The organism is Francisella-like endosymbiont (assembly GCF_003069505.1).
Lineage (GTDB): Bacteria > Pseudomonadota > Gammaproteobacteria > Francisellales > Francisellaceae > Francisella.
Window position 1 is genome coordinate 403,700 of record NZ_QAPC01000001.1, and the last position, 230,686, is coordinate 634,385.

Consider the following 230,686-nt stretch of genomic DNA (forward strand, 5'->3'; position numbering starts at 1 on the left):
TCAACACAGTTACAAGATGTCGTAAAATGTATAAATATAGCCAAAGATTTTGTAAATCTCAAAGTTGTTGGGCTTATGTGTATTCCAGCTAAATCGGCAACAGCTCAAAATAGCTTTGCAAAAATGAAAAAATTCTTTGATGAAGTTAATGCTAGTTTAGTTCAAGAGCTAAAACTAACACGATTATCAATGGGAATGAGTGCCGACTATAAATTAGCAATACGGTATGGTAGTACGGATGTTAGGATTGGCAGTAGTTTGTTTGGTGAAAGACCAAACTTCTAATTTATAGTATTTGACTTTAGCACGAGATTTACAAATTCTTTGACTTTCGGTTGCACAAATTTGTTTTTTGATAATAGATAAATATATCCTGTTGTTCTAGAAATTCATCTTTTAAAAGCTCGAAAAGGCCTCCTGCTTGTATTTCTTTTGTTACAATATATTCATGGAATTGCGCAATTCCAAAACCAGTTAATACAAACTCTTTTATGAACTCAATATTATTTGCCGAGAGCTTAGAGAGAAATGTACGCGGATTTAGCTTATTTTCTTTGATATTATCCAATGGGGTAACTCTAGATTTATGTGGAATATATTTATGATTAGCGAGATCTGCTAAGCTTTTTGGAGTACCATTTTGTTGTAGATAAGCTGGGCTAGCACATAAGATATATCTTGTCGTAGTTGCCTTACGCGCAATTATGTCTTCTGGAGGTGTCCAATTAACACTGAGAATTATATCAGTTTCTTGTGTTCTAAAGTCTGGCATTTTTTCTTCAATATTTACTTGAATATGAACTTTTGTGAATTTGTTTGAATACTGTTGTATAAGATCAATAAGAATATTTTTAGCAAAGAATGACGAGGTGTTTATTTTCAAAATACCAGATGGCTCTTTATGAAAAGACTCTGCTAAATCGCGAATATTGTCAATTTCATTTTGTAATGTTTTGCAATAATTAAACAAAAGTATATCCTCATGAGTTAGAGATAGTGAACGCGTTGTCCTATTAAGTAAGTCCACTCTTAGCTCTTTTTCTAATTGCTTAACAGTATATGGCTCACAGCAGCTTTTGTAATCCCTAGTGCTTTTGTAGTATTAGTAAAGCTACCTATACACCACTAGCTTATAAAATGTTTCAAATAAATTTATAGAGATATTTTTATGTTTGTTCATTGTCAAATAAATATAAATCTGTGGCAATATATAGATATTGTATGATTTACCATATCTTATACTTAAATTTTTTCTAAAAGGATTAACTATGAAAACTTAAAAATCATAATGTTACTAACATATATAAGCATAGCTAGTGCATCTACTGTAATCATAAATCCAGCTTTATCTGATATTTCTAGAGAATTTGATCTTTCATCAGGAGCGGTTGAATGGTTGGTAAGTATATTTTTATTGGGCTATGTACTAGGCCAGATAATTTATGGACTAATCGCTAAACGTTACGCTGATGTTGTAAATTTAGGATTGGGATTGCTGATTATGTCTGTTCTAGTGACTTGGTCGATTTATTACGGCATTAGGATCATCTTTTGGGCTTGTATGTACTTTTATTATTTTGAATAATTCTGTAGAGCCAAGCAGAACAAAGACAGCATTATCATTTGCAACAATATCTTTTGCGTTATTAATAAGCTTAGCTATTTAAATCGGTAGTGTTATAACTATATATGCAATGGAATTATTGCTTTTATGTACTTTTAGTACATGGAATAATCATGTTTGGCTGTAGTTTGTCATATCAAAATATTAAGGATGTTAGCTATGTGTCGAATATTAACAATATACTTAATAGCTATAAGCAAGTGCTAGTAATACAAAGTTGCTAGTTTTTGCTCTCACAATAGGTGTGATGACGGTTTTAGCTATTGTTACGCAACTTCTTAGTCCTTTTATAAGAAGTCAGCTATTTGGCTTTAGCAGTGCTGAATATGGTTTGTGGAATACTATGACTATTATTGGTTTTGTTACAGGATTTTTGATAGTTGCTAAGATAGTAAATAAATATAGTAGTAAAAGCATTTTGATCATAGCACTAGTTACAATGATGAATTTGCTTATATTACTGGCTGTATTACAGCTTGTTGGAGCTGTTACACCATTTAGATTTTTTGTGTTGATGACATTGATGTACTTTGTAAGCAATTTTATATATTCTACAGCTTCGCATTTGGCTTCTAATGTTATTGAGTGCCGAGCTAGTGCTTCTAATGCGATGAATTTTGTCAATATGTTAACTGGAATAGTAGGTTGTCTCTATAATGGGCTATTTACCGTTAGAATATATTTGGAGCTTTATTGTATTATGTATAGTTTTACCTCTAATATGCTTAGTATTGATAGTTAGAATTCGACTATAAAGATAAAATTGCATCTACATCTAGCTATCAAAAATCTAATATAGTAAAATTTTCTTAAGAGATAAGCTTAGAGAGAACAATGACTTCTTTAGACAAAATCAATAGTTATTTTGAAAGTAGTATTCAGGCTAAAATAGAGACCGCTAATGCATTACCACCAGCTATAGCACAAGCTACAAAGGCGATGGTTTCTTGTTTAGAAAATGGTGGTAAGATTCTAGTTTGTGGTAACGGGGGCTCTGGAGTTATCGCTCAGCATTTTAGTTCTAAACTATTAAATCACTTTGAGATGGAGCGACCTCCTCTTCCAGCAATAGCTTTGACAGGAGATGTTGCAACAATCACAGCTGTTGGCAATTACTATGGGTTTGAACAAATTTTTGCAAAGCAAGTAGCTGCTCTAGGTAATGAAGATGATATTTTATTAGTTATAACAACTAGTGGTGATTCTGAAAATATTCTTAGTGCTGTTGAGGAGGCTCATGATCTGGAAATGAAAGTAATAGCATTAACCGGTGGTAGTAGTGGTAGGCTTCAGAATATGTACAATACAGATGATATTGAGCTAAGAGTGCCATCAGATAGTATAGCAAATATTCAAGAAAATCATTTTCTCATAGTTCACTGTTTATGTGATATTATCGATCAAAAATTATTTGCAGGCTTAGAAGATTAGTTTAATGATGTTTAAACCAATAACCAAAAATCTGTGTTTACTAATAGTTATGTTTAGTTTATCAGCATGTGGGATTATTGAACCATATACAGCTCCTGTGCCACAAGGTAAAGAAATAAAAAACAAAAAGCTTTTTGAAGCTAAACCAAATATGACAAAAAGTGAAGTTACTTATATTCTTGGTTCTCCAGATATCATAGATACTTTTAATCCTAATCAATACATTTATATAAATACTTATAAGAAAAATATGCAAGGTAGTCAGTTTAATGAATCAAAACTAATATTAACCTTTAATAATCAAGATAGGCTAGTAGGTATTTCTGGTAACTATACACCGCCAACTAAGGATCCTGTATTCTAGAACTTAAAATAACTACTATAACTAATATAACATTCTCAAAAAAGAGGATAAACTTTGGCGAAATTACTGATTAAGCAGCTGTTGCAAGAGTTTTTATTTTAGCGCTTAAATGAGACTTATGTCTAGCAGCTTTGTTCTTGTGGATTAAACCCTTAGTAGCATACTTATCTAGTATAGGAACAACCTTAGCAAAGTTTTCTTTTGCTGCTTCTACATTGCCTTTTTCAATTGCGTAAGCTGTTTTCTTTAAGAAAGTTCTCATCATTGAACGACGTGCAACATTGTGTTGACGATTTCTTTCAGCCTGAATAATTCTCTTTTTTGCTTGTTTTGAGTTAGCCAATTTAATTCTCCAGTTTTAACTTTTTATAGCCCTAAGTTTCTCTAGGGGATATGCGAGAAACACAAATATAAATTAATAGCTAAAGTATTTTGCATATATTGTACATTATTGTCAATAAATATTTGTAGTATTATTAACTAATATTTAGTTATTTTATCGCAATCACTACATTTTAAAGTAATTTTGTAGCATAATAGGTATCTAGATTTATTAAATAAACAATTACTTTCTAGTAGTAACAATAGCTAAATATTATGAAAAATATCAGAAACTTTTCGATAATTGCTCATATTGACCATGGCAAATCAACTCTTTCGGATAGATTTATACAAGTCTGTAATGGTTTAAGTGAGCGTGAAATGAAGGAGCAGGTGCTCGACTCTATGGATATAGAAAGAGAGCGTGGAATTACGATTAAGGCGCAGTCTGTAACGCTTGATTATACAGCTAGAGATGGCCAGACATATCAGCTTAATTTCATTGATACTCCAGGTCATGTTGATTTCTCTTATGAGGTATCACGCTCATTAGCAGCTTGTGAAGGAGCTTTGCTTGTGGTAGATGCAGCTCAAGGTGTAGAAGCCCAGACATTAGCAAACTGTTATACCGCTATTGAGCAGAATCTAGAAGTTATACCAATATTAAATAAAATTGATCTACCGTCTGCAGAGCCAGATAGAGTAGCACAAGAAATCGAAGAAATAATCGGTATAGATGCTACAGATGTAACAACATGTAGTGCAAAAACAGGTATAGGTGTAGGGGATGTTTTAGAAACAATAGTTGCCAAAGTCCCAGCACCACAAGGAGGTGTAGAAGATAAGTTACAGGCATTAATTATTGACTCGTGGTTTGATAATTATCTAGGTGTTGTATCTTTAGTTAGAATTAGAAATGGTATTATCAAAAAAGGTGAGAAAATAAAAGTTATGTCAACTGGAGTTGCTTATCAGGTTGATAGACTTGGGGTATTTACGCCGAAAATGAAAGATCTAGATCATCTAAAAGCAGGAGAGGTTGGATTTATCGTTGCTGGGATTAAAGATATTCACGGTGCCCCAGTTGGTGATACGCTCACACATGCACATAACCCAACAGATAAACCTGTACCTGGATTTAAAAAGGTTCAAACTCAAGTTTATGTTGGGATGTTTACCATAAGCTCAGATGATTATCCTGATTTTAGAGAGGCTCTAGAAAAACTAAGTTTAAATGACGCCTCATTATTTTTTGAACCAGAAGTATCACAAGCCTTAGGTTTTGGCTTTAGATGTGGTTTCTTGGGTATGTTACATATGGAGATTATCCAAGAGAGATTAGAACGAGAGTACAACCTTGATTTAATTACTTCAGCACCAACAGTTGTTTATAAAGCTATTAAAAAAGATGGTGAAATTATAGAGGTTGATAATCCATCTAAACTACCAGAACCAGGAGCAATAGCTGAGATACAAGAGCCAATTGTAAGAGCGAATATTCTCGTGCCAAAAGATTATGTTGGTAGTGTAATTACTATCTGTGTTGAGAAAAGAGGTTCTCAGGTTGATATGAATTATGTTGGGAATCAGGTTTCGATAACTTATGATTTGCCAATGATCGAAGTTGTGTCTGATTTCTTTGATACGCTTAAGTCGGTAACCAAAGGCTATGGTTCGCTAGATTATGAGTTAATTCGTTATGAATCTGCTGATATGGTATGCTTAGATGTGCTTATAAATGGTGACAAGGTTGATGCTTTAGCAAGTATTGTGCATAGAGATCAAGCTAAATATAAAGGTAGAGAACTTGTTGAGCGTCTAAAAGAATTTATTCCTAGACAAATGTTTGAAGTGGTCATTCAAGCAGCAATCGGCGGTACTATTATCGCTAGAAGTACTGTTAAGGCATTACGTAAGAATGTCTTGGCAAAATGTTATGGTGGCGATGTCTCACGTAAGAAAAAACTCTTAGAGAAGCAAAAAGAGGGGAAAAAGAGAATGAAGAATATTGGTTCTGTTGAGATTCCTCAAGAAGCTTTCCTGTCTGTACTTAAAAAATAAAATTTATAGATTTATTATGCAAAACAAAAAAGTAATAGTAGGTATATCTGGTGGTGTAGATTCATCAGTTTCGGCTTTGCTCTTGAAACAGCAAGGCTATGATGTAACAGGTGTGTTTATGAAAAACTGGGAGGAAGATGACACGGATGAATTTTGCTCAGCAGAACAAGACATTGCTGATGCTCAAGCTGTCTGTGACTCTATCGGCATACCTTTCAAAAAGATCAACTTTGCTGCAGAATATTGGGATAATGTCTTTGAGCATTTTCTAACAGAATATAAAGCTGGTAGAACACCTAACCCTGATATACTTTGTAATAAGGCAATAAAGTTTAAAGCATTTTTAAATTATGTACATTTACTAGGCGGTAATTATATCGCTACGGGACATTATGCTCGCACAAGAGTAGCTGATGATGGTTCAGTACAGTTAGTTAAGGGTTTGGATGATAATAAGGATCAAACATATTTTTTATATATACTAGGTCAAGAGCAGTTAAGAAAAACAATTTTTCCTATAGGTGGTGTTGAGAAATCTAAAGTGCGAGAAATTGCAAAAGAAAATAATTTTGTGACATTTGATAAAAAAGATAGTACGGGAATTTGTTTTATCGGTGAGCGTAAGTTTAAAGAATTCTTGTCTAAGTATCTACCTGCTCAAAAAGGTGAAATCCACGATGAAAACGGTATCAAGATAGGTATGCATGATGGACTGATGTATTATACAATCGGTCAAAGACAGGGTCTTGGTATAGGTGGTGTAAAAGATCGTCCAGAAATACCGTGGTTTGCGGCAAAAAAAGATTTAGAAAATAATGTCTTGATTACTGTGCAAGGTCATGATCACCCAATGCTGTTTAAGCAGTCACTACAAGCTATAGGACTAAGCTGGGTAGCGGGTATGGCTCCAGCAGCTAAGTTTAGATGTTCGGCCAAAGTTCGCTATAGACAAAAAGATCAAGATTGTGAAGTAGAAGTAAATCATGATGGCTCTGTTAAAGTAATTTTTGATCAGCCACAAAGAGCAATCACACCGGGACAGTCAGTAGTATTTTATGCTGATGATGTTTGTCTAGGTGGTGGAGTAATTATTTAGAACTATTTTTACTTTTTATTTATTGTCACTTGCTAAGGTTGTTTTAGGTTATATCTGCAGTATTAGCTTGTGTAGTTGAAGCAGTTTTTGTAGTAGTCTGTATTGTGCTTACCACTACTAGCGTTATCTTTTTGATTGATAGGAGTTTTTGTTATATTACTAACGCCACTACCACTTTGCTAGTGTAGCTTTTTTATCTTCGTGCTGTTCATTTACTTTTGTTATTAGATCTTTATCTAATGCCGCGACACTACTTACAATCTCTTAGTGAGTATAACCAGTATCTTTTTTACCACTGTCGACAACATCTTTGAGATAGTCATCAACTTCTTTTTTAACATTAGTTTGACTCTTCATAACATTCCTTTGCATGAATTGAGCTTCATGAACAGTATCAATAGTCATGTGTGTATATAAATATTCTGGATCAATAATAAATGGTCTAAGCTTAGTACTATACTCTTTCTCTAAACCAGGAAAATCAACAGTATATGCAACTTTTATGCGTTTCTTACCTTCTTTATCAGTAACAACCATCGCTACCAGATTTGAATCTATTTCATACTCTTTTCTAACAAGGTGATATTGTTGTTTTCTATCAAGGACAATCTGTCTAATCGGAGTTGCATATACTTTTTTAGTTTTAATCGGTTTATTGGCTGTAGTAATACCAGCTTTTTGTAGCTCTGTAATAGCGTAGCTTCCGTAGTTATCTTTAGCAAGTCTAAGATCTATTTCTATCATCTTAGCTAAAACATATTCCCTAAATTCGCGCGCTTGCTTTAATGTAAATGCAAGACAAGTACCAGTATCATCCTTCTGGAAACAGCCATTTCTCTTATCAATTAGCACGAAAAGTTTTTGTGTCTTATCATAATAGAGCTGATAATCAGGAGAGTTTTCACCATGACCTAAATAAACAAATTCGTCGTTAGATAGCATACCACATGATGCTAAAATTATGCTCAGTAATGATATTAAAGATATTTTTTTGAATATATTGCGCATACTAAATTCCATGATTTTACAGTAGTTACAGGACATAATTTTTTCGTAATGCTGCTAAAAAGTAAAGTCTTGATTATATAAAAACAATCAAAAATCAACTCCTAGCATTTCTTGCATTAGTTTTTTATACTTTTTTTCTATCATTTTGCGTTTTAGTGAACCAAGATGATTTAAAAAAGTTATACCATTAAGATGATCTATCTCATGTTGGATACAACGCGCTAAAAAACCATCTTTCTCAATCTCAATTTCGTCACCAAATTCATTAATAGCCTTTATCTTGACTATAGTAGCTCTATTTACTTTTGCAGAAACACCAGGAAATGAAAGACAGCCCTCTTCATCAATTATTTTACCACTTTGCTCAATTATTTGAGGGTTAACGATAGTGATTATTTCAGGATTTTGTTCTTCTAAGTTATCGTACATGATAAAGAATCTTTTTTTAATACCAACTTGTATCGCTGCAAGCCCGACACCGCCAGCTTCGAACATTAGTTCACGCATCTCAACTATGGTTGCGCGTAAATCATCGTTGATTTCATCTTTTGTGACTTCTTTAGCAACCTCTTTTAAAACTGGGTGAGGGTACTTTAGAATTTCTAAAGACATATTTATACTCCTTGTTCTAATATATCTTTTTTCATCCGTGCCATAATTATAGCAGCTTGGACCGAGTATCTACCCTTATGACCTTTTTTGCCACCAACTCTTTCTAATGCTTGCTCTTTGTTATGGGTAGTTAATATACCAAAAATTACTGGTAAATTATATTGATGCATAACTTTTTGTGTGCCATAACTTACTTGATCGCAAACATAATCATAGTGGTCTGTTTCGCCACGGATTATACAACCTAGTAGCACTATTGCATCAAATTCTTTAGTTTCTGCTAGTAGTTTTGCCGCATATGGAAGTTCAACTGCACCAGGGACTTTTTTAATGCAAATCTGACTATCTTTTAAGCCTTGAGCATATACCTCTTCTAAGGCGCCTTCAAGCATTTTTTTAGTTATTAAAGAATTAAATTCACTTACAATGATTGCTAGTTTTCTCATAATTTATGCCTATATTCCTTTAATTGTGTGTTTCATTTTATTTTTTTTAGTCATTAAATAACTTTTGTTGTGAGAGTTGACAAAAGCTTCATAAGCTACAGTTTCCGCTTGTATACCAACTGTTTTAAGAGCAGCGATTTTTTTTGGATTATTAGATATGAGCCTGCAATTATTAACTTTATTATATTTTAGTACTTGAATAGCAAGATCATATTTGCGGGCATCAACAGGCAGGCCCAAAGCAACATTTGCTTCAATTGTATCCATATTCTGGTGCATTTGAAGGTTATAAGCTTTAAGTTTATTTATTAGACCAATGCCGCGACCTTCCTGGTCTAGATATATTAGATAACCACCTTCTTGACTTACCATTTGTATAGATTTTCTTAGTTGAGCTTGGCAGTCACAGCGCAAAGAGCCAAATAAATCACCAGTTATACATGAAGAGTGTATTCTTACTAGCGGCTTTTTACTATCAGCAGCTTTAGAAAGTACAACTACTTTTTCACCATTGAATTTATCTCTATAAACTGTCATTTCAAGCTCACCAACATGATCAAATAGAATGATAGAGCTAGCAGCTTTTTCAATAAAGATTTCTGTAGCTAGGCGATATTGATAGATCTCTGCAATCGTTAAAAGAGGTAAATCATACTTTTTAGTAAATGCTTCTAACTGAGGAGCTTTCATCATTGTGCCATCTTTATTCATAAGCTCACAAAGTACACCAGCACTATTTAAACCACTTAGTTTCATAAGATCAACAGTTGCCTCAGTGTGACCATTTCTACCAAGTACGCCTTTATCATTGGTAATAAGAGGAAATATATGCCCAGGTCTAGCCAGTTCTTCTGCTTTAGCATCAACTTTTGATGCTACTTGTATGGTGTGTGCTCTATCTTTTGCTGATACTCCGGTAGTTACGCCTTCTTTAGCTTCTATAGTTACAGTGAAAGGAGTATTAAAAGTGCTATTATTTTGACCAGCAGCTACCATTGGAGTTAGGTTTAACTGGCAAGCTTTTTTTGAATCCATTGCCAAACAAATGATGCCACTGGTATGCTCAAGCATAAAAGCGATATTTGCTTCTGTAGCTTTTTGACCTGGTAGAATTAGATCGCCTTCATTTTCTCTATCGTAATCATCAAGTATAACTACGGGTTTACCTTGCTTAAGAGTTTGTATGGCATTCTCAATATTACTTTTTATTTGCTTAAACATTTTCTTTAAATCCTTGTATATATTTGTAGATATATTTACCTGTTGCATCAGCCTCAAGATTTACTATAGAACTACTAGTATAGTTTTTTGCTATAGTGACCTCAATAGTATATGGTATCAAAGTCACGGTAAATGAGCCTTTAAGTACATCTATTACAGTTATACTCATACCATCTATAGTTACAAAACCTTTTTTAACTAAGTATTTAAGAAATTCTTTAGAAGCAGAAATTTCAATTAACCATGCGCCACCAACATCATTAATATTTTTGATTTGCCCTGGCTCATCAACATGACCTTGTACCATATGTCCACCAGCATAATCACCATATCGCATTGCAAGTTCAGTATTTACTAGTTGCTTCTTCTTTAGGTTATCAAGGTTGGTTTTTTTAAGTGTTTCTGGTACGGCATCAAAATTTGCTGTTAAATTTTGCTTATCAAGTGCTGTAACAGTAAGACAAGTGCCATTAATTGCGACACTATCTCCAATGTTGCATTGAAGACTATTTTCAAATTCGATACAAAAAGTTTTTAGACTATTTTTAGTTATTATTTTTTTAATTGTTCCTAGTTGTTGAACTATGCCACTAAACATTAAAATTTTCCTTAAAACAAGAGTTTATTATTATATCCTCGCCTACAGAGACTTGATTGAAGCTTAGCTGTTGTTTAGGGTTGTAATCAGCTATTATTACTGGAGCTAAGTATGTATAAAACTCATTAACAAGCTTTTGGCTGATAAAATTATGCAGGGTTTTATTGCCTCCCTCAACAAGTAGACTAGTCATACCCATGTTGCCCATCTTCTCAAGCAGGCTATCTAAACAAAGCTGATTTTGACTTTGTGGTAATAACCAATATTCAATACCAAGCTGGTTAAGCTTGGTTGCTACTTGGGCAGAAATCTTTGAGCAAACAAAAATCGTCTTGGCATTACTTTGATCTAAAACTTGCCAATGATGATTTATAGTTGTGAGATGATTAGATAGTATAAATCTGGTTGGATGTTTTATTTTGTTAATATTTATTCTTACATCAAGAGTTGGATTATCATTAATTAAGGTTTGTTTGCCAATTAAGATAGCATCACAAATATTGCGTAATTGGTGAGTGTATATAAATGCTTGGTGTGAACTTATTTCTTTTTCATCATTACTATTAACATATATTTTACCATCTAACGACATTGCCCATTTTGCATAAACAAAAGGTTTTTTGGTTTTTTGGTAGTGAAAAAATATTTTATTTAATTCTTGTGCTTGTTTCTCTAGCAAACCGATTTCAACTTTTATACCAGCATTTCTAAGTTTGTCGACACCTTTGCCAGCAACTTTTGGGTTTGGATCAAGTGTAGCAATAATTATCTTTTTTATACCAGCATTAATAATAGCATCTGTGCAAGGACCTGTTCTACCTTGGTGACAACAAGGTTCAAGGGTGACATACATAGTAGAATTTCTAGCTTGTGTACCAGCCTTGGCTATGGCATATATTTCGGCATGAGCCTTACCAGCCATAGTATGCCAGCCTTCTGAGACTATAGCGCCATTTTTTACTATTACGCAGCCAACTATTGGATTAGGTGATACTGTGAGTCTACCTCTATTGGCTAGAGTGAGCGCTTGTTGCATATAATATTTATCGATATTTTTCATTTACCCATTTAATTTTACTACAGTTAGGGCAGGGTGAAAGGAGAATTTTTACTACAAAAATACCATAGTCTATAAACCAATATCTACAGCTAGAGTAGTAATAGCTTGGTGATATTTTCCTCAATCTTCTTTCATCCAGACTATAACTGTCGGCTTTGGATTTTCACCAAATCTGCTTGTCCTTTCTATTTTTATTAGAAAGCGCTCGCGGGCTTCTGCTAAAAACAGTTATCGCAGGTAGGGAATTTCGCCCTGCCCTGAAAATTATTTTATTAGTATAGCAAGATGGATTCTAAAAATAAATTATATTAACAGTGTAAAGATTTTATTTAACTGATTAATTAATTAGTTAGTTTTCAAACTAAAATTGTTATAAGACTTTATAAGAAAGTTAAAAATTTGTTCAGTATACTCTTTATTTGTTGATATTGCAGTTATTTCAAGACATTTAAACTTAAGTTTTCTTAAGCTGCTAAAAGCAATTGGTTTAAAGGTAGTTAGTGTTTTAATAATTTATGCTAGTAGTACTGATAAAGTTAGATCCTAAGTTTTTGTAGTGGCAATCCATCTAATTTAGAGATAAAAATTTCTGGAGGGGTTATTGTTCTTTCAATTTAGGAGTAATTATTTTCTTAATATCCCTTAGTTGCTCAATATTTGGTCGTGGCTATTTCAATGCTATTGAATGAGATGTCAATAAAGAAAATCTTTTTAGAGAATAACTTGATTATAACCTGGACAGGGCTAAGAGGAGGAGTCTCAATTACACTAGACTTATCAATACCTTTTGAGCGTAGAATACTTCATATTTTTTCGTTAATATTATATAGCTGTATTACTTTCAATATTTATACAAGGAACCCCTTTTAAATAGCTATTAAAGAAGTTAAGAGCCTGTCCATAATCATACTTATCAGTAATAACCTCAATATATACTCCTTTGGGATGTATGCGTGCTTGTTCTAAAGCTTGAGCTAATTGTGTTTGTGATTTAATTTTGATTGTTAACCAGCCCTTACAACCAAATGCTTCTGGTAATTTGTTATAATTAAGTTGAGCAATATCATTATAGCTAGGGGTGGGATCTAATTCTAGAGCTCTTTCAACGGTAAAGCCATTTATTGTTAACACATATGATAATATGGTTTACATTATATCTACCCATAACACCAATATAATTAAGGGTTAGCTGGTGCGAGCCTTCACCTGTGATTAATATAGTTCTAGAATCAGGTTGTGCTAAGGCAACTCCTAAAGCCGCAGGAGTAGCCCAGCCTATAGAGCCCCATAATGTTTGATTGTGATATTTAGCACTTTTTGTTAGAGGATATTTAACAAAGTTTAGCTCTAAAGTTATATATTTATCAGTTAGTATATATTGCGGGGTTGGGACTTTAGTATACTTGAGTTTATAATCTATAGCAGTTACTTCTTGTATAACCTTGTCTAAATCTAGATTATTGGTAAAGCCAGAAGTATTAAAGTCTGGATATAAAGCATCGTCGAGGTTTATTACGATGACAGCAGCTTCGATAGTTTCTGCAGTTTTTGGATCTGACAATTCACCAGTATAAAAACCTACATAAATTTTATGATGTTCAGATATTACACTTTTATCATGAGGAATTATAGCAAAAGGGATATTTAGCTTTTCGATTAGCTTGATTACTTTATCTGTCAAGCCAAATCTATCAAGTTTAATAGCGGGTAGAGTTACTACTTTTTTAGCTTGTTTAAGTTTAGCAACTATATAATCACAAGCTTTTTGTAATTGCGAGTTATCACTAGTGAGATAATGACAATTAGGACCTATAGGCGTCCTATGACTGGCTTTTACCATCATCTAGGAATATCGAAATATATGCAGTTTTACTCTGTTTAAATGCCTCAGCAATTACGCGATTCATTTCTCTGCTAGCATTATCTAAGTTATAACTGTAAATACCCAAGTAGCTTGAGCTGATATGTTAAAGAAGTTACCAAACTCACCATCACCGAGAGTGTGATGAACTTGCTTCTTTTAGCTCCAGGTACACAAAAAGAGTGGGTGATTCCTAAATTGACAAGTCTTGCAACAACATATTCAGCAACATTAGTAGCATTTTTCTAGTATCAAAAAACTTTTCTTCAGTTATATATTCTTTCCATATTCTCCTTTCTCCTTAAGCAAAACAACTCTCAGTATTGTTTTTATTAAACTTATATTAATTACATATTAATATAAAACAATATTTACCTGAGTTGTGCTGAGAATTTAAAAGTTATTATTTGTTGAAAACATATTTTTCGACTATTTTTCCACCAATTAAATGTTTTTGGATAATTTCTTCTAGGACTTCAGGAGTGCAGGAGTGATACCAGACATTATCAGGATGAACTGCCACTATGGGTCCATTTTGACAGATCCTTAGACAGTATGTTTTTGTTCTATAAATATGGCCATTTTGTGATAAATTTAACTCTTGGAGTCTCTTTTTAAAGTATTCCCATGCTTTTAGTGAAATATCTTCGGTACAGCATTTTTGCTTTTTTGGTCGCAGCATAAGAAGATATGTTTTTGGATATTGTTTAAGCCTAAGTTTGTCACTTTGGCATCTAATGTTACTACCATTATATTAATTATCCCTATGATTTTTTGCTAAAAGATTTAAAATTGTTGGTGAAATATTAACAAATATGGAGATAAAATGGAAAATAACATTTCCAATACAACACTAGAAAAATTAGCTCAAGCTTATCTAAAAGATATTAAGAGTAAGAGACGTTGGTGCTTTGTCACGCGATTAATAATTATCTTAATAGCCCTGTTACTGATATTTGGTGGTTTATTTAGTTCATCTAAAGAATTGGCGCCGCACATAGCTCTAGTAAAAGTTAATGGAATAATTGCTGAGGATGCCGAAGCTAATGCGGAGAGGATCAATCAAAGCCTTGATGATGCTTATGCAAATAAATTAGTAAAAGGTGTAATCGTTGAGATAAATAGTCCTGGAGGATCACCTGTACAGTCTGATGAGATATACTCTCATATGCAATACTTACAGCATAAATATCCAAGTATCCCTATGTATGCTGTATGTACTGATGTTTGTGCTAGTGGGGGTTATTATATTGCTGCTGGAGCAAAAGACATTTATGCTAATAAGATGACAATAGTTGGTTCAATAGGAATTATCGGTAGTGGTTTTGGTTTTACAGGACTTATGGATAAGTTAGGTATTGAGCGTAGAACATACATCTCAGGAAAAACTAAGGATTTCTTAGATCAGTTCTCTCCACAAAAGCTGCAACAGACAGAACAATTTAAAAAACTTCTTGGTGAAACTCATCAGGTATTTATAGCAGCAGTTGAGAACTCTAGAGGTGATAGGCTAAAAGATAAGACTATGGATACAACCTTCTCAGGCGAACCTTTTAGTGGTATTCAAGCAAAACAAATGGGTTTGATAGATGGTTTTGCTTCGGTTAATCAACTTAGGCGTGAAAAGTTCAATAATATTAATATCATCAACTATACTCAACCACTGGGTTTTTTAACAGCAGTATCACAGAAATTAGGCAATAGTGTTTATTATAAGGCCATCTCAGAAACTAGCTTTAGCCTAAAATAATTATTTTAACTGTTGAAACACACAATAACCATGATTATAATCGATATTGTACTATGTGTTATAACTAAACAAACAAGGAAGAAAAATTATGAGAAAAACTATACTAGGAGCAATAATCTCTGGTGGTTTAATGGTATCTGCAACTACAGCTATGGCTGGTGGCGTAGGTTTTGCTAATATGCAAGATATCTTTGAGACTTCTCCTCTTGGTAAAGCAAAAGTAACAGCTGATGAGAAAAAACTTAAGCCACAAATGGATCAACTTAAGCAAAACATCACTACTTTACAAGAAAAAGTAAATGTATACACACAAGAAAAAGATGATGTTCAAACAGATGATTCTAAGGGTGATACAAAATATACTCAAGCTACAGATAAGGTAGAAAATCAAGATAAGCAACAAGCTCAAGCAGATCTTGAAAAAGCTATGAAAGACTACCAAAATCTAATGAATCAAGTTCAAAAAATGGCTTCTGATGATGCTGATGCATTTAAAGATGCTCTAACTAAAGCTTCTGCACAAGTTGCTAAAGAGAAGCAGTTGGATGCTATTTTGCCTGCTGAAATGAGCCTATATAATGTTGATAGTATCGATGTTACTAAAGACGTTATAGCTAAGATGCAATAATTTTTTCAAAACAATATTCAATAGATATAAAAAATAATTAAACAAAGACTACGATTATGGAAAATTTAGGCTATTTTGTATCACAAAATTTACTGTTTTGTTTATCTTTTATTTTGCTGTTAGCTATTTACATACTTTTTGAGCTGACTCAAACTAAAAAAGCGCAATTTACTTTATCTGTTGCTGATGCTGTAATCACTGTCAATAAAGGCAGAGGTGTTTATCTAGATGTACGCGATCAGGAGAGTTTTAGTGAGGCACATATTATTGGTGCACAAAACATTCAGTTTGACGAAATCACAATAAAGCACAATAAGCTTTCTAAATATAAAGCTAAGCCAATAGTTGTATATGGAGATAATGCCGAAAAAGCTATGCAACAGTTGCATAAGGAAGGTTTTGAGCAGGTTTTTGTACTTAAAGGTGGCTTAGCAGCATGGTTACAAGCTAGTTACCCAGTTAAATCATTGTTAAAATAAAATTTATAAAAAAATATTAAGGATCATAAGTATGGATCAGCAAGCACAACCTCAATTTCAAATCCAAAAAGTATATGTAAAAGACCTTTCTTTCTCTATTCCAAATTCTGATAAGATATGGACTACAAATTGGAAACCTAAACTTCATACAGATCTAAAAGTTGAGGCTACTAAACTTCCAGAAGAGAACACTTATGAAACAGTTTTAACACTTGAAGTTAAGGTTGAGAATGATGGTATGGTTGCTTTTGAGGCAGAGGTTAAACAGGCGGGTATTTTTACAGTTGCTAATATGCAAGAAGCTCAAATTGAGCACGCTAAAAAAGCATTTTGTCCAAATATTCTTTACCATTATGCGCGTGAAGCAATTTCAGATTTAGTGATTAGTGGTGGATTCCCGCAACTATGTTTATCTGCAGTAAATTTTGATGCGATGTATCAAGACTCATTGAAAGAGTCAGCAGATAACAAACAACACTAAGAAATTAATGGGAGTTAGCCAATATGAGTAAAGAAAAAGCTCTAGAATCAGCCTTATCACAAATTGAGAAACAATTTGGTAAAGGCTCTATCATGAGGCTAGGTGATCAAGAAGCTGCTCATGATATTGATGTTATACCTTCGGGTGTTATTGCTCTTGATGTAGCACTAGGAATAGGTGGATATCCAAAAGGTCGAATTATTGAGATATATGGACATGAATCATCAGGTAAAACAACACTGACGCTTTTAGCTATTGCACAGTGCCAAAAGCAAGGTGGTACAGCTGCCTTTGTTGATGCTGAGCATGCGCTAGATCCAAAATATGCTAAGCTTTTAGGTGTCGATGTTGATAATCTGATTGTGTCACAGCCAGATACAGGTGAGCAAGCTTTAGAGATTGCTGATATGCTAGTGCGTTCTGGAGGAGTTGATATTGTGGTAATTGACTCCGTTGCGGCGCTCACACCAAAAGCTGAGATTGAAGGTGATATGGGTGACTCACATATGGGCTTACAAGCAAGATTAATGTCACAAGCACTAAGAAAGCTTACGGCGAATATTAAACGTTCAAATACACTATTAATATTCATCAACCAAATTCGTATGAAAATTGGTGTGATATTTGGTAACCCTGAAACTACAACTGGTGGTAATGCACTTAAATTTTACTCTTCGGTAAGACTTGAAGTTAGAAAAGGAGGCAGTATTAAAGATGGTGTAGATGTCAGTGGTAATGAGATAAAAGTTAAAATTGTTAAAAACAAAGTTGCACCGCCTTTCAAACAAGCTGACTTTGAGCTTATTTATGGTGAAGGTATTTCTCTTGAGGCTGAACTTATTAATTTAGGTGCTAAGTATGACATTATTGAGAAATCTGGTGCTTGGTATAGCTATAAAGGCAAAAAGATTGGTCAAGGTAAAGAAAAGTCAAAAGAGTATTTAAAAGAACATACTGCTGAACGTGATGAAATTGAAAGAACTATTTTAGAACTTTTGCTACCAAATAAATACGCTAACAAAGATGCTAATGACAATTCTAAAGAAGATTCTAAAACCAAAGTTACAGTAAATCCAACAGCTACTCAAAATGAGTTTATCTAAAGAAAAAAACTATCTTCTTTATTTACTTGCAAAGCAAGATTATTCACGCAAACAACTTTTTGATAAACTTACTTCACGCGACAATATCTCTATAACTGAGGTTAATAATCTTTTAGATGAATTTGAGCAAAATAAATGGCTATCTGATGAAAGGTTTGCGCGTATCTTTATAAATAGTGAAATTGCCAAGTTTAGAGGTAAAAAACGTGTTATAAACACAGCAGTTTATCAAAAAGGTTTACCACTAGGGCTGGTTGAAAGTTGTCTTGAGGGTCAAGAAGTAGATTGGTTTGAGCTCTGTAAGCAATGCTTGAATAAAAAGTATAAAGATATCAATAAATTACAAGCAGATTTTAAGCTTAAGCAAAAAGCTATAAATTACTTGATATATAATGGTTTTGACTTTGATGAGATAAACTTTGCCCTTAGCAAAGCTAGTCAAATTTGAGTAGTTCAAAAGTATATGATTAGTTGGGTTTGTGGCTTTTGATGATAATTTCTTAAGCTGTTTTTTATAAAAAAATAGCAAAAAATTATTTGAAATACTTATAACAACAGCATTTTTACTGTAAGCTGTAATACTAGTAGCTATAAAAAATATAGGAGTTAAAAATGGCTAAAGGAACTGTAAATAAGGTTATTTTGCTAGGTAGATTAGGTAATGATCCAGAAGTTAGAACTACACAAAATGGTACTGTTGTAGCAACTTTAAGTATTGCAACTAACGACGGTATGGGAGAGAATATAACTACAGAATGGCATAGAGTTGTTATATTTGGTAAATCTGCTGAGACTATCCAAAGGTATGCAAATAAGGGCACACAGATTTTTGTCGAAGGTCGATTACGCACGAATAAGTGGCAAGATAAAAACGGTAATATGCAATATACAACTGAAGTAGTTGCGAGCAATTTTCAATTTATCGGTAGTGGTAGTTCTCAAGGCGGAGCAAATTACCAAAATACACCAAGTTTTAATCAGCAACCATCGAGACAAGATAATATGCCTGATTTTGCAGAAATTAATTCATCTAACTTTGATGATGATATTCCATTCTAGTTTTTGACAAAATACTCATTACTAAAAACACTATACCAAGGTGTCACTATTTTCTAGATTATTATATAATATCTTTATTTCTTATTTAATTTCTTAGTCTAGATATGTCTGAAATATTAGTATTAAACTGTGGTAGTTCCTCGGTTAAGTTTGCGCTTATAAATCCACATACTTCAGAATCCTTAGTTATAGGTTTTGCAGAAAATATTGCTACTAAAAATTGTAAAGTAGTTTTTAAATCTGAACATAAAGTTGAAAAGCATCTTGAAAATGGTCGCTACAAAGATGTATTTGAAATGCTCAAAGGTTTTTTGGTAGAAAATAATCATTTAGAAAAAATAGTTGCAATTGGACATAGGGTAGTTCATGGTGGACAGTATTTTTCTAAATCTGTAGTGATAAATACCGATTCATTAGAAAAAATAAAAGCGTGTATTCCGTTAGCTCCATTACATAATCCAGCGCATATTGAGGGCATAACATTTTGCCAGCAAATATTTCCAGAATTACTTCAGGTAGCTGTGTTTGATACGGCATTTCATCAAACCATGCCAAGTTATATTGCAGAGTATGCAATACCTTATGAGCTGACACACAAGCATAATATTCGTAAATATGGCGCACATGGTACTTCACATAAATATGTCTCACAGCAGGCAAGAAAGGTCCTAGCTCAAGAAAAAGCCAATGTCATAGTAGCGCATTTAGGTAATGGCTGTAGTATTACAGCTGTTGTTGATGGTAAAAGTGTAGATACGAGTATGGGGCTTACCCCTTTAGATGGCCTTGTAATGGGAACTCGCTCAGGTTGTATAGATCCTAGTATTTTTGCATATATATCTGATAACCTTGGATGGAGTATCACAGAAATTACAAATATGCTAAACAAGCAAAGTGGTCTACTAGGTATTTGCGGTCATAGTGATATGCGTGAAGTTTCACAACTTGCTGCTAAAGATAATAATTTAGCACAATTAGCGATAGAGATCTTTTGCCATAGAGTGGCAAAGTTTGTTGCTAGTTATATGATTTATTTTAATAAGTTAGATGCTTTAGTATTTACAGGAGGTATTGGTGAGAATGCCACTAATATCCGTGAGAATATTATTGCTAAGTTAACAAATCTTGGTTTTGAGATAGATCACCAAAAAAACACTAATTCTGAGACATTCATAAATAGCAAAAATAGCCATAATATAATGGTAATAGCGACTAATGAAGAGCTTATGATTGCTCAAGAAACACAAAATTTAATATAAGAGTTTACTATGAAAAAATCTATATTTATTCTTCCAACTTCAAAACATGCCGGTTTACGCTTATTAGCAAGTAGTATGGTATACGCATTACAGCAAAAAGGATTAAAAGTTCGCTCATTCCATCCTATTTATGATATGTAAATGAGTATCGAGAACATACAGGAGTACTTACTTAATAATCGTGTTAAGGATTATGTTGAGATTGTTTTAAATAAGTTTTATCAAAAATCACAAGATTTTGATTTTGTAACAATCTCTGGCCTATTTAGACAGGGTAATAATGCTCATAAACTATACGCAATAAATGCTATTGTTGATGAGTTAAATACAGAAATTATTAAAGCTTTAAGCTCAGAAGTAATTATAACTTCATATCATGGTAACAAGCCACTAATTGATATCAATGATGAGCTAGATTATGCAATGCGTAGTTTACCAAAACAAATTAATATCATTGGGGTGGTAATCACAAAATTAAATGCGCCATACGAAGATGATGGTAGAGTAAGTTTTAGTTTAACAGATGAGGATATTTCGTCAGAGCAACAGCAGCAAGTAACTATAGACATACTCAGAGAATTACCAGTCTTTGCACAAAAAGGTCTAAGTCTGATAGGTGTTGTAGAGTGGCGGCAAGAAAAAATTTCACCACGTATATTGGATATTAAAAATATTCTTAAATTAAATCTTATATCAAGAGTAAGCTTAGAAGCGCGTGTTGACAGAGTTATGATGTGCTCAGGAGGGATTGATAACTTTATTAATGATTTAACACCAAACTCTTTAGTGATAACATCTGCTGATAGGTCTGATATTCTCGTTACAGTATGCTTAGCTGCAAAAAATGGTATGAAAATTGCTGGGATTTTGCTAACTGCCGAAGAATATCTTAATGATAAAGTTATAGAGTTTTGTGTTGAAACTGCTGAAAAAGCTGGCCTAGCAATTCTTACTACTAAAAATAAAAGTGTCAAAACTATTTTAAGAATTGCTAATATTGATCTGATAGGTGTACCTCTTGATGATAAAGAGCGTATTCAGAGGGTCAAAGAGGTTATTTGTAACTCAATAGATAGAAATAAAATAATTAGTGCCATTACAGCAGATGTTCTTGGGCATCAGGTGATGTCGCCACCAGCATTCAGGTATCATCTATTAAAAATGGCAACAAAAGCTAAAAAAAGAATTATCTTACCAGAGAGTTATGAGCCAAGAACCTTGCAAGCTGCAAAAAACTGTTATGAGCAAGGTCTTGCTGAATGTGTGCTTATAGGTGATGGAGAGAAAATCCATAAAGTAGCAGAGATGAATGGTTTTAGTTTTCCTGAGGATATACAAGTTGTCAATATTGATGATCAAGCTGAGACAAAATATCTAAATACGTTAATGAGTCTTAGAAAACATAAAGGCTTATCTGAAAGTATGGCTAGAGATGCTCTTAAAAACCCTATAGTAGTGGCAACACTTATGCTTTATCTTGGTGAGGTTGATGGACTAGTTTCAGGTGCTGAGCATACTACAGCAGATGTACTTAGACCAGCATTACAGCTAATTAAGACTAAGCCAAACTCTTCGTTAGTGTCATCAGTATTTTTTATGTGCATGCCTGATGAGGTGGTAGTGTTTGGTGACTGTGCTGTAAATCAGGATCCTACAGCCGAGCAGCTTGTCGATATAGCAATCCAAAGTGCTGAATCTGCAAAGAAATTTGGTATTAAACCATGTGTTGCAATGATTAGCTATAGTACAGGCTCATCAGGCTCAGGTGTGCAAGTTGAAAAGGTACGCACTGCTACAGAGCTACTTAGACAAAAAACTCCAGAGTTATTGGTTGATGGTCAACTTCAATATGATGCCGCGATGATAGAAAGTGTAGCTAAGAAAAAAGCTCCAGATAGTCCAGTTGCAGGTAGAGCAACAGTATTAATTTTTCCAGATTTAAATACTGGTAATACAGTATACAAAGCAGTCCAAAGAAGCGCTAATGTCTTAAGCATAGGACCAGTGTTGCAAGGCATTAATAAACCTGTAAATGATCTTTCAAGAGGGGCAACGGTTGATGATATAACATATACAATTGCAATTACAGCTATTCAAGCAATATAAATTTAGGAGTATTTATGTCCAATAACCTTTTAAACAAAGTAATAAGTAAATATTCTTTTGCTGGTAATAGAAGCTTTATGGTAGTTAATCCTGCAACTAATCAAGTTATATGTAATCTTGAAGAAAAATCAGCCCAATATGTTGAAGATAGTATCCTAGTTTCAAAACATGCTCAAAACGCCTTTAGGAATAAGCTTGCTGCTGAAAAATCAAAGCTTTTAGCAAGGTGGTATGATTTAGTTATAAATAATATTGATGATTTAGCAGAGATTATCACACTAGAAAGTGGCAAGCCACTAGCCGAGGCAAAAGTCGAAGTTCAATATGGAGCAAATTTTATTCAATGGTATGCTGAGAAAGCCAAAAGAATAGATTCACGCGTTTTTGATCCTAATATTAGTAATGCTGAAGGTAGAGTTGATTATTATCCTGTTGGTGTGGTTGCGGCAATTACTCCTTGGAACTTCCCGTTTGCGATGATTACTCGTAAAGCGGCTCCAGCATTAGCTGTTGGTTGTAGTGTTATACTTAAGCCATCAGAGCTAACTCCTCTTACAGCTCTTGCAGCTAGAGAGCTTTTTATCGCTACTGGAGCTGCTGAGAATCTTTTGCAGGTAATTTGTGGTGATTCAAGCATCATTGGCAAAGAACTACAAAAAAGTAGTTTGGTCAGAAAAATAACTTTTACCGGATCTACAAGAGTTGGTAAGCTACTAATCCAACAAGCAGCAGAAACTGTCAAAAAGATTTCATTAGAACTAGGTGGCAATGCACCATTTATAGTCTTTGAGAATGCTAATCTAGAAAAAGCTATAGATGGTCTTATCGCAGCTAAGATTAGAAATGCCGGTCAGGTATGTATAGCACCAAATCGGGTCTTTGTGCATAATTCTATCAACAGAAAGTTTATCACGAGATTAAAAACAGCACTTGTGAGTCTCAAGCAAGGAAACGGTTTGGGTACTGATGTTAAAATAGGTCCTTTAATTAATAAAGCAGCAGTTGAGAAAGTACAACAGCATGTAGATGATGCTTTAGCAAAAGGAGCTAAGTTAGTATGTGGTGGTAGGATAAACCCAGAATTAGGTGGAAATTTCTATGAAGCTACTATTTTAGCTGATATGCAAGATACCATGGTTGCAAGTTGTGAAGAAACTTTTGGCCCTATTATTGCTATTTTTGGTTTTGATTCTGAAGATGAGGTTATCCAACGAGCAAATAATACAAAATATGGTTTAGCAAGCTATTTCTTTAGTAATGATATCAATCAAATTAGAAGAGTTAGAAATGCTTTAGCATATGGTATGATTGGTATAAACACAGGATCGATATCAAATGAAAAAGCACCTTTTGGTGGTATCAAAGAGTCAGGACTTGGTAGAGAAGGTTCTGATGATGGTATTTATGAGTTTCTTGAACCTAAGTATAGTTTACAGGTTTTTGGTTAGTTAATTAAATTAAAAAGGTATTTAAGGGATTATTTTGTGTATTAAGTCAGTAATTATCTCAAGTATTGACAAGTACTTTTGAGACTTTTGATTTTCATATTTTTGGTTTATTTGCCTTACAGATATCAATGTTGCTATTGCATCGTTATTTATAAATTGTTAACAGTTCGTTAAATGCAAATTATATGATTACGGTCTTAAATAGATTTGATAAATTACAAAGATTTAGTGCCTTAGCTATTACGAAGAATATTTCAATGGTAGTATTTATGCGAGTTTTACCAGAGCTATTTGCCTTTTTGGTAGCTGATTTGAAAATACTTTCGGCGCCGTTTTATATTTTGTTTGTTTTATATCTTATAGCTTTGATGTCATTATTTGACTAAAGCTTGATAGTTTTTGCTTGTATCATCAGTCTATTAGTTTAGATATATGACTTTAACTTAATTTGTTTGCTTGTTAATATTTGTGCTTAGTCTTCTTTATTATTTCCTACTATAATACTATGATTAATTTTATCTATTTAAATTATTATAAAAAAATTTAAAGGGTTAGTTTGAATATGAGAACACATTATAGCTCAGATATTAATGAAAAATTACAAGGTCAAAAAGTCACAGTATGCGGCTGGGTTCATCGTCGTAGAGATCATGGTGGTATTATTTTCTTAGATATTAGAGATAGAACAGGTTTAGTACAATTAGTTTTTAATCCAGATAATGATAATTTCAAAGTTGCTGATAGTTTAAGGTCTGAATTTGTGATTAAAGCTGAAGGTGTTGTTAACTTAAGACCAGAAGGTCAAGAAAACAAAAATATCGCCAGTGGTAAGGTTGAGATAGTCGGTGACAGTATAGAAGTTATTAATAAATCTAGAACTATCCCATTTCAGTTAGATGATTATCAGGCAACTGGTGAAGATGTCAAGCTAAAGTATCGTTATATTGACCTGCGTCGTCCAGAAATGCAGCAAAAATTGATTACGCGCTCAAAGGCAATTCGTTATGTGCGTAACTTTTTAGATAATAATGGTTTTCTTGATATTGAAACGCCATTTTTAACAAAAGCTACTCCTGAAGGTGCTAGAGATTATCTTGTACCAAGTCGTAATTTTAATGGTAAGTTTTATGCATTACCACAATCACCACAGCTTTTTAAGCAGCTTTTGATGGTTTCAGGTTTTGATAGATATTATCAAATTGTTAAATGCTTTCGCGATGAAGATTTAAGAGCAGATAGACAGCCTGAATTCACCCAGATAGATATCGAAGCTTCATTTATTGATGAGACTTTTATTATGTATACTATAGAGAGAATGATAGCTGGACTTTTCAAAGAAACTATTGGTGTTGAGTTTAGCACTCCTTTCCAAGTAATGACTTTTGCTGATGCTATTGATAAGTATGGTTCAGATAAACCTGATCTAAGAATTCCACTTGAATTTGTAAATATCAAAGAAGATATGCAAAACGAAGAGTTCAAAGTATTTTCAGGGCCAGCAAATGACTCACAAGCTCGTGTTATTGCGCTGAGAATCCCAGCAGGTAATGATAAGCTTACGCGTAAGATGATCGATGAGTATACTAATTTTGTTGGTATCTACGGTGCTAAAGGTCTTGCATATATCAAGATTAATTCATTATCGCAAGGCAAAGATGGTTTACAGTCACCAATTGTAAAAAATATCTCTGAAGAAACATTATTCAAAGTGATTGAGAAAACTGGTGCTGAAGAGGGTGATTTATTATTCTTTGGTGCTGGCAAGGCTAAGATTGTAAATGACTCAATGGGCGCATTAAGAGCTAAGATTGGTGAGGACCTTTATCTATTTGATAAAGATTGGGCACCATTGTGGGTTGTTGATTTCCCAATGTTTGAGAAAGATGATAATCGTTTATATGCTATGCATCATCCATTTACATCTCCTAAAGTTAGCTCGGTTGAAGAGTTAGAGAGTACTAATCCAGAAGAGCTAAGCTCAAGAGCATACGATATGGTTATCAATGGTTATGAAGTAGGTGGTGGATCTATCCGTATTCACAAACAAGATATTCAAGCGAAAGTATTTAACTTGTTAGGTATTTCTGATGAAGAGGCATGCGAGAAGTTTGGTTTTATGCTTGATGCTTTATCTTATGGTACACCTATCCATGGTGGTATAGCTTTTGGTGTCGATAGACTTATTATGCTACTTACAGGAACTACAAACATACGTGATGTAATAGCTTTCCCTAAGACACAGACAGCAAGCTGTTTAATGACAGAAGCACCATCACCAGTTTCTTTAGAGCAGCTTAATGATCTTGGTATAGCTGTTAGGAAAGAAGATAAATGATTACTTTATATCAATTTAGTATATCTTTATTTGCTATTTTTGTCCAGTGTGAGCTGGGCTTATCTATATATTGGAAATAATCATTAGTAAAAGCTCCCTGTATACATGTTTCTCTGCTATGTCGCCATTCGGTATTTTCATCATTCATGATTTTTTCCATAACTCCAGGACCAGTAAGATACCATACACCTAAATCAGATCTACCACCCTCAATATTTTTAAGGACGGTATCAATATACCCTTTGATTTTTTTATTATTTGGCGCCGCGGCAAAAAAGTAATTTGTAAAATAAAATTGCTTTGCTTTAATAAACATTTCATCTTTATTTTTGAGGAATTTCTCTGATCTTGTCACAAGGCAGCCATCTATATCTATATAAATCACCATATTTATAGATCGCAAGTAAGCGCCATAGATCAGCTTTAGCAGCACCTACTGTTAATTTTTGGTACGATTCTAGAGCCTCTGGATGATTTTCGCCTATATATTTTTCGGCGGCCATATTATCCATAAATCTGTATTCATAACTAGGAGACATAAATCTATTAAACAAGTAATTAACGTATAGTGGTAAAGTTACTTTGTTAGTGAAATTTGTTTGCCACATTATTCTAGGAACTTTTGTTTGTTTATTTGTTTTTATAAGAGGTTTTTTATGGTAAGGCAGAGTAAATCTTTTATTGGGAAAGATTTTATGAAAAGGTACTGATATTAATTTAACTACATTTCCTAAAATTCTAATAAACCTACTACGAATAATATCTATATTTATCATAAAAATCTAAATTATTGAATGTTATAATTCTTCCATTATAACATCCTAATTTTTTTATGTTATTGGAAAGTAAAAGTTTTAAAAATGCTCTAGTAATATTTAAATCTAAACCAGCAAAGGTTGTTAATATCTTAGATAAAAAAATTGAGATTGAGACTATTGATGGTAAAAATATCAAGCTACCTGCAAAGAATGTTCAATTACTCTTAAAGTCAGAAAAGGATTTTGAACTTGAGAGTTTAAAAGAGTTAGGTATAGCTGAGCTTGAGATGACTTGGGAGCTATTACAGGAGCAACAGAAAACCTCTATCATCGAATTATGTGAGTTGCTTTTTGAAACAGTTGATATTAATCAAGCATACACAGTTTGGTTGTTGGTTTCTGAAGGAGTGTACTTTAGCTTTGATGTTGATTTTAATATAAAAATTCATTCGCACCAACAAAAGGATAAAATACTTAGAGATAAGCAAGAGAAACAGCACAAAGAGCAAGAGCTTAATAATTTTATTGAACGCTTGAATAACAAAAGTTTCAATGAAGATGATAGAAAATTCCTTAAGGAAATAGAAGCTTTAGCAACACTTCAAACTACTAAGTGTCGTTTTTTTAAGTACTTAAGTATCGAAGAGTCTGAGAATAGTGCGTATAAGTTGTTGTTAGATATAGGGTATTGGAATGAGTTTTTTAATCCATATCTATATAGATATGGAGCAGAGTTGGAAAATAACCCTGAGGAATTTAAATATAATTTTACGTCGGATAATCAGCGTGTAAATCTAACTCACTTGCATGCTTATGCTATAGATGATGAAGGTAGTAATGATCCTGATGATGCGATTAGCTGGGATCCAGATAGAAATAAAATCTGGGTTCATATTGCTGACCCTTCTTCTAGTATCAACTTTGGTGACGAGGTTGATTTACAAGCAAGAACAAGAGGCTCAAATTTATATGTGCCAGAGAAGATAGTAGCTATGTTACCTCCACAGGCAACTGAGAAATTTGGTTTGGGGTTGCAAGATGTCTCTCCGGCGTTATCTGTAGGTTTTAGAGTTGATCAGCAAGGTGATATCCAGGATATTGAAATATGTTTTAGTCATATAAAAGTTACTAGGTACACTTATGAATTTGTCGAAAATAATAGCCAACTTTTAGAACTTGGTGATATTGTTGATTATGCTAAATATTTCACCGATAAGCGTTTATCTAAATGTGCGGTTGAGCTTGATTTTCCTGAGATAAAGATATCATTAGATGATGATAAAAATGTCAAACTGACAAATTTACCTCGTCTAAATTCAAGAACACTTGTTAGAGATACAATGCTAATGGCAGGTGTTGCAGTAGCACAGTTTTGTATTAAAAATAATATTAGCGTACCTTTTTCAACACAGCCCAAGCATGAGCTTGGTCAAGATGATCTAGATAATCTTGATTCAATAGCGGATATGTTTGCGATACGTAAAAAGCTCCAAAGGGGTAAGTATTCTACTCAGCCAGATATTCATGCTGGGATGGGATTAGATAATTATGTTCAAGTAACTAGTCCTTTAAGAAGATATCTCGATTTAGTTGTGCATTATCAATTACGCAATTTTCTACAGCATAAAGATATGATAGATGCTCAAGAGATTGATAATATAATTGCTCAAGTTGATATACCAATAAAATCTAATAGACAAACAGAGCGTTTCTCAAACTCGCACTGGAAACTGGTTTACCTAATGCAAAATCCTAATCTAGAGTTTGAAGCTACAGTTATTGAGAAACTAGAGAAAGGTAGATTAATGGTTTCTATCGCAGATTTAGCAATGACAAAGAAACTTTCTGTTAGTGCTAAATATGACTTAAATGATCAAATAAAATTACAAAATACCTCTGTAAACCTTGTCACACAAGAGGCTTTTTTTAGGATTATAGAAGAAAATTAACCAAATTCTAACAATAAATACACAGTTTTATCCACAGGTTATGTAAAATACTTTTTGATTTCTATGGTTAATTAATCATATTGCTAGTTGTTGAAAATCAATGGTTTTTTGCCAATTATTAAACTATATTGTTTTAGTAAAATATGATTTTCACAAAAACCTTATATAGATATAAACAAGCTTATCCACAGAAGCTATGAATATCCTTTTTTCACAACTTCTATCACTTAGTGTATAAGGCTTTGGTAGCTGTTTATCTTTTAATTGTTAATAAATTCTACAAATTAATGTATCATTCTAGTTAAAATTATAAGATGCAAAGTTTTTATGAATTACGAACTTATTGAACCAGAGGGTGAAGCAAAATTTTGTGTTATTTGGTTACATGGCCTTGGTGCTGACGGACATGATTTTATTGATATTATCAATTATTTTGATGTTTCTTTAGATGAAATCAGATTTGTTTTTCCTCATGCAGATGTGATACCAGTTACTATAAATATGGGTATGCAAATGCGTGCGTGGTACGATATTAAGTCACTTGATGCAAATAGCTTAAATAGAATAGTTGATGTTGATGGTATAAATATTTCTACACAAAAACTTAATAAACTCATAGATAACCAAATAGAGCAAGGTATTCCATCTGAAAACATTATATTAGTAGGCTTTTCACAAGGTGGGGTAATTGCTACTTATACAGCTATTACTTCTCAAAGAAAACTTAGTGGCATTATGGCTTTATCGACATACTTACCAGCATGGGATGACTTTAAAGAGAAAATTACGTCTGTAAATAAAGGCTTACCTATATTAGTTTGTCATGGTACTGATGATCAAGTATTGCCCGAAGTTTTAAGTCATGATCTATCAAATAAGCTAAAAGTAAATGGTTTCACTAATGAATATAGGCATTATATTGGTATGCAGCATTCAGTATGTATGGAAGAAATAAAAGATATCTCAGATTTTATAGCAAAAACATTTAAAATATGAAACAAATAATTATTGCTAGTAGAGAAAGTAAATTAGCGTTATGGCAGACAAATTTTGTCAAGAATCGCCTAGAAAAAGAATTAAATATCGCTTGTGAAATCAGTACTATGAGAACACAGGGAGATATTATTTTAGATAAACCACTAAACAAAGTAGGTGGTAAAGCGCTATTTATGAAAGAGCTAGAAATAGCTATGCAAAATGGCAAAGCAAATATTGCTGTACATTCTTTAAAAGACGTTCCTTATCAGTTACCCCAAGGATTTTGTCTAGCAAGTTTTATGCCTCGAGAAGATCCTAGTGATGCCTTTGTCTCAAATAAGTATAAATCTCTAGATGATCTACCTCAAGGAGCTATTGTTGGGACATCTAGCATGCGTCGTAAAGCACAACTTCTGCACTATAGAGATGATCTTGAGATTAGAGATTTAAGGGGTAATGTAAAAACTAGACTGGCTAAGCTTGATAACGGCGAGTATGATGCAATTATTTTGGCTAGTGCTGGCCTTATCCGATTAGAGCTTAGTTATAGGATAACACAATTTATTCCGATAGAAATATCTCTTCCAGCTGTTGGTCAAGGTATAGTAGTTATAGAAGCTTTAGAGAGAGATAGTGAGCTTTTAGGCAAATTACAACAGCTCAATTGTGCTAATAGCTTTAGTATCGCAACTGCTGAAAGAGCATTTAATCAAGAATTAAAAGGTGGTTGTCATGTTGCAATAGGAGCTTATGGTGAGTTAGATCAAGAGCGGATAAAATTAATGGCGATGGTTGCAAGTAGTGATGGTAAGAAAGTTCTTAAACGTAGTATGGTAGGAGATAACCCTACAAAACTTGGTAAATTATTAGCTCAAGAGATGATAGAGCTAGGTGTATATAAAATATTAGAGAGTTAGATGGGAACTTTATTATTAGTAGGTATCGGCGGTGGTTTTGGTGCAGTGTCAAGATTTGCATTAACATAGGCAACGGCAAGTATATCAAAGCAAACTCCTTTAGGAGTTCTAATTTGTAATATATCAGGATCTCTGCTAATAGTGATATTAGCTGCTTTTCTAATTATTTAATGAAGATGTCTCTACGTATACGTGTTCACTTCTTGCAACAGGCTTTTTAGGAGACAATATGATTGTTAGAGATAATAAGTTTGAGTCTGATGGTGGACAACATAGTCTTCAGATGGAGCAAGTTATAATGGTCAAACAGTTATACTATGCAATAAAAAAAGCTGTAAAAGCTAACACTGGTGAGTTTGATATAAAAACTGATGATTTAGTAATCAAAAAGCTAAATTATGGACATTTTCGAATAATATAATCAACCAAGTTACTTTTGAGGTGGTACAAAGAGCTGGTCAAGTTTATTTAGATATAAGTATAGGTGAAGATGGTCAAGCAAGAGAAGGTAAGCAAGTTATTTATTATCTGCAAGATTTAGTTCTAGATAATTTACAATAATCTTTTTTTCTTGACTACTAAGAAGCCTATATATCAGAAATTCTTATGTCATATAATATAATAATACTAATTTAAATTTACAAAAATTTAATATTATGATTGGATAATTATTTAGATAAGTTGTTATTTTTTATAAACTAATCTTGAAAGATCCATCAAAAAATTATAAAAAAGATAAAACTAAATAAATTATTAAAAGGAGCTATACAGGAATATTCACCGATTATTTTGTCACTATTGCTAACATCATGTTCAAGCAATCCTGAAATCACCAGAATAGGTCCTGGAGTTATTAAATCTGAACAGCAATTAATTAGCGCAGAACAACTAAAAAAAGATGAAACCAAAAAAGATGTTCTAAATGGAGCTGGCATCGGTGCTGGTTCAGAAGTGGCTGTAGGTGCTGGGAGCGGAGCTATGGCAAGAGCCATGATATGTGCTAGTGGTGGATATATTTATGTTTCAAATAAAGATGACATTTTATCAAATCATTAAAACAAATAGTATAACGTTAATTAAGATTCTTTTTCAACTTTAAAAGTTGTACCACAATATGGGCAACTATTAGTTTTTTTATGTTTTAGGTCAATATACACTTTAGGGTGTAAATTCCAGTTTTCATGGTATTTCGTTGGGCAGGAAACACGCTCACCTGGACGAACTTTAATCACTTTTTGCTCTTTTTTCATTGTATTTAAAATCTAACTATTGCTTAATAATATTGCCTAATACCTAGATTTTAACAAAAATATTATTAAATTTGTAATACAAAAATAAATATAAATAACTTATACTAACAGCGTTGTTAAAAAAACTAAAGAGTTTTGACATATGAAAAGGTTATATAGCACTAATATGTCAGCGAAGGTTTCTCACACAAAGTGGGATATTTTAGCTTTATCAATTATACTTTTGTTATTAAGTGTCTTTGTTTGGACAACCTCGGATCTTGGTGGCACTATTGATTATAAAAATCAGGCAAGTGTCCTAAAATACTCAGATATTTCTTTGAGTCTTTGGCTCTTGCCTTACTATACAGCAGAAACAACAATCAGAATGTTTATAGGTTTGGCTATTTCACTACTTATAACCTTTATATTTGGAACATGGGCTGCAAAAAATAAAAGAGCAGAGAGTATAATCATACCTCTTGTTGATATTCTACAGTCAATACCAGTTCTAGGTTTCTTTGCGATTACTGTAACAGGCTTTTTAGTTATATTTCCAACCTCGTTATGGGGAGCTCAAGCTGCGGTAATTTTTGGTATCATAACAGCTCAAGCTTGGAATATGATTTTAAGCTTTTATCAATCGTTAAAGACAGTACCAAAAGAGTTAAGAGAAGCTGCTGATATGTATCAACTTTCAGCTTGGCAGAAATTCTGGAAACTAGAGGTACCATTTGCGATGTCTAGCCTGGTTTGGAATACAATGATGTCAATGTCAGGAAGCTGGTTTATGATAGTAGCGTCTGAGACAATTATGGTTAATTTTAGTGCGTCACAGTCAATTCCGATAAATTTACCTGGTATTGGTTCGTTTATTGATGCTGCTAATAATGTACAGAATTTCATAACAGTTAGTGCTGCAATAGTTACTATGTTGGTTACGATTATATTATACGATCAACTTTTATTTAGACCATTAGTTGCTTGGTCTGAGAAGTTTGTCATTGGTGATAACCCATCAGAGACACATAGTAAATCATGGTTTTTAACTATTTTGCATAAAGCATATGTTGTTAAGATTTTTACGGCATTTCTAGCTAAATGTTCTAACAAGATAGTAAATATTAAAATTTTTAAGAAAAATCTTAATAAAGCCTATAATCAAAAGGTTCATAAAAAAACCAAAAAGCACGAAAGTATAACTAAAAGAGTAATTTGGAATGTTACCATTGTTTTGATGATATTAGCACTACTGTATTTTGTTTATCAAACAGTTTACGCCAAAGATAAAGATATAAGTATTGAAGAAACATTTAAAGTATTTGTATATGGACTATTTACAGGAGTAAGAGTCGTAATACTAATATTCATAACTTCGCTAATATGGGTTCCGATAGGGATATGGATTGGCTTAAGACCTAAGATAGCTCAAAAAGTTCAACCTTATGCGCAAATGGCAGCAGCTTTCCCTGTAAATGTGCTATATGGTGTATTTGGTACATTAGTAGTAATGTTTAATCTTAATTTTAATATATGGTGCATTCTACTTATGGCACTTGGAACACAGTGGTATATTCTGTTTAATGTTATTGCTGGGGCATCAGCTATACCTGAAGAGTTAAAGTTAGCTGCTGAAAATATGCAATTAAAGGGTATTATCAAGCTTAAGAAGTTCCTTGTACCTGCAGTGATGCCATATTATGTCACCGGTGCTATAACAGCAGTAGGAGGTTCATGGAATGCAAGTATTATTAGTGAATACATAAACTGGGGTAAGGATTCTATGATTCAAGCCTCAGGAATAGGTGACTATATTACAAAATATACTAATATGCCTGGAGATCATACTTCAAATGTTCTTTTAGGTGTGATAGTGATGTGTATCCTAGTTGTAGCCTCAAATAGACTGTTTTGGCGCAGATTATATAACTATGCGGAAAATCGTTTTAGTATGAATATGTAAAGCATAGGAGATTTTAAATGACTAAGAAAATATTTACAGTAGAAAAAATTAATAAAGAATTTAATATCAAAGGTGGCCATTCTCTCAAAGTCTTAGATAATATAAATTTTACTCTTTATGAAGGTGAAATTGTTGCTTTATTAGGTAAGTCGGGTTCGGGTAAGTCAACATTATTAAGAATAATCGCAGGTCTTTTAAGTCCAACTAGTGGTGATGTGCTTTATCGCGGTAAAAAAGTTTCTGCTCCTGTACCAGATATTTCTATGGTTTTTCAAAGTTTTGCGTTGATGCCATGGTTAACAGTTTTACAAAATGTTGAGCTTGGGCTTGAGGCGCGTAAGATAAGCTTGGAAGAACGCCGACAAAGAGCTTTAAAAGCTATTGATATGGTTGGTTTAGATGGTTTTGAGAATGCTTATCCAAAAGAGCTATCTGGCGGTATGAAACAGCGCGTTGGTTTTGCTAGAGCTCTTGTACTTGAGCCTGATGTTTTATTGATGGATGAGCCTTTTTCTGCACTTGATATTCTAACAGCTGAGAACTTAAGAGAAGACTTGCTTGATATATGGGAAAATAATGATGCTATGAAAGGTATTTTATATGTGACACATAGTATCGAAGAGGCAGTTTTGTCAGCAGATAGAATAATTATATTTGGTAGTAACCCAGGATTTATCCGCGGTGAGCTAAAGATAAATATTCCACACCCAAGAAGTTCTCAGGATCCTGTAGTTGCTGATCTTGTCGATCAGGTTTATCGTATGCTGACTACAGCACAGACTAAAGAGCTTACAGAGCGTATGAATAAGAAAACTGTGATGACTATCGGCTATCGTCTACCGGATGTTGATATTTCTGAAATGAATGGTCTTTTAGATGAGATGGCAGAAATTAAGAATGTTGAAGCAGTTGATTTACCGAAACTTGCTGATGATTTACATCTTGATATTAATGATTTATTTCCGATCATTGAGATTTTATCAATCTTAAGGTTTGCTGAAGTTTCTGATGGTGATATCAAAATGACAGCGATGGGGCGTAAGTTTATTGATTCAAATATTGATGAGAGAAAATTTATCTTTGGACGCTTATTCTTGAAATATATACCATTAGCGCGTCATGTGGTTAAGATTCTTAGTGAAAGAGAAAGTCAATCAGCCCCTAGAAGTAGATTTTTAGCAGAATTGGATGATTATTATCCAATGGATGTGGCTGAGCGAGTTTTTGACACATTGATCGACTGGGCGCGTTATGCTGAACTTATCTATTATGATGCAAATACTGGAGTAATATCTTTAGATGAAAATGCCGCAGAATATATCAAAAAAATGTAAGCTTAAACGATTGTAGGAGTTTTACTCATTATAATTTAATAGCTCTTAGCAAATATTAATATTGAGTATATCTTTGAAATAAAGTAACTTATATAAAATTAAGCATAAAAAAAGAACAGTTTTGTGAGGTTTTTTCCTAAATCGATATTGATATTGTTTTTTGTGCGAAGCTAAAAGTTTATGCTGATGATTTTGTAGAGCAAGATAAACAATAATTATGACTATCTGAACAAGAAAAGCAAATAATAGTTGCCCTGCAAAAACAAATATATACACTTAAAAATGAAATTGATGGAGCTCAGCTTCAGGATGAACAACAAACTATAATAAATCTCAATTTACTATTTATAAACAGCAATTAAAAAATATTACTAATAGCTATTTAGGAGCTAACTATTCTGGATTAGAGGAATAACTCCTGAAGATATTGCTACCAATATTAATAGTTCAAACTATAGAAGATAAGCCTAATACGCAATGGGTGTTTGTCTCAAATGGGAAAATAGATGTTGGTGGTACACCAGCAATTACGACTCAAGGTCAAATAACCTATTTAGGTTCATGTTCTGGTAATAACAGTATCCCGATTGGAATGATTTCAAGTAATCTCTTTGCATCAACGATATTAGGACAAAGAGATTATTTTAGTGACTCTTCAGTATTTTTTGGTGGTTATATAGAGGTAGATGCTCAATCATGGGTTGGTAGTCAGATAATAGAACAGCAAATTTTCCAGCTAATGGTAAGAGTATCTATTTAACTAATTCAAAACTATATTTTCTATCAAACTTAGGTCATTATGTTACAGCTCAATTTGATTTTGATACTGATGAAACAGGAGATTTTGGTTTAGGTAATGCTTTTGTGATTTTCGGTAATTTGATACCTCACCATTTTTTATAACTGCTGGTAGAAGTAAACTTTTAGTTAGCTCTTATGGTGGTAGTGGACCATGGACTAGTGGTACAATTAATGAATTTTTATCTCCAGATAAAGTTACAAATATATTTTTTAATTATAAAAGTGATATTATCAATACTAATATTTCTGTGTTTGCTTCTGATGATAAAAGAGCTAATTTCTCTGCTTGATTTTTCTATATTGATTCATGGACTTCTAATTTGTCAGTAGGTTTTAATGCGGGATATGTTTTTAACATTGCCCGAGTAGGTAATAGTAGTATATCTCAGTTTCTCAACAATATAAGCAAAAGTAATGAGAATATTAGTGTTAAAATTTTTGATGGTACTTTAGCATACTCCATGCTTGGTGGTATCTGACAGCTTCAGGGAAGCTGGTTAACAACAGTCAATAAAGAAGATTTTGATCAAGATGGAAGCAATGTTAATACTGTGGCTTGGTATCTAGGTATCGCGTATGCTCTTAATCTTGGTGGTAGATATACAAACTTTAACTTTAGTTATGGTCAATCATATAATGCCACCAATATCCCTATGCTACTATCAAATGCGTCACCAAATTTTGGTTTAGCAAGCTCTGGAATTAAGAACCAAATAATTGCTTCTGCACAGCGAGCTTACTTTGATAATAATGTTTTATTTGGTCCCGAATATTCATATCAAAGTTTATACGATGGTGAACATATGAATACTTTAACTCTAGATCTATCTGTGTATATATAGTTTATGTTTGTTGTTATGACATTGATAAAAAAGTTAATATCATATAATATTTAGAATTCTTATTATGATATTTTTATATTCAGAGCATTTATTTTGAATAATAGTATAGAGCTATTTGTACATTCGTCTAATTATATTTTACTAGTATCTGGCTTGATATTGTTTTTTGCTATCGTGTCACAGTTTTTATCTTGGAGATTAAAGCTTCCATCAATACTATTTTTGATTTTAAGTGGAATTATCTTAGGACCTTTATCCGAGGTAATATTTCAAGGTGGTTTTAAACTTGTTGATGGTAACGTTATATTTGGTGAAGCTTTATCACCGTTTGTCTCAATCTGTGTTGCGATAATTCTCTTTGAAGGTAGTTTATCACTAAATTTTAGTAAGATAAAAAGTGTAAGTAGTGTTGTTGTACTTCTAATTACGGTAGGTATAGCAATTACTGTCGTACTTACGGCATTATTTTGTTGTTATGTTGTTGGTTTGAATCTAGAGCTATCTATGCTGATAGGCGGTATTACCTGTGTAAGTGGCCCAACTGTTGTACCCCCTTTGATGAGAACTGTTAGACCTAAAAAGCATATTGCAAATATCTTAAAATGGGAAGCTATACTTGTAGATCCTATCGGCGCATTAGTAGTTGTTTTTATGCTGGCATGGTTTGTTATTGGTGGTAATTTTGCTAATCAACCTAATGCAACAAGCATATTTATAGCATATATGGTGTTTGTATGTATTTTAGGGATAACATCAGGATTTATTTTTGGTTATTTAATTGGGTTAAGCTTTAGAAAACATTATATTCCAGAGTATTTAAAAAGCTTCTTTGTACTAGCAGTAATTGTGCTTGGCTTTATTATTTCTGATGCGATTATGCATGGTGCTGGGCTGTTAATGGTAACAGTAGCAGGTCTAGTAATGGCAAATATGAAAGATATTAAAATGTCTGATATTGTCTCATTTAAAGAGAACCTAAGTATTGTAATTATCTCAGTTCTTTTTATTGTCCTAGGAGCAGAGATAGACTTTAGTTTATTTAAAGATTATTGGTTAGATCTAATTGAGGTTTTTTTATTTTTACAGTTTGTATTACGACCAATAGTTGTTTTTTTATGCTGTCTAGGCTCTAAAACAACTTTTGCAGAAAGAATTATTATGGGCATTATTTATCCTCGTGGGATTGTGGCAGCATCAGTAGCAGCATTAGTAGCAATTAAGATTATTAAATCACATCCTGAACTATACAGTGAGGCAAATACTTTAGTATTCTTTGTATTTATGATAATTGTTTTTACGGTTGTTTTTCAAAGTATAGTTACACCATATATTTCAAAAGCACTTGGAGTTACTGAACCAGAAGGTAAAGGATTTTTGATAATTGGTGGCAATAGATTTGCACGCGAATTAGCAGAAATTTTTGTCAAAAATGATATCGAAGTCGTAATTACAGATTCCTCTTGGGGTAATGTGCAAAAATGCCGGCAGTTGGGTTTAAATACTTATTATGGTAGTCCTGTTTCAATTCATGCTGATTGGAGTATTAATTTGGTTGGCATCGGTGCAATGCTTGGATTATCAACTAGTGAGTATGTAAATGCTGTATCAGCTATGAAATATAAATACGAGTTTGGCTCAAATAATGTCTATGTAATCCGTACAGCGCAAAAAGAGAGTTACAAAGGTATTGGTGCTATAGAAACAAATCTTGCTAATCTACTATTTGATGAGGGCATTGACTTTAATGTCTTGATAGAGATGCTCAATCAAGGAGCTAAAATCAGAATTACAAATATTACTCCTAACTACACTTTAGAAAAGTTTTTTAGTGATAATCCCAACGCTATTGGATTATTTATCATCGATGATAATGGCTATGCACAACCTTTTAGTAAGAATAAAAAGATTAAACTTGAGAGTTATAGTTTGATATCATTAAGAGATGATAATTCTAAAAGTAAGGATCAGCTATGTCTAGATGTATAAGAAGTTTTAATGGTAAAGATCCTAAGGTAGCTGATTCAGCTTATGTTGATGAGTCAGCGGCAGTAATAGGAGATGTTATCTTAAAAGAAGATTCATCTATATGGCCACAAGTCAGTGTAAGGGGGGATCTCTTAACAATCACTATTGGTAAAGGCACTAACATCCAAGATTGCAGCACACTTCATACTACTGAATATCTTAAGGATTTCGGTCAAGGGTTTGCATTAAGTATAGGAGACTATGTGACAGTAGGACATGGTGTTGTTTTACATGGCTGTGAGATAAAAAATAACTGCCTAATAGGCATGGGTTCTATAATACTCGATGGAGCGGTAGTTGAACCATGGGTTTTTCTAGGCGCTGGTAGTTTAGTACCATCAGGAAAAGTTCTTGAGTCAGGTTATATGTATTTAGGTTCACCAGTTAAAAAAATCAGACCAGTAAGTGAACATGAAAGACAAATTATTAGAGAAAATGCTGAATACTATGTCAAAGTTAAAAATAGATATAAAGCACAAATTTAGCTTATTTATTGCTTTAATATTGATTATATTGCTGTCATCTTGTGCTACAACACAATCTAATATTACAGCTATTACTACTAAGACAGTTTTTGAAGAGACTACTTATAATAACTTACTCAAACTTAAAAAATGGCAAGCTAAGGGTGTTATTGGTATTATTTATAATAATCAAGCTAAATCTGCTAATTGTATATACCTACAAGACGGTGATAATTTTAGTATCAAACTTTATGGCCCATTGGGAATAGGTAGTGTTGAGGTAAAAGGTGATACTAACAGTGTCTCACTAGAGAATAGTAAAGGGCAAAAGCTAACAGCAAAAGATCCTAAAACCTTGATGCTTGAGCAATTAGACTGGTATGTTCCAGTAGACGGATTAAAATATTGGATAAAAGCCATAGCGATACCAGATATTCGACAAACTTCGAAATTAAACCAGAATAATCTGTTAAGTAAACTATCACAAAATGGTTGGAATATTGCTTATAGTAATTATGAACTAGTTGACTATAAATATCCATTACCAACAAAAATTAGGATGTCTAGAGATAATCTAACTATAAAAATCTTTATAAAATCATGGCAAATATAAAAGCTAAAAAATATTGTAGTTATACAAAGATAAATCTATTTTTGCATATATTAAAAAAACGCGTAGATGGTTATCATAACCTTCAAACATGGTTTACCTTTTTAGATTTAAAAGATCAGCTAACTTTTAGTTTTAATGATTCACGAGAGATTAATATTTCAAGTAATATCAACATTGCCTCAAAACAAGATAATTTGGTATATAAAGCTATCAAAAGATTCCAGCAGAGCTATGGTGTACAAGACATAGGTGTTAATATTGAGATTAAAAAAAATATTCCAATTGGAGCAGGGCTTGGAGGTGGAAGTTCAAATGCTGCAACTACACTTATAACTTTACGTGATTATTACTTACCTGAATTGTCAAATGAGGAAATGATTCCTTTGGCTACAAAACTTGGCGCTGATGTGCCAATATTTCTTTATGGTAAATCTGCATGGGCAGAAGGTATCGGTGAGATATTGCACCATAAGGATTTTAGTCCGCGGTATGTACTATTGATTAAACCTGATATCCACATCAATACAAGAGAGTTTTTTGCAAGTGAGAAGTTAATTAAGACTAATAAACTGATATCTAAAGATTTAGACTTTGATGAGAGTGTTATGCATAACGATTTTGAGAATGTCTTTTATGCAAAATATCCAGAGTTTAGTGAATACCTAAAAGAGTTAGATAGTAGTTTTAGAATGACAGGTACAGGTTCTTGTTTTTATTTACTCTCAACGGATAAAAATAAACTTGAGCAACTAGGAAGAAAAATTGATAAATCTCTTGACAAATGGCTAGTTAGAACATTAAACTATGTCTACTAACTTAAGGTTAGTTTCTATTGGGCTATCGCCAAGCGGTAAGGCAACGGGTTTTGATCCCGTCATCCCCAGGTTCGAATCCTGGTAGCCCAGCCATAAAAATTCGATGATTTAATTTTCAACTATAAGACTTAAAATACTTATTATTTTTTTGTAGGCTAATATTTACGGTTAATTAAGATTTATTGTAATGCTTGTGTTTCTAAACATATTATCTTACTTACAACCACTTTTACTTTTAACTTTTGTATATTTGCTAAGCAAAAAAAGTTGCTTGGTTATTTGTTATATTAGCATACATTTATCCGTTTCTAAGAAAGGTTGTTAATATTAATCAAGTTATACCTATAAACTATTATTTATATGCTATTATAAATGATTTATTGTACTTGGTATACCTATATGGGGCTTGTTAAAATCAAAACCACAACAGCTAAGAGCTAGTCAAAAGAATGATCACATTAAAGTAGCATTTAACATAGCTACAGTGGTGTTTATTTATGTTATAGTTAGTCTTATAGCATTTTCATTTGTTGTAGCAAATTTTAAAGCAGATAGCTTTTAAATGACTTTATATATTCTAGGTAATATTTTTATGCTGACAGGTTTTGTCTTGGCGGTTCTGCGTTATCGATTTTGTTTGCTATTTTTAGTGATAGGTTTTACTTTAACTGCATTAGTAAATATTTATTTTATTTTTACGCTGCCACAATATTATTTATATGCTTTAGCTAACTATTATTTTTTGATAATAACAATCTTAAGTATCATAGTACTACTATATGGCTATCTAAAAAATACTAGATAAAAGTTTTGCAGAGCGAGTATATAAATCGTTATACTGTTTGCATAGATGAAACAAGTTATTTAGGAATTTAGATGTCTGCACAATATCATATCGGTAAACTAGGTGAAAAATATGGTCTACAAGAAAAGCAGCAATGGCTTGCCGAACAAAATATCAAAAGATCTTATCAACAAGAGGCAGAGGAAAAAATACTAGCATTACCTCGCCAAGATTTTGATATAGAAACTTATGGTAAATTGGACTATCCAGTAGGTAGTTATATCTTATATGTAATAAAGACTAAAAACTGGTATCCAAGCAAACCTTATGTTTTAATAACCAGAGGAGTCCAAGGCTATGAAACAATCAACCGTTGGAATCCTAATGTGGTAGATCCAAATAGATCATTCTATTTAGAAAGTAGCTGTAGGAGGCTGTTTTAGCAATGAAATATGTTTTATGATTAGGGGATTCTAGTTTTTGATGCACATCGACTTACACGAGACAACAGATACTGGTGATAGTGAATTTAGACCAGCATTAACAGTTCGTGAAGGTATAGTCATAGATAAGTGGACTATCCCAGATGGTTTCTATTTGGTTGCAAATAAAAATAAACCATATTATGACTTCCAAAAATATATAATTGATGCTGTATCTAAAGTTAATCATATAGTTCCTACTGATCTAAATACAAATATTCTTGGAGATGACACTATAAAAGATAGGATTATGTCTTGTGATTCTGATAAAGAAAAACTTTGTATGTCTTTCACATCTGTAGAGTATACTACAACAACAGAAGTTTATCCTGATAGCCCATAAAGAACTCACAAGAGTGTATTCTTGCTCAAGTAGAGGTGATAGTTGCAGGAAAAAGTAAAAGGAATAATAAAATATGTTAAATGCCTTAATTAATGTTGCGAGTTTTTTAGTAAATATAATATTTGGACTATACGCATTTATATTGCTATTTAGATTTTTTCTCCAGTGGGTAAAAGCAGATTTTTACAATCCTATTTGTCAGTTGGTTATGCGTGCAACAAATATTGCTATACTTCCGCTGAGAAAGTTTATTCCAGGGTTTTTAAATCTAGACTGGTCGTGTATAGTTGTGGTTTATATTGTATTTGCTATTGAAGACTTGCTTCTAAGTTGGCTTCATGGTTTTGGTTTTGAGTTAACTTTTATTTTGCTTAAGCCTTTTATAGATATAATCTTTGCGATTATAAATACGTATGTGTATTTGATAATAATAAGGGTTATTTCCAGTTGGTTTGTCCAAGGAGCTTGTAATCCGCTTATTATGGTTATATACCAAGTTACAGAGCCACTACTAGCAAAAGCAAGAGAGATAGTCAAACCTACAAAATCAGGTTTTGATTTCTCACCGCTTGTAGTATTGGTTGGGTTACTATGTATTCAAATATTTCTTCAAAATGTTATTGTACAACTTTTTCATTATTAATATTTAGCTAATGAGTTTTATTTTAGCTGTGTATATTCAACCTAACTCTGCTAAAAATGAAGTTTGTGGAGTTTTTGATGGACTCCTAAAGATTAAGATAGCTTCACCAGCTGTAGATGGCAAAACAAACAAAGCTTTGATTGAGTTTATTACTAAAGAGTTTAAGATTAAAAAGAAACTTATAACAATACTAAAGGGCAATACATCTAGAAAAAAATTATTAGAAATAGACCTTCTCCAAGTTTCAGATAATTTAGCTTTGGTACTAAAACAATAGTTAGGTTGGATAAAATTTGTAACTTAGTTGTTTTATAGTTTATTATAAAACAATCAATCTATGTAAAAGTCTTTTATAAAAAGATAATTTACACTTTAATAGGTATGTTTATACTTACACATTTATAGGCTTCTGTAATTTTTATCAACTCATTAGCCTCGGGTAAAAATAATGGCTAAAGTTGGAAAGATGCTTATACAACCATACAATCAGCCTTAGAAGTGGCAAAATCAAGTGACCAGATTTGGATAGCAAACGGTATTTTTTATCCAATTAAAGATAATGATAGGGATAAAAGTTTTATTATTCCAGAGAAAGTTTCTTTGCTTGGTGGTTAAAAGCTATTTTATTTAATTTAAATATTACTGGAAACATAGCTAAAATACTTGGTTCAGCTTTATATTAAGGTTCTTATAATGTTAACATAAAAGATGGTAGTAATATCTGGTTCTAATAAATAGCAAACTTAATGATAATGCTCTTTAACGAATGGTACAAGCATTTACTTGGAGGGATGACAAGTACTCTTTTTATAATACTAATGTCCAAGGCTGGCTAAGTCAAAGTATTGATAAACTTCCTCAAGAATATAGTTTTTAAACTAAATTAGTTAACCAAAATATAACTACAAATACTATTAAAGCCATTAAGCAATAAATGGAAAAATTTCTTTTAAAGATGAGAATACTAAAGTAAATACTAATGTCAACATACTAAATAATATATATTATGTAACGCGAAATAATAAATCTAAAAAGCAGCTAGATAAGCTTTCTTGGCAAAAAGCTTTTAATTCTTTACAGCAAGCAATAGATACTGTATCTGAAAATGGTGGAGGTGAGATATGAGTTGCTAAAGGTACTTAATATCCTGATATAGATAAAAAGTTTCCAAGAGAATCAAGTCTCAAGATGAAAGAAAATGTAGCTATTTATGGAGGCTTTAGTGGGAATTAAACATCAATATCTCAAAGAGATCTTGGTAAAAATAAGGTTACCTTGAGTGTTAATATTGGTAAAGTGCTTGAAAAAGATACCCATAACTATCATGTAATGATAGGAGCCAAAAATAGCCTAGTGGATGGTATAACAATTTCTGGAGGTGTTTGCAAGATAGTCAGGGGGAATAATCGTTATGGTGGTGGAATATAAATGATAGGATTTGATCAAACAATGAATGTAAAAAATTATATATTCGAAAATAATGAAGCTTACATCGTTCATTAACCAAAAGATGATATTAGTTATTAAAGGTTTAAGGTAATCCATGCAGCTGATTGAGAAACCATAATATTCCAAAGTAAGCCAGGTATTAAATAAGGTAGCTCAATTTTCCAGAACTTTTGCCATGCATTTAACTTAAATGCTGCAGCTTCTAATCCCATAACTGAATATGGGAATAGAAATATGCTGTGGTAAATGTCAGAAAACCTAGTAGCGGTGCAGACTCAAGAAAATTTATAATTGGTAAACACACTCTAGCAAGGTGTTTATTTTTAGCAGGCATATCCAATAATTAAGGCAAAGACAAATGAAAATAGCATACCTACAATTAGCCGCATAGTTGTGCGAAGCATATAATAAAGATTGCTTGGATTAAGTGATATAGCAGCTACTGATGATGAGTCTACAAACGCCTTGTGCATAGCATTCTAAGCATAGTAGGTTAGTTTACCTATATAAGTAACAATAAGGTTAATACAATTAGTCAGCCTTATTTGGGATAATTTTTTGTTGTTATTACATAACTTGCAAACATATTTATTTTCCTTAGTGATCGTTTCAAGTTATCTTTGAGGCACTAACTTTGCGATAAATATAGCTATAGAAATTCTGTCATCTATACAGATACAAATATGCATATAGCATTAGTATTGGTTAATTTTTTATTTAGAAAAAATTAACCAATAAAATGAAATTCTATCAGATAAGAAAGTTAAATTTTCTAGATCTATAAGTGCTTGAAGATCTGTTGGTTGAATCTTAGATATTTGCATATGGTAACTATAGTTCATTCTGTTTAGAAATTCTAGCATTATAGTGGTATAGAATTGCTCACCAATATAAGCATCTTCGATATCTGAGTCTATAGATGGATTATCTTAATTTCAATAATAATTGGTTTATTATCAACAATCGATACCATACAAACCATTGTCGATAGTTTTAGCTGCTTAAGTGCGATTTTATTACTGTCTGATCAACTTGATGAATCCAAATACTTCAGAGCTGCCGTGCTGAGTAGTTTTTTTATTATGATTAGTAATCTGCCAATGACCTTTTGCCATATAATATTTACATGCGTATATTGGTTTGTTGTTTAATATTCCGATACTCCAGTCAAAGTCAGTATAATAATATTTTTGTGCTATTCTTATCGAAGACTGCTCAAACATATCATTAAGGATTTGCTGTAGTTCTTTTGCGGAATTAGCTTTTTTGCCACCTTTTGAAAATGAGCCATCAGGGATTTTTAGGACTATTGGTAAGCCAAGCTCATCAATAAATTTTTGAGGTGAAAAACTTTCATCTTTGAAAATAAGTTTACCTTCCGGAGTTCGGATTTTATTTTTAATCATCAAATTATGTATATAAACCTTATTAGTACAACAGGTTATAGATTTTGTATCACCAATAACCACAAGATTATTATCTTCTGCTTTTTTTGCAAAACTATAGCTATAATGATTAATTGAAGTCGATGTTCTAATAAAAAGTCTATCGTATTCAAGCAAATATATAATCATCTTTAGTAATTAAATCTGTATAAATGCCTAAACTATAAGCAGCTTTTTGAAAATTCTTAAGAGCATTACTTATTACTATGAGGCAATATCTCATCATGGTCATGTAATATCGCTAAATCATAATATAGTTCTTTTAAATTTTTCTCTTACGCCAAACTTTACTACTAAATTTGTTTAGAGTATTTGCAAAAATTGTTTGTTCAGTATCACTAAGTGAATTTATGTGCCCTATAGTTATTTTTTTGATTTTCCATAAAGAATTTTGTTTTTCTAATATTACTTCTAATATTGGTGCAGGATATGTTTCAAATATTTTTTAGCTATTTTTTCAATACCTTTTATATTAGCAACTCCAAAGAAAACCTTAATAGCTAAAAAATCCACATTTGAAGTGTTTAGTGATTTATGATCTTCTTTATTAGCTAGATTAGATAATAGAGTTTCTTCAAAATGGCTAATGCTATTTAAAGTTTCAATTGTTGGTATAATCGTATCTTTATTTGAATGTGCTAGAAAACTATTTAAAATTCGCAGGTATTAAACAAATAGATTATCTTATAATTGTTGATGGTGATAACAATCTAAATCTAAGTTTATTAGACAAATTACCGCGATTAAAATAGTTATTACAAATATATCTACTGCTGAGATTGCACAAAAATGTAGCTATGCTAATAATTTTAAATTAAATAATCATTCATCAGTTAAGCTACTGTCAAATGCTTAAAGCTGCTTTGTTTCATTAAAGTATCAAAAGAGTTTTATTGGCAGATAACACAAATGAAAAGGCTTAGCAGCAGCTCTACACCTTGTATAATAGAGTTATTCATCCACACATAATAATTACACCAGCAATTTTAGATTCTTAAATCTAGGTGTAGATTATCTGATGTATATTTTTGATAGACCCTTAAAGTAGCAAAATTATAAGAATATTAATCTAAAGATTTTTGATACTTATGCAAATGGCGCGATAACTATTACGATTAATAATCATAATAGCACCACTATTAGTTCACAGTTGAAGCAATACTAAAGCGTTTCTAGTAAGAGATATATAACAATCATAACTTTAATACTGATTAAGCTAGGACTCAAAAAGTTAGTATTCGTTAATATTATCTCTATAGTCTTTTAAAAAGTTTTACATAAATGATACTATTTAGATAGTGAATAACAATTTATAACAACATTAATGATAAATATAGTGAAGTATGTCTACTATGCGCTATTTTCAGTAGTCTGTTTTGCATCTAGTGCAATTATTGCTTTTATACCAATATTTATTTTTTCGTTGGCTAAGCTTGTGATACCAATAAAACGAGTAAGGCATTTATGTACTTCAGTGGTAGAATTATCTGCAAGTTTATGGGTAAGTTTTGCTATTTTAATAACTAAATTATTTTCTCCAACAAAATTTGAGGTTGAGCAGAATGCAAAACTTGATAATCAAGGATCTTACCTAATTATATGTAATCATAAAAGTTGGCTAGATACTTTTATACTGATGTTGGTATTTCATAAAAAAATAGCATTTCCTAAATTCTTTATGAAATTTCAGGTATTTTTTATTCCGGTTTTAGGCTTGACTGCATGGGCACTAGAATTTCCGGCGATGAAACGTTATTCAAAAGAATATCTAAATCAACATCCAGAAAAAAGGGGTGAAGACCTACAAAAAACTCTAGCATATTGTAAAAAACTATCACCAAGGCCAACTACAATTGTAAATTTTATTGAGGGAACTAGGTTTACGTTATACAAAGCACTAAAAAGTAACTATAAAAATCTACTTAATCCCAAGGCTGGTGGAATAGCCGTAATTCTAAAAAGCTTATCAGATAGAATGGTTGGTATTTTAAATACAACAATAGTTTATGATAATCCAGAACAAAATTTATGGGATTTTATGGTTAGGAAAACAAAAAAGATAAAGATAAAAGTAGAACTAATTCCTATAGCTGAAGTACCAGTAGGTGATTATTTTGGTAATGATAAAGATAAACACAACTTTCAACTTTGGTTGAATAAACTCTGGCACAATAATGATCAATATATCTCAGAGCAGTCAATTAGAGATATAACAATTTAATTAATACTCTATAGCTCTAATACCTCGCAAGTTGAGAGTTTTAACAAATACTTAGTCAACTTGAATTATCTGATAATGGTGTTAAATCAGTACTCTTTACAGAACAAACTTTAGATATTAGAGATTAATATTATAAGTGTTAAGTTGCGACCAATTAGATTGATGATTTACTTGAGCAAAAAAATTATTTGAGTGGTTATAGAACTTAATAGTTAGTAAAGGTGATATTTATGTGATTTTTTTAAAGAAAATGGAGCTACAATCAAGTCGTATAAATGATATATCTTTTTCAGATTGGCTATATCTAAAAACTTCAAAAAGCTTTTAATTGACTTAATTAACCTTAACTGTCGAATTAATAGGATGTTGATAAGTTTGTTATTTAACTAAAAGTTATGGTAGTGGTAGAGTGATCTATTATCCAAAAGATTATTTGATATCAAGAAAAAATTATTAATTTAATGTATGTGGTAACCAAGCAATTTCGACAAATAGGAATAACGCTGTGTAAATACCCATAAAGATAAAAGGCATATATATTTCTAATATTCTAATAGGCTTGAATGAACCTTTTTCTTCAGCAATGTGTTCTTCTGTTAACCATACCCTTGAAGGGAGGCGTCTTTCAAGTGACGGCACAATACTATTTTTTATTTGTATGTGGTGTCTGAAGAACCTAATAATTTTCCACCACGCATAACAAAACACCAATCCAGCAAAGTATGGGATACTAACAAGTATACCAGAAGGAGGATTTTCAACATTGATGTTGTTACTAATAGCTAAAGCAACGATACCAACTAGGACAAGGTTGAAAACCAAAAAGAATAAGTTAATAACAATCCTTCTGTAGCTAGTTCTATCTGTTAATTCAACATATATCCTATACTGTTCAATTAGCAGCGAGTTATATTGCTCATTTGATAAATTACTTTCATCCTCGTTATTCCATAACTTATCTTGTATCTCTTTATGACTAATCTTTTCCATTTTATTCCTTTCTAATCCATACATTCAAAAGAATTGACACTGATAATGCTATTACATTTTAAGCTATTTATCAAACTTTTCGTATATTAATAGTTATCTATATTGCTGCTCACTAATTATATCAATAATCCTAGATGGTTGTGAAGATTTAAATTCAGTTTCTAGTATATAAATATTATCAAAGGTTTTATTTATCGATTTAGTGTTATTGATGAAATCCTCTCTAGATATATTAACGCTAGTTGAAATAATAGCATCATTAATATTTTGACAGATATAGGTTACTATATCAGTTGTTACTAAGCGTATTGCAATAGTTGTTTTACCACCAGTTAACCACTGAATATCCTTTTTACCTGGCACTATCCAAGTAGTTGGTTGAGGTTGTTTGGAGCATATTTTATCGATTTGCTCATTAGATATTTTAGTGGTATCTGCATATTTGAGTAAATGCTTATAGTTATGCGAGATTATAATAAATCCTTTGCTTGAGTCTCTTTTTTTTAAGTTTATAACTTTTGCTACTGCATCTTTAGAGATGCTGCAACTCAAGCCGTATACTGTATCTGTAGGGATACTAATAACCTTATCGTTTATTATTTCACTAATGATTTTATCCAAATCTTTTGTAAGCATATTCTGTTATGGTTCATGACTTAAACTGAGGATATTTTAACATTTTAGAAATAAAAAAACCTATAAGCTAATAAATCTATAGCTTATAGGTCTAGAATTATTAGAGTATTAGTAAAAGTTAAACTTACTTCTTGTTTAGTTGCTCTTTGATAAGGTCACCAAGAGTTGTAGGAGTCATTTGCTCTACTTTGTAGTTAGACTTGCTAGCTGCAGTATTATCTTCATCAACAGCTTTGATAGAAAGAGCAATACTTCTCTTCTTAGTGTCAATGTTAATAATTCTAGTTTCTATTTCTTGACCTTCACTTAACTCATCACGGACATCTTTTGTATGCTCAGCAGAAATTTCAGAAATTCTGATGAAACCATCGATGTTGTTATCTTCATCAAGCGTAACTACCGCACCATTATCTTGTACTTTAGTCACTTTACCTGTTACTAAAGAACCTTTAAGGTGGATATTTACAAAGTTCTTGAATGGGTCCTCAGAAAGTTGCTTCATACTAAGAGCAATTCTCTCAAGATCAGTGTTTACAGAAACTAATACAGCTTCTACTTCATCATTTTTCTTAAACTCTTTTATAGCTTTAGCTGGGTTATCCCATGCAACATCTGAAATATGTACAAGACCGTCAATACCGCCTTCAAGGCCGATAAACACACCGAATTCAGTGATTGATCTAATTTTACCAGTAACTTTATCATCTGGTTTGTAGTTTTTCTCAAACTCGCTCCAAGGATTAGGTCTGCACTGCTTGATACCAAGAGAGATTCTGTGGTTAACAGCATCTAGTTCAAGTACGATAACTTCAACTTCTTGACCGATAGATACAGCTTTATGAGGATTAACGTTTTTGTTAGTCCAATCCATTTCAGATGTATGAACTAAACCTTCAATACCTTCTTTTAACTTAACAAAACAACCGTAGTCAGTGATGTTAGTTACTGTACCAATAAGCTTAGCACCTACAGGAAGCTCATTAGCGATATTTAACCATGGATCTTCACCAAGTTGCTTAATACCTAGAGAAATTCTTTGTTTCTCTTTATCAAACTTGATTACTTTAACATCAATTTCTTGACCTATAGATAGTACATTTGTAGGGTGGCTGATTCTGCTCCAAGAGATATCAGTGATGTGTAATAGACCATCAACACCGCCAAGATCGATAAACGCACCGAAATCTGTGATGTTTTTAACGATACCTTTAAGAACACTACCTTCAGAGATTTTCTCTAACATAGCATCTCTATCGCCAGAGTTGTTCTCTTCGATAACTGCTTTTCTAGAAACAACGATATTATTTCTCTTAGTATCGATTTTAACAACTTTTAATTCGATATCTTTATCTTCTAAATGAGCTACATCTTTGATAGGTCTTGTGTCAACTAATGAACCAGGTAAGAATGCTCTTAAACCTTCAACATCAATAGTGTAACCACCACGAACGTGATTAGTAATTTTACCAAGAACAGTTTCGTTGTTTTTGAAAGCTCTTTCAATTCTGTCCCAAAGCTCGATTTTTTTAGCTTTATCTCTTGATAATCTAGTTTCGCCGCAGCTGTTATCTAGAGCTTCTAGAACAACATTGATTTTATCACCAGCAGCTACTTCTAGCTCACCATTGCTATTTTTTAAAGAAGACACAGAGATGAATGACTCTGATTTAAGACCAGCATCAATCATTGCGAATTCTTTGTCTATGCTTACTACAGTTGCTTCGATGATTTTACCTATTCTCATCTCTGTTTGCTTAAGAGATTGCTCAAATAGTTTTTTGAAATTTTCTGACATTTTTTGATTTCCATTTCCAGTGTAGTTGGTTGTACACAGTTTGCAAGTACCCACTGGTATTGTTATATAAAAAGTACTAGCAAACAATTATGTAACGTGTAATATTATCTAAGAGATAACAATTCTTCAAGAAGAAAATATTAAAACTTATGTGTGATGATGCAAGTGATGATATTTTTTTTATGCAAAAAGCCTATGAGCAAGCATTATTAGCTCATCAAGCTGGTGAAGTTCCAATAGGAGCAGTACTTGTTAAGGACTATCAAATAATTGCACAAAATTTTAACCAAACTATAATCTTAAATGATCCAACAGCGCATGCAGAAATCTTGGTTTTACGCTCAGCAGCAATAGAGCTAGGCAATTACAGATTAGTTAATACAAAATTGTATGTTACTTTAGAGCCATGTATAATGTGCTTAGGTGGTTTAATTCAGGCAAGAGTGTCTGAATTAATTTATGCTTGCGATGATAGTCGAGTAGGCGCTTTTTCACGTGAAAAGCTCCATAAGAATAAGAATATTAACCATAACCTTGGAATAACAGCCGGAGTAATGGCTGGTAAGTGTAGTAAACTTCTAAAGGATTTTTTTAAACAAAAAAGAAATTAGATTATGAAAAAGGAAAAAATTGTTGTTTTATATGGTGGTGATTCCCCAGAAAGAGAAGTTTCTTTGAAATCTGGTAAAGCAGTTTTGGACTCTTTACTAAGCCAGGGTTATGACGCCGTAGATCTAGATGCTAGTGGTAAAGAGCTAGTAGCAAAAATTCTTGAGTTAAAACCAGATAAATGTTTTATTGCATTGCATGGTGAAGATGGTGAGAATGGTAGGGTATCAGCATTACTTGAGATGCTTGGAATTAAGCATACAAGCTCATCGATGAAATCATCGGTAATTACTATGGATAAAATGATTTCTAAAGAAATATGGATGTATCATCGTATGCCTACACCGATGGCAAAATTTCTCACTGATAAATTAGTTGCAGAAGATGAGATTAGTTTTCCTGTTGCAGTTAAACCAAGTAGTGGTGGCTCAAGTATTGCTACTTTTAAAGTGAAATCTATACAAGAGCTCAAACAAGCCTATGAAGAAGCATCAAAATATGGTGAGGTGATGATTGAGCAGTGGGTGACAGGTAAGGAAATTACTGTAGCTATTGTTAATGATGAAGTTTACTCTTCTGTTTGGATAGAGCCGCAAAATGAGTTTTACGATTATGAATCAAAGTATAGTGGTAAGTCAATCTATCACTCACCGAGTGGCTTATGTGAGCAAAAAGAGCTAGAGGTCCGCCAATTAGCTAAAAAGGCCTATGACTTGCTTGGCTGTAGAGGACATGCAAGAGTAGATTTTATCTATGATGATAGAGGTAACTTTTACATTATGGAGATAAACTCTTCACCAGGAATGACCGAGAATAGTCTATCGCCTAAGTCAGCAGCTGCAGAAGGAATTGATTTTGATAATTTTGTTAAGAGAATAATAGAACAGGCGCAATGACAAAAATTATCAAGAAGTTTTTAATATTAAGCTTTATACTATTAGTAATTTTAGGCTCTGCTATTTTTATTGTTGCTAAAACAGATAAAACAGTTTCAAAGATTGATGTTGTATCTAATGATGGGCTTATTTACATATCTAAGCAAGATTGGATCAATAAAATTGCTACGCTTGATAATAATCAATGGTTTGATGTTAATATTGCTAGTATTGAGAAATATATCTATTCAATCGATGGTGTTGATTATACGCTAGTAAAAAAAGTGTGGCCATCGACATTAGTAATTTATTTATATGACCATAAGCCTGTAGCTTACTGGAATAATAATCAGATTCTTCTTGATAATATGCGAATCATCACCCCAGCGGTTTTTAACTATAATGGCGATTTACCATATATCCAAAGCAAAGATGATAGTAGTAAAGACTATATATATCAAACCTATAAAGAGTTAAATAGTATTTCCAAGCAAAATAATATGCAAATACTTAAAATATCTTATACTGGTAATCAATTTAGTATTTTACTTTCAGATGATATTGAAGTTGTGCTTGGCTCAGTTAAGTTGAAAAAGCACTTAGAATTATTTTTTAAATCTTATACAAAAGTTAAAAATTATAAATCAGTTAAATATTTTGACATGCGTTATAGTGATGGTTTTGCAGTAAAGTATAAATAGAAAAGCATTTATTTTATTGGTTTTCTATGATAATAAGCTTATAATGTAATGTCAGTATATAGTTAAGTAAAGTTATCTGTCTTTGAATTGGGGCTAATTAAATGGGTTTTAGGAATAATAATTTTTGTGCTGTAGATTTGGGCTCACACAAAATAACGGTCGCGATTGGTCAACTTGCTGAGAATAACAGTATAAAAATATTGGGAGTTAGCCAGAAACAGTCAAAAGGGATCAAACAAGGTTCTGTAATTAATCTTGAAATGGCTATGGAAACGCTTAATGCTGCACTTGATGAGGCTAAAATTATAGCAGGTGTAGATGTTAAGGAAATTACTCTAGGAGTTAGTGCTCCTAGTATTAGTGGTTTTAACTCATATGGTTTAGCAGCAGTTGAAAACGGTGAAGTCAGTATTGAAGATTTAGCTATGGCTATTAAGACTGCAAAAGCAGTGCCGATGTCAGCTGATACAGAGATGTTACATGTTTTACAAAGAGATTATATTGTTGATGGTCAACCTGGTGTTACTGAGCCGATTGGCATGTTTGCAGTAAGGCTAGAATCTAATGTTCATATAATAGTAGCATCATCACGCTTATTGCAAAATGTACGTAAATGTGTTTCAAACTGTAGTTATACTATTAGTAATCTTGTTGTTGAGCATTTAGCTGCTAGTAGCGCAACCCTTACTGATAATGAAAAAGAAATGGGTGTTTGTCTTGTAAATATTGGCGCTGATTCAACAAGCTTTTCAGTGTTTGTTGATGGTGGTATTTGTTACACATCAAGTATTAAGACAGGTGGTGCAAGTATTTCTTCAGATATTTCTAAAGTATTTAGGCTTCCTATCGAAGCAACTGAGAGTTTGAAGTTACAATATGGTTATGCTGCAAGTAAATATCTTAAAAACCCTGATGAAAAAATAGATATACCAAACTCGTTAGGTAATGCTAAAAAAAGAATATCATTGCAGGACTTGTCTTTGGTTATTGAAGCTAGAGTGGAAGAGATATTTGAGTCATTATATCGAGAGTTAGATCAACATCGCCTGTTAGAAGTCATATCATCTGGGATTGTATTTACTGGTGGTGGAGCTAAGCTTAAAGGTCTCGCTAGACTTGCCGAAGATATGTTCAGGCTACCAGTAAGGGTTGGTGGTCCTATTGAGGTCTCTGGTGCTAATGAGGTTGTTCATAACCCATCTTATGCAACAGTTGTTGGGCTACTAAAGTATGCAGCTGAAAATAGTGATACAAGTAATGAGCAGAAGATTGATGAAGATGTGATGGAAATAGATGAAAATACAGGTAAATCTAAGAAAAAGATAATCTCATCTGTAAAAGTCTGGTTTTCTAATAATTTTTAAGTTAAGTAGTTTAAAATGGTGAATCTAAAGTAAAGGAGTAAAATATGTTTGATTTTAACGATTCAATGGTTTCAAATGCTATAATTAAAGTTGTTGGTGTTGGTGGCGGTGGTGGTAATGCTGTACAGCATATGTGTGAAGAGGTTTCTGATGTTGAGTTTTTTGCCCTGAATACAGATGGTCAGGCATTATCAAAATCAAAAGTTCAAAATATATTACAAATCGGTACAAACCTAACAAAAGGTTTAGGTGCTGGTGCTAACCCAGAGATTGGTAAGAGAGCAGCAACTGAAGATAGAGCAAAAATTGAGCAACTTTTAGAAGGTGCTGATATGGTTTTCATCACTGTTGGTATGGGTGGTGGTACAGGTACAGGTGGAGCACCTGTAGTTGCAGAAGTAGCAAAAGAAATGGGCATACTTACTGTAGCTGTAGTTACTAAGCCTTTCCCTTTTGAAGGACCAAGAAGAATGAAAGCAGCTGAGCAAGGTATAGATGAGCTGATAAAGCATGTTGATTCGATAATTACTGTGCCAAATGAAAAACTTCTAAGTGTGCTTGGTAAGGGTGCATCGCTAATAGATGCGTTTAATGCGGCAAATGATGTTTTAGGTAACGCTGTAAAAGGTGTATCCGAGCTTATCACTCAACCTGGTCTTATCAATGTTGACTTTGCTGATGTTAGAGCAGTTATGACTAATATGGGTCTAGCAATGATGGGTATGGGCGAAGCTATTGGCGAAAATAGAGCTAGAGAAGCTGCAGAAGCTGCTATCTCAAGCCCACTTTTAGAAGATATTAATCTTGACGGTGCTAAAGGTGTAATTGTAAATATTACAGCTGGTATGGATATGTCTATCGGTGAGTTTGAAGAAGTTGGTGAAGTGATTAGATCTTTCATCTCTGACGAGGCTATCGTGATAGCTGGTACAGTTATCGATCCAGATATGACTGATTCTATGAAAGTGACAGTTGTTGTTACTGGTATAGAGAAAGTTGCAATGAAAAGAGGCTTTGGTGTAGAGAAGACATCTAGCCAGCAACAAGGTGCTTCAAGCTTTTCAAATAAAACATCTGCACCTTTCTTAAGAAAAGAGACTGAGATTGTTACTGGTGCTAGTAATACTCCAAAAACTGATTCTGATGATGTAAATAAATTAGATATTCCTAGTTTCTTAAGAAGAAGATAATAAAAAACAAAAATTAAGAGAGAATAATGAAACAAAAGACTATAGCAAAAGAATTTTCTGTAATAGGTGTTGGTTTGCATTCTGGTGTAGATGTTTCTATGACTGTTAAGCCAGCTGGTGTTGATAGTGGTATAGTGTTTCGTCGTGCTGATTTAACCCCAGTTGTTGATATCAAAGTTTCTCCATCTAGTCTTAAAGAAGCTATAATGTGTACTCTTTTAACAAAAGATGGTGATCAAAATCTATCAGTATCAACAATTGAGCATTTGATGTCTGCATTTGCTATGTTTGAAGTTGATAATGTATTGATTGAGGTTAATGCTCCAGAATTACCAGTAATGGATGGTAGCTCTTATGAGTTTACACAGTTATTAAAAGAGGCTGGTATTGTTGAACAAAATTCTGCTAGAAAAGGTATAAAAATCTTAAAACCTGTAAGAGTTGAGTATGAGGATAAGTTTGCTGAGGTTTTACCCAGTGATACATTAAAATATGAGTTTAAGATTCACTGGAATCACCCTGTAATTGCGGCAACAAATGATCACATAGTTTTTAAGTATGATCTTGATGAGTATATTAATATGGTTTCAAAGGCTAGAACATTTGGTTTCTATGAGCAGCTTGCCTACTTACATCAAAACAATCTTGCTAAAGGAGCATCGTTAGATAATGCTGTTGGTATTACTAATGAAGGTGTCCTTAACGAATGTGGTTTGCGTTATGATGATGAGTTTGTCAGACATAAGCTTCTAGATGCGATTGGTGATTTCTATGTTGGTGGTTATATATTAGGTCATTTCAACTGTTTTAAGTCAGGTCATACTCTTAATAACAAGCTTCTACATACTATCTTTGCTGATAAAGGTGTGTGGGAATATATTTAGTTTTGTCTTAATCTTAATCTGTTAAAATTATATTTTGTTCTTTTATATCGATTGCTAGAGCTTGTTTAATAAGTTTTGTATTTTCATCGTTATGGATTTTATTTATAGCATTTTCACGCTTAATCTCAGAAGGTGATTTTTGACTAGCAGAGATTTTATTCGTTGATAGATTTTTTATATCTAACCTGAAACTAGCATTATTAAGATACTTACCAATACTTGCTTGAAGTTTGACTATACTCTGAGGATCAAACTCAAGAATTTTTTTAGCATCTTCATTAAGTTGAATTTCAAATGTTTCACCATTGTCACTGATAAGATGACTATTAAAAGCTAGTGTTTTTGTGAAGCCTTTTAGTTTTATTCTATTAAGGAGATTAAACCATTTTCTGTCTAATGACTGTTCTTGAGTGTTCTCAGTAACTGTTGAATTATTATTTTGTGTTACAACTGATTTTACAATTTGTTTAGTTTGTTCTGGCTTAAATGTATTTTTAAGCAAGCTTATATTATTTCTAGCAGTTATTGCGTTAGCATCTGTCTTAGAGGTTTGGGCTTTATCAGTTAGGTTTTTTTTTTGAAACGCTATAAGTCTCAGTATAGCCATAGTTACACCAGTTTCGAAATTTGGTGCTAAAGCAATATCTTTTTTGGCAGTTATTGTGAGTTGATACAAAAAGTGTGATTGCTCGATTGATATTTTCGCCAAAATATTATTGATTATATCAACATCAATATCATTAATAGCATCTAATGACTGTGTAAAGCTATAGATACAGCAAGCGAACCAAATTTCGGCGATTTTATCTAGTACAGCATCGGCACTACTTTGTGTAAGTGCTAAATTTTTGACTGTTGGAAGTATAGTACTTGGATCATTATCAATAATCGCATTGATAATACTATATATTTCTTCACTATCGATAATTCCAAGCATTTGCTTAATTTGAGCATGCTTAAGTTCACCACTACAAAAGCTAATAGCCTGATCAAGTAAACTTAAGGCATCTCTTAAGCTTCCTTTAGCATGATAAGCTATATACTCAAGTGACTGCTCATCTGAATTTATATTCTCTTTAGCTAGGACTATTTTTAGTTGATCCTTGATATCAGCCTGTGAGATATGTTTAAGATGAAGTTGTATACATCTGGATAGTATCGTAACAGGGATTTTATGATAATCTGTAGTTGCTAAGATAAATTTAACATACTCTGGTGGCTCTTCAAGGGTCTTTAGCAAAGCATTGAAGCTTTGCTTAGATAGCATATGTACCTCATCAATTAGATAGACTTTATATCGCCCTTGTGATGGCATATATTGAATATTATCCAATATCTCTTTTGTCTCTTCAACACCTGTGCGTGAAGCAGCATCAATCTCAATCAAATCTATAAAGCTATTATTATTGATTGCTACACAGTTTTCACATTTGTTGCAAGGCTCAGCAGTAACACCAGTTTTACAGTTTAGACATTTTGCCAAGAGTCTACCAAGTGTTGTCTTACCAACTCCACGAGTACCTGTAAATAGATAAGCATGGTGGACTTTTTGAGTTTCTAGAACATGTACTAAACTATTAAGAGTATGCTGTTGTCCAGCAACTTCTGAAAATGACTGTGGACGATATTTCCTTGCTAATGCTTGATATGACATTTACAAATTAATTTATTAGAAAATCCTATGATAAATGATAACAGAATTAGACTAAAATAATAAGAGGGTATTTAGATAACGTTTGAATAGTCTCTATTTGCAAAATTTAGCGTAAAAATATAGAATTTATATACAAATTATTACATTTAGAAAATCTCAAAAAATGGAATCTATAAGTTATAAACTTGTGTTAAAAGATCTAATGGCCCGTATTAAATCTTTACATGACTACCTTTGACTATGATGCTAAGAAAGAAAAGTTAACAGAAGTCCTAATGGAACTAGAAGATGGCTCTATTTGGGACAATCCAGAGTATGCACAAAGTTTAGGTAGACAAAAAGTTGAACTAGAAAATGTTGTAAATAGTTATGAGTATATTTCAGAGACATTGGAAACTCTTAGCGAGCTTTTAGAATTGGCAGAGCAGGATGAGTTACTAATACAAGAAATTGCTCGAGATACACAAGATGTGGCTAGTGAAATTGAGAAGCTTGAGTTTCGTCGCATGTTTTCAGATAAAATGGATGCTAATAACGCATTCTTGGATATTCAGTCAGGTTCTGGAGGTACAGAAGCACAAGATTGGGCAGAGATGCTAATGCGGATGTATATGCGTTGGGCAGATAGTCATGGTTTTAAGGTAAGTGTTGATAATGTCTCAGATGGAGATGTTGCAGGTATAAAAGGATGTACGCTAAAAATAGAGGGTGAATATGCTTATGGTTGGCTGCGTACCGAAACTGGTATTCATAGGTTAGTGCGCAAATCACCTTTTGACTCAAACAGTAAGCGTCATACATCTTTTGCATCGGTGTTTATCTCACCTGAGGTTGATGATGATATTAATATTGAAATAAATCCTGCTGATTTACGAGTTGATACCTATCGCGCATCAGGGGCGGGTGGTCAGCATGTCAACAAAACTGATTCAGCTGTGAGAATAACGCATATTCCAACAAATATTGTGGTGCAAAGTCAAAGCGATAGGTCACAGCATAAAAACAGAGATAACGCGATGAAACAGCTTAAGTCAAAGCTATATGAGATGGAACTACAAAAGCGTAATGCTAAAAAGAATGCTCTTGAAGACTCAAAGGCTGATATTGGTTGGAGTAATCAAATTCGTTCGTATGTGCTTGATCAGTCCCGTATTAAAGATCTAAGAACAGGAGTGGAAAACACCAATACTCAAGCAGTATTAAATGGTGATTTGGATAAGTTTATTGAGGCTAGCTTGAAAAGTGGGTTAAAATAGGTTTTATAAAAAGAAGGTTTCGCTACTTACTAGTAAGTTTTAGCGACATGGTTTTTTCATATCGGAAAAGTATGCAAAACTGCCTAGCACTTGCTATCGCTTATTTGCATGATAATTGTATCTACAAAACTCGCGTAAGCTCAAACAGTTGTAGATACTTTTCATTATCATTAGCAAAAGCTAACCGCAAAAGTGCAAAAAATATAGGATATAAAGATGAGTAGTAAATTAAAAGATTCGATAAAAACAGCGATAAAAGAATATTTAGATGCTAATGATATAACAGTTAAAGATGCTGTTAGAGACAAGATTAGAGAGCAAATTAGTAAGTTTTTAGGCGAAGTAAGCGAGATAAATGAGCAGGTTAAAGAACAAGTTGTAGCACTTGTGAAAGAGCATGTAACAGAGCTGCAAGAAAGCTTACAAATCGCCTTGAGAAAAGAAAAGCTAAAAACTTTAGCTCAGCAAAATAATGGCATAAGCCATCCAAATAGTTTCCGAAGAAATGCTGTTGCTACAGAGTTACAAGCTCGCTATGCTGATAAGACTAAGCAAGAATTAGAAGAGCTAGATAACAAACAACAGTATAGTCTAACAGGTAGAGTAGTTCTACGCCGTGTCATGGGTAAGGCATCTTTTATAACACTACAAGATTACACTAGTAGAATCCAAATTTATCTAAAAAAGAGTGACTTACCAGAAGGGCAATATGAAACTTTCAAAAATCTATGTGATTTAGGTGATATTGTAGGTATTTCAGGAACTATGTTTAAGACAAATACTGGTGAGCTTTCTGTAAAAGCAAGTCATTTCGAGATCTTAACGAAGGCGATTCGCCCGCTACCAGATAAATTTCATGGTTTAGCATATCAAAAGATGAGATACCGCCAGAGATATGTTGATTTAATTACGAATGAAAAATCGCGTGAAGTTTTTAAGGTGCGTTCAAAAGTTGTAAGTTTTATTCGTAAATATTTTGATAAATTAGATTTCATGGAGGTAGAGACGCCAATGATGCATGTTTTACAAGGTGGTGCTACTGCTAAGCCATTTAAGACACATCACAATGCTTTAGATATGCCATTGTATTTGCGTATTGCTCCAGAACTTTATCTAAAAAGACTAGTTGTTGGTGATTTTGAGCGTGTTTATGAGATAAATCGTAATTTTAGAAACGAAGGGGTATCTTCGCGCCATAATCCAGAATTTACAATGCTAGAGTTCTATATGGCGTACGCTGATTATAACGATCTTATGGATCTAACAGAAGATATGCTTTCTAAGCTTGTACAAGAAGTTATTGGTAGTGAAGTACTTGAGTATGGAGAGTATAAAATCAACTTTGGTGGTAAGTACGAGCGTATCTCAATGGTTAATTCAATTGTTAAATATAATGATGATATTACCAAAGAAGATTTAGCAACTTTTGAATCAGCTAAAAAGATTGCTGAGAAACTAAAAATAAAAGTCGAGGCTTACCATGAGCTTGGACACTTGATAAATGAGATATTTGAAGAAACTGTTGAACATAAGCTCATTCAGCCAACATTTATCACAGATTATCCAGCAGTAGTTTCACCACTAGCGCGTAGGCAAGATGGTAATCTGGAATTTACAGATAGATTTGAGTTCTTTGTTGGAGCGCGTGAAATTGCAAATGGTTTTTCTGAGCTTAATGATGCTGAGGATCAAGCAGAGCGCTTCAGAAAACAAGTTGAAGCAGCTGCCTCTGGTGATGATGAGGCAATGCCGTATGATAAAGATTATATCCGTGCTCTAGAGTATGGTATGCCTCCTACAGCAGGTCAAGGAGTCGGTATTGATAGACTTGTGATGTATTTAACGAATTCACAATCTATTAGAGATGTGATTTTATTCCCGCATATGAAGCCAGAGTGAATTAAATGCTAAAAAACTTTCTTAAATCATTGTTTGAAAATATCTATACTCCTGAAATTGACCCTTTAGAGTACATACAAAAATTTGTCAGGCCAAGCTATAAACAAATAGTTGATGGTCATGAGATTGACTATGCAGGGTTTATCAAACATATAAACAAGCAGAGCGATTACCTAGAATAAAGGTGGTTATAGTAATGATTTTGAGACTAAACTTATAACTACACCACCTATATTTAATGCTATTCAAGAAAGATACCAAATATTTAGACAAAAAATATTAGAATTAGTTGATAATGCAAAAATTTTATCTGTTCCTGCAGGTTTTTACCAGAATTTTCAGAAGAGCTGATCTTATCTAAAAAATTTTCAAATCGATGCTTATGATCTTGATGCAAGCTGTGCAGAAAAAAGTGGATTATCAAAACTTGGGAATGTTAAATATATTATTGAAGTGTTTTTAACTTAAAAATTGAGAATTGTTATGATGCAATAGTTAGTAATGGTCTTAATATTATCTTAAAACTAATGAAAAGGTACAAAAAATTTTTCAGATTTTAAGTGACTTTCTAAAACTAGGAGGAACGCTTATTTGTAGCTTTATAGCTTATTTAGATAAAGTGAATATTAAAAGTTCTGAAAATGCAAAGTTTGGTAAAGAAGTTTTTAGAGATATACTAAATGTAACTTAGATAAAAACCCATTCACAAGATGAGTTTTATCAGATACTTTCAGATTGAGGTTTTAAGTTTTAATATTAAAGAAATTATCTATGATAGCCAGAAGATGTTTCCAACTGCAGTTGCTATTAAGAAATAATAATTATTACTAACGATCGTCATCGTAACTAGCTTTATGGGATTTACCTTCAATATATGAAGCAAAAGCAATTAGTAGTGCAGAAACCACAAAGACAATATGGATAACAGCTGACCACATTAAATCTCTATCAGTTGTCTGAGAAACTTCAAGAATTTTTTTAGTAAAGAAATAGAAGATATACCAATAATTGAACCGGCGATCTTTAACTTAACAGCATTAGGTGAGAGCTTTTTGATCCAGACTGGTTGGCCACCACTTTTTTTATCTAGATTCATCTTGCTTACAAAGTTTTCATAACCACTAATTACTACTATTACTACAAGATTAGCAACTAATACAACATCACAGAGAGTCAAAGCAAGAATTATTAACTGATCTTCGTTAAAGCTTTTAAAAGAGGTAAATAAGTGATGTAGTTCATAATATATCTCGTATATAAAACCAAATAAAATTAGTGATAAAAGCAGATAAATTGGTGCCTGAATCCAACGGATACCAAAGATAAACATCTCAATTATTGATAATATTTTGTTTATAAATTTAGTTATGCGTTGATCCTTATTGAGTTTACAAAAATTACTTAATTAATAAAGATATATGAATTAAAAATTAAAAGCAATAATATATTTCCTCATAAAAAATCTCTAAGTATTATAACGGATAAGCTTTAACTAATATGGGGTAAGTAAAGAATATAAACTGACCTATATTGACGAGATAATGACAAATAATATTTACTTCAATCTTTTTTGTCTTAGAATATAAAGTGCCATATATAAGGCTAGCTATAAATGCTAGTACTGCAAAATGAATTCCTGCAAATGTGATATGAATAAATGCAAATGCGAATGATGTGATTATTACTGCTATAATTGGATTAAAATATTTTTGGAGTCTTGATTGAATAAAGCCTCTCCAGAAGATTTCCTCAAATAGACATGTAAATATCAAATTTACAAAAATAAATATTAAAGTATAGTACGTTAGTTTAAAATCAATTTTTTTGAAGTCAAATAGGTAGCTTATAGGAATTATGATGAATACTCCTATTAAGCCATAAAAACCCTGATTTTATAACTGGTAATAGTTTGCTTAAACTTTTCAAAAGCCTAATTTATGATGAAAAAAATAATAAAAAATATGTTGGTATAATAGAGTTTTAGTTTAAATATAGGCTAAAAAGAATAGTATCTTTTGAAATTTGGATGTTTTTAATTATACATATATTATTGAAACCGGGGGAAAATGCATGTAGTTAATAAATAGAATCACTATAGTAATATTAAAGAAAAATAAACTAAAGCCTTTTTTTGAAATAAAAGCTTAAACGGATAAAAATAATTACTATAGTAATTACTAAAAGCCTAATTAAACTTACTATCCCTCCTACTAATGTAAGAATTAGAGAAGCTATAACTGTGATATACCCAAAAGTCTTAAATCTTGTCCATAGTTATAAAACAGAAGTAATAGCTAAGACATATGCTAAGTATATGAATATTAAATTGAGCATAATTTTAGGCTATGTCTGACACTTCAATTATAGAAGTATTATTATTAATTATAGCATCATCTATTGGTTTTTTACCCCATCTGTCTGTAGTATTAACATTAACACCTTTGAGGATAAGATACTTAACAATATCTTCATGGCCTTCAGCAGCAGCTAGGTGAAGTACTGTTCTTTTATCATAATCACCTTTGTTAATATTGACACCTAAGACAACGACTCTTTTTATTTCTGATAAATCACCAGCACTTGCTGCCCAAATTAGTTCAAATGTTAAGTTTGACTCAACAGCCATTCTCTTCTCAATTGGATTTATTTTGTCACAATGAGTTATATGCTCATAGTTATGGAAACTAAACTTCTCTACTAATCTTTTACTAAATTCAACACCTCTTACAGAGTTATGATTATGGTCAAGGCGATGAGAAAAAATTGCAACACTACCAACATTTGGAATAGCTATAGCCCCAGAGACTCCAGATTTTGCTGGTAAGCCAACAGAGAAAGCATACTCACCAGAGAAATAATATATGCCACAGGAATACATCATTGATAAGCAGTTATGAATCGTTGTTGGTAAAAATATTTTTTTGCTAGTAAAAGGGCATATACCACCATTAGCTATAGATGCCATAATTTTTGCCATTTTTTTTGTGTTAGCTTGGATAGAACAAGTTTGGAAGTAGAAATCCAATGCAGTGTGGATATTTGTGCCCTTTGGAAAAACACCTACTTCTTTCATAAAATGAGCTAGAGCATAATTTCTATCTTCAGTTTCTTTTTCGGAGTAATATACAGCGTTATCAAAGCCGATAGGTTCGTCACCTGCTAGATCTTGCCAAACATTAGTAGTGTATTCAAATCTATCAGCAAGATTCCACTCTGGTTTGATCAGTGGGCACATCATGATATCACAAGAGTTTATCATCGGGTTATGTGAGGCAGGTCGTACTTGTTTAATGCTATAGCATTAAAAGTAATACCACTTGGTTTTCTGCGAACATGTTGGTGAACTTTATCTTCGCCATTTTCTTCAGTAGCTATACGGTATGTAATAGTTTTTGTAGTCGACTGTACACAGTATGATTATAGATAATTTCCTAAGGTAATCATTTGACCATCGACACTACAAAAAGCCACAGCAAAAAGATTAGGATCAACCCTTACTAGTTGAGGAATATAGTTTGCGTTTCTACCAGTTTCATTTTTTTAGTTTCGTTATATATGGCTTCGATTTCTTTTTTAAAATCCTTATAATTAGAAATTATAAAGCCTTTATTAACAGCTTTTTCAATAAGACCTATGGTTTTAAAGGTAATTTCTTGAAATGTATCAAAATCAATCTTATCAATATTAGAGATCTTATCTAATTTGCTAATTAATTTAGTGATGCGAGGATGATTATTGCTAATACCTGACTAAACTAAGATATCAAGAATATCTGTTTTTGTCATAAAGTTATCTTTATCACAGATATAATAATCTTCGCCGCTAGATGTAGTTTTAATCATTATTGTTTTCATAGATAGATATAGTTTTTAACAAAAAATAATATTGAGTTATTTTACAGAAAAAAAGAAGATTAACATATAAACAAGATCTGCTTAACTAATAGTAGCTGTTGCAAGAGCTATAGCCACTAAATATGGATCTGAGTTTGCTCCTGGTCTTCTATCTTCAAGGTAGCCATAACCTTTTAAGGCTACTGGTCTGGGGATTCTAATAGAAGATCCTCTATCAGCATAACCAACTTTGAAAGTGTTAATATCACATGTCTCATGAAGGCCAGTTAAGCGCTCATGAAGATTAAAACCATAATTTTTGATATCGATACTATGATTTTTCTCTAGGTTTTTAACTATATATTTAATAGCTTTTATACCCTCTTGAGGATCTCTGGTTTTCTTCGTTGAGAAGTTTGTATGAAGTCCAGCACCATTCCAATCGCCTTTAATAGGCTTATTATCAAATGAAATGGTAATACCATATTCTTCGCCGAGTCTCTCTAATAACCATCTAGCAATGTGAGTATGGTCTGCAACATTTAGTATACCAGCATCCTCACCATCTACACCTCTATAACCAATTTGAAACTCCCATTGCCCTGGCATAACTTCGGCATTTATACCATAGAATAAAATTCCTGCTTCTAGGCATGCCTGCATATGAGCCTCAACTAAGTCACGACCAAAAGCTTTGTTTGCGCCAGCACTACAGTAGTAAGGTCCTTGAGGCTCTGGGAAACCAGTAGTCGGCCAGCCTAATGGACGACCATCTTTGAACATTGTATATTCTTGCTCAAAACCTGTCCACATCTGATGATTTTCAGCACTATCTAAAAGGGCTCTTAGCTTGGCACGATTATTTGACGTGTGTTGAGTTTGTCCATCAGGGTTATAAACCTCACATAACACTAAATAACCATAGTCTCTTAGTGGATCAATTACAAAGTTAACAGGTTTAAGAATACAATCTGAATTATCTCCTGTAGCTTGGTTTGTTGAAGAACCATCAAAACTCCATTCTGGGAAGTCATCTGGATTCTCAAATTCTTTTAATGGTAAAACTCTTGCTTTAGATCTAAGATGAGGCACAAGATCTGAACCATCAACCCATATGTATTCCGCAGTTATTACTTTCATATCTTTACTATATTCCTTAACATTGGTTAATTCTGTTCAATGATATCAATTGTCTAAAAAAAGTAAATGCTGCTATCACAGTTGCAACTAAAATTTAGAAAAATTCTTAAGGTATTTTAGAAAGTATCAAAAACAATTTCATTAAGCTTAAGTTGGATATTGCCTTTTCTCGCACCTTTTATACATAGATCAGTATCAAGACATTTTTCCAGTCCTGCTGAAATTTTTTTAGAACTAAGCTTATTTGTTAAACTAGTATAAAACTTCTGTTTAGCTAGCCAGATATTATTATCTTTAAATATCTTTTGATGATAAGTTACTGGAGTGTTCTTAAGTTGAGAGAGTATTCTTAATTCTCTTTTTAGAGCCCAGAGTACAAGAGGTGGCTTGTCATTTTCGTTTAGGATGCTATTAAGTATCCTTAGTGCTTTGCTTTTATGTTGAGAGAGAATTGCTTCAGAAAGATCAAATACATCAAAACTGGCATGCTCATGAAGAAAAGGACGAATTGTATTTTCATCAAAGAGTTGACTATCTTGGCGCGAGAGTAGTTTTATGATTTGTTTTGTTGCTATCAAGTTACCCTCGGTCTTTAGTATTAAGAGTTGTGTTGCCTCTTTTGTAAGGCTTAAGCCAAGCTGTTGTGTTTCATAATTTATAATACTTATGGCATTATCTAAACTTGGTTGAAAAATACGAATATGAATAGCTTTATGTTCTAAGCTTTGAAACCATTTTGCTGTGGTGTTTTGCTTTTTCATACTATTGAAAACAAGCAGGTAAACATTACCATCATTATTTATAAGCTTATCAACCAATGCTTGTTGGAGTTTTTTTTGTGGGGGTTTATCAAAATTAAATTGGATAAATCTATCGATTGTAAACAAGCTAAGACTATCAACTTCGTTATACAAAACATCTATGTTTTGTTCACTTAAATCATGATAGCTGATTTCATAACTTTTGGCTTTAAACTGATTAATTATTTTTTCAATAGTATTATATTTTTGCAGAGGCTCGTCACCTGTTATGATAAAAATTTTGTAGGCAGTGAGATCATTTTTTTGTAGTAGATCAAAATAACTTAATTCCATAATATTAAAACTTTTAACTATTATTATATATCATATACTATACTGTTTAGCACATAAAAAATCAAAAGAGGTTTAATTGTGAAAAAGTTAGCTGTAGTAATGCTAACAACAGCACTAATATTGCTGTCAGATTGTGTAACCAAACCAGCAAATATAATACCTGTCAAAAACTTTCAAGCTAATAAATATCTTGGTAAATGGTATTAGATAGCAAGGTTTGATAATAGTTTTGAAAAGGGTATGACAAATGTCTATGCTGAGTATAGTTTAAACCTGGATGGAACTATAAAGGTAGTAAATAGTTGTATCACATTATTAACTGGTAAGAGAAGCTATGCTACAAGGGTTGCTAAATTTGTTGAAAATAAAAATATTGGCTACCTTAAAGTATCTTTCTTTGGACCTTTCTATTATAGTGCGTATGTGGTATTTAAGTTTGATTATAATTATAAATATGCCTATGTGGCCGGTGCTGATAAAGATTATTTATGGCTACTTCTCGAACACAAACAGTGCCATAAAATATGAAAGATGACTTTATCAACCGAGCAAAAGCTTTAGGTTACGATACTGATAAACTAGTTTGGGTTAAACATTAAACAAGATAGGATTTAGACATAAAAACTAATCGAATCAACGAAGTTTGATTTTGTAAATTATTAGTATGTCTAAGCTATGATGATTGATCGGTTGTTTTTTTAACTTTAGTATAAATTGAAATTGTTGTGTTATTCAGATGTTTTTAATTAGCCTTAAAAAGGCTAAAATATAAGCTATATTTGTGTATATTATTTTTAGATGAAGAGTTTACATAATTTTGATAGCTTTGATTTTGGTTGGCTAGTTGTCAGTATTGGGATGGCTGTTGGTGCTGGAATAGTTTTGGTGCCGATAAGTGTTGGTGTAGTTGGCTTTGCAGTCTTTGTAGTATCGATACTTATAGCATATCCAGGTATTTATCTTTTTCAGAAGCTGTATATACAGACTTTATTTGTCGCTAAAGAGCCAACGCCATATAAGGAAACTGTTGCTGAGCTATTAGGTGGTAAGTGGACGACTTTTTTAGGGGCATTGTATCTATTAATGATGCTAACATGGACTGTAATCTATGCTGAAGTTGTAGCAAAGTCTCTAGCAGCTTACTTATATATGTTTAAACTTACTGTTAATCCACATATTGAGTATAACGCTTTGTACAGCGCGATTTTGATGATAGCACTAATTTTCATAGGTATGAAAAGTCAAAAGCTTTTTGTCAGAGTATCAACTTTTTTAGTAGTTGTTTTGATTGTGGCAATTATTTTGGCATCGGTTTTTTTAATTCCGCTATGGTCATTTAATAATGTTTTACAGTTACCTGTTGATAGTGGCGAGTTTATCGCTAAAATTATTATAATGCTACCATTTTCTTCGACATCGATTTTATTTATTCAGTCATTAAGTCCTATGGTAATAGGCTATAGGTTGCATTATCGTAAAAAAGACAAAAACTTTGTCTTAGCTAAGACTGTTAGGACAATGACTTTAGCATTTGTTATCTTAATTGTTATTATTGGCTTTTATATTCTTTCATTTTCATTAGTTATTCCAAGAGCAGATGCGTTAGAAGCTACACAAAATAATCAATCAGCATTTATACTCTTAGAAAAACAAGGCTTATCCAATGGTGTGTTGTATATATGTGGAATTATTATTAGTTTGTGTGCTATTTTCACTTCGTTTTTGAGTGTTTTAGCAGGTATGGAAGAATCCCTAAAAGGATTATTGAGAAAAACTGCAACAAGACTAGGTCTAAAAGATGATACTAATCATATCTTAAGCTTAAATACACTTGTAGTAGTTATAATTTTTCTACTAACATGGCTTTCAATAGTTTTTGATGCACCAGTATATAAACTAGTGCCTTTATCTGGTCCTGTATTTGGTATATTAGGCTGTTTAGTACCATCGTATATTGTTTTTAAAATACCACAACTAGAGAGATACCGCACTAAAAGCATTTATTTTGTTATTTTTGTTGGAATTATATTAGTGATATCACCACTTTTGACTTCTGCATTATCTTAGAAATAAAAAAATCATAGTATATATGGCTAATCTGACTGTGTTATATAATTTTTGGGAAAAACTATCTTTGTCAACCTATTAGTAACTAAGCTGAATCGAAATGGTAGCATAGGATTTTCTGGAGTAGAATTACTAATGAGCTTCAAAAAATCGATTTTACGATCAAGTCATGGGGATGATTATATATTGTTTTCGGATTAATGTATTATTAAAAAATAAATATGATACAGCTAATCAACTATAAGACTATCGTGCTAAACTGGTTAAATTTATTTGTGTTATTTTGTACTGGATTATCTATAACTCAGCATTAGCAAAAGAAGAGTTTGACTTATTAATGCCTAAAATGTCTCATACCAGTAAAGACCATGGTAATACCTGCTTTGTTAGCAGCATCGATAACTTCTTGGTCATTTTTTGAACCACCTGGTTGGATTACCGCTGTTGCTCCAGCTTTGATACATTCTTCTAAACCATCAGCAAAAGGAAAGAAAGCATCCGAAGCAACTACTGAGCCTTTAGCGCCTTGGAAAGCTTGTGCTTTTTCAGCACCAATACGCGCAGAATCAACTCGACTCATCTGTCCAGCACCAATTCCTACTGTTTTAGTATCTCTAGCATAGACAATTGCATTTGATTTGACATATTTAATAGCTTTCCATGCAAACATTAAATCAACCCATTCTTTATTACTAGGAGCTCTATCTGTGACAACTTTACAGTCATTTATTTCAACACTACCATTATCATAAGATTGTGACAGAATACCACTGTGGATGTTTTTACTTATCATACGCGATGATTTAGTATCAAAAACTTTGCCTGTTACTAGTACGCGTAAATTTTTCTTGGATGCCAAAATATCTAAAGCTTCTTGAGTATAAGATGGTGCGATTATTACTTCTAAAAACATCTTACCAAGAGACTCAGCAAATTCTTTATCAACTTCACAGTTAAATGCAACAATACTGCCAAATGCTGAAATTGGATCACAAGCAAGAGCTTTTTGCCAAGCTTGATAAGCATTTTTACCAGAAGCAATACCACAAGGATTAGCGTGTTTGATGATTGCACATGAAGGTTCAGAATATTCACAAACCATTTCAAAAGCACCATCAGCATCATTAAGGTTGTTATATGATAACTCTTTGCCTTGTAGCTGTTTGGCATTAGTAATACTAATACTATCTCTGTCTGTAGAGTATACGGCAGCTTTTTGATGAGGGTTTTCGCCATATCTTAGGACTTGCTTAAGAGTACCTACTGAAAAAAGCTTTTGTGGGTATTCTTCAGCTAACTCTTTACTAAACCAGTTTGCAATATGGCTATCATACTCAGCTGTATGAGCAAAAGCTTCTTTGGCAAACTCACGACGAGTTTGTAATGTTGTTTGACCATCATTCTCAGCTATTTCTTTGATAACTAGGGCATATTGATTAGGGTTGGTAACAATAGTAGTATGTTTGTGGTTTTTTGCACATGAACGCACCATAGAAGGTCCACCAATATCAATATTTTCAGTACAAGTATCAAAGTCAGCGTCAGATTTAACTGTATTTACAAAAGGGTATAGATTAACTACTACCATATCTATTTGCCCAATGTGATTTTTTAGCATTGCATCAATATGCTCGGGATTATCTCTATCAGCTAAAATACCACCATGAATAAGAGGATGTAGAGTTTTGACACGGCCATTCATTATTTCGGGAAATTTTGTATGCTCTGAAACATCTGTTACATTTATTCCAGCATCTTTAAGGGTTTTTGAATTTCCACCTGTTGAAAGTATTTCAATATTATATTTACTTAACTCTTTAGCAAGCTTTATGATACCTGTTTTATCAAATACAGATATTAGTACCCTTTTTATTTTTGACATGCTTATTCCTTGTTATTGATGTATTTAAAAGTTAGATTTTTAATTATTTATCATTATAGCAATTTTAACCATAAATTCTTAGTTAAAACGCTTTTGTTAATCGATATTTTACTAGTAAATTAGCTACTAATATATTAGTATATTTATTATCAAAATTTTAATCTCATAGTATTCAATTTAATATGTCAAATATCGTAATCGTAGGCGCTCAGTGGGGTGATGAAGGTAAAGGTAAAATAGCAGATACTTTAGCTGAGAAAGCAGATTTGGTTGTACGCTATCAAGGCGGCAATAATGCTGGTCATACATTGGTTGTAAATGGTAAGAAGACATTTCTTCATCTGATACCTTCAGGGGTTTTACATCAGCATACAAAATGTGTAATTGGTCACGGTGTGGTTTTAGACCCTGTTGCCTTAGATGAGGAAATTACACGTTTACAAGCAACAGGTATAGCAATCTCAGCAGAGAATTTGTTTGTTTCTGAATCTTGTACAATTATTACTTCTTATCATAAGCATTTAGATGCTGTTAGGGAAAGTAGTACTACTGAAAAAATAGGTACAACTGGTAAAGGTATTGGTCCAGCATACGAGGACAAGGTATCGCGTAAAGGTATTAAATTTAAGCATCTATTTGATAAAGATATATTAAGATCAAGATTAGCAATTTCTCTAGCAGAGAAAGAAACTTTATTTAGAGATTTATATAAAGTCGAATATCCAACATTAGAACAAGAACTTGATAAGCTTTTTGCTTTAGGCCAAAAGCTTAAAAAGTATGCGGCAGATACTTTTTCAATAATAGATAAAGCAATTACAGAAGGTAAAAATGTTGTTTATGAAGGCGCACAAGGTGTGCTTTTAGATGTTGATTATGGTACTTATCCATTTGTGACATCTTCTAATACTTCAGTGGCGGGTGTATATTCTGGGGCGACAACTGCTGGGAATAGTTTAGGTCATGTGATTGGGATTACAAAAGCTTATACGACAAGAGTTGGTGAAGGACCTTTCCCAACGGAGCTTTTTGATGATGTTGGTAAATTTATTCAGCACAAGGGTGGTGAGACAGGTGTAACAACAGGTAGAATCCGTAGATGTGGCTGGTTAGACTTACCTCTTTTAAAATACTCAGCAAAATGCTCAAACTTAACATCAATAGCCTTAACAAAAGTTGATGTTTTATCTGATATGGAGACACTAAAAGTTTGTATTGGTTATAAGTATGAAGGTAGAGAAATATATTGTGCTTATCCTGGTATAGATCTTTACAAGGTTGAGTCAATTCTTGTTGATATGGAGCCATTTTCTATTGATGAAAGTGTAACAAAAGATAATATGCCAGCAGCCCTTAAGACATATCTAAAGACTATAGAGAATCATATAGGTATTCCAATATCTTCATTAGCATATGGACCATCTAGAGAACAAATTTTATTCTTTGAGGATTATTTCAAAAAGGGTTAATTTATGACTTATTCCGCAGAAAATACCGAAGTTTATATAACAAGCCAACAACTTGAACAAGCTGTTACTAAATTAGCAGAACAGATTAATCAAGACTACTCAGGCCAAGAAGTTACACTTGTGTGCGTTTTAAAAGGGTCTTTTATGTTCTTTGCCGATCTTGTGAGAAAGCTACGTATTGATCTAAGGACGCAGTTTATTACAGCATCTTCATATGGTTCTGGGACTACTAGTTCTGGTATTGTGACTTTGACAGAGACTCCATTAAAAGAAGGGTATATCAAAGATAAAAATATCATAATAATCGAAGATATAGTAGATACAGGACATACCTATAATAGGTTAATGCAGGGTATCGGTAAGTATAATCCTAAAACACTAAAGTTCGCGACTTTATTGTTTAAGCCAGCAAAACTTGAAAGAGATGTTAAGCTTGATTATGTCTGCTTTGAAATAGAAAACAAATTTATTGTTGGCTACGGCTTAGACTTCGATGAGAAATATCGTGAACTACCGTATATTGGTCTTATAAAATAAATTTTGTTTGTAAACTACTTAGTAATAACTACTCACAAAAGCTTCTCTAAAAAAATCTTCAGATAATTTGCAAGCTCTTTTATTTGAGAGTTTATTAAATACCGTACCAAACTCAGGATCATTAGTATTAGGATTTGTGAAAGCATGATAAATATTACCAAAAGTATGTAGCTGCCAATCTGCTTTACGCTTATCCATTTTTTGCTGAAATTTATTGACTTGCTTTGGTGGTGCCATTGTATCATTGTAACCATGTAGAACGAGTATTTTGGTATCGATATTTTGTTTTTGACTATATTAGATTCTAGTAAACCATGAAAGCTAATCGCCGCTTTAAACTCAAAATTCGACCTAGACATACCCTAACACACATTTGCCACCAAAGCAAAAATCTATTGCAGCGATATTTGCCTTATCAACTTTCGGTATTCTTTTTACCGTATTGTATGTTATTCTAAGTCTTGTCATTAAAGCATATTTTTCACCTAAGAAGATTATTCATCATGGTAGCATTTTCTTGTTTAGATTTACCTACTTTTGCATCACCATAGATATCTATAGTAAAGCCAAGATAGCCTTTTCTAGCCATAGCTATTGCCCTTATCACAGGCAAAATCATCTCTACCTGCCCATGTCATGTTGATGCTATTAGCACAGCTGGTAAATGCGCGCCTCTATCTGGATATGCACAGCCTCTTAGTAAGACACCATCACCACGATACTCAACTTCTTTTTTAATTATCATTTTAGTTTTCTAGATTAGCTTAAGCTGTTTAGAATTAGCGTAATTATAAAATATAAAGTTAGCTTTGGTATAGTCAAATAATTATAGATTAGTGAAAATTATTAAAACTTGTTTTTTAGTACACTTATTAGGTATAAGATACAGATAATAGTTGTAATAAAAAAGCTAATTGGCACATCAATGTAATACGCAGCTACTATACCTGACCACACTGTCAAAACTGAAATCAAAGTGCTTAGAGCAATAGGCTTATAGAAACCATCGACCCATTGAGTTGCAATAGCAGCAGGTCCGATTAAAAGTGAAAATACTAATAATATACCGACAACTTGGCAAGCCATAGATACAGTTATTGCAATACATATAAAAAGTAAAATAGATAAAAGTTTGTTTGATACTTTTTTTGACTCGGCAAATACCGGATCTATCGATGATATGAATAATGGTCTAGCAATTATTATCAGTAATGTTATTGTAAATATTGCTAAACCTAAAAGAATATATATTTGCTCAAGACTAACTGTGAGTATATCTCCAACAAGGATAGACATTACAGAACCAGAATAACCACTTTGGTATAAGAATAGAAAGTAAGTCCCTAAACCCAAGAAAAAAGTTAGGACAATACCGATAGCAATATCATTTTTCTTAATCTTATCACCAAAAGCCCCCATAAGTAACCCAGCGACAAGATTTATCGCAAGTTGTCCAGTCATTGTTGATAGATTAAGTAGTACGGCACCAGATGCTCCTGTTAGACTAATATGCGCTAAAGCATGTGAGGCAAATGATAATCTTCTAATTATGACAAAGAAGCTAATAATGCCACAGATAATCGCTATTATTGTTCCAGCTATGAATGCGTAGAGCATAAAAGTATAATTAAACACAAATATCATCCTGTAAACAAGGTAGCTCATTACAATAATGGCATTGGCCATCCTTAAAATGGATAAAGGCATCTAGTTGAGTATTAATCTCTTTCATATCATGTGATATTATTAATAAAGTGATATTTTCTTTTTTATGGATTTCTTTCAAGCAAGCTAAGAATCTTTGCTTTGCATCTGGATCAAGATCTGATAATGGTTCATCTAAAAGAAGAATTTTTGGCTTATTAATCAAAGCTTGCACTAAATAGACGCGTTTTTTTTGCCCACCTGAGAGGTTTTTGAATGGTTTATGAATGTAGTCTTCGGTTTGTGTTAATGTGATAAGATATTCTAGCTTTTCTTTAAATCTTTTACTAAATAATGGTAGCCGCCATGCCTTCGGTTTATAACTATATTTAACAAGCGTGTAGCCTGAAGTTTTTTCTTCAAAGTTTATTTCTCGCTCTTGCGGAATATAACTAATAGTATCGACATTTATTTTGTTATTATTAACAGTTATTGAACCAGAGATAGTTGGTATTTTACCTAATAATGTCTTGAAAAATGTTGATTTACCAACACCATTCTTGCCAACGATACCAACCCATGCATTTGTTGGAATCTCTAGGTTTAGCGCAGATGTAATTGGCGTATTATAGCCAATCACAAGGTTGGAGCATTTAATCATTTTATTTTTGTACTTTATCCAATGCTGAAGCAGTTGCCTGTAATGTTTCGATCATCCAGCCAATAGCATCATCATTTGTAGGCATAGTTTCGGTGATACCGACTATTGGTATATTATTTTTCTTAGCAAGTTCTAAGATATTATTTGTAACATTATCTGTGACTTGCTTGTTATAGAAAAGCACTTTGACTTGCTTATCATTAAATAGTTTTTGATAATCAATCATCATTTTAGGACTAGGCTCAGAATCATTCATTATCACCCACTGGAATGCAAGACCTTTCATATTTAATCCTAAGGCATTAGCCATATAACCAAATAATGGTTCCGTAGCGGTTACAGGCGTTTCAGAGCTTGACTGCTTTATTTGTTTGACTAGATCGTAAACCTTTTGATACTTATGGTTAAAGTTTTCAAGGTTTTTTTCAAATAAGCTACTATCGACGGAATCTTGCTTAGAAAAAATATCTTTCAGTTTAGCTGCTAAAGCTGGGAATGTATTAGGATCATACCAAAGGTGTGGATTAATGCCAAATTTTGAAGTTTGCGGATAGTTTATTAGGTCTTGTACCTTAATGATTTCAGCATCTTTATTACTTTTGAGTATTGGTGTAATCCATGAGTCATAATCAGCACCGTTATAGATAATTACATCTGCTTCAGCTAAAAGTTTAGCATTTTTTACAGAAGAGACAAAAGTATGTGGATCACCATCGGCATTATTGATTATGTTAGTAACTTTAACATTACTACCACCAATAAGCTTAGCGATACTACCATACTGATTTTCAGCAGCGACAACTGAGATGTCATGGCTATCTTTTGTTGTTTGTGGCTTATTACTTTCAGCTAAAAGATTTATAACTACCAAAGCTACAATCACAACAGCTGCTAAGGCTACTAGTATATATTTTTTCATGATTTATATCGTATTAAAATTTTTGTACAACAAATGATAGAGTAAAAAAAAGCCAGAGTAAAGTAGTATATATTTTAGCTATTAGAATCTTTGATAAATATAGCGATTACAAAAGAGAAAAGCATCAAAATAGGAATGATTACCAATGTTGTTTGGAAAGCATAGAGTGTTTGATGAGTTTCTTTGAGATAGATGATCATTGCTCCAGTAATCGGCTGTAATACTCCACCACTTAATGGTAAAAACATATTTACAACTGCTAATCCAGTAGCTATTTGTGTTACTGATATTGTGTTTCTTAGAGCAGAATAGTTAAGTATATGTACAGCCTGAACGCCACCAAATAAAACGCAGAGGATATATGCAATAATAATGTTTTGATTAAAAAATAATAAGTAAGTTACGATGAAAAAACCGAATATAGATGAAATTAAAAGAAATCTTTTCTCGCTATTTACTGCAGATGCCATAACTCCCCAAATTGGACTAAAAATACATACACCGATAAAGATTAGTGAAGTACAAAATCCTGCTTGACTTTGGGTAAAACCATATAAAGTTAGATACCTTATACCCCATAAATCTGCAAATAGCACAGTAGTACCATATATCGTAAAACAGAATAAACCATTAAACCAAATTTGTTTGTTTTTTAATACCGCTAAAATATCTTTTAATGTTTGGCTTTGTTTGTTGTTATGTTTATTTTCTTTTTTATAATTAGGGTGAGTTTTGATAACAAAAATACTAAATAATAATAGCATAAAAGAGATCATAAAAATCAAAGCCATAATTTGGGAGATACTAAGATATTTAGACAAAAAAACTAAAGGAGCAGCAGAAAGTGTCGCACCAATATATAATACAAACTGAGTGAGACCTGTAAATGCTGGAAATAATCTATTTGGTAACCAAATAGCTATTGATTTGATCGCACATAAAATAGCAAAACCACCACCAAATCCTGCCAGAATTCTATATACTAGAAGCATAGGTTCAGACTGAGCTATAGTTGCAATAAGCATAGCTACAGAAAATATAACACTGCTAACTATCATTACCTTTTTGACACCAAATTTATCAACTATTATACCAGCTGGTATTTGTGAAACTATATAGCTCCAATAAAAAGATGAGCTAAACAGTGCTGTTGAGGCAATACTAAGGTTATAAGGTTCTTTTATAAAATCATCGAGTAAGGCGCCTGTTGAAGACCTCACAAAGTACTCAAGGGCGTAAAAGAAAGCGCAAATAAATCCAAATACTAAATCCTAAAGTAGTAATCCTTGTCTTATACATTGAACTAAATTCCTCTTTTTTAACAGCTAAGCATTAGGAGTATTATTAGCTTTTCGAGAACAGTGCATTTATTAATACTAAACGATAATTATTATGAAAGCAAATTTTGCTTATTTTTAATTTTTATGCTTGAGCTCTTGCAGGCACTATTCGAGTATTATTTCCAGACATATATATAGTCACTTGATCACCAATATTAAGATCATGCTTATCTTCTTGGAGTATTGCTATGGTTCTTCCGCTATCAAGTTTTATTGTAAACTGATAGCCTTTTGATGATGTTATAGTATCTTCCGTCACCCCACCAGCAATTCCTCCTACTATCGCACCACCTATTGAAGCTACGATACTTGTAAAGACATTGCCACTTCCTGCTAAAGCTCCACCAAGACCACCAACTAAGCCACCAACTCTTGCACCAATATTATCAGAGCCTTTAATATTGACTTGTTGGATATCGATAATTTGGCCATGCTCAACTTGAGATACTTGACCTATAGAATTAGCTGAATAGTTTGGCGTAGAACTAGAGCAGTTTGTCAACAAAAAGCATAATGATAAAAGACAAATCAAAGCAAATTTTTTCATTTATGTTCTCCTAGCAAGATAATTTATTAGCGATTTCAGCAACTCGTTTGCCTAATGTTTTGCATATCTTTATCTCATCATCAGACATGGTCTTATTGGGTAAGAATGTGTTTAAATGCGAGGCTCCATATGGAGTACCACCTGTACGAGTATGTTTTAAGGCTTGTTCACTATACGGTACACCAACTATCAAGCAACCATGATGAATAAAAGGGATCATCATTGATAATAAAGTGCTCTCATGACCTGCATGCATTCCTGATGCAGCGGTGAAAAAACTTACTGGTTTGCCAATTAGACTACCCTTAAACCATAGATCACTGTGTATTTCTAGAAAGTACTTAAGTGGTGATGCCATATTACCAAAATACGCAGGACTTCCTACTATTAGCCCATCACAATTAGCTAAATCTTCTTTTGTTGCATAGAGGTCACCATCATCTGGAATTAAAGGTTCAAGCTGTTCGGTTTTTGCAGAAATATTTGGTACAGTGCGGATAGTTGCTGTTGCTCCTGTGGCCTCAACTCCAAGGGCTATAGTATGTGCCATTTTCTTTATACTTCCACCTTGGCTGTAGTATAGTATTAGTATGTTGTTCATTGTCATTATCTATGTTTGATATCAGATTGTACAAAAAATATTTGCTAATATTAAAAAACTATTGGATCTGGGTTTTTAAAAAATATCTACATAAAGACTGTCCAACAGTAGCTGCCTCAATAACTCTTAAGAGTTTGGTTGCTATCGTACCAGCTTTTTCATTATAATAAATTATTTTGGATGCTTTTAATGCTTTTAGTTCTCTTTCTGAGAATCTGCAAAATTTTCTTTTTGAAAATATGCTTCCAGAAACAGCAACAACTGTTCAGCAGTATATTACTAAGATTTCTTATAAAATGACTTCCTTACCTATTACATCAGTTATAGTCTTACTTGTGGTGATCTTTTTGATGATAAAAAGATTAGAAATAACCTTATATAAAATCTTTTAGGTAAATAGGCAGCATCCAATGCTTCAAAGTCTGTTAGTATACTGGGCATTAATAATAATGGTACCACTATTGATGGGGTTTGTATTTATTTCGAGTACTTATTTTGTATTATATGGCATGGTTGTCAAAGACATTGGTATGGAGCAATATCATTTTGGATGGATTATTGCTTATTTTCTTAATAGCAGGTTTTTTTGTTGTCTACAAGATATTAACCTATATAACAATCAATTCAAAAATTTCCTTATATATGTTTATGTACCTACATATTTGGTGATCTATCGATCATTATCATTAATGCCGATATTTAATTCTTTAGGTTTTTGTTACTTGGCAAATCACACTTTTGGGTGAGGTGATGATCCATGCAATGCAGTATATGAAGGTAACTTTAGATTTTAAAAAAAGAAGTAAAAAAAGATGATCTTAGTATAAGTGTTAATATGCTTAAAGAGTTGTATCTTGCGCAAAAAAAGTTCAAAAATGGTATGAGTATTAATGATTTACATCAAAAAACTTCAATAGCAGATTATGATAAGATTAAAAAAATTCTATATGTTTTAGAAACAGCCAGTATATATTAGGATTACAGCTCAAGATATTTGCTACTTAAACTGTAATGTTTTTGATATAAGCTTACATAAAGTTTACTTGGCTCTTAATCCTACAATTAATTTTAAAACTAGTTCTATTAGAAAAATTAATGTTATAAAATCTCAGCTATACAAACACTTGATATAAAATTATACGAGTGGTTTTAAAATCTTTAAGGTTGACTGATGTTATTTGAAATTCTTGATTTTTCGGCATTAATAATAAATGTCTTATATACAATCTATTTGGCCAGATTAAAAGTCTGGTCGTGGTTGTTAGGTATTATGGGTGCTGTATTACTATTATTCTTATTTGCTATGAAAGGTACATACTTACTAGTATTACTACAGATAGTATATGTAATATTTTTCAGTTATGGTTGGTATAAATGGCATACCCAAGGTGTTGATGGCGAGCATAAAACTGTCAAGTGGATGAAGTTTGCTGATTACCTTCGTTATTTAGTCTATGTGATTGTTTTGTGTATATTTAGTATTGGTTTTAACTATATTACAGCCTCCGCAGATATTATTTCTACCGGTATTCTCACTAGGATTACTTTTACTGCAATTATTATGGCTATAGAGAAATTTATTGAGAACCGGATAGTTTGGATTATTTCTGATTTATATTTTGTTGTTGTGATGTGCCAACAACAGTTATATGGTCAAGTTCTACAAAATTTCATATTTTTTATTACCTCTATTTATGGTTTTTACTATTGGTATATCAATACTAAGATAGTGGAAGCTAACAAATGATTGTTAAGGTAGCTTTACCAATGCCACCTAGTTATATGCTTGACTATAGTGTTGATGGCCAAAATGTAGAGCTATTTGAGCGGGTCTTGGTTCAAGTAGGCAAGCGTCAGCTGATTGGTTTTATCATAGCAAAAGATGTTAAGATTGATTATGAACCTGAAAAGGTTAAAACTATTATAAGAACTCTTGATAAACCGATTAGTTTAGCAATACAAAAATTAATATTATGGCTAGCGCAATATTACTGCTGTGATATATACAGTGCAATACGCTTAGCGTTACCAAATGACTTTCTCAAGCTACAACAGCTTAAGCCACAACAAGATACATATGTATATATCAATCAAGTAAGGCTACAACAACATAAATTAACAGCAAAGCAGCAAGATTTAATAAATGCTGTTGCTGCACAAGAGTTAATTAAAATAGAAGATCTAAAACAGTTAGCCTCAAGCTATGTTATTAATAAGTTATTTGATAACAATATTCTTAATAAAACTTATAAGCTAAAGCAAAGTGTAAATACCCTGAATGCTGATAAAGCTAGGACTCTTAACCAAGAACAACAATATACTCTAGAACAAATATTAGCTAATACAAATTTTAATGTATCGTTGTTATATGGTATTACTGGAAGTGGTAAAACCGAAATATATTTACAAACAATAGCTGAGTTTTTATCTAAATCGCAGCAGGCGTTGATTTTGGTTCCGGAGATAAATCTTACTCCACAAACAATCAAGAGATTTGAAAATAGATTTGTAGATAAAAATGTTGTTGTGCTACATTCTAAATTAAGTGACAAAGCAAGGTTAACTAATTGGCTAAAGATAAAGCAAAGCAAAGCTGATATTGTAATTGCGACACGTAGTGGTGTTCTAGCTGATTTTAATAATCTTGGAATAATTATAGTTGATGAAGAACATGATAGCTCATTTAAGCAGCAAACTACTACTATCCGCTATAATGCTCGAGATGTCGCGATATTTAGAGCTAGACAGCTTGATATACCGGTAATATTAGGAAGTGCAACACCATCGCTACAAAGCTACTATAATTGTGTTACTGGTAAATATCGACTACTTAAACTAACACGAAGAGCATTAAACTCCCATAAAAATCAAATTGAACTTTTAGATTTAAAATCAACTATCGTTGATAATGGCATTAGCAGTCAGATCTTTAGTCTTTTACAAAAAAATATTCAATCACATCAGCAATCACTGGTTTTTATCAATAAACTAGGTTTTGCTAAAGCATTAGTATGTAAAAGTTGTGGTGAGGTTGTTGAATGCAAAAAATGTGATAAACCTTATACTCTACATACGCAGCCATATCAGTATTTAGAGTGTCATTTTTGTGGTTCGCGTAAGTCTTTGGTTACAGTATGCCCTAGCTGTGGAGCACAAGAGTTATTTCCTTATGGTTGTGGGACTGAAAAAATTCAAGCTCGAATAGAAGCAAAATTTCCTTACAATAGAGTTATACGTTTTGATCGTGCAAATATCAAAACTATAGCTGATTTACATGCTATTAACCAGATGATAAATGAAAATCAAGTTGATGTTATTGTTGGTACACAAATGATTGCAAAAGGGCATCATTTTGAGAATATTACCTTAGTTGGCTTAATAAATATTGATATTGGTTTATATAATAGTGATTTTAATGCTATTGAGAGAACAGCACAGATGATTATACAGGTTGCTGGTAGAGCAGGTAGGGCAGATAAACCAGGAACAATAATATTACAAACTTATCAACCAGAAAATAAGCTACTTCAGTTGTTAGTAAATAGCGATTATTTGGAGTTTTTAAATTATCTTTTGCAGCAAAGGGAATATGCTGGTTATCCACCTTATGCATATCAAGCTCAAATAATTGCAGAATCAAAAAAACAAGCGCAAATTCTAGCGTTGCTAAATGATATATATTCAAACATATCTAACGGTGTAAATATTCAAGTCTCTAAGCCTTTGCCGGCATTACAACTTAAACGTAATAATGTCTATAGATATAGCTTATTGCTAACAGCAAAGACGCGTAAGGAAATTAATTCTATAGTTAATTGGCTTAGTAATAAATTTGCTATGAATATATCAAGTTCAGTAAAAATGTACTTTGATATTGATCCTATTGACTTAGCATAAGCGTTAGAGTAAAAGTTTGATCTTTTAGTACTGCTACAAAATACTTCATTGAGTTGGAGAGGGATTACTGTATCTGTTGAAAAATAAATTACTAGTGATTTTTGAAATAATACAAATACTTATCTAAAGTAGTTTTATAGTTTATTTTATTATTTGAGAGTTCTTGAGGTTTCAGGTATTCTTAACAAGATTAATAAGAAAACCCTCATATTTATTAGCATTAAAGTTATTAAAGAAAATCTCCATGAGCTAACTGATTGTATAAATGCACCTAATATTAGCACAATACTTGGTGATAGCTGACTAGCCAAGGCATATAAAGAAAATGATTTTTCAATCTCTTAGGATTATGTGAAATATTAGCACTTATTGATCTACTTATTACAGAGAGCACTACCAATCGCAGTTACAATTTTACCGATATAATAAGAAAATGATTCCTTGAGCAAAAGCTGATATCAAAACATATAAAATTGTTATTGATAATGAAATTAATACAAGTTTCTTACGCCGATATCTATCACTTAGGTATCGATAAGGTAGTTGAAAGATACCTATGATGAGCATAATAGATATACGCTATTTTAAAGTAATGCTTGAGATGTTTCAAAATCAGTTTTGATGTGGGCTTAAGGATGCACTTATAAAATCAACCTAGATTAGTGCTGTAAGTACAATCAAGCCACTAAAAATCAAGGCTATACGATACGCTTTAAGCATTTAGAGTTTATTTAATAATGAATAGATTATTAAAGATATTTTTTAATTAAATGATAATTACAAAGTTTTATTTAGGACTTTGTATATTTTTTTAAGGATAGCTGGATTACTGTTTAGCCAGTTGTCAAACTCTTGAGCAATTTTCTTGCCTTTTGGTGTATTTTAACGTAAAAGCTTTGTAGTATTGATTATCATTAACTTTTACAGCTATTTTGCAGATTTTAGGGTTCTTAGAGTGTTGATAGGCTATCTCTAGAGTATCTATAAACATAATATCTAGGTGGATATTATCTATACCTTTTATGATAGAAAATGGTACATAATTGCCAGTTATTCCTACAATAATATCAGCCATATGCATTTGAAACCATAACCACCATAGTAGCTGTAAATGCGAATATGAATTTTTTCATGATTTTAAAGATTATGGTTTTTGCTAATAAGATTTTACATAAAGAGCAAAAAATAGAATAATCCTAAATAGTGATTTTTATTGAGATTGATCTTCTTTTTTTCTAACCTAGTAGCTACAAAACAATCTATTGTAACTGCTAGACCAGCTGATATAATCCATGCTAAATAATACATATAGTTTTCTCCTTATCTAGTACATTTCATGTGAGTTAGCTTTAACTTCTTCGGCTGATATTCTTCTCCCATTAGCCCACATTTTCTTATAGACAAAGAAAGTATAACTAAATATGATTGGAAGAATAATAACTGCTGCGCATAATATACCTATCAGTGATGTTTGGCTACTACTTGCATTGTAGACTGTTAGGCTATACATATAGTCACCAATATTAGAAACCATGATAAAAGGGAATAAAATAAAGCCAACAGTTAGTACCGCACCGAATAAAGAGGCCATACTAGCTAAGAATGTAGCACCATCTCTGTCTTGATTGTTAAATCTAATGACAAATATAGCTCCAACAAAAGCTAGTATAGGTGCGAACCACATCCATATATGTGCATGGTTGAAGTTATATACCATGAATAATCAGTAGTTACTTTACCAGCTGTAAAAGCATGGTTTAAAGCATCTGATAGATGAGCTAAGCCAGCATCTGGAGTAAACTGATATCCAGGTATAAAAGATATCCAAATGGCAGCAATTATAAATAAGACTATATATACAGTTGCTGTTACATTAGTAATCTTTCTAAATCTATCGCGTAAAACGCCACTAGTTCTAAGCTTAACATAAGCAGAACCATGCATTAACGCCATATTTAGTGCAAATATACCAATAATAGTGCAAATGGTGTTAGTAAATGTAGTAATGTGATCCACATCGACTGATATTCGCCATTTGTTACTGTACCATAAATTAGTCTGGCAGTATTATCATAAGAGATTGGGAAACCCAAATAAAGATTACCAACAGCTACACCCATCACAACTATAGGGATTATACTTCCAAGTACAAGCATCCAATCCCAGAAGTTACGCCATTTAGGATTGTCTATTTTCTTTCTATACTCAAAAGCAGGAGGTCTAAGGAAAAGTCCCCATAGTACTACTAAAATTGTAATATATAATCCCGAGAAGCTAGTGGCATATACTTGAGGCCAGATAGCAAATATAGCACCACCAGCGGTGATAAACCAAACTTGGCTACCATCCCATGTAGGCCCTACAGTATTTATAATAGCTCTTTTCTCATATTCGTCCTTGCCAACGAATTTCGCAAGAATACCTGCACCAAAATCAAAACCAACTGTAGCAGCTACCAAAAATATTAGCATTCCTACAACCAGCCAAGAGATAATTTGTAACACATCCAATAACATTTATCTTTCCTTATTTACTTTTTTTGTTCAAAATGATATTTACCAGTACCTAAAGAGCTAGGACCAAGTCTTGCATATTTAAACATTAAAAACACCATTACAGCAAATAGCGCAGTATCTATTAGGAAGAATATTGCCATTGATGTTCCAACGTTCGCAGCAGTTAATGCTGAAGAACTAATGCTTGTAGATAGTTGATTATAAACAGTCCAAGGCTGACGACCATGCTCAGTTACATACCAACCAGCAATGCATGCGATATAAGGTAATGGTATTGACCAAATCATTACTCTTAGAATGAATCTACTAAATTTGTTATTAATAAGAGCATTTCTAGCAAGTAGAATTAATCCAACAACTATTAAAGTAAACATAAAGAAACCTATGACTACCATTATTCATAAAGCTCCAGAAAACACTAGCAACATCTGGAACCATATTGGTAGCAACAGCTCTTACTAATTCTGGATCATTTGCAGCTTTAGTAATTGTTGCTGAGTCAGCTACACCATATTTTTCTTGAGCAGCTTGTACTAACATTTTACCAAAGCCCATATATTTCTGATAAGTAGGGTTGTTGTAGTTAGTATAGTTACTGTCAGGAGTATCACTGCTATGACCTGTCTCACGCCATTTTAGAAGATCTGCATATGCAAGACCACCTTCTTTGATCATCACTAAAGCAGAAGGTACTTTTTCATATTTGCTCTGGTTTGCAGCAGCAGCTTGAGGTGAAACATCAGCAGTTTGCCCTGTTTTGATATCTCTGTAGTATGCAAGATTTGGATCTCTTGTACCATCAGCTGTCTTTTTACCATAAAGTATAGCTTTGATTCCTGGAATCTCTGTGTCTGTTGAGTGAGTTGCGATCACACCTAAGACAGCTGGGATAGGAATATCAAAATTATTTTTTTGTTCTTTTTGACTTGGTAGTGCCACGGCGTTAAAGGCTGCTGGAGCCTTAGATGTATCCCATTCTGCTTCGATAGCTGCCATTTTTAGTGGTTGTACTCTAAAAGCATCAACACCGTTTGCATCACCGAAGATAATCGCAACTAAACATGTAATTAAGCCAAAACCTAAACCGATAGCGATAGATCTCTTAGCAAATGCTACATCGCGACCTCTAATCAAGTAAAATGCACTTATACCGATTACAAAGATTGCTGCAGTAGTGTATCCAGCAGTCATAACATGACCAAAGTTTGTTTGAGTTGTATGGTTAAGAAATAGATCTAATAAGCTAACTGTCTCCATTCTCATAGTCGCAGCAACAAATTCAGAGCCTACTAGATGCTGCATGTAGCCATTTGCAACTAAGATTAGTAAAGCTGAAAAACTTGAACCAATTGCTAGACAAAATGTTGATAGTAAATGTTGTTTTTTTGTAAGCTTATCCCAACCAAAGAAAAATAAGCCAGCAAATGTAGACTCAAGCATAAATGCTGCTAAGCCTTCAATAGCTAAAGTGTACCAAAAATGTCACCTACTGATTGAGAGTAATATGACCAGTTAGTACCAAATTCAAATTCCATGGTTAGACCGGTAATAATGCCTAAAGCGAAGTTTATTCCGAGTAATTTACCCCAAAACTTCACCATATCTTTATAAACTTCTTTACCTGTTCTTATGTACATTAGCTTCATTGTGAAAATGATCCACGTCAGACCTAAAGTTAGCGGAACAAATAAGAAGTGAAATGATGCTGTTAAACCAAACTGCAATCTTGCTAAGTCAACAGACATGGGCGTTGGTAACATATTTATTTTCTCCTTATAGTTCAAGTAACTAAACGTTATTAAATTTTCTAAAAAGAAAGTTGGAAGAAAAAATAGACTGATCTTGGTTGTAGTCACTTTTTCTCACCTTTAATTATGCAGTTCAAATTGTAACATATTAATTGAATAAATCAAAAAATAAATTCCGCTAAAAGCATTGAAAATAAAGGATATTAGTATACTAAAATGGTATAGATTAAATATGCTGGAATAATAACGTTTTGGATTTATGTTAGTTTCACGCTATAATGCGCCATTATAATTTAATTAGTTATTTATGTTAACTTAAGTTTTTGATGAAAAGAAGTTTTCTTATATTTATTTTTCTATTATGTTTTGGTGAAATTTTTTCCAAGGAATATAATATTTCAGATTTAATTAAAGACAATACATATAAAGGAGCAAAAATTAATAAATTAAAAGCAAACAAAAGTTATCTAGAAAAAATTTTAGCACAATATAAAGAATATGAAGATGGGCAGGGTAATTTTGAAACTAAGGATTATGCGCGAGACTCAATCGATAGTTCTAGTGATAATATTTTAGACAGTAATTCTCAACAACTTCAAAGTTCAGTAAAAGCTGGCTTTACTAAATCTACTATTTCTAGAGATTCTGGAAATTCTGGAAATTCTGGAAATTCTGAAGGTTCTAGCGATTTGAAGATGGTTAATTTTTTGAAAAATCTAGAAACTTTTCAAGATAAGTTAGCTAATTCAGAGCAAGAGTTAAAAACTTCTACAGAGGAGACAGCTAAGTTAAAACAAAGTTTAGAAATTTTTAATAAACAGATAGCTGAATTACAAGATAAATTAGTTGATCTTGAAGAAGAGAGATCTAACTTAGAGAATCAATTAGAAGGATATAATGAATTACGTGATCAACATTATGAATTGCAATATCAGTTAGATAAAATGAATAATGAATCATCTGAATTAAAGGCTCATTTAGCTGAGTTGGAGAAGATATCCAATGATCCAAAAGGAAATTCAGGTAAGAAGAAGGCTACAACCGAGAAAGGAAATTTAGAAAAAATAGATAAAAAGTTAGCTAAACAGGAAATTGATATAAAGTTGAGAAGAGAAGCTATTGAAAGAGGGATAAAACAGTTCACTAGGAAGGAGCAAGATGTAAACTTTAAAAAAAGTATTGTTGAAGGTGAATTTAAGAAATTGACTAGGAAGGAGCAAGATGTAAATTCTAGAAGGGGTATTGTTGAAAGAAAAGCAAAACTGTTAGCTAAGAGAGAAAATGAGATAAAACAAAAAGAACGAATTATCAAAAAATCGCGAAAGCATCTAAATAAACTTAAAGACAATTATGGAAAAGCACAATTGTTAGGTATAGGAGATAGCAAACCAAGCTCTGTAAATAGTAAATTAAAAACCTTAGACTCATTACATAAAAAATCACAAAAATTGATAATAGAAGTAGTTTGAAAACATTAAATATGTCAGAAAATTGGAATACAAAAAGCTTTGGTCTAGCTGATTTATTTGGGGATGCTGATAAATTTGGTTACACAACGAAACCTATGCAAGGGAAGGTCTCCTTAGGGAAAAACAATATATGTAAACCTGTTATGGATTGGCAAAGTGATCAAAATATACGATATGGTGAGAAGATTTCTTCAGTTACTCCAGTAAAAAATTTAAGTAATGAATTTAAAAAATATTAAGTTTAAATATGGGAAAAAAATTAGTATTATTTTTATTGGTGTAATTATTCTAGCATCTGTATTTTTTTACATTAAAAAGTCAGATCATGTTACAGCTATAAAAGAGAGAGAAAATTTTAAAAATAAATTACCGATAGTTGTTGAAGTTGAGAGTCTTAAAGAACAAGACTCGTATCATGAATTAGATTTATTTGGAAAAACTAGTGCTTATGAGGTGTTTACTATAAAAGCTAAATCATCAGGAGTAGCTCAAAATATTACTTTTCCCCTCGGGACTTTTGTGAAGAAAGGAGATTTATTGTTATCTTTTGATACAGAATTAGTTGATTCTAAAATAGAAATACAAAAAGAAATATATGAAACTAAATATAAACAAGCTGAAGCAATGAGAAAGTTATTAGACAAAGGTGCTGCTAGTAATCTTGAATATAGTAAGTTTAGATTAGATTATTTGAATAATAAACAAAAATATTATGAACTGTTAGATGAAAAAGAAAAAAGTTATATATTGTCGCCTACTAATGGTATAGTAGAATCTAAATCGGTATCTGAAGGCGAGTATATAGCTACTAAAGATAAGATTGCTACTATAGATAATATTGAAAAAATTATAATTTCTTTCGATATGGAAGAGGATGATTATAGAAAATTTAAAAATAGTAAAGAAGCTATTATTGAGGCATATGTTCAGTCTATAGATAAATTGATTAATGTAGACGCTTTTGAATCTTCTGAAATCTCTAAAGATGGTAGCCATTCAGTGCATATTAAAGGTGTGGTATCTAATACTGATAGAGAATTACTTCCTGGTTTATTTGTCAAGATCAGAGTATTTTTTTTAGATGAAAATAAAATGATGTTAGTACCTAAGCAATCTGTATTTATGGATGATGATCAATATTTTGTGTATAAATATAATAATAGTAATGCAGAAAAAGTTTTTGTAGAAGTAAATAAGTCTTACAATGATTATTTACAAATATCATCCTCGTTAGGTAAAAATGATAAAGTTATTGTTGCTAGTAGTAGAAGATTATATCCAAATGCTAAAGTAAGCTTAGAAAAATGATGAAAATTTCAAGGTTATTACAACATGGTAGTGTTTTCATTGTAATTAATCTAATTATATGTTTACTTGGTATATATTGTTATTCGAAGTTAAAAATTAAATTAATCCCTGAATTACCAGTGTCAAGTATATATGTGACAATTAATAACCCGGGAGTAAAAGCTCAGCTTATTGAAAAACAAATAACAAAACCAATAGAGGAAGTTTTATCTACCGTAGATGGTCTTATCAATTAGTTCGTTTAGTGAAATTGGTGAAAGTAAAATAGAACTAAATATTAAATCTGGTAGAGCTATCCAGAACTCAGTCAATGAGATTAGGGATTTAATTTCTAAGAATAAGAATATTTTACCTGAGGGTACTAAAGAGCCTATAATTTCAACTGATAGTTTTTTATCTAAGCCCACCATGTATGTCTCTATATACTCTTGTAATGGTAAAGAGATATCAAATTCTGAGATTGTTAATATAAAACAAAAATTAAAGTATGTAGATGGCTATTCTAAAGCTATTGTTTTTGGAAATAAAGAAAAAACACTTTATGTTAGTGCTTTAATTGATAGGATATTTAAATATGATATTTCTGTTGATCAGTTAGTGGCTGATTTGTCACAGGCAAATTCTAATTTTTCTGGTGGCAAAGTTTCTAATAACTATAAAACTGAATATATTTCTTTTAACAGATTTGTAAATCTTGTAGAAGATTTTGATAATATTGAAATTGATAGTAATGGAGTAGCAGTTAAACTAAAAAATATAGCTAAAATAGAGTTTAAAGACAAAGAAGAATCTAGTTTTGCTTATGGGAATGAAAAGAAGGTATTATTACTAGGGCTTTTTGTTAAAAATGGTTTTAACCCCGTAGACTTCTCAAAAAATATAAATAAATTCATTTAAAATTACTCTAAAACAAATAGTGATATAAAGTTTGAAATAATTATTGATGAGAGTAAAGATGTATTGAAAGCTTTTGATGATACTACTCATTCTTTAATAGAAACAATTATATTAGTATCAGTGATAGTGTATTTGTTGATTGGGTCTTTGCGTTACTCGTCAATAGCTATACTTGCTATACAAGTGTCTTTGTCAGGTAGCTTTATAGCACTTTATTTATTTGGTTATACAATTAATAACGTTACTATGCTCGCGATGGTATTAGCTATTGGCTTAGTTGTTGATGATTCAATAGTTATTATAGAGAATGCAGAACATTATTATAATAAAAATAATAATGCACTTGAGAGTATAAGCAAATCTATTTCAAATTTATTTGTATCGGTGCTAGTCTTGATGTTGACATTGGTTGTAATATATATACCGTGTATATTTATGCAGGGAGAAATAGGAAGAATTTTACAAGAGTTTGCTTTAACTATTGCATCTTCAATGCTTATATCATTTCTAGTGGCTTTTACTTTAACTCCAGTACTTTTTTAAAATTAGCAAAAAGATCTGGCAATAATTTTGTAATTAAAGTATTAATACATTATTTAAGATTATAACTAAATTATATGTGAAAACTTTGATAAAAGCTATAAGAAAACCATTGTTATTTATAGTCATGATTTTTTTAATTACATTTTTTGGATTCTACTTTGCAAAAACAAAATTGAGAATTGAAGTTGAGCCATTTGAAAAAAAGATATGATTATTATAGAGAATACTTTTGCACCAAATACAAGTTTAAAATACATTCATGCATATATGCAGAAAATATTTAATATTATAAAATCAGATTGTAATATTAAATCCTCTTTAATGATAGAGGAGTCGCCTGTTTCAACAATTTGATTAACTTTGCAGGACCGATCAAAATCTGAGGAAACTCTAGATAATATAAATGACAAGCTAGCTAAAATTTCTGTTGGTGGAGATGTTTCTGCTAAAATTGCTCAGAATAAAATGCTGGAAGTGCATCAGGGTCTTATGAGCTAGATTTTTACATTAATAATTCCAAATCTCCAAAAAATCTACAGACAGTTCTATCTATTATTAATGAAAAAATGATTAATATTTTTGATGACTTTTATACAATTTCACCAGGAATCGTCCAAGATATTGGAGTAAATTGTAATAAAAATAAATTATTCAAATACGGGATAACTGAAAAAGATTTTGCTGATCTTTTGGATATATTTCTTAATCAACGTAAAATAGAAGTTTTTGAAGAAGGAAATAATGTTTATGATATAGTATTTAGATTAGATGATAGTGCTTCAAAAGATTTGTCTAAGATAGAATCAATTAGTATAAAAAATCAAAAAGATGGTGAAAGTAACGTACAACTCAGACAAGTTTGTGATATTTTTAAATCAAGTGCTCCTAGTAGTATTTTTAGGTTTAACGAGCAGTTTTCTCTAAATGCGCATGCAGTTACTAAACCGAATGTTGAACTAAACCAAGCCATTAAGTCTATTGAAGAAATAAGTGATAACTTACCTGATGGTTCAAGTATTTCATATTCTGAAAAAACAAAAACTTTAATAGAGTTATCAGAATTTTTCACTTTGTTTATATTAGTGGCACTAATTGGTCTTTATTTGTTAATGTATGCTAGATTTAATAGTTTCCTAATGCCTGTTATAATCCTAGGTAGCGTGCCTGTTTGTATAAGTTTTAGTTTATGGGGATTATATTAATAGCTGGTAGTTTTAATATTTATACGACTTTATCTTTGGTTACTCTAATGGGTTTAATGACAAAACATTGTGTTTTATTATGTAGTGCGATAGGTAACTGTCAAAAATCTGGGCTTAGTCTCATAAGCTCTATTATAAATGGTTCAAAGTCTAGAATTAGAGCTATTATAATAACTACATTAGCTATGTCGATAGGATTAATTTCTTTATTTTTTGATAATGGGAATTATGCTAATAGTAGATTTCAAATTGCAACAATTTTAGTGATGGGAATAGTTTTTGGTTCTATTTTAGTTTTGTATTCTTGTCCAATATTATATTTTCTGCTTAAGAAGGATAAATCTAAAATGTCTAATTATAAGCAACTATAATATATTTAGCTGAGATTTTAAGGGGTTGCACAATCATACAATTAAAATAGTTTATTTAAACAACATGTTTTGAATATTGGTCATCTGTAAATAAGCACTTATGGAGTTATAATACTTTTTAATAGTAACTCAGTTATTTTAGAATATTTATTTTCTCAACAGCCTTTCTTGTATCAAATTAATAGAGTTTTTATAATATACGTTATTTAATATTGTTGGTAATATTTAAAGTAATAGTCTATGACCAAGAACATGAATGTATTTGTTAAAAAGGCAAAGTCTACTATGTTGTAGAATAAATCTCCTAATTTTTCCTAACATTTTTTTAATTAATTTTTTCAAGAAGATCTTTTCATTAAATTCTTTTTTGTCGACTTTGATATAAATAGCATTTTCCTCTAAACAGATTATTGATTCATATATACCTTTTTGTTTTTGGAGTATCTGATTTAGATTTTCTTTTAGGTCGGATGTTAGTGTATCTAGCTTATAAACTTTTGAATTTAAATAAGTTGGCTCAGCCATTATCAAGCTAATCATAAACCAAGATGCTGATATAACTGTGCAGAAGATAAGCACACCGGTAATACCAAAGTGATGATAAGCAATACCACCAATCATACCACCAATAAAAAATACCAAAAAATTGGCAACTAGAGAATACTCCCATGGCTGTACCTTTTCTACCAATAGGAGCTATTTTTGATACCCATGAAGGTAAAAAAGACTCCAAAAAAGTAAATGCAGCAAAGAAAAATATCAGGATAATAGCTAGCAAAAAAATATGTTTGTAACTAACTACTAAAAGTACTAGGCATATCCCTAGTAATGCCACTGCAATAATAAAATACTTTTTTATTTTGCGTTGTACTTCGGCAATCATCACAAAAGGGAACATTAAACTAAAAGAGATAATTAAAACTGGTAAGTATACTAACCACTGATAGTTAGCAGCTATGTTAAGGATATTTGTCAAGATTGGCGGAATTACTATAAATAGTGCTGTTAGCGTGGCATGAAGAGCGAATATACCATAGTTAAGTTTAAGTAATTCTTTGTGGAAAATTACATCTTTGATTAGTCTAAAAACTGGTTTTGCTTCATGGTGGAAGCTTGGAGCTTTTGGTGTAGGTATCTTTGTAAGCATGAAAATGCTTATTGTACCAAATACTGCAGTAAGCCAAAAAATTCCTGATAAGCCTATAATACTATTTAGGATAGAGCTAAACATCATTGCTACTAAAAATGAGAAACCAATCGACATACCTATTAAAGACATCGCTTTGAGGCGATTTTCTTCTTTAGTTGAGTCAGCTACAAGAGCAGTTAAGGTACTGCCTATTGCACCAGCTCCTTGGATTGCTCGACCAATGATTATACCAAATATAGTGCTTGAGCAGGCAGCAACCATACTACCAATTATGAAAAGTATTAATCCTACAAATATAATTGGTTTACGCCCAAATTTGTCTGATAGGATGCTTAGCACAATTTGTAACATAGCTTGGCTTAATCCGTATACTCCAAGCGCTAGTCCTATTAAAAATGGTGTAGCATATTCTAGATGGTTTATATACAAGCTAAAAATAGGAAAGATTATAAATAAACCAATCATTCTAAAGCTGTATATTAGTTGATATATTTACTGTTGTTTTAAGTTCGTTGTTGTACATTGTAGTATAATTGATTTAGTAAACTAGGTATGAGTATAACTAATACTTTTTTACATTTAAACAAATAACATATTAGTTTAATGAGAGTTTTTTTTTTTTGATATCTACTATATAATCTATTAGCTTGGTAAAGTATAAGCTTAAATATTAAGTGTTATATTTTAGTTTTAAATTAAAAGGGAATGTATTCATAATGAATTGGAAAAAATACTTGCTAATATTGTCTAGTGTAATTGGAGCTATGTCTTTATCTAGTTGTAAAGGCAGTATCTGGAATCCTATGGGTGTCATTACAGCACAAGAGAAACAACTGCTTATCTTTGCAATCGTTCTTATGCTTTTTGTAGTTGTACCGGTTATAATCTTGACTCTTTGGTTTGCTTGGAAGTACCGAGATGGTGCTAACGCTGAGTACCGACCAACTTGGAGTCATAGTAATAAGCTAGAGATAATCTGTTGGGGTGTGCCATTTATAATAATTCTGATATTAGCAATTGTTACATGGAAAACTACACATTCGTTAAGTCCGTATAAACCATTAGAGTCTGACAAAAAGCCTGTTGAGATAGACGTGGTAGCGTTAAATTGGAAGTGGGTGTTTGTTTATCCAGAGTATGACATCGCTACTGTTAACTACATTGAGATTCCTAAAGATCGTCCAGTTAACTTTAAGATAACTTCGGCAGCACCGATGAACTCATTTTTTATACCAGAGTTAGCTGGACAGATTTATGCGATGACTGGTATGACTACGCAGTTACATTTGCTAGCAACTCATGAAGGTAAGTATAGAGGTTTCTCAGCAAATTATACTGGTATAGGTTTTGCTGAGATGCAGTTTTATGCAAAAGTTACGAGTCAGTCTGATTTTGATAAATGGGTTAAAGAAGTTAAAAATGGTAAACATCAGTCTTTAACATGGGATTACTTCTGGAACGATCTTGTCAAAGATTCTATAAATAATCCAGTAGCATACTATTCTCATGTTGATAAGAACTTATTTAACGATATTGTTATGTACTACATGATACCAAATTATAATCCAGGAGATATGGCGAATAATATGTCTAGCATGGGTATGCATATGTATCACAATATGTAGAGTTAGTACAATATGTAGAGTTAGTAATAAGTAGTAGTTTTAAATAGGAGACAAATATGCTAGAAGCATTAATTGGAAAACTAAGTAATCCACATTTAGTGTTTCCATACCTATATGAACCAGTAAGCCAACAATTAATCATATTGTCGATGTTTATTGGTATCGTATTTACAGGTGTGGCACTATTAGGTGGTATTACATATTTTAGAAAATGGCGGTACTTATGGAGCGAATGGTTTACCACTATCGATCATAAGAAAATAGGCACAATGTACACTATAGTTGCGTTGGTTATGATGTTTCGTGGCTTTGTTGATGCTGCGATGATGAGGACTCAACAAGTATTAGCAGCTGGTGATAGTACGGGGTATCTAATTCCTGAGCATTTTGACCAAATCTTTACTGCTCATGGTGTAATTATGATTTTCTTTGTGGCGATGCCATTGATATTTGCACTAATGAACTGGGTAATTCCTCTACAGATTGGTGCTAGAGATGTTGCATTCCCGTATATGAACTCTTTAAGTTTCTGGTTATTTGTTGTCGGTGCGATGTTGATAAACATTTCATTATTAGTTGGTGATTTTGCCCATGCTGGATGGCTGGCTTATCCACCATTCTCAGAAATGACCTATAGCCCTACAGTAGGTACTGACTACTATATATGGGGTCTGCAAATAGCAGGTATTGGTTCACTAATGACTGGTATTAACTTCTTTGTAACTATTATTAAAATGCGTTGCAAGGGTATGACTCTTATGAAGATGCCTATCTTTACTTGGGCTTCTTTATGTTCGGTTATCCTTGTAATTGCTGCTTTCCCAGTTTTAACTGTGACTTTAGGGTTATTAACTTTAGATAGATATTTTGGTACTCACTTCTTTACTGTTTCAGGTGGTGGTGACCAAATGATGTATGTTAATTTAATTTGGATTTGGGGTCACCCTGAGGTTTATATTCTTGTGTTACCTATGTTTGGAGTGTTTTCAGAAGTTGCTGCAACTTTCTCGAAGAAACCACTTTTTGGTTATACGACAATGGTTTGGGCAAGTATAGTTATTACTATCTTGTCATTTGCTGTGTGGTTACATCATTTCTTTACAATGGGTGCAAGTGCAAATGTTAATGCCTTCTTTGGAATTATGACAATGATTATTGCAATTCCTACAGGCGTTAAGATCTTTAACTGGTTATTTACAATGTATAAAGGTCGTATTACATTTGCAACGCCGATGATGTGGTTGATTGGTTTTATGATAGTTTTCTCTGTTGGTGGTATGACAGGGGTGCTACTATCTGTACCTGGCGTTGACTTCCAAATGCATAATAGTGTGTTTTTAATTGCACACTTTCATAATGTGATTATTGGTGGTGTTGTATTTGGTGCTTTTGCGGGTCTTACTTTCTGGTTTCCGAAAATATTTGGTTTCAAATTAAATGAACGCTTAGGTAAATACGCTTTCTGGTGTTGGCTAGTGGGCTTCTTTGTAGCGTTCATGCCTTTATATATTTTAGGTACTATGGGTATGACAAGAAGATTGTATCATTATAGTGCATCTACAGGCTACCAATCATTACTTATAGTTGCATGGATTGGAGCTTTAATTATTGGTTTAGGTATTTTCTTCCAAGTGCTTCAAATTATTGTAAGTATTAAGCAGAGAGACCAAAACCGTGTTGGTGCTGATGCTTGGGAGTATGGTCGTACACTAGAGTGGAGTATACCTTCACCAGTACCTTTCTATAATTTCTCTCATGATCCGGTAGTTGAAGAGCGTGATGCATATTGGGATCACAAACAAAAAGGCCTAAATATAGATAATACTCTGGTAGGCACTATGAAAAAATATGAAGATATACATATGCCAAAAAATACAGCTGTAGGTGTTATTATTGGAGCATTCAGTTTTGTGTTTGGTTTTGCTGCAGTGTGGCATATTTGGTGGCTCGCTGTTGTAGGTGCTGTTGGTATCATTGGTACTGTGTTGTATAGATCATTTGATTATGATATCGACTACTATGTCAAGGCTGATGAAGTTAAAGAAGTTGAAGATAGATATAATCAACAAGGAGAGTTACAAGTATGAGTACAGTAACTGCAGAACATAACCATCATCACGAACATCATTTTGATGGTTCAAAGAATATTTTTGGTTTTTGGATATATATTATGAGTGACTGTGTGCTTTTTGCGACATTATTTGTAGTGTTTGCAGTATTTCATAAGCACACTTTCGGCGGCCCTAGTGCACAGGAGCTATTTAGCCTACCATATGTATTTGTTGAAACAATGCTACTATTAATAAGTAGTTTTACATTTGGTTTAGCTATGCTTAACCGTAACTCTGAAAATATTAATCATGTGGTTAAGTATTTATGGATTACTTTATTTTTAGGTTTAGGATTCATATTAATGGAAGTACATGAGTTTTATGGGTTAGCTATCGAAGGTTATACTTGGTCTTCAAGCGCATTCTTATCATCATTTTTTACATTGGTAGGAACCCATGGTTTGCATGTTAGTATAGGTCTTATCTGGATTGTGAATATGATATTCCAGCTTAAGAAGTATGGTATGAATCCTATGGCTAATACTAAGCTTACTTACTTAGGATTATTCTGGCACTTCTTAGATATCGTATGGATATTTGTATTCTCAATTGTTTACTTATTAGGAGCAGTGTAATATGGTTAAAGAACACTTATATGACCATGATACAGGTGCTGCATACGGTACTAATAAAAGCTATATACAAGGCTTTGTGTTATCTGTAGTTATTACTACAATAGCTTTTGCCTTAGTTGGATTTAAGCTTTTATCGCCAGTGGCTTTATGTGTAGCTGTAGCAATATTAGCAGTAATACAACTTTTTGTACAATTAGTGTTTTTCTTGCATTTAAGCACAGATTCAAAAGCACGTTGGAACCTAGTAAGTGCAGTGTTTGCAATTTTCATAGTTCTAATTGTAGTTGCTGGTACTATGTGGATCATGTTTGACTTACATGACATGATGATGTAATTTTCTTTTTTTAAATATTTTTCTTACTATGTATTTCAAAAGATACCTTCAATTGGCTAAGCCAGGTATTATTTTTGGTAATCTTATTACTCTTACAGGTGGTTTTTTATTAGCTACACATCGAGAAATAGGTTTTGAATATCTGCCTTTGTTTGTCTATGTAATGATAGGTGTTGCATTAATGATTGCGTCAGGCTGTGTTTTTAATAATATTTATGATAAAGATATTGATAATAGTATGACACGCACGCAAAAGCGTCCTTTAGTTACTGGAGATATTTCTATAATTCAAGCAACTATATATGGGTCGCTACTGCTTATATTAAGTTATTTAGTTTTATATTATTTAGTAAATCTATTAACATTATGGATTATAATTATAGGTTTTATAGTTTATGTTGGTGTCTATACAGTTTCAAAACGCTTAACCATACATGCTACAGTTTTAGGCGGTATCTCAGGAGCTATCCCTCCAGTAGCTGGTTATACAGCTGTGGTTAATGCTTTGGATTACAATGCTTTAGCTTTATTTTTAATCCTATTCTTTTGGCAGATTCCGCATTCGTATGCTATAGCAATGCTATATATGGATAATTATAGCAAAGTTAAGTTGCCGATGCTTCCTCTAGTCAAAGGCATAACATATACTAAAAAAATTATACTATTTTATTTAGTACTGTTTGTGGTCTCATGCGCTTTACCAGGACTGCTTGGTAGTGCAGATTTGTTATCGTTTGTTGTGTGTATGCTTGTAGCGCTATTTTGGTTATATAAATCTGTACTATCTTATAGAAAAGATACAGACAGAATTTTTGCTAAAACTGTATTTAAATTCTCGATCATTGTTATTACAGCTATTTGTCTGACTATGGGTTAGTGATAGTTAATTTAATAATAAAAAATTGTATTAAAAATATTTACTAATAAATATCTTTCTAAAAGCCAATAAATTAGGTTTTGGTAATCTACAAATTGAAAAAGGTTATCAATATATAAGAAAATAAAGCCAGCTGAGTGGAGTCGAAACCTTGTTTTGCAAAGCTCGAGAGGAATCCATTTGGATAGACTTAATCTTGTGCGACTAAAAATAGTCTTTTAAAGATAGATATTTCAAAATAGATTAATACAAGTGTATTATTAAAGATCTATGTTTAGGCTTTTAGCAATAGCTTTGAGTTTTTTCATTGTCTCAGGAAGCTTTCTAATTGCAATCCATTGTTTGGCAAGTTCACTGTCTTTGTAGGCAGGATAGCCCATATGGCTTTCACCAGCAGGAACATCCCACATAACTCCAGCTTTACCACCAATACACGCGCCATTTCCAATATTTGTATGATCTTTGATGCCAGCATTACCCGCGATTATAACACCATCACCTATGGTGACTGAACCACTAATACCGGCTTGTCCACAAATCATACAACCTTTGCCGATAATTACATTGTGACCTATCTGAACCGATTGAACAGTTTGAGTATAACCTACAAAAATGTCCTATGATGGTTCTGTCGCGGATTGTCACACTTGGCCAAATAATACAGTTAGTACCAATTTTTGCATCGTTGTAGATACATACGTTGGCATATATAATAGTATTATCTCCGATCTCGATATTTTTACCGATATACGCCCCTGGTCCAATAGAGACATTTTTACCAATTTTAGCAGTTGGGTCTATTACAGCTTTTTCATGGATACCGTTTTGTTCTGGGTATGGTACAGAGAAAAGCTCTAATATTTTAGCCATAGCTAAATCAGCATTATTGACTACGATTAGAGGTTTATCATTTACTTGTGCTAATTCATCACTGATTTTTTTACTTACAATAACAGCAGCAGCTTTTGAATTTTGCCAGAGCTTAATATGTTCTTGTTTATAAATAAGAGTTAGATCATTTTCTTTTGCTTGTTCAGCATAATTAAGCCCTGAAATAATAACTTCAACACTTGGCTCATTGATTAATTTTGCATCTAAATGCTGAGATATTTGTTTTAGAGTGTATTGCAAACACTTTCTCCCGAATTTAATTCGTATCAATCAAGCATAGCAGATTAGAAGATATTTTTACAGCAATCTTTGAATTTTAGCCACCGACACCAAAGTCAGTATTACTGACAAGTATTTCAAATTGAGGATCTTGAAATAGCTGTTTATATTCTTTTAAAAACCAGCTTTTAAATTCCTCATCAGCTTTAATGGCAGTAGTGTTATTTACATATAGGTTCAAAGTAATATATTTGAAGTATCTCTTAGCAATTTCAATATCTTTTTTGATAATCTCTTTGGTTTGTCCTTTGACACCTATTAATAAACACACAGAGTCAAAAAGTTGACTTAATTGTTGGGGTGAATCATGATAGGAACCTTTGTTAAGGAGTTTCTCCCTAAAATCATTATTAAAACTCTCTAATCCTGTTTTTATAAAGATGTCAGTCTCAAATATATCTTTAATTTTATGTAGATGGTCTTTATACATCCAGTGTGCTTCAACGAAAAGCAGCTTGATATTTTTTTTCTTTATTATTTTTTTGATACGCTGTTTGGTTGCTTGAGGAAGTTCAAAAACATTATCAGAATTGATTATTTCTAATATGCTAAACTCACCAGTAACGTTTTCTAAAACTTCAAAATTTATAGCATTGATCTCATTGATATTTCTAGAGTTGTTTAAAATATAGTCACAAAATGTACATTTACCATAAGCACAAGGACGACTTTTAAGCAGGACAATCTCTCTTTTATAGTTATGTACATTTGTGATTTTACTATAACGATCCATTATTAATATACTCCTGTGCCTGAATTAAGGCTAGCTCATCGGTGTTTAATTCTTTAGTTACTCTAAAAAGGCCATCTAAGCATTGTGTCACTGCTTTAAGAGTTTCTTCTAGGCCTTTACCTTTTAACAGATAACTTAAAAACATCGCTGCTGTAATATCACCAGAGCCGCTAACCTTAGATTGAACTTTGTATTTAGGAGATTCAAGATATGAGAAGTTATCATGTTGGTATATAGCTATACCAGTTTTATCGTTACTAAACGAAACACTAGTTATGATTATTACTTGGTTATGGTTGTCTGTTTTGCTAATGAGTTTTTTGCAAGCTGTAATAATATTATTATAATTGCCTATCTGAAAATCACTCAAAATACTAAGCTCGAATAGATTAGGTGTAATAATATCGGATAAAGGTAATAAGTGACTTAAAAAAATATTAGGATGATCAGCAGATGCAAAAATATGCCCATTTTCATCTTCATCATACTTGTCACCAAAGACAGGGTCGCAGCAATATAAACTGTTGCTGTTTAATTTTTTAAGCTCTACAACTGTATTTGCAATAACCTTGGCAATCTCTAGATTACCAATATACCCAGATAAGATGGCATTTTGTTGCGCTAAAAAACCATTTACTATCATACCATTGATAACATTTTGGATATCTTCAGTACTAAAGAAAGATCCTTTATAAAAATCATACTGAGTATGGTTTGAAAGCTGTACTGTGTATATTGGTGAGACTTCTATCCCAAGCTTTTGCATTGGGAAACTGCTGCTTTATTACCGGCATAACTGTAGGTCACATGTGACTGAATAGATAATACTTTAGGGATTTTAGAAGACATTGATAGTTATATACCTAAGTTAGTTTGGATGTTTGCAAGTAGATCTACCGATGCTTGCTTATCACCAAGCTTACCTATTTTGATAAATAAATTGATAGTGTCTTTGTTATCTTTAACAAGTCTAATAGCAAAACTATCTTCCCCAGACTTGTTAAAGAAATTTTTATCTGTAGCATAAGTATCAGTGATTTCAGCATGTTGACTATTGATAGTATTATTCTTTACACCATAGATATTACTGTTATTTAGTGCTAGTAGCGTAGCGTTATAAACGCTTTGTAAACTAGTATTATAAAGTTCAGCAGAAAATGTGCCGTTCACGAATCTGACAATAGAATCGCCAGCAGAGTTTAAATCATTATAAAGGCTAGCGTTATTTGAGCAGCTTACAAGAGTAAATGTAGCTAATATACAGGTAGCTAAAAGTTTAATTTTTTTCATTGTCGTGCTTCATTTATAGTTTAATGTTTAGATTTTATAATAGTATTTCTTTGTAAATTAACTATATCAGAGTTAAGCTCTTGAAAAACTAATAACAGACTCTATACTCTACAAAGGTACTTTGAGATTTTGGAGGAAATCTGTGTCAGTATATAATCATTTTCAAGAATTATTAGAATTTTTAAACAATCGTGTTGTTGGTCAAGAAAATCTTAATAAGCGGCTATTAATTGCTTTATTAGCAGGAGGGCATCTACTTGTGGAGGGGCACCTGGATTAGCTAAGACAACAGCTATTAAGACATTATCGGAGAGTATAGATTGCTCATATCATAGAGTACAATTTACCCCTGATCTTTTACCTGCGGATTTGACAGGTACAGAAATTTACATACCACAACAACAAAGCTTTGAATTTCAGTCTGGACCATTATTGCATAACTTATTGCTTGCTGATGAGATTAATAGGGCTCCTGCCAAGGTGCAATCTGCACTACTTGAAGCAATGGGCGAGAAGCAAATAACAGTTGGTAAAAAAACCTACCCACTATCTAATTTGTTTATGGTTATGGCAACACAAAACCCTATTGAGCAAGAAGGAACTTACCCACTTCCTGAAGCGCAATTAGATAGATTTATGCTGTTTGTTAAGGTTGAATATCCAGATCCTAAAACAGAGGCAAAAATCTTGGCTATAAGTCGCGGTAAGGCACTAGGACATAAGCTAAAACATCCTAATATTCACCAAGAAACTATCTTTAAAGCACAAAAAGAAGTGCTAAATGTCCAAGTTTCTGAGGCACTCGAGCAATATATTATTCAGCTAATATTAGCCACCAGAGATCCTGTAAAATATAATCAAAATATCAAAAAATGGATTGCATTTGGCTCTAGTCCTAGGGGTACTATAGCTTTAGATAGAGCGGCACGAGCACACGCGTGGCTTTCAGGTAATGATTATGTCTCTCCTAGTGATGTTCATGCGGTAATTTATGAAGTCCTACGCCGTAGGATATTATTAACTTTTGAGGCTGATGTTGATGGTGTAACTAGTGATGATGTTATTACCGAATTACTAAAGGCAGTGCCTATCCCGTAGAGATTAGTCTAGATGAAAAATTATAAAGGTGTCAAGCCTGATATCCAGGAGCTTTTAAGCTATCGCTACCAAGCTAAAGTACTAAAGCTATTTGCCAATCAAAGGGTAAATACCACTAATGCTGGCAATAATGTTTCTAAGACTAAAGGTCGTGGTATGGATTTTGATGAGGTTAGGCATTATCAAGCAGGTGATGATATACGTTTGATGCATTGGGCTTTGACTGCAAGACTTGGTAAACCATATACCAAAGTTTACCATGAGGAGCACGAACGTAACCTTTATTTTATTTAGATCAAAATACTACAATGAATTTTGGTACTAAAGAGTGCTTTAAGAGTGTTAAGGCAGCAAATATTTTAGCTTTGCTTGGCTTTGGAGCGTTAGATGCGCATGATAAAGTTGGAGGTATTATTTTTGATGATAAAAGCTAGAACTTTTATACTGCGAAACAAGATAAGTCAGCTTTAGTGAAAATGTTTAATTTTGTTGCTAGTGATACCAAACAATATCAGCTAAATTCAGATAAAAAGCTTGCTGATGCGATAAAGTTTCTTTATGCAAAAATTCGTAGTAATAGTGTTGTGATCGTGATTAGCGATTTCAGTAGTTTTAATCAAGAAGCAAAACAATATCTTAAGCTTTTAAGTGCTAAGAATGCCATAATCAATATTTTTAGTTATGATCCTATAGAAAAAGAATTACCAGCCTTAGATACTTATTATTTCAGTGATGGTAAGCGAAGAGTCGCTCTAGATACTGCTAGTAAGCAGCAAAGTAGTATTTATAAAAATTTATATCAAAATAGATACACTGAGATAAAAGATTTTTCGCGTAAGAATAAAACAGGCTTTATTGAAGTAGCAACAAATGATGATTTAATTAAAACAATAAATTATGGGATAGCTAGCTATGCAAACTAATAATCTTTTAGCGCAATTAAAGGATATTTATTTGCCAGAGAAAGTTTCTAAATGGTGGCCATTAGCCTATGGCTGGTGGCTACTTTTAGCAATAGTTATCTTGGTTATTATCTTTAGTTTGGTATTTTTACATTTGCGCAAAAAACAAAGCGGTATAAAGACTCAATAATAAATGATTTTAGAAAGACTATCGAAAATACTTATCAGCAAAAGCCTAGAGAAGTTCTACAAGATATTTCGGTATATCTAAAAAGAGTAGCTTTGCAAAAGTTTCCTAGTGAACCAGTTAAAACCTTGCACAGTCAGCAATGGCTTGAATTTTTAGATGCAAAACTTAAGCAACAAAATTTCAAAAATACTAAAGCTAATATGCTTGAGAATAGCTATAAGCCAGTTGGGCTAGATAGAGCGACATTGAATGAAATTATGGCTGTGGCAGAACAGTGGTTAAGGAGAGTTCTATGATAAATGTAGAATATCAGTGGTTTTTGGCTTTGATTATTTTACCACTTTTGGCTTATTGGTTGATCCCAAGAGCAAGGCAAGATGAACAGTTAGCTTTGAAAACGCCATTTTTTGAACAACTAGAATCTCAAATTGATAATGCTAGTAAATATAATTTCAAGAGGGCAAATTATCTTAAATATCTACTAAGCGCTATTTGGATACTTTTGATTATCTCAGGGTCAGGTATACAATGGTTAGGTAAACCGATTAGTTTACCTCAAAGTGGTAGAGATATAATCATGGCTATAGATTTATCTGGAAGTATGGCTATCCAAGATATGAAAAAACCTAATGGACAAATGGAGTCAAGGCTTGATCTAGTGATGCGTGTCGCTAATCAGTTTCTCGATACACGAAAGGGTGATAGAGTTGGTTTGATACTTTTTGGAACTAGAGCATATCTACAAACACCATTAACTTTTGATATTACTACAGTCAAAAAAATGCTTGATGATGCTAGTGTTGCTTTACCAGGACCACAGACAGCTATCGGTGATGCCATCGGCTTAGCGGTTAAAAAGCTCAAAAAATATCCTGGTGATTCTAAGGCTTTAATTTTACTAACTGATGGTAAGAATAATTCTGGTATACTACAACCACTGCAAGTGGCAGAAATTGCTAAACAGTATCATATAAAAATCTATACTATTGGTTTAGGTGGTGGTCAGATGATTGTTGAGACTACTTTTGGCCAAAGATTGATAAATACTTCTGAGGACCTTGATACAACTATCTTGGAGAAAATTGCTGTAATGACTGGAGGTAAATACTTTAGAGCACAAAATAGTAGTGACCTTAAGAAAGTATATGAGTCGATAGATAAACTTGAGCCAATAGAATCCAATAAAACTGTTGTTAGACCAGTGACATATTTGTATCCGTGGAGTCTTGGTTTAGCATTGATTTTGAGTTTTATGATGGCAGCTATATGGTTAAAACGCAGGAGAGGATTAAAATGACTTTTCATTTTTTAAGACCTTGGTGGCTTTTAGCTATTGTTCCTGCCGTGATCTTTGTGATATTGCTTTTGAAGCATTTATCACAAGCAAACGGCTGGGCTAAGTATTGTGATAGCCATTTATTAGAGCATATACTAGTTGGTCAGCAATCGGCACCAAAAAAATTACTTATACCATTGGTACTTTTGTTTATTTGGGTTGTCGCTATCTTTAGTTTGGCTGGACCAGTTTAGAAATACAAGGATGTGCCAGTTTACCAAAAAAACATATCAAGAGTTATAGCATTAGATGTTTCGCAATCTATGGATACTACAGATGTTTCACCAAGTAGGCTAGAGCGAGCTAAGTATAAGATATTTGACATTCTGCGTCGGATAAAAGAAGGACAAGTCGGTATGATAGTCTTCTCAAGTGAGCCATTTGTGGTATCACCACTTACTTAAGACGCTAATACTATTGAAAATCTTGTTACGGTAATTAACTCAGATATAGTTCCAGTACAAGGACATAATATCTATAAATCTCTCAAAAAATCAGCGCAGCTAATTGAGCAAGCTGGAGCACAGCGAGGACAAATAATTTTAATAACAGATTCATCACCATCTCTACAAGCAGTAAGTGAAGCAAAGCAGCTTGCACAAAAAGGAATAAAAATTGATGTTTATGCAATAGGAACTCCTATGGGAGGTATAGCTAAGGATGAAAAAGGTAATTATCTAAAAGATAGTCAGGGAAATATTCAATACTTTGGTATTGATTTAAATAAGCTTGAAGCCTTAGCAAGAGCAGGGGCTGGAAAATTAGTGACGCTAACAGCTAATAATAGCGATATTAAAAGCTTATTATCAGAACAGCAAGTAAGCACTACAAAAGAGTCAAAAGAGCAGTCAGCAAATATTTTCTGGCAAGATGAGGGTATATATTTTATATGGTTGGTGACTATTTTGAGTCTATTTCTTTTTAGAAGAGGTATTTTGGAGAGAGTATGTCGCTAAGAAAATTAATGGTTATTTTGTTACTAATGCCAAGTATTTGCCTAGCAAGTAAGTGGGATGATTTATGGTTGACAAAAGATCAACAGGGTATGAATTACTATAATAACGGTGATGTCAAAAAAGCTGCGCAAGCTTTTGAAAATAGTAATTGGAAAGGAGGTTCTTATTATAAAACTGGAGATTATCAAAAAGCTTATGAAGAATTTAAAAAAGACAGCTCAGCAAATGGGTTATATAATCAGGGAAACTCACTTACTCATCTTGGAGAGTACGCCAAGGCAATAGATGCTTATAAACAAGCTATCAAAAAAGACCAGATTTTGAAGATGCAAAAAATAATTTAGAGATTGCTAAAGAGCTAGAAAAACAACAAAAGCAACAGCAGAATTCACAAAATAATAATAAGGATAATAAGGATCAACAAGATCAACAAAACCAGAATGAGCAAGCTAAAATCGATCAGCGCCAAAAAGAACTTAATAATAAGGAAGCAAATAAGCTTTTATCAATGATAGATGATGATCCTGGTAGACTTCTTAAAAATAAATTTACACGTGACTACCGGAGAATGATAGGAGACAAGCGTGAAAACTAAGTTGTTTAAACTAATAAGTATATTTATACTACCAGTAGCTATTTTGAATCTAAGTTATGCTAATGTCGCAGCCAGTGTTGATAGAACTCATCTTGAAAAAGGCGAGACATTTGAACTAGTGTTGCATTTGTATAACTTTGATACACAACCAGATTTAGATGTTTTAGATAAAGATTTTACCGTCTACAATACTAGCACTAGTAGTAAAACCATTATTATCAATGGGCAACAGCGCTCTCAATTTAAAATGATTGTAACTCTTATGCCAAATAAAACTGGTAAGCTAACAATACCAGCAATCAAAGTTGGTAACCAAAGTACAAAACCGATAAGTATAGAGGTTGATAAAGAGCTCTCAAATGAGGAAGAGAGTAATTATCAGGATTTGTTTGCCATAAGCTCATTAGCTACAGATGAAACTTATGTTAATGTGCCAGTTTTATACACTTTGAGGCTATATTATGCAATACCTATTCTAAGCCTACAGCCTAAGCCGTTTGATATAAAAAATTCTGAAATAAAACAAACTAATCATAGAAAAACTTATCAAAAACGTATTAATGGTAAGATGTATGATGTTGTTGAAGAAAGCTTTTTGATAATCCCTAATACTACAGGAACTATACGTGTGCCAGCTATTGTTTTAGAAGCAACAATTCCAAATACTTTCGGGCAGCTAGGTACTCGAGTAAAATATTTCTCGACAGAGGCAAAACTTCTCAAGGTTAAATCGATTCCAAATGATATAAGTATCAATGATTGGTTTCCAGCAGCTGATGTGCAAATTAGCGATAATTGGTCTACTGACAAAAATATAAAAGAAGGTGAGCTTCTGACTAGAACTGTCAAGATTAAAGCAAAAGGCGTCTTAAGTAATGATATTCCAAAGCTAGAGTTCAAATCCTCTAATACTTTTAATGTCTACCCTGAAAAACCAGAGCTACAAGATATCGAGCAGGCTGATCAACTAACTTGTTGCTACCTATAAAATTGGTTATATGCCAGTTAAACAAGGCAAAGCAACTATTCCAGCAATCAAGCTTAAGTGGTTTGATGTTGACAATCATAAATCAAAAGTAGCTAGTATAGATACTAAAATTTTTGATGTTCAAAAAGGTAATATCCCAAACTCTAGTTTTGTTGCTAATGGTCAGCCATTATCTTCACAAATTGTACAAAAGATCGTTAAAGATACTTTTTGGCGTAATGTTGCCATAGGGCTTTTTATCTTATGGTTTATAACATTTATATTGCTTATAAAGTGTAAAGTCACAAAAAAATCACTACAGAAGCTGGTGAAAAGCAAGCTGATCTACATCAAAAAGTTACTGGCTTAAAAGAGATGAAAAAAGCTTGTACTAACAAAGATAATATTCAGCTACAAAGAGCAATTATTGGCTGGGCTAATACTCAAGTTGATAAGCAAATATTTTCATTACTTGAGGTTGCAGAAGTATTTCCACATCTAAAAGATATTTTAAAAGAGCTAAATGCTGCAATATATGCTGCAAAAGATTTTAACACTATCATGAGCTACTAAATTTAATCAGAAATACAACCAAAAGTGCTAAAACAAAATCTGATAATTTAGTTAAAGGTTTATATGAGTAGGTGATTATGAAAAAAATTTTATTAAGCATATTTATATTATTAGCTTTTGCTGTTTCAGCAAATTCACAAACTGTACTTATAACAGGTTTTGCTCCTTTTGGTGGTGAGAAGATAAACCCATCTTGGCAAGCAGTTAAACAAATTCCTGATAATATTGATGGGGCTAAAATCATCAAAAAACAACTTCTAGTTTCATTTAAGGGCTCTGTTGATAGGTTGGACAGCTTAATTAAAGAATATAACCCTGGATGTGATTATTGCTGTTGGCGAAGCAGGTGGTCGAGCGGCAATATCTATTGAAAGAGTAGCAATAAATGTTGATGATGCTAGGATTGCTGATAATGATAACTATCAGCCTAAAAATATCAAAATATCAGCAACTGGTGAAAATGCTTATTTCTCTAAGCTACCAATTTATTAAATTCAAGGGGCGATGTAAGTACAAGGTATTCCAGCATATATATCTGATACAGCTGGTACATACGTTTGCAACCATGTAATATATCACCTACTAGAAGTACTCAGCAAAGAATATTCTAATAAAATAGCTGGATTTATACATGTACCATACGCACCATAGCAGGTTATAGACAAAACAGATATGCCTAGTATGAGTACTGATGATACCGCACAGGCATTAAAAATAGCTATACAAACATCAATAACTAAGCAATAAGTAGTTTTATAAAAAAAAGACTGGAAATATGATTTAAGGATATTGCTGTTTATTTTATCATTTGTGCCATATATTAGTAGTTTTCGCTATTATGCCTTTTATGGGATTATCTACATCTAGTTATCTAAGCTGCTTCATCAATATTACTTATTAGTGCAGAAGGAATATTTGTAGTGTCTGTGATGCTTTTAGGTAGAGTGATAATTGATGTAATAAAAGCAGTAATAAAAAAGTCTTTAAGTCTGCATTTGCTAGCCAAACACCTATTAGTCGGACAAGGCATGTTATAGGTTTAGTGATGTTCTTTGCTAGTTTAATTTATTCGACTTTAATTACTAAGATGATACTGTTGTTTGATAAGGTTCAGCAGGTTGGTCAACTAAATATAATTGTTATTTTATTTAGTGGTGATATTATATTTATAGCTAGTTTCTTTGTCTTAGGTAGTGAGTTTATTAGCAAATTAAAAGCAGCATTTAAGTATCACAAATAATATTTTTGATTAAATTTAATTTTTTTGGAGTAACTATATTTGCGATGAAAGTAGAGTTTAGAGTTTTACAAACACAAGATATTAATCAAATGCTAGATATCTTAATTGCTGCAGTGGTCAAGGAATATAGTTTGCAAAAGACAATTGCAATTTTAGCGCCTACAGTTATTGCGAAACAACTTGATGATAAACTATGGCAAGATGGGCAAGACTCTTTTATACCGCATCATTGCGCTATAAATGCTAGAGAGTATAATCAATATAAAAATATCCCAATAATTATTACTGATAATTTATTTATCACAACAGGGTATGATGTTTTAATCAATATTATGGAAGTAGCTGTCGATCCACAGCGAGTTAAAGTCAAAGAGCTAAAAGAGTTTGTCTATCAAGAAGATAGAGCACTGCAAGCTTCGCGTAAAAAGTATGTTTACTATAAAAAATCTAACCTAGAGATAACTACCATTCAAGATAATTAAATATAGTTAGTAAGCTATAAGCGGATTACTTAATAATGCAACAACTAATATTATTTAATTAGTCAATAATAGTACTTTTAAGATAACTTTGCTAAAATTATTGGCATTAATTTTTTCTATAAACTTAGATATTTACGGCGTTATAAATGACTCAAGAAATGAATAAAAATTACAATCCTAAAGAAATTGAACAATCAAACTACCAAAACTGGGAAACAACAAGTAAGTTTGCTTGTGGTAATACTGATTCAAAAGATACTTATACAATAATGTTACCGCCTCCAAATGTCACAGGAACTTTGCATATGGGGCATGGTTTTCAGATGACACTTATGGATATCCTTATCCGTTACAACAGAATGTCTGGCAAAGATACTCTATGGCAACCAGGTACTGATCATGCAGGTATCGCTACACAAATGGTTGTTGAAAGACAGCTTAATGCTCAAGGGATCTTAAGACATGACTTAGGGCGTGAAAATTTTGTTAGCAAGGTTTGGGAATGGAAAGAGCTATCAGGTGGCACTATCACATCGCAAATGCGTCGAATTGGAGCATCTCCAGATTGGGATCGTGAGAGATTCACAATGGATGATGGTCTTTCTGATGCGGTTAAGAAATGTTTTATCAAACTATATGAAGATGATTTATCATATCGTGGTGAGAGATTAGTAAATTGGGACCCTAAACTAAAGACAGCGGTATCAGACTTAGAAGTTGCTCAAGTAGATAAACAAGGTTCGCTTTGGCATTTTGTGTACCCGATAGCTGATAGTGATGAGAAAATCATAATTGCGACAACTCGTCCTGAGACAATGCTTGGTGATATGGCAGTGGCAGTTCATCCCGAAGATGAGAGATATACGCATTTAGTTGGTCAGATGATAAATCTACCACTTACAGATAGACAGATTCCAATTATTGCTGATGATTATGTTGATAAAGATTTTGGTACAGGTTGTGTCAAAATCACTCCAGCTCATGATTTTAATGATTATGAAATGGGTAAAAGACATAATCTACCTATGCTAAATATCTTAACTGATGATGCGACTCTAAATACCAATGTACCATCAAAATACCAAGGCTTAGATAGATTTGAAGCGCGTAAACAAATAGTTGCTGATATGGAAGCTTTAGGTCTTTTAGATAAGATTGAGCCACATGCATTGAAAGTACCAACAGGTGATAGAACAGGCGAAGTGTTAGAGCCATATCTAACTAAACAATGGTTTGTCAAAGCTGATGTACTTGCAAAACCAGCTATCGAAGCTGTAGAGAAGGGTGATGTAAGATTTGTGCCTGATAACTGGAAAAACACTTATTTTGCTTGGATGAGAGATATTCAAGACTGGTGTGTATCAAGGCAGCTGTGGTGGGGGCATAGAATCCCAGCATGGTATGATGAAGATGATAATGTATATGTTGGCGAGGATGAAGCTGATATTAGAGCTAAATATAATCTAGCTGATGATTTGGTTATCAAGCAAGATGAAAGTGTCTTTGATACATGGTTTTCATCGGCACTATGGCCTTTTAGTACTCTAGGCTGGCCTAAGAAGACTTCAGAGCTTGTAAAATACTATCCAACAAGTGTGCTGGTAACAGGTTTTGATATTATCTTCTTCTGGGTTGCTAGAATGATGATGTTTGGCATGTATTTTATGAATGATGTGCCATTTAGAGATATTTATATTACTGGTCTTATCCGTGATAGCGAAGGTCAGAAGATGTCAAAATCTAAAGGTAATGTTTTAGATCCTGTAGATTTGATAGATGGTATTTCGCTAGATGAGTTACTTAAGAAGAGAACTACGGGTCTAATGCAACCACAAATGAAAGCAAAGATTGCGAAAGCGACTAAGAAAGAATTCCCAGAAGGTATAAGTGCTTATGGTGCCGATGCAGTGAGATTTACTTATGCAGCATTAGCTTCTACATCGCGTGATATTAGCTTTGATACTACGAGAGTTGAGGGTTATCGTAATTTCTGTAACAAACTTTGGAATGCTTCAAGATTTGTGATGATGAATATTGATAGTTATAAGGTTTGTGATAATTATGAGTTAGGTGTTGCTGATAAGTGGATTTGGAGTGTTTTGAACACAGCAATTGCAGATGTACATAGATACCTTGCTAACTATCGTTTTGATTTGGTAGCAAATACTATTTATGACCTTGTATGGAATAACTACTGTGACTGGTATATAGAGTTTGCTAAGGTTGCTTTGAAAGATGAGTCACTATCTCAAAGCCAAAAAAATGGTGTTAAGTATACACTTACTAAGGTTTTAGAGAATATTTTAGCATTAGCGCACCCACTTATACCATTTATTACAGAGAGTATCTATCGGCAGTTAAAAGCACACTTATATGATGCTAAAGATACAATTATGGATGTATCTTATCCTGTAGTTAATCAAGATTTAGGGGCATCAGAAGCTGAAAAAGCTATCACATGGCTACAAAATGTTGTAACTACTTTGCGTAATATGCGTAGTGAAGTGGGTATCAAGCGATCTTTAGAGATTTCTCTAATTGTTAAAGATGTTGAAGATAAGGATAAAGAGTATCTAGCGCAAACTGAAGGATTTATAAAAGCTTTAGCGAGAGTAAATAATATTGAGTTTAATGATAATCCACCAACATCTTTATCACAAATTGTTGAGGGGCTTGAACTAAATATCCCATTAGCAGGTTTGGTTGATATTGAAGCTGAGAAAGCAAGATTAGATAAAGAGCTAAACAAGCTAAAAGGTGAAGTAACTAGAGTTGAGAAGAATCTATCTAATGAAAGATTTGTATCAAATGCACCAGGGGCTGTAGTTGCTGCAGAGCAAGAAAAGCTTGCTAAGTATCAAGAGCTTTATGCTAAGACTTTAGATAAGAAAGAGGCTTTGAATTAGATTATCTAAACTATTCCCTTTTATATAATATTTTTGTCTAGTTTTTGACAAACTTATAGTAATTTCTACTTAATATCCTGCTTACTATAATTAATTTTTACAAAAGCTTATTCATAATAAGAAGTACATATAATTAATTGTAAACTTATAGAATGAATTACAAATGAAAAAAATATTACTTAAACTTATTTCTCTATCAATAATTTTTGTAGGACTACCGTCTTTATCTTACTCTAATGAATATTTAAGATCTATATGAGAAAGAAGGTTTTTATGCTGTTAGAGGTCAATTAGTAAATATGATATCGGAATATGCCGAGGCTATTAATGAGTTACAAAGAGAAAAAAATAAACGATATGATCTTTTATTTGATGATGAATTTAAAGTATATTATCCAGACTTACTTATAATAACTGCAGAGTATTGAGTTAGGAATTTTTTTGACGGTAATTTATAATATTCCTGAGGAACAACAAAAAGAATTTAGCCAGCTTTTAGATTATATAACGATTACCAAATTTGAACCATCAAAAAAACCATATTGTCTTAAAGCAGAACTTAAGTATGGTGGAATATTTAATAGAGAATTTAATGTTCAAAACTAGTTATCCATTTTAGATAAAATAGTAGAAACTGGTCAATATAACACTTGGAATGAAGATATAAAATATGTTGCTATTAAGTATGGCGGCGGGTTATATAATATAAATAGGTCTTTGCAAGGAGATGCTCTACCTATAGTAGATTCAATTAATGGAGGAGAAACTCAGAAAATAAAAGGTATGCGGGTTAGTCGGATAAATGCAGGTAGTGTTGATAGAGATTTGAAATATGCTACGTGGAAAAGTTTATAATACGCAGATACTCCTGGAATTATGAATACTGTGATAGAAAAAAATATGTAGAGTACCCAAAAAATAAATACGAACTTATAAATAAAGGAAGAAAATCTTAAATATCTTACTAATATAGAATATTGTCATTTAAATTTTGATGAGAATATAGTTGGAGATGCTATAAAACTCTTAAAGAAAAAGTTTTCGATATAAAGAATTAGTGGGATATTTACGTGAAAAATAAATCTATTTATGTTAATGGTAAGCCTAGTGATGCCTATATTTCCCAGTTCAAATTCTTTATAGCAAAGGTTTGTTATTGATTACAGCATTACAGATTCTAAATCAGAAAAAAATAAGATGGTTGTGTATGAAGTACAATCTTTTTTTCTAATAATATTGATTATCAACATTATAAATTTAAGGAAAAACCTTTTTCCACTGTAGCTGAATCAATTAAAAATATATTACTGTTGTAGCTATTGAAAATCCTAAGTGCTTAGATAAGAGGAATATTTCTAGTAAGAAAATAAACCTATTAATAGAAAAATTTCTATGTTAAATAAAGAAACACGAGAAAGCATTGTGTGAGCAATACGGAAGAAATGTAACACAGGTTCTGGTAATAACTCCTGATTTTACAGATGACTTTATTGAGCATACTGAATTGGATCCCAATATCAATATAATCACTACTTGAAGTACAAGGATTGTATGAAATATACCAAGCATATAAAAAGTAAAAAGAATCCAAAGTTTAGTGTCCAGCGGCTCCAAAAGTATGGATTACTAAGACACTCTCTTATACTTAAGAGAATTTAATGATAAAACCTATCTTTCTATATCTCCACGAATATTCTTTTATAACAAGCCATCTAACTAATTTTTATATTGAAACAATTAATTTTCTAGTTTAATCTTTAGCAATTTTATTGTGACCCAATTAGGTTATAAATTTTAGCAAAAATAGTATTTTAGTATAAAAAAGTATATGTATTACTTGATTACTTCTTAAAAGTTTTATTTATGGTGATATTTTGGTTTGTTGCTGGTATTTTTATAGACTATGCGGCAGTATATTTGATATGATCTGAATATATTTATAATATTTTATAGCCACATGGATTTGTTTGGACATCTATATATGGAGCAATAAAAATATCAGGCTTTAGTGTTATGATTTTTGCTGTTATTTTTGCGGTATTTGATACGAACAAAAAGTTATTGATAGCTTCGATGATAATTTCAATCATAGTTTTATACTTTATTTAGCATCTTGTTTCTGATGGGATATTATATTTATTTGGCTGCTTAATATTTCTTTTTATCAAAATTGTTTTATCTACATTGTTGATATCAGTATGACTGCAAAATGCCATAGTTTTATCCATTTCTGATAAAAGATTTTTAATACTCTTTATGAACCTTTTTTACCATAAGCACCTACACCATAGACCATAGCTCTACCGATTAGGCCAGCTGTTGCACTTAGGGCTTTTGCTTTGAGTAAATCTTGACCACTACGAATCCCACTATCAATAAGAACCTCAAGCTTGCTATCTACAGCAACAATGATTTCTTTTAGAACCGATATACTCGAAGTAGCATCATCAAGCTGGCGACCACCATAATTTGAGACAACGATTGCATCAACACCAGTATTTTGTACCAAAATAGCATCTTGAGTGTCCATACATAATACTTTTGATAATCATAGGCTTATCCATTGTTTTTGTAACAATTTGACATAGTTGATATGGTAAAAGGTATTCCAAACTTTTGGCCACTTTAGCAGCATATCTCACTATCAGCATGTTGCATACCTAGTAAACCTATAGGAGCAAATACTAAAGGGATTTATACGATTTTAGTCTTTAGGCGTGTTGTATATCTGTAAGGACTTTTTACCTAAAAAGATAGTTATTAAAATCTTATTGATTATATTTTAGGGTTCGCTCTTGCCATGATCATGATTCATAGTAAACTCTACGATAATAAACTTTACGCATATCATCAAGCGATGTTGTCTTAGTTAAATTAGTTTTCATTGAGATATTTCTATTTCCAGATAGATTTAATAACTAAACTTCAGTAAAGATTTTTTCCTCAGGAAGTCTTGATTTAGGCAGCTTAGCATTAAAATCATTTTCAGAACTATAGCCAACAGTGACAATCACAGAGGTTTTAAGTCCCTTTTCTGCTAGATTAAATCAGCATATATGGCTCGATACCTTCGATTGGTGTAGCATTTATCTCTAGAGCAACTAAACCAAATAAAATATTGCCAAGACTAATATAAACTTGTTCTTTAGCCCAGTGTTGTAGATCTTTAGGATTATAACTTATATATGAGATGTGAATTTCTTATGCGCTGCTTGTTGAAGTTTTTCAAACTCAGCACTATAAAAGCGCCCATCTTTTCTTTCTTGAGCTAAGAGTTCTTCGAGATAGTTATCATCAAGATTAGTTTTAAGACAAAGTACGATGAGTAAAGCACAGTTTTTAATATTTGCTACATTTTTAGGATAAATATTTTCAGCTGCTTTTGCAATTTTAGCTTTTGCTTGATCAGAAGTAGCTAGGATAAAGTGCCAAGGTTGGGGTTTACACTTGATAGTGTAAATTTAAGAATATCTTTTATCTGCTGAATTAGCTCGGCTATTAACTTTTTTGTTGGATCATAAGCTTTTGTTGTATAACGGCTTTTAGCATATTCGACTATATTCATAATAAAAATAAAATCTTTAAAATTTCAATCAGTATATTTTATAGAAAAATTTCAACAATGCTTTTTAGACTAGAGATATTTTTATTTTTTGTGATTATTAGTTTTTATATTCAAGAATATAACAATAGTAAAAAACTTTGGCTTTAGTTTGTGTCAAGGATAATAAAATCCTTCTTGTAAGAGTGCATGATAATACTATTTAATATTTTCCAGGTGGTAAGATAGATGATGTAGAGTCACTATTACAAACTATTATTTGTGAGCTTAATGAGGAGCTAAATATCCAAATGCAACAACCCGATCTAGTTGTTACAGATAATCATGATAGAACAGATACTGTATTCGTTCACTTTTATGCTGGAGAAAATCATTCAACGAATTATACCATTTGCGAAAATATCAGCGATAAAATGGTTTGATTTAGATGATACTGAATTTATGGCTCTAGCTGTGATTGAGAGTATTGCTAGATGGTTTAAAAAACTTGATATGTTTTTATTTGAAATCTGGTTAAAACAATTGGTTGCTACAGTTGCTAGATTTTGCTGTGATATGATATTTTGTTTTTGTACCTTTTGAATGTTATCTTAGCTAGTTAGTTCTAGTAGCTATATAAGTTACTATGATATACAGTTTTTTTAGGAGATAAGTTTTGCGTAGAGTAGAGATAGATAGTATTGGTCAAATAGAAGTTGATAATGACAAATATTGGGGTGCACAAACACAGCGTTCTATAGAGCATTTTTCTATAGGTAGTGATCTGATGCCGGTTGAAGTTATTAAAGCTTTGGCAATTATCAAAAAAGTTGCAGCTATGACAAATCATCAATTAGGTATCTTAGCACAAGCTAAAAAAGAAATTATCGTTGAAGTTGCTGATGAGATAATTGCAGCTAAGCTTAATGAGCATTTTCCATTACATGTATGGATGACAGGCAGTGGAACTCAGGCAAATATGAATGTTAATGAAGTGATTTCAAATAGAGCCATCGAGCTTCTAGGTGGCAAAAAAGGGAGTAAAAATCCTATCCACCCAAATGATGATGTTAATATGTCTCAATCATCAAATGATGCTTTTCCAAGCGCGATGTATATTGCTACTGCAGTTGAGATAAATAATAGACTTTTACCTGCTGTTGAGTATATGCAACAACAATTAGCTGAAAAAGCAAAGCAGTGGAATAATATTGTCAAAATCGGTAGGACACATATGCAAGATGCCGTACCACTAACTTTGGGTCAAGAGTTCTCTGGTTATGTATCATTATTAGAAAATAATATTCAAAGAATCAAAGAAACATTGAAATATGTATATCAGCTTGCTCTTGGTGGTACAGCTGTTGGTACGGGTTTAAATTCTCCAGTGGGATTTGCAGAGATTATTGCTAGTAATATTGCTAAAATTACTGGCTTGCCTTTTGTTTCAGCTACCAATAAATTTGAAGTACAAGGCTCACATGATGCTTTAGTTGCTGTTATGAGTCAGCTTAAAACCTTAGCTAATTCATTATTTAAAATTGCTAATGATATTCGCTTACTTAGTTGTGGTCCAAGAGCTGGCTTTCATGAGTTATTAATTCCAGAAAATGAACCGGGTTCATCAATTATGCCTGGTAAAGTTAATCCCACTCAATGTGAGGCTATGGCAATGGTTGCTGCACAGGTGATAGGCTATGATGTTGCAGTTGGTATCGCTGGTAGTGCTGGCTATTTGGAGATGAATGTTTATAAACCATTAATGATTTTTAATATTATACAATCAATTAGGATAATTTCAGATAGTTGTCAAAACTTCACTAAGTATTTATTGGTTGGGATGCAACCAAACAAACAAAAAATTGATTATTTTCTTAGAAACTCATTAATGTTAGTAACAGCGCTTAGTCCAGTTATAGGCTATGATAAGGCAGTAAAAATGGCTCATTATGCTGAGCAAAAAAATATATCTTTGGCTGAGGCGAATGAGGAGCTTAAATTTTTGTCAAAAGATGAATTTGATAAAGTTGTTGATCCTTATAAAATGGCTAAAGGTGGCAGATTATAGAAGTTAGTTTTTGCTAAATAACCAAGATGCTAATCTAAAATTATCACTATTATTGTTCACTAGTTTTAATCCTTGAAACAATTAGTTTTCTAGTTTAATCTTTAAGTAATTTTATTTCTGAGGTATTTAAATTATGATTACAACAAGATTTGCGCCAAGCCCAACAGGATTTTTACATGTTGGTGGTGTGCGTACGGCATTATTCAGCTGGTTATATGCAAAAAATAACAATGGTAAATTTATTTTAAGAATAGAAGATACTGATCTAGAGAGATCTACCCAAGAAGCGGTGGATGCTATTTTAGATGGTATGAATTGGTTGAGGCTAAAAAATGATGGCAAAATTTACTATCAAACAAAGCGCTTTGATAGATATAAAGAAGTGATTCAAGAACTTATCGTAGATGGTAAAGCATACTACTGTAGCTGCTCTAAAGAAAGACTAGAAGAGCTAAGAGAGTATCAACAGGCAAATAATCTCAAAACTGGCTATGATAGTAAGTGTCGTAGTGCAAACTATATTCCACAAGATGGCGAGAGCTTTGTAGTACGTTTCAAAAACCCTAAAGATGGAGTGGTTAGTTGGGATGATGCAGTTAAAGGTCGAATCACAATCTCAAATCATGGGCTTGATGATATGATTATCCAAAGAGCAGATGGCTCACCAACATATAATTTCTGTGTTGTCGTCGATGATATTGATATGACTATTACGCATATCATTCGTGGCGATGATCATGCTAATAACACTCCTAAGCAAATCAATATATACAAAGCACTAAATGCCAATGTGCCAGTATTTGCCCATGTACCGATGATACTTGGTCCAGATGGAGCAAAACTCTCTAAGCGTCATGGTGCTGTCAATGTTATGCAGTATCGTGAAGATGGCTATTTGCCACAGGCGATACTTAATTACCTAGTAAGACTTGGTTGGTCACATGGTGACCAAGAGATTTTTTCTATCGAAGAAATGATAGCAGCTTTTAATTTAGAGCATATTAGTACATCACCATCACGTTTTAATTTTGAAAAACTTAAATGGCTGAACAAACACTATATCAAAGAGTCTAAATTTGATGATATTCAAACAGAAGTTGAATATCACTTTGCTAAGGCGGGTTTAGACATTAGCAATGGTCCAGTTTTAAAAGAGCTTGTGGCTGTGATGGCAGAAAAAGTTGATACATTAGTTGAGCTAGCAGAAAAGTCTAGTTATTTTTATAATGATGATATCAGTTATGATGAAAATGCTGTAAAAAAACATATCAAAGCAGCTACAGCTGAGATCTTTAGCAAACTTTTGACGAACTTTAGCTCTTTAGATTCTCAGCAATGGCAAGATCCTGATGTTTTACATAATGTAGTTAGTACAACAGCCGAGCAGTGCCAAGTTGGTATGGGTAAGGTTGGCATGCCGTTACGTGTGGCTATTACTGGTTCTGGACAATCGCCAGATATTGGTATTACTCTAAAACTTCTTAGTAAAGATAAAGTAGTCGCTAGACTTACTAAAGCACTTAAAGAGTTATGCAAGTGATAAAAATCAAAAAACTAAGTATAGTTATAGTAGCTTTTTTGCTTGCTAAAGCAAGTTATGCAAATAACCATTTTGGTAATAACTTAGCTGGCTGTGGTTTAAACTTTGATCCAATAAATTTGCAAGATACAGCAAATTGGAAAGATAAATTAATCAAGAATAATGATCAATGCAAACTAAAAACTACTCATAAGAGTCTTCAATTTATAATACCACCAAGGGTAATTATGTAATTTCACCTCTAGATACATAATTGACGAATTCTTTGCCAGCTATAGGTAAATGGATAATGGTAAAACCAGTAGCTAAAACAAACCGGATTTGCCTCAAGATATTACAGCAGCATGGATATATTGGCGGTGGAGCCAAAGGTTTTATTATCAATTGGTATAGCCCAACCACAAAGTTACAGCGTAGAACCTAATTAATGCTGTTTTTATGCTTGAGGGTTTTTCATCAACTAAGGATGCTAATGATTATCTGAATTAATTTATTTGCTAATAAGCTTGTATATTATAATACTGATTCGATAAATCATAGTGGTGGTTACGGGGTGTATATTTTGATGTTAAGCTATACCCACAATTATTAGGAACCCAGATAAATACGAATGATACAAATGTTGCTTTCACATTTGAAAAATATATAGCAAACTTTACTGATCATTTTAGACTTATGGGACCATATATCTTGCATCAAAATGATACAAACAAGTTTATCTATGTAATATCAATCTCACGAGAATCATTATGGTTTTAAAGTAGCAAAGTAAATTGTGGTAATTTATAGTCTGTCTTTTAGACAGGCAGAGAATGTTCTGATAAATAGTGTCATAGATCAATTACCTATAGTTAAAATATATTCGGCGTCTTTAGACAGTTATATCGAAGCTGACAGTAACATTGATTCATCAACTACTAGTGATCATACTCGTGATAGTAGTTTTGTGAGTGTATTTATAATTAAGAAAAATAATTAAATTTTTTACAAAAGATCTTGACTAAGCTACAAAAGTCATTATAATACACAACATATTGCTGAAGCAGTGATTTAAGTCTTAAGTCCCGTTCGTCTAGAGGCCTAGGACATCGCCCTTTCACGGCGGTAACAGGGGTTCGAATCCCCTACGGGATGCCAAAAAACAATCAAATAAATTACAAAAATAACGTTAAAACATTAAAGTTTGATAAGTATTTGGTTTGTGTGTATTAGTTTATAGTTTTAGTATCTTCTACTACCATGCATCTAGCAGTATCATCACCAATATCTTCAATAGTTTTTACATGACGTGGAAGTTTTGTACAGTGGAGATTTATAAGTTGTTTTTGTTGTTCGGTAAATTCCATATCTGCTGTTGCTGGTAAGATAACTTTTACCTTGTTTGTTTTTTTACTTCTAAACTATTGCAGCATTCCCTCAAGTGCTTTTGAATGATCGCTATGAAAATCTTTAAGCTTATATAATTTACTTTAAGTTCCAACTCTAGAGTTTACAAAAGTTGTTGGGGTTATACTTGTATCTACGACCTCTAAATACATCGGGTATATTTTTGGTTATTTCATGATGATGACTTTTATATTCTTTAGATCTTATTAACCATTTATAGAACTCATTTTGAGCTAAAGCCTGGATGGCTTTCTCATTTAGTCTAACTGTTCTTCTAAAAAATATCATCACTATCTGTTTTTTGGAAATTGTAAGGTAAAGTATTCTGGATCGATCATTAAGACGGTATCTGAAACTTGAGCTGACATTAGATTAAAAAATTAAGGTGTAATTTCAACTTAAATTATTTTTGCTTAAAATTCTACTTAAATAAGCTAGCTAAATTACAAATCTTTAATCTTTTCAAATACACTGAAAGTAAAATCAAGTTCATTTTTATCATCTTTACTGAATTTTTTGTGGCCAATCCGCTTGAATTTTGCTTTATCCCATTGTGGGAAAAAAGCATCAAGATCGCGCATTTCAGCAGCAACTTGTGTAATATATAATCTATCAGCATACTGCAAAAATTCTCTATATATTTGCGCACCACCAATTATAAATATTTCATAGTGAGATTTTGACTGAGCAAAATTTAGAATATCTTGAGTGCTGTTAACGATAAGGCATTTATCATGCTTATAGTTTTTGTCTCTTGTCAATATGATGTTTTTGCGGTTTGGCAGAGGGTGACCAATTGATTCAAAAGTCTTTCTTCCCATTACTATATAGTTATTCTCAGTTATTTTTCTGAAATTTTTAAGATCATCAGAAAGTTTCCACACTAGAGTGTTTTCTTTGCCGATACCATAGTTTTTGTCATATGCTACTATTAGTGAAATCATTCTTGTTACTTTATCTTTGAATTATTTTGAGATATTTTAGCACCTAAAAGAAAGATAAAATACCCTTTGTAATTTATAAATCAACTGTGGTAAAATTTCACGGCTTGTACTATATTAATTTGAGTATAAGTGATGTTTAATTAATAAATCATGTATCTTGATTAATATATTGTGTCAAAGAGTGTCCTTAAGGATATTTGGCATAACTAAGGTACTAGATATAACCCAAATAAGGAAAATAAAATGTCTTTAATAAAAGAAATGTTATCTGCTGGTGTTCACTTTGGACACAAAAAAGCTTTCTGGAATCCACAAATGAAAGAATACATCTTTGGTATTAACCATGGTGTACACATTATTGACTTAGAGAAAACAGTTCCACTTTTCCAAGATGCAGTTAACTTTGTTGGTAAAACTGTTGCTAATGGTGGAAAAATTCTATTTGTTGGTACAAAAAGACAAGCGCAAGATATCATTGAAGCTGAGGCTAAAAGATGTGGTATGCCGTATGTGAGCCACAGATGGTTAGGTGGTATGCTTACTAACTACAAAACAGTTAGACAATCTATCAAAAGATTAGCTCAGTTAGAGAAAATGAGAGAAGATGGTACTTTAGAATCTTTAACTAAAAAAGAGATGTTACAAAATATCAGAACTATCGAAAAATTAGAGAAAGTTCTTGGTGGTATCAAAGAAATGGGTGGTTTACCTGATGCAATCGTTGTTATTGATAGCAACAAAGAGCATATTGCTATTCAAGAAGCTCAAAAACTAGGTATCAAAATTGTATCAATCGTAGATACAAACTCAAACCCAGAAGGTATTGATTACATCATTCCGGGTAATGATGATGCTGTTAAGTCAATATCTTTCTATATGAAAAAATTTGCTGATGCTGTTATTGATGCTCAAGGTCTAGATAGAGCAGTTGAAGCAAAAGGTGATGAAGTTGCTCAAGCATAAGAAACAAACAAGGATAAAACAATGTCAAATATTTCTGCTAAATTAGTAAAAGAACTTAGAGAAAGAACTGGTGCAGGTATGATGGAGTGTAAAAAAGCTCTAGTTGCTGCTGAAGGTGATATTGAAAAAGCTGCTGAAGAAATGAGAATTTCTGGTCAAGCAAAAGCTGATAAGAAAGCTTCACGCGTTGCTGCTGAAGGTGTTATTGAAGTTTATGCTGCTTATGGTAGAGCTATTTTGCTTGAGATCAATTCAGAGACTGATTTTGTTGCTAAAGATGAGACTTTCAAAGCATTTGCTCAAGAAGCTGTAAAAGCTGCTCATGCTGCTAACTCTAAGACTATCAAAGAAGTTTTAGCTGCTAAGACTTCAAATGGTGAAACTGTTGAAGAAGCTAGAAAATCTTTAATTGCTAAAATTAGTGAGAATATCCAAGTGCGTAGAGTTAAGACTATTGAAGCTAACACTTTAGGTGTTTATATTCACGGTAGTAAGATTGGTGTGGTTGTTGCATTAGAAGGTGGTGATGAAGATCTTGCTAAAGATGTTGCTATGCATGTTGCTGCTGCAAACCCTATGGTTGTATCTGGTGATCAAGTACCAGCGGACGTTGTTGCTAAAGAAAAAGAGATTTTTACAGCTCAAGCTAAAGAGAGTGGTAAACCTGCTGCGATTATTGAGAAAATGATTGTTGGTAGAATTCGTAAATTCTTAGATGAAGTTGCTCTTCTAGGTCAAGATTTTGTTAAAGATCCTGCCATCAAAGTTGAAAAGCTAGTTAAAGATAAAGGTGCTAAAGTAGTTAACTTTATAAGATTAGATGTTGGTGAAGGTATCGAGAAGAAAGAAGAAGACTTCGCAGCTGAGGTGGTGAGTCAAATTAAAGGTTAATATATGTCTAATAATTCGTCAGAATGTTCTCAAAAATCTCCAAAACTTAAGCGAATCCTTCTTAAGTTAAGTGGAGAGTCTTTATCAGCAGATCAAGGTTTTGGTATAAATGTTGAGTCTACTCAACCTATAATTGATCAAATCAAAACTCTTACTCATCATGGTATTAAAATTGCTATAGTTATTGGTGGGGGTAATATCCTTAGAGGTGGTAAGGCAAACTTTGGTGACAAAATAAAAAGAGCTACCACAGATTCGATGGGGATGATAGCTACGATGATTAATGCTTTAGCTTTGCGTGATATGCTTATTAGTGAAGGTGTTGTGGCAGAAGCTTTTTCAGCAAAAGGAGTTGATGGTTTGCTTAGGGTTGCAAGTGCGCATGAGTTTAACCAATTATTGGATGCTGGAAAGGTTTTAATTTTTGCTGGTGGCACTGGTAATCCGTTTGTAACTACCGATACTACAGCTAGCCTTAGAGCTGTTGAGATTGGTGCAGATGCTTTATTGAAAGCTACGACTGTTGATGGTGTTTATGATAAAGATCCAAATAAGTATCCTGATGCAAAACGTTTTGATAGAGTTACATATGCAGAAGTTGTGAGTAAAGAACTAAATGTTATGGATTTAGGCGCTTTCACACAGTGTAGAGATTTTGGTATACCGATATATGTATTTAATTTAAATCAGGCAGATGCTTTGGTTGATGCGGTTACTGAATCAAAATATGGCACTTGGGTTGCTTTAGACTAATTAGAGAAAAAGGAATTATTTATGATAAGTGATATTCTAAAAGATGCTGAGAATAGAATGAAAAAATCATTAGAAGTTTTAGCTGATGATTTAGCAAAAATTAGAACTGGTAGAGCACATCCAGATCTATTGATGCATATTAAGATAGATTATTATGGTGTTGAGACACCAATATCTCAAGCGGCTAATATAACTGTACTTGATGCTAGAACTTTGGGAATTATTCCTTGGGAAAAAGGTTTATCAAGCAAGATTGAAAAAGCTATTTTAACTTCTGATCTTGGACTTAACCCTACTAACTTAGGTGATTCACTAAGAGTTCCTATACCTGCTTTAAATGAGGAAAGAAGAAAAGAGTTGGTTAAGTTAGTCAAATCTGAAACAGAAGCAGGTAGAGTATCTATTAGAAATATTCGTCGTGATGCTAATAGTGATATCAAAGAACTTCTGAAAGAAAAAGAAATTACAAAGGATCAAGCTAAAAAAGCTGAGGACGATATTCAGAAAATTACTGATAAAATGATTGCCCAAGCTGATGCTCTTGCTGCTAAAAAAGAGCAAGATTTAATGGTTGTGTAATTACTTAGATTTCCCAATAAAACTTGTATTTTCGTTTATTCTTTTTTATCATTTAGCTAATTATAATTTTATTTCATAGTATTTATGACATCGGCTAAAGAAAATATTCTAAGGCATCTTGCTATTATTATGGATGGTAATGGTCGATGGGCAAGGAGTAAATTAAAACCGAGAATATTTGGTCATAAAAATTCAATATCGAGTGTTGATGCGGCAATAGAATACTGTGTCGAAAACAATATTGAAAGGCTTACTCTTTTTGCTTTTAGTCGAGATAACTGGTTAAGACCAGCTCAAGAAGTCACTGATCTTATGGATCTGTTTTACAAAACTCTAAAAGATAAGACCCTAAAGTTGCATGATAATAACATTGTCCTTAGTGTTGTAGGTGACCGAACACGACTATCTGATAAACTTATTAGTATGATTAAGTATAGTGAATCATTGACTAAGGCAAATACAGGTTTGAAACTTAGGTTGGCTGTTGATTATGCTGGGCGATGGGATATTGTTGAGGCTGCTAGATCTATAGCTAAAGATGTCAATGCTGGTAGGCTTAGTGTTGATGAAATCGATCAGCAGGATTTTGCTAGGTATTTGGTTGGCGGTGATGTGCCTGTTGATCTACTTATTCGTACAAGTGGAGAGGTGCGTTTAAGTGATTTTATGTTATGGCAATTAGCCTATGCTGAAATGTATTTTTCAGACATTATGTGGCCAGATTTTTCCAAGCAAGAGTTAAGCAAGGCTGTTAAGTACTTTTATTCTCGTCAAAGAAGATTTGGTAAAAGTGGTGAGCAGATTTAATTAAGAGGGGTATATGAAAGAAAGAATTGTAACTGGTATAGTTTTGGTCGCTGTAGTTTTTGGTTTTTTAGTTTTTGCATCAGACTATTTGTTTGGTGTTGGTGTATTTCTAGTTGCTTTGCTATCAGCATATGAATGGCTAAAACTTACAAAAATTGATCAGCAGGCAATATTTAAGAATCTTATTATATTCACGATAGTGGTTTTTGTGGTTGCGCAATTTTTTGTATATCTTCAATATATTTTCCCAATATTTTGGTTATATGCAATTTATAAGTTAGCTAGTTATGAACATCAGAAAATTGATACATTAACTACTAATAAAATGCTTGTTATGGGACTGTTTACTATATCGCCTTTTGTAGCATCGTTATATGTTTTGCATTCTAATGGTGCTGCGTGGATATTTATATTTATCTTGGTGATTGCTGCCGCTGACAGTGGCGCATATTTTACTGGTAAGACTATTGGTAGACGTAAAATGTTGCTACGACTTAGTCCAAATAAAACTATTGAAGGCTTGTTGGGTGGTTTGGTTTGTGCTGTTGTCGTTGCGGTGATCTTTCTTATCTACATGAATTTAAGTTTTGGTCAGTACATTTACATGGTGATAGTATCTGCTTTAATTGCGGTGTTATCTGTTGTTGGCGATGTTTTTGAGAGTATGATGAAGCGTATAGCTGGCATTAAAGATAGTGGTAACATTTTACCTGGGCATGGTGGTATGCTTGATAGATTAGATGGATATATGCCAACTTTACCAATATTTGTGCTGCTTGGTTACTTAGCTGGAGTTTTTGTTTTTTAGGGGGAGGATATGAAAATAGAGTTAAAAATTTTAGATAAAGAAGTTATAAAAGAGCTACCTAGCTATGCGACCGAAGATTCAGCAGCTATTGATTTAAGAGCGTGCATTTCTGAGTGTGTTTTTCTTAAGCCGGGTGAATGTAAACTTGTTGCAACTGGCATAGCTATTAATATTGCTAACCCAAATTATGCAGCAATGATTTTGCCAAGATCTGGCTTAGGTCATAAAAAAGGTTTAGTATTGGGCAATGGTACGGGACTTATAGATTCTGATTATCAAGGTGAGCTTATGGTTTCTTGTTTTAATCGCGCGCAAGAGATTATTGAAATAGAGCCATTGATGAGATTTGCACAACTAGTTATTGTTCCTGTAGTACAAGCAAATTTTGAGATTGTTGAAGAGTTTTCACAGCAGACAGCACGTGCTGCTGCTGGTTTTGGACATACAGGGGTTTGATTTATGTTTTTTAATATCCCTAATATTCTGACTTTTGGCCGTTTGGTATTAATCCCTTTTATAGTTATATGTTACTATTTTGATTTTCCACATCATCATGGTATTACTGCAACTCTATTTTTACTTGGAGCGGCGACTGATTGGTTAGATGGTTACTTAGCGCGTAAATGGGAACAAACTAGTAAGCTAGGTGCGTTTTTAGATCCTGTTGCTGATAAACTTATTATTGCTACTGCACTTTGTTTGTTTATAGAGATGTATCCTTATTGGTGGGCTACTATTCCTGCTATTGCGATGATCTGTAGGGAAATTCTTGTCTCAGCACTGCGTGAATGGATGGCTGAGCTAGGGCAGCGTAGTGTTGTTAAAGTTGGTATCTGGGGTAAGGTAAAGACTACGGCGCAGATGGCAGCATTATTTATATTTTTAATCAAACCAGCTATAGATTTTAGGCATTCCATAGACTATGCAAGTTTCAATACTTGGTTTATATTTTTAGGATTCTTGATGCTATATGTTGCTGTTATACTAACGATTTATTCTATGTGTAACTATCTATATGTAGCTTTTAAATCAGTTTTTGGTGCCTCTGATAACTAATTACTTTTTCTTTGCTTTTCTTTGCTTTTTTGTTATTATTATCGTCTAATGCTGCTTTTGCATAGCAAATGCTCTTATCGGGTGTTTGGATTGATTTGATATAAAAACTGATAAAAAACGGAGAATAAAAACTAATGGCAACTATAAATCAGTTGGTGAACAACCCTCGCAAGAGATCGGTTGTTAAGTCTAAGGTTCCTGCGTTAAAGGCGTGTCCTCAAAGAAGAGGTGTTTGTACTAGGGTTTATACTACAACTCCTAAGAAGCCTAACTCAGCACTTAGAAAAGTGGCCCGTGTAAGATTAACGAGTGGATTTGAAGTGACAAGCTATATTGGTGGGGAAGGTCACAACTTGCAAGAGCATAGTGTTGTGCTTATTAGGGGTGGTAGGGTTAAAGATTTGCCAGGTGTGCGTTACCACATTGTTAGGGGTGCTTTAGATACTTCAGGTGTTAATAATCGTAAGCACGGTCGTTCCAAGTATGGTACAAAGCGTCCTAAGTCTTAGTTTGTGTTTAAAATTTAACATTTGAAGAAGGTATAAAAATGTCTAGAAGAAATAGAGCTCCTAAAAGAGATATTCTACCTGATCCTAAGTATAAGAGTCAGGTTGTTGCTAAGTTTGTTAACCATATCATGCTAAGTGGTAAAAAATCAGTAGCAGAAAAAATAGTATATGGTGCATTCGATAAGATTAAAGCAAAAGATGCTTCAGCTAATGAAGAGGAAGTTTTTGAAAAAGCATTAGAAAGCGTTAGCCCAATAGTGGAGGTTAAGTCTCGCCGTGTGGGTGGAGCTACATATCAGGTTCCTGTAGAGGTTAGACCCGAACGTCGTCAAACTTTGGGTATGAGATGGATTATTGATGCTGCGCGTAAGAGAAAAGAAAATACTATGGGTGATAGGGTTGCTGCGGAAATTCTAGAAGCTGTAGAAGGTAGAGGCGCTGCTGTCAAGAAGAGAGAAGATACTCATAAGATGGCTGAAGCTAACAAAGCATTTGCTCACTTTAGATGGTAATAGGAGAATAGAAAATGCCTCGTAAGACAGCTTTAGAGAAATATAGAAATATTGGTATCTGCGCTCACGTTGACGCAGGTAAAACAACTACTACTGAGCGTATTCTTTTCTACACTGGTTTATCGCACAAGATCGGTGAGGTGCATGATGGTGCAGCTACTATGGACTGGATGGAGCAGGAGCAGGAAAGAGGTATTACAATTACTTCTGCTGCTACAACAACATTCTGGTCTGGTATGGATCAGCAGTTTGATGAACATCGTATCAACATTATTGATACTCCAGGTCACGTTGATTTCACAATTGAAGTTGAGCGTTCTTTACGTGTTCTAGATGGTGCGGTTGTAGTATTCTGTGGTTCATCAGGTGTTGAGCCGCAATCAGAAACTGTTTGGCGTCAAGCTAACAAGTATGGGGTACCTAGAATCGTATTTGTCAATAAGATGGATAGATCAGGAGCAGATTTTGAAAGAGTTTGTTGTCAAATCAGAACAAGATTAAAAGCAAATGTTGTTCCTGTGCAATTAAATATTGGTGCTGAAGAAGAATTCAAAGGAGTGATCGATCTTATCAGAATGAAAGCGATCATGTGGAATGAGGAAGACATAGGTCTTACTTGTGAGCTTGTTGATATCCCTGCAGAGCTTCAGAATAGGGCTGAAGAATTACGTATGGAGATGATTGAGGCAGCTGCTGAGTCTTCTGAAGAGCTTATGGAAAAGTACCTTGAGGATGGTGAGCTTTCTGAGGATAAAATCCACCAAGGTCTACGCACTAGAGTTCTTAATAATGAAATTGTTCTTGCATTCTGTGGTTCAGCATTTAAGAATAAAGGTGTTCAAGCAGTTCTTGATGGTGTTGTTAGGTATCTTCCAGCGCCAAACCAGGTGCTGGCTATTAAGTGTGAAACTGAAGATGGTGAGCCAGCTTCTAGACCATCTTCTGATGATGCGCCTTTCGCGGCATTGGCATTTAAACTTGCTACCGATCCATTTGTTGGTAACTTAACATTTATCCGTGTTTACTCAGGTGTACTTAAGTCTGGTGATGCGGTTTATAACCCTGTCAAAGGTAAGAAGGAGCGTGTAGGTCGTATCGTACAGATGCATGCTAATAAACGTGATGAGATTAAAGAAGTGCGTGCTGGTGATATCGCAGCGTGTATTGGTCTAAAGGATGTCACAACTGGTGATACTCTTTGCGATCAAGAAGATGTGGTGATTTTAGAAAGAATGGATTTCCCAGAGCCAGTAATATCTGTTGCTGTTGAACCTAAGTCAAAAGCTGACCAGGAGAAAATGTCGATAGCTTTAGGTAAGCTTGCAGCAGAGGATCCATCGTTTAGAGTTAGAACTGACGAAGAAAGTGGTCAAACAATTATTTCTGGTATGGGTGAGCTTCATTTGGATATTATTGTTGATCGTATGAGACGTGAGTTTAAAGTTGAAGCTAATGTTGGTAATCCACAGGTTGCATATAGAGAAACAATTAGATCAAAAGTCGAGCAAGAGTCTAAATTCGTGCGTCAATCTGGTGGTCGTGGCCAGTATGGTCACGTTTTTGTTAGATTTGAGCCTTTAGATGAAGTTGATGAGAATGGTGAAGCTAAAGTCTTCAAGTTTGTTGATGAGGTTGTTGGTGGTGTCATTCCTAAAGAATATATTGGTTCAGTTGCTAAAGGTATCGAAGAGCAGTTAAATAATGGTGTTCTAGCGGGCTACCCTATGATTGGCGTCAAGGCGACTTTATATGATGGTTCATATCACGATGTTGACTCATCTGAAATGGCGTTTAAGATTGCTGGTTCTATGGCGCTTAAAGAAGGTGCTAAGAAGGCTAATGCTTGTATCCTAGAGCCGATCATGAAAGTTGAGGTTGTGACTCCAGAAGATTACTTAGGTGACGTTATGGGTGATTTAAATAGAAGAAGAGGAATTATTGAGGGTATGGATGAGAACCCAAGTGGTAGAGTTATCAACGCTCTAGTTCCTTTAGCAGAAATGTTTGGTTACGCTACTAACGTGCGTTCTATAAGCCAAGGTAGAGCTTCATTCTCTATGGAGTTTAAGAAGTACGCTGAAGTACCAAATAATATTGCTGATGAAATCATCAAGTCACGTAACTCATAATTTTAGAAGGATTAATTAAAATGGCTATAAATAATCAACGTATCAGAATTAGATTAAAAGCCTTTGATCATAAGCTGATTGATATTTCCACACAAGAAATTGTTGATACTGCTAAGAAAACAGGGGCTCAAGTTAAAGGACCTATTCCTTTACCAGTACGCAAAGAGAGATTTACAATTCTTATTTCTCCGCATGTAAATAAGAAAGCAAGAGATCAATATGAGATTAGAACTCACAAGAGATTGATCGATATTGTTGAACCTACAGATAAGACTGTAGATGCTCTTATGAAGCTAGATTTAGCATCAGGTGTTGATGTTCAGATCAGTTTAAGCTAATATAATGTCACTTTTTTTATAAAAATTTTTTAAAAAGTAGTAAATTAGGTCTCTGTGGTCAATCGTAATCTCAGGGTTAATATAAAATAATAATAGAGGGTATAATAATGTCTTTAGGATTAGTTGGTCGCAAATGTGGTATGACTCGTATTTTTACTGAAGATGGTGTTTCTATTCCTGTAACAGTAGTCCAAGTTGAGCCTAACAAAGTTACTCAAGTTAAGACTGTTGAGAAGGATGGTTATAGCGCTGTTCAAGTAACTACTGGTTTTAAAAAGCGTTCAAATGTAAATAAACCTATGGCTGGTCACTATGCAAAGGCTGGTGTTGAACCAGGTAGAGGTTTATGGGAGTTTATTGTTGATGCAGCAGTTGAGTATCAAGTTGGTTCATTTTTTGATGCTACTATGTTCGAAGTAGGACAAAAAGTAGATGTAAGAGGTGTGTCAAAGGGTAAGGGTTTTCAAGGTGGTGTTAAGCGCCATAACTTTGCAACTCAGGATGCTACTCATGGTAATTCACTATCTCATAGAGTTCATGGTTCTACAGGTCAAAACCAAACACCTGGTAAAGTCTTTAAAAACAAAAAGATGGCTGGTCACTTAGGTAACGAGAACGTTACTATTCAGTCTCTTGAAATTGTGAGAGTGGACGCGGAAAATGGTTTATTACTTTTAAAAGATGGTATTCCTGGTTCAGTTGGTGGAGATATTATCGTTACTCCAGCTGTCAAAAGTTAGTAGATAAAATATTAATTATACCGGAGAGTTGTTGTGGACTTAAATATAAAATCTTTAGCTGGTCAAGAGGCTGGATCTGTAGGTGTTGCAGAAGGTGTTTTTGCAGCAGACTATAACGAAGCCTTAATTCACCAGGTTGTTATTGCCTACATGGCAGGCGCTCGTCAAGGTACAAAGGCTCAAAAAACTAGATCAGAAGTTTCTGGTGGAGGTGCTAAGCCTTGGAGACAAAAAGGTACAGGTAGAGCAAGAGCGGGTACTATCCGTTCACCTATCTTCAGAAAAGGTGGTGTTACGTTTGCAGCTAAGCCTAAGATTTATAAGCAAAAAGTTAATCGTAAGATGTATTCAGGTGCGGTTAAGTCAATCTTATCTGAACTATTAAGATCAGGCAGAATGACTGTTGTTGAAGAGTTAAGATTAGAAACTCCAAAAACAAAAGAGTTCAAATCAGTGATTGACTCTTTAGGAGTTAAAGATGTGCTTTTTGTTGTTGGTGTGGAAGAATTTAGTGAGAATTTATACCTATCTTCTAGAAACCTTAAGGATGTGGCAGTATGTGATTCTGTGGAAATTAACCCAGTTTCTTTAGTATGCTTTGAGAACGTTGTTTTCACTAAAAAGGCTATAAAAGAAATAGAGGAGAAGTTAGTATGAGTTCTCAAGAAAAATTATTAAAAACTGTTATAAGACCTTATGTTTCTGATAAAACTTATGGTCTTTCAGATGCAAATTCAACTATAGTGTTCGAAGTGGCTAGATTTGCAAACAAGCAAGATGTCAAGAATGCTGTAGAGCAGCTATTTGAAGTTCAGGTTGAGTCAGTAAATATCCTTAACGTTAAGGGTAAGGCGCGTAGATTTGGTCGTGTTGAAGGTAGGACAAAGGCTTGGAAAAAAGCTTATGTGAAGCTTGCTGAAGAGCATGATATCAATTTTGTTGGTACAGAGTAATTTAAAGAAGGTTTATAATCATGATTGAAATAAAAAAAGCTAAACCTACTTCACCTGGCCGTCGCCACGTAGTGAGCGTAAAGGATACAGAATTACATACAGGTAAGCCATTTAAAGGTTTAGTAGAAGTAAAGAAAAGTAAAGCTGGTAGAAATAATACTGGTAGAATTACAGTTCGTCATCAAGGTGGCGGTCATAAGCAGCATTACCGTATAATAGACTTTAAGAGAAATAAAGATGACATAACAGCTAAGGTTGAGAGAATCGAGTACGATCCAAACCGTAGTGCAAATATTGCTTTAGTCCTTTATGCTGATGGTGAGAGAAGATATATTATTGCGCCGAAAAGTTTAAAGAAGGATATGTCTGTAGTATCTGGTGAGAAAGTGGATGTTGCTGTTGGTAACTGTATGCCACTTAGAAATATACCTCTAGGTACAGTTATACACAATATTGAGATGAAGCCTAAAAAAGGTGCACAGTTGATTAGAAGTGCTGGTACTTTTACTCAGTTGGTTGGTAAGGATAATGCGTATGCGATTATTCGTCTAAGATCGGGTGAAATGAGAAGAGTGCTTTTAGACTGTAAAGCAGTTATAGGTGTGGTATCTAATTCTGAGCATAACTTAAGATCTTTAGGTAAAGCTGGTGCTAAGCGCTGGAGAGGTATAAGGCCTACTGTAAGAGGTGTGGCGATGAACCCAGTAGATCACCCACATGGTGGTGGTGAGGGACGTACTTCTGGTGGTAGACATCCAGTTACGCCATGGGGTATCCCAACTAAAGGTTATAAGACGCGTAGAAATAAGCGTTCTAATAAGTTGATTGTTCAAAAACGTAAGTAATTAGGGAGAAGATTGTGCCTCGTTCATTAAAAAAAGGACCTTTTGTAGATCATCATCTTTTAAAGAAGGTTTTTGAAGCGCAAGAAAGTAATTCTAAAAAGCCAATCAAAACATGGTCAAGAAGATCAATGATTGTGCCAGATATGATAGGTTTAACTATAGCTGTACATAATGGTCAGCAGCACGTACCTGTTCTTATGACTGAAGAAATGGTTGGTCATAAGCTAGGTGAGTTCGTTATTACTCGTAACTACCGTGGTCATGCAGCTGATAAAAAAGCTAAGAAGAAATAGTTAGGGTTAAGATACATGGAAGTACAAGCTAAATTAAAATTTGCAAGAATCTCAGCTCAGAAATGTAGATTAGTTGCTGATCAGATCAGAGGTTTACCTGTAGAGCAAGCTATTAATCTTTTGACTTTTAGTAATAAAAAAGCTGCTGTATTAATCAAAGGTGTTTTGAACTCTGCAATTGCTAACGCTGAGCATAATGATGGTATGGATGTTGATTCTTTAGTTGTGTCAACTATCTTCATTGATGAAGGTCCTACAATGAAGCGTTTTGAAGCTAGAGCAAAAGGTCGTGGTAATCGTATTCTAAAAAGAACTTCACATATAACTGTGAAAGTTGCTGAGAAAAAATAAGAGGTGTAGTAGAAATGGGTCAAAAAGTAAATCCTAATGGTATTCGCTTAGGTTATATAAGAGACTGGCGTTCAACGTGGTATGCTGACTCTTCTAGCTACGCTACTAAGCTTAATGAAGATATTAAGGTTAGAGAGTTTTTACATAAAAAACTTGCAGCAGCAGCAGTTAGTAAGATTCAGATTGAGAGACCTGCTCAAAATGCTAAGATTACAATTCACACAGCTAGGCCTGGTATTGTAATTGGTAAGAAGGGTGAGGATGTCGAGAAGTTACGTGCTGAAGTTCACAAGCTGATGGGTATTCCAGTTCAGATAAATATTGAAGAAGTGCGTAAGCCTGAAATCGATGCTAAATTAGTTGCTGATAGCGTCGCTCAACAGTTAGAGAAAAGAGTGATGTTTAGAAGAGTAATGAAAAAAGCAATGCAAGCTGCTATGAAATCAGGTGCTAAAGGTATCAAGATCATGGTTAGTGGTCGTTTAGGTGGTGCTGAAATTGCTCGTTCTGAATGGTCTAGAAATGGTAGAGTTCCTCTACAAACATTTAGAGCAGATGTGGATTACGCTACAGCGGAAGCTTTAACAACTTATGGTGTTATTGGTGTTAAAGTCTGGATCTACAAGAGCGAAATCCTTCCGGGTCAAATTGCTGAGAAGAAAAATAATAAAAAAGGAGCTAAATAATGCTACAGCCTAAGCGTACAAAGTTTCGTAAACAGCAGAAGTTGCGTAATAGAGGATTAGCTCACAGAGGTAATAAAGTAAGCTTTGGCGAGTTTGGTCTTCAAGCGACATCTAGAGGTAGAATCACTGCTAGACAAATCGAGGCAGGAAGAAGAGCGATTAACCGTCATATCAAGCGTGGTGGTAAAGTTTGGATTAGAATCTTCCCAGATAAGCCTATAACACAAAAGCCTCTTGAAGTTCGTATGGGTAAAGGTAAAGGTTCAGTTGAATATTGGGTAGCTCAAATTCAACCGGGTCGCGTACTATATGAGATTACTGGTGTTAAAGAAGAGTTGGCTCGTGAGGCTTTTGCAAGAGCAGCAGCGAAAATGCCAGTATCAACAACTTTTGTTGAAAAGCAGGTAGTGTAATGAAAAGAAAAGATACTTTAAAAGATTATAGAGGTAAAAGTATTGACCAATTGCAAGAAGCGAAAATTAAGTTATTACAACAATTATTTTCTCTTCGTATGCAGAAGGGTACAGGGCAATTAAAAAAGAATCACTTATTTAAAAGTGCAAAAAGATATATTGCTCGTATAAATACAATAATATCAGAAAAGAATAAATAGGTGCCTTGAAAGATGAGCGATAAAATTAGATTGTTAGAAGGTAAAGTTTCTAGTGTAGTTATGGATAAAACTGTAGTTGTCAGAGCTGAAAGATATGTTAAGCACCCTTTGTATGGTAAGTTTGTTAAGAAAACTACAAAGTATTATGTCCATGATGAAAATAATGAATGTAAAGAAGGTGATGTTATTAAGTTCAAAGAAACTAGACCATACTCAAAAACTAAGAAGTGGTGTTTAGTCGATATTATTCATAGAGAAAAATAATAAATTTGATTTTATTTTTGTTTATTGATATATTTATTGGACTGCGAAATTACTTTGCAGTCTTATATAGTAATAAATAAGGGTTAGTTGTATGATTCAAATGCAAACAGAACTCCAAGTTGCTGATAATAGTGGCGCTAAGAGAGTAGAGTGTATAAAAGTTTTGGGTGGCTCTCATCGCAGATATGCATCTATAGGGGATGTTATTAAAGTAACTGTTAAAGAAGCTTCTCCAAGAGGTAAGGCTAAAAAAGGATCTGTATATAATGCTGTCGTTGTTAGAACAGCTAAAGGTGTACGTAGAAAAGATGGTTCTAAAGTCCGTTTTGATGGCAATGCTGCCGTGCTTCTAAATGCTAACGGACAACCGATCGGAACCCGTATCTTTGGTCCTGTTACTAGGGAGCTTCGTACAGAGAAGTTTATGAAGATTGTATCTTTAGCACCAGAAGTATTATAGTTATTTATTGAGGTGTAGATAATGAATAGATTAAAAAAAGGTGATGATGTAATAATTATCGCTGGTAAAGATAAAGGACGCAGAGGTGTTGTTAAGTCATTCGCTAGAGGCGGTTCTTTAGTTTTGGTTGAAGGTATAAATGTTGTTAGAAAACACATTAAGTCTAACCCAAATAAAGGTATAGAAGGTGGAGTTATTGAAAAAGAGCTTCCTATCGATACATCTAACGTTGCTATCTTTAACCCAGCTATTGAGAAAGCAGATAGAGTGGGTTATAAGTTTGTTGATGAGAAAAAGGTTCGCTATTTCAAGTCTAATGGCGAACTTGTAGACTTATAAGACTAGGTTTTATGGCAAGATTAAAAAATTTTTATCAAAAAGAGCTTGTTGCTAAGTTAAAAGCTGAGCTTAAGCTAGATAATATAATGGAAGTACCTACTATTAAGAAAATTACTCTTAATATGGGTGTGGGTGATGCTGCAAAAGATAAGAAAGTTATGACTTTTGCATTGAATGATTTGACAGCTATTGCTGGTCAAAAGCCGGTTGTTACTAAGTCTAAAAAATCAATTGCTGGTTTTAAAATTCGCGATGGATGGCCTATTGGTGCTAAAGTTACACTGCGTGGTGATCGTATGTACGAATTTTTAGATAGACTCATAACAATTGCTATTCCTAGGATTAGAGATTTTAGGGGATTAAGTGCTAAATCTTTTGATGGAAGAGGTAATTATAGCTTAGGTATGAGAGAGCAAATTTCTTTCCCTGAAATTGATTATGATAAAGTTGACTCTATCAGAGGTTTGGATATTTCGGTAACTACTACAGCTAAAAATGATGACCAAGGAAAAGCTTTGCTAAAAGCATTTGGTTTTCCTTTTAAGTCTTAATTTAAATTGGGGTTTAAAATGGCAAAAAGATCAATGATTCAGAGGGAATTAAAGAGAGAAAAATTAGTAGCTAAATATGCTCAAAAAAGAGCTGAGCTTAAAGCTGTTATTCTTGGTATAAATTCTACTGAAGAACAAAAATGGGAAGCTCAAATTAAACTGCAAAAGTTACCGGTAAACTCATCAGCTTCTAGAGTTCAAAGAAGATGTAAGATTACAGGTAGACCACATGCTGTATACAGAAAATTCGGCTTATGTCGTAATAAGCTTAGAGAGTATGCAATGGCAGGTGATGCTCCTGGTTTGAAAAAAGCTAGTTGGTAATAAGGAATTTTAAGTTATGAGTATGCAAGATCCTATCGCGGATATGTTTACAAGAATCAGAAACGGACTTTCTGCTGAAAAAGAATTTGTTTCTGTACCATTCTCAAAGATGAAAATGGAAATCGCGAACTTTTTAGTTAACGAAGGTTATATTAAAAGTTGTTCAAAAGGTACAACTACAGCTGGTCATCCTTCTATTGAAATAGAACTTAAGTATTATGCAGGTACTCCTGTTATTGAAATGATCAAAAGAGTTTCTAGACCAAGTTTGAGAATCTATAAGTCACACGCAGACTTACCTAAGGTATATGGTGGTTATGGTGTTGCTATTATTTCTACATCAAAAGGTTTAGTAAGTGATAGAAAGGCTAGAGATCTTGGTGTCGGTGGCGAAATAATTGGCTACGTGGCTTAAGTTTGGAAGGAGATTGATATGTCAAGAATAGGTAAAAAACCTGTTACTATCCCAAGCGGTGTTACGGTCAATGTTGCTGCTGGTAATAAGGTTGAAGTTAAAGGTGCAAAAGCAACTTTAAGCAAGACTTTTTCTACTGATGTGACTTTTAATGTTGCTGATAATGTTGCAACTATAACACCAAATAATAACAGTAAAAATGCTGTTGCGCAGTCTGGTACTGCAAGAGCAATACTTAGTAACATGGCTGAAGGTGTTAGCAAAGGTTTTGAAAGAAAGCTTAAAATTATTGGTGTTGGTTATCGGGCTAAAGCACAAGGTAACGAGCTTAACCTTACTTTAGGCTTCTCACATCCTGTAGTATACAAGTTGCCACAAGGTATAATAGCTGAAACTCCAGTTCCTACAGAAATTATTCTAAAAGGTGCTGATAAAGAGCTTTTAGGCAAGGTAGCTTCAGAGATAAGAGAATATAGAAAGCCTGAGCCTTACAAAGGTAAAGGTGTTCGTTATGAAGATGAGCATGTAGTGAAGAAGGAAGCTAAGAAGAAGTAGTTAGGTAAGGAATAGATAATTATGGATAAAAAAACTGCTCGTTTAAATCGTAGTAAGCGTACTAGAATTAAACTAAGAGAGCTTGGTCATACTAGACTTTGTGTTTATAGAACACCAAGACACGTTTATGCACAAGTGATTTCTGGTAATGGTTCTACTGTATTGGCTGCTGCGTCTACTGTAGAGAAAGATGTTAAAGCAAAGTGTAAATATACTGGTAATGTAGAATCTGCTGCAATTGTAGGTGAAATCATTGCTAATAGATGTAAAGAAAAAGGTATTTCACAGGTTGCTTTTGATAGATCTGGATATAAGTATCATGGACGTGTTAAAGCTTTAGCAGAAGCTGCTAGAGAGCATGGTCTTCAGTTTTAACAAATAAAATATGGATGATTATTCATTATGTCTAATGAAGTGAAAAAAAACGAAGAGCTGATTGAAAAGTTAGTTAGTGTTAAAAGGCACTCAAAAACAGTAAAAGGTGGTAGAATTATGAGCTTTGCTGCTTTAACTGTTGTTGGTGATGGTAAAGGTAGAATTGGTGTTGGTAGAGGTAAGTCAAGGGAAGTACCTGCTGCTATCCAAAAAGCTATGGAAAACGCTAAAAAGAACATGGTGTCAGTAAACTTAAACAATGATACATTGTGGTATCCTGTGATGTCTAATCACGGTGCTTCTAAAGTATTCATGCAACCAGCATCTGCGGGTACTGGTATTATTGCTGGTGGTGCTATGCGTTCTGTTTTTGAAGCAGTTGGTGTACACAACGTTTTAGCAAAAACATATGGCTCAACTAATCCAGCTAATGTTGTCAGAGCAACTATTGTAGGTTTGGCAAAAATTAAATCACCAGAAGAGATCGCTGAGAAAAGATGTCTTTCTGTTGAAGAGATTCAGGGGTAATTAGAAATGACTCAAGCTAAAACATTTAAAGTTACCTTAGTAAAAAGCCTAATTGGTCGTAAAGAAAATCACATAGCTTCAGCTAGAGGTTTGGGCCTAAGAAAAATTAACCATACAGTAGAAGTGCTAGATACTCCTAAGAATCGTGGTATGGCTAACAAAATATATTATATGGTTAAGATAGAGGAGTAGTATAAAATGAAATTAAATAAACTTGCTCCTGCTGCTGGCTCAAAGAGCTCTCCAAAAAGACTAGGTCGTGGTATCGGAAGTGGTTTAGGTAAAACTTCTGGTAAAGGTCACAAAGGTCAAAAAGCGCGCTCAGGTGGCTATCATAAAGTAGGTTTTGAAGGCGGACAAATGCCTTTACAAAGAAGACTACCAAAATTTGGTTTTACTTCTGCATCTAAAAGATATGTTGTTGAGATCAGACTTCATGAATTAAATAATGTCGTTGCTGATAAGGTTACATTAGATACTCTAAAAGATTTTGGTCTTATTAGAAAAGATATCAAGACAGTAAAAGTAATAGCTAGTGGAGAGATCCAAAAAGCTTTTAGATTAAAAGGTATAGCTTGTACAAAAGGTGCTAAAGAAGCTATAGAAAAAGCTAGTGGTAAAGTAGAGTAAGATTAAAGATATGTCAAAGTATAATAGTGCTTCTGGTACAACAGGTGAATTAAAATCTAGACTAATTTTTGTAGTTATTGCTATCTTGGTATTTAGACTTGGAGTGTATATTCCTATACCAAATATAGATTCTACTAAGTTGGTGGAGATTATTTCAAATCAACACTCATCGACTGGTGGTTTGATGAGTATGTTTAATATGTTCTCTGGTGGCGCTCTTACTCAAATGAGTATCTTTGCATTGGGTGTGATGCCTTATATTTCGGCATCTATCATTTTTCAGATGCTTTCGTCTGTATATCCAAAATTTATAGAGCTAAAAAAAGAAGGTGAGTCTGGTCAAAAGAAAATCACTCAATACTCAAGATATTTAACTCTTGCTTTGGCTATAATACAATCATTTGGTATTGTTGCATTTGTATTACATCAAGATGGTTTGGTAACTACAAACAATATTGCGTTATTCTATTTGACAACTATTGTTTCTGTTACAACAGGTAGTATGTTTTTGATGTGGTTAGGTGAGCAAATTACTGAAAGAGGTGTGGGAAATGGTATTTCACTACTAATCTTCTCAGGTATTGTTGCTAACTTACCGTTTGAAATTTCAAACACTTTGTCTCAAGCAAATCAGCATGTAATATCTTACTTGTCTGTATGGGTGCTTTTAATTTTGCTACTATTAGTTATTGCATTTGTAGTATTTATGGAAAGTGCTCAAAGAAAAATTACAGTAAACTATGCTAAGAGACAGCAGGGTAGAAAAATGTTTGCTGCTCAGACTAGTCACTTACCACTAAAATTAAACATGGCAGGTGTAATTCCAGCGATTTTTGCATCATCAATATTGATGGTTCCTGGAGTGTTGTTTGGATGGTTATCTAACTATAACTCACTTAGCTGGTTAGCAGATATTGTAGAAATGTTGCAGCCAGGCAGTATAGTTTATACAGTAGTTTTTGCTGCGACAATTATCTTTTTCTGTTTCTTTTATACTTCATTAGTATTTAATCCAAAAGAGACAGCAGATAATTTAAGGAAATCAGGTGCTTATATATCTGGTGTGAGACCTGGTGAGCAAACAGCTAAGTATATAGATGCAGTTATGACTAGATTAACTTTGGTTGGTTCACTGTATATCACAGCTATATGTTTATTGCCAATTTTTGTAGTGAAGTTCTTTGCCCAAGGATTATCATTCACATTTGGTGGTACGTCTTTGCTGATTGTAGTAGTTGTGATGATGGACTTTATGGCTCAAGTTAGATCGCATATGATGTCAACACAATATGATTCTTTACTAAAGAAAGCAAATCTTAGTGGTAAGAAAAAATAGAGAGATATTTTGGAGAAATTATAATGAAAGTTAGAGCTTCAGTTAAAAAAATGTGTAGAAACTGTAAAGTTATAAAACGCAACAGAGTAGTTCGTGTGATATGTACAGACCCTAGACATAAGCAAAGACAAGGTTAGTCAGTCAAGTATAGAATAAAGCTTGATTATTTGTTTTTAAAAAGTTATCCTAGCAAGTTACAAATTGCATGAGATAGCAACTAAATTAAGAATAATTATTAGGAGTGAAGTAGATGGCTCGTATAGCTGGTGTTAATATTCCTGTTCATAAGCATACAGTGATAGGATTAACTTCAATTTATGGAATAGGTAAAACAAGAGCGCAACAAATTTGCCAGTCTTGCAATGTAAATCCGACTGTTAAAATCAAAGATTTGACTGAAGAGCAAGTTGAATCTTTAAGAACAGAGGTTGCTAAATTTACGGTAGAAGGTGATTTACGCCGTGAAGTTTCTATGGACATAAAGAGACTTATGGACTTAGGATGCTTTAGAGGTAGAAGACATCGTCGTAGCCTTCCTGTAAGAGGACAAAGAACGAAGACTAATGCACGTACTCGTAAGGGTCCAAGAAAGCCAATTAAGGCGTAAATACAATTATAACTATAAGATTAAAGGGTAGATTATATGGCTAAGTCTGTTAGATCATCAAAGAAAAAAGTAAAAAGAGTAGTGACTGATGCGGTTGCTCATATTTACTCATCTTTTAATAACACTATAGTAACTATTACAGATAGACAAGGTAATGCTTTATCTTGGGCAACTTCTGGTGGTAGTGGCTTTAGAGGTTCGAAAAAAAGTACACCTTTCGCTGCTCAGGTTGCAGCTGAGAGAGCTGCTGATATGGCTCTTGAGTATGGTGTAAAAAATGTAGATGTTTTAGTAAAAGGACCAGGTTCAGGTAGAGATTCTGCTGTTAGAGCTTTAAATGCTAAAAACTTAAAAGTAACAAGCATAACAGATGTGACTCCATTACCTCATAATGGTTGCCGTTCTCCTAAGAAACGTCGTGTTTAATATTTTAAAGGGAATTTAATAATGGCTAGATATCTAGGACCAAAGTGTAAGCTTTCTAGAAGAGAAGGTACTGACTTATTTTTTAAAAGTGGTGTAAAAGCTAACGATGAAAAATGCAGAATGAATACTGCACCAGGTCAGCATGGAGCAAGAAGAGCGCGTCTGTCTGACTATGGTTTACAGTTAAGAGAAAAACAAAAAGTGCGTCGTATGTATGGTATTTTAGAAGGACAATTCAAAAAATACTATATCGAAGCTAGCAGAAGAAAAGGTAACACTGGCGCTACATTGTTAGAGCTATTAGAGTCAAGATTAGACAATGTTGTTTACAGAATGGGCTTCGCGGCTACGCGCGCAGAAGCAAGACAGTTAGTAGTTCATAAAGGTATCATAGTAAACGGACATACTTGCAATGTTCCATCTGCTCAAGTAAAAGCTGGTGATGTAGTTGCAGTTAGAGAAAAAGCTAAGAAACAACTAAGAATTCAAAATGCTGTAGGACTTGCTAAACATAGAAAAGAGCTTTCTTGGATTGATGTTAATACTGATTCATTAGAAGGTACTATGAAATCTTCACCAGATAGATCTGAGTTATCGGCAGACATAAATGAACAATTAATCATCGAGCTTTACTCTAAGTAATAATTATATTATTATTTTTTAGTGACTCGTTTATAGCCTTATTTCAAGGAGATTTTTTAGTGAGTAATAATAATTCAAAGCAGGAATTTGTACCTAATATACAGCTTAAAGAAGATTTAGGAGCTTTTGGTTATAAAGTTCAACTTTCTCCTGTAGAAAAAGGTATGGCTCATATCCTTGGTAACTCTATTAGAAGGATTTTATTATCTTCACTATCAGGAGCATCTATAATTAAAGTAAACATCGCTAATGTATTACATGAGTACTCTACTTTAGAAGATGTCAAAGAAGATGTTGTTGAAATTGTTTCTAATTTGAAGAAGGTTGCGATAAAACTTGATAAAGGTATAGATAGACTAGATCTGGAACTATCTGTAAATAAATCAGGCGTAGTTACCGCTGGAGAATTTAAGACAACTCAGGGTGTGGAAATAATAAATAAAGAGCAGCTAATAGCTACTTTGACAAACCCACGAGCATTTAGCTTAACTGCTACTGTAAACGTAGGTAGAAATGTAGGAATACTATCTGCTATACCAACAGAACTTGAGACAATTGGTGATATAGCTGTAGATGCTGATTTTAATCCTATTAAGAGAGTTGCTTTTGACGTTTTTGATAATGGTGATAGTGAAACTCTGGAAGTATTTGTAAAGACAAATGGTACTGTGGAGCCACTAGCAGCTGTTACGAAAGTTTTAGAGTATTTCTGTGAGCAAATATCAGTATTTGTATCTCTTAGAGTGCCTAGTAATGGTAAAACAAGGGATGTATTAATAGATTCTAATATTAATCCTATTCTTCTTAAGCCAATTGATGATTTAGAGTTGACTGTTAGATCATCTAACTGTCTACGTGCAGAGAACATTAAATATCTTGGTGATTTAGTACAGTATACAGAATCACAGCTTATGAAGATACCTAACTTAGGTAAGAAATCTCTTAATGAGATCAAACAAATTTTAATAGATAATAACTTATCTCTAGGTGTCCAAATTGACAATTTTAGAGAGCTAGTTGAAGGAAGATAACAATATAGTAATCATATAATATTAACTATAAAGGAGTAATTACTATGAGACACCGTAAGCAAGGTAGAAAGTTTGGTAGAACTAGTAGTCATAGAAAAGCTATGTTTAAGAACATGTCAGCTTCTTTGATTAATCATGAGGTTATCAAAACTACTTTACCAAAAGCTAAAGAATTAAGAACAATCATTGAGCCTTTAGTAACTTTAGCTAAGAGAGAGCATAAGTTAAGAAACAAACTAGACACTAGTTCAAATGAGTTTAAAGCTCAGTCAGTTGCTTTAAGAAGACAAGCTTTTGATTTTTTAAGAAATAAAGCTGCGGTGACTAAACTTTTTGAAGAGTTTGGTGCCCGTTATGTAGAAAGAGCTGGTGGTTATACTAGAATTCTTAAGTGTGGTTATAGGTTCGGTGATAAAGCACCTATGGCTTATATCGAATTAGTAGATAGACCACAAGTTGAAGCAACTGCCAACGAAGAATAGTTCTTTTGTATTTTATTCAAATCTCATTCCTTAAAAATAATTCTTTTGTTCTGATAAATTTTTCTAGTTTTTGCATGTTTGTGTGTAAATATAAATGTAAAAAATTACTTGAAAAAACTAGCTACTACTCTCATATAGTTATTTGTTTAGAATTCTTTATAAATGTATAACAAGAGAGGGTTATATAAATGTCAGAAAAAAAATATACTTTTGAAACTGAGGTAGATAAATTACTTCATCTTGTAATTCATTCGTTATATTCAAATCGTGAAATCTTTCTAAGAGAGCTGGTATCTAATAGCTCAGATGCTATAGAGAAGCTTAGATATGAGAATATTTCTAATGCAGAATTAAGTGAAGGTGATACTGATTATGCAATCAAAATTGATTTTGATAAGTCTACTAAAACTATTACTATTAGTGATAATGGTATCGGTATGACTGAAGAAGAGGTTATCGAAAACCTTGGTACAATTGCAAAGTCAGGAACTAAGAAATTTTTAGAAAGCCTAACTGGTGATAAAAGTAAAGATAATGAGCTTATTGGTCAGTTTGGTGTTGGTTTTTATTCATCATTTATAGTTGCTGATAAGGTTACTGTTAGAACTAGAAAAGCTGGTCAAGATAAAGAGCGAGCTATTAAGTGGGTTTCTGATGCACAAAATGGCTTTACAGTAGAAACAATAACTAAAGAAAAACGTGGTACAGAGATAATCCTTCATATCAAAAAAGAGCATTTAGACTTGCTAGAATATCATGTGCTTAAAGGTTTAGTTAATAAATACTCAGACTGTATCAATACACCAATTCAGATGAAGAAGGTTGAGTACAATAAGGATGGCAAACAAACTATCAAAGATGAATATGAAACGGTAAATAATACTAAAGCTATTTGGATAAGATCAAAAGATGAAATAACTTATGAAGAATATCAGGAGTTTTATAAGTATATTTCACATGATTTTGCTGATGCTTTAATGTGGATACATAATAAAGTTGAAGGTAACCTTGAGTATAATAGCTTACTATATATTCCACAAAATAAACCTTTTGATTTCTGGAATAGAGATAAAGACTATGGTTTATCACTGTATGTGCGCAGAGTATTTATTATGGAGAATAAGGAGCTATTACCTCTATACCTAAGATTTGTAAAAGGCGTAATAGATTCTGCTGACTTACCGCTAAATGTATCACGAGAGATACTACAGCATAATAAAGTTATCGATAAGATTAAAAAAGCGATAACTACTAAAATTCTAAGCGAACTTAAGAAGCTAACTAGTAAAGATAAGGAAAAATACCAAAAATTCTGGGATAATTTTGGTCAGGTTCTTAAAGAAGGCGTTTCAGATGACTACTCAAATAAAGAGAAGATTGCTGGGCTGTTAAGATTTGCTACTACAGAAAGTGGTGACTCTAAGCAAACAGTATCATTAGCTGACTATATTTCACGCATGAAAGAAGGTCAAGATACTATTTACTATATTACTTCTGGTAGCTATAGGGCTGCTGCAAATAATCCTCAACTTGAAGCATTCAAGAAGAAGGATATAGAAGTAATCCTAATGTCAGATAGAATCGATGAGTGGATGATGTCTACTCTAACTGAGTTTGATGGTAAGCATATGAAGTCAATTATCAAGGGTGATATTGATCTTGATAAATTTGAAACTCCAGAAAACAAAGAGAAATTTGAGAAAGAGTCAAAAGATTTTGAGAAAGTTCTAAAAGAGATTAAAGAAGTTCTTAAAGATAAGGTCGAGGATGTACGCCTATCTAAGCGTCTAACAGATTCTCCAAGCTGTGTGGTTGTTAATGACTATGGCATGAGTCTACACATGCAGAAGATGATGGAAGAAGCTGGACAGACATTTATGCCTGGTATGGGTATGAAGCCTATATTAGAGCTTAATGCTGAGCATAATTTAGTGCAGAAACTAAAAGATGAAGCTGATACGGAAATCTTTGCAGATATCTCTAACTTGTTACTTCTTCAAGCAATGTTTGTTGAAGGTGCTAAGATAGAAGATCCAATGGCTTTTGTTAAGTTGATAAATAAGTATATCAAGTAAGTTTTCTTTTATTTTTTCTTAATTCTATAAATTCTGAATAATTTTTGTTAAAAAGTTGGTATTAAAACTTATAAGTCCATAGAGCTTGTCAAAGTGAGCTTATGCTATAAACTGTTAACGATTTCTAATGCTCAATCATCTTTGGACCCGTCCAATCTTATAGGCTACCCCTCTAGCGGAGGGGAATTTTTCAAAATAGTCATTCCGGACTTGATTCGGTATCTCTTGGATTGACATATATCTTTTTTAGCTATATAAAGATTCCATAATGACTTATTAGTGTTGGTTAAGAACTCCCCCATCAACCTAAAGATTGCCACCCCTTCAAAATTTGAAGGGAAATTTGGTTATAGTTCTGATAGTTTCAATAGTATCAATCAACTTATTTTACAAAGCTTGTATTGACTAAATTAGCAGTCTTAAGAATTATAGTGACAGATATAGAATTTGTCCATACAATAAAATATTACTTATAACCAATATAAACAGCAACAATTATTATAATAGAGCTTAAAGTCATCAGATACAGATAGAATTTAAAGATAAATTTTAGCCATAAACTAATAAGGTATTCTGCAATACCTAAAATCGCCATTAGTGTTACTAATGTTGGCATTAAACAATGTGTCCAGCCATCTACCGAACTAGAATCCTAAAACAGCAATTTGTCTGCTTAGCCCTGTTAAATCTGCTAGTGGCGACATAATCGGCATTGTCAATGTCGCCTGACCTGAGCCAGATGTGACAAAGAAGTTAAAGATTGATTGTAAGAAAAACATTCCTAGTGTTGATACATACTGATTAGTGCCAGAAATAGTCTCAGATGCATAATGTAAGATAGTATTTAGGCATTGTATAATCTTCGGGGTTTGAGCCACCTATCAGATAGATTAGACCATAAGCAAAGCCAATTACTAAACGCACTGGTAGCATATCTTTAGCATTTTCTTTAAAGGCATTGATAGTAAAGCTTAGTGTCATACCATTTACTTTACCAATTACTGCAAACAAACCAGTTAAAAGCCCTAGGATTGTAAAAGGTGTTACAATCTCTGGTATGTAATAACCAAGTTCTACAATACCATATACTAAACATACGATAGTAACTATTACACTAGCAAGTACTAGCCATGAATAGATACACATATTTTGAGTTTGCTCAAGACTATGTTCATCTGAGTTTCTATAAAAGTTATCATAGATATACTTGGTGATGATTGTGGTTTCTTTTGTATTTTTAACGTATAAAAGACTGTAAAGATACTTATCGATAATGTAAATATAAACCATATGATTATTTCTAAATAGACTTCCTGATAAGATTGGAAGTTCGGCGATTCCTTGTGCGATAATGATAGAGAAAGGATTCATCCAAGAAGTTGAAAAACCAATTTGAGTAGCTAGGTATATAACCATAGTACAAGTTAGAGCATCAGAACTTATAAGTATAAAAATAGGTACTAATAAGCAGAATAAAAGGTATCGTCTCTTCACCTATACTAAATACAGCTCCACCTAAAGAAAAGATAAAACATAAAACAGGTAGTAAGACAATTTTATTATTTTGAAATTTATTAACAACACGAAGTATCGATTAATCAATTACTTTTGTCCGAAGAAAGTACATCAAAAGAGCCACCAATAATTAGTAAAAAAGCAATAACAGCAACCCACACCACCATCTTTAGAGCCCAAGGTAATAACATTATAAATAAAGTTTGTAAAACCTCTATTTTCAGCATTTTCAGTTGCAAATATTTTAATAGGAGCTGTTTTAGCATTACCTTGAGAGTCTAGTTTGTATCTAAAACTATCTGCAATAAGTACACTTCTTGAATATGTCTGACCATCAAGGAGTACTGAATCTTTTTTACATCAAATTTACACCTACAGGGACAAAGTAACTAGCTAATGCTACAAGTATAGCTATACATAACAATATACACTAGTGTATCCGGCATTTGTATTTTTCTGAAATTTCTCATTAGTGAAATTTATTTATTGAGTTGTGTATTTAGATTATAAGTATTTACTAGCAAATGAGTATAAAAATCATAATTACTTGAATATTTTTTTAAATATTTTAAAACGTTTTGCGTTATAGTTGTCACATTTGTTTTGATAGAGGTTGGACTCTAACGTTATGGTAATCTAGTTATGATGATATAACGGTGATCTTTTATCATTTAGTAAAAAGTTAACTAATAATACTGTATTTTATAATGGTAACATTTTTAGAAAAATGTTACCATTATGTTCCATGATTTTTTATATTTTCATGTGTCCAAATGAATTCTAATACTAAAATTATTTTTGTCACAGGTGGGGTGGTATCCTCGCTTGGTAAGGGTGTAACAGCAGCATCTTTGGCTACTCTCTTAGAAAGTCGTGGTCTTAATGTAACAATGATGAAGCTTGATCCATATATCAATGTTGATCCAGGCACTATGAGTCCTTTGCAACATGGTGAAGTTTTTGTAACTGAAGATGGTGCAGAGACTGATCTTGATTTAGGTCATTATGAGCGTTTTATCCGCAATAAGATGACTCAAGCAAATAACTTCACAACAGGTAAGGTCTACCAAAGTGTTTTAAGAAGAGAGCGTAAAGGCGATTATCTAGGAGCTGCTATTCAAGTAATTCCACATATCACTGATGAGATCAAGAGACGTATTTGTAGTGGGATTGCAGATGATGTCGATGTTGCAATTGTTGAGATTGGCGGAACGGTTGGTGATATCGAGTCACAACCATTTTTAGAGGCGATTAGACAGCTAAGAATAGAGTTAGGCAGAAATAGAACGCTATTTGTGCATTTAACTCTTTTACCTTATATAAAAGTTGCTGGTGAGCTCAAGACAAAACCAACACAGCATTCTGTTAAGGAGTTAAGAGGTATTGGAATTCAGGCTGATGTAATAGTTTGTCGATGTGAGAAGAAGTTTGATGATAGTGAAAAGCGTAAAATTGCACTGTTTACCAATGTTGATCAGGACTGTATATTTACAGCAGAAGATGTTGATACGATTTATGAAGTTCCGCTTAAGTATAATCAACAGGGTTTTGATGCAAAGCTTGTTGAGCTTTTAAAATTACATACTAAAGAAGCTGATCTATCTGAATGGCAAAATGTTGTAAATACTATTAGAAATGTCAAAGGTGAAATCACTATTGCGATGGTTGGTAAGTATGTTTCATTAACAGAGGCATATAAATCACTAAATGAAGCTCTGTATAATGCTGGCTATAAAAAAGGTGTCAAAGTAAAAATAAAGTTTGTTGATTCTGAAGATGTTATTGAGAGTAATGTTGAATCGTACTTCAAAGATGTTGCTGCTATTTTGGTGCCAGGTGGCTTTGGTAGTAGAGGTGTTAAAGGTAAGATAACTTCAATAAAATATGCTAGAGAAAATCAGGTTCCTTTTTTGGGAATATGTCTAGGAATGCAGTTGGCTGTTATAGAATATGCTAGAAATATTTTAGGCATAAAGAATGCTCATTCTAGTGAGCTAGAGCCAACGACAGCAAATCCAGTAATTGGATTAATAACAGAATGGCAAGCAGAAGATGGTACAGTTCATCAAAGAACACATAATTCAGATTTAGGTGGAACAATGCGCCTAGGCGGCTATAAATGTGTCTTAAAGCAAGGCTCGCGTGCCAGAGACATATATCAAGCTGATGAAGTAGTCGAAAGACATCGTCACCGCTACGAGGTAAATAGTAACTATGTTGAGCGCCTTGAAGAAGCGGGTTTGATTTTCTCAGGAAGATCTGAAGATAATAAATTAATGGAGCTTATCGAAATTCCTCAGCATAAATGGTTTATAGCATGTCAAGCACATCCGGAGTTTACTTCTACACCAAGATATGGACATAAATTGTTTGAGTCCTATATTCAGGCAGCTATCGAAAATTCTAATAATTAATCACTAGTTTTGATATTTCATGAATAAAAGTGCTATAATTTGACTTAATTAACTATTGGAGAATAATTTTAAATGACTAAGCAAAGAACTTTATCTATAATTAAGCCAGATGCTGTAGAGAAAAGTGTAATTGGTGAGATCTATAGCCGTTTTGAGAAAGCAGGATTAAAGATTATTGCAGCTAAAATGAAATATTTGTCAAAAGCAGAAGCTGAAGGTTTTTATGCTGTACATAAAGATAGACCTTTTTTTAGTGCACTTGTTGAGTTTATGATTTCTGGTCCTGTGATGATACAGGTTTTAGAAGGTGAAAATGCTATTGCAAAAAACCGTGAATTAATGGGGGCAACAAACCCTAAAGAAGCTAAAGCAGGCACTATTAGAGCTGATTTTGCTGATAGTATTGATGCAAATGCTGTCCATGGTTCAGATGCAGAAGATACAGCAGCACAAGAGATAAGATATTTCTTTAGTGATACTGACATTTTCGGCTAAGATATATCTAATCTAAATATTTAGGAGGAGATTGAGAATGAGTTGGTTAACTAGAGTAATTGGTAGAAGTCTTGGTTTAGAAGCACAGAAAAAAGATATGCCATCTGGAGTTTGGAGTCAGTGCCCTAACTGTGGTGTGACTCTGTATTCAGAAGAGCTGCATAACAATAAGTCAGTATGTCCAAGCTGTAATTATCATTATAGAATATCTGCTAGACATAGACACAACCTATTTTTTGATAGAGATAGTACAAAAGAGCATTTTGCAAATGTTTCACCTGTCGATATGCTTAAGTTCAAAGATACAAAAACTTATAAGGATAGGTTAGCTCAGGCACAGAAGAAAACTGAAGAACAAGATGCTTTAGTAGTAATGGAAGGCACAGTTAAAGGTTTTCCTGTAGTTGCTGCAGCGTTTAACTTTATGTTCTTAGGTGGTTCTATGGGTTCAGTAGTGGGTGAGAAGTTTGTTAGAGGTGTCAAGCTTGCTATTGAGAAAAAAGTACCATTTATCTGTTTCACAGCAAGTGGTGGTGCTAGAATGCAGGAATCATTGTTCTCGCTAATGCAGATGGCAAAGACTAGTGCAGCTTTACAAAAATTAGCAGAAGCTAAACTACCATACTTGGTGGTTTTGACAGATCCAACGACTGGTGGTGTGTCGGCTTCACTTGCTATGCTTGGTGATATCCATATTGCAGAGCCAAAAGCTTTGATTGGATTTGCTGGTCCGCGTGTAATTGAGCAAACTGTAAGAGAAAAACTACCTGAAGGTTTTCAGAGAAGTGAGTTTTTGGTAGAGAAAGGTATGGTTGATATGATTGTTGATCGTAGAAACTTAAGAAGTGAAGTTGCTAAACTAATAGATAAACTAATACCTAACCTTACAAAAATAAACTATTCTCAACCTTTAGAATATAAGTCTGAACAAAAAGTTTAACTTCATAATTAAAAAAAATGAGTATCGAAATTAAAATAGCTAAATTAATGGCTAAGTCTGATGCTCTCTATTGTGATCTTCTTGATTTATCACTAATTCTTAATAAATTTAATTTTGCTAAGAAGTTTAAAGTTATAACTATAGCTGGTACTAACGGTAAGGGTACGACAGTAGCTATGCTAGAAGAGCTTCTTGTAACAAATAATAAGAATGTTTTAAGTTACACTTCACCACATGTTTTTAAATTTAATGAAAGAATATCATTAAACAAACAACCGATATGTGATAGTGTTCTTTTGGAGATACTAGAGAGATTAGAAGAATTAACACCTAAATATCGCCTTTCGTATTATCAGATTGCTTTTTTATGCCTTTGTATCTACTCGCAGAGAGTGGAGCTTGATTATCTGATTTTAGAAGTTGGTATTGGTGGTAGATTAGATGCAGCAAATATAATTGATGCTGATATAACAGCTATTACAAATATTGATTTTGATCATTGTGAGATATTGGGCGATACTCTTGATAAGATAGGTTTTGAGAAGGCTGGAATATCAAGGTCACAAGTTCCGCTTTTTCTAGGTTCACAAATGCCACAAAGTGTTTATGAGTATGCACAAACAGTAGGGGCAATAATTTATCAAAATAGCTATGAGTATAGCTCAAAACAGTGTTTTGCTCATAGTTATAATATTGCCATGGGGATAGCAGAATATCTTTTTTATAGAATGCAGATAGCATATATTCCAAATCTTGAGGGTATAAGAGCAAGAGCAAGGTTCGCAATACTAAAGAATGATTCGCTAAATAACAGTCATGTTGTTGTTGATGTTGGCCATAATCCCGCTTCTGTTAGGCATTTGCTCGAACTCTTAAAGAGTAAATTTGCAGACAGAAAGATTCGTTATGAGGCAATATTTGGTATTTTAGCAAGTAAGGACATACGCGAAGTGCTTAATATAGCTAAAGAGCATATCTATAAGTGGGATGTGATAGACCTTAAATATCTAGATCAAAGAGCAACTGACCTTGAAAAGATAAAACAAGAATTTAAATTACAACATATAATTCGTGTAGATTATAACAAAGATCTAAGCAGTGTTTATCTATCAAAAAAAGATACGGCCACGGTAGTATTTGGATCTTTTGTATTAGCAGGAGAGTTTATAAGACATTATGAAAAGTATACTAGTAAATGATGAAGATCAAATGTATCAATTTGCCAAAGAGTATGCCAAACAGCTACAGCCTGGCCAAATTATTTATTTGTACGGTGATTTAGGTGCAGGTAAAACTACATTTGTCAAAGGTATACTCAAAGCACATGGCTATAGTGGCAACGTTAAAAGTCCTACTTATACCCTAGTTGAGAGTTATAAGTTCGACGAATTTTATATTTATCATTTTGACTTATATAGGTTGGCTGATCCAGAAGAGTTAGAATGGATAGGCGCGCGTGATTATTTTAATCAAAATGATATCTGTTTTATCGAATGGCCTGACAAAGGTAAAGGTTTTTTGCCACTAAATACGACTAAAATACATATAAAATATCTAGCCCAAGGTAGACAGGTCGATTTTTACTAAAAATCTCTGTAAATATTATGTAAAATTGTATTATACTTTTAAAAATGTGACACTTGATGTTTTTGTATTGCAGGAGAGAAATATATGAAAGCTAGATTTATAATTGCTTTTTTATCAGTATTGTTTTTTAGTTCATCATATGCAACTTTAGAGCAATGTTATAAAGATGGTGTAAATCAAGATTATGAAAAAGTTTTGGAGTCTTGTAAATCATATTTGAAAACTGACGCACGTGCAACAGGGCTTCTAGCCGAAGCAAATGTTCAGCTTGATTCAAGTGATAAAGTAGCTCTAGAAGATGCACTATGGGCAGTAAATTTTTATCAAAAAAATGGTGTGCCAAAAGATCCAGAAGGTGCTAGATCATACTCATATTTAGTGTATTTGATTGGTGAGTTATATTTCTTTGGTTCAGATGATGTTAATGTCGATCAGAAAAAAGGCATACAATATATCATAAAATCAGCTAATTTGGGCTACGATATTGCGCAAAATCAGCTAGGTAACCTTTATGTCAGAGCAGGTAAGGTTCCAGGACCAAATTTTGCTAAAGCTTATAAGTGGTATAAGTTGGCTATTGCCAATGGTAGTCTAGATGCACGCAGTGCTTTTCTAATGCATAATGAAAGAAGCTTTATAGAAAACTATCCATACTGTATATCGATTGGTAGAGCACTAATTGGTGATACATATTTAAATGGTTTGGCAGGTTTACCAAAGAGTTCCGATTTTGCGATTGAATGGTATCAAAAAGCATATGAGCTACATCATATCTCTCCTGTAGAAACTGGTCTAGCAAAAGCATATATGACAAAAGGTAATAATAAAATTGCTTATAAGTATGCTCGCGAGGCAATAAAACAGCCATATGCTCCAGCATTCGTTGTAATCGCAGACTTGACAGATAATAAAATAGCTAAATATGCTTATTTAGCAGAAGCTGTTGAGCTATATAAAAATCCAGCACTTAAATTCTGGAGCCAGTTTAATGAGTACTGTATGCCAGATATTTTTGACAATGGTCTTAAACAAGCACAACAGAAATTATCTGAAATTAAATTATCAAAGCAAGAGTTAGAGCTTGCTAATAAAGAGCAACAAAGTTTGAGAAGTAATTGGAAGAGTGTGACAGATTCTAAATAGAGCTTATCTATTTTACTAAAAAATGAAAAAATTCTTCTCTAATAGTTTAATTGTTTCAATTTTTCTATTTTTATCAAAACTACTTGGCTTTGTTAGAGATTTACTATTAGCAAGCTTTTTTGGTAGTGGTATATCGTTACAGGCATTTTTAGTAGCTTTTAGATTCCCTGAGTTTATGCGTAAGGTGACATCATCTGGAACGCTAACACAAATTATTAATCCATATCTAAATAGAAAGATTAATCAGAGAAACAAAAACTTTATTATAACAATTTTATATTTTATAGCGTTGTTTTTGCTTGTTGTTACACTATTGGCGATAGTATTTAGTAATATCTGGGTTGGTATCTATGCATATGGTCTAGTTGATGATGAGAGTGTCTTGACGTTAATAAAAAGTATGTTTGTAATAATGATACCATACCTACTTTTTAACGGTGTGATTGGTGTAATATCAGCAATTTTAAATAGCTACAGTAGGTATCTTTTATCATCATTATTACCAATAGTTTTTAATGTGGTTATGATTTTAGGAATAGTTATATCACCGAAATGTAGTATACCTATATATAGTGTTGCTTATGCTGTTTTGTTAGCCGGTATTATTCAAGTGACTATTGGTGGATATAGCCTTATAAAATTAATAGGTAAAATTAATCTTAGTAGTAATATCTGTTTAGTCAAAGATAGTCGCACAAAGATTTTTTTGTGTAAACTACCTTTGGCTTTTCTTGGTACTGCAATACTACATATTAATGGACTTGTTGAGACATTTTTTGCATCATTTTTATTCTCGGGAAGTCTAGCTTGGTTATATTATGCTGATAGAGTCAATCAGTTTTTGTATGGTGTCTTTGGTACGGCGATAGCTACGGTGATGATTCCATATTTAATTGATTGCAAAAGGGATAAACAGAAGTTTTTTAAGACTTTGGCATGGATTATAAGATTTACACTGTTAGTGACAATCCCAGCTATAGTTGGTTTATTTGTACTAGCAAAGCCTATAGTTATTTCATTATTTTATTATGGTGAATTTAGTTTAAATGATGTTGATTTTACTTATTTAGCAATGCTTGGATATTTACTATCATTATTTTGTTTTGTAGTGGTTAGAGTTATTGTCTCGGCACTTTATGCACAAAATAAGACAATAATAGTTTTCTACATAAGTTTAATATGTTTGATAACGACAATATGCTTAAATATATTTATTGTGCATTTTTTTAGTGGTGATAAATATGCTTTTATCTATTTGGCATCAGCTAGTTCATCTGTGGCGTTACTAAATTTATTTATCCAACTCTGGGTACTTTGTGATTTTAAATTTAAACTATTTATTGTTACTTATTTACCTTTTATGACAATTATTAAAATTACAGTTGCCAGTGCAGCTATGATTTTGGTATTAAAATTATTTAATCTAAGTGATAGTTATTGGATTACATTATCAATGTTTGGTAGGCTCAAGAGTATAGCTTTGATAGTGTTTATAGGAGTATGTATTTACTTAGTAACTATGCTGCTATTAGCAAGGATGAAATCTTTAAAAACACTAGATCAATAATTTATTAACTAGTTTATAATCATTAGTGAAAAACTTATTTAGGATAATAATGTACGATTTCAAAAAGATAAACAATCTGCGTGGAATAGAGAGAGAAACTTTAAGAGTTACTAACTGTGGTAGCTTTGCAACTTCTCATCATCCTGGCGGTTTAGGTCATAAATTGACTAATAGCAGTATTACTGTTGATTTTTCTGAAAATTTGCTTGAGATAATAACTAAACCACATGATAGTATAGATAAAGCAATTGATGAACTATATCAACTTTCGGCATTTACTTTAGAGAATATGTCCAGTGATGAAATTATTCTCAATACTAGTATGCCGTTGTCTGCTAATGTTAATGATATACAGGAAGCAGATTTTGGTAGCTCAAACTCCGGGCGAATGAAGCGTGTCTATCGTAAAGGATTATCTGCGAGATATGGTAAAATAATGCAGATAATTTCTGGGATACATTATAATTTTTCTTTTGATAAAGATTTAATTACTAATATTGCAGCTAAAAAGCAAATATCAACATCTGATATTTATTTTGATGTACTTAATAACTATTTTGAGTGTATGTGGCTATTACCGTATCTTTTCGGTGCTAGTCCTATATGTGCTAAGACTTCTATTAAGAATAAAACTAATTATTTATTAGCTTTAGATAATGAGTTTTATATTGGCAGATACGCTACTAGCTTGAGAATGAGTGATCTTGGTTATACAAGCCAAGCACAAAAAGATTTAGCAATATCATATGATAATGTTAAGACATACGTCAAAGATCTAATACAAGCGACTAATGATGTCTTTGATGATTATAAACGTATAGGTCTTTATAATTCTCAAGGGCAAAGGATACAGCTAAATAATAGTATTTTACAAATAGAAAATGAATATTACAGTGCAATTAGACCTAAGCAAATTGCCAAAAGAGGTGAGAGACCTGCTTGTGCATTATATAACCGCGGTGTTGAGTATATCGAGGTTAGAGTTCTAGATGTTGATCCATTTGAGCCAGTGGGTATAAGTAGAGATACAGCGTTTTTTGTTGAGGCAATGTTGATGACTTGTCTAGAAAAAGATGCTAAAAAATATCATAAAAATATTATAAAACAGGCAAAACAAAATTTAACTGCGGTTGCAATACAAGGGCGTAATCCACAACTTAAGCTTAAAAAACTTGATGATAATAGTGAAATACTTTTAAAAGATTATGCTTTAGAACTATTTTATAAAATTGAGACAGTAGCTAAGAAAATGCCTAAAGAATACTTAGATGCTGTTGAAATACAAAAGCGTAAAGTATTAGATGTCTGGCAAACACCTTCAGCTAGAATAATAGAATTAGCTAGACAGCATGGTTATAAAAATTTTGTCCTAGATATATCTCGCCAAGTGTCGCAACAATTCAGAAGTTATGAGCTTTCATCAGCAATTACAACTAAATTAAAAGAGCAAGCTAGTCAATCTGTTGCTGCAGAAAAAGAATTAGTCACTAATGATAAAATATCCTTAGATGAATATATCAATAAATACTATGAGTCTTTAAAGGGTTGTTGCTAGTTATGGTATAATTTTGATAAAAATTTCTACTATCAAATATGGTTTTATAGATAATTCATCATAAAAATCTCATACTGAATTCGTTTAATGAGCGAGTCGAAGTAAAGTATCTCAATATAAGTATTAATCTTATTAGGATTCGTCAAACGAGTTTATAATGACTATTATTGGCTGTTTATATTGCTTTTATAGTGGTTTAGCTAAATGCTCTTTCAAAGACTCTTGATTTAATCAATAAAAGTTTTATAAAACAAGTTGGCTGAGCCTGCCAAAGCTCTTATATTCTTAGTTTTCAAGGTTGCATTTCGACAACTGGTTAATGAGCTTGTCGATGTACTCAATGCTCTTGTAATATTAAAACCAACACTATTTTTTTAGGTTAATTTCTGGGTTTGAAATAAAAAAAAGATACAAAAAAACCAGCACAGGACTGGTTTAGTTTGCTATGATAAATGAAAAAACAATTATACTTTTTTCATGCCGCCAAATTTCTTCTTGAACTTATCAACACGTCCAGCAGTGTCAACGATTCTTTGCTTACCAGTATAGAATGGGTGACATTCTGAACAGATATCGATGTTCATTTCTTTTTTACCAACTGTTGATCTTGTAACGAAAGTGTTACCACAGCTACAAGTTACAGTTACTTCAGCGTATTTTGGATGAATTTCTTGTTTCATTTTATAGTTTCCTTATTTTTATAATTTGACATCGCCACTTAGACTCTCTCATCTAAGCACCATATCCTTTTTAGTTAGAATAGCTCAACGATTCTAGCCTAAATTATCCACACTATCAAGTTTAATTCGAAGAAATATACTTCTCGCGGCGAATATTTTTAGCGTTAAAGCCAGCTTGTGTAAGCATTTCATATGATTCATCAATCATGTTTGGGTTACCACAAACATAAACAACATCTTTTTCCGGATCTAAACCTATTTTTTCAAATTGGTTTTGCACATATCCTGAAATTTCATAATCTTTAAGATCTTGAGTTTCTCTGCTTAGGCATAGTTTAAAGTGAATATTATGATGCTTTTTAGCAAACTCGATAAAATCATCTTGGTAAAGTGCATCTTTGCGATATTGCACACCTAAAAGAATATGTATCTCAGTACTATCAGCTTTTGCTAGTAGCTCTGGAAACATTGCTCTATATGGAACAATACCTGTACCAGTACCAACTAAAATCAGTTTTCTGATTTCTTCATCTTTTAGGACTAATCTACCAGCTGGTCCCATTGTAGCTGCTGTATCACCAACTTTCATGTTAAAAAAAGTATCTGTTGCGATACCACCCTCGACATAAGTCATACCTATCTCTAAAAACATATTTTCAGAAGGTAATGAGCCTAAGCTGTAGCTTCTACGCTTTATATTGCCTTCTTGATCCGTAAGTAAGAAAGTAATAAATTGTCCTGCAATAAAATCAAGAGGTTTATCATCTGTTTTTTTGAAAACAAAGTGTCTGACTTTGTCCGTAATATCTTTAAAGGATACTAATTCAAGTTCAAATTTTTCTAGTGCCATTTTATGAAAAAATAATATGTATATTTGTAACAACTGTAATTGTATAATAATTTTATCTAGATGATAAGTTTGTATTTGAGATATGTTAAAAATAACCTTAATTTAGAAAATATAAATATTAGAGTTTTTGATTTTAATATATTGGCTATAAAGTGTTATGAAGCTATTGGATTTAGAAAAATTTCAGAAGAGTATATGGATATCCCAAACTTAAATGAGAAGTGGAAAATAATTTCAATGGTTATTGAGATTTAGTAATAAGTTTTTAAATCTAGAAAATGAGTGGTAGCTATGACTGGACTTGAACCAGTGACCCCAGCATTATGAATGCTGTGCTCTAACCAACTGAGCTACATAGCCACAAAAGATGATTGATATTATATGTAATTTATGCAAATTGTCAATATTAATTAATATTGATAGTAAAAAAATATTAGTGATGTTTTATTGCTTGCTAAATATATTAGTTTTGTAGTACGATATAACTCAAGTGTACAAAGGGATTTTCCCTACATAACTACTAAATAAAATAAAAATGTCTGAAGGTAGAAATAAATTAAACGATTTTTCACTATTACAATCTTTGTTGGGTGGCTTTTCTAAGATAGAAGAAAAAACTTCTAGAATGAAGCAAGCTAGAGATAAGAATATTTCAAAGAACAAGAGTACTCCTAAGCCTACAGCAGCTAAGAAAATTGAAGAGAGATATACTTCTTTTATTCGTATTCCACAGTATGGTCACAGAATAAATAATAAAATAGTAGATGAACTTCAAAACCCACAACTTGAAGATACTCAAGAAATCTTAGTAACCGTTGATATTGAGAAAGAAAGGCAGAAAGAAGAGGCTAAATTATTTAAATGGTTATGCCATCGTTTTCCAAAATGTTTTGATCCGATTAATAAAAAACCACTTAAAATTGGTATAAGCGAAGAAATTGAAATAATTTACCAAAATGAGCACTTTGTGCCAGTTGATAAGATTTTGCTTAGAAATGTATTACGTCGTTATGTTGGTGATACACGTTATCATAAGGCAGTTTTTGAGCTTAAACAAAGATTTAACCTGCAAGGTCAGCCAGTTGAGGACTACTCTTCTGAGCATGTTGAGTACTCTAAGAAGCGTCTAGATGAGATAGCTGAGAAAGCTGAATTTAGAGCTAAAGGCTTAACAATGAAAGACTACTATGAGTATAAGAAACAGTAACAACAAAAGAAAGTTGGTACTGAGGAATACTAATAAAAATCACTATAAATTATTGCCTCCTGGTTTTTTTAAGTTTATTCTCTTATCTAGTGTCTTTAAAATTTCTGTTATAGCTATATGTTCAAAAATAACAAAAGTAGTTTTTTCTAAGAAAATAATTATAGCCATGTTTATGGCTTTGTTGGTGACTAGTTGTACAACTGATAGTTATCAAGCTCGAGAACTTCCTTTGCTAAAGCATGGCTATTCAAAAAAGAAGTTAACCGCATATAATATTTTTGGATTTCGTTATGATAATGCGCCACGCGGAATTTTTAATGTTATTGATGAAAAACCAACTGAATTTCTTGTAAATATATATATTGGTGATAACCAAGACTGTAAATTTATCTATACTGCAGATACAAAGGGTAAACAAGACGAAATTACCCAAACTGGTTCATTCACAGCTTATCTATCTAGTAGAAATGAGTTATTAAAGCTAGAATGTAAAGGTAAAGATTCTAATATAGACTACAAAGTTATCACATATGTAAATGCTATTGAGTATGATAGGGTTGGTAGCTTATCTTATTTAGTTGAGTCTGGAGGTCTTTAATATATTTATTGTCTCCAAAAATCTGGCATAAACAACACTAAGATTGTAAATATCTCGAGACGCCCAGCAATCATCACAAAGTCACATATCCATAATGCTTCTTTAGGGAGGTTTTTGAAATTTGAACCGATATCACCTAGTCCTGGACCTACATTCGACAAAGTAGTAGCAATTGTTGAGAACGCTGTGGTGATATCTAGGCCACAACCTAGCAAAGCTAGCCAACCACCAGCAAAAATTATAATATAAACAGAAATAAATCCCGAAACTCTATTAAGAGCTTGTTCTGATATATGAATATCACCTAGTTTAATAGTAAAAACTCCTTGTGGATGTATAACTCGTTTAGCTTCAAGTATGGCTTTTTCTTTAAATAGAATTGCTCTAATCATCTTTAGACCACCAGCAGTGGAACCGCCACAACCTCCAATTATAGCAATAAACATTAGCATAATTGGCAAGAAGCTAGGCCATAAGTAATAGTTATTATCAGAAACAAAGCCGGCACTTGAACTGATAGATATTACCTGAAAGATACTGTTAGTAATTGTAGAGAAGATATTTGAAAGATCATTTGTATTGGCAATCATGGTGATACATACAATAAATGAGGTAAAAAACAAGAAATAGAAATATGCTTTAAACTCAATATTTCTAAAATAGTGACTTATTTTAAACTTTGACAGAGCTATATAGTGAGCTTTAAAACTAGTAGCACCTAAAAAAAGGAAAATTGCACATACAACAAGCATTCCAAATGGTTTGTCAGTCATGCTCGCATCTGAAGGCGCAAAACCGCCAGTTGATACTGTTGAGAATGTATAGCATACCGCATCAAATGGTTTTACACCAATAAGTAGATAAGAGATAAAGCATAAAAAGGTAAGTAATAGATATACCATCCAAAGTGCTTTGGCAGTACTTGAGATTTTAGGTACGATTTTATCGTCTTTCCATTGGCCTGATACCTCTGCTTTATATAGCCGCATACCACCAACACCTAGTAAAGGCAGAATTGCTACTGATAGAACAATAATACCCATACCACCGAAAAATTCAGTTTGTTGACGATAAAATAAAATACTATGAGGAAGTTTATCAAGTCCTTCAATCACAGTACCACCAGTTGTGGTAAATCCAGAAACAGACTCAAATACTGCATCAGTAAAAGATAGATTTAGACCGGGAAATGACATATATGGTATTGCACCAAAAACTGTTACAAACATCCAAACGAGTGTAACTTAAGAAAACCATCTCTATTTGACAGTTTCTTATTTGATTTACGCGAAATAAACCAAAGCAAAAAACCACATAAAAATGTTACTGTAAAACTCAATACAAATGGATAAGCATTATCTTCATCATATATATAGTCAACCAATAAAGGACTAAGCATGGTAAGACTGAGGAACATTAAAAATATACCAATTATTTTTGGTTTTTGACTAAACATAATCTGCTAATACTTAAAAGCTTAATGTTATTGGTGACTTTGGTGTATAGTTTAGTATAATTACTCACAAGCTACAAGACAATTTATAATTTAGTATCTAAGAGAGGTTATTGTATGATGAAACTTATATTGAGCTTAGCTCATTTGTTTGATAATAAAAAAGATAGAGCGTATGTGAGTGAAGTAGATAGATTTTTACAAAAGTTTGATAAAGAAAATCCACAGAAATCTGAGTTACAAAAGAAAGAAATATTAAAGCATCGAAATATTTTCAATAGAGAAGCAAAGCCAAAAGCTAGTTTTCTTGATAGTGAGTAGTTATCTTATTTATTATATCACTGTGCTCAATCTAGATTCTATCAAAATTTTCATTTCTTAATGTTTGATATTTCAAAAATCAACTTTTATTAATTTATATAAATTATAATACTATTTATAATATCTAAATAATTAATTACTTAAAATCTATGAAAAAATATTTTGTGATTGTGATTATATCTATTTTTACAGTTGCATTTTTTCTGCTATTAAACTATTTGCAACCTCTAAGAACTGATGATTTTGGTAGAGCTAATACAGATACTTTAGCAAAAGGGTTAATAATTATGGTTCACTCTATTCAAGTTGACTATATGACTTGGACAGGGAGGGTCTCTGCTCAAGCTCTAATTTATCTGTTGATGAGTAAGAAAATATATAGGATTATCTTGTTTTGGTCAATCTTATTAATTCTATAGTATTCTATGTGTTTATGTTAATTAGCTTTAAAATAGTTACTTCTGACCGGGGCAAGATATTATCAAAAGATTTTATAGTATTTAGTTTTTCTTTGTTTTTGTTTTTTATCAAACAGGGTTTATAGCTAATATATTATGGAAAACAGGAGCAATTCAGTATTTTTGGAGATTAACTTTACTAATTATTGTTTATTATTTTTCAATAGTGAAGAATAAAAGCAGCTTAGTTCTAGGAATGTTTGTTGGATCAATTATTGGTTTATATAATGAAATATTTGTATGTGTGAGCATTCTACTTTGTTTAGCATATTTTTTTGAAAGAATGATTAGTAAGAAAGTTATAAATGATACTGTCGTCGCATTTTTTTATCGTGTGCAATTGGTGGGGTTATATTGGTAGCAGCACCGGGAAATTATGCTAGATTAGAACATATATCCTCAGGAACTCATTCTTCACTTTTACAAAATATTCTACGTTTAATTTATGAAATAATATTTACTCCACAATACACACTTATATTGTTGATGATGATAATGGTTTTTTTATATTGGTTTTTACTAACAAAAATGTCAAAAAAATAACAGCAATAATATACTCAGTTACCCTTCTACTATCTTTATTTGTTTTGGTTCCAGTTGCGAAATCTTATGACTTAAATCAAAGAGTATTACTTATCTACAATACTATCTTTTTTATAGCTAGCTATATGCTGATTTATAATCATAGTAGTTTATTTATTAATTATCTATATCATGCTTTAAATAAATTAGCTCTTGTTTTTGTCATAATGCTGATTATTCAATTATATCTGATTTTTACTATAAGCTTGTGTTTCTATAAGTTTGAACAAAAACGAAATGTTTTATTTCTCAATATAAACAAATAGAAATAACAGATCTTACCTTACCATGTATATCCTCGTATATATCACCAACGGTATTTGTTGATGATATTACACCAGATAAAAATTTTTATAATAATCAGGCGTATGCTGACTTTTATGGCTTTAAAAATGTTACATGTAAAACAGTAGGTTAAATTTAACTTAGATGTATATAAAAAATGATAAATAAAGCTTTTTTCATAAAAATATTATTGCTTAGTTTTTTTGCTATAACTTTTTTTGTTGGAGTTTCAATATATACCTATGTTTTTGCCAGAGTGCAGAACTGTACGTTGTTTTTTTAAGTTCTTAGATGTTATTAGAATGCATAGTTTATCACAGGTACTATCTTTTGTATGGATTCTTTCTCTTCCACTAATACTTGTGGTATATTACTATTTATTTTTTAAGTTATTGTTTAAAAAGTATTTCTAAATACAATTCAGAAGTTAAATGGTATGTAAAATATGCTAGTATAGAACTATTCATTTCGGAGCTTTAACTTTTTTATGTAGAAAAAATCTTTAAACACTTGGTTTATTAATTTGTTGACTTTAGGATATTTTTTCTTTTTATTTGTAATTTATAGTTTTAAAGTGTGTTACACGGTTTCTAAAGACTTTCTGATATGTTGCTTTTTTTAGTACTTTAATGTTCTTTCCTAAAGGTTGTGGTTGGTACGTTATTTTGGAAGATTACAACTATTCAGCATATGAGGGGCTATTCATTCTACTATCACTCTAATTAATTATCCTAAGTAAACTTCTTTTGCTAGTGCAATAATTGGCTTTATAATGAACAGTTTGTTGGGGTTCTACTACTGCTTTGTCTTGCTTATTTTTTTGAGAGGAAAATTAATAAAAAATAAAACTCGTTAATTATAATATCTGATACTTCCTATTTTTTATTTTTAATATATAAATGAAAAGCAGGAAGGTTGGATAGCTTGGAAAGATATATGGTTATAATTAATGCTAAACAAGATATTAAAAAAATTACTTATATTTTTAAAAAAAGAGCTATAAGTTAAATAGTGTTGCTCTAAGTTGTTAGCATAAGTGTATTATAATTATCTATTTGCTAATTAGTTGTTGTTTTAACTATAAATTTTTTACTTCTTTATACAAATTTCCTAGGAGTTAGTTTGAATATTTTTAAAATAGTTGTATTATTTAATACATCGAACTTTAGCTTAAAAGTTTGTGCTTGTAATCAAATTGGTTTTCTTGATACTCAAGTCTATAAGATTTAACATTATATGTTTATATGAAAAAAGCTATCAATATATTAATAGTTGTTGGATTACTTATGTCGCTAAATAGTTGTATTTGGCTAGCTGTTGCTGGTGGAACTGCTGGCGCTTATATGTTCGAGAAAAAGTAGATAAATCTTTATGCATATTTGGTTTCATCTATTATATCGGTATCTTCAGGTACTTTAAAATCAAAACTTGTATCACTTATATCTACATCAGTTCTTACATTGGTAAACTCAATTTTGGTAAATTGATTTAGTGAGGTTGAAATTTCTAAATATTTAAGTTGATTATTTGGGGTAAACTTAATCTTTATACTATCAATCATTTGATCATTTTTAGGTTTTAGAATATAGCTAGTGTTACCTTGCTCTTTAACGGTAAAGAGTTTGTTGATATTACTGGTGTTTTTTGATAAAAGAATTAGATAAGGAAACTGAGCAATATCATTAGAAACTTTTTTATGATAATTTGATCTAAATCACCATCATAGATCCACAACTTTGTACCATTAGAGACAATTTCTTGGTTATTTGGAGACGTTGTTACCCATTTAAAATATTGTGGCTTTTTGAGGCTCATTTTGCCTTTTGAGTTAAGATTGTTGCTAGTTTGCCCATCTATGAGCTTTTGATTAAAGTTAGCAGTCATAGAGTGAATATTTTTTATCTTTTCTATAAGACCACTAGCTGCATCAGCAAAGCTAATACTTATACTAAAAATAAGTATCAAACATATAATTATTTTTTTCATTTAAGAGTCTCTCTTTACTAGAACTTCACGCATACCGTTTTGATTCATCTCTGAAACAATGCCATTTTCTTTCATTTCCTCCATTAATCTTGCTGAACGATTATAGCCTATTTTTAACTTACGCTGTACCGCAGAGATTGATGCTTTCTGAGTTTTAATAACAATTTCTACTGCCTCATTATAGAGTGGGTCCTCACTACTACCACTATTTGTTGAAGTTCCATTTTCAGCCTCTTCTGATGATTCTAAGATATCTTCAATATATTCTGGCTCACCATATTCTTTCCAAGATTCTACAACCCTATGGACTTCATTATCATCAACAAAAGCACCATGAATACGCATAGGAGCACCAAAACCTGGTTTAAGATAAAGCATATCACCTTGCCCAAGAAGTTGTTCTGCACCTTGTTGGTCAAGTATTGTCCTAGAGTCAATTCTTGATGATACTTGGAAAGACATCCTAGTGGGAATATTTGCCTTAATTAGTCCAGTTACAACATCAACTGAAGGTCTTTGTGTAGCTAGAATTATATGAATACCAGCTGCACGGGCTTTTTGAGCAAGTCGAGCAATTAATTCCTCAACTTTTTTACCAACAACCATAATCATATCAGCAAACTCATCTGCGACAACAACAATATATGGCATTTTTGTCAGTAATGGTGCCTCATGAGCTATTTCAGGATTCATTTTGATAAACATGGTGTTTTTGAGAGGTTTACCAGCTTTCTCTGCTTGCTCAATCTTATCATTTAGTAAAGCAATATTTCTTACTCCAGCTGCTGACATTAAAGCATAGCGACGCTCCATTTCTTTGACACACCAGCGTAAAGAGTTAGCAGCTTCTGTCATATCTGTAACAACTGGTGTTAATAGATGAGGTATCCCATCATAGATTGAAAGTTCAAGCATCTTTGGATCAATCATGATGAATTTAAGCTCATCAGGTCTACATTTGTATAGCATACTAAGAATCATGGCATTGACACCAACAGATTTACCTGAACCAGTTGTCCCAGCTACTAAAAGGTGCGGCATTTTTGCAAGTTCTGCAAATGTTGGTTTACCAGATATATCTACACCTATTCCCATTAGGGTAGGGGCTTTAGATTTTATAAATTCAGGTGATGCCAATACCTCTTTAATACGCACCATCTGCCTAGTTGGGTTAGGTAGTTCTAAGCCTACGTATGGTTTACCAGGAATTACCTCAACAACTCTAACTGCAGTAGTAGATAGAGCTCTAGCTAAATCTTGAGCAATATTTGTCAGTTTGCTGACTTTTGTACCTCTTGCAAGATCTATCTCATACCTTGTGATTACCGGTCCTGGGTATGCTGCAACAACTTTTGCATTAATATTGAAGTCATTTAAAGTTTGTTCAAGTAATGAAGATGTCTCATTAAGCTGTGCTTGAGAAATAACAGTTTTTTTTGCTTCTGGTTCTATAAGTAGATCTAATGATGGGAGCATGTTTTTCTTAAGGGCTTTACTGGCACTTGAGCTTGTTGGGGTCGATGTTGTTGTTATCGCCTTTAGTTGCTTTTTTGCCATTGCTTGTTTAGTCTCACTACTTAACTGTGATGGTAATTCTGGGTCTAAATCGACATATAGTTCCAAGACTGAATCTGAATCCGATGCTATTTCTAAATCTGATTTTTGTAGTGGTTCAGTTTTAGCATCTTTAAATGAAAGCTCATTTGTTACTTTTGTATCATCTAATATTTCTCTAAAAATATCTCTTTTATGAATTTGTTGATTATCTTCAAATGTGATTGATGTTGCTTTATTATCTTTGTTAAGTGAACTTGTTAGGCTACTTTTTCCTTCAAAAGTTTCAAAGCTACTTATATCTGGGATATTTTTATCATTATTAGGTTTTGCTTTGGTGATATAACTAAATACTTTGGCAACAAATACTGCTAAGCTTTTGAAAAGGTATATCCATGTTGTACCTGAATATAGCGTTAGACCTACGAATAATGCTATTAATAATGCAAAATTACCACCTACTGATCCTAAATATTTGATGGTGAGCTTAACTGCTTCATAACCTAAAATGCCACCTGAGCGTTGAGGCATCCAGTAATTAGCAAAACTAAGATAAAGCTCAGCAAGCCCGCAGCAAGATAGTATAAAAACAATAATTCCAACAGTTTTTATTGTAAATAAAAGATAGCTAAGACTTTGTTGTTTTCGTTTGATGAGAAGAATTCTGACAAAATCAATAAGCAAAAATGGTAAAATAAAGCCGATAACACCGAATACTGAGAGTATAAAACTTGCTATATATGCACCAACTGGCCCAGCGTAATTTTTTATTGTGGTTTCAGATGAAACACTACTCCAGCCTGGATCATTAATATTAAAGCTAAATAATGCGATGAAAAGATATATTATGCTAGCTGTTGAAATAACTACTAGAGTTATCTTTAACCTACCAACAGCATGATTTGTTTTGTTTATGTTGTTATCTGCCATACTTTTTACTAAAATTAATTACACATTAATGAGTAAAACTCAATTGATAATTTTAACAAAAAAAATTCTAAAAATGTTAGACTATACTACTAATTTATTAAGCTTGAAGTTTTAGAGGGGTATATTTTGGTAAGATTTCATATCATATTAGGTTTAGTTGTTTGTTTTTTTGCATGGTTATTCTTTCTTATATTTCCAAATCTAGATATACAATTAGCGGGATATTTTTATAACTCATCGGTGCATCAATTTATTGGTGGCTATGACGGGTTTTTAGGTTTTTTGCATTGGCTTGCCAGATTTTTTACAATATTTTTCTCAATCATAGTGATTTTATTTCTTTTAGGATCTCTATTTATCGATAAGTTTAAGATTAAGCATAAAAAAACTATATTATTTATAGCGGTGTGCTTATGGATAGGTCCAGGCTTTGTTGTTAATTATGTATTTAAAGATCATTGGGGGCGCCCAAGACCAGTGATGGTTGAGCAATTTAACGGTGATAAAATTTTTCAACCGCCGTTTGTTATATCTTCGCAATGTGACGAAAACTGCTCATTTGTATGTGGTGATGCTTCAATGGGATTTTGGCTTTTTGCATTTATGCCACTAGTGGCTACAAGGAGAAAAAAGCTTATTGCATTTGCAGCTGCAGTATTTGCTGGTGGAGGTTTAGGACTGATGAGAATGTCGCAGGGTGGGCACTTTTTTAGTGATGTTGTTTTCTGTGGCATATTTATGTATATCTCCACATGGGTGGTTTATGCACTAATGTATCGTAAAAAGGATATTGATTTATATCTTATAAACATAGATAATCAAAAATTGAATATATTAAACAAAGGTATTGTTATGGATTTGGGTTTTATTTTTATGGCGGAGATTTGGAATATCTAGAGAGAGATTTAATTCTCTAGTCTAGTCCTATTTTGTCATTTTAAATATTTCTCAATTTCTCCAAAGCTTACTTGAATCGTGAAGAGTTAAATATACTGAGCTCTTTGATTTTTTAATTAATACCTTTTGGAGGAAAGTAAGATAGATGTCGCAGAAACTTAAACGTGGCTTACACACTCGTCATATGTCAATGATAGCTTTGGGTGGCTGTATTGGTACTGGTTTATTTGTAGCACTTGGCGGAGCAATTGCAGATGCCGGTCCTGGAGGAACTGTTTTGGCATATGTAATCATAGCTATAATGGTTTACTTCTTGATGGCGAGTCTTGGTGAAATGGCTGCTCATAGTCCTGTTAGTGGAACATTTTGTGAATATGCTACACGCTATGTTGATCCAGCATTAGGTTTTAGTACTGGTTGGAGCTATTGGTTTAATTGGGCTATTACAGTTGCTACAGAGGTTATTGCTGCAGCGTTAATTATGCAATATTGGTTTCCAGGCAGCTCAATTCTGTTATGGAGTGGCTTTTTCTTTGTATTAGTTTTTGCTTTAAATATATTTTCAGTAAAGATATATGGTGAAGTTGAGTATTGGTTATCTTTTATAAAAGTTTCGATGGTTATTATATTTATAATTGTTGGCTTTTTATCAATACTTGGTCTAGTAGGTAATCATACAAGTGTTGGTTTTGAAAATTGGCATATTGGAGACGCTCCTTTTCATAATGGCTGGTGGGGCTTTATATCAGTATTTATGATTGCAGGCTTTTCTTTCCAAGGAAGTGAGCTTATAGGTATCACTGCTGGTGAGACTAAAGATCCAAATACATCAATACTAAAAGCAATCAAACAAACATTCTGGCGTTTATTTATATTCTACATACTTGCTGTAGTGATTATTAGTTTTTTAATTCCATATAATAACCCATCTTTGATAAAAGCTGGGATGAGTAATGATGTTTCTGTTAGCCCATTTACGATAGTTTTTGAAAATGTTGGCTTGAGTTCTGCCGCTACTATTATGAATGTGATAATCTTAACTGCGATAATATCTGCATGTAACGCAAGTATGTATAGTGCAACAAGAGTTCTATGGCATTTAGGTAAAATTAAGCAAGCCCCTCAGTTTTTTGCTACTACGAATTCAAAAGGTACGCCAATGATTGCTCTTTTGGTTACAGCAGTTATAGGTTCGTCATTTTTTTTAGTATCTTTTGTTGGTAGTGGATATATATTTACATGGTTGGTTAATATTTCAAGTTTGGCGGGATTTATCGCATGGTTTATAATTGCGCTTAGCCACTATCGTTTTAGAAGAGCATATATCAAGCAAGGTAAAAGCTTAAAAGATTTGCCTTATGTAGCAAAGTTTTTTCCATGGGCGCCTATTATTGCCTTAGTTATGGTGAGTATGGTAATTGTTGGTCAGGGTATTACAATGTTAACTATAGAAGGTAGAACTTGGGTTAGTGTAATATTAGAGTTTGTATCAACTTATATAGGTTTCTTTACATTTGTGATATTATATTTTGCATATAAATTTATTAAGAAGACAAAATTGATAAAACTAGAGGATTGCCGATCTTACTAGATAATCTTAATTTATAACAATTATGAACACTTTTTTTATTCAAGGTCAAGCTGGTCGTATTGAAGTAGCTCGTGATAAAGTCAAAGATGCCAACAAAGACATTGTTGCTGTGATATGCCATCCTCATCCGTTATATCAAGGTAGCATGCATAATAAAATTGTCACCACCGTTGCTAGAGCAATGAAAAATTTTAATATAGAGTCTTATAGATTTAATTATCGTGGTGTTGGCGAGAGTCAAGGTGAGTATGGTGATGGAGTTGGTGAGTTAGAAGACTTGCTTACAGTATGTGATTGGATTAAACACAATACACCAGCAAAAAATAATATTATGCGGCTTCTCATTTGGTGGTGCTATAGCCTATAAGGGTTTAAGTAGTCTAGATAATCTTGTAAGCCTAATTACAATAGCGCCAGCTGTAGATAGATTTGATCTAACTAAATTTAGTCAACCACGAGATATTCCATGGCTTGTGGTACAGGGTATAGATGATGATATAGTTAATCCAAACTCTGTTTTTGATTTTACTCTTAAAACTATCAAATCTGATTTAACTTTGGTTAAAATGAATCAGGTAGGACATTTTTTTCATGGGAAGCTTATAGAGCTTAAGACAGTAATAGAAAACTTCTTAACGTCAATAGTCGATAAACTTTAAACAAAAAGGACTAAAATAAATGAATAGAAAAGTAGCACTTGAAGCAGTCAGAGTTACTGAGCTAGCAGCATTAGCATCATGGAGCCAGATGGGTCGAGGTGATAAAATTGCTGCTGACCAAGCTGCCGTTGATGCAATGAGAAAAGCACTTAATGAGGTTGATATTGATGGTACAGTTGTGATTGGTGAAGGTGAACTTGATGAAGCACCAATGTTGTATATTGGTGAGAAAGTTGGTGCAGGTGGTTACGAGGTTGATATTGCTTTAGATCCTCTAGAAGGTACTACAATTATATCAAAGGGTGGTGCCAACGCACTTACAGTTTTGGCTATGGCAGACAAAGGTGGTTTTTTAAATGCTCCTGATGTATATATGCAAAAGATTGCTGTTGGTGGTATTAATGCGCCTAAGGGTATAGTCGACCTAGATGATTCTGTAACAAATAACCTAAAGAGGGTTGCTGAATTCAAAGGTGTACATATGTCTGCATTAGTTGTATGTACTATGGATAGGCCTAGACATGAGAATATCATCAAAGAGGCTCGTGAATGTGGTGCTAGGGTGATACTGATAAATGATGGTGATGTATCAGGTGTAATAGCTACAGCAACAGAAAACTCTGGTATAGATGTGTATATTGGTACTGGTGGTGCACCTGAAGGTGTTCTTGCAGCAGCGGCACTTAAATGCTTAGGTGGACAAATGCAAGCAAGATTGGTATTCAATGATAATCAAGAAATAAAACGCGCACATCGTCTTGGTATCACTGATCTTAACAAAAAATACGATATCGATGATTTAGCATCTGGAGATATTATTTTTGCTGCAACTGGGGTAACTGATGGTAATATGCTTCAAGGTGTCAAAAGAGTTAATAGCACACGCAGAGGTTCTTATGCAGTTACACATAGTGTAGTTATGCGTTCTACAACAAAAACAGTCAGGCATATCACTGCAGAACACAGCTTTGACTTCAAAGATGGTATCGAAAAGTTTATGTCATAATGATAGTCAATAGCTTTAATTTTAAAAAGCTAATTAAGCATGTGACTATTTTTGCAAGCAATTAGTTATTAATTAATATTTATTGTAAAGAATATAGATTATCAAACTTTAGTTTTTTATAACTTAGTTTGTTTAGTGTGGTAAGTTGCATAATCATGACAGTTAGATGAAAAACTTTAGCTAGTATTTTTTATGATTTTTCGGTAAAAAGTTCTTGTAAATTTCCTAAACAAACTTTTAAAAAGCTTCTAAAGATGTTAAATTGATGTAATTCTTTTTTAAGAAAAATCTACTAATGAGTCAAAATAACATACTTTGGATTATGTTTATAATATACATAATAATCATTTTTAGTATAGGTATATACTCATATTTCCAAACTAAAAAAGTCTCGGATTATATGCTAGGTGGACGCTCTCTAAGTGCGCCAATTGCTGCATTAGGTGCTGGAGCCTCTGATATGGGATCATGGTTATTATTAGCACTTCCTGGCGCTTTTATGATATCAGGTATTAACCAAATATGGCTACCGTTGGGATTGACAATTGGGGCATTTATAAACTGGGGTGTTATCGCTAGAAGATTGCGAATATATACTGAAATAGCAAAAGATTCTATTACCATACCTGCATATTTTGAAAATAGGTTTCATGATAACAAAGGGATGATAAGATCATTAACTGCTGTAGTTGTAGTAATATATTTTACTATATATATCGGAGCAGGTTTTGTCTCTGGTGGAGTATTATTTAGTTCAATGTTTGGTATTTCATATCATCAAGCATTATTATTTACGGCAGCAATAATATTTATTTATACATGTGTAGGTGGTTTTTTAGCGATATCTTGGATTGATTTCTTCCAAGGTAGTTTGATGCTATTAGCTTTGATTGTTGTTCCAATCGTAGTGTATTTTGATATTGGTAGTGCCAATATTGGATCGGTATTATCAAATATTAATGTCAAAGGGTTTTATGACGTCACATCAGGTGTACCGTTAGTTATTATTATCTCTCTTTTGGCATGGGGTTTAGGATATTTTGGTCAACCACATATTATCGTACGCTTTATGGCGATAAAGGATCCGAGTAAAACCTTAAAGGCGATGTTTATTTGTATGACATGGATGATTTTAGCATTGCTTGGCTCTGCTTGTGTTGGTATTTTAGGAGCAGCATATTATAAAGATGGAATTGCAAATCCAGAATCTGTATTTTTGAAGTTATCAGCAGTATTTTTCAATCCATGGATGGAAGGTGTTTTATTAGCTGCAGTATTATCCGCAGTAATGAGTACTTCTTCAGCACAATTGCTATCATTATCTAGCACCTTTTCGGTTGATGTCTATGCTAAATTTATTCGTAATAAAGCAAGTCACAGAGAGCTGCTAAATATCAGTAGGTTAATAGTACTTTTAGTAACAATTGCGGCAATTATTTTGTCATATAATCCGGATACTACTATTTTAAACCTAGTTGGCTTTGCATGGGCAGGTCTTGGTAGTTCATTTGGCTCTGTAGTGATTTTTTCTCTATTTTGGTCAAGGATGAACAAAAGTGGAGCTATAGCAGGAATATTATTAGGCTCACTAGCTGTTTTAATCTGGCCATTGTTTGAGCATTTAGGTGGATGGTTTAAGGTATATGCAATGGTTCCTGGCTTTGCACTAAGCAGTATATGCATAATTGTATTTAGCTTGTTAACTTCTAAGCCAGAAGAATCAGTTCAGCTAGAGTATCAAAAATACAAACAATCATTATAAATTGTTATTGTTAGTCTAATTTTTTTTAAGTAAAATTTTAATCATTTAACCTTAATCATTTTTTATGAAAAAACCATTACTATTTGTATTGACTATGTTAGTACTGTATTGTCTTTCCGTAGCTGGCGAGGATTTTGCTGGAATAGGTATGTTATTGTTACTATTCTGCTTTGTTTTTTATCTATTTATCACCTCTAAATCTCGAAAGTTTAATTTTATAACTATTATTTATGTGGTACTAAGTTTTGCTTTTGTGGTTTGTGCCACAAAAGTATTACTGAGTGTTGACTACGTCACACATCCATTTATATCAATACTGATCTTATTTATCTTATTGCCAACTTTTTTTTTTGCTAGGATATCGAATAATTTTAAGTATTCATTGCTTTATTGATAGTCTTTTAGCTTCAAAAAAGACTTTTGTTGAGCAGGCTGCTGAGCTTGAATGTTCTATAGTTATAACGACACGCAATGAGCCTTTTGATGTTTGTAAATTAACATTTGATTCGGCGTATAATTTAGATTATCCAAAAGAAAAACTAGAAATAGTTGTTGTTGATAATAGTGATTTAAGCCATCAAGATTTTGTTAGATGGCAACAATATGTCAACCAACATAATATGCTTGATGGAATCAGCTATAAGTTTATTCATAGAAGTGGTACGGAAGGTTTTAAACCACGTAATCTTGATATTGCTATGCAATATGTTTGTTTTGATTATGTATTATTTTTAGATGCAGATTCGACATTACCCGAAAATGCTCTAAAAGTAGCCTTGCCTGAGTTTAAACGAAATTCCAAACTTGGATTCGTTAGTTTTTTGATAGAAAGTACTAATTATAGTACAAATTTAGTTACCAAAGTCGCAAGTATCTTTCAAAATACCATTCGCTATTTCAACGAGTTTGTTGGTAAGTATGGTTATTGTAATTATCAAGGCCATAATGGTATATGGAGTAGAAAGGCTCTAGAAGCAACATCTAAGTGGGAAGAGTACCACAGATCCCAAGTGATGATGACTGAGGATATCGCTGCAGGATTTAGATGTTATGAGGCAGGCTTTATAAGTAAACCAGTATTTCTCAAAACTGGAGAATGGGTTCCGACATCTCTCAAGGAGTTTGAAAAGATGTGGCTAAGATGGTCTTTTGGTGGTATGCAAGTAATGCATAAATATATGTCAAATATTATTAGTTCTTCAAACTTATACTTTAGGGTAAAGTTAGATATGCTATATCTGCTGTTCAAAGTTGTCGCATCTGGATTTCCAATATTTGCATTATTATTGGTTTTTTTCCCAAGAAACAATTTAGCTTTTATATCAGTTGTCAATGTAACACTTGTGCCATTATTGATTTTAAGTTTTTGGTATTATTTATATGGAGATATAAAGGGCAGCTTTTTGAGTAAAATCTCACAAATTTACATGGCAATGTTTATGCTGTCATCATTTGTGTTTTGGTGTGGTATTAAAGCAGAAATAAACTATTATCTTAATAAGCCACAAGGGTGGAAACCAACAAGTAAGATTTTTGATAAAGTAGACGGTTGGACAAAAGTTATTTATGATAATATCGGCAAGCTAAGCTTTTCGGTATTTGGCTTAATTGTGGCTGTATATTCTGTTTGTAAATTTTATTCGCAGCCGGATTTTTATATGTATTTATTATGTATGTTGCCAAGTATTTTACTTTTCTTAAATACTGTCTTATGTATTATGGTATTAGGTAGAGCAAAATATTAGCTAAATTATTATGATTGGCTACGATAATATAATTTTATATAGTTATAGCTTTTGGATTTGTACTATTAAATGTTAAAAATAAGCTCGATTTTTTGTGTGTTAATTGTGAGTATTTGTGATATTTATGCAGCTAACTGCCAGCTTATAGATGTTCAAAATGGTTTTAGTGGTTCAGTAGAATTTGCTTGTGACCAAGATATTTAGCTAGATGATAATAAAGTAATTTTTTATATTCTCTGAAAGGATGTTGAAATTGACTCTATTAATGTATCGCGTGGCAATGTTGATTTTAGTATTGATCAAGTCACTAAAAATGTCAAACAAGTAAGTTTAAATCTTGTTAAGAAAACTATTTTGGATTTTGAACTAGACTACATTGCTTATAGGCAGTAACCAGTTAAATTAGCGATACAAGTTAAAAAAATAGTAACTTGATTATCAAATTCTATGGGAGGGGTAGTAAAAAACACTTATACAAATAAAAAAATAAAAATAACAATTTTCAGTTCTATAGAACAAAATCAAAGCTTTTTGTAGTTTAAAATGGTTTAGAATGTTCAATTAAAGATGATTGTGATACTAGTATCAATCTAGTAGATCAAAATGATTCACAATAATCAAGAGAATTAATACAAAAACTAGCTACTTATTTTGATTTTGGCATTGTTCACCAAAGATTAGTTTAATTAAATCCTTAGTAGGGTAAGTTAGAACTTTATGTTAAAATAGTTGTGATTGATGGGATTAGCAAATATAAATTATTTTAAGATAAGCTGTAAGAATGATACAAAGCATATGAAAAGCAATAATAAAGGATTTACAATAATTGAAGTGCTTATCATTGCAGCTTTGGGTCTATTTACTTTGATGATAGCGTTTATGCTATAGGCAATGTATTAATTAGCCAATGCAATTCTTACAGAAAAAAAGTAGAGTTAGTTGACTAGTTAGAGATTAGAATCGATGAATATATGCTAACTGGGAATTTTGATAATAGCTCCTTAGGTAATATCAGTTTTTCTAAGGTTAGCTAGCATAGATCCTTTAACCGAACTAATAAATCAACAGCTTGGTTCATACATGCAGCGAGTTAATCAGATTTATGTCAATGCAAATGCTACAGTATATTGATGAGCGGTATTATCAGATATAGAAGTTGTTAGAAATACTCTTTTATAACCAAGTACAGCAAAATGGTCATCAAATACAGGGGTGTTATTAAACTTAGGAAATACTCAAATTGTTACAGCTGTTCCTTTAGATGATCCTTCCCGCTTGGCTCAGGTGCTTATTATAACAGTAGCACCATTTACTAATGCAAGATATAACCCCAGTTATTAGATGGCAGTGTACTGCTTTTGGATTTGATAGTGAATTACTCCCTTCATGAGGTGTTTTATAGTTTAAGATGGAGATTTAATGATTAAAACTTAGTCAAAAAAAGCTAGCTGGATTAACAATGATAGAGCTTTTAATCTCCACTGCTATAGCTGTAATGATACTTTTTGCACTAATCACTACTTATATTGCAGTAAAGAGTAAGTATACTGAATATAAAGATAAAACTACAACAGAAGCAAAAGAATTATTAGTAAAAAATATACTCTATGATTTTGTCAAAGATGTAGGTTTTGCATGTAAGTTTGGCTCTTCACAACAAACATACTATGATAGAACATCTGATTCTTTGGGTAGCTTTTTATAGTCCGGCGATTAGTGTTAGTAGATTACCTTTGGCTACTTCAAACCATTTTCCACAATCATTAGAGGAAGGTTACCCAGGAGAGTGTTGTCAGACTGGAAAAGATTATATAATGATTAAAAAAGAAGAAAGTCATTCCAGCCTTACTCAAATAAATTCACCTAGCGCAACTCTACACCTTCGTTATGTTGATGGAATTACAGCTGATGATTATTTATTTTTATGTAATAAAAATAGTATTAATTTAGTTAAAGCATCAAATATCAATAGTAGCTCAAGTATTGTTAATTTATCACAATCACCACAAGGTGGTGATTATTATCCTGGCGATTATGTTGGTAAATATTCGCTTGAGGTTCTCTATGTCAGAAGTACTGGTGAACAAGATAGTCAAGGTCAAGATATTTACTTATTATATATATATCAAAAATAGTGGTGCTAATGGAATGTCATATGAGCTCGTAAGAGGAGTCGAGAACTTACAAGTTGAATATGCAACAGTTAGTAATAATGTTATAACTTGGAATAATGTCACTACACATGTTGATATAAATAGCTCTAGTTATCCTGCATTGAAAATATCTTATAGTATTGCAGGTCAGGCATTTAGCAAAATAATTAATACATAGGTTTATATAGTATGAAACAGAGAGTGAGAGGTTCTTCATTACTAGTAATTTTAATTTTAGCTTTTGTATTAATGATTAGTGATATCAGCTCTTGTTTATCACTTTAAAGCAGATTCTCTAGCTATTAATATCTTGGTTGATGAGAAAAAAACCTAAGTGTGCATGAGGGATATTTTGGTAATATTATCGAAACAGCCGATTTATCAACCTCTACAGATGAAAATATTGGTGATTTTAAGTTTGTAACTACTCCTAATTCAATTACCCCTAGATTTGAGTATGAAAATACTAATGCTGAGTTATATAATGCTGATACTTATCATCAGTTTTATGATGATAATAGTGTTCTTAGGTATATTAGGAATTTTATTTATAATTTACTACCAAATTTTACAATGACTTAATATGAAAAAACAGTAATCCCTTTAAATCTACCTTATGTAAATATTGATGGTATGAGTTATTCAGTATTTAGTTACAGAATAGGAAATCAAAATAATAGATGGTTATGACGGTAGTGGATCAAAGTCAGATTGTATTATTGAGCAAGTTAATGGTATGTAAAATACATTATATGCCATAATCCGAAAAACGGTGAAAACAGAATTGTTGTTTCTGAAAATTCTTGGGACGCTCATCATGATCATGATGATTATAGGGACCTTGTTTAAATAATAGCTCACAGAGCTTTATAATTAAAATTTATGAAAATATATTAAGTATTAGTTACCCGCAAGCATTAGCTTAAAGCTATTATGATTTTAGTGTTGGCTTGGAGCTGAAGAATAATGAATGAACTCTACTTTTAGCAATACATGATTTAGATAGAGTTTACACATCATCAGTATCATTAAACAATATCAAAAATAATCCGCAAACTGTAGAAGTTTCTGGTCTAGAGGTGTTTGACGATGGCTATATAGTTAATGTAGGCTGGTATTTTGATAATAACCAGAGTAGTCCTAAACTTTTAATTTTAGAAAAATTTCTTAGAGATGATAATTATGATATGGATGTTTATAAAACAACTTATGGCACTCTTACTAAAACTTACATAGCTGAATTTACTTATAGATTGATAACTGGAACAACAGATTTTGATGATAATGATGTTTATGATCTAGTTCCAGATAGCTTATTCACCTTACAAGGGAATGCTCCATTAATTTTTCAAGGTAAGAATATTTTAGATTTTAATTATAGTGTGCCTTATAAGTTAGGAGATAGCAATGGCTCAACAAAGTCATGATAATAGCTGATGTGATAAATCAACCGATTTTAATAAAGAAAAATGTGACACAGTTATTTATAGTGTATTTTAATGTATTATATATTATAAATATCTGTATAGTTTAGGAGTGGCTACGCCGACATTGCTATCTTCTCCTAACTTTCCGGACGAAACTATAAAGAAGATAATAGCTAATTTTGGCACTATTTGTTATAACTAATAGTAATATTTATGTTAGAAGTATAGAAGATGACTCTACAATTAGTAGTGTAGCAATAGATGATTAAAATTATCGGATACTTAGAGATGGAAATGGGCAGATATATGCGATAGCAGATGGTTTAAGTTGTACTATAAATTCTGATTGTAGTGATGCAGCTTGGATTTATTTTGACTCTGGCTGCGCTGCTCATAACAGTTGTATTAGCTTAGAGGTTTTAAATAATGTTCAGCCATATTTTAATATAGTCTATAAAAGTTTTCAGCACTAAGATTTTTTCCAAAAATACTAAAATTTGGTTATACTGGTAGCTTATAATTATGAAATTCAAAAGATGGACTTTTTACTTTATGATTTTTTATAACTCTTTATCTGGCGAAAAAGAAGAATTTAAATCAGTTGAACCTAAAAAAATTAAAATGTATGTTTGTGGTATTACAGTGTATGATGATTGTCATATTGGACATGCTCGAACAAATATTGCTTTTGATGTAATTAATAGATATTTTAGGTACCGTGGGTTCGATGTCACTTTTGTGCGAAATATCACAGATATTGATGACAAGATTATCAAAAGAGCTAATGAAAATGGTGAGTCTATTAACCAGTTAGTGGAGAGAACTATTAAGTCAATGCACGATGCTTTTGATAAGCTTAATATCCTTCGCCCAACAAAAGAACCAAGAGCGACACAGACTATTCCTGAAATGATAGTTATGATTGAAACTCTTGTGGAGAAAGGCTTCGCTTATCAAGGAGCAAATGGCGATGTCTTTTATCGAGTGGCTAAATTTGCTGATTATGGTAAGTTAAGTAAGCAAAATCTTGAAGCATTAGAGCAGGGCTCAAGAGTAGATGTTGTAGAAGAAAAAGAAAATCCAATGGATTTTGTACTTTGGAAAATGGCAAAAGAAGGTGAGCCAGCTTGGGAATCACCATGGGGAGCAGGTCGCCCTGGTTGGCATATAGAGTGTTCTGCAATGTCTAAGAAACTTTTAGGAGATACTTTTGATATTCATGTTGGTGGTTCTGATCTTAGATTTCCGCATCATGAAAATGAGATAGCTCAATCAGAAGCTTGCAATGAATGTACTTTCGCTAATTACTGGTTACATTCTGGTATGGTAAAAGTTAATGCTGAGAAGATGTCTAAATCTTTGAATAATTTCTTTACAATTAATGAGGTTATAGAGGAGTACCACCCTGAAGTTGTGAGATACTTCTTAGCTTCAACTATTTACAGAAGCGAGATTAATTACTCAAAGGAGAATCTTGATAATGCAAGAGCTTCTGTCGAGAGATTATTTAATGCTCTTAGAGATATCGAGCCAATTGAGGTAAATCTTCCTGATGATGCTAGTGAGTATGAAGAGAAATTTATCAAAGCTATGGACAATGACTTCAATACTCCAGAAGCTTTGGCTGTTTTATTTAGCTTAGCTAAAGAGATAAATACTCTTAAAACAACAAATAAATATAAAGCTAGCGGTTATGCTTTTTTACTACGTAAGCTTTGTGATGTATTGGGTATTTTATTTACTGATATCGAAGAATATTTTAAGCAAGGTGATAGTGCCGATGTTGATGTGATTGAAAAGCTTATAGCTGAACGTGCTCAAGCTAAAAAAGACAAAAATTATGCTAGAGCTGATGAGATAAGAAAACAGCTTCAACAGCAAGGAATAATATTAGAAGATATTACAACTGGTACTATATGGAAGAAAGGTTAATAAATGTATAGTCAAGAAAAACAACAAGATATTATAAATAATTTACATACGATCAGAGATTATATCCGTTGGTCAATTTCTGAGATGACAGCAAATCATGTTTATTTTGGATATGGCTCAGATTCAATGTGGGATGAGGCTGTGCATTTGGTACTTAGTGCGATAAATGTATCGTATGATATTGATAGCAATATGGTTGGTTCAAGACTTCTTACAGAAGAGAGAAAAATGATTATCGACTATGTTTATCAAAGAGCATGTCTGCGTAAGCCATTACCTTATATTCTTAAAAAAGCCTGGTTTGCTGGTATGGAGTTTGATATCGATGAGAGAGTTATTATTCCACGGTCACCAATAGCTGAGCTTATACGCAATGAATTTTCACCATGGATTAATGATATTGATGATGTTACCAGTGTGCTTGATTTATGTACTGGTAGCGGTTGTATAGGTATTGCTTGTAGTAATGTTTTTGAAGAGGCGAACATAACTTTGGTCGATATCTCTGATGATGCTTTAGCAGTCGCAAATCATAATATCAAAAAGCATCAATTAAGTGATAGAGTCAAGGTGGTTAAGTCTGATTTATTCAACAACCTTCAAGGACAAAGGTTTGATCTGATAGTTTCAAATCCTCCTTATGTTGATAAACAAGATTTAGATAGTATGCCACAAGAGTATCATTATGAGCCTAAGCTTGCTCTGGAAGCTGGAGATGATGGTTTAGATCTTACAAAAAGAATCATTCTAGAGGCAGATCAATATATGACAGAAAAAGGTATTTTGATAGTTGAGGTTGGTAATAGTCAATATGCACTAATGGAGATGTGTCCAGATATTCCATTTACATGGTTAAGTTTTGCTGATGGTGGTGATGGAGTATTTTTACTTACTTATGCTGAGTTAGTCAAGTATAAAGATTCATTTAAAAAATATTTCCAAATAAAATTTATATTATAATCTCTCCAAAATCTATTATTACTAAACTTAGCATATGTCTAATGATCTTTTTAAGAAGATATCCTCTGATAAAACAGTTATTTTAATAATCTGTCTTTTTGGTTTAATGTCGCAATTTGCCATAGATAGCTTTAAACCATCATTGCCACCATATTGCTGAATATTTTCAAGCAGCTGCTAAAGATATTAAGCTAACAGTAGGAGTATATTTCTTTGGTATGACCTTGCTCGATGTCAGGCTTTGGTTACTTATCAGATAAGTATGGGCGTAAGCTGGCGCTATTGGCTGGGTACTTAGTTTTTTTGTGTATAATTGTCCAGAGTGAAACACAGTTACTGCTTTTCCGCTTTTTACAAGGTATCGGAATTGGTAGTTCTTTTGTATCTTTCCGAGCGATTATTAAAGATGTTTTTATGATACTCAATCACTTGCCAAAGCTAGTCTTGTAATTACTAGTATTATACATTAACACCACCATTAGCTCCGATTACTGTAGGTATCATTCAAGAAACTATTGGTTGGCGTGGTAATTTTACCTTACACTCAATAATGGCGCTAACTATTACAGTTTTAATTGTAAAATATTTATATCTTAAAGTTATTCCTAAAAGTAATTATAAAGTCTTAGAAGCATACAAAAGGATATTAACCCATAAGGTTTTTGTTCTGAACGTTATATGTAGTGGGTTAGCATTATCATTGGTTTTTGTCTTTGGAACACTTTCACCTTTCTTCTTTCAGATTAAACTAGGTTTTTCTGTTGTTGAATATTCATTTATATCTGCTCTGCTGGAGTAATTATACCTTCAGTAATATTTTTAATATTTTTTAAAAATACAATCAGTAGACTAGATATGATAAGGTTATAATTTATTGTAGTTGTTTCTCAGTTTTGAGTGGTTTATTACTTGCTTTGTCATATTTTATATTTAGCCTAAATCCTCTAGTTATTCTTAGTTTTGTGTGCTTTAGCATTTTGCGGCAATATTTTTCAGTACACAGCTACATATGTATGTGCTTACAGGGACATTCACACTGAGATAGGTGTAGCATCATAGCATCCAGCGGTATTTGGATTTATACAAATAGCTGTCACAACTGTTTCATCATCGCTTGTTTCAACTGTGACTTTGAGTAACCAAGTTGTTTTTGGCTTATTAATAACAGTACCACCATTGTTGATAGTGATATTAAAAAGTATTAGTTGAAAGAGAGTTTTAGCTAATATTTTATATATGTAAATAAAAACAAATAAAAATATGATTGTACTCTGTACACGATGATTTTTTAAAACTCTTAAGTATGGTTACAATAGTTGCTAATAGGTTTCGCTACTTACTTAGTAAGCTATAGTGATGTACTTTTTTCATTGCATAAAAAGTACGCAAAAATGCTAGCCCCAACTATCGCTTAGTTATACGCCAATAATGGCATATACAAAACTCGCCTAGTTTTAAAAAAATGTCTCAGACAGTTTTGTAGCTGCTATTTCATTGGCTTAACAACCGCTAATCGCAAAAGTGCTTCTTTATGATTTATATTCATTTTAGTTTTAAATTATAGAATAATAGTAGCATCTTTCGAATGTGGATATTATTTTTCATCGTGTACAGACATAATTGTAGTTAATGATGAATAGATAAGAAAATCTAATCTTCGATTATATTATCTTGATTAGTAGTATTTTTACAATAAGCTACATATAGCGTTTGTCTGTAATTATTAGATAGAATATAGCTTCAATTAGACCTTCAAAATATATATGATCAATAGTTGATACAAAGATTATGAAAGGCATAACTAGAATTATTAAACTCCTAAAACCAATTCTACGATACTCAAAAGCACCAAAGATCGACATAAGAATAACAAGAATTATATTTAGATGAATATTAGTCTCTACCTCAACAGTATTTAGTAGCATGGTTAGTAGTACGAACAACAATCATAACAAATATTCTTGCTTTAGGAGCAATCGCACCCATACTAATTGGTGTTGTCATATAGACAATAATATTAAACCATGTCACAATAAGCATCAGAGCAGCCAAGTTGTCAGAAAACATTAAGAAACCAGCACAAATTAAAAAGTTAGCAATTAATGGTCTTCTTGAAATATTCACTTTTTTGTTAATTTTGGCAAAATATCTTTGCATTTGACCTTCAGCTGACATCGAGTATAGCATTCTCGAAGAAGCACCAAGGTAGCTATAGCCTGTTACAGAAGGGCTAACAATACTGTCTATAATTAATAAAACAGCTATATAGCCAAGTCCTATCACTGTAGCTATTTGTAATAGAGGGGATTCAAAGTCTAGTCCGGCCCAACCCACCTTTTGATATTAGATACTCATGTGGTACTGCTTGCATGAAAGCATATACAATAAAGATTATAACTATTGCCGCAGGTAAAAACATTTTAAATACCGTTATACTATTATTTACACTTGCAAGTAGTTTGACTCCATAGAAGTTAATAATTAGGTAAATAACTAATATGAATAAAGATAATAACATTCTGTAAGTTGATATTAATGCCATTATGCATTAGCTATTCAAAACCTTTAATTCCAGCAAGATATTATGTTGTTGCTTCAGCCTCTGTAGATATTCATTACCACGATACCAAACCAGTTAGCAAAAATAAATGGCATCGCAAAGACATTATTATATGATAACACGCTTGATCTTGTTGTAGCACCTCCTCTTACTGGAAATACTGATACTACTTTCGCCAAACATAATCCGATCATCATAATCATAATCGCAGCTGATATACAAGCTAAGAAAGCCCAATTTCCTGCTGTTTTTGCTGTAAGTTGTGTACTAAATAGCTAGCCTGAGCCGACCATTGATGTCACACCAATAAGGATCGCACTAAACAAAGACATCTTTTAGAAGTATTAATTTCCATTATAAAAAATCCTATATTTAAAATACCGATATAACTTAACTTATATACATAAGTAGTTCTGATTGGCAATATAATCTCTAGCTAAAAATACTAAAGAAATTAGTGGTTTGAATATCTAACTTTAGGATAAATATATTATTTAGGCCTCTTAATTATTTACGAAATAGCTTTTAAAGCTATTGTTTTTAAAGACAAGCTACTGGTTATGTTAATATAACCACCACGAGTTTCATTCTGAGCTTGAATCGTAAAATTAGGTTTATTTTTAGACTCGATTTTTAGATTATTATTGATACTAGGATAGAAATTAATGCTAACTAAATATGGTGATGGAGGGTTACTAAAATTATAATTGTTAGATATCGTCGTAGCAGAAAGCTAAAAAAGAATATCAAAAAGTATAGTTTTTCATATTGAGTAAAAAAGTAAATTCAAAGGAGAAAATTCGAGAGCTTCCCTAAAAGGATTATCGATATTCTTGAGATATTTTGTCACCATTTTATGATGGATTTTATTAACTTTTTCTAATGGTTTAAGTTTTTTTATCAAGCGCTAGCCACTGAGTAATTATGTCTTTGAAAACTTTACTATAGAAATAGTTGGTGAGATTTTATGATCAAAGTAGATTTGATCATAAAAATACTTAGGCATACAGAAAATATGTCTAACTATTTCATTATTAGCATTTATTTGTTATATTTTGCTATTATCAACTGCTGCAAAATCATTCAGGTATAAAGCCTTGAGAGTTGAAGTCTCTTTGTGTAGCACTACTGTTATCAATAGAAAGGCTTAAAGAATTTTTTGGTCAAAGACTTCTACTAATTTTTTAGCTGTGGAGAAAGATATATTATTTTTATTATTGAGTTTATTTACTTACTTTAACCACCAATTCATTTTCTCATTATCTACTTCAAGGTTGTTATAAAGTTCAATACATGAAATTATTTGTGATTTAACCTGGTCCGAGTAAATAAATTATCTGCTGTTTACCAGTAGCTAACTTGCGGTACGCAAAGTAGATTACAAAACCGTACGGAGGGAGCTTTTCATTAGGATAGTTAAAATAGTTGTATCGCATCTTTATACCTTTCTAAAAGCTATAATATAGTTAACATCAACGCCACTACCAAGTTTGAAATTATTTGTAAGTGGGTTGTAATGCACACCTATTATCTTTAGTGTTGTAAAACCATATTTTTCTGCTGTTTTTATTAGTTCATAAGGTTTGATAAATTTGTTATAGTGATGTGTACCTTGAGGTACCATTTTTAGAATATGCTCAGCAGCAACGATTGATAACAGATATGATTTAAGGTTTCTATTTAAAGTAGAGGCAAAAAATAAACCATCTTTTTTTATTAGCTTTGCGATCGAAGCGATGATACTCTCTGGGTCTGGAACATGCTCCAACATCTCCATGCAAGTTACAATGTCAAAGTCTAAATTGCCTTGTATGACAAAATCTTCTACAGTTGAATTTATGTAGTTAATTTTGAGCTTATTCTGCTTAGCGTGCTCCTTGGCTATACTTATAGCTTGTGAAGAGGCATCCAAACCATAAACATCGTTGCTATTTTTTGTGAGTGACTCACTAAGTATACCACCACCACAACCAATATCGATAATTTTTTTATTATTAAGATTGGTAAATTTCTTGATAAATTCTAACCTTAGTGGATTAACTTGATGTAGAGTTTTTAATTCACCATTAAGATTCCACCAACTACTAGCTAAACGAGAGAATTTATCAACTTCATTACTATCTATGTTGCTCATATAATTTTGAGAGTTATTTAATAATTATTCCCTAAATAATATCAAAGATAAACTACTAAGAAAATTTTTATTAGAGTTTTATACGCTAATTTACTATAATAATTCTTGTATTTTTTTGCCAACCTAAATAAGAGATAATTTTGATGAAACTAAGTGCTAAGTCTGCTTTGCTATTATCAATATTAAGCGCGACTTTAAGTAGTTGCTCGAGTTGGAAAACTACTACTGATAATCGTGATCCTTTTGAGAGTTATAATAGGTCAATGTATGCTTTTAATGATAAGGCTTATGAGATTTTGACTCCTGCTGCTAATGTGTACGATAAAGTTGTTCCGGACTCTTTCAAGAGTGGAATATTCAATATATTCCAAAACTTAGCTGAACCTGCTAGAGTCGTAAATGATATGTTACAAGGTGAATGGGATTATGCTGGTGATGATAGTTTTAGATTCTTGACAAATACTACTTTAGGTATAGCAGGTTATTTTGATGTTGCTTGTAGTTGGTTTAATAAACCGATGAGATATCATCAAAGCTTTGCTGTTACATTACATAAATGGGGTGTATATCATGATAATGAAGTATCACCTTATGTAGTGTGGCCTCTTATTGGTCCAGGTACATTAGAGGATATTACTACAGGGGTTGATACTTTATTTAACCCGTTAACTTATATATTTTTCTTTGCTCCTGTCGCTCCTGCGATAGCTTGGGGGGTCAGTGTTGGTACAACAGGTGTATATTATGTTAACCAAGGAGTATCTTATTTACCATCATATTCAAATCTTAAAGAAGTCTCTATAGATCCTTATATAGCGATGAGAAATGCTTATTTACAAAACTACGATTATGGTGTGGCTAAAGTACTAAAACAACAGTTAAACAAAGCTAATGCAACTATTCAGACTGACCAAGCAGTATTAGGTGTGCTAGGATTAGATAGTGATAATGTCAATGCACAAATTGCTACTACTACAGGTGGTACTAAGTTCAAATCTTCAGAACCTCCAGTTATATTCAAGAGTAGTATTAGCACGATTAACAAAGCTTCACAAGTTGAAGAAGCCTTTGATCAAGACTACCCAAATAATAGTACAGCTCTTGATTTAGCTAATGTTGATAATGATGATACAACACAAAGTGAAGCTACTAAGCTAAAAATAGAAGTCAGAGATGCCAAAGCAAACCTTCCAGGTGATGCAGACTCACCAGCATCAGCAGTTCAAACTTTAGCGGAGCAGGGTTAGTTTTTGATTTATTGATATTCGAAAAAATTTTTACATACTAAGTAAAATTTGTATAGCATATCTTTAGTTTATATTAGTGGTATTTTAGCTCTATAAAAATCAGGGATAGAAAATAAGGAAGAAAAAATAAAAAACTTATTTAACTTCATTAGTAGCTATAGTTTTCATTGCTATAGCATGTAGCTCACCAGAAAGGATATACTCATTTATTTTTGAATAGACTAATTGTTGTCTTTTAACTTTACTAGGTATATCATTAAACTCTTTGGCAATTATAGTTGCTGAGAAGTGTACATTATCATCGCTTTGAACATCTACTGTACAGTTTTTTAGAGAATTCTCTAAGATATCCTTAAGTTGTTCCTTTGTCATTTTTTCTCCTGATATATTTAATTAATATATTCTTCTAAAATAGTTTTAGCACCATGTACCTTTGCTAAAGAAAGTGTCTTTTGGTCAATATTTTTAAATATGATTTGTATATTATTTTTTTGAGCATATTTTATATATTCAATTATAAGTGATAGGCCTGCGCTATCAATCCTATCACATTTAGCAAAATTGATAATCCAAGTTTTATCTAATTTTTTTAGGTTTTTTCTAAAATGTCTATATATATCAGCAACGGTTTTTAATGTTAATTCTGTTTCTATAGTCCATTTATTATTATCTACAGTTATCATTGTATATTTTGAAGATTATAGTTTTTGTCTAAAAGTTTAGGATATGTTTTTTCTTTAATCTTAATTGTGACTTTTTCAGTAGCTTTTGTCATTTCAACAACATTTGGATATGGTGCGAATTGTTGTTGATATGTTCTTAGGATACTAACACCAGCTACATCAAAGTCATAGACATACCATTTACCATCTTTTTGGAACATTTTTACAGCAAAATCTGAACTTTGATTATTATCTATGTTTGTAATTTTACCATTTACAATAACAATTGGCTTGCTCTCCCAGCTTGTATCATTGTTATTAAAAGGGAATAATGTAAGTTTATATTTACTAGCACTTGCAACATTTTTAGCATACATGAATGCCAACATCTCTGTAGCTGAACGTATGAACTGTTTTTGTTCCTCAGGTGTTGCTTTTTTCCATTTTGGAGTTCCAACAACAAGCTGGGCAATTACACTAGGCGCAACTACTGGAATGATTTTGCGATTAACAAGGCTCAGTAGCTTGTACGGATCTTGTTTATATTCATCGGCATTTTTTATAAGTTTGTTTTGGGTTTTTACAATAGTTCTGTTAAGCATATTAACAGGGTTTTCTATTGCCCAAACACTTGAAATTGTTAATATTATTAAAGATAAAAAAACCAAAATTTTACGTAGCATAACCGGAAGCTCTCAAAGTTAATTTATAACCTTAGATTTTAATACAAAAAAATATATTTTAAAGCGGTTGTTATTATTCTTTGTTTTTATCATCATCTTTACCTGCAACAAAAGTATTAATTAAAGATCCTAAATCAATTGCTGATTCAGTATTTTCTAATGGTATTACACATCCTTGATGTAGATATTTACCTTGCTGTGAGGAGCTAGTAGAATCAGCTATACCAGCTATAACCATTATATCTTCACTAGGGGGGCTTAAGACAACATAGTTATCACCTAAGATTCCTGACATAGCAATTGATGCAGAGTAATTAACAGGGATTTTTTTGTCACTATTTATTGTCATAGTCACAGCAGCCATAAAACCATTATAGCTCTTTTCAAGTGTGATTTTAGTTACTCTACCAATCTCTACACCAGCTATTTTTACAGAAGCATTTGTACGTAATGAGCCTACATTTTTAAATTCTGCTGTAATAGTATATTCCGGTATATTAAACGCCTTAAATGATGTACCACTGACTTTGAATGTTAAAAATAATAGACACAGCACACCTATTATTATAAAAATTCCTACTGAGGTCTCAAAATATTTGTTCCTCATCAAACGCCTCCAAACATAATCAATGTTAAAATAAGATCTGCACCCAAAACACTCATACAGCAATAAACAACGGTTTTTGTAGTAGCTTTAGCTATGCCGTTTGAGTCTGGTATACAATAATAACCTTGGTATAAAGCTATCCATGCAGTTATAGAAGCAAATACAACGCTTTTTATAATTCCATTAGATATATCTGAAGCTGTAACTGACGATTGGATATTGCTCCAAAACTCTCCATAGCTAATTCCTAAAGCTGTCTCTGCAAGTATTAAACCTGCAAGTATAGCAACAGTTGCAAAGATAAGTGCTAAGATTGGACCACTTATCATACATGCCCAAAACCTTGTAGATAATATAAAGCTAATTGGATTAACATTCATAACCTTGAGGCTATTGATTTGGTCGGTAGCCTTCATTAGTCCAATTTCTGAAGTTATTGAGCTACACGCTCGTCCAGCAAAAAGCATCGCTGTAACTACTGGTCCAAGTTCTCTAAGCACACTAAGTGCAACCATCACTCCTAATAACGAATGGGCTCCAAATTTTGATAGGGTATAATAGCCCTGTAAGCTTAAAACTAATCCTATGAAAACACCAGATGTAACTATAATAATAATTGAGTTAACTCCAACAGCCTTTATTTGAATAATACAATCTCTAATAATTAATTTACTAATAAGTATTCTAATTATTAAGCTAAGAGATTTTACTAAGCTATATATGAAAGAGAGCGTAAGAATATATACTTTGCTGAATATTGTCACAAACTATCTCCCTAAAATCTCTTTTTTAAAAAAATTTTCTTCTAAATCATTATGATTATCATGATTATGATCTAACGGTTTACCAGCTAAAAAATTTTGTATCTGTTGATCTTTACTGTTTTTTATATTTTGCGGTGAGTCGCTAGTTATAATTTTTCTATTGCCTACTATAATAATGTGATCAGATATGCTCAAAGACTCTTGGATATCATGCGAAACTATTAACGAAGTCACATTTAAAGATTCATTTAAGGTAGATATTAATTCTAGTAATTTATTAAATGATGCTGGATCTTGCCCTGTAAAAGGTTCATCATACATCATAATATCAGGATCCATTGCAATCGATCTTGCAAGAGCTATTCTACGCGCCATACCACCAGAAAGCTCGCTTGGCATCATATTGATTGTATGTGCTAATCTGACAGCTTGAAGCTTGAGTAGTACAATATTTCTTATCAGTTTTTCATCAAGATTAGTATTTTTACGTAATGGAAAAGCTATATTGTCATAAACACTCAAATGAGTAAAAAGGGCACCTGACTGAAAAAGAAAGCCCATTCTGCGGCGTAGTTTTTCTAGTTGGGTTTCTTTAGTTTTTTTCTCAATAGTTGCATCATCAATATAGATTTTACCTGATGCTGGTTTAATTAGTCCAGCTATGAGTTGCAATATGGTAGTCTTACCAGCACCAGAAGGTCCTAGTATTGTAGTTATTTTGTTAGCAGGAATTGTAAAAGTAATATCGTCATAAATACAGTGGCTATCTCTATAAAAAGAGACATTTTTGAAGCTAATATTACACATTATTAAAAATAGTATTAGTTAAAAGGAATATTAACTTCTATGGTTGAATTTTTGCTATTATCTTCGACTTTTAGATCAATATCTCTAATATTTTCTTCAGATAAAGCAACATATTTTTTGACAACTTCGATGATTTCATCTTTTAGTTCCGCAAGTAAGTGGCTACTTATCTTAGAAGATCTTGGATGTAACTCATTTCTTTGGTGAGCAACGATGATCTGTAGCCTTTCTTTAGCTACTAAAGCACTCTGTTGTTTTTTACCTAATCCAAAAAGTTTAGCTAGCATATTATGATTTACCTATCAATTTTTTAAAGAAACTAGTTTTTTGTTCAGTATATCTCATTGGTATATCTTTACCAAGCATTCTGTCTACAGCATCAAAATATGCTTTAGCGGCAATAGAATCATTGAAATGTGTGATTGGGTGACCACTATTTGAAGCCTCTAAGATGTCTTTAGACTCTGGAATAATACCAACGATAGGTGTATATAGTATTTCACTAACATCTTCAGCTTTAAGCATTGCGCCAGCTCTTGCTCTAGCTGCATCATATCTATTGAGAAGTAGATGAATTTCTTTAAATTCACCTTCTCTTTGAGCTTTAAGAGTTTTGCTAGAAAGCATACCTAGTATTCTATCAGAGTCTCTAACAGATGACACTTCAGGATTGGTGACTATAATTGCAGCATCTGCACATCTCATAGCCATTAGTGATCCTTTCTCAATACCTGCTGGAGAATCGCATAAAATAATATCAAAAGAGTTTCTTAATTCTTCAACGAGTCTATCAACACCTTCTTCAGTTAGAGCATCTTTATCCCTAGTCTGTGATGCTGGAATAATGTATAAATCATCGATTCTTTTATCTTTGATAATAGCTTGGTTGATAGTTGCTTCTTCTCTGACAACATTTATCAAATCATAGACAACTCTTCTTTCACACCCCATTATAAGATCGAGGTTTCTTAAACCAACATCAAAGTCAATAACAACTGTTTTAAGACCTTTTTTAGCAAAAGCATATGCAACAGCAGCACTTGAAGTAGTTTTACCAACACCACCTTTACCAGAAGTAACTACAAATACCTTGCCTTGTTTTTTTTCAATCATTTTAACCTAACCCCTTTCATTTAAATTTCTTTAAAAATTTAAAAACCTTCTATATGTATCTTATCGTCTTGTAGATAGACTATATATCCATCAGTGTTAGTATTTTCTACAGGTATGCTCTCATTATTTAGTGTGACATACTTACCTGCTATTGATACTAGTTCTGCCCTTAGGTCCTTACAAATTATTTTAGCATCTTTGTTGCCAGAACTACCAGCAATTACCCTGCCCCCGATTCTACCATACACAATAATGCTGCCATCAGCAATAATTTCAGCGCCATTATTAACGTTTGCAGTAACAATAACATCACAGTCACGTGCATTTATAGATTGACCAGTACGTACTGGGGTAGTAACAATTTTAGCAGCAGTGAAATTTTTGTCCTCGTCGACACTAGTCTCTTTAGATTTACCATTTTTAAAAATATTATGGCCAGCTTTAGCTAATTTTGTTTTTAGTTCTTTGTTGTCAACAACAAATCCTATAGGAATCATTCCGTTAGCTTTAAAGGTGGCAATTACTTTTTCTAAAAAGTTAACTGAGCACTTCTCATTTTGATCGATATCACGAATATCAATAGCAAAAGGGGTATTATGAAAAAATGATTTAGATTGAGAAATTTTTGAATTCAATAAACTCTCAACCTGAGTAAATTCAGTTACATTAATGTTAATCGCACTGATAGTATAACTACCACCTTTGAAATGAAAAGCTTGCTTCATATGTAAGGCCTTAAGAATTAAGAAGGTTATCTCAATTATTTTATTTTAGCTTCTTTATACATTACATGCTTGCGAACTACTGGATCATATTTTTTGATTTCCATTTTGTTAGGCATTTCTCTTTTGTTTTTTGTAGTAGTATAGAAATGTCCTGTTTTCGCAGAAGAAACTAATTTGATTTTTTCTCTCATGGTAATTTCCTTATAAAAATTTATTAAATTTTATGACCTCTAGCTCTAAGATCGCTAAGAACAGTTTCAATACCCTTCTTGTCGATGATTCTCATACCTTTAGAGCTAGCTCTTAGCTTTATGTATCTGTTTTCACTTTCTACCCAAAATCTATGTGTGTGAAGATTTGGTAAGAATCTTCTTTTTGTTTTGTTTTGCGCATGTGAAACACTATTTCCAGCAACAGGTCTTTTACCTGTAACTATACAAACCTTAGACATTTAGAAACCCTCCCTGGGCAAATTTTATTATTTTTATACAATACCTTAGCGATTTTATTATTTTTTGGTTTAAAAGTAAACCAGTAATATAAATAAGTTTTGTTGTTTTGTCCTAGATAATATGATTTGTAACTATAGAGTTGGTGTTCGTCCAGCATTTTGAGAGTTCTGAATATTGTTGTTATAGCTGAAGTTATTATCTCCTTCGAATAGTTCACTAGGGCTTGATTTATTATTGAGTACAGGAGGTGTTGGATCATTATCAACCTCGGTTGTAGAATCATTATAGTTATCATTTACTGAAGCAGAACTACTTTGTTGATTTTGTTTCATTGTACTAGAATCAGATTTTGCAAGGGTTGATTCGGATTTGAGGTTTGTTTCTTTAGGAAGATATAAATCGCCGGTCTGACCGCATGCGCTGAGTAATAAAATTGCCGCTATTATTGAAATTGCAACAAATTGTTTTTTCATAACTTAGATCATAAATTAAAGTATTGATAACTTAGAATTTAACAATAAATGTTTGATTTGGCAATTCAATTATGTATTTAAGCACTAAAATGCTAAAATTTTAACTAGTTTATTTGTTGTTAAATAATCTTATGAGGTTTGTTGATTTTAGTGGGGTCGGTAAGGCAACTGTTAAGGCACTGTCTAAATATAATTTACATAATCCAAATGATCTATTAACTTTTTTCCCAAAAGACTATAAAGATACCCGTGTTATAACACCTATTAATTGTCTTGTTGCCGGTAAGAAAAGTTTGATCGAAGGACGAGTTACTAATGTTACATATAAGAAAATTGGTAAAAAATTTTTGCGTTTTAATGTCAGCGATAATACAGGTTTTTGTAGTGTAATATTGTTTAAATTTTACACTAATCAGGTAATGATACTTGAGAAGTCTAAGTATGTACGCTGTTATGGTAAGGTTGAACTATCTTTGAATCCACAAATGGTTCATCCGGAATGGGCCGTTGTCAAAGACGGTGAATGTGCTTTAAAACAGGGATTTTCAGCCGTTTATCACCTTAAAAAGATTCCTGATAGATTGATTTCTAGGATGATTTTGAAAATATTGCAAGACAATAAGGTTAAAAATATTATCCCCGCACAGATGTTGCGTAGATTTAATTTAATCAGTTTTTATGATGCCTTGTATTATGTCCACGCTTTGACAAATTATGTTGATGAGAAACACTTAAACACAGCGAGATTTTCTATTAAATTTGAAGAGATGCTTGCTTATAAACTGGCTGAGCAAAATATTTGCAAAAACACCATAAAAGCGCAAGCGCCACAACTATATTTAACGAAAATACAGCAAAACGAATTTTATAAAAAGTTACCATATCAACTAACTAGTGCTCAGCAGAGAGCAATCAAAGAAATTCTTGATGATATTAAACAACCTAAATCGATGAATAGACTTTTACAAGGTGATGTCGGAGCTGGTAAGACTATTATTGCAACTATGGCAGCATATGCTGCAGTTAAATCTGGTTATCAGGTTGCTATAATGGCGCCTACTGAAATTTTAGCTGAGCAACATTATAGTTTTCTCTCTCAGTATCTAGCTAATTTTGATGTAAAAGTCGTCCCATTATTAGGTAAATTATCAGCAAAACAAACTTGCGAAAGTTTAGGGAAAATCAAGCATAAAAAAGATTGTGTGGTTGTTGGTACTCATGCGATTTTTCAAGAGCGAGTGGAATATTCCAACCTAGGTTTAGTAGTTGTAGATGAACAGCATAGATTTGGTGTTGAGCAGCGTTTAGCACTAATAAATAAGTCATCATCAGCTGCTAGAAATCTAACACCACATCAATTAATAATCTCAGCAACACCTATTCCGAGAACTTTAGCAATGACTTTATATGGTAATCTCAAACTATCTATTTTAGATGAGTTACCACCTAAGCGTAAACCAATAGTTACAACTGTGTTAAATAGAGCTAAAAAACAGAACTTAATCGAAAAGGTTAAACAAGCAGTATCACGCGGCGAGCAGGTATATTGGGTGTGTCCATTAGTTGAAGAGTCTGAGAGTATGGACTTTTTGCAAGATGTCAAAACCTTATATCAAGAATTACTTGAAGCTTTGGGTAAAGAAAATGTTGGTCTTATTTATGGTAGCATGAAATCTAAAGATAAAATCGAGGAAATGGCTGCATTTAAGGCTAAAAAATACGCAGTACTTGTAGCAACAACCGTTATAGAGGTTGGCGTTGATGTGCCAAATGCAACTATTATGATAATAGATAATGCTGAAAGGCTTGGTATATCACAACTTCACCAGCTTCGCGGGCGAGTTGGTAGAGGAACTAAAGAAAGCTATTGTATTCTGCTTTATAGTGATAGAATTAGCGAGGTTGGCAAAAAGAGATTGTCATTAGTAAGAGAATCTCAAGATGGTTTTTACTTAGCGGAAAAAGACCTAGAAATTCGTGGTGCTGGTGATGTCCTTGGTAAGGAACAGTCAGGAATATCAACCTTTAAAACTTTTGATATTAATGAGTATTATGATAATTATGATAAAGTTCTAGCACTTGCTAATTTGATAGAGAAAGATTATCCAGAGCTAGTTGGTAAACTAATTAAACGCTGGTTTGATAAAAGAGTAAATTATGTGGAAGTTTAAAAATGATTTTACTAAGTATAGTGTCGAACTTATAGCCTTGTTAGTTACTCTTGTAGTAGCTAAAATATTGTATAATTCTAGTTTTAGAAAAAAATAAACTCAATACAACTAAGGAGTTAATCATAAATGCGATAATAGTTACTTTTGTATTTTTGTATATTTGTAGTCTGATATATGTGTTTTTGCTAAATATTGTCTAGCTTTTGTTGTTAATTATTTCTTAAAATACTTAATATCAACGCTTTATTATCACTTTGATTAAGTTTTGCATAAATGTACCTATTAATAATATTCTTGATTGTCTTGCTAGCGGCATTGTGCTCATTTTATATGCTATATAAGTTGGCTTCAGGTCATGATCAATATCCACTACAAAAGCTCTCACAAAAGCTAGCTCTAGCTTTTACTGGGGTTATATCTTTTACAGTGGATACTATCGGTGTTGGCAGCTTTGCAATAAATATTACTATTGCAAAAACCTTAAAGTTGGTTAAAGATAACGAGCTTCCTGGTTTTGTTAATGGTGCCCAAGTTTATTCCAGGAACTATAGAGGCAGTGTTTTTTCTTGGTGCATTACATGTCGATTTTATAACCTTAGTGGTCTTAGTTATAGGTGCGACAATAGGTGGTTTTATTGGAGGAATCTTTGCATCAAAAATTCATACAGCAACAATTAGATTAGTAATAATTGTTGCGTTTATTTTGATGATTCTTTTATTAGTAGGTAAGCTCTTAGAGATTTTACCTATAGGTGGTTTCTTAGTTAAGTTAAATGGTTATAAACTTATATTAGGGTTTATTGGCATGTTTGTCGCTGGTTTTCTAGTTTGCTTTGGTGTTGGTTTATTTGCTCTAGTTCAAGCAATACTTTTTTTACTTGGAATGTCTCCTGTAGTAGCTTTTCCGATCATGACAGCTGCTGGGGCAATACAGCAGCCGGTGACAACTTTTGCTTTTTTGATCAATAACACTGTACCTATTCGAAAAGTTCTGATAGTTAATTGCTTTGGTGTGATTGTGGTTTTTATAGGCTTTAATATTGTGACGATGCTTTCTGTTAATCAGTTGCAATGGTTATTGATGATTGTTATTACATACAATGTAATAAGCTTAACTAGATCTTTTATCAAACCAGAATAGCCATAACTTTATTGGCTTATGCTGAAAGATAAACTAGCTTAAAAATTATACTATTACTGTTATAATAGGTAATGAGAATTAATTTTAAAAACAAGAGGATTTTAGTAAATGGTTTTTATCAAGACAGAAGACCTAATAAATAGTGTTGCAGAAGCATTACAATATATATCTTATTATCATCCAAAAGATTTTATTGATGCTATGTATGAAGCATACCAACGTGAAGAGTCAAAACCAGCAAAAGATGCTATGGCGCAAATTCTAATAAACTCAAGGATGTCAGCAATCGGTAAGCGTCCAATCTGTCAAGATACTGGGATGGTATGTGCTTTTGTCAAGGTTGGTATGAATGCTAAACTTGATAAAACTGATAGAACAATTACTGAACTTGTTAATGAAGGTGTGAGTCGAGGCTACAATGATCCATATAATCCCTTAAGAGCATCGATGGTTTTTCCTGCCCATGGAGCTAGAAAAAATACCAAAGATAATACTCCAGCAATCGTATATATTGATTTAGTCCATGGCGATAAAATTGAGGTTGATATTGCTGCAAAAGGTGGTGGTTCTGAATTTAAATCTAAATTTAAGGTACTAAATCCTAGTGATAGCATCATTGATTGGATTGAAGAAATATTTCCCACTATGGGTGCTGGTTGGTGTCCGCCTGGAATCATTGGAATTGGTATTGGTGGCACTGCAGAAAAGGCAATGCTTTTGGCTAAAGAATCTCTTAGTGAAGAGATTAACATCCAAGATATTATCAAAAATGGTCCACAAAACGAAACAGAGCAATTAAGACTAGATATTTATAATCGTGTTAATGCTCTTGGTATAGGAGCTCAAGGTCTAGGTGGTTTAACAATTGTTTTAGATGTTAAGATTAAAGAATATCCAACACATGCCGCATGTAAACCGGTTGCTTTGATTCCAAGCTGTGCGGCTACTCGTCATGTTCATTTTGTTTTAGATGGTTCTGGCGCTGTTGATTTACCAGCCCCTAAGATAGAAGACTGGCCAGTAATTAAACAAACACAAAATGATGATGTTAAGAGAATAAATCTTGATACAGTTACTAGAGAAGAAATTGAAGCATTAAGGTCAGGAGATAATGTTTTGATTAGCGGTAAGATCTTAACTGGTCGTGATGCTGCACATAAGCGTTTACAAGATATGTATAACGCTGGAGAGGAATTCCCTGTAGGCTTAAAAGATAGGTTTATCTACTATGTTGGTCCTGTAGATCCAGTTGGTGATGAGGTTGTTGGTCCAGCTGGTTCCAACTACTGCTACACGCATGGATAAATTCACTCCTTTTATGCTTGAGAAAGCTGGTATTATGGGGATGATAGGTAAGTCAGAGTGAGGGCAGGCAACTATTGACTCAATCAAGAAAAATAAAGCTATCTACTTCATGGGTGTAGGTGGTGCTGCTTATCTGATATCTAAGTCTATCAAAAAAGCTGAGGTTGTTGCTTTTGCGGATCTTGGTATGGAAGCAATTTATGAATTTGAAGTTGAGGTATGCCAGTAACAGTTGCTGTTGACTCTCTTGGAGTTTCCGCTCATAAGCAGGGTCCTAAACTTTGGAAAGCAAAAATCGCTGAGATAAATAAAGGTTAATAAGTTATGCAAGGGTTGGTATTTTTTATTATAAAAATATTTTTTTTGTTTTAGCATTATCTGTACTAGGCACGATAGTAGCAATAATTATTAGCAAGGCTAAGCAAGATAAACAGTATCAAGATAATAGCCGCTAAAATGACTAACCAGCAAGGCTTATATACATTTCAAACAGAATTTTATATTACCTAGTTTTAGAAGGAAAAATTAGGTAGTATCTTTGCGCAGTGTGTTATTAAAAGTTATAAAGGTTGCTGGCAAATAAGGCAAATACAAGGTGCTGATTATGCAGTTAAATTCTGGCTTAAGTTTATTAAACAATTACTTGGTGATAATTATCAAATATCAAGTGTAAATAGTCATGAATAGGAAAGAGTAACAAGGCAAGAGTTTTGTATATACTAATGAAGTTATTATGAAAGATAAAATATTTGAATTTATAAAAAAAGTCCAAGCAATAGCTCATACAGGAGTTGTTTATTCAAAGTGTCCATATGCTTTAGATAATTACCATGAACTTTTAGAGCTAAGCTCAAAAATGCTACATCAATATATTAAATCAGATGTCCAGCCTTATGATATCTATAGGGAGATGTATTATCCTACACCACAACCTGGCGTGCGTGTGGTTATCTTTAAAGATAATAAACTTATGATGGCTGAAGATGCTGATACTCCAAATGAATGGACCATTCCAGGTGGTTGGTGTGACATTGATCTTTCACCAGTTGAAACATGTGTCAAGGAAGTCAAAGAAGAAACCGGTTATGATATTAAGGTAGTCAAATTTTTAGCTTTAATGGATAGAAATAAATATACTCAAAGTGAGATATATAACGTTTATAGTCTGGTATTTTTAGCAGAAATTATTGGTGGTGAAAATAAGCCAAATTTTGAAGTTAAGAAAGTTGGTTTTTTTGAAATTGATAAGTTGCCAAAGTTATCACATAAGCTTACAAAAACAGAGCTTGATATTATTTTAGAGGCATATAAACAAGATACAATATATTTTGAATAGTAGAGAGGAGGTAAAATATGATAAAGTATTTGGAATAAATAATTGCACGAGTGTTAGAAACGTACTTAAATTCTTTGAAGAAAAGGGTAAAAAAGTTGAGTATGTTAATCTTAAAAAAGAAAAGCCAACCTGGCAAGAAATGCAGCAAATAAAACAAATTGGTGGTTTTGAAACTATTGATCTGTTTAATTCTAACGGCAAGCTTTTTGCTGAAATAGGCCTTAAAGAGAAATTAGATAGTTTATCAGAAGAAGAAGCATTTAAACTTCTAATCACAGATGCTTTATTATTCAAAAGACCGTTAGTTGTAGATGGTAACTACGCTAGAACTGGCTGGAATAAGAAAGAATACGAAGAAAAATGGAGTTAGAATAACCTAACCTTTGTTACTTTTTTACTATGTAGCATCAGATTTTGCTTTTTCAATCTTAGCATCTAGGCTAGCAGCTTTTGAAAGATTTTGTTGAGCTTCTGTATTTAATACATTTGCTTGGTCTTTCTCATATTGGGATTTAGAACTATCTGCTTTAGACTTCTTGTCAAGATTGCTTGCATCTGTAATAATGTTGTTAGCTTGTAATTGTTCATCTTTAGCTTTTTGGTTTAGTTATTACTGTTGTTGCTCAAGATCTTCTAAAGTACGCTCTTTTTTGTTTGGTCCGTACGATGTTAGCAATGTTATACATACAAATGATGTTAATAGTAGCATTGAAATTTTCCTTAGAGTTATTGTTAATTCTTCTATAGATAATTAAGAAATTATTGATAGAAAAGTTCTATCAGTTTCAATTATGCTAAATAATAATTTCGTTGTAAATATAAAGAAGACTAATGATTTGTCAGTGGCTATAATGATAGTTTACTAACTGCTGAGAATTTTTCGCCAATGGTATTAACTCAAATTGTTAAGAAATTTCAAAACTTACTCCACCACCAGATGTTGAGGTTGTCTCATTGTCTTGCTTATTGAATTTATAAGTATCATTGTTGATAAATTCTGTACCTTGAGATGTAACTTTTTTCTTGAGAATAAACATTATTTACTTGTCCAAGAATGCTTATATCCTCTTGACTTGAACTACAAGAAGAAATTAAACCAGTTACTAGAATTAAAAGTAATATTATAATCTATTTTTTTATGGTTATATTATCTGTTCTGTGCCTACGGTAGTTTAGCAGAGTATTATTTTAATTATGCTTAAGGAAAGTCTTCTAGTAAATTAAAAATAAAACTTTTTTAGAATAGATTAACAGCATGAAGAAACATAATAAATACAAAAAAAGTGTAATAATAGCCTGCTGTAAGGTTTAGTTCTTTTTTCTTACAGAAGATTGAAATCAAAAACCATACTATCATTCCAGAGACAATACCTGTAGATATTGATCATACTAAAGTCATAATAATAGTGAAAAACGCAGGTGTAGCTTGAACAAGGTCACTCCAATCAACATTTGTCACTTGCTGCATCATCATTATCCCTATTAGTACTAGTGCTGGAGAGATCACCTCTATTGGGATAGAACTTATTAATGGTGATAGAAATAAAAAAGCAGAAACATTAAACCAGCAAAGATGGCTGTGAGACCTGAGCGATACCTACTCCAGATTCAACAATCACAGTTGATGGATTTGAGCCTAATATCTCAGATACCGTTGCACTTGTAGCATCAGCAAGAAAAGTTTTTTTGAGTTCTTTATCATGATGTTTATGTTCTTTACCTATACTACTATATAGGCTTGATATACTACCAGTACCATCAAATAAGTTTAAGAAACAAAATGTAAAAATCGTTGATAAAATAATAAATTTTAACCATTAATAAAATCGATTTTGCCAATAAGAGAAAGATCAAGTAAGCTTATTATATGTGTGTAGGTAAAGATACTATTTTTTGCTGAGAAAAATATTCTAAAGGTAAGCAAAGCATATATCCAAGAATAATAACAATAATACATAAGGCACAGGAATTTTTTTGATAAATAAAATTATCGGTATAATTAAAATGTTATAAGCAGTAATGTATGTACATTTAAGCTATTAAAGGTTCATAAGCCCTCGTTAGATGTTATAAACCACTATTCGTAAAAAGCCAATATAGGCGATAAAAAGTCCAATACCAGGTCCTAAAGATTGTTTGATTGGCTTAGGTAGGCTAAGCATAATTTTAGTACAAATGTTTAGGATTACTAGTAAGCTAAATATTATTCCTGACCAGAAAGTTGCTGCTAAAACAGTTTGCCATGGTAAGTGGTATACTGAGACTGCAGTATATGCGAAGAAAATATTCATCACCATTCCAGGAGCAATTACAAAAGGATTACGAGTAAATAATCCCATCGTTATACTACCCAAAAGCGGAGATTAGAATCGTAATAGTAACTAGCGCATTACTAGGCATCCCTGTTGTTGCTAAGACTTTGGGATTAACGACGATGATGTAAGAGATTGCTAAAAATGAGGATAATCCAGATAAAAATTCTTTTTTTATCGATGTATTATGTGCTTTTATATCAAAAAATGACTCTATCTTATTTAACATGATATTGTAGCTAAATAACTAAAAGTTATGTTTTAGTGATTAGTAGTAAAAAGTCTATTTACTTTGATTATTTATTGTACTTTGCCACGCAAAGTTTTTTAGTGTTTGCGCTTATAACAGTAGTTAATAATGTCATTACAGCTTTGAAGATTATGGTTTTATCAATATCATAATACTGTTTATCCATAATAGTATATGAACCAGGTTGTACTTCAGTTACACTTTTTATATCGCAGTCGATTTCATATGTACCGGTTCCAGAACCTGATTTTATTAGATTAGATAGACCTATTTTTCTATTTGTGCTTTTAGCTGACCAGTGTTGTTTAAAAGTTGTTCTTTAGCACTAATGCGTTGTTGCATATCTTTGATGTGTTGTAATTGACCAGCATAGCATTGTATTCCCTTGATCTGTTAATAATTTTTCTCGTTTGCTACTATAGCAAGTTTAAAAGCGGTAGTAAAACTTATACCTGTACGGCTAATATCAGCATCAATATCAATAAGTATATTAATTTTTTGTTGTAGTTATTCTTCAAGCGTGTTTAGTTGTTCAACATTTGCTAATGAGTTTGTAACAACAATAGTTTCCGGAGATATTCGAAGAATTTTAACTAGTGCCTCACGCTTTTTGTTGGTAACAATTGGAGATACGATTAGTAAGTTTTTTATTCCTGCTTTTGCAAGTTCTAAGGCTTTGATAGGTTTAGTTATCGAAATTCCTATAATAGTCTAATTGTAATTTACAAATATCGGTACATTTGTGAGTTTTAGCATGAGGTCTTATTTGTTTACCTTTAGCTTGAGAGAATTCTTGTATAAGCTTAATATTTTGTCTATGAGTTTTGTTTTGTCTATAACTAGACATGGAGTATCAAGTCCAAACTTATGTTTACCTATTATACTGTTATCAATTTATTTATACTTCCTTTGACTTATTGTGATTAATTTTTATCAAATCTTTATAATACCTGCCAGGAATAGACTCAATTAATGATTTAAGCTCTAACTCAAATAAAATTGATGTTACATATTATATGGAAGTTTTGATTTGATAATGATTTTATCAACTGTAGTTAGTTCTTTATCTATGCTATTTAAAATTGTTTTCTCAGATTCACTTAGGGAGATGATTTTGTTATTTTGATTGTCAGTAGTTGATATTTGTGAAGTATTTGAGATTATATTTATTTCTTCAAGGATATTATTAATGTTACAAACAAGCTTAACTCTTTTTTTATAAGTTGATTGTAGCCTTGACTAGTAGTGCTAAAGATACTATCAGGTATGGTAAAAGCTTCTTTGTTTTGCTCTAAGGCAAGTTCAGCAGTTATCAAAGAACCACTCTTACTTGCAGCTTCTACTACAGCAATAGTGTTAAGATTGTTACCTATAGCATATTTATGAGCTAGAGTATCTATGCCATATGCTAGACCAGATATTATAGACAGCTGTGAACCTTTTAGTTCTACACAAAGTTTTGCTGTGACATTTTTGCCATAGTTAGAATGATTACTAGCACCAACTATGACTAATTGCTGACTATTAAGAAGATCGATATTACCGCTACAATGTAGTATCAAAGGAGGGTTGCTTATGTGTCTGAGGTTGTATTGATAACGACTATCTATATACGTAATTATTTGATTTTTGTTGCTAGAACCTAATCACTTAGAAACTTTATCTAAATATTCTAAGTATTTTCTTTGATTAAGGAAATCTCTATACTCTCTTGACGCAGAGACAAACTATTTTATGTATTTACTTGGCGAGGTAATAATTTTATTAAAGTCAAAGTTATTTTCTCTAGCTTTAACAAATCTTATATTACCAAAGTAAGGTGTAATAGAAAGCGCAGCTAAGCTTTTGGTAGTATTATTAATCATTACAAGATAGTTGTGGCCATTGAATTACTTGTAATTTCTTGTAATGAATTGACAATTAGAGCTATAGAGTAGTGTTGAGATTCTCTATAGACAAAACCATAGCCAATATATTTAGGTGGGACTGGAAAACCATCAGTTCTAGTTTCTGGCTCATATAAAATAATCTCTGCACCGACTTTTAAGCCATCAGCTGCACCTTTGTTCAATAGTATACTGTTATACGATGATGAGAATGTATTTGTGTTCGCTACATCTTCAAGTACATGAGCGGTTACCTTATTTTTCATTTTAAAAGTTTGTTCTTGTAGTTTTTGTGAAACAATATTATTGGGTATTACATAATCACCGACACTAGCTTCACGAGTAAGGTTAGATATTGTCATTGCTGTTATACCTTTGAAAGTGTAATCATATTTTGCTGTACCTAATCTATAAACTTTTTTATCATCATTAAATGCAGATATTGGTTTTGGTTCAGATATTATTATGAACTTACTGTTATCTTTGGCTGCTGTATATTGTTTATCGGCAAAAATTTTAAAGTTAATCCCGAGTATTGGACGTTTTTCTCTAGAATCATATATTCTTGAAACATTGTTTAATTGATCGTCATTAAGTAGGTAAACATTTGAGAAGAATTTTATATATTCAGCAGGTTTGACATGCTCTAAAAGGTTTTCAATATTGTCAATTTGCTCAATAATTCTACTTTTTAGAGTGATTTCAACTCTTTGGTTTATAGCTCTACTTGAAGTTGAATCATTTGGTGCTATAGGATCTTGATAGCCTAGAGCTTTGATAGTAATTCCATCACTAGAATCAAACCCTTTATTTACAAGATACTCTTCAACATTAGTAGCGCGATTTTTTGATAATCTAATATTGTAGTCGGTTAAAATTTTTTGATCTGTCAAAATTTTTGATTCAACTTTTCCAGCATAGCTTCTAATTGTAAATCTTGTTGTATCAGTTAATTTTAAGTAGGCAAAAAGCTTATTTAGAACTTCTTTAGCTTGGGAGTTTAAGGTATAACTATCAGCCTCAAATTTTATATTTGTTTCAATCAGATAGGGGCCTGTTTGCTCTTTTACACATATAAATGATTTACTTGACTGAAGTAGCTCAGTGGTACATGGTTCTAAGTTTGGAAATGTTAGCGAACCATTATTTTTATCTTTATCACCATCTAGTGTTTGGCAGGCTGAGAGTGTTGTAAGTAACGACACTATTAAGCATAGTTTTAGTAATTTTTTCATATCATGAAACTAAATATAATCATTTTATAATTTTAATTTTACTATAAACTTTTGAGTGTGAATAGTATTTGTCGTAGCTCTAATTTAATAATCTATTGAGATATAAAAAACTAGTATCAATACAAACAAAAGATGACTAAACCATCTAAATATGATATCTTGGAGTGTAAAAAGTATATAAGTAAATAGCATGAAAATCGCGCCAGATAGTTTTGTAAAAATGCACTTTAAATTTAGACTTAAAGATGGCTCTATTGCTGAAGATACCGAAAATTATAACAGACCTTTTGTATTCGAGATGGGGCAAGGCTATTTTACTGAGAAAGTAGAAAGTGAACTTGTTGGAACATTAATTGGTGAAACCAAACGAGTAGTTCTAATGCCAGAAGAAGCCTTTGGTGAGAAACATCCTGCAAGTATCTATTCGGTACCAAAATATAGGTTTCCTAAAGATATACATTTAGAGGAGGGGCTTATAGTTTCTTTTAGCCAAAAAGATGGCTCTAAGTTACCAGGATTGATTACAGAAATTAATGATCAAGATGTTACCGTGGATTTTAATCATCCACTATCAGGTCAGATAATCGTATTTGAAGCTAAGATTTTAGATGTGGCAGACAAAGAGGAGGATTTAGGTGAAGATATTACTAGCTAACCCAAGAGGATTTTGTGCTGGTGTAAGTCGTGCTGTCGAGACCGTAGAGAAAGTCTTAGAAGTTGAAAAATCGCCTATATATGTGCGTCATGAGGTTGTTCATAATAAGGTTGTTGTTGATTCTCTTAAGAATAAAGGTGTAATTTTTGTCAAAGAAGTCGATGAAGTGCCAGATGATGCTGTATGTATTTTTAGTGCTCATGGAGTTTCTTTAAAAGTTGAAGAAGCTGCAGCTAAGAAGAATTTAGTACTTTATGATGCAACATGTCCTTTAGTTACCAAAGTACATAGAGGAGTGCGTTTAGCAAGTAATAATGATGCTGAATGTATCTTGATTGGTCACAAAGGTCATCCAGAAGTTCAAGGTACTATGGGGCAGTATCATAGCAAAAAAGGTGCAATTTATCTTATAGAAAGTGAAGAAGATCTTGTTAAACTAAAAATAAAAGATCCAGATAACCTTTACTACGCGACTCAAACTACTTTGTCGGTAGATGAGACACAGGGAATTATACAAGCCTTAAAAGACAAATATCCAAATATTAAAGGACCTAAAAAAGAAGGTATTTGTTATGCAACGCAAAACCGTCAAACAGCTATAAAAGCAATGCTCAAACGTATTGATGTTTTAGTTGTGGTAGGCTCACAAAATAGTTCTAACTCTAATAGATTAAAAGAGTTGGCTACCTTAGAAGGCATAGACGCTTATCTTGTCGATAATCCTTTAGATGTTGATAAGTTGTGGTTTGATAATAAAAAAGTCTGTGGTGTCAGTGCTGGTGCTTCTGCGCCAGAATACCTTGTTCAGCAAATAATTAGCCAGATATCAAAATTTTGCTCGGCAGAAGTTGAGGTTGAGGAATTTGAGGGTATTCAAGAAGAAGTCTATTTTCCACTACCAAGACTTTTAAAACAAAAGGTTGGCACAGATAAGGTAGAATAATATGCAAAGATCAATCAGAGGAGCTACTACTGTAGATAAAGATACTAGACAAGATGTAATAAGTGCGACAAAAGAGCTTTTACAACAAATTATTCGATGTAATGATGTTAATATTAATGATATTGTAAATATTGTGTTTACTGCTACTACTGACATCAAATCAGAGTTTCCAACTGTTGCAGCGCGTGAGCTTGGTTTGGTTGATGTTCCTTTAATAGATTGCCAGCAGATGATGCGTGATGGAGTTTTAGAGTATTGTATTAGAGTTATGTTGACATATAATACTGAAAAAACTCAAACAGATATTAAACATATTTACTTGCGTGGAACAGAAGTGTTAAGACCTGATTTATTAAAGAAAATAGAAGGTTAAAAGATTATGTGGTTATTAGAAAATATAGATATGAAAAGATCAAAGTATATACTACCTAGTTTGTTTACTAGTGCTAGTTTACTATTTGCTTTCTTGGCAATTATAGCGGCTTTAAATGGTAATTTTGTCTCATCTGCGGTGTATATGCTTTTAGCAGGTTTTGCAGATGCCTTTGATGGTAGAGTAGCCAGATATACACATACTCAAACTGAATTTGGTGCTGCTTTAGATAGCTTAGCAGATGTGGTTTCATTTGGAGCTACTCCAGCTTTAGTTATGTATCTTTGGAGTTTGTATAACATCGGAGCCTTAGGTGCCACTATTTCGTTTTTATACTTACTTGCTGTAGCACTAAGATTAGCTAAGTTTGATACTATGCCTGCTAGCGATAATTCAGAGGAAAGTATAATTGAGCGTCGTTTATACTTTTATGGTATGCCATGCCCAGCTGGTGCTGTGACTATATCAGGATTAATCTGGATGGGGCAAAGAACATTTGTTGGCGATTATGTTTTTATAACAGTTATTTTAACTACATTTACAGCATTATATCTTGCTTTTATGATGATTAGTGACATTAAGTTTAGAAGTTTTAAAGATAGTGATGGTAAAGGTAATATCAGTAAGTTGTATGTGATTTGTTTTATTTTAATTATTCTTATGTTATTTACGATGCCTGATAAATTACTTTATTTGATTATGATAGGCTATGCTTTATCAGGTCCGATATCTCATTATAGATATAAAGCTAAGATTAAAAATAGTAATCTAAATGAAGAGTCATTAGTTGATGGCAAAAAAATAATAGACATTGAGAAGTAGTTATTGTATTTATTCTTTGATCGTAATAAAAGCATCATGGCTTGAATGATCTTGTTCAGCTATAATCCCAGCTGATAAACCTCCAGGTTGCTGCTAGGGCTTGGCTCATTTGATTCTTGGTCTTGTTGTGTTGGTGGTGGGGCTACATAACCAAATGAATTGTCTTGTGAGCTTGCGCATGATATTAAAGCTGTAGTAATTGTAGCTAAAGTTAATAAAGTCGTTTTTTTCATAACATACCTTATAAAGTTTTTGTGCCTTAATAATAACAGATTTATATTTAATTTAGATGCATTAAATGGTTTATAATTGATAGTAGTTTTCGTATAATTAACTGTGTTATGCTTATGAAAATAAATAATTGTAGTTTTTTGGGAATATTGTATGGATAATTCTATTTCTTTAATTGAGCTAATACTACATGCAAACTTTATGGTTCAACTTATTATGCTAGCTTTAGTTATAATGTCCGTATACTCATGGGCAATCATGCTTGAAGTTAATAATCGTGTTAAAAAGTATCGAAATGAACAGGTGCAATTTGATAAGCTATTTTGGGCTGGACATCATATCCAAAAGTTATATGATTATTATTTACAACATAAAGAAAATATTTTTGGTAAATCAATAATATTTTGTTCCGGTTTAAGAGAGTTTAATAACCTTAAAGATACTTGCATGTTAAGAGGTAATACTATCCTAGAGGGTATGGAAAGGACTGTTGGTATAGCAATATTACAAGAAGCAAAAGAGCTAGATAGAAAACTTCCAGCATTAGCAACAATAGGAGAAGTAGCACCTTATATCGGTCTAGTTGGAACTGTATGGGGTATTATGTCATCGTTTAATACGCTTGGTGGTGTTGAGCAAGCGACAATTTCGGTAGTTGCACCACATATTGCTGAAGCTTTGATAGCTACGGCATTAGGTCTTTTTGTTGCCATTCCTGCAGTTATTGGTCACAGTAAATTATCTAACCAAGTTGATGATATTTTATCAAGCTATGAGTCATTCCAAGATGATTTGTGTATTTTACTTCTAAAAGAAGCACACAGAGATGAAATCCAACATCAAAATCAAGAAAGCTTGTAATAAAGACTTTTGCTTATGAAAAAAAGAAATAAAAGATTTTTTAGAAAACAGCGACCTATGGTGCAAATCAATGTAGTACCTTACATTGATGTTATGTTGGTACTATTAGTAATTTTTATGATTACAACACCTATTTTAACTCAAGGTGTAAAGGTTGATCTACCTAAAGCACAATCAGAAAAGATACCTTCAAACGATAGCAAACCAATAGTCGTTACAGTAAATAAACAGGGTGAGTATTTTATCAATCAAGGAGTTAATGATCCTAAGACACCTTTAAGTTCAGGAGCATTAGCAAATGCAGTAGTGAGTTTGTCACAGCAAAATCCTGGGAAGCCTGTTTATGTGAGAGGTGATACTAGTGCAACTTATGGTGAAGTTGTAAAAGCTATGGTTCTTATTCAAAGGGTGGGTGTTGATAAAGTGGGGTTAGTCACAGAAGATGGCAAATCTTAATTATCATAAATTCTTACGGTTCTGTAACAAGCAAATAGATGAAAATCCATTTTTAGTTAAAGCTATATTAATCCATATTGCTTTGATGATTTTGTTGTATATTTTATCTTTTGTCAGTAAACTAAGATTTGAATCAACACAGGCATATTTGAGTACGCAAGTTTCAAATATGCCAAAGAAATTTGAGATTATCCAAGCCACCTCAATAAGTAGCAGTGAGTTAAATAAACAAATCTCTGCTTACGAAAATTATCAGCAAGAATTAAAACAAGCAAAAGAAGATATAAAGCAAGCTAAATTACAAGCTTTAAAGCGTCATCAGCAAGAGATGAAGGAAAAAGCTGGAGCTGAAAAAAGAGCAAAACTTGAAGCAGAACGCAAGGCAAAAGTAGAGGCAGGGCAAAAAGCTCAACAAGAGGTACAACGCAAAAAAGAACAAGAGCTTAAAGCAAAACAACAGGCTGAAGAAAAAGCTCGCCAAGAGAGATTAGCAAAAGCTAGAGCAGAAGCAGAAGCCGCTGCTAGGAAACAAATTGAACAAAATCAGGCGCAATCAGCTATTTCTAGCTATATTGCTGAGTATCAAGATCGAGTTGGTGCTAACTGGATTAAAGACTCTTGTAGAGGAATTTATGATTTACCTCACGCAATTATTAGAAATGGTAAATTTATTAAGCTTACAGGCACATCTGGTAATTATAGATGTGATCAATCATTAATTGATGCGATTAAGAACACCATACCGCCTGTGATTACGAGTAATGTGGCAAGAAAAACTATACAAACAGAAAATATAAACTTTATATTTAAACAAAGTTAAAGAGGAATAGTATGAGAAAAATCATTGTGAGCTTTTCGATATTTATTTTTTTTATCTCTAATCTCTATGCCGATCTTGTTGCAGAGGTAACTACTGGAGTAATTCAAAAGCCGTTAGTTACAGTTGTTAGTGATAATGTTGTCGATCAGTTTCCGCAGCAGGTAAATTCTGTAATAGTTGCAGACTTAAACCATAATGCTAAATTACAAGGTAATGATACAATTAAGTATGAAATTAATCAAAAGCAAGATATTCCTTGGAAGAGCCTAAAATCTGACTATGTTATTTTAACAAAATATACAAAGAACTCATATAATAATTATACTGTACAAGTACAAATACTTAAGAGAAATGACACAAGTTATTTCCAAGCAATTACTTATAAAAACATAAATATTGCTCTAATGAGAACATTAGCACATAAGATCTCTAACTATGTTTATTATAAGCTTACAGGTGAGCAGGGTTTCTTTTTAACTAAGTTAGCATATGTGAAGGTAAGTAGTCCTTATGCAAGATATGGTAGGTTATATGAGCTTATTATATCTGACTATGATGGTTACAATAAGCACGTTGTACTAAAACAAACTGATAATCCAATAGCAATGCCATCATGGTCAAATGATGGTCGATATATCGTTTACTCGAGTTATAGTGGTGGTAGTATGGGTGTCTATACTTTAGAAATAACAACTGGTAAAGTCACGCGTATGACTAATTACAAAGGTATAAATAGTGCACCATCGTTCTCACCAAATGGTAAAGAAATCGCTTTAGCGCTATCGAAAGGATATTCTGATCAAACTAATATCTACGTCTTGAATTTAGCTACAAAAATATTAAAGAGAATCACTATCAATGGTATAAACACAGCACCAAAATTCTCTCCAAATGGTCAAAGCATAGTGTTTACATCTGATAGAGATGGTCGACCAAATATTTATGTAGCCTCTGTAAACTCAAAATATCCACAATCATCAATATTAAGTACAAAAATATATCAGGCATACGAGCCAAACTATACTCCAGATGGCAAAAATATAGTATTTATGAACCAAAACTCACGCTCAAGTGGCACACAAATTGCTGATTTTAATTTAGCTAGTGGAAATATTATTACATTGACAACTGGCAAAGCAGATAGTTCACCGACAGTTTCGCCATATGGTGATATGATTACTTATATATCAACCAACACTAGAGGTTATAGCTCGTTAGATACGGTATCATTGGATGGTAATAATCATTTTAATATTGAAAGCGCTGATAATGGTAATATTTTAATACAATCACCAAGTTGGTCACCAAAAAACTTTTAAGGGATGGATATGCAAGCTGCTATTAAGATATGTTTGATTAGCTTTTTCACTTTGTTAATCACAGGTTGTGCATGGTATAAGGGACCTAGTTTAATGCCTAATGCAAATGCTAGCTTAGACGGTTCTTCTCTTAATGAAAGTAGTTGTCCAGGTTTTATTAGTACACTTAAATCAGCTGATAACTATGGTGCAAGTGATACAGGGTTTTCTGATGATGGTGGTAATTATGTTGTTTCAGGTTTTTATAATAGTTAAAAAATAATAGGAGTTAAAAATTATGAAAAAGAATATTATGAGCTTAGCAGTTATAGGTTCTACGCTTATGTTGGCAAGTTGCTCTAGCACTAAACTAGATTTAATCAAAGATAAATATGCTGGGGTAGATAGTTCACAAGCTCTAGAGATGTCTTCGCAGATTTATGGTTCTGATAAGATGAGCTCAGATCAAGTTGAGCAAATGAAAAAAGAGCTTATGAACATTAACTGTAGATCAGTATACTTTGGCTTTGATAGCTATAATATCACTGATGATGCTAAAGAGTGTCTTGATAAAACAGCAGATTATTTAATAGCTCATCCGGATCAGCCAATTAAGCTATCTGGTAATACTGACCCAAGAGGTAGTGAGAAATATAACTTTAATCTTGGTCAGAAACGTGCTGAAGCTATATATAACTACTTACTAGTTAAGAATGTTAATAAAGATCAAATCTGTGTAGTAAGCTATGGTAAGTTAAAACCAGCTGCAGAGCCAACTCAGTTCTATGATGAGTTCTGTAAAGATGGTGTCAATGACTCATGTATGTACAAAGCATCTGAAAAAGCTTTTTACTTAGATAGAAGAGTAGAGATTGATTTTGGTACTAAATGTGATGAAAGAGCAATTCATCAAATTAAACACTAATCTAAATCTAAACTTACAATTTTATCTTTTACTATTTTTTTATCTTAAATTGTTCTAAAATAGTCGCATAATTTTTTGTTTGAATTAAATACTATGGTTAAAATCCCTAAGATTGGTTTTGTCAGCCTTGGCTGCCCTAAAAACCTTGTTGACTCTGGGAGCGTATTATAACTAAGTTAAAAGCTGAGGGTTACAACCTAGTTGATAGTTATGATAACGCTGATATAGTTATTGTTAATACTTGTGGATTTCTAAACTCTGCTATTGATGAGTCATTAGAAGTTATTGGTGAAGCAGTTGCTGAGAATGGTAAAGTTTTGGTAATAGGTTGTTTAGGTAATAAGGCAGATTTAATTAAAGAAAAATATCCAGAAGTTTTAAGTATTACAGGCCCTCAAGATTATGAAAATCTAATCGAAACTGGTACATACTCATGCACCTATTTTTGCTAATGATTTTGTATCTTTAGCACTACTACAAGGTATTAAGCTAACTCCAAGACATTACTCATATCTGAAAATTTCAGAAGGTTGTAACAATACTTGTACTTTTTTTATCATTCCAGATATTCGTGGCAAACTCAAAAGCCGCACTATTGAAAATATCATGAAAGAAGCTGAAAAGCTAAAAAATGCTGGAGGTAAAGAACTGCTTGTGATATCTCAAGATACTTCTGTGTATGGTGTAGATATCAAATACAAATCAGGTATTTGGAATGAGAATATCAAAGCAACATTATTGATCTTGCAACAGCTTTAGGTGAGATCGATATGTGGACAAAGGCTACACTATGTTTATCCATATCCACGTTGATAAAATCGTACCACTTATGGCCCAACAAGGTAAAATCTTACCTTATCTTGATGTGCTATTACAGCATTCGTCACCAGAGATTATAAAGCGAATGAAGCGTCCAGAACATACGCAAAAAACACTTGATAGAATCAATAAATGGCGTGATATCTGCCCAGATATAACTATTCGTAGTGCATTTATCGTTGGATTCCCAGGTGAGACAGAAGCAGATTTTGAGCATTTATTGGGTTTTGCTGAAAAAGTACAGCTTGATAGAGTTGGATGCTTTAAATATTCAGAAGTTGAGGGTGCAAAGGCTAATCAGTTTGATAACCTAATCCTCGAAGAAGTCAAACAACAGCACCTAGATGAGTTTATGGGTTTACAAATTTAAATAAGTACAGATAAGTTACAAAGATTTGTTGGAACAGAACAGCAGGTAATAATAGATGCGATGAATAAAGATGAAAACTATGCTATAGGGTGGACTAAATATGATGCTCCTGAAGTTGATGGTCAAGTGATTATTGGTGATGTGCTAGAAAGAAATCTAAAAGTAGGTGAATTTGCAACTGTTGAGATTACAGAGTCAACTGAATATGATCTAATTGCTGATTAGTTTCTCTTCATTAAACTTTCTTAATATTCATATTGTAATATAAAAAATAGATAATCTTATTTGTATACCTGTATAGTAAACCATAATTCAGGGAGACTATTATGATTAATAATCTAGTAGCTATAGGTACTTCTGGCACTATAGGTAGTGCAATAACCAAAAGATTATTATAATTATATCCAAATGCTAACATATATGCTTTTTCACGTACTAAAGTTACAGATTGTATAAAGAATGTGGTTTATGAGCAAATTGATTATATAGATGAGGCGACAATCCAAAGAGTTGCAAACTTTGTTTATGATAAATCTGTGGCAGTTAATCTAGTTTTTGTAGCTACTGGATATTTACAATTACATACCCAAGATATAATGCCTGAGAAAGCCTTGAAAGAGCTATTTGCAGATAATTTTATAGAGGTTTTTAAAGCAAACATAATATTCCTAGCTTTGATGGCAAAGCACTTCATTCCAAAATTAGCAAAAGATAAAAACCTGGTACAGTAAAAAGTCATCTATCTGAGCCTTTTCAAGCTAGAGTTCCAAAAGGTAAACTTTTTACCCCCGAGTATTCAGTACAAAAGCTTATTGAAGAACTAGATGATAGTGGTAAATGTTTTGCTTGAGATGGTGAGGAAATCACGCCGTAGGCAAAAAGTTTATTATAGTCGTCAACCCACACTAAAACTGTCATGCTGAATTTATTTCACTCACTGTGTGCTTGGATTTTATTGATATCCATCAAACAAGTTCAGGATGATAAATAGGCTTAGTTATATAACTTTTATAATGGATTAACTATAGAGGTTTTATGAGTGATAAAAATATAACAACTAGTGAAATTATAGAAGTGGCTTGGTGTGATCATCATTTGATGGAATTAAAAAATTAACTGGATTTTATGAAGCAGGAGTTATAAAATTATATGTAATAATTTTAAATCAAGTAGTTTATATTAAGCTCTGTCGAAAAAGGGTCACAGGGAGAACCGCAAAGCATCAAAAAAGTTAAATCATATAAATGCAGATAATTTGGTTTAAGCGTGATTTACGCACAGATGACAATTTAGCCTTAACACGAGCAGCTGAAAAAGGTGATGTCTTATTATTATACATAATAGAGCCTGAGCTTTGGTAACAGCCTGATATGAGCGATCGGCAGTATTTATTTTTATCAGAGTGTCTTAGAAGAGCTAAATATAGAGCTTACAAAATTAGATCAACCTTTAGTTATAATAGTTAGTGATGCTATAGATGTTTTTAGAGAGCTTATTGTAAAGTATCATGTTGAAAATGTTTGGTCACATCAAGAGACTTGGAATAATTGGACATATCAGCGTGATATTAAACTTAAGAAGCTTTTTAGGCAAAAAAATATCTCATGGTATCAACCATATCAAAATGGTGTAGTGCAGTGTTTAGCTGATAGAGATTATGGCATAAGCGCATGAGTGAGAGCATTATTAAAGCTCCAACTGAGCTTAAATTTATCTGTGAAAACCCAACAACATTGCCTACAGCTGAAAGTCTTGGTTTGGAGTACGATGGTTGCTATAAAAGACAAAAAGGTGGTCGTATTCGTGCACTTAGAATTTTAGATGGTTTTTTATATTAAAGAGGTTGTGGCTATAGCAAAGAGATGTCTTCACCTGGTATAGCTCTTAGAAGTTGCTCAAGATTATCACCATATTATAGCTTTTGGGGCTATTTCAGTAAAAGAGGTATATCAGCTCGCCAACCAGCATAAAAAAGAAATCAAAGAAAGTAGTATTAAAATAAAACAAAATGGCTAAGTGCAATGTGTTCATTTTTGTCACCATTGTGTTGGTACTGTCATTTTATTCAAAAATTAGAAGATCATCCAAGTATAGAATTTAAGAATTTACATTTAGCTTATGATGAAGCTATGCACTGAGTATTTTAATCAAAAATATTTTAGCTTAGAAGAATGTTAATACTGGCTATCCAATGATAGATACTTGTATGCGAGCTTTGATAGCAACAGGTTGGTTAAATTTTCGTATGCGCGCGATGCTTATGAGTTTTGCAAGTTATCATCTGTGGTTAGATTGGCATAAGACATCATTATATTTGGCAAGGCTATTTACTGGTTATTATCCAGGAATTCATTATTCACAAGTACAAATGCAATCTGGTACTACAGGTATCAATAGTATTCGTATTTACAATCCTATCAAGCATGGTATCAACCAAGATCCTAATGATGAGTTTATCAGAAGATGGGTTCCAGAACTCAATGATGTAAGTGATGAAAATATCCATGCGCTATGGTTAGAGAAACAAAATGCTACTAACTATCTCGATCCTATTGTTGGTGAGAAACAGGTAAATTTGCTGCAGATAATATCTATAAAGTTAGAAGTTGTACAGGGAGAGTTATTCTAGTGCGTACTTTACGATTAATACTGAGAGATCAGCTTTAACAGAGTATTTCTAGTTTGAGAGATTGCGATAAAGCAAATAATATTGTAATGATATGCGAGGTGATGAAAGAAGTTAGCTATGTTAAATACCATAACAAAAAATTTGTATACATTTTCTCAGCAATGTGCCAGTTTATTCTTGAGCTACACAAGGCTCGTCATAGAGAGTCTGTTATACAAAGTAGATGAGCCAAAGAACACAGACTCTTTTTATTCAGAAGTACAGATAGTTGTTGAAAAGCTTGGTATACAAAAGATTATTGTAACTGAGCCAGGTGAATATCGTGTGTTACAAGATATACAAAGTTGGCAACAAGATTTTTGTGTAAACATTGAAATACGTACAGATGATAGGTTTCTAGCTACGATAGATGAGTTTTCTAGATGGGCAAAAGACTATAAGCAGTTGCGTATGGAGTATTTTACCGTTATATGCATAATAAATACAAAATTTTACTTGACAATAGAAGTAAACCAGAGGGAGGGCAGTGGAATTATGATAGTCAAAATTGTAAATCTGCTGGTTCTGATATCAAGATTTATACTACATATAAAAACACATCAGATGATATAACCAAACGAGTAATTAATTTAGTCGAGAAAACTTTTGCTCATAATTTCGGTGATATTTAACCTTTAAATTATGTTGTAACAAGAGAGCAAGCATTAGAGGCATTAGATTTATTTATCAAAGAAAGACTTAGTAACTTTGGAGACTATCAAGATGCAATGCTAGGGGCAAGTGTGGATGTACCATTCGAATCTTTTGCTATATACTTAATGTGGTTTACTACTACCATTAGAGTGTATTAAAGCTGTTGAAAGCGCATATTATAAAGGTTTAGCTCCTTTAAATGTAGTTAGGATTTATCCGTCAAATTCTTGGCTGGCGTGAGTTTGTTCGAGGAGTTTATTGGCTGAAGATGCCATATTATCAAGCTATGAATTATCTTGAAGCAAAGAGTAAATTGCCGAGTTTTTATTGGGATGCCCATACTAAAATGAACTGTCTGCAACAATGTATCAAAGAAACTAAGCAAAACGCTTATGCACATTATATCCAAAGATTAATGGTATTAGGTAATTTTGCACTATTTTTGTTTGATAGTGGTGTCTGGATGATATTGCATAATGATAATAAGGTTGTAAAACTATCTAGAAGTGCTAGATATAGTATTTTAGTTTTTGTGGTGTTTTAAGTATCCTAGCAAGCTCAACTACATTTGCGACCATGTTTTTTATAAAAATTAGTATGGATATAAAAAAGCTGTAGCTATAACTAGTGTCTATTGCTTATAAACTCATCAATTGTAGCATTTGTTTACCTATGGAGTTAATATCGATGTATTATCAACATTTGGTTATTTAAATATTCCGTTACTGCTATCATCGAGTATATTTGCTTTAGCTGGTAGTCTTCTAGAAGTCAACTACTCAGGGATAATCTCACTGAAGCTGTTAAAGAGTTTATTTATAACTTTGATGTTTGTTTCTGGTGGAGTAATAATTATCTAAAAAGTTGAAAATATGGGCTTTTACTGTATACTTAATATTTCTTTGGAGAGGTGTCCGAGTGGTTGAAGGAGCACGCCTGGAAAGCGTGTATAGCTTAACGGCTATCGAGAGTTCGAATCTCTTCCTCTCCGCCATTTTTATTATATTTCGTCTAGTGTATTTTACTAATAAATCTAAAAGGCTATAAAATAATATGATAATCCCTGTAATAGTTTTAATTTGTTTGGAGCAGGGTTTATTCAGCACTTGTTATGAATGATACTTTGGCTATTATTGGTACACCTATGCTTTTATTAGTTACGAGAAAATATGCTCTATTAATCCCAAAACTTTTATTGACATTAGCATTTGCTGTGAGAATAGGTAGTGTGATGAGTCCTATGGATAATCCGCAAAATTTCCTTATTGCGACATAAGCTAATCTGGATAATTCATTTATAACTTTTTTTCATTATTGTATATTCCAACACTGATAAACTTATTTGCAATATTCCTGCTGATAAAAATTTTCTACAAAAAACAACTTAATAAATAACTATCAGCTTAATCACGTGTACGAATCAATAAAAAATCCGCACTTAGCATTATTAGCTAAAGTATCCTTGAAGCTTAATATTTATTAAAATTATTTTGGCATTTCTACATCTTCAAATACAAATTAAATTAGTTTATATCACTGTTATTGCAGCCTTACCGATTTTACTTTTTAGTAAAAGCAGAGTTAGGTTAATAATTAAAGTAGATTGGTATAGTTTAATTTTCTTTGCGGCAATGTTTGTATTAATATCAAGTGTGTGGCAAAGTGGTTTTTCCAATTAGCTATAAATCACCTTGATATAAACCTTGTTTCTATTCCTGTCATATTAGTGGTAAGTGTTGTGCTTAGTCAGTTAATTTCAAGTGTGCCATTAATAGCTATTTACCACTACTTAGTCATTTAGGTACAACTGACAAAGATATTATGGTATTAGCAGCAGCTAGTCTATAGCTGGTAATTTATTGATACTTGTTAATAATCTGTAGTTTCTTTTGAATATGTCTATTGTTATATAAAGTATCAGTGAGTTGATTTAATATATTTTTATTAGTATCTGATATGTTTGACAACATATGTAAAGCTAAATTTTTTTCAAATATTCTCTCTAAAAAATAATTTGAATTATAAAAATTTTCATCTATTAGAGAAGTATTATTTTTTTAGAAGTTAGAGAAGATGGAGGATTTAAAAATAAATGTTTCAAATGGCTTATTTTTTTAAAAAAGAACTAAAGTCTAAAGCTCTATTACTTGTGCCTATTAATCCATACAAAAAATTATTGTTAGAAAAGAATTAAAATTTCTTTTATTAATTAACAAATTTATGATTATAAAAATATTGCCATAGTAAGTTATCTTAAATATTTATAAATTTGTAACTTTATGTATCAGTATTTTCTAATTTTTATTTTAAATTGTAGGATTGCTTAGAACAAGTAAGCAAGAAATATATAACTTTAAAACTACTTCATAAATAGTTGTTTATGTCCAACTGTAGTTTTTTGTTCAAAGGTTAATAATATTTTCATATGGTTTAAACGCTAATAAAAAAAGCTGACTTAGGTAATTACGGTGTGCTAGAGTAGATTTTAATTAATTATTTGCTTTTCTTATTTTTTGAAAAAAATTATTTAAGATACTGTACTAATACAATAAGAAAAATTACCAAACCAATCCAGTGATTAGTAGAAAAAGCATTTATACAATTAGTGATACCTAATTTTTTGTATAAAAAATAATTTCTAATGAAAAATAAACTGCAAACAACAACACTTAGGTAAAAAAATATATTAAAATTACAATAAATACTAAGAATTATTAGAAGAATCAAAGATAAGAAATTAAATAAGAAGATATATTTAAATACTTTATCATCGAATAAAATAGCAGATGACTTTATACCTATCTCTAGGTCAAATTCTCTATCTGCTAGTGCATAAATAGTATCATAAGCTATAGTCCAACAAATTGTTGATAGATAAAATATCCAGGCTTGTAGGGGTATTTTACTTTGTATAGCTGAGAATGACATGAAAATACCAAAATTAAAAGCTAAGCCGAGTACTAACTGTGGTAGCGCAAAGAATCTCTTACAAAAAGGATAAAGAATAGCCAAAAACAAAGCCACAAAAGATAATAAGATTGTAAAGATATTAAAAAAAAGCACACAAATAAAAGCAACTAATGTGAGAATTAGACAAAGGTAAGTAGCATTTTTAATACTTAGTTGCCCACTTGTTAGAGATCGAGTATTGGTGCGAGCTACATGTTTGTCAAAATCTATATCTGCTATATCATTAATAATACAACCTACAGTACGCATCACTAAAACGCCAATAGTGAAAATAACTAGATACTTAATATCTGGTATCCCACGGCTTGCTAAGACTAGTGCTGTAAGTGTTGGCCATAAAATCAATAATATCGGAATAGGGTGATGTAGCCGCATCAGCATAAAATATGCTTTTAGTTGTTGTTTATTCATAATTAGTATTGCTCCGGTAAAACTAGAAAATATTCTGTAATCAAAAATTTAAGTTTTGGGTTATCTTTATATTCAAATATAGAACTGCGTGAGAATATTTTCTCAGTTATATTTCTACCAGTTTCATTATAAAAATCTTCAGCTGTTAGTTCACGAATTATAAATTCATATCTAGCAAATTTAGCTTTATCAAAGAGCAAATTATCACCAATAGGTTTAGTACCAAGGTTATCTAACTCTTTAATAAAATATTTATAAGTATTATCAGGAATAATTGTCCTAGCAAAAACTAAGCTTTGATTAATACTTGAAAGAGTAATTTGTCTTACTAGCGCGCTTTGAATTGCTAAGATAGATTGCTCGAAAGCATTTACATTAATAAATTGTTGTGAAATTTTATCTAGTTTAATCTCACCATAGAATTTAGATAAGCTTGTAACTAGGTTTTTAGCATCATTAAGCCAAGATCTTTGCTGTTTGGTTAAATTATCTTTGTTAATAATATTCATATATTAGAAATATCTTAAAGTTAAGGTTTCTTATTTTAATTTCGATTTGTATAATTATACACTTACAAGGCTATGAAATTAATTAAAAGGATTCTAAAATGCGTCCAAGTGGTAGAAATAATGATCAACTACGCAATCTAAAAGTTACACATAATTTTACAAAGTATGCGGAGGGCTCAGTCCTTATTGAGTTTGGTGATACTAAAGTTATCTGTACAGCGTCTGCAGTAGCAGGTGTACCAAAATTTAAAAAAGATAGTGGAGAAGGTTGGTTAACAGCAGAATATGGGATGTTGCCGCGCTCAACTCATACTCGTATGGATAGAGAAGTAGCGCGTGGTAAGCAATCTGGAAGGACTCAAGAAATTCAGCGCCTAATAGGTAGAGCATTGCGTGCTAGTGTTGATCTTAAAGCTATAAGGGAAAATACTATTAAGGTTGATTGTGATGTGATCCAAGCTGATGGTGGTACGCGTACTGCATCGATAACTGGAGCATCACTAGCTATAGCAGATGCTATAAAATATATGAAAGAAAATGGTATGCTAAAGGAATATGCAAATCCGCTATTATCACAAGTTGCGGCAGTATCTGTGGGTATTTACAATAATGAGCTGGTACTTGATCTTGATTATGATGAAGATTCAAACGCAGAAACTGATATGAATGTGGTGATGAATTCAAATGGTGGCATAATTGAGATTCAAGGTACGGCAGAAGGCAAAGATTTCTCTGAAGAAGAGTTTGCAAAAATGCTTGGACTTGCTAAAAAAGGTATAAAGGAGATTTTTACAACAGTATTTTAATCTATAAAAGTTGCAATCCTAAAACATTTAATCTACTAATTGAAAAATTAGAGAGTATTTATAAAGGAATTAATTTTTACAAGTAGCTCAAAATCTTTTGATTTTAATTCAAATAAAAAATCTTGTAATGGTTCACTCTTAGCGAACAGTAGTCGCTGCTCTATTTGTTTGATTTGTTCTTCAAGAGTTTGTCTTTGTTGATAAAGCTCGCGAAGTTCTTTATTAGTATTTTTTAAAAAGTTTTGGATATTATCTTCTTTTTTTGCTTGTATCTTAGTCTTAAGATTAACACTAAGACTAGATACTCTAGTTGTAGATGGTTTTTTTCTATCGCCTAATGATAGTTTTTTACGTGGTTGTTGTTCTGACATTTATTTACTTCTTTCGTAGTTGGTTAATGTTTGTTGTTTGGCATTATATAGTTTTGAGTAAAAATTCTTAGCTATTATAGTATATTTAAACTAGAAATTATAGCCTTAAACAATCTTTCCTGGAGTGATTTTTAGAGAATTTAGATCAATAAGAGTTCCATAACTATCATCTTATCCTGTTTCTTTTATTGGTAGTTTTGAAGACTCTGTATTTTCAACATTACTTAGATCTATACCTATTTTTTGTAACTCTTGTGAGAAGTTATTGTGTGTATAGATTAGTTGATCACCTAGATAGACTTCAAAGTTACTCAAATTATCACCAGTTCTTGGATAGTAGTCAAAGTTAAGTGACATATCTTTGAAGTTATGTGATACTAAATCATGTGATAATTCAACAATTTCATTTCTATCACCATCTAACTCTGCAACATTATCACGGCGATCAGATATTCTATCGAAGTTATTCTAAAGTTCAATCTCTTCATCACCACCAGAGATTGTCCAATCACCAAGGAACGAGTGATCTTTATCAATCCTCCCCAATCATTATTAGCTAGGGGGTTATTATTCAAATTAAAATTTTCCTCAGCACTAATCATATTGTTATCTTTTAGGATTCTAAAGAAAACTTGAGCATAATATACACTGGTTAGGTATGCTTGGCTCTGGATAAACCATCACCATAGACAATACAGCGCCAGCGTCAAATCAGGGGCTACTGCTTCTGGGCTTATCATAATTTCAACATTCCCTTTAATGATATTAGCTCCTGATTCACCTATATTTTTGGTAATTGCACCATAATCATTAATCATAGAATAACTAAAGTCTAGGTAAAAATCCTTACCATTTTTTTTAGATTATACACCTGACTAGCATGTGAAGTAAAGATACTTGGTTGGCTATATGTTATAGTTGCATAGTTTGAGTAGGTAGAAGTTGCAAATACCACTAAAATACTAACTATAGTCAAAACTATTACAAACTCAGAAATTGTTACTCCTTTAATTTCCTGTAAAAACTTTGAATATTTTCTAACAATATCTAAACCTGTTTTTTTACATATTTAATTATAGCGTATTTCTCTACTAATGGCAGGCTACTAGGTATTGAGAGGTTTTTTTATTGATGATAAACTATACTGGATTATCTAAGTTTAACACTAATTGAAGCGAGTCTTTTATCAATAGATGGATGAGTAGAAAACAAATAAGACATATCACCACTGCTAACTCCGGCACTAAGAGGATCAAAAATATATGATGCACGACGTAGATTCTCATTTTTATTATTTTTATAGCTGTATTGAACTTCTACAGATTTACTATCGTTTGCGATCTTTATCAACGCATTTGCCATTGGCATATTGGTACGCATCAGTTCAACAGCACCAGCATCAGCCATGTATTCTCGGGTACGACTTAAGAACAGCATCATAAATATGGTAAAGATCTGTAACACATACCTTAAAATCATAATTATTGTAAAAAATGCAGCTGCATTATTATTACGATTGTTATTATTGTTATTACTACTACCTGAGAAAAGCGCTGAGTAAAATAAGAAATCCATAATAATAAGCATCATATTAGATAAAACTATAGTAAATAGATTTAGCTTGATATCTTGGTTTCTAATATGGGTTAGCTCATGTGCCATAACTGCCTGTAATTCATCACGATTAAGCGCGTTTGCAAGTTTTGTAGTGATAGCTACCATTGCTGATTTCTCTGAGTATCCTGATGCAAAAGCATTCATATAATTAGCATTTATGAGAAACACTTTCGGCATATATCGCATTCCAGCAGCTACTTTCATCTCTTCAACGACATTATAGACACACCTCACGAGAGGATCTTGATTATCAGCATTGATTTCTTGATACTCTGTACCTGAGAGCATTATTTTGTCATACAGACTAAATGTAACAAATACCCAAACTACTGCTACAGCAGAGATTATCATAGTAGTGTAAGGAGGTATTTGAAATGTTGCCAATGTCCAAAATACTTTTGATATAGGTAACTCAATACCATATCTACTGTAATAAGCATTTGCAAATTCACTATAGCGCCATATTGTATCAACAAAGATTCCTAGCAAGAAAAATACTACAAAGAATGTTGCGATTACAAAATAAGTGCGATAAGTATTCTTACGTACAATTTCTCGCCAATTTACAGAGCCATATTCTAAATTATCAGCAGCTGACATTTTTTATAGTTCCACTCTTGAATCTTCTAGTTGTTGTTTTTTCTCTTCAGAAATATTCCAGTAAATAAAGTCTTCATTAAGCTTTTTAAATATACTAACTACAATCCCAGTAAAAAAAGACTTTTTATGTGCGTTATATCTTTCTATTGAGTCATTAAGTGCTTGTTTAGCGAAAGCAAGTTTGTTCTCAGTAGAAGTAATTTCTTCTTGTAACTGAATTACGTTTTGGTTAGATTTTAGTTCTGGGTAGTTTTCAAACTGTACATTTATACCTTTAGCAAGATTAGAAATCTTATTTTCGGCATTTATTCTTTCTTGGATATCACCATTTTCTTTGGCAAGATTAGCTTGGTTTCTTAGCGCTACTACTTGCTTTAAGGTTGTTTGCTCATAATCCATATATTTTTTGACCACATTAACTAACGAGTCAAATACCTTAGCACGTCGATCTAGTTGAACATCTATTTGTTTTTCAGAGTTCTTAACAGTCTCAATTTCTGTAATTAGCTTATTGTATGTCATAACAACATACACAGCCATTATAGCTATTACTATGGTTAGAATTATTCCTATAGACATTTTATCTCCTTAGGTTTATATTTAATTGTATGTCTATTAAAATGGGGCTAAATACTAAAATTTTCAAGCTTTATATTGCAGCTATTTAATATCTTCTGCTATAAAATTACAGAATGCTTGTGTTAGAGCAGTATGATATTTTTATGTAGTAATTTGTAGAAATTTCTTGTTAGATCAAGATCTTTGGTCTTAAGAATACTATATTTGTTTGCATCTAAAACTTGGGTTGTAATCACCACAGATATACAGGCTAATCAGTCACTATAGGCGATATATTGTTTTATCGCTTCTGAGCTGTGTCAAGTTGTTGCTTTTTTTATACTAGAAACTTTATCTGCTAAAGCATTAAAAAATATCTCAAATGCGCCAGATCCTTGTTCTTTTGCAACCCATTCATATTCTAGCAAATCTTTTATGTTTAGATTTTTTTCTAGATAATGGATGATTAGCACGACAAACTATTTTTAAGTTATCTTTTGCCCATAAAGTTGTAGCTATTATCTGACTATTAAACTCAACCTCAACAAAACCAACATTACAACTTAGTGATTCAACTCTATTGATAATCTCTTTAATATTACCAGAGATAATCTCAAAATCAGTATCTAGATGAAGTTTTCTAAACATAGCATATTTAGGTAAAATATAGTTAGCTGTTGTTGTACTTGCACCAATAACTATTTTCCCAGATATCTGGGTGTTGTTAACGCTAAATGTTTCAAATTCGTCTACCTCATCTAAAACTTAATAGCTTTAGCTAAGACTTTTACCATTGCACTTAGTTTCATACGCTTACCAACACGGCCAAATAGTGTTTATTAAGCATGTTTTCAAGTTGTGACAGTGACATACTTGCCGCTGCCTGAGAAATGAAACATTTTTCTACAAGCACTAATCGATTCTGATTTTGCAGTATTGACAAAGATTTGAAGTTATTTTAGAGTGAGATGCATTTTTATATTTTAGTAAAGCTTATGCTATATGATTCTATTATAAGATTTTCTTATATTCAATTGCTAATATTTATTTCAGCACTTATTAAATGCTTGGTTATAATACTCTTTAAGTAAAATATTGATAAGTTGTATGAAAATCTCATAAAACATAAATGGACTGTAGTTGGTGCAGGCCTGCTGGCATCTCTGTTGTTGGACAGCTTTTAGATAATGGCAGAAAAGCTAAAGATATACTTTGGTTAGATCCAAATTTCAGTGTTGGTGATTTTGACATTAAGTGGGGCGAGGTCAGCAGTAACACAACTGTAGAATTATTTCTTAAATTTCTTAATGGAACACAAGCTTTTGAATATGCAAAAGAACCAGAAATTTGCTATTGATAATTTATGCTAAACAAGAATTTACGTAATTTAAAGATGTTAGCTAACCAGTATAGTGGATTACAAATAACCTAATGC

The 230,686-nt window shown here is 32.5% G+C and carries 195 protein-coding genes, 4 tRNA genes, 69 pseudogenes and 1 riboswitch (2 of these 269 cut by a window edge); of the genes and pseudogenes, 181 read left to right on the top strand and 87 right to left on the bottom strand.

Features of this window, described 5'->3' with window-relative positions:
• A protein-coding gene (locus C9379_RS02305) for a YggS family pyridoxal phosphate-dependent enzyme (protein ID WP_143384771.1) crosses the window boundary here: on the top strand, positions 1-285 show its 3' portion. 387 nt of this gene lie to the left of the window's left edge; only the last 285 of its 672 coding nucleotides appear in the window; its start codon lies off the left edge, out of view; the stop codon is at positions 283-285.
• Here C9379_RS02305 and C9379_RS02310 read toward each other — a convergent pair.
• A pseudogene (locus C9379_RS02310) lies at positions 282-1,180 on the bottom strand (LysR family transcriptional regulator). The gene C9379_RS02305 and the pseudogene C9379_RS02310 sit on opposite strands and share 4 nt — an antisense overlap.
• 108 nt (positions 1,181-1,288) lie before the next feature.
• On the opposite strand from C9379_RS02310, the pseudogene C9379_RS02315 reads away from it, so the two are divergent.
• From C9379_RS02315 to C9379_RS02325, 3 genes and pseudogenes are all read left to right on the top strand, one after another.
• A pseudogene (locus C9379_RS02315) lies at positions 1,289-2,379 on the top strand (MFS transporter).
• A 79-nt stretch (positions 2,380-2,458) separates the two neighbouring features.
• Complete coding sequence (locus C9379_RS02320; protein WP_143384772.1) at positions 2,459-3,055, top strand: D-sedoheptulose-7-phosphate isomerase; 597 nt, start codon at positions 2,459-2,461, stop codon at positions 3,053-3,055.
• Positions 3,056-3,062: 7 nt separating this feature from the next.
• The gene (locus C9379_RS02325; protein WP_143384989.1) at positions 3,063-3,419 is read left to right on the top strand and encodes an outer membrane protein assembly factor BamE domain-containing protein; all 357 of its coding nucleotides are present in this window, start codon (positions 3,063-3,065) and stop codon (positions 3,417-3,419) included.
• A gap of 70 nt (positions 3,420-3,489) precedes the next feature.
• Here C9379_RS02325 and rpsT read toward each other — a convergent pair whose 3' ends face one another.
• A complete protein-coding gene (rpsT, locus tag C9379_RS02330) occupies positions 3,490-3,762 on the bottom strand; it encodes a 30S ribosomal protein S20 (protein ID WP_143384773.1) in 273 nt (90 codons plus the stop codon).
• A gap of 254 nt (positions 3,763-4,016) precedes the next feature.
• Here rpsT and lepA point away from each other — a divergent pair, with 254 nt between their 5' ends.
• Together lepA and mnmA are read left to right on the top strand one after the other, a co-directional pair.
• On the top strand, positions 4,017-5,801 hold the full coding sequence (gene lepA, locus C9379_RS02335; RefSeq protein ID WP_143384774.1) for a translation elongation factor 4: 1,785 nt from the start codon (positions 4,017-4,019) through the stop codon (positions 5,799-5,801).
• A 16-nt stretch (positions 5,802-5,817) separates the two neighbouring features.
• On the top strand, positions 5,818-6,897 hold the full coding sequence (mnmA, locus tag C9379_RS02340) for a tRNA 2-thiouridine(34) synthase MnmA (RefSeq protein ID WP_343377507.1): 1,080 nt from the start codon (positions 5,818-5,820) through the stop codon (positions 6,895-6,897).
• A gap of 15 nt (positions 6,898-6,912) precedes the next feature.
• On the opposite strand, the pseudogene C9379_RS02345 reads toward mnmA, so the two are convergent.
• From C9379_RS02345 to C9379_RS02380, 8 genes and pseudogenes are all read right to left on the bottom strand, one after another.
• A pseudogene (locus tag C9379_RS02345) lies at positions 6,913-7,917 on the bottom strand (FTN_0109 family protein).
• Positions 7,918-7,992: 75 nt separating this feature from the next.
• Positions 7,993-8,517, bottom strand: coding sequence for a peptide deformylase (gene def / locus C9379_RS02350; RefSeq protein ID WP_318263311.1), 525 nt, complete (start codon positions 8,515-8,517; stop codon positions 7,993-7,995).
• Between the two features lie 2 nt (positions 8,518-8,519).
• Entirely contained in the window at positions 8,520-8,963 is a 444-nt protein-coding gene (gene ribH, locus C9379_RS02355; RefSeq protein ID WP_143384777.1) for a 6,7-dimethyl-8-ribityllumazine synthase, read from the bottom strand.
• Positions 8,964-8,972: 9 nt separating this feature from the next.
• On the bottom strand, positions 8,973-10,184 hold the full coding sequence (ribB, locus tag C9379_RS02360; protein ID WP_143384778.1) for a 3,4-dihydroxy-2-butanone-4-phosphate synthase: 1,212 nt from the start codon (positions 10,182-10,184) through the stop codon (positions 8,973-8,975).
• Complete coding sequence (locus C9379_RS02365) at positions 10,177-10,782, bottom strand: riboflavin synthase (protein WP_143384779.1); 606 nt, start codon at positions 10,780-10,782, stop codon at positions 10,177-10,179. Before C9379_RS02365 ends, ribB begins: the two co-directional genes overlap by 8 nt.
• Complete coding sequence (gene ribD / locus C9379_RS02370) at positions 10,775-11,842, bottom strand: bifunctional diaminohydroxyphosphoribosylaminopyrimidine deaminase/5-amino-6-(5-phosphoribosylamino)uracil reductase RibD (RefSeq protein WP_143384780.1); 1,068 nt, start codon at positions 11,840-11,842, stop codon at positions 10,775-10,777. Before ribD ends, C9379_RS02365 begins: the two co-directional genes overlap by 8 nt.
• 119 nt (positions 11,843-11,961) lie before the next feature.
• A riboswitch (FMN riboswitch) is annotated at positions 11,962-12,111 on the bottom strand.
• Between the two features lie 553 nt (positions 12,112-12,664).
• Positions 12,665-13,992, bottom strand: a pseudogene (locus C9379_RS02375) (thiamine pyrophosphate-dependent enzyme).
• Positions 13,993-14,106: 114 nt separating this feature from the next.
• Positions 14,107-14,453: pseudogene (locus C9379_RS02380) on the bottom strand ((2Fe-2S) ferredoxin domain-containing protein).
• Between the two features lie 76 nt (positions 14,454-14,529).
• Between C9379_RS02380 and C9379_RS02385 the strand changes: the two are divergent.
• The 12 genes and pseudogenes from C9379_RS02385 (at position 14,530) to aspS (ending at position 26,351) form a co-directional block, all read left to right on the top strand.
• Entirely contained in the window at positions 14,530-15,453 is a 924-nt protein-coding gene (locus C9379_RS02385; RefSeq protein ID WP_143384781.1) for a S49 family peptidase, read from the top strand.
• Between the two features lie 88 nt (positions 15,454-15,541).
• A complete protein-coding gene (locus C9379_RS02390) occupies positions 15,542-16,081 on the top strand; it encodes an OmpH family outer membrane protein (protein WP_143384782.1) in 540 nt (179 codons plus the stop codon).
• A 56-nt stretch (positions 16,082-16,137) separates the two neighbouring features.
• Positions 16,138-16,560: a rhodanese-like domain-containing protein gene (locus tag C9379_RS02395; protein ID WP_143384783.1), complete on the top strand. Its 423-nt coding sequence runs from the start codon at positions 16,138-16,140 to the stop codon at positions 16,558-16,560.
• Between the two features lie 31 nt (positions 16,561-16,591).
• The gene (gene secB, locus C9379_RS02400; protein ID WP_143384784.1) at positions 16,592-17,041 is read left to right on the top strand and encodes a protein-export chaperone SecB; all 450 of its coding nucleotides are present in this window, start codon (positions 16,592-16,594) and stop codon (positions 17,039-17,041) included.
• Positions 17,042-17,064: 23 nt separating this feature from the next.
• Positions 17,065-18,144: a recombinase RecA gene (gene recA, locus C9379_RS02405; RefSeq protein ID WP_143384785.1), complete on the top strand. Its 1,080-nt coding sequence runs from the start codon at positions 17,065-17,067 to the stop codon at positions 18,142-18,144.
• Positions 18,131-18,592, top strand: a complete 462-nt coding sequence (locus C9379_RS02410; protein WP_143384786.1) for a regulatory protein RecX — start codon at positions 18,131-18,133, stop codon at positions 18,590-18,592. The genes recA and C9379_RS02410 overlap by 14 nt, the downstream gene beginning before the upstream one ends.
• Before the next feature lie 164 nt (positions 18,593-18,756).
• A complete protein-coding gene (locus C9379_RS02415; RefSeq protein WP_143384787.1) occupies positions 18,757-19,203 on the top strand; it encodes a single-stranded DNA-binding protein in 447 nt (148 codons plus the stop codon).
• 104 nt (positions 19,204-19,307) lie between these two features.
• A complete protein-coding gene (locus C9379_RS02420) occupies positions 19,308-20,462 on the top strand; it encodes an acetate/propionate family kinase (RefSeq protein ID WP_143384788.1) in 1,155 nt (384 codons plus the stop codon).
• A 9-nt stretch (positions 20,463-20,471) separates the two neighbouring features.
• Positions 20,472-22,568, top strand: a pseudogene (gene pta / locus C9379_RS02425) (phosphate acetyltransferase).
• Between the two features lie 14 nt (positions 22,569-22,582).
• Complete coding sequence (locus C9379_RS02430) at positions 22,583-24,016, top strand: NAD-dependent succinate-semialdehyde dehydrogenase (RefSeq protein ID WP_143384789.1); 1,434 nt, start codon at positions 22,583-22,585, stop codon at positions 24,014-24,016.
• A gap of 155 nt (positions 24,017-24,171) precedes the next feature.
• A pseudogene (locus C9379_RS02435) lies at positions 24,172-24,402 on the top strand (MFS transporter); the annotation flags it as partial.
• A 176-nt stretch (positions 24,403-24,578) separates the two neighbouring features.
• Positions 24,579-26,351 (top strand): aspartate--tRNA ligase, encoded by a 1,773-nt coding sequence (gene aspS / locus C9379_RS02440; RefSeq protein ID WP_318263312.1) that lies wholly within the window; start codon positions 24,579-24,581, stop codon positions 26,349-26,351.
• A gap of 10 nt (positions 26,352-26,361) precedes the next feature.
• Here the strand turns inward: aspS and C9379_RS02445 are convergent, their stop codons facing one another.
• Positions 26,362-26,706, bottom strand: a complete 345-nt coding sequence (locus C9379_RS02445; RefSeq protein ID WP_318263313.1) for a hypothetical protein — start codon at positions 26,704-26,706, stop codon at positions 26,362-26,364.
• The gene (locus C9379_RS02450) at positions 26,675-27,127 is read right to left on the bottom strand and encodes a glycosyltransferase family 32 protein (RefSeq protein ID WP_318263314.1); all 453 of its coding nucleotides are present in this window, start codon (positions 27,125-27,127) and stop codon (positions 26,675-26,677) included. The genes C9379_RS02445 and C9379_RS02450 overlap by 32 nt, the downstream gene beginning before the upstream one ends.
• 56 nt (positions 27,128-27,183) lie before the next feature.
• On the opposite strand from C9379_RS02450, the gene C9379_RS02455 reads away from it, so the two are divergent.
• The 6 genes and pseudogenes from C9379_RS02455 to C9379_RS02480 form a co-directional block, all read left to right on the top strand.
• Entirely contained in the window at positions 27,184-29,058 is a 1,875-nt protein-coding gene (locus tag C9379_RS02455) for a ribonuclease catalytic domain-containing protein (RefSeq protein ID WP_143384791.1), read from the top strand.
• 327 nt (positions 29,059-29,385) lie between these two features.
• Positions 29,386-30,054, top strand: coding sequence for an alpha/beta fold hydrolase (locus C9379_RS02460; RefSeq protein WP_143384792.1), 669 nt, complete (start codon positions 29,386-29,388; stop codon positions 30,052-30,054).
• Positions 30,051-30,953: a hydroxymethylbilane synthase gene (gene hemC, locus C9379_RS02465; RefSeq protein WP_143384793.1), complete on the top strand. Its 903-nt coding sequence runs from the start codon at positions 30,051-30,053 to the stop codon at positions 30,951-30,953. Before C9379_RS02460 ends, hemC begins: the two co-directional genes overlap by 4 nt.
• Positions 30,954-31,176 (top strand): annotated as a pseudogene (locus C9379_RS02470) (CrcB family protein); the annotation flags it as partial.
• 6 nt (positions 31,177-31,182) lie between these two features.
• Positions 31,183-31,514, top strand: a pseudogene (locus tag C9379_RS02475) (hypothetical protein).
• Positions 31,515-31,718: 204 nt separating this feature from the next.
• A pseudogene (locus C9379_RS02480) lies at positions 31,719-32,006 on the top strand (hypothetical protein); the annotation flags it as partial.
• Between the two features lie 23 nt (positions 32,007-32,029).
• Here C9379_RS02480 and C9379_RS02485 read toward each other — a convergent pair.
• The gene (locus C9379_RS02485) at positions 32,030-32,203 is read right to left on the bottom strand and encodes a zinc-finger domain-containing protein (RefSeq protein WP_143384794.1); all 174 of its coding nucleotides are present in this window, start codon (positions 32,201-32,203) and stop codon (positions 32,030-32,032) included.
• A gap of 142 nt (positions 32,204-32,345) precedes the next feature.
• Between C9379_RS02485 and C9379_RS02490 the strand changes: the two genes are divergently transcribed.
• The 13 genes and pseudogenes from C9379_RS02490 (at position 32,346) to C9379_RS02550 (ending at position 44,719) form a co-directional block, all read left to right on the top strand.
• Positions 32,346-34,145, top strand: coding sequence for an ABC transporter permease (locus C9379_RS02490; RefSeq protein ID WP_143384795.1), 1,800 nt, complete (start codon positions 32,346-32,348; stop codon positions 34,143-34,145).
• Positions 34,146-34,162: 17 nt separating this feature from the next.
• Complete coding sequence (locus C9379_RS02495) at positions 34,163-35,479, top strand: ABC transporter ATP-binding protein (RefSeq protein ID WP_143384796.1); 1,317 nt, start codon at positions 34,163-34,165, stop codon at positions 35,477-35,479.
• Between the two features lie 481 nt (positions 35,480-35,960).
• Positions 35,961-36,759, top strand: a pseudogene (locus C9379_RS02500) (DUF3573 domain-containing protein).
• A 72-nt stretch (positions 36,760-36,831) separates the two neighbouring features.
• Complete coding sequence (locus tag C9379_RS08710) at positions 36,832-37,122, top strand: hypothetical protein (protein WP_425536912.1); 291 nt, start codon at positions 36,832-36,834, stop codon at positions 37,120-37,122.
• Positions 37,123-37,215: 93 nt separating this feature from the next.
• On the top strand, positions 37,216-39,108 hold the full coding sequence (locus C9379_RS02505) for a cation:proton antiporter (RefSeq protein WP_143384797.1): 1,893 nt from the start codon (positions 37,216-37,218) through the stop codon (positions 39,106-39,108).
• Positions 39,093-39,632 carry a gamma carbonic anhydrase family protein gene (locus tag C9379_RS02510; RefSeq protein WP_143384798.1) on the top strand — a complete coding sequence of 180 codons (540 nt, stop codon included), beginning with the start codon at positions 39,093-39,095 and terminating at the stop codon, positions 39,630-39,632. The genes C9379_RS02505 and C9379_RS02510 overlap by 16 nt, the downstream gene beginning before the upstream one ends.
• Positions 39,583-40,224, top strand: a complete 642-nt coding sequence (gene lolB, locus C9379_RS02515; RefSeq protein ID WP_143384990.1) for a lipoprotein insertase outer membrane protein LolB — start codon at positions 39,583-39,585, stop codon at positions 40,222-40,224. Before C9379_RS02510 ends, lolB begins: the two co-directional genes overlap by 50 nt.
• Entirely contained in the window at positions 40,212-41,039 is an 828-nt protein-coding gene (gene ispE / locus C9379_RS02520; RefSeq protein ID WP_143384799.1) for a 4-(cytidine 5'-diphospho)-2-C-methyl-D-erythritol kinase, read from the top strand. Before lolB ends, ispE begins: the two co-directional genes overlap by 13 nt.
• 18 nt (positions 41,040-41,057) lie before the next feature.
• Positions 41,058-41,132: transfer RNA gene (locus C9379_RS02525), tRNA-Gln, on the top strand.
• A gap of 783 nt (positions 41,133-41,915) precedes the next feature.
• A pseudogene (locus tag C9379_RS08715) lies at positions 41,916-42,728 on the top strand (M14 family metallopeptidase).
• Positions 42,722-43,291 (top strand): YggT family protein, encoded by a 570-nt coding sequence (locus C9379_RS02540; RefSeq protein ID WP_143384801.1) that lies wholly within the window; start codon positions 42,722-42,724, stop codon positions 43,289-43,291. Before C9379_RS08715 ends, C9379_RS02540 begins: the two are co-directional and overlap by 7 nt.
• A gap of 10 nt (positions 43,292-43,301) precedes the next feature.
• On the top strand, positions 43,302-43,568 hold the full coding sequence (locus C9379_RS02545; RefSeq protein WP_143384802.1) for a DUF167 domain-containing protein: 267 nt from the start codon (positions 43,302-43,304) through the stop codon (positions 43,566-43,568).
• A 998-nt stretch (positions 43,569-44,566) separates the two neighbouring features.
• A complete protein-coding gene (locus C9379_RS02550) occupies positions 44,567-44,719 on the top strand; it encodes a hypothetical protein (RefSeq protein ID WP_318263318.1) in 153 nt (50 codons plus the stop codon).
• A 104-nt stretch (positions 44,720-44,823) separates the two neighbouring features.
• Here the strand turns inward: C9379_RS02550 and C9379_RS02555 are convergent.
• The 3 pseudogenes from C9379_RS02555 to C9379_RS02565 all read right to left on the bottom strand — a co-directional run.
• Positions 44,824-45,326: pseudogene (locus C9379_RS02555) on the bottom strand (metal ABC transporter permease); the annotation flags it as partial.
• Between the two features lie 154 nt (positions 45,327-45,480).
• Positions 45,481-45,564: pseudogene (locus C9379_RS02560) on the bottom strand (ribosomal-protein-alanine acetyltransferase); the annotation flags it as partial.
• A pseudogene (locus C9379_RS02565) lies at positions 45,551-46,848 on the bottom strand (RimK-like ATPgrasp N-terminal domain-containing protein). The pseudogenes C9379_RS02560 and C9379_RS02565, both read right to left, overlap by 14 nt.
• On the opposite strand from C9379_RS02565, the pseudogene C9379_RS02570 reads away from it, so the two are divergent.
• Positions 46,806-47,350: pseudogene (locus C9379_RS02570) on the top strand (ComEC/Rec2 family competence protein); the annotation flags it as partial. The pseudogenes C9379_RS02565 and C9379_RS02570 sit on opposite strands and share 43 nt — an antisense overlap.
• Positions 47,351-47,509: 159 nt before the next feature.
• A complete protein-coding gene (locus C9379_RS02575) occupies positions 47,510-48,406 on the top strand; it encodes a 1-acylglycerol-3-phosphate O-acyltransferase, YihG family (protein WP_143384803.1) in 897 nt (298 codons plus the stop codon).
• A 453-nt stretch (positions 48,407-48,859) separates the two neighbouring features.
• Here C9379_RS02575 and C9379_RS02580 read toward each other — a convergent pair whose 3' ends face one another.
• The 3 genes from C9379_RS02580 to rpsA all read right to left on the bottom strand — a co-directional run bounded on the left by C9379_RS02580 (position 48,860) and on the right by rpsA (position 51,827).
• A complete protein-coding gene (locus C9379_RS02580) occupies positions 48,860-49,396 on the bottom strand; it encodes an intracellular proliferation membrane protein RipA (protein ID WP_143384804.1) in 537 nt (178 codons plus the stop codon).
• A 93-nt stretch (positions 49,397-49,489) separates the two neighbouring features.
• Positions 49,490-50,032, bottom strand: a complete 543-nt coding sequence (locus C9379_RS02585; RefSeq protein ID WP_143384805.1) for an L-threonylcarbamoyladenylate synthase — start codon at positions 50,030-50,032, stop codon at positions 49,490-49,492.
• A 124-nt stretch (positions 50,033-50,156) separates the two neighbouring features.
• Complete coding sequence (gene rpsA, locus C9379_RS02590) at positions 50,157-51,827, bottom strand: 30S ribosomal protein S1 (RefSeq protein WP_143384806.1); 1,671 nt, start codon at positions 51,825-51,827, stop codon at positions 50,157-50,159.
• A gap of 149 nt (positions 51,828-51,976) precedes the next feature.
• Here rpsA and tadA point away from each other — a divergent pair, with 149 nt between their 5' ends.
• The 6 genes from tadA to lpxC all read left to right on the top strand — a co-directional run bounded on the left by tadA (position 51,977) and on the right by lpxC (position 57,450).
• On the top strand, positions 51,977-52,438 hold the full coding sequence (tadA, locus tag C9379_RS02595) for a tRNA adenosine(34) deaminase TadA (protein WP_143384807.1): 462 nt from the start codon (positions 51,977-51,979) through the stop codon (positions 52,436-52,438).
• Between the two features lie 3 nt (positions 52,439-52,441).
• Positions 52,442-53,332 carry a D-alanine--D-alanine ligase gene (locus C9379_RS02600; protein ID WP_143384808.1) on the top strand — a complete coding sequence of 297 codons (891 nt, stop codon included), beginning with the start codon at positions 52,442-52,444 and terminating at the stop codon, positions 53,330-53,332.
• Complete coding sequence (locus C9379_RS02605) at positions 53,329-54,012, top strand: cell division protein FtsQ/DivIB (protein ID WP_143384809.1); 684 nt, start codon at positions 53,329-53,331, stop codon at positions 54,010-54,012. Before C9379_RS02600 ends, C9379_RS02605 begins: the two co-directional genes overlap by 4 nt.
• A 101-nt stretch (positions 54,013-54,113) precedes the next feature.
• Positions 54,114-55,376 carry a cell division protein FtsA gene (gene ftsA / locus C9379_RS02610; RefSeq protein ID WP_343377508.1) on the top strand — a complete coding sequence of 421 codons (1,263 nt, stop codon included), beginning with the start codon at positions 54,114-54,116 and terminating at the stop codon, positions 55,374-55,376.
• A 44-nt stretch (positions 55,377-55,420) separates the two neighbouring features.
• On the top strand, positions 55,421-56,566 hold the full coding sequence (gene ftsZ / locus C9379_RS02615) for a cell division protein FtsZ (protein ID WP_143384811.1): 1,146 nt from the start codon (positions 55,421-55,423) through the stop codon (positions 56,564-56,566).
• 23 nt (positions 56,567-56,589) lie between these two features.
• On the top strand, positions 56,590-57,450 hold the full coding sequence (lpxC, locus tag C9379_RS02620; protein WP_143384812.1) for a UDP-3-O-acyl-N-acetylglucosamine deacetylase: 861 nt from the start codon (positions 56,590-56,592) through the stop codon (positions 57,448-57,450).
• Positions 57,451-57,463: 13 nt separating this feature from the next.
• On the opposite strand, the gene dnaX is transcribed toward lpxC, so the two are convergent.
• Entirely contained in the window at positions 57,464-59,104 is a 1,641-nt protein-coding gene (gene dnaX / locus C9379_RS02625; RefSeq protein WP_143384813.1) for a DNA polymerase III subunit gamma/tau, read from the bottom strand.
• A gap of 163 nt (positions 59,105-59,267) precedes the next feature.
• Here dnaX and prfB point away from each other — a divergent pair.
• From prfB to C9379_RS02640, 3 genes are all read left to right on the top strand, one after another.
• Positions 59,268-60,360 (top strand): peptide chain release factor 2 gene (prfB, locus tag C9379_RS02630; RefSeq protein ID WP_343377509.1). Its coding sequence is split into 2 segments (ribosomal slippage): positions 59,268-59,339 and positions 59,341-60,360, totalling 1,092 coding nucleotides; the frame shifts between segments, so codons are not numbered across the junction.
• Between the two features lie 216 nt (positions 60,361-60,576).
• Positions 60,577-62,259, top strand: a complete 1,683-nt coding sequence (lysS, locus tag C9379_RS02635) for a lysine--tRNA ligase (protein ID WP_143384815.1) — start codon at positions 60,577-60,579, stop codon at positions 62,257-62,259.
• 5 nt (positions 62,260-62,264) lie between these two features.
• Positions 62,265-62,441 (top strand): hypothetical protein, encoded by a 177-nt coding sequence (locus tag C9379_RS02640; protein WP_318263319.1) that lies wholly within the window; start codon positions 62,265-62,267, stop codon positions 62,439-62,441.
• A gap of 645 nt (positions 62,442-63,086) precedes the next feature.
• Here the strand turns inward: C9379_RS02640 and C9379_RS02645 are convergent.
• From C9379_RS02645 to holA, 5 genes and pseudogenes are all read right to left on the bottom strand, one after another.
• A pseudogene (locus C9379_RS02645) lies at positions 63,087-63,628 on the bottom strand (TIGR00645 family protein).
• Between the two features lie 103 nt (positions 63,629-63,731).
• Positions 63,732-64,593 (bottom strand): annotated as a pseudogene (locus C9379_RS02650) (CPBP family intramembrane glutamic endopeptidase).
• A gap of 4 nt (positions 64,594-64,597) precedes the next feature.
• Positions 64,598-66,113 (bottom strand): annotated as a pseudogene (gene glsA / locus C9379_RS02655) (glutaminase A).
• Positions 66,114-66,194: 81 nt separating this feature from the next.
• Positions 66,195-67,232, bottom strand: coding sequence for a glutamine synthetase beta-grasp domain-containing protein (locus tag C9379_RS02660; RefSeq protein ID WP_143384816.1), 1,038 nt, complete (start codon positions 67,230-67,232; stop codon positions 66,195-66,197).
• Between the two features lie 116 nt (positions 67,233-67,348).
• On the bottom strand, positions 67,349-68,326 hold the full coding sequence (gene holA / locus C9379_RS02665; protein WP_143384817.1) for a DNA polymerase III subunit delta: 978 nt from the start codon (positions 68,324-68,326) through the stop codon (positions 67,349-67,351).
• 78 nt (positions 68,327-68,404) lie between these two features.
• Here holA and C9379_RS02670 point away from each other — a divergent pair.
• Together C9379_RS02670 and C9379_RS02675 are read left to right on the top strand one after the other, a co-directional pair.
• Positions 68,405-68,925, top strand: a pseudogene (locus tag C9379_RS02670) (lipocalin family protein).
• Between the two features lie 199 nt (positions 68,926-69,124).
• Positions 69,125-70,393, top strand: coding sequence for an aromatic amino acid transport family protein (locus C9379_RS02675; RefSeq protein ID WP_143384818.1), 1,269 nt, complete (start codon positions 69,125-69,127; stop codon positions 70,391-70,393).
• Positions 70,394-70,727: 334 nt separating this feature from the next.
• Here C9379_RS02675 and purH read toward each other — a convergent pair whose 3' ends face one another.
• On the bottom strand, positions 70,728-72,275 hold the full coding sequence (gene purH, locus C9379_RS02680; protein ID WP_143384819.1) for a bifunctional phosphoribosylaminoimidazolecarboxamide formyltransferase/IMP cyclohydrolase: 1,548 nt from the start codon (positions 72,273-72,275) through the stop codon (positions 70,728-70,730).
• A gap of 182 nt (positions 72,276-72,457) precedes the next feature.
• On the opposite strand from purH, the gene C9379_RS02685 reads away from it, so the two are divergent.
• Entirely contained in the window at positions 72,458-73,744 is a 1,287-nt protein-coding gene (locus C9379_RS02685) for an adenylosuccinate synthase (RefSeq protein ID WP_143384820.1), read from the top strand.
• A 3-nt stretch (positions 73,745-73,747) separates the two neighbouring features.
• Positions 73,748-74,281: a hypoxanthine phosphoribosyltransferase gene (gene hpt, locus C9379_RS02690; protein WP_143384821.1), complete on the top strand. Its 534-nt coding sequence runs from the start codon at positions 73,748-73,750 to the stop codon at positions 74,279-74,281.
• Between the two features lie 18 nt (positions 74,282-74,299).
• On the opposite strand, the pseudogene C9379_RS02695 reads toward hpt, so the two are convergent.
• The 7 genes and pseudogenes from C9379_RS02695 to wrbA all read right to left on the bottom strand — a co-directional run bounded on the left by C9379_RS02695 (position 74,300) and on the right by wrbA (position 79,999).
• A pseudogene (locus tag C9379_RS02695) lies at positions 74,300-75,026 on the bottom strand (dienelactone hydrolase family protein).
• Positions 75,027-75,127: 101 nt separating this feature from the next.
• A complete protein-coding gene (locus C9379_RS02700) occupies positions 75,128-75,967 on the bottom strand; it encodes a metal ABC transporter permease (protein ID WP_343377510.1) in 840 nt (279 codons plus the stop codon).
• A complete protein-coding gene (locus C9379_RS02705; protein ID WP_143384823.1) occupies positions 75,909-76,586 on the bottom strand; it encodes a metal ABC transporter ATP-binding protein in 678 nt (225 codons plus the stop codon). Before C9379_RS02705 ends, C9379_RS02700 begins: the two co-directional genes overlap by 59 nt.
• A 1-nt stretch (position 76,587) precedes the next feature.
• Positions 76,588-77,505: a metal ABC transporter solute-binding protein, Zn/Mn family gene (locus C9379_RS02710; protein ID WP_143384824.1), complete on the bottom strand. Its 918-nt coding sequence runs from the start codon at positions 77,503-77,505 to the stop codon at positions 76,588-76,590.
• 74 nt (positions 77,506-77,579) lie between these two features.
• Positions 77,580-78,804: pseudogene (locus tag C9379_RS02715) on the bottom strand (MFS transporter).
• Positions 78,805-78,927: 123 nt separating this feature from the next.
• A complete protein-coding gene (locus C9379_RS02720) occupies positions 78,928-79,392 on the bottom strand; it encodes an outer membrane lipoprotein (RefSeq protein ID WP_143384825.1) in 465 nt (154 codons plus the stop codon).
• 10 nt (positions 79,393-79,402) lie between these two features.
• The gene (wrbA, locus tag C9379_RS02725) at positions 79,403-79,999 is read right to left on the bottom strand and encodes an NAD(P)H:quinone oxidoreductase (protein WP_143384826.1); all 597 of its coding nucleotides are present in this window, start codon (positions 79,997-79,999) and stop codon (positions 79,403-79,405) included.
• A gap of 5 nt (positions 80,000-80,004) precedes the next feature.
• Between wrbA and C9379_RS02730 the strand changes: the two are divergent.
• The 3 genes and pseudogenes from C9379_RS02730 to priA all read left to right on the top strand — a co-directional run bounded on the left by C9379_RS02730 (position 80,005) and on the right by priA (position 83,890).
• A pseudogene (locus tag C9379_RS02730) lies at positions 80,005-81,146 on the top strand (YhjD/YihY/BrkB family envelope integrity protein).
• An 18-nt stretch (positions 81,147-81,164) separates the two neighbouring features.
• Positions 81,165-81,740, top strand: a complete 576-nt coding sequence (gene pnuC / locus C9379_RS02735) for a nicotinamide riboside transporter PnuC (RefSeq protein WP_143384827.1) — start codon at positions 81,165-81,167, stop codon at positions 81,738-81,740.
• Positions 81,737-83,890, top strand: a complete 2,154-nt coding sequence (gene priA / locus C9379_RS02740; RefSeq protein ID WP_143384828.1) for a replication restart helicase PriA — start codon at positions 81,737-81,739, stop codon at positions 83,888-83,890. The genes pnuC and priA overlap by 4 nt, the downstream gene beginning before the upstream one ends.
• A 777-nt stretch (positions 83,891-84,667) precedes the next feature.
• Here the strand turns inward: priA and C9379_RS02745 are convergent.
• The 4 pseudogenes from C9379_RS02745 to C9379_RS02760 form a co-directional block, all read right to left on the bottom strand.
• Positions 84,668-84,926, bottom strand: a pseudogene (locus tag C9379_RS02745) (transporter substrate-binding domain-containing protein); the annotation flags it as partial.
• Between the two features lie 188 nt (positions 84,927-85,114).
• A pseudogene (locus C9379_RS02750) lies at positions 85,115-85,198 on the bottom strand (CydX/CbdX family cytochrome bd oxidase small subunit); the annotation flags it as partial.
• A gap of 16 nt (positions 85,199-85,214) precedes the next feature.
• Positions 85,215-86,406, bottom strand: a pseudogene (gene cydB, locus C9379_RS02755) (cytochrome d ubiquinol oxidase subunit II).
• 14 nt (positions 86,407-86,420) lie between these two features.
• Positions 86,421-88,166, bottom strand: a pseudogene (locus C9379_RS02760) (cytochrome ubiquinol oxidase subunit I).
• A gap of 314 nt (positions 88,167-88,480) precedes the next feature.
• On the opposite strand from C9379_RS02760, the gene C9379_RS02765 reads away from it, so the two are divergent.
• The 7 genes and pseudogenes from C9379_RS02765 to C9379_RS02795 all read left to right on the top strand — a co-directional run bounded on the left by C9379_RS02765 (position 88,481) and on the right by C9379_RS02795 (position 93,944).
• Positions 88,481-89,623 (top strand): hypothetical protein, encoded by a 1,143-nt coding sequence (locus C9379_RS02765; protein ID WP_143384830.1) that lies wholly within the window; start codon positions 88,481-88,483, stop codon positions 89,621-89,623.
• On the top strand, positions 89,620-89,862 hold the full coding sequence (locus C9379_RS02770; RefSeq protein ID WP_343377511.1) for a hypothetical protein: 243 nt from the start codon (positions 89,620-89,622) through the stop codon (positions 89,860-89,862). Before C9379_RS02765 ends, C9379_RS02770 begins: the two co-directional genes overlap by 4 nt.
• Entirely contained in the window at positions 89,843-90,931 is a 1,089-nt protein-coding gene (locus tag C9379_RS02775; protein WP_143384832.1) for an efflux RND transporter periplasmic adaptor subunit, read from the top strand. Before C9379_RS02770 ends, C9379_RS02775 begins: the two co-directional genes overlap by 20 nt.
• Entirely contained in the window at positions 90,931-91,167 is a 237-nt protein-coding gene (locus tag C9379_RS02780) for an efflux RND transporter permease subunit (RefSeq protein WP_318263320.1), read from the top strand. Before C9379_RS02775 ends, C9379_RS02780 begins: the two co-directional genes overlap by 1 nt.
• Positions 91,151-92,371: pseudogene (locus C9379_RS02785) on the top strand (efflux RND transporter permease subunit). The gene C9379_RS02780 and the pseudogene C9379_RS02785 overlap by 17 nt, the downstream one beginning before the upstream one ends.
• A gap of 360 nt (positions 92,372-92,731) precedes the next feature.
• Positions 92,732-92,869, top strand: coding sequence for a hypothetical protein (locus C9379_RS02790; protein WP_318263321.1), 138 nt, complete (start codon positions 92,732-92,734; stop codon positions 92,867-92,869).
• Between the two features lie 68 nt (positions 92,870-92,937).
• Positions 92,938-93,944: pseudogene (locus C9379_RS02795) on the top strand (efflux RND transporter permease subunit).
• Positions 93,945-94,274: 330 nt separating this feature from the next.
• On the opposite strand, the pseudogene C9379_RS02800 reads toward C9379_RS02795, so the two are convergent.
• Positions 94,275-95,617, bottom strand: a pseudogene (locus C9379_RS02800) (MFS transporter); the annotation flags it as partial.
• Between the two features lie 193 nt (positions 95,618-95,810).
• On the opposite strand from C9379_RS02800, the gene cyoA reads away from it, so the two are divergent.
• The 5 genes from cyoA to cyoE are packed head-to-tail and all read left to right on the top strand — an operon-like array spanning position 95,811 to position 100,616.
• Positions 95,811-96,719, top strand: coding sequence for a ubiquinol oxidase subunit II (cyoA, locus tag C9379_RS02805; protein WP_143384838.1), 909 nt, complete (start codon positions 95,811-95,813; stop codon positions 96,717-96,719).
• Between the two features lie 56 nt (positions 96,720-96,775).
• On the top strand, positions 96,776-98,806 hold the full coding sequence (gene cyoB / locus C9379_RS02810; RefSeq protein ID WP_143384839.1) for a cytochrome o ubiquinol oxidase subunit I: 2,031 nt from the start codon (positions 96,776-96,778) through the stop codon (positions 98,804-98,806).
• Positions 98,803-99,405 carry a cytochrome o ubiquinol oxidase subunit III gene (gene cyoC, locus C9379_RS02815; protein ID WP_143384840.1) on the top strand — a complete coding sequence of 201 codons (603 nt, stop codon included), beginning with the start codon at positions 98,803-98,805 and terminating at the stop codon, positions 99,403-99,405. Before cyoB ends, cyoC begins: the two co-directional genes overlap by 4 nt.
• 1 nt (position 99,406) lies before the next feature.
• Entirely contained in the window at positions 99,407-99,739 is a 333-nt protein-coding gene (gene cyoD / locus C9379_RS02820; protein WP_143384841.1) for a cytochrome o ubiquinol oxidase subunit IV, read from the top strand.
• A gap of 28 nt (positions 99,740-99,767) precedes the next feature.
• On the top strand, positions 99,768-100,616 hold the full coding sequence (cyoE, locus tag C9379_RS02825; RefSeq protein WP_143384842.1) for a heme o synthase: 849 nt from the start codon (positions 99,768-99,770) through the stop codon (positions 100,614-100,616).
• A gap of 260 nt (positions 100,617-100,876) precedes the next feature.
• Here cyoE and C9379_RS02830 read toward each other — a convergent pair.
• From C9379_RS02830 to C9379_RS02845, 4 genes and pseudogenes are all read right to left on the bottom strand, one after another.
• Positions 100,877-101,747, bottom strand: a pseudogene (locus C9379_RS02830) (UDP-3-O-(3-hydroxymyristoyl)glucosamine N-acyltransferase).
• Between the two features lie 76 nt (positions 101,748-101,823).
• Entirely contained in the window at positions 101,824-102,519 is a 696-nt protein-coding gene (locus C9379_RS02835; RefSeq protein ID WP_143384843.1) for a radical SAM protein, read from the bottom strand.
• Positions 102,506-103,368, bottom strand: a pseudogene (gene pdxY, locus C9379_RS02840) (pyridoxal kinase). Before pdxY ends, C9379_RS02835 begins: the two are co-directional and overlap by 14 nt.
• 6 nt (positions 103,369-103,374) lie before the next feature.
• Positions 103,375-103,809, bottom strand: a complete 435-nt coding sequence (locus tag C9379_RS02845) for a DUF3568 family protein (RefSeq protein ID WP_143384844.1) — start codon at positions 103,807-103,809, stop codon at positions 103,375-103,377.
• 142 nt (positions 103,810-103,951) lie between these two features.
• Here C9379_RS02845 and C9379_RS02850 point away from each other — a divergent pair.
• The 7 genes and pseudogenes from C9379_RS02850 (at position 103,952) to C9379_RS02880 (ending at position 110,497) form a co-directional block, all read left to right on the top strand.
• Positions 103,952-104,907, top strand: a pseudogene (locus C9379_RS02850) (AAA family ATPase).
• A 12-nt stretch (positions 104,908-104,919) separates the two neighbouring features.
• Positions 104,920-105,830: pseudogene (locus C9379_RS02855) on the top strand (DUF58 domain-containing protein).
• Positions 105,820-106,295 (top strand): annotated as a pseudogene (locus C9379_RS02860) (DUF4381 domain-containing protein). Before C9379_RS02855 ends, C9379_RS02860 begins: the two co-directional pseudogenes overlap by 11 nt.
• Complete coding sequence (locus C9379_RS02865) at positions 106,292-107,296, top strand: VWA domain-containing protein (RefSeq protein ID WP_318263322.1); 1,005 nt, start codon at positions 106,292-106,294, stop codon at positions 107,294-107,296. Before C9379_RS02860 ends, C9379_RS02865 begins: the two are co-directional and overlap by 4 nt.
• Positions 107,293-108,291, top strand: a pseudogene (locus C9379_RS02870) (vWA domain-containing protein). Before C9379_RS02865 ends, C9379_RS02870 begins: the two are co-directional and overlap by 4 nt.
• Positions 108,282-108,886 (top strand): annotated as a pseudogene (locus C9379_RS02875) (tetratricopeptide repeat protein). The pseudogenes C9379_RS02870 and C9379_RS02875 overlap by 10 nt, the downstream one beginning before the upstream one ends.
• Positions 108,876-110,497, top strand: a pseudogene (locus C9379_RS02880) (BatD family protein). Before C9379_RS02875 ends, C9379_RS02880 begins: the two co-directional pseudogenes overlap by 11 nt.
• Here C9379_RS02880 and C9379_RS02885 read toward each other — a convergent pair.
• Positions 110,413-110,670: a hypothetical protein gene (locus C9379_RS02885; protein WP_318263357.1), complete on the bottom strand. Its 258-nt coding sequence runs from the start codon at positions 110,668-110,670 to the stop codon at positions 110,413-110,415. The pseudogene C9379_RS02880 and the gene C9379_RS02885 overlap by 85 nt on opposite strands.
• Here C9379_RS02885 and pcp point away from each other — a divergent pair.
• The 7 genes and pseudogenes from pcp to C9379_RS02920 all read left to right on the top strand — a co-directional run bounded on the left by pcp (position 110,576) and on the right by C9379_RS02920 (position 117,163).
• Positions 110,576-111,173 (top strand): annotated as a pseudogene (gene pcp, locus C9379_RS02890) (pyroglutamyl-peptidase I). The gene C9379_RS02885 and the pseudogene pcp overlap by 95 nt on opposite strands.
• A gap of 39 nt (positions 111,174-111,212) precedes the next feature.
• Positions 111,213-111,666: pseudogene (locus C9379_RS02895) on the top strand (transporter suffix domain-containing protein).
• Between the two features lie 44 nt (positions 111,667-111,710).
• On the top strand, positions 111,711-112,148 hold the full coding sequence (locus C9379_RS02900) for a DNA polymerase III subunit chi (protein WP_143384846.1): 438 nt from the start codon (positions 111,711-111,713) through the stop codon (positions 112,146-112,148).
• Positions 112,149-112,294: 146 nt separating this feature from the next.
• Complete coding sequence (locus C9379_RS02905) at positions 112,295-115,054, top strand: valine--tRNA ligase (RefSeq protein ID WP_143384847.1); 2,760 nt, start codon at positions 112,295-112,297, stop codon at positions 115,052-115,054.
• A gap of 299 nt (positions 115,055-115,353) precedes the next feature.
• On the top strand, positions 115,354-115,482 hold the full coding sequence (locus C9379_RS02910) for a hypothetical protein (protein WP_318263323.1): 129 nt from the start codon (positions 115,354-115,356) through the stop codon (positions 115,480-115,482).
• A gap of 13 nt (positions 115,483-115,495) precedes the next feature.
• On the top strand, positions 115,496-115,660 hold the full coding sequence (locus tag C9379_RS02915; protein WP_318263324.1) for a hypothetical protein: 165 nt from the start codon (positions 115,496-115,498) through the stop codon (positions 115,658-115,660).
• 1,257 nt (positions 115,661-116,917) lie between these two features.
• Positions 116,918-117,163 (top strand): annotated as a pseudogene (locus C9379_RS02920) (hypothetical protein).
• Here the strand turns inward: C9379_RS02920 and C9379_RS02925 are convergent.
• Positions 117,160-117,939: pseudogene (locus tag C9379_RS02925) on the bottom strand (alpha-hydroxy-acid oxidizing protein). The pseudogenes C9379_RS02920 and C9379_RS02925 sit on opposite strands and share 4 nt — an antisense overlap.
• Before the next feature lie 33 nt (positions 117,940-117,972).
• Positions 117,973-118,619 (bottom strand): annotated as a pseudogene (nfsB, locus tag C9379_RS02930) (oxygen-insensitive NAD(P)H nitroreductase).
• A gap of 137 nt (positions 118,620-118,756) precedes the next feature.
• Between nfsB and C9379_RS02935 the strand changes: the two are divergent.
• The 5 genes and pseudogenes from C9379_RS02935 to C9379_RS02955 form a co-directional block, all read left to right on the top strand.
• Positions 118,757-119,105, top strand: a pseudogene (locus C9379_RS02935) (NUDIX domain-containing protein); the annotation flags it as partial.
• Positions 119,106-119,271: 166 nt separating this feature from the next.
• The gene (fumC, locus tag C9379_RS02940; RefSeq protein WP_143384848.1) at positions 119,272-120,663 is read left to right on the top strand and encodes a class II fumarate hydratase; all 1,392 of its coding nucleotides are present in this window, start codon (positions 119,272-119,274) and stop codon (positions 120,661-120,663) included.
• Between the two features lie 133 nt (positions 120,664-120,796).
• The gene (gene gltX / locus C9379_RS02945; RefSeq protein ID WP_143384849.1) at positions 120,797-122,203 is read left to right on the top strand and encodes a glutamate--tRNA ligase; all 1,407 of its coding nucleotides are present in this window, start codon (positions 120,797-120,799) and stop codon (positions 122,201-122,203) included.
• Positions 122,194-123,182 (top strand): annotated as a pseudogene (locus C9379_RS02950) (hypothetical protein). The gene gltX and the pseudogene C9379_RS02950 overlap by 10 nt, the downstream one beginning before the upstream one ends.
• 82 nt (positions 123,183-123,264) lie before the next feature.
• Positions 123,265-123,340 (top strand) — tRNA-Glu (locus C9379_RS02955).
• Positions 123,341-123,411: 71 nt separating this feature from the next.
• Here C9379_RS02955 and C9379_RS02960 read toward each other — a convergent pair.
• A pseudogene (locus C9379_RS02960) lies at positions 123,412-123,579 on the bottom strand (arginine deiminase-related protein); the annotation flags it as partial.
• Positions 123,580-124,032: 453 nt separating this feature from the next.
• A complete protein-coding gene (locus C9379_RS02965; RefSeq protein ID WP_143384850.1) occupies positions 124,033-124,533 on the bottom strand; it encodes a dihydrofolate reductase in 501 nt (166 codons plus the stop codon).
• Positions 124,534-124,776: 243 nt separating this feature from the next.
• On the opposite strand from C9379_RS02965, the gene rpsB reads away from it, so the two are divergent.
• The 40 genes from rpsB (at position 124,777) to htpG (ending at position 149,399) form a co-directional block, all read left to right on the top strand.
• Entirely contained in the window at positions 124,777-125,496 is a 720-nt protein-coding gene (gene rpsB / locus C9379_RS02970; RefSeq protein WP_143384851.1) for a 30S ribosomal protein S2, read from the top strand.
• 21 nt (positions 125,497-125,517) lie between these two features.
• Complete coding sequence (gene tsf / locus C9379_RS02975) at positions 125,518-126,387, top strand: translation elongation factor Ts (protein WP_143384852.1); 870 nt, start codon at positions 125,518-125,520, stop codon at positions 126,385-126,387.
• 3 nt (positions 126,388-126,390) lie between these two features.
• Positions 126,391-127,140: a UMP kinase gene (pyrH, locus tag C9379_RS02980; RefSeq protein WP_143384853.1), complete on the top strand. Its 750-nt coding sequence runs from the start codon at positions 126,391-126,393 to the stop codon at positions 127,138-127,140.
• A 21-nt stretch (positions 127,141-127,161) separates the two neighbouring features.
• Positions 127,162-127,719 (top strand): ribosome recycling factor, encoded by a 558-nt coding sequence (frr, locus tag C9379_RS02985; RefSeq protein WP_143384854.1) that lies wholly within the window; start codon positions 127,162-127,164, stop codon positions 127,717-127,719.
• An 84-nt stretch (positions 127,720-127,803) separates the two neighbouring features.
• The gene (gene uppS, locus C9379_RS02990) at positions 127,804-128,526 is read left to right on the top strand and encodes a polyprenyl diphosphate synthase (protein WP_143384855.1); all 723 of its coding nucleotides are present in this window, start codon (positions 127,804-127,806) and stop codon (positions 128,524-128,526) included.
• Between the two features lie 13 nt (positions 128,527-128,539).
• Positions 128,540-129,334, top strand: a complete 795-nt coding sequence (locus tag C9379_RS02995) for a phosphatidate cytidylyltransferase (RefSeq protein WP_143384856.1) — start codon at positions 128,540-128,542, stop codon at positions 129,332-129,334.
• A gap of 9 nt (positions 129,335-129,343) precedes the next feature.
• Positions 129,344-129,790 (top strand): dUTP diphosphatase, encoded by a 447-nt coding sequence (gene dut, locus C9379_RS03000; protein WP_143384857.1) that lies wholly within the window; start codon positions 129,344-129,346, stop codon positions 129,788-129,790.
• Between the two features lie 3 nt (positions 129,791-129,793).
• The gene (pgsA, locus tag C9379_RS03005) at positions 129,794-130,390 is read left to right on the top strand and encodes a CDP-diacylglycerol--glycerol-3-phosphate 3-phosphatidyltransferase (protein WP_143384858.1); all 597 of its coding nucleotides are present in this window, start codon (positions 129,794-129,796) and stop codon (positions 130,388-130,390) included.
• 134 nt (positions 130,391-130,524) lie between these two features.
• On the top strand, positions 130,525-130,899 hold the full coding sequence (gene rpsL, locus C9379_RS03010) for a 30S ribosomal protein S12 (RefSeq protein WP_003035357.1): 375 nt from the start codon (positions 130,525-130,527) through the stop codon (positions 130,897-130,899).
• Between the two features lie 38 nt (positions 130,900-130,937).
• A complete protein-coding gene (gene rpsG, locus C9379_RS03015; RefSeq protein ID WP_143384859.1) occupies positions 130,938-131,411 on the top strand; it encodes a 30S ribosomal protein S7 in 474 nt (157 codons plus the stop codon).
• A gap of 14 nt (positions 131,412-131,425) precedes the next feature.
• Positions 131,426-133,540 carry an elongation factor G gene (gene fusA / locus C9379_RS03020; RefSeq protein ID WP_143384860.1) on the top strand — a complete coding sequence of 705 codons (2,115 nt, stop codon included), beginning with the start codon at positions 131,426-131,428 and terminating at the stop codon, positions 133,538-133,540.
• Between the two features lie 20 nt (positions 133,541-133,560).
• Positions 133,561-133,878 (top strand): 30S ribosomal protein S10, encoded by a 318-nt coding sequence (rpsJ, locus tag C9379_RS03025; RefSeq protein WP_003027204.1) that lies wholly within the window; start codon positions 133,561-133,563, stop codon positions 133,876-133,878.
• Between the two features lie 107 nt (positions 133,879-133,985).
• Positions 133,986-134,618 (top strand): 50S ribosomal protein L3, encoded by a 633-nt coding sequence (gene rplC / locus C9379_RS03030; protein WP_143384861.1) that lies wholly within the window; start codon positions 133,986-133,988, stop codon positions 134,616-134,618.
• Positions 134,619-134,651: 33 nt separating this feature from the next.
• Positions 134,652-135,275 carry a 50S ribosomal protein L4 gene (gene rplD / locus C9379_RS03035; protein WP_143384862.1) on the top strand — a complete coding sequence of 208 codons (624 nt, stop codon included), beginning with the start codon at positions 134,652-134,654 and terminating at the stop codon, positions 135,273-135,275.
• Positions 135,272-135,571, top strand: coding sequence for a 50S ribosomal protein L23 (gene rplW / locus C9379_RS03040; RefSeq protein ID WP_143384863.1), 300 nt, complete (start codon positions 135,272-135,274; stop codon positions 135,569-135,571). The genes rplD and rplW overlap by 4 nt, the downstream gene beginning before the upstream one ends.
• 20 nt (positions 135,572-135,591) lie before the next feature.
• Positions 135,592-136,416 (top strand): 50S ribosomal protein L2, encoded by an 825-nt coding sequence (rplB, locus tag C9379_RS03045; RefSeq protein ID WP_143384864.1) that lies wholly within the window; start codon positions 135,592-135,594, stop codon positions 136,414-136,416.
• Between the two features lie 14 nt (positions 136,417-136,430).
• Positions 136,431-136,709: a 30S ribosomal protein S19 gene (rpsS, locus tag C9379_RS03050; RefSeq protein ID WP_143384865.1), complete on the top strand. Its 279-nt coding sequence runs from the start codon at positions 136,431-136,433 to the stop codon at positions 136,707-136,709.
• A 15-nt stretch (positions 136,710-136,724) separates the two neighbouring features.
• Positions 136,725-137,060, top strand: coding sequence for a 50S ribosomal protein L22 (rplV, locus tag C9379_RS03055; RefSeq protein WP_143384866.1), 336 nt, complete (start codon positions 136,725-136,727; stop codon positions 137,058-137,060).
• A 14-nt stretch (positions 137,061-137,074) separates the two neighbouring features.
• Positions 137,075-137,746 (top strand): 30S ribosomal protein S3, encoded by a 672-nt coding sequence (gene rpsC / locus C9379_RS03060; protein WP_143384867.1) that lies wholly within the window; start codon positions 137,075-137,077, stop codon positions 137,744-137,746.
• A complete protein-coding gene (gene rplP / locus C9379_RS03065) occupies positions 137,746-138,159 on the top strand; it encodes a 50S ribosomal protein L16 (protein ID WP_143384868.1) in 414 nt (137 codons plus the stop codon). Before rpsC ends, rplP begins: the two co-directional genes overlap by 1 nt.
• Complete coding sequence (gene rpmC / locus C9379_RS03070) at positions 138,159-138,359, top strand: 50S ribosomal protein L29 (protein ID WP_143384869.1); 201 nt, start codon at positions 138,159-138,161, stop codon at positions 138,357-138,359. Before rplP ends, rpmC begins: the two co-directional genes overlap by 1 nt.
• 12 nt (positions 138,360-138,371) lie before the next feature.
• Complete coding sequence (gene rpsQ, locus C9379_RS03075) at positions 138,372-138,623, top strand: 30S ribosomal protein S17 (RefSeq protein ID WP_143384870.1); 252 nt, start codon at positions 138,372-138,374, stop codon at positions 138,621-138,623.
• A gap of 91 nt (positions 138,624-138,714) precedes the next feature.
• Positions 138,715-139,083, top strand: coding sequence for a 50S ribosomal protein L14 (rplN, locus tag C9379_RS03080; protein WP_003014346.1), 369 nt, complete (start codon positions 138,715-138,717; stop codon positions 139,081-139,083).
• A gap of 21 nt (positions 139,084-139,104) precedes the next feature.
• Complete coding sequence (rplX, locus tag C9379_RS03085; RefSeq protein WP_143384871.1) at positions 139,105-139,422, top strand: 50S ribosomal protein L24; 318 nt, start codon at positions 139,105-139,107, stop codon at positions 139,420-139,422.
• An 11-nt stretch (positions 139,423-139,433) separates the two neighbouring features.
• Positions 139,434-139,973: a 50S ribosomal protein L5 gene (gene rplE, locus C9379_RS03090; protein WP_143384872.1), complete on the top strand. Its 540-nt coding sequence runs from the start codon at positions 139,434-139,436 to the stop codon at positions 139,971-139,973.
• An 18-nt stretch (positions 139,974-139,991) separates the two neighbouring features.
• Entirely contained in the window at positions 139,992-140,297 is a 306-nt protein-coding gene (gene rpsN, locus C9379_RS03095; RefSeq protein ID WP_143384873.1) for a 30S ribosomal protein S14, read from the top strand.
• Between the two features lie 16 nt (positions 140,298-140,313).
• Positions 140,314-140,712: a 30S ribosomal protein S8 gene (rpsH, locus tag C9379_RS03100; RefSeq protein ID WP_143384874.1), complete on the top strand. Its 399-nt coding sequence runs from the start codon at positions 140,314-140,316 to the stop codon at positions 140,710-140,712.
• An 18-nt stretch (positions 140,713-140,730) separates the two neighbouring features.
• Positions 140,731-141,267 carry a 50S ribosomal protein L6 gene (gene rplF, locus C9379_RS03105; RefSeq protein WP_143384875.1) on the top strand — a complete coding sequence of 179 codons (537 nt, stop codon included), beginning with the start codon at positions 140,731-140,733 and terminating at the stop codon, positions 141,265-141,267.
• 21 nt (positions 141,268-141,288) lie between these two features.
• A complete protein-coding gene (gene rplR, locus C9379_RS03110; RefSeq protein WP_143384876.1) occupies positions 141,289-141,642 on the top strand; it encodes a 50S ribosomal protein L18 in 354 nt (117 codons plus the stop codon).
• Positions 141,643-141,669: 27 nt separating this feature from the next.
• Entirely contained in the window at positions 141,670-142,170 is a 501-nt protein-coding gene (rpsE, locus tag C9379_RS03115; RefSeq protein ID WP_143384877.1) for a 30S ribosomal protein S5, read from the top strand.
• 6 nt (positions 142,171-142,176) lie between these two features.
• Complete coding sequence (rpmD, locus tag C9379_RS03120) at positions 142,177-142,362, top strand: 50S ribosomal protein L30 (protein WP_143384878.1); 186 nt, start codon at positions 142,177-142,179, stop codon at positions 142,360-142,362.
• Positions 142,363-142,368: 6 nt separating this feature from the next.
• Positions 142,369-142,800, top strand: coding sequence for a 50S ribosomal protein L15 (gene rplO, locus C9379_RS03125; RefSeq protein ID WP_143384879.1), 432 nt, complete (start codon positions 142,369-142,371; stop codon positions 142,798-142,800).
• A gap of 10 nt (positions 142,801-142,810) precedes the next feature.
• Entirely contained in the window at positions 142,811-144,136 is a 1,326-nt protein-coding gene (gene secY / locus C9379_RS03130) for a preprotein translocase subunit SecY (RefSeq protein ID WP_143384880.1), read from the top strand.
• A gap of 23 nt (positions 144,137-144,159) precedes the next feature.
• Positions 144,160-144,273 carry a 50S ribosomal protein L36 gene (gene rpmJ, locus C9379_RS03135; protein WP_003017816.1) on the top strand — a complete coding sequence of 38 codons (114 nt, stop codon included), beginning with the start codon at positions 144,160-144,162 and terminating at the stop codon, positions 144,271-144,273.
• Positions 144,274-144,386: 113 nt separating this feature from the next.
• Positions 144,387-144,743 (top strand): 30S ribosomal protein S13, encoded by a 357-nt coding sequence (gene rpsM, locus C9379_RS03140; RefSeq protein ID WP_143384881.1) that lies wholly within the window; start codon positions 144,387-144,389, stop codon positions 144,741-144,743.
• Positions 144,744-144,779: 36 nt separating this feature from the next.
• Entirely contained in the window at positions 144,780-145,169 is a 390-nt protein-coding gene (gene rpsK / locus C9379_RS03145; protein WP_143384882.1) for a 30S ribosomal protein S11, read from the top strand.
• A 21-nt stretch (positions 145,170-145,190) separates the two neighbouring features.
• Entirely contained in the window at positions 145,191-145,811 is a 621-nt protein-coding gene (rpsD, locus tag C9379_RS03150) for a 30S ribosomal protein S4 (RefSeq protein ID WP_143384883.1), read from the top strand.
• Between the two features lie 59 nt (positions 145,812-145,870).
• The gene (locus C9379_RS03155) at positions 145,871-146,842 is read left to right on the top strand and encodes a DNA-directed RNA polymerase subunit alpha (RefSeq protein ID WP_143384884.1); all 972 of its coding nucleotides are present in this window, start codon (positions 145,871-145,873) and stop codon (positions 146,840-146,842) included.
• 44 nt (positions 146,843-146,886) lie between these two features.
• Positions 146,887-147,324 carry a 50S ribosomal protein L17 gene (rplQ, locus tag C9379_RS03160; protein WP_143384885.1) on the top strand — a complete coding sequence of 146 codons (438 nt, stop codon included), beginning with the start codon at positions 146,887-146,889 and terminating at the stop codon, positions 147,322-147,324.
• 188 nt (positions 147,325-147,512) lie between these two features.
• Complete coding sequence (gene htpG / locus C9379_RS03165) at positions 147,513-149,399, top strand: molecular chaperone HtpG (protein WP_143384886.1); 1,887 nt, start codon at positions 147,513-147,515, stop codon at positions 149,397-149,399.
• A gap of 644 nt (positions 149,400-150,043) precedes the next feature.
• Here the strand turns inward: htpG and C9379_RS03170 are convergent.
• From C9379_RS03170 to C9379_RS03185, 4 genes are read right to left on the bottom strand one after another with little or no spacing between them, the layout of a single operon-like run.
• Positions 150,044-150,277: a hypothetical protein gene (locus C9379_RS03170; RefSeq protein ID WP_318263326.1), complete on the bottom strand. Its 234-nt coding sequence runs from the start codon at positions 150,275-150,277 to the stop codon at positions 150,044-150,046.
• Complete coding sequence (locus C9379_RS03175) at positions 150,219-150,815, bottom strand: transporter permease (protein ID WP_425536913.1); 597 nt, start codon at positions 150,813-150,815, stop codon at positions 150,219-150,221. The genes C9379_RS03170 and C9379_RS03175 overlap by 59 nt, the downstream gene beginning before the upstream one ends.
• A 16-nt stretch (positions 150,816-150,831) precedes the next feature.
• Positions 150,832-150,990, bottom strand: a complete 159-nt coding sequence (locus C9379_RS03180; RefSeq protein WP_318263352.1) for a hypothetical protein — start codon at positions 150,988-150,990, stop codon at positions 150,832-150,834.
• A gap of 7 nt (positions 150,991-150,997) precedes the next feature.
• Entirely contained in the window at positions 150,998-151,141 is a 144-nt protein-coding gene (locus C9379_RS03185) for a hypothetical protein (protein ID WP_318263328.1), read from the bottom strand.
• 546 nt (positions 151,142-151,687) lie between these two features.
• On the opposite strand from C9379_RS03185, the gene pyrG reads away from it, so the two are divergent.
• The 8 genes from pyrG (at position 151,688) to gshA (ending at position 160,615) form a co-directional block, all read left to right on the top strand.
• Complete coding sequence (gene pyrG / locus C9379_RS03190) at positions 151,688-153,328, top strand: CTP synthase (RefSeq protein WP_143384887.1); 1,641 nt, start codon at positions 151,688-151,690, stop codon at positions 153,326-153,328.
• Positions 153,329-153,400: 72 nt separating this feature from the next.
• Complete coding sequence (gene ndk / locus C9379_RS03195) at positions 153,401-153,823, top strand: nucleoside-diphosphate kinase (RefSeq protein ID WP_143384888.1); 423 nt, start codon at positions 153,401-153,403, stop codon at positions 153,821-153,823.
• A 37-nt stretch (positions 153,824-153,860) separates the two neighbouring features.
• Entirely contained in the window at positions 153,861-154,763 is a 903-nt protein-coding gene (accD, locus tag C9379_RS03200) for an acetyl-CoA carboxylase, carboxyltransferase subunit beta (RefSeq protein WP_143384889.1), read from the top strand.
• A 17-nt stretch (positions 154,764-154,780) separates the two neighbouring features.
• Positions 154,781-155,962: a bifunctional folylpolyglutamate synthase/dihydrofolate synthase gene (locus C9379_RS03205; protein ID WP_143384890.1), complete on the top strand. Its 1,182-nt coding sequence runs from the start codon at positions 154,781-154,783 to the stop codon at positions 155,960-155,962.
• Positions 155,940-156,350, top strand: a complete 411-nt coding sequence (tsaE, locus tag C9379_RS03210; RefSeq protein WP_143384891.1) for a tRNA (adenosine(37)-N6)-threonylcarbamoyltransferase complex ATPase subunit type 1 TsaE — start codon at positions 155,940-155,942, stop codon at positions 156,348-156,350. The genes C9379_RS03205 and tsaE overlap by 23 nt, the downstream gene beginning before the upstream one ends.
• 84 nt (positions 156,351-156,434) lie before the next feature.
• Positions 156,435-157,493, top strand: a complete 1,059-nt coding sequence (locus C9379_RS03215) for a tetratricopeptide repeat protein (protein ID WP_143384892.1) — start codon at positions 156,435-156,437, stop codon at positions 157,491-157,493.
• A 22-nt stretch (positions 157,494-157,515) separates the two neighbouring features.
• Positions 157,516-159,060, top strand: coding sequence for a murein biosynthesis integral membrane protein MurJ (gene murJ, locus C9379_RS03220; RefSeq protein WP_143384893.1), 1,545 nt, complete (start codon positions 157,516-157,518; stop codon positions 159,058-159,060).
• Positions 159,061-159,109: 49 nt separating this feature from the next.
• Complete coding sequence (gshA, locus tag C9379_RS03225) at positions 159,110-160,615, top strand: glutamate--cysteine ligase (protein WP_143384894.1); 1,506 nt, start codon at positions 159,110-159,112, stop codon at positions 160,613-160,615.
• 464 nt (positions 160,616-161,079) lie between these two features.
• On the opposite strand, the gene rpmE is transcribed toward gshA, so the two are convergent.
• A complete protein-coding gene (gene rpmE / locus C9379_RS03230; RefSeq protein ID WP_143384895.1) occupies positions 161,080-161,295 on the bottom strand; it encodes a 50S ribosomal protein L31 in 216 nt (71 codons plus the stop codon).
• A gap of 121 nt (positions 161,296-161,416) precedes the next feature.
• The gene (locus C9379_RS03235) at positions 161,417-162,145 is read right to left on the bottom strand and encodes a ferredoxin--NADP reductase (RefSeq protein WP_143384896.1); all 729 of its coding nucleotides are present in this window, start codon (positions 162,143-162,145) and stop codon (positions 161,417-161,419) included.
• A gap of 102 nt (positions 162,146-162,247) precedes the next feature.
• Here C9379_RS03235 and C9379_RS03240 point away from each other — a divergent pair.
• Positions 162,248-162,400, top strand: a pseudogene (locus tag C9379_RS03240) (GNAT family N-acetyltransferase); the annotation flags it as partial.
• Positions 162,401-162,428: 28 nt separating this feature from the next.
• On the opposite strand, the gene C9379_RS03245 reads toward C9379_RS03240, so the two are convergent.
• Positions 162,429-162,505 (bottom strand) — tRNA-Met (locus C9379_RS03245).
• A 175-nt stretch (positions 162,506-162,680) separates the two neighbouring features.
• Between C9379_RS03245 and C9379_RS03250 the strand changes: the two genes are divergently transcribed.
• Together C9379_RS03250 and C9379_RS03255 are read left to right on the top strand one after the other, a co-directional pair.
• Entirely contained in the window at positions 162,681-163,352 is a 672-nt protein-coding gene (locus C9379_RS03250) for a ProQ/FINO family protein (protein WP_143384898.1), read from the top strand.
• A 76-nt stretch (positions 163,353-163,428) separates the two neighbouring features.
• A complete protein-coding gene (locus C9379_RS03255) occupies positions 163,429-163,950 on the top strand; it encodes an FTL_1709 family lipoprotein (protein ID WP_425536917.1) in 522 nt (173 codons plus the stop codon).
• Between the two features lie 5 nt (positions 163,951-163,955).
• Here the strand turns inward: C9379_RS03255 and C9379_RS03260 are convergent.
• Positions 163,956-165,409, bottom strand: a pseudogene (locus C9379_RS03260) (potassium transporter TrkG).
• Positions 165,410-165,520: 111 nt separating this feature from the next.
• Here C9379_RS03260 and C9379_RS03265 point away from each other — a divergent pair.
• The 3 genes from C9379_RS03265 (at position 165,521) to C9379_RS03275 (ending at position 166,725) form a co-directional block, all read left to right on the top strand.
• Positions 165,521-165,724: a CBU_0585 family protein gene (locus C9379_RS03265; RefSeq protein WP_143384899.1), complete on the top strand. Its 204-nt coding sequence runs from the start codon at positions 165,521-165,523 to the stop codon at positions 165,722-165,724.
• A gap of 149 nt (positions 165,725-165,873) precedes the next feature.
• Positions 165,874-166,143 carry a DUF6056 family protein gene (locus tag C9379_RS03270; RefSeq protein WP_318263330.1) on the top strand — a complete coding sequence of 90 codons (270 nt, stop codon included), beginning with the start codon at positions 165,874-165,876 and terminating at the stop codon, positions 166,141-166,143.
• 393 nt (positions 166,144-166,536) lie between these two features.
• On the top strand, positions 166,537-166,725 hold the full coding sequence (locus C9379_RS03275) for a hypothetical protein (protein WP_318263331.1): 189 nt from the start codon (positions 166,537-166,539) through the stop codon (positions 166,723-166,725).
• A 1,693-nt stretch (positions 166,726-168,418) separates the two neighbouring features.
• On the opposite strand, the pseudogene lolA reads toward C9379_RS03275, so the two are convergent.
• Together lolA and C9379_RS03285 are read right to left on the bottom strand one after the other, a co-directional pair.
• Positions 168,419-169,035: pseudogene (gene lolA / locus C9379_RS03280) on the bottom strand (outer membrane lipoprotein periplasmic chaperone LolA).
• Complete coding sequence (locus C9379_RS03285) at positions 169,036-171,519, bottom strand: DNA translocase FtsK (RefSeq protein WP_143384900.1); 2,484 nt, start codon at positions 171,517-171,519, stop codon at positions 169,036-169,038.
• Between the two features lie 126 nt (positions 171,520-171,645).
• Here C9379_RS03285 and lpxF point away from each other — a divergent pair.
• From lpxF to C9379_RS03350, 13 genes and pseudogenes are all read left to right on the top strand, one after another.
• A pseudogene (gene lpxF / locus C9379_RS03290) lies at positions 171,646-172,308 on the top strand (lipid A 4'-phosphatase LpxF); the annotation flags it as partial.
• Positions 172,309-172,561: 253 nt separating this feature from the next.
• Entirely contained in the window at positions 172,562-174,007 is a 1,446-nt protein-coding gene (locus C9379_RS03295; RefSeq protein ID WP_143384901.1) for an amino acid permease, read from the top strand.
• Positions 174,008-174,029: 22 nt separating this feature from the next.
• A pseudogene (locus C9379_RS03300) lies at positions 174,030-174,666 on the top strand (alpha/beta hydrolase).
• A 19-nt stretch (positions 174,667-174,685) separates the two neighbouring features.
• A complete protein-coding gene (glpX, locus tag C9379_RS03305) occupies positions 174,686-175,672 on the top strand; it encodes a class II fructose-bisphosphatase (protein WP_143384902.1) in 987 nt (328 codons plus the stop codon).
• A gap of 295 nt (positions 175,673-175,967) precedes the next feature.
• Positions 175,968-177,434 carry a sodium/proline symporter PutP gene (gene putP / locus C9379_RS03310; RefSeq protein WP_143384903.1) on the top strand — a complete coding sequence of 489 codons (1,467 nt, stop codon included), beginning with the start codon at positions 175,968-175,970 and terminating at the stop codon, positions 177,432-177,434.
• Between the two features lie 64 nt (positions 177,435-177,498).
• A pseudogene (locus C9379_RS03315) lies at positions 177,499-179,179 on the top strand (glycosyltransferase family 2 protein).
• Between the two features lie 795 nt (positions 179,180-179,974).
• Complete coding sequence (locus tag C9379_RS03325) at positions 179,975-180,067, top strand: prepilin-type N-terminal cleavage/methylation domain-containing protein (RefSeq protein ID WP_318263332.1); 93 nt, start codon at positions 179,975-179,977, stop codon at positions 180,065-180,067.
• 571 nt (positions 180,068-180,638) lie between these two features.
• Positions 180,639-181,510: pseudogene (locus C9379_RS03330) on the top strand (photosystem I protein M (PsaM)).
• Between the two features lie 158 nt (positions 181,511-181,668).
• Positions 181,669-181,914 carry a hypothetical protein gene (locus tag C9379_RS08720; RefSeq protein ID WP_425536914.1) on the top strand — a complete coding sequence of 82 codons (246 nt, stop codon included), beginning with the start codon at positions 181,669-181,671 and terminating at the stop codon, positions 181,912-181,914.
• Between the two features lie 497 nt (positions 181,915-182,411).
• Positions 182,412-182,759, top strand: a complete 348-nt coding sequence (locus C9379_RS08725) for a hypothetical protein (RefSeq protein ID WP_143384904.1) — start codon at positions 182,412-182,414, stop codon at positions 182,757-182,759.
• 552 nt (positions 182,760-183,311) lie between these two features.
• Positions 183,312-184,691 carry a cysteine--tRNA ligase gene (cysS, locus tag C9379_RS03340; RefSeq protein ID WP_143384905.1) on the top strand — a complete coding sequence of 460 codons (1,380 nt, stop codon included), beginning with the start codon at positions 183,312-183,314 and terminating at the stop codon, positions 184,689-184,691.
• 3 nt (positions 184,692-184,694) lie between these two features.
• Positions 184,695-185,651, top strand: a complete 957-nt coding sequence (gene prmB / locus C9379_RS03345) for a 50S ribosomal protein L3 N(5)-glutamine methyltransferase (protein WP_143384906.1) — start codon at positions 184,695-184,697, stop codon at positions 185,649-185,651.
• A 34-nt stretch (positions 185,652-185,685) separates the two neighbouring features.
• Positions 185,686-186,860 (top strand): annotated as a pseudogene (locus C9379_RS03350) (MFS transporter).
• Positions 186,861-187,301: 441 nt separating this feature from the next.
• Here the strand turns inward: C9379_RS03350 and C9379_RS03355 are convergent.
• The 3 genes and pseudogenes from C9379_RS03355 to ubiG form a co-directional block, all read right to left on the bottom strand.
• Positions 187,302-188,566: pseudogene (locus tag C9379_RS03355) on the bottom strand (APC family permease).
• 408 nt (positions 188,567-188,974) lie between these two features.
• Positions 188,975-189,647: pseudogene (locus C9379_RS03360) on the bottom strand (hypothetical protein).
• A 2-nt stretch (positions 189,648-189,649) separates the two neighbouring features.
• The gene (gene ubiG, locus C9379_RS03365) at positions 189,650-190,345 is read right to left on the bottom strand and encodes a bifunctional 2-polyprenyl-6-hydroxyphenol methylase/3-demethylubiquinol 3-O-methyltransferase UbiG (RefSeq protein ID WP_143384907.1); all 696 of its coding nucleotides are present in this window, start codon (positions 190,343-190,345) and stop codon (positions 189,650-189,652) included.
• A 143-nt stretch (positions 190,346-190,488) separates the two neighbouring features.
• On the opposite strand from ubiG, the gene C9379_RS03370 reads away from it, so the two are divergent.
• Positions 190,489-191,592, top strand: a complete 1,104-nt coding sequence (locus C9379_RS03370; RefSeq protein WP_143384992.1) for an MlaA family lipoprotein — start codon at positions 190,489-190,491, stop codon at positions 191,590-191,592.
• A 135-nt stretch (positions 191,593-191,727) separates the two neighbouring features.
• Here C9379_RS03370 and C9379_RS03375 read toward each other — a convergent pair whose 3' ends face one another.
• The 12 genes from C9379_RS03375 to lptM form a co-directional block, all read right to left on the bottom strand.
• Entirely contained in the window at positions 191,728-191,964 is a 237-nt protein-coding gene (locus C9379_RS03375) for a BolA/IbaG family iron-sulfur metabolism protein (protein WP_143384908.1), read from the bottom strand.
• 17 nt (positions 191,965-191,981) lie between these two features.
• Positions 191,982-192,275 (bottom strand): STAS domain-containing protein, encoded by a 294-nt coding sequence (locus C9379_RS03380; RefSeq protein ID WP_143384909.1) that lies wholly within the window; start codon positions 192,273-192,275, stop codon positions 191,982-191,984.
• Positions 192,272-192,937 (bottom strand): MlaC/ttg2D family ABC transporter substrate-binding protein, encoded by a 666-nt coding sequence (locus C9379_RS03385; RefSeq protein WP_143384910.1) that lies wholly within the window; start codon positions 192,935-192,937, stop codon positions 192,272-192,274. Before C9379_RS03385 ends, C9379_RS03380 begins: the two co-directional genes overlap by 4 nt.
• Before the next feature lie 73 nt (positions 192,938-193,010).
• Positions 193,011-193,544 carry an outer membrane lipid asymmetry maintenance protein MlaD gene (gene mlaD / locus C9379_RS03390; RefSeq protein ID WP_143384911.1) on the bottom strand — a complete coding sequence of 178 codons (534 nt, stop codon included), beginning with the start codon at positions 193,542-193,544 and terminating at the stop codon, positions 193,011-193,013.
• A complete protein-coding gene (locus C9379_RS03395) occupies positions 193,544-194,308 on the bottom strand; it encodes an MlaE family lipid ABC transporter permease subunit (protein ID WP_143384912.1) in 765 nt (254 codons plus the stop codon). The genes mlaD and C9379_RS03395 overlap by 1 nt, the downstream gene beginning before the upstream one ends.
• Positions 194,309-194,311: 3 nt before the next feature.
• On the bottom strand, positions 194,312-195,115 hold the full coding sequence (locus C9379_RS03400; RefSeq protein ID WP_143384913.1) for an ABC transporter ATP-binding protein: 804 nt from the start codon (positions 195,113-195,115) through the stop codon (positions 194,312-194,314).
• A 14-nt stretch (positions 195,116-195,129) separates the two neighbouring features.
• A complete protein-coding gene (gene minE, locus C9379_RS03405; RefSeq protein ID WP_143384914.1) occupies positions 195,130-195,402 on the bottom strand; it encodes a cell division topological specificity factor MinE in 273 nt (90 codons plus the stop codon).
• A 1-nt stretch (position 195,403) separates the two neighbouring features.
• Positions 195,404-196,228: a septum site-determining protein MinD gene (gene minD / locus C9379_RS03410; RefSeq protein ID WP_143384915.1), complete on the bottom strand. Its 825-nt coding sequence runs from the start codon at positions 196,226-196,228 to the stop codon at positions 195,404-195,406.
• Positions 196,229-196,266: 38 nt separating this feature from the next.
• On the bottom strand, positions 196,267-196,953 hold the full coding sequence (minC, locus tag C9379_RS03415) for a septum site-determining protein MinC (protein WP_143384916.1): 687 nt from the start codon (positions 196,951-196,953) through the stop codon (positions 196,267-196,269).
• A gap of 35 nt (positions 196,954-196,988) precedes the next feature.
• Positions 196,989-197,144 carry a 50S ribosomal protein L33 gene (rpmG, locus tag C9379_RS03420; protein ID WP_143384917.1) on the bottom strand — a complete coding sequence of 52 codons (156 nt, stop codon included), beginning with the start codon at positions 197,142-197,144 and terminating at the stop codon, positions 196,989-196,991.
• Positions 197,145-197,167: 23 nt separating this feature from the next.
• Positions 197,168-197,404 carry a 50S ribosomal protein L28 gene (gene rpmB / locus C9379_RS03425; protein ID WP_143384918.1) on the bottom strand — a complete coding sequence of 79 codons (237 nt, stop codon included), beginning with the start codon at positions 197,402-197,404 and terminating at the stop codon, positions 197,168-197,170.
• Between the two features lie 132 nt (positions 197,405-197,536).
• Positions 197,537-197,878 carry an LPS translocon maturation chaperone LptM gene (gene lptM, locus C9379_RS03430; RefSeq protein WP_143384919.1) on the bottom strand — a complete coding sequence of 114 codons (342 nt, stop codon included), beginning with the start codon at positions 197,876-197,878 and terminating at the stop codon, positions 197,537-197,539.
• 131 nt (positions 197,879-198,009) lie between these two features.
• Here lptM and C9379_RS03435 point away from each other — a divergent pair, with 131 nt between their 5' ends.
• The 5 genes and pseudogenes from C9379_RS03435 to C9379_RS03455 all read left to right on the top strand — a co-directional run bounded on the left by C9379_RS03435 (position 198,010) and on the right by C9379_RS03455 (position 204,201).
• Positions 198,010-200,049, top strand: a complete 2,040-nt coding sequence (locus C9379_RS03435; protein ID WP_143384993.1) for an ATP-dependent DNA helicase RecG — start codon at positions 198,010-198,012, stop codon at positions 200,047-200,049.
• A 520-nt stretch (positions 200,050-200,569) separates the two neighbouring features.
• On the top strand, positions 200,570-201,190 hold the full coding sequence (locus C9379_RS03440; protein ID WP_143384920.1) for a V-type ATP synthase subunit I: 621 nt from the start codon (positions 200,570-200,572) through the stop codon (positions 201,188-201,190).
• Between the two features lie 108 nt (positions 201,191-201,298).
• Positions 201,299-202,813: pseudogene (locus tag C9379_RS03445) on the top strand (fumarate hydratase).
• Between the two features lie 415 nt (positions 202,814-203,228).
• Positions 203,229-203,831: an NUDIX hydrolase N-terminal domain-containing protein gene (locus C9379_RS03450; protein WP_143384921.1), complete on the top strand. Its 603-nt coding sequence runs from the start codon at positions 203,229-203,231 to the stop codon at positions 203,829-203,831.
• Positions 203,824-204,201, top strand: a complete 378-nt coding sequence (locus C9379_RS03455) for an arsenate reductase family protein (RefSeq protein WP_143384922.1) — start codon at positions 203,824-203,826, stop codon at positions 204,199-204,201. Before C9379_RS03450 ends, C9379_RS03455 begins: the two co-directional genes overlap by 8 nt.
• A gap of 27 nt (positions 204,202-204,228) precedes the next feature.
• Here the strand turns inward: C9379_RS03455 and C9379_RS03460 are convergent.
• The 3 pseudogenes from C9379_RS03460 to C9379_RS03470 form a co-directional block, all read right to left on the bottom strand.
• Positions 204,229-204,561 (bottom strand): annotated as a pseudogene (locus C9379_RS03460) (hypothetical protein).
• Positions 204,562-204,736: 175 nt separating this feature from the next.
• Positions 204,737-204,959, bottom strand: a pseudogene (locus C9379_RS03465) (hypothetical protein).
• Between the two features lie 109 nt (positions 204,960-205,068).
• A pseudogene (locus C9379_RS03470) lies at positions 205,069-206,372 on the bottom strand (solute carrier family 23 protein).
• 541 nt (positions 206,373-206,913) lie between these two features.
• Between C9379_RS03470 and C9379_RS03475 the strand changes: the two are divergent.
• The gene (locus C9379_RS03475; RefSeq protein WP_143384923.1) at positions 206,914-207,108 is read left to right on the top strand and encodes a hypothetical protein; all 195 of its coding nucleotides are present in this window, start codon (positions 206,914-206,916) and stop codon (positions 207,106-207,108) included.
• 451 nt (positions 207,109-207,559) lie between these two features.
• Here the strand turns inward: C9379_RS03475 and C9379_RS03480 are convergent, their stop codons facing one another.
• A complete protein-coding gene (locus tag C9379_RS03480; RefSeq protein ID WP_318263354.1) occupies positions 207,560-208,015 on the bottom strand; it encodes a DNA-processing protein DprA in 456 nt (151 codons plus the stop codon).
• Positions 208,016-208,257: 242 nt separating this feature from the next.
• Positions 208,258-209,514 carry an OmpA family protein gene (locus C9379_RS03485; RefSeq protein WP_143384924.1) on the bottom strand — a complete coding sequence of 419 codons (1,257 nt, stop codon included), beginning with the start codon at positions 209,512-209,514 and terminating at the stop codon, positions 208,258-208,260.
• Positions 209,515-209,704: 190 nt separating this feature from the next.
• Here C9379_RS03485 and C9379_RS03490 point away from each other — a divergent pair, with 190 nt between their 5' ends.
• Genes C9379_RS03490 through C9379_RS03505 form a run of 4 tightly spaced genes read left to right on the top strand, consistent with a single transcriptional unit; the run spans position 209,705 to position 212,307 of the window.
• Positions 209,705-210,169 (top strand): FKBP-type peptidyl-prolyl cis-trans isomerase, encoded by a 465-nt coding sequence (locus tag C9379_RS03490; RefSeq protein WP_143384925.1) that lies wholly within the window; start codon positions 209,705-209,707, stop codon positions 210,167-210,169.
• Positions 210,150-211,112 carry a 4-hydroxy-3-methylbut-2-enyl diphosphate reductase gene (gene ispH / locus C9379_RS03495; protein WP_143384926.1) on the top strand — a complete coding sequence of 321 codons (963 nt, stop codon included), beginning with the start codon at positions 210,150-210,152 and terminating at the stop codon, positions 211,110-211,112. The genes C9379_RS03490 and ispH overlap by 20 nt, the downstream gene beginning before the upstream one ends.
• A gap of 1 nt (position 211,113) precedes the next feature.
• The gene (aroH, locus tag C9379_RS03500) at positions 211,114-211,485 is read left to right on the top strand and encodes a chorismate mutase (RefSeq protein ID WP_143384927.1); all 372 of its coding nucleotides are present in this window, start codon (positions 211,114-211,116) and stop codon (positions 211,483-211,485) included.
• Between the two features lie 6 nt (positions 211,486-211,491).
• A complete protein-coding gene (locus C9379_RS03505) occupies positions 211,492-212,307 on the top strand; it encodes a CDP-alcohol phosphatidyltransferase family protein (RefSeq protein WP_143384928.1) in 816 nt (271 codons plus the stop codon).
• A gap of 9 nt (positions 212,308-212,316) precedes the next feature.
• On the opposite strand, the pseudogene C9379_RS03510 reads toward C9379_RS03505, so the two are convergent.
• A pseudogene (locus C9379_RS03510) lies at positions 212,317-212,540 on the bottom strand (hypothetical protein).
• A gap of 151 nt (positions 212,541-212,691) precedes the next feature.
• Between C9379_RS03510 and tolQ the strand changes: the two are divergent.
• The 8 genes and pseudogenes from tolQ (at position 212,692) to C9379_RS03550 (ending at position 218,818) form a co-directional block, all read left to right on the top strand.
• Positions 212,692-213,399 carry a protein TolQ gene (tolQ, locus tag C9379_RS03515; RefSeq protein ID WP_143384929.1) on the top strand — a complete coding sequence of 236 codons (708 nt, stop codon included), beginning with the start codon at positions 212,692-212,694 and terminating at the stop codon, positions 213,397-213,399.
• Positions 213,400-213,414: 15 nt separating this feature from the next.
• Positions 213,415-213,855 (top strand): protein TolR, encoded by a 441-nt coding sequence (tolR, locus tag C9379_RS03520; protein ID WP_318263333.1) that lies wholly within the window; start codon positions 213,415-213,417, stop codon positions 213,853-213,855.
• A complete protein-coding gene (tolA, locus tag C9379_RS03525) occupies positions 213,842-214,675 on the top strand; it encodes a cell envelope integrity protein TolA (RefSeq protein ID WP_143384931.1) in 834 nt (277 codons plus the stop codon). Before tolR ends, tolA begins: the two co-directional genes overlap by 14 nt.
• Positions 214,676-214,686: 11 nt before the next feature.
• Positions 214,687-215,994, top strand: a complete 1,308-nt coding sequence (locus C9379_RS03530) for a PD40 domain-containing protein (RefSeq protein ID WP_143384932.1) — start codon at positions 214,687-214,689, stop codon at positions 215,992-215,994.
• A 9-nt stretch (positions 215,995-216,003) separates the two neighbouring features.
• Positions 216,004-216,249, top strand: coding sequence for a hypothetical protein (locus tag C9379_RS03535; RefSeq protein WP_318263355.1), 246 nt, complete (start codon positions 216,004-216,006; stop codon positions 216,247-216,249).
• Positions 216,250-216,268: 19 nt separating this feature from the next.
• A complete protein-coding gene (locus C9379_RS03540; RefSeq protein ID WP_143384934.1) occupies positions 216,269-216,898 on the top strand; it encodes an OmpA family protein in 630 nt (209 codons plus the stop codon).
• A gap of 93 nt (positions 216,899-216,991) precedes the next feature.
• Positions 216,992-218,312, top strand: a pseudogene (gene rimO, locus C9379_RS03545) (30S ribosomal protein S12 methylthiotransferase RimO).
• Between the two features lie 236 nt (positions 218,313-218,548).
• Positions 218,549-218,818 (top strand): Rossmann-fold NAD(P)-binding domain-containing protein, encoded by a 270-nt coding sequence (locus C9379_RS03550; protein WP_318263334.1) that lies wholly within the window; start codon positions 218,549-218,551, stop codon positions 218,816-218,818.
• Between the two features lie 22 nt (positions 218,819-218,840).
• On the opposite strand, the gene C9379_RS03555 is transcribed toward C9379_RS03550, so the two are convergent.
• The gene (locus tag C9379_RS03555; RefSeq protein ID WP_343377512.1) at positions 218,841-219,005 is read right to left on the bottom strand and encodes a hypothetical protein; all 165 of its coding nucleotides are present in this window, start codon (positions 219,003-219,005) and stop codon (positions 218,841-218,843) included.
• A 117-nt stretch (positions 219,006-219,122) separates the two neighbouring features.
• On the opposite strand from C9379_RS03555, the pseudogene C9379_RS03560 reads away from it, so the two are divergent.
• From C9379_RS03560 to C9379_RS03590, 7 genes and pseudogenes are all read left to right on the top strand, one after another.
• Positions 219,123-219,351: pseudogene (locus tag C9379_RS03560) on the top strand (DUF2805 domain-containing protein).
• A pseudogene (locus C9379_RS03565) lies at positions 219,332-220,691 on the top strand (FAD-binding domain-containing protein); the annotation flags it as partial. The pseudogenes C9379_RS03560 and C9379_RS03565, both read left to right, overlap by 20 nt.
• 126 nt (positions 220,692-220,817) lie before the next feature.
• The gene (locus C9379_RS03570) at positions 220,818-220,943 is read left to right on the top strand and encodes a cryptochrome/photolyase family protein (protein ID WP_318263335.1); all 126 of its coding nucleotides are present in this window, start codon (positions 220,818-220,820) and stop codon (positions 220,941-220,943) included.
• Positions 220,894-221,387, top strand: a pseudogene (locus C9379_RS03575) (cryptochrome/photolyase family protein). The gene C9379_RS03570 and the pseudogene C9379_RS03575 overlap by 50 nt, the downstream one beginning before the upstream one ends.
• A gap of 416 nt (positions 221,388-221,803) precedes the next feature.
• Positions 221,804-222,269 (top strand): annotated as a pseudogene (locus C9379_RS03580) (sulfite exporter TauE/SafE family protein); the annotation flags it as partial.
• A gap of 44 nt (positions 222,270-222,313) precedes the next feature.
• A tRNA-Ser gene (locus tag C9379_RS03585) sits at positions 222,314-222,403 on the top strand.
• Positions 222,404-222,488: 85 nt separating this feature from the next.
• Positions 222,489-223,277, top strand: a pseudogene (locus C9379_RS03590) (SLC13 family permease); the annotation flags it as partial.
• Between the two features lie 655 nt (positions 223,278-223,932).
• Here the strand turns inward: C9379_RS03590 and ubiA are convergent.
• Entirely contained in the window at positions 223,933-224,790 is an 858-nt protein-coding gene (gene ubiA, locus C9379_RS03595; RefSeq protein ID WP_143384936.1) for a 4-hydroxybenzoate octaprenyltransferase, read from the bottom strand.
• 2 nt (positions 224,791-224,792) lie between these two features.
• A complete protein-coding gene (locus C9379_RS03600) occupies positions 224,793-225,299 on the bottom strand; it encodes a chorismate--pyruvate lyase family protein (RefSeq protein WP_343377513.1) in 507 nt (168 codons plus the stop codon).
• 98 nt (positions 225,300-225,397) lie between these two features.
• On the opposite strand from C9379_RS03600, the gene rph reads away from it, so the two are divergent.
• The gene (gene rph / locus C9379_RS03605; RefSeq protein ID WP_143384938.1) at positions 225,398-226,105 is read left to right on the top strand and encodes a ribonuclease PH; all 708 of its coding nucleotides are present in this window, start codon (positions 225,398-225,400) and stop codon (positions 226,103-226,105) included.
• 47 nt (positions 226,106-226,152) lie between these two features.
• On the opposite strand, the gene C9379_RS03610 is transcribed toward rph, so the two are convergent.
• The 6 genes and pseudogenes from C9379_RS03610 to C9379_RS03635 form a co-directional block, all read right to left on the bottom strand.
• Positions 226,153-226,476 carry a hypothetical protein gene (locus C9379_RS03610; protein WP_143384939.1) on the bottom strand — a complete coding sequence of 108 codons (324 nt, stop codon included), beginning with the start codon at positions 226,474-226,476 and terminating at the stop codon, positions 226,153-226,155.
• Positions 226,477-226,647: 171 nt separating this feature from the next.
• Positions 226,648-226,833, bottom strand: a complete 186-nt coding sequence (locus C9379_RS03615) for a hypothetical protein (RefSeq protein ID WP_343377514.1) — start codon at positions 226,831-226,833, stop codon at positions 226,648-226,650.
• Between the two features lie 323 nt (positions 226,834-227,156).
• Positions 227,157-227,294: a hypothetical protein gene (locus C9379_RS03620; protein WP_343377515.1), complete on the bottom strand. Its 138-nt coding sequence runs from the start codon at positions 227,292-227,294 to the stop codon at positions 227,157-227,159.
• Positions 227,295-227,625: 331 nt separating this feature from the next.
• Positions 227,626-228,693 carry a zinc metalloprotease HtpX gene (htpX, locus tag C9379_RS03625; protein WP_143384940.1) on the bottom strand — a complete coding sequence of 356 codons (1,068 nt, stop codon included), beginning with the start codon at positions 228,691-228,693 and terminating at the stop codon, positions 227,626-227,628.
• 3 nt (positions 228,694-228,696) lie between these two features.
• A complete protein-coding gene (locus tag C9379_RS03630) occupies positions 228,697-229,272 on the bottom strand; it encodes a LemA family protein (RefSeq protein ID WP_343377516.1) in 576 nt (191 codons plus the stop codon).
• Positions 229,273-229,319: 47 nt separating this feature from the next.
• Positions 229,320-230,198, bottom strand: a pseudogene (locus C9379_RS03635) (LysR family transcriptional regulator).
• Between the two features lie 156 nt (positions 230,199-230,354).
• Between C9379_RS03635 and C9379_RS08730 the strand changes: the two are divergent.
• A pseudogene (locus tag C9379_RS08730) lies at positions 230,355-230,686 on the top strand (FAD-dependent oxidoreductase) (it continues 720 nt past the right edge of the window).

Bases quoted from the DNA above. Each gene is read 5' to 3' on its own strand.
- C9379_RS02320 (WP_143384772.1), top strand. From the start codon at position 2,459: ATGACTTCTTTAGACAAAATCAATAGTTATTTTGAAAGTAGTATTCAG.
- C9379_RS02325 (WP_143384989.1), top strand. From the start codon at position 3,063: ATGTTTAAACCAATAACCAAAAATCTGTGTTTACTAATAGTTATGTTT.
- lepA (WP_143384774.1), top strand. From the start codon at position 4,017: ATGAAAAATATCAGAAACTTTTCGATAATTGCTCATATTGACCATGGC.
- mnmA (WP_343377507.1), top strand. From the start codon at position 5,818: ATGCAAAACAAAAAAGTAATAGTAGGTATATCTGGTGGTGTAGATTCA.
- def (WP_318263311.1), bottom strand. From the start codon at position 8,517: ATGTCTTTAGAAATTCTAAAGTACCCTCACCCAGTTTTAAAAGAGGTT.
- ribH (WP_143384777.1), bottom strand. From the start codon at position 8,963: ATGAGAAAACTAGCAATCATTGTAAGTGAATTTAATTCTTTAATAACT.
- ribB (WP_143384778.1), bottom strand. From the start codon at position 10,184: ATGTTTAAGCAAATAAAAAGTAATATTGAGAATGCCATACAAACTCTT.
- C9379_RS02365 (WP_143384779.1), bottom strand. From the start codon at position 10,782: ATGTTTAGTGGCATAGTTCAACAACTAGGAACAATTAAAAAAATAATA.
- ribD (WP_143384780.1), bottom strand. From the start codon at position 11,842: ATGAAAAATATCGATAAATATTATATGCAACAAGCGCTCACTCTAGCC.
- C9379_RS02385 (WP_143384781.1), top strand. From the start codon at position 14,530: ATGGAAAATAACATTTCCAATACAACACTAGAAAAATTAGCTCAAGCT.
- C9379_RS02390 (WP_143384782.1), top strand. From the start codon at position 15,542: ATGAGAAAAACTATACTAGGAGCAATAATCTCTGGTGGTTTAATGGTA.
- C9379_RS02395 (WP_143384783.1), top strand. From the start codon at position 16,138: ATGGAAAATTTAGGCTATTTTGTATCACAAAATTTACTGTTTTGTTTA.
- secB (WP_143384784.1), top strand. From the start codon at position 16,592: ATGGATCAGCAAGCACAACCTCAATTTCAAATCCAAAAAGTATATGTA.
- recA (WP_143384785.1), top strand. From the start codon at position 17,065: ATGAGTAAAGAAAAAGCTCTAGAATCAGCCTTATCACAAATTGAGAAA.
- C9379_RS02410 (WP_143384786.1), top strand. From the start codon at position 18,131: ATGAGTTTATCTAAAGAAAAAAACTATCTTCTTTATTTACTTGCAAAG.
- C9379_RS02415 (WP_143384787.1), top strand. From the start codon at position 18,757: ATGGCTAAAGGAACTGTAAATAAGGTTATTTTGCTAGGTAGATTAGGT.
- C9379_RS02420 (WP_143384788.1), top strand. From the start codon at position 19,308: ATGTCTGAAATATTAGTATTAAACTGTGGTAGTTCCTCGGTTAAGTTT.
- C9379_RS02430 (WP_143384789.1), top strand. From the start codon at position 22,583: ATGTCCAATAACCTTTTAAACAAAGTAATAAGTAAATATTCTTTTGCT.
- aspS (WP_318263312.1), top strand. From the start codon at position 24,579: ATGAGAACACATTATAGCTCAGATATTAATGAAAAATTACAAGGTCAA.
- C9379_RS02450 (WP_318263314.1), bottom strand. From the start codon at position 27,127: ATGATAAATATAGATATTATTCGTAGTAGGTTTATTAGAATTTTAGGA.
- C9379_RS02455 (WP_143384791.1), top strand. From the start codon at position 27,184: ATGTTATTGGAAAGTAAAAGTTTTAAAAATGCTCTAGTAATATTTAAA.
- C9379_RS02460 (WP_143384792.1), top strand. From the start codon at position 29,386: ATGAATTACGAACTTATTGAACCAGAGGGTGAAGCAAAATTTTGTGTT.
- hemC (WP_143384793.1), top strand. From the start codon at position 30,051: ATGAAACAAATAATTATTGCTAGTAGAGAAAGTAAATTAGCGTTATGG.
- C9379_RS02485 (WP_143384794.1), bottom strand. From the start codon at position 32,203: ATGAAAAAAGAGCAAAAAGTGATTAAAGTTCGTCCAGGTGAGCGTGTT.
- C9379_RS02490 (WP_143384795.1), top strand. From the start codon at position 32,346: ATGAAAAGGTTATATAGCACTAATATGTCAGCGAAGGTTTCTCACACA.
- C9379_RS02495 (WP_143384796.1), top strand. From the start codon at position 34,163: ATGACTAAGAAAATATTTACAGTAGAAAAAATTAATAAAGAATTTAAT.
- C9379_RS02510 (WP_143384798.1), top strand. From the start codon at position 39,093: ATGTCTAGATGTATAAGAAGTTTTAATGGTAAAGATCCTAAGGTAGCT.
- lolB (WP_143384990.1), top strand. From the start codon at position 39,583: ATGCTGAATACTATGTCAAAGTTAAAAATAGATATAAAGCACAAATTT.
- ispE (WP_143384799.1), top strand. From the start codon at position 40,212: ATGGCAAATATAAAAGCTAAAAAATATTGTAGTTATACAAAGATAAAT.
- C9379_RS02540 (WP_143384801.1), top strand. From the start codon at position 42,722: ATGTTAAATGCCTTAATTAATGTTGCGAGTTTTTTAGTAAATATAATA.
- C9379_RS02545 (WP_143384802.1), top strand. From the start codon at position 43,302: ATGAGTTTTATTTTAGCTGTGTATATTCAACCTAACTCTGCTAAAAAT.
- C9379_RS02575 (WP_143384803.1), top strand. From the start codon at position 47,510: ATGATAAATATAGTGAAGTATGTCTACTATGCGCTATTTTCAGTAGTC.
- C9379_RS02580 (WP_143384804.1), bottom strand. From the start codon at position 49,396: ATGGAAAAGATTAGTCATAAAGAGATACAAGATAAGTTATGGAATAAC.
- C9379_RS02585 (WP_143384805.1), bottom strand. From the start codon at position 50,032: ATGCTTACAAAAGATTTGGATAAAATCATTAGTGAAATAATAAACGAT.
- rpsA (WP_143384806.1), bottom strand. From the start codon at position 51,827: ATGTCAGAAAATTTCAAAAAACTATTTGAGCAATCTCTTAAGCAAACA.
- tadA (WP_143384807.1), top strand. From the start codon at position 51,977: ATGTGTGATGATGCAAGTGATGATATTTTTTTTATGCAAAAAGCCTAT.
- C9379_RS02600 (WP_143384808.1), top strand. From the start codon at position 52,442: ATGAAAAAGGAAAAAATTGTTGTTTTATATGGTGGTGATTCCCCAGAA.
- C9379_RS02605 (WP_143384809.1), top strand. From the start codon at position 53,329: ATGACAAAAATTATCAAGAAGTTTTTAATATTAAGCTTTATACTATTA.
- ftsA (WP_343377508.1), top strand. From the start codon at position 54,114: ATGGGTTTTAGGAATAATAATTTTTGTGCTGTAGATTTGGGCTCACAC.
- ftsZ (WP_143384811.1), top strand. From the start codon at position 55,421: ATGTTTGATTTTAACGATTCAATGGTTTCAAATGCTATAATTAAAGTT.
- dnaX (WP_143384813.1), bottom strand. From the start codon at position 59,104: ATGTCATATCAAGCATTAGCAAGGAAATATCGTCCACAGTCATTTTCA.
- lysS (WP_143384815.1), top strand. From the start codon at position 60,577: ATGAGTAGTAAATTAAAAGATTCGATAAAAACAGCGATAAAAGAATAT.
- C9379_RS02640 (WP_318263319.1), top strand. From the start codon at position 62,265: ATGCTAAAAAACTTTCTTAAATCATTGTTTGAAAATATCTATACTCCT.
- C9379_RS02660 (WP_143384816.1), bottom strand. From the start codon at position 67,232: ATGAAAGTAATAACTGCGGAATACATATGGGTTGATGGTTCAGATCTT.
- holA (WP_143384817.1), bottom strand. From the start codon at position 68,326: ATGGAATTAAGTTATTTTGATCTACTACAAAAAAATGATCTCACTGCC.
- C9379_RS02675 (WP_143384818.1), top strand. From the start codon at position 69,125: ATGAAGAGTTTACATAATTTTGATAGCTTTGATTTTGGTTGGCTAGTT.
- purH (WP_143384819.1), bottom strand. From the start codon at position 72,275: ATGTCAAAAATAAAAAGGGTACTAATATCTGTATTTGATAAAACAGGT.
- C9379_RS02685 (WP_143384820.1), top strand. From the start codon at position 72,458: ATGTCAAATATCGTAATCGTAGGCGCTCAGTGGGGTGATGAAGGTAAA.
- hpt (WP_143384821.1), top strand. From the start codon at position 73,748: ATGACTTATTCCGCAGAAAATACCGAAGTTTATATAACAAGCCAACAA.
- C9379_RS02700 (WP_343377510.1), bottom strand. From the start codon at position 75,967: ATGGCCAATGCCATTATTGTAATGAGCTACCTTGTTTACAGGATGATA.
- C9379_RS02705 (WP_143384823.1), bottom strand. From the start codon at position 76,586: ATGATTAAATGCTCCAACCTTGTGATTGGCTATAATACGCCAATTACA.
- C9379_RS02710 (WP_143384824.1), bottom strand. From the start codon at position 77,505: ATGAAAAAATATATACTAGTAGCCTTAGCAGCTGTTGTGATTGTAGCT.
- C9379_RS02720 (WP_143384825.1), bottom strand. From the start codon at position 79,392: ATGAAAAAATTTGCTTTGATTTGTCTTTTATCATTATGCTTTTTGTTG.
- wrbA (WP_143384826.1), bottom strand. From the start codon at position 79,999: ATGACAATGAACAACATACTAATACTATACTACAGCCAAGGTGGAAGT.
- pnuC (WP_143384827.1), top strand. From the start codon at position 81,165: ATGTTATTTGAAATTCTTGATTTTTCGGCATTAATAATAAATGTCTTA.
- priA (WP_143384828.1), top strand. From the start codon at position 81,737: ATGATTGTTAAGGTAGCTTTACCAATGCCACCTAGTTATATGCTTGAC.
- C9379_RS02765 (WP_143384830.1), top strand. From the start codon at position 88,481: ATGAAAAGAAGTTTTCTTATATTTATTTTTCTATTATGTTTTGGTGAA.
- C9379_RS02775 (WP_143384832.1), top strand. From the start codon at position 89,843: ATGAATTTAAAAAATATTAAGTTTAAATATGGGAAAAAAATTAGTATT.
- C9379_RS02780 (WP_318263320.1), top strand. From the start codon at position 90,931: ATGAAAATTTCAAGGTTATTACAACATGGTAGTGTTTTCATTGTAATT.
- cyoA (WP_143384838.1), top strand. From the start codon at position 95,811: ATGAATTGGAAAAAATACTTGCTAATATTGTCTAGTGTAATTGGAGCT.
- cyoB (WP_143384839.1), top strand. From the start codon at position 96,776: ATGCTAGAAGCATTAATTGGAAAACTAAGTAATCCACATTTAGTGTTT.
- cyoC (WP_143384840.1), top strand. From the start codon at position 98,803: ATGAGTACAGTAACTGCAGAACATAACCATCATCACGAACATCATTTT.
- cyoD (WP_143384841.1), top strand. From the start codon at position 99,407: ATGGTTAAAGAACACTTATATGACCATGATACAGGTGCTGCATACGGT.
- cyoE (WP_143384842.1), top strand. From the start codon at position 99,768: ATGTATTTCAAAAGATACCTTCAATTGGCTAAGCCAGGTATTATTTTT.
- C9379_RS02835 (WP_143384843.1), bottom strand. From the start codon at position 102,519: ATGGATCGTTATAGTAAAATCACAAATGTACATAACTATAAAAGAGAG.
- C9379_RS02845 (WP_143384844.1), bottom strand. From the start codon at position 103,809: ATGAAAAAAATTAAACTTTTAGCTACCTGTATATTAGCTACATTTACT.
- C9379_RS02865 (WP_318263322.1), top strand. From the start codon at position 106,292: ATGATAAATGTAGAATATCAGTGGTTTTTGGCTTTGATTATTTTACCA.
- C9379_RS02885 (WP_318263357.1), bottom strand. From the start codon at position 110,670: ATGATTTTAGCCCCATCAATATTATCAGGAATTTGTTTAACTGCTTGC.
- C9379_RS02900 (WP_143384846.1), top strand. From the start codon at position 111,711: ATGAAAGTAGAGTTTAGAGTTTTACAAACACAAGATATTAATCAAATG.
- C9379_RS02905 (WP_143384847.1), top strand. From the start codon at position 112,295: ATGACTCAAGAAATGAATAAAAATTACAATCCTAAAGAAATTGAACAA.
- C9379_RS02910 (WP_318263323.1), top strand. From the start codon at position 115,354: ATGATATCGGAATATGCCGAGGCTATTAATGAGTTACAAAGAGAAAAA.
- gltX (WP_143384849.1), top strand. From the start codon at position 120,797: ATGATTACAACAAGATTTGCGCCAAGCCCAACAGGATTTTTACATGTT.
- C9379_RS02965 (WP_143384850.1), bottom strand. From the start codon at position 124,533: ATGATTTCACTAATAGTAGCATATGACAAAAACTATGGTATCGGCAAA.
- rpsB (WP_143384851.1), top strand. From the start codon at position 124,777: ATGTCTTTAATAAAAGAAATGTTATCTGCTGGTGTTCACTTTGGACAC.
- tsf (WP_143384852.1), top strand. From the start codon at position 125,518: ATGTCAAATATTTCTGCTAAATTAGTAAAAGAACTTAGAGAAAGAACT.
- pyrH (WP_143384853.1), top strand. From the start codon at position 126,391: ATGTCTAATAATTCGTCAGAATGTTCTCAAAAATCTCCAAAACTTAAG.
- frr (WP_143384854.1), top strand. From the start codon at position 127,162: ATGATAAGTGATATTCTAAAAGATGCTGAGAATAGAATGAAAAAATCA.
- uppS (WP_143384855.1), top strand. From the start codon at position 127,804: ATGACATCGGCTAAAGAAAATATTCTAAGGCATCTTGCTATTATTATG.
- C9379_RS02995 (WP_143384856.1), top strand. From the start codon at position 128,540: ATGAAAGAAAGAATTGTAACTGGTATAGTTTTGGTCGCTGTAGTTTTT.
- dut (WP_143384857.1), top strand. From the start codon at position 129,344: ATGAAAATAGAGTTAAAAATTTTAGATAAAGAAGTTATAAAAGAGCTA.
- pgsA (WP_143384858.1), top strand. From the start codon at position 129,794: ATGTTTTTTAATATCCCTAATATTCTGACTTTTGGCCGTTTGGTATTA.
- rpsL (WP_003035357.1), top strand. From the start codon at position 130,525: ATGGCAACTATAAATCAGTTGGTGAACAACCCTCGCAAGAGATCGGTT.
- rpsG (WP_143384859.1), top strand. From the start codon at position 130,938: ATGTCTAGAAGAAATAGAGCTCCTAAAAGAGATATTCTACCTGATCCT.
- fusA (WP_143384860.1), top strand. From the start codon at position 131,426: ATGCCTCGTAAGACAGCTTTAGAGAAATATAGAAATATTGGTATCTGC.
- rpsJ (WP_003027204.1), top strand. From the start codon at position 133,561: ATGGCTATAAATAATCAACGTATCAGAATTAGATTAAAAGCCTTTGAT.
- rplC (WP_143384861.1), top strand. From the start codon at position 133,986: ATGTCTTTAGGATTAGTTGGTCGCAAATGTGGTATGACTCGTATTTTT.
- rplW (WP_143384863.1), top strand. From the start codon at position 135,272: ATGAGTTCTCAAGAAAAATTATTAAAAACTGTTATAAGACCTTATGTT.
- rplB (WP_143384864.1), top strand. From the start codon at position 135,592: ATGATTGAAATAAAAAAAGCTAAACCTACTTCACCTGGCCGTCGCCAC.
- rplV (WP_143384866.1), top strand. From the start codon at position 136,725: ATGGAAGTACAAGCTAAATTAAAATTTGCAAGAATCTCAGCTCAGAAA.
- rpsC (WP_143384867.1), top strand. From the start codon at position 137,075: ATGGGTCAAAAAGTAAATCCTAATGGTATTCGCTTAGGTTATATAAGA.
- rplP (WP_143384868.1), top strand. From the start codon at position 137,746: ATGCTACAGCCTAAGCGTACAAAGTTTCGTAAACAGCAGAAGTTGCGT.
- rpmC (WP_143384869.1), top strand. From the start codon at position 138,159: ATGAAAAGAAAAGATACTTTAAAAGATTATAGAGGTAAAAGTATTGAC.
- rpsQ (WP_143384870.1), top strand. From the start codon at position 138,372: ATGAGCGATAAAATTAGATTGTTAGAAGGTAAAGTTTCTAGTGTAGTT.
- rplN (WP_003014346.1), top strand. From the start codon at position 138,715: ATGATTCAAATGCAAACAGAACTCCAAGTTGCTGATAATAGTGGCGCT.
- rplX (WP_143384871.1), top strand. From the start codon at position 139,105: ATGAATAGATTAAAAAAAGGTGATGATGTAATAATTATCGCTGGTAAA.
- rplE (WP_143384872.1), top strand. From the start codon at position 139,434: ATGGCAAGATTAAAAAATTTTTATCAAAAAGAGCTTGTTGCTAAGTTA.
- rpsN (WP_143384873.1), top strand. From the start codon at position 139,992: ATGGCAAAAAGATCAATGATTCAGAGGGAATTAAAGAGAGAAAAATTA.
- rpsH (WP_143384874.1), top strand. From the start codon at position 140,314: ATGAGTATGCAAGATCCTATCGCGGATATGTTTACAAGAATCAGAAAC.
- rplF (WP_143384875.1), top strand. From the start codon at position 140,731: ATGTCAAGAATAGGTAAAAAACCTGTTACTATCCCAAGCGGTGTTACG.
- rplR (WP_143384876.1), top strand. From the start codon at position 141,289: ATGGATAAAAAAACTGCTCGTTTAAATCGTAGTAAGCGTACTAGAATT.
- rpsE (WP_143384877.1), top strand. From the start codon at position 141,670: ATGTCTAATGAAGTGAAAAAAAACGAAGAGCTGATTGAAAAGTTAGTT.
- rpmD (WP_143384878.1), top strand. From the start codon at position 142,177: ATGACTCAAGCTAAAACATTTAAAGTTACCTTAGTAAAAAGCCTAATT.
- rplO (WP_143384879.1), top strand. From the start codon at position 142,369: ATGAAATTAAATAAACTTGCTCCTGCTGCTGGCTCAAAGAGCTCTCCA.
- secY (WP_143384880.1), top strand. From the start codon at position 142,811: ATGTCAAAGTATAATAGTGCTTCTGGTACAACAGGTGAATTAAAATCT.
- rpmJ (WP_003017816.1), top strand. From the start codon at position 144,160: ATGAAAGTTAGAGCTTCAGTTAAAAAAATGTGTAGAAACTGTAAAGTT.
- rpsM (WP_143384881.1), top strand. From the start codon at position 144,387: ATGGCTCGTATAGCTGGTGTTAATATTCCTGTTCATAAGCATACAGTG.
- rpsK (WP_143384882.1), top strand. From the start codon at position 144,780: ATGGCTAAGTCTGTTAGATCATCAAAGAAAAAAGTAAAAAGAGTAGTG.
- rpsD (WP_143384883.1), top strand. From the start codon at position 145,191: ATGGCTAGATATCTAGGACCAAAGTGTAAGCTTTCTAGAAGAGAAGGT.
- rplQ (WP_143384885.1), top strand. From the start codon at position 146,887: ATGAGACACCGTAAGCAAGGTAGAAAGTTTGGTAGAACTAGTAGTCAT.
- htpG (WP_143384886.1), top strand. From the start codon at position 147,513: ATGTCAGAAAAAAAATATACTTTTGAAACTGAGGTAGATAAATTACTT.
- C9379_RS03175 (WP_425536913.1), bottom strand. From the start codon at position 150,815: ATGGTTATATACCTAGCTACTCAAATTGGTTTTTCAACTTCTTGGATG.
- C9379_RS03185 (WP_318263328.1), bottom strand. From the start codon at position 151,141: ATGCTGAAAATAGAGGTTTTACAAACTTTATTTATAATGTTATTACCT.
- pyrG (WP_143384887.1), top strand. From the start codon at position 151,688: ATGAATTCTAATACTAAAATTATTTTTGTCACAGGTGGGGTGGTATCC.
- ndk (WP_143384888.1), top strand. From the start codon at position 153,401: ATGACTAAGCAAAGAACTTTATCTATAATTAAGCCAGATGCTGTAGAG.
- accD (WP_143384889.1), top strand. From the start codon at position 153,861: ATGAGTTGGTTAACTAGAGTAATTGGTAGAAGTCTTGGTTTAGAAGCA.
- C9379_RS03205 (WP_143384890.1), top strand. From the start codon at position 154,781: ATGAGTATCGAAATTAAAATAGCTAAATTAATGGCTAAGTCTGATGCT.
- tsaE (WP_143384891.1), top strand. From the start codon at position 155,940: ATGAAAAGTATACTAGTAAATGATGAAGATCAAATGTATCAATTTGCC.
- C9379_RS03215 (WP_143384892.1), top strand. From the start codon at position 156,435: ATGAAAGCTAGATTTATAATTGCTTTTTTATCAGTATTGTTTTTTAGT.
- murJ (WP_143384893.1), top strand. From the start codon at position 157,516: ATGAAAAAATTCTTCTCTAATAGTTTAATTGTTTCAATTTTTCTATTT.
- gshA (WP_143384894.1), top strand. From the start codon at position 159,110: ATGTACGATTTCAAAAAGATAAACAATCTGCGTGGAATAGAGAGAGAA.
- rpmE (WP_143384895.1), bottom strand. From the start codon at position 161,295: ATGAAACAAGAAATTCATCCAAAATACGCTGAAGTAACTGTAACTTGT.
- C9379_RS03235 (WP_143384896.1), bottom strand. From the start codon at position 162,145: ATGGCACTAGAAAAATTTGAACTTGAATTAGTATCCTTTAAAGATATT.
- C9379_RS03250 (WP_143384898.1), top strand. From the start codon at position 162,681: ATGTCTGAAGGTAGAAATAAATTAAACGATTTTTCACTATTACAATCT.
- C9379_RS03265 (WP_143384899.1), top strand. From the start codon at position 165,521: ATGATGAAACTTATATTGAGCTTAGCTCATTTGTTTGATAATAAAAAA.
- C9379_RS03270 (WP_318263330.1), top strand. From the start codon at position 165,874: ATGAAAAAATATTTTGTGATTGTGATTATATCTATTTTTACAGTTGCA.
- C9379_RS03285 (WP_143384900.1), bottom strand. From the start codon at position 171,519: ATGGCAGATAACAACATAAACAAAACAAATCATGCTGTTGGTAGGTTA.
- C9379_RS03295 (WP_143384901.1), top strand. From the start codon at position 172,562: ATGTCGCAGAAACTTAAACGTGGCTTACACACTCGTCATATGTCAATG.
- glpX (WP_143384902.1), top strand. From the start codon at position 174,686: ATGAATAGAAAAGTAGCACTTGAAGCAGTCAGAGTTACTGAGCTAGCA.
- putP (WP_143384903.1), top strand. From the start codon at position 175,968: ATGAGTCAAAATAACATACTTTGGATTATGTTTATAATATACATAATA.
- C9379_RS03325 (WP_318263332.1), top strand. From the start codon at position 179,975: ATGAAAAGCAATAATAAAGGATTTACAATAATTGAAGTGCTTATCATT.
- cysS (WP_143384905.1), top strand. From the start codon at position 183,312: ATGATTTTTTATAACTCTTTATCTGGCGAAAAAGAAGAATTTAAATCA.
- prmB (WP_143384906.1), top strand. From the start codon at position 184,695: ATGTATAGTCAAGAAAAACAACAAGATATTATAAATAATTTACATACG.
- ubiG (WP_143384907.1), bottom strand. From the start codon at position 190,345: ATGAGCAACATAGATAGTAATGAAGTTGATAAATTCTCTCGTTTAGCT.
- C9379_RS03370 (WP_143384992.1), top strand. From the start codon at position 190,489: ATGAAACTAAGTGCTAAGTCTGCTTTGCTATTATCAATATTAAGCGCG.
- C9379_RS03375 (WP_143384908.1), bottom strand. From the start codon at position 191,964: ATGACAAAGGAACAACTTAAGGATATCTTAGAGAATTCTCTAAAAAAC.
- C9379_RS03380 (WP_143384909.1), bottom strand. From the start codon at position 192,275: ATGATAACTGTAGATAATAATAAATGGACTATAGAAACAGAATTAACA.
- C9379_RS03385 (WP_143384910.1), bottom strand. From the start codon at position 192,937: ATGCTACGTAAAATTTTGGTTTTTTTATCTTTAATAATATTAACAATT.
- mlaD (WP_143384911.1), bottom strand. From the start codon at position 193,544: ATGAGGAACAAATATTTTGAGACCTCAGTAGGAATTTTTATAATAATA.
- C9379_RS03400 (WP_143384913.1), bottom strand. From the start codon at position 195,115: ATGTGTAATATTAGCTTCAAAAATGTCTCTTTTTATAGAGATAGCCAC.
- minE (WP_143384914.1), bottom strand. From the start codon at position 195,402: ATGCTAGCTAAACTTTTTGGATTAGGTAAAAAACAACAGAGTGCTTTA.
- minD (WP_143384915.1), bottom strand. From the start codon at position 196,228: ATGATTGAAAAAAAACAAGGCAAGGTATTTGTAGTTACTTCTGGTAAA.
- minC (WP_143384916.1), bottom strand. From the start codon at position 196,953: ATGAAGCAAGCTTTTCATTTCAAAGGTGGTAGTTATACTATCAGTGCG.
- rpmG (WP_143384917.1), bottom strand. From the start codon at position 197,144: ATGAGAGAAAAAATCAAATTAGTTTCTTCTGCGAAAACAGGACATTTC.
- rpmB (WP_143384918.1), bottom strand. From the start codon at position 197,404: ATGTCTAAGGTTTGTATAGTTACAGGTAAAAGACCTGTTGCTGGAAAT.
- lptM (WP_143384919.1), bottom strand. From the start codon at position 197,878: ATGAAAAAACAATTTGTTGCAATTTCAATAATAGCGGCAATTTTATTA.
- C9379_RS03435 (WP_143384993.1), top strand. From the start codon at position 198,010: ATGAGGTTTGTTGATTTTAGTGGGGTCGGTAAGGCAACTGTTAAGGCA.
- C9379_RS03440 (WP_143384920.1), top strand. From the start codon at position 200,570: ATGGTGCCCAAGTTTATTCCAGGAACTATAGAGGCAGTGTTTTTTCTT.
- C9379_RS03450 (WP_143384921.1), top strand. From the start codon at position 203,229: ATGAAAGATAAAATATTTGAATTTATAAAAAAAGTCCAAGCAATAGCT.
- C9379_RS03485 (WP_143384924.1), bottom strand. From the start codon at position 209,514: ATGAAAAAATTACTAAAACTATGCTTAATAGTGTCGTTACTTACAACA.
- C9379_RS03490 (WP_143384925.1), top strand. From the start codon at position 209,705: ATGAAAATCGCGCCAGATAGTTTTGTAAAAATGCACTTTAAATTTAGA.
- aroH (WP_143384927.1), top strand. From the start codon at position 211,114: ATGCAAAGATCAATCAGAGGAGCTACTACTGTAGATAAAGATACTAGA.
- C9379_RS03505 (WP_143384928.1), top strand. From the start codon at position 211,492: ATGTGGTTATTAGAAAATATAGATATGAAAAGATCAAAGTATATACTA.
- tolQ (WP_143384929.1), top strand. From the start codon at position 212,692: ATGGATAATTCTATTTCTTTAATTGAGCTAATACTACATGCAAACTTT.
- tolR (WP_318263333.1), top strand. From the start codon at position 213,415: ATGAAAAAAAGAAATAAAAGATTTTTTAGAAAACAGCGACCTATGGTG.
- tolA (WP_143384931.1), top strand. From the start codon at position 213,842: ATGGCAAATCTTAATTATCATAAATTCTTACGGTTCTGTAACAAGCAA.
- C9379_RS03530 (WP_143384932.1), top strand. From the start codon at position 214,687: ATGAGAAAAATCATTGTGAGCTTTTCGATATTTATTTTTTTTATCTCT.
- C9379_RS03535 (WP_318263355.1), top strand. From the start codon at position 216,004: ATGCAAGCTGCTATTAAGATATGTTTGATTAGCTTTTTCACTTTGTTA.
- C9379_RS03555 (WP_343377512.1), bottom strand. From the start codon at position 219,005: ATGACAGTTTTAGTGTGGGTTGACGACTATAATAAACTTTTTGCCTAC.
- C9379_RS03570 (WP_318263335.1), top strand. From the start codon at position 220,818: ATGAAAGAAGTTAGCTATGTTAAATACCATAACAAAAAATTTGTATAC.
- ubiA (WP_143384936.1), bottom strand. From the start codon at position 224,790: ATGAATAAACAACAACTAAAAGCATATTTTATGCTGATGCGGCTACAT.
- C9379_RS03600 (WP_343377513.1), bottom strand. From the start codon at position 225,299: ATGAATATTATTAACAAAGATAATTTAACCAAACAGCAAAGATCTTGG.
- rph (WP_143384938.1), top strand. From the start codon at position 225,398: ATGCGTCCAAGTGGTAGAAATAATGATCAACTACGCAATCTAAAAGTT.
- C9379_RS03610 (WP_143384939.1), bottom strand. From the start codon at position 226,476: ATGTCAGAACAACAACCACGTAAAAAACTATCATTAGGCGATAGAAAA.
- C9379_RS03615 (WP_343377514.1), bottom strand. From the start codon at position 226,833: ATGTCACTTAACTTTGACTACTATCCAAGAACTGGTGATAATTTGAGT.
- C9379_RS03620 (WP_343377515.1), bottom strand. From the start codon at position 227,294: ATGATTAATGATTATGGTGCAATTACCAAAAATATAGGTGAATCAGGA.
- htpX (WP_143384940.1), bottom strand. From the start codon at position 228,693: ATGTCAGCTGCTGATAATTTAGAATATGGCTCTGTAAATTGGCGAGAA.
- C9379_RS03630 (WP_343377516.1), bottom strand. From the start codon at position 229,272: ATGTCTATAGGAATAATTCTAACCATAGTAATAGCTATAATGGCTGTG.